Origin of the sequence: Streptomyces sp. NPDC026092, assembly GCF_040638605.1 — a bacterium.
Classification (GTDB): domain Bacteria; phylum Actinomycetota; class Actinomycetes; order Streptomycetales; family Streptomycetaceae; genus Streptomyces.
This window is the reverse complement of sequence record NZ_JBEZYN010000002.1, coordinates 1-230,103: the sequence shown is the minus strand read 5'-3', so window position 1 is coordinate 230,103 and position 230,103 is coordinate 1. Positions and strand designations below refer to the sequence as shown.

Here is a 230,103-nt window from a genome sequence, read left to right as displayed (position 1 = left end):
TCCCGATTGCTTACGAAAGATCGGGTAGGCACCCTTCGTCACCCTGCCTTCCTGGAGGTCCCCGTGCTGGGTCCCGTGATCCTCGCCGCGTCCCGCAGCGACAAGATGCGCCGTTTCGTGTCGGCAGCGCCCGGGACCAAGCAGGTCGTCGACCGGTTCATCGCCGGCGAGACGGTCGACCACGTCATCCCGATCGTCCAGGACATCACCGGCCGCGGCCTGGAGGTCACCCTCGACGTCGTCGGCGAGGACATCACCACCGTCGAGCAGTCCCACGCCGCGCGCGACGCGTACCTGGAGCTCGTCGGCCGCCTGAAGGAGCTGGGCCTCGGCGAGCGCGCCGAGATGTCCGTGAAGCTCTCCATGTTCGGCCAGGCCCTTGAGGGCGGCCACGAGCTCGCCCTCGCCAACGTCCGCCCGGTCGTCGCGGCCGCCGCCGAGATCGGCACCACGGTCACCCTCGACGCCGAGGACCACACCACCCTCGACTCGATGTTCGCCATCCACGAGGAGCTGCGGAAGGACTTCCCGCAGACCGGCTGCGTCATCCAGGCGTACCTCTTCCGCACCGAGGACGACGCCCGCCGCCTCGCCGCCAACGGCTCCCGCGTCCGGATCGTGAAGGGGGCCTACAAGGAGCCCGCCTCCGTCGCCCTCCAGGACAAGCCCGAGATCGACAAGGCCTACGTCCGGATCATGAAGATCCTGATGGAGGGCGAGGGCTACCCGATGATCGGCTCCCACGACCCGCGCCTGATCTCCATCGGCCAGGAGCTCGCCCGCCGCGCGGGGCGCAAGCTGGACGAGTACGAGTTCCAGATGCTCTACGGCATCCGCAGCGAGGAGCAGAACCGTCTCGCCGCCGAAGGCCACCGCATGCGCGTCTACACCGCGTACGGCACCGACTGGTACGGCTACTTCATGCGCCGCCTCGCGGAGAAGCCGGCCAACCTCCTCTTCTTCGCCCGCTCCATCCTCACCAAGGGCTGAGCCCACCCCTCAAAAGGAGTTACGAGACTCATGGACGCAGTGACCCAGGTCCCCGCTCCGGTCAACGAGCCGGTGCACAGCTACGCCCCCGGTTCCGCCGAGCGCGCCCGCCTCGAGGCCAAGCTCAAGGAGCTGGCCGACAACCCGCGCGAGCTGCCGATGACCATCGGTGGCGTCAAGCGCATGGGCGGCGGCGAGCGCGTCGACGTCGTGCAGCCGCACAACCACAAGTCCGTCATCGGCACCTTCGCCGGCGCCACCCAGCAGGACGCCCAGGACGCCATCGACGCCGCCCTGGCCGCCGCCCCGGCCTGGCGTGCGATGGCCTTCGACGACCGCGCCGCGATCATCCTGCGCGCCGCCGAGCTGCTCGCCGGCCCCTGGCGCGAGACGCTGGCCGCCTCCACGATGCTCGGCCAGTCCAAGACCGCGCAGCAGGCCGAGATCGACACCCCCTGCGAGCTCGTCGACTTCTGGCGCTTCAACGTCGCCTACGCCCGCCAGATCCTCGCCGAGCAGCCGCCGGCGAACTCCCCGGGCGTGTGGAACCGACTGGACCACCGCCCGCTGGAGGGCTTCGTCTACGCGATCACGCCGTTCAACTTCACGGCCATCGCGGGCAACCTGCCCACCGCCCCCGCCCTCATGGGCAACGTGGTGGTCTGGAAGCCGTCCCCGACCCAGACCCACTCCGCCGTGCTCCTGATGGAGCTCCTGGAGGAGGCCGGTCTGCCGAAGGGCGTCATCAACCTGGTCACGGGCGACGGCATCGCCGTCTCCGAGGTGGCCCTGAACCACCGCGACCTGGCCGGTATCCACTTCACCGGTTCGACCAAGACCTTCCAGCACCTGTGGAAGACGGTCGGCAACAACATCGAGTCGTACCGCTCGTACCCGCGGATCGTCGGCGAGACCGGTGGCAAGGACTTCGTCGTCGCCCACCCGAGCGCCGACCGCGCGATCCTGAAGACCGCGCTGACCCGTGGCTCCTTCGAGTTCCAGGGCCAGAAGTGCTCCGCGTCCTCGCGTGCGTACGTCCCGGCCTCCATCTGGAACTCGGGCTTCAAGGAGGAGTTCGCGGCCGAGGTCGACGGCATCAAGATGGGTGACGTCACCGACCTGTCGAACTTCATCGGCGCCGTCATCGACGAGCGTTCGTTCGCGAAGAACAAGGCCGCGATCGACCGCGCGAAGGCCGACGCCTCCTGCACGATCGTCGCCGGTGGCACCTACGACGACTCGGAGGGCTACTTCGTCCGTCCGACCGTCATCGCGTGCACCGACCCGGAGAACGAGGTCTTCACGACCGAGTACTTCGGCCCGATCCTCGCCGTCCACGTCTACGAGGACGAGAAGTACGAGGAGATGCTGGCGCAGATGGAGTCGGTGTCGGCGTACGCGCTGACCGGCTCGATCATCGCCGGTGACCGTGCGGCTGCGGCCGACGCGATGGAGAAGCTCCGCTTCGCGGCGGGCAACTTCTACATCAACGACAAGTCGACCGGCGCCGTCGTCGGCCAGCAGCCCTTCGGCGGCGGCCGCGCCTCGGGTACGAACGACAAGGCCGGCGCCCCGCAGAACCTGATGCGCTGGACGCTGACCCGCGCGATCAAGGAGACCCTGGTCCCGCCGACCGAGTACGGCTACCCCCACATGGGCTGATGCCCCCCCGGGCCGCCCTGAGGCCCACCCCTGACACCGCCCCCCTCCTGGACCCCCAACCCAGGACGGGGGCGGTTCTCATTGCGCGGGCTTACGCTGCTGGGAAGGGGAGGGCTCGACGAGGAGGTACGACATGCCTGGTTCGACGACGCTCAAGGCCGGCCACGGGGTCGACGCGATCGAGCACCTCGACGCGCAGCGGCTGACGTCCCTGATGAAGGAGCTGCACCGGCTGCTGACCGAGCCGGGGCCCGACCGGCTCACGGACGCGCAGGTCGCGACCCTGGAGGAGGCCGAGGGCCACCATCGTGAGGGCTTCGCCGACTGGGTGGAGCGCATGGCCCGCGACCTGGAGAAGGCTACGGCCTGACGCCCGCCCGCCGCGTGAGGAAGTCTCCGATCAGCTCGGAGATCACCGGCGCGTGCGTCTCCAGGGCGAAGTGTCCGGTGGGGAGGAGATGGACTTCCGCGTCCGGGAGGTCGCGGAGGAAGGCCTTCGCGCCCGCGGGGACGAACACCTCGTCCCCCTCGCCCCAGACGGCGAGCAGCGGGACCTCGGTGGTGCGGAAGTACTCCTGGAAAGCCGGGTAGAGCGCGAAGTTGGAGCCGTAGTCGGCGATCAGGCCCAGCTGGACGGCGTCCTGGCCGTCGCGGGCCATCAGGGCGGCGTCGTGGTGCCAGGCGTCCGGGCTGAGCAGCTCGCGGAACTCGGCCGGGACGCCCGTCTCGTACTGCCACTTGATGCCGTCGAGGGAGCGGATCGCGCGGACCGGCGCCTCGGTCTCGGGGGTGCGCTCGGCGATCAGGGCGAGGACCGGCGCCCAGGCGTCGGCGCCGAGGCCCTCCTCGTACGCGTTCCCGTTCTGCGTGACGATCGCGGTGACGCGCTCGGGGTGGGCGAGGGCGAGACGGAGGCCGATGGGGGCGCCGTAGTCCTGGATGTAGAGCGCGAACCGGTCGAGGCCGAGGGCCTCGGTGAACTCGGCGGTGAGGGCGGCCAGTTCGGCGAAGGTGTAGTCGAAGTCCGTGGCCGACGGCGCCGCGCTCCGACCGAAGCCCAGGTGGTCGGGGGCGACGAGGCGGAACCGGTCCGCGAGGCGGGGGATCAGGTCGCGGAACATGTGCGAGCTGGTCGGAAAGCCGTGCAACAGGAGCAGGACGGGCGCGTCGGCGGGGCCGGCCTCCCGGTAGAAGATCTCGTGGCCCCGGACGGTGACGGTGCGGTGGTGGACCTGCTGCTCCGTGCTCGACATCTCTAACCCCTTGGCGTGGCGTGAGTGGTTATGAGGTGAGTCAAGCAATCCTTGCCTAACCTGTCAAGTGAATTTGAGGGGTTAGAGATGGGGTGGGTCGGGCGCGGCACACTAGGGGCATGACCGACTCACTCCACACCGCCCCCACCCACGAAATCGGGCCCGAACGGCTCCGTGCCGTACGGGAGATGCTCGACGCCGCCTTCGGTGGCGGGTTCTCCGACGAGGACTGGGACCACGCCCTCGGCGGCGTCCACGCCTGGATCGAGGACGAGCGGGGCGTCGCCGCCCACGGCAGCGTGATCATGCGGCGCGTGCTCCACGACGGCCGGTCGTACCGCGTCGGCTACGTCGAGGGCGTCGGAGTGCGCGGCGACCGGCGCCGCGAGGGGCTCGGCGGGCTCGTCATGGCCGAGCTGGAGCGGGTGATCGACGGGGCGTACGCGTTCGGCGCGCTCTCCGCGTCGGACGACGGGGCCGCGCTCTACGCGGCGCGCGGGTGGCGCCTGTGGCAGGGCCGGATCGAGGCGCTCGGGCCCGAGGGGATCGTCCACCTGCCCGACGAGGAGGATTCGACCTATGTCCGGTCGGCGGGCGGCCGGAGGCTGCCCGGGCAGGCCGCCGCGCTCGTCTTCGACTGGCGCGACGGCGACGTGCTCTGAGGCGACGACCGTTACGACTTCGGGGGCGTGCCTTCCGTCGCGTGCTCCGCGGCGACGCGGCCCCGCTCCGTCTCCAGCTTCGACGTGACCAGGCCCGACACCAGGGCGCCGAGGCCCATGAGCAGCATGACGTACCCCGGCAGTCCGAGGGTCAGGCAGGCGGCGGCCGACATCATCATCCAGACGCCGAGCAGCGCCTTGCCGCGGCGGCTCAGGAAGAGCCACTGCGCGGGCGTCGCCGGCAGGGTGTCCAGCGCGCCCGCCGGGCCCGCGCTCGCCGCCTTGGGCCGCTTGAAGTAGCCGTACACCATCCACTCGCCGCACAACTCCCAGCCCTCGGGCGAGAGTTCGGCGAGCACCTGGTCCTTGCGCCGGCCCCTGACCACCTCACGCCGGTACTCCCAGCGCAGCGCCTGCCCCGGAGCGCGGCGGCAGACGAAGCGGCCGACGGAGTCGAGCGACTCGACCTCCCAGCCCTGGTCGCCGTGGACCGCCAGCATCCGCCGGTCGTTGAAGAGGTCCGCCGTCCACGTCCAGCTCTCGGCTGCCTCCTCGGGCTCGCCGGGCGGTGGTACGACGCCGCCGAGCTGCGCTGCGAACGCGGCGGCCGGGCCGAACTCCTCCTCGGCGGCCGTCCCCGTCTCCGTGAGGTGCGCGCGCAGATCGGCCACGGTCGAGGCGATCTGCTCCTCGGGCACCTCCGCCGTGCGCAGGGCCTCGGCCAGCTCCTCGAAGTAGGTGTCGGTCGTCATGATGTCGTTCCCCCTGGGTGCAGCATGGTCTGTACGGCGCGGTGGAAGCCCAGCCAGGCCCCGCTCTCGGTCGCGAGCTCCTCGCGGCCCCGCTCGGTGAGCCGGTAGTAGCGGCGCCCGGGCCCGCGCTCGGCGGCGCGGAACTCGGCCTCGACGAGGCCGGCCTCCTCCAGTCGGTTCAGGACCGGATAGAGCGTCCCGCCCTTGATCTCGCCGAGTCCCGCCCGGTCGAGCGCCTTGGCGATCTCGTACCCGTAACTCTCACCGTCGGTCAGGCAGGAGAGGACGAGCAGGTCGAGGACTCCCTTGAGCCAGCTGGATCTGCGGTCTGCGGCCATGGCTGCATTCCATCACCACCTAGGTAGGAATGCAATCTAGGTGGGTCGGCTAGCTGGATCGGGCCACCAGCATCTTCCCGGTGTTCTCGCCGCGCAGCATCCCCAGGAAGGCGTCCACGATGTGCGCGAAGCCGTCGACGACCGTCACGTCCAGCGGCAGCCGCCCGCTGCGCAGGTGCGGGACGGCGAACGCGTACAGCTCCTCCTGTGCGTCCGCGTGGTTGCTCACCAGGAAGCCTTCGAGCCGGATGCTCTTCTCGACCAGGTCGAAGAGGTTGCGCGGGGCCGGCGGGGGAGCGGAGAGCGAGTGGTACTGGGCGACGGCGCCGACCCAGGCGATCCGGCCGTGCTCGCGGAGCGCGGCGATCGCCGCCTCCAGATGGTCCCCGCCCACCCCGTCCAGCACGGCGTCGACCCCGGTCGGGGCCGCCTTCGCCAACAGCTCCGTCACCGGCCCCTCGTGGTAGTCGAAGGCGGCGTCGAAGCCCACCTCCTCCGTCAGGTACGCGACCTTCCGCGCCGAACCCGCGCTGCCCACCAGCCGTCCCGCGCCGAGCAGCCGCGCGAATCGGCCCGCCGCCGTGCCGACCCCGCCCGCCGCGGCCGAGACGAACAGGTCCTCGCCCGGCTGGAGGCGCGCGATCCGGGTCAGGCCGACGTACGCCGAGAGGCCCGTACCGCCCAGGACGCTCAGGTGCGCGGCGAGCGGCACGCCGTCGAAGTCCGGGACGGCGCGCACCTCGTCCGGTGCGACGACGGAGTGCGTACGCCAGCCCTTGCGGTGCAGGACGAGGTCGCCCGGAGAGAGCGCGGGGGTGCGGGAGTCGAGGACCCGGCCCAGGGTGCGGCCCTCCATGGGGGAGTTCAGGGTCCACAGGAAGTCCCCGTCCATCGCCTCGCGGTGGTACGGGTCCACGGACCAGAGGAGGTTCTCGACCAGCGCGGTGCCGGGCGCCGGGTCGGGCACCGGGGCCTCGACGAAGGCGAAGTGGTCCGGGGTGGGGAAGCCGTCGGGGCGGGCGGTCTGGTGGACGGTGATCATGGTGGCGTCGTGCGTCATGGGGCGACCGTAGGAAGGAATCCGGAAGCCGGGCAGTAGGTTGCTCCGATGGATCGCGCCGATCCATCGAAGCCGCTCATAGTCCGAGGTGAGAGCCGTCATGACCGACCTTGCGCCGCACGAACTGCGCATCCTCGTGGCCGTCGGGAGCGAGCGCGGCTTCTCCGCGGCGGCCGCGGCGCTCGGCATGACGCAGTCCGCCGTCTCCCACTCGGTGCGCACCAGCGAGCGGAAGCTGGGCGCGGTCCTCTTCGAGCGGGGGCGTACCGGAGCCACGCCGACGGCCGCGGGGGAGGTCGCCCTCGCGCACGCGCGGCGGGTGCTGCGGCTGCTCGACGTGATGCGGGCCGAGGTGCGGGGTGTCGACGTGCGGGGTGCCGAGGCGGGCGCGGTGGCCGGGCCGCTGCGGATCGCCGCCTTCCGCAGCGCCGCACTGCATCTGCTGCCGCGCGCCCTGGAGCGACTGGCAGCCCGCCATCCGGGCATCGCCCCGGAAGTGCGGATCGTACGGGAGCTGGGGCCCGGGACCGCGGGCGAAGTCCTGGAGGGGCGGGCCGACCTCGGCATCGCGACGATCGGGACGACGTCACCCGTGCCGCCGCAGCTGGTCGGGGGCGTGCTGGTCGAGGAGGGGTACGCGCTGGTGCACCCGGCCGGGCACGGGGCGCCGCGCTCGCTGCCGCTCGTCGACTGGGCGGAGAACTGCACCTCGTACACGCGCCGGTGGTGGGCCGAACAGGACTGGCTGCCGGCGGCGACCGTCGAGGCCGAGGACGACGGAGCAGTGCTCTCGATGGTGAGCAGTGGTTTCGGCATGGCCGTGATGCCGGAACTCTCCCTGATCGGAGCACCGCCCTCGGTGGAGATCACCGATCTCGGTCCGGAGCGCCCGACGCGGTCCGTCGGCTATGTCACCACCCCTGAGCTGGCGAAATCCCTCACCGTGCGGGCGCTGATCCGCGAGCTGAGGGCTGTGCGGCAGCCGGAGCGAGTCGATCACCGTCTCAGATAGTAGGAAGTCCGAGTAACTGTGGAGACAGATGCGCCCGGCTGTCCTAGCTTTGTAGGAGCCGAACGTCTCGCTCCATCAGCGAATGGCGGTCGTGAGCGCGCTGCCCCTGTGCAGGCAACCCCTGCGGGCCCGCTCCCCGCCCCTTCCGGCGCCTTCGATCACCACTGATCTCGGATCACCACTGATCTCAAGGAGTCGATCCCCCATGGCCGCTGAGACCGCCCGTCGAGTCCGCCACTCCGTCGCCCGCCCGAGCGCCGACGACGCCCGCAAGAACGCCGCCGCCGCCCTCCAGCGCGCCCTCGACCGCCGTGACAACGGCGGCTCGACCGGCCACTGACCGCCGCCGCACCCCGTCGTGGTGCCCACGCTCGCCGAGCGCGGGCGCCACGCGGGCGCGCCGCCGCAGCGCAATGCGCCGCGAAGCGACCCGCCCGCCGTCCGCATCGTGGACAATGAGTGTCAGTCGATGGGACGAGGAGTAGGGTGCCGACATGTCTCACAGCATCAATCTCGCAGTCATTCCCGGCGACGGCATCGGCCAGGAGGTCGTGGCCCAGGGGCTCAAGGTCCTCGCTGCCGCGCTCCCGCAGGATGTGAAGCTGGAGACGGAGGAGTACGACTTCGGCGCCAAGCGCTACCACGCGACCGGTGAGACCCTCACCGACGCCGACGTCGAGAACCTCAAGCGCCACGACGCGATCCTGCTCGGCGCGATCGGCGACCCGTCGGTCCCGTCCGGTGTGCTGGAGCGCGGCTTCCTGCTGAAGCTCCGCTTCCTCTTCGACCACCACGTCAACCTGCGGCCGTCGAAGCTGCTCCCGGGCGTCTCGACCCCGCTCAAGGGCGCGCCCGAGATCGACTTCATCGTGGTCCGCGAGGGCACCGAGGGCCCGTACACCGGCAACGGAGGCTCGATCCGCACCGGCACCCCGCACGAGGTCGCCACCGAGGTCTCCGTCAACACGGCCTTCGGTGTCGAGCGCGTCGTCCGCGACGCCTTCGCCCGCGCCCAGGCCCGCCCGCGCAAGAAGCTGACGCTGGTCCACAAGAACAACGTCCTGGCGTACGCGGGTCACCTCTGGACCAACATCTTCAACAAGGTGGCCGAGGAGTTCCCCGAGGTCACCACGGACTACCTGCACGTGGACGCGGCGACGATCTTCCTCGTCACGCAGCCCGAGCGGTTCGACGTGATCGTCACCGACAACCTCTTCGGCGACATCATCACCGACCTCGCCGCGGCCGTCTCCGGCGGCATCGGCGTCGCCGCCTCCGGCAACATCAACCCGAGCGGCGAGTTCCCGTCCATGTTCGAGCCCGTCCACGGCTCCGCGCCCGACATCGCGGGCCAGGGCAAGGCCGACCCGACGGCCACCGTGCTCTCCGTCGCCCTCCTCCTGCGCCACCTCGGCTACGAGACCGAGGCCGGCCGCATCGAGGCCGCCGTCGCCGCCGATCTGACCGAGCGCGGCGACTCCGTCCGTACGACGGACGAGATCGGCGACGCGCTCGCGGTACGCGTAGCGAGCTGACCCGCCGACTGAACGACACACAGCCGCCGGGTCGCACTGAGCGCCCGGCGGCTGTACCTATGCGGTCGCAGGGTGCCACCATCAACCCTGGACCGCATCACACCGTTTCCCGCACGGCCCTCCACGGGCGATAATCGAACGTGGGGCCGCGGCATGCGGGAAAGCTCGGACGTCCTAGCAGAGCACTGATAGCGGCGTGAGCGCGGTCCGTCACACACAACCGGTGAAGGACTACCACTGATGACGACGACGCCCACGATCGAGCTCAAGCCCTCCTCCAGCCCGCTGTCCGACGCGGAGCGCGAGGCGATCCTGGCCAACCCCGGGTTCGGCCGCCACTTCACCGATCACATGGTGACCATCCGGTGGACCGAGGGCCGCGGCTGGCACGACGGCCAGCTCGTGCCGTACGGCCCGCTCTCCCTCGACCCGGCGACGAACGTCCTGCACTACGCCCAGGAGATCTTCGAGGGCCTGAAGGCCTACCGCCGCCCCGACGGCTCCGTCGCGACCTTCCGCCCGGACGCCAACGCCCGGCGCTTCCAGGCCTCCGCGCACCGGCTCGCCATGCCGGAGCTGCCCGTCGAGACCTTCATCGAGGCGTGCGACGTCCTCGTCCAGCAGGACAAGGCGTGGGTCCCGGCGCACGGCGGCGAGGAGTCCCTCTACCTGCGCCCGTTCATGATCGCGACCGAGATCGGCCTCGGTGTGCGGCCGGCGAACGAGTACCTCTTCGTCGTCATCGCATCGCCGGCCGGACCGTACTTCCCCGGTGGCGTGAAGCCCGTCTCCATCTGGCTCTCCGAGGACCGCGTCCGCGCCGTCCCGGGCGGCATGGGCGACGCCAAGACCGGCGGCAACTACGCGGCCTCCCTGCTGGCCCAGGCCGAGGCCGCCGGGAAGGGCTGTGACCAGGTCGCCTACCTCGACGCCGTGGAGCACAAGTGGGTCGAGGAGCTCGGCGGGATGAACCTGTACTTCGTGTACGGGGACAGGATCGTCACGCCGACGCTCACGGGCTCCCTCCTCGCGGGCATCACCCGTGACTCGCTCCTCCAGCTGGCCAAGGACCTCGGCTACACCTCCGAGGAGGGCCGGGTCTCCATCGACCAGTGGCAGGCCGACAGCGAGAACGGCACCCTCACCGAGGTCTTCGCCTGCGGCACGGCCGCGGTCATCACGCCGGTCGGCACGGTGAAGTCGGCGCGCGGCGAGTGGCAGCAGTCGGGCGGGCAGCCCGGCGAGGTCACGATGAAGCTCCGCGACGCGCTGCTGGCCATCCAGACGGGCAAGTCCGAGGACGTGCACGGCTGGACGCACCAGCTGGGCCAGTAGTCGGCAGCTCTGTCGGCAGTTCCCTCGACTAGTCGACCAGGACCTCCGGGGCCGTCCGCGCGGCGCGCGCGGCCCCGGAGGCGGGCGTCAGTACGGCGTACAGCGCGCCGCCCACCAGTCCCGACAGCACGAAGCTGCAGTCGATCCCGCCCGTCAGGGCCAGCAACGGCCCCTCGTACAGCGGCGTCGACACCGCCGCGAGGCCCACTCCCGCACCCAGCGCCCAGGAGACCGTCGCGCGCGGGTGCCAGCCGGCCGTGTACCAGTACGCGCCGCCCCGCGCCCGGCGGTTGTAGACCTGGAGGGCCTCCGGGTCGTACGTGCCCTTGCAGCGCGCGTGGCCGATCAGCGTGATCACCGCCCACGGTGTGCCGATCGCCGTGAGGAGCAGGACGAACGAGGTCATCGCCGACTGCGCGTCCGAGGCGAAGTGGCCGAGGAAGACGAAGGCCGTCGCCACCGCCGCCACCACGAGCGTCGCCCGCGCCCGGGTCGCCCGGGGCAGGATCGCGTCCAGGTCCAGGCCCATCGAGTACAGCATCAGACCCGCGTTGCCGACTGTGCCCGCGGTCGCGGCGAGCAGCAGCGGCAGCACGTACCAGGCGGGGGAGGCCGCGACGAGCGGGCCCGCGTAGTCGAGGGCGCCGCGCGCGGCCAACGCCGTGTACGTACCGAAGAGCTGAGGGATCAGCAGGCCGGCGACCAGGCCGATACAGGTGGTCCGCCAGACGGTCCTGGAGCTGTACCGCGCGGGGGACATGTAGCGGGTGTAGTCGCCGAGCAGCGTGATGAAGGCGACCGGCCCGCTGAGCCCGGCCGCCACCGCCGCGAGCACCCACGTCGGCCAGAACGAGCCGAGCAGATACGGGGTGTCGGCCACCGGGGCCGTGGTGAGGTCGCCCCCGTACGCGACCAGGCCGAGGCCGAGGAGCAGGGTCATGCCGATGGCGAGCGCCTTGCTGAGCCGGAGCAGCAGGCCGTAGCCGTACACCGCGCCGACCACCGTGCAGGCGGCGAGCACCGCGTAGACCACCGCGTGCGTGGCGCCGCCGGTGGGCAGGCCGGTCAGCCGGGCGAGCGTGCCGACCACGACGTCCCCGCCGATCCACAGCGTCAGGGCCGTGTAGCCGAGGGAGAGCAGTAGGCCCACCACCGAGCCGACGAGCCGGCCGCGTACGCCGAAGAAGGCGCCGCTGGAGGTCGAGAGGTTGGTCGCGGTGCGCAGCGAGACGAGCGCGAGCGGGGCGGTCACGGCGACGCCGACGAGCGTGCCGGTGACCACGGCGCTCACGGAGGCCCAGAGGCCGAGGCCGAAGGAGACCGGCAGCCAGCCGAACACGATCACTCCGAGGCAGAGGTTCGAGCCGAGGAGGATGGCCAGGAGGTCACGCGGGCCGCTGGTGCGTTCCGCTTCGGGGATGGTGTCGACTCCGCGCTGTTCGATCGGCATGGGCGCTCCTGCGGGGCAAGCGGGCGGACAGATGTCAGGGCCAGATGTCGGAGACAGGTGCCGGGGGCAGGTCTCGGAGGACTGGTTCGCGAGTGCGTTTTAGAGTGGCGCTCAATGTGACGCACTACCGACGTGTACGTCAATCCTTGGATACCTCGCGTTCACGGTTTAGAGTGTCGCTCAAACAGGAGGTGTGTGGACGTGCGACTGACCCCCACGGAACGCGACCGGCTGCTGCTCTTCGGCGCCGCCGAACTCGCGCGGGCCCGCCGGGCCCGGGGCCTTCGGCTCAATGTGCCGGAGGCGACGGCCCTCATCGCGGACACGGTCTGCGAGGCGGCCCGCGACGGCCGACGGCTCGCCGAGGCGATCGCCGCGGCCCGGTCCGTGCTGGGCCCCGACGACGTGCTGCCGGGTGTGGCCGATGTCGTCACCGAAGTGCATGTCGAGGCCGTTTTCGACGACGGCTCGCGGCTCGCGGTCGTCTCCGACCCGATCGGCGGCCCCTCCCTGGGCGACGGCGCCCCGGGCGCGCTGCTGCCGGGCCCCACCGAGGCCGAGGAGCCCCCCGCGGTGGTCCTCACGGTCCGCAACACCGCGACCGTGCCGGTCAGCGTGACCTCGCACTTCCACTTCTTCGAGGCCAACCCGCGCCTGGACTTCGACCGCGCCGCCGCCTACGGCATGCGGCTCGCCGTCCCCGCCGGGTCCTCGTTCCGCTTCGACCCGGGCGGTGAGGCGGAGGTCGGCCTTCTCCCGATCGGCGGCGCGCGGATCGCCATCGGTTTCGCGGGCCTGGTCGACGGCCCGCTGGACGCGCCCGGCGCGAAGGACGAGGCCCTGCGGCGCGCGGCGGCCTGCGGCTACCTGGGCGTGCAGCTCACCGAGGAGGGCGAGTGATGGACCCGTACGAGTACGCATCGGTGCACGGACCCCGTGCGGGCGACCGGGTCGTCCTGGGCGACTCCGGGCTCGTCGTCCGGGTCGAGTCCGACTCCCAGAAGCCCGGCGACGAGTTCCTGGCCGGCTTCGGCAAGACCGCGCGCGACGGACTTCACCTCAAGGCAGCGGCTGTCCGCGAGACCTGTGACGTCGTGATCAGCAACGTCCTCGTCATCGACGCCGTCCAGGGCATCCGCAAGGTGTCGATCGGTATTCGCGAGGGCCGGATCCACGCCATCGGGCGCGCGGGCAACCCGGACACCCTCGACGGTGTCGACGTGGTCGTCGGCACCGGCACGTCGATCGTCTCCGGCGAGGGGCTCATCGCCACCGCCGGTGCCGTGGACACCCATGTCCACCTGCTGTCCCCGCGCATCATGGAGGCCTCCCTCGCCTCTGGTGTCACCACCATCATCGGACAGGAGTTCGGTCCTGTCTGGGGGGTTGGCGTCAACTCGCCATGGGCCCTCAAGCACGCCTTCAGCGCGTTCGACGCCTGGCCGGTCAACATCGGCTTCCTGGGCCGGGGTTCGTCCTCGGATCCGGCGCCGCTGGTCGAGGCGCTCGCCGAGGGCGGGGCGTCCGGGTTCAAGGTCCACGAGGACATGGGCGCCCACACCCGCGCCCTGGACACCGCGCTGCGGGTGGCGGAGGAGCACGACGTGCAGGTCGCGCTGCACAGCGACGGTCTGAACGAGTGTCTGTCCGTCGAGGACACGCTGAAGGTCCTGGACGGGCGGACGATCCACGCGTTCCACATCGAGGGCTGCGGCGGAGGCCACGTACCGAACGTGCTGAAGATGGCGGGCGTGCCGAACGTCATCGGCTCGTCCACCAACCCCACGCTCCCCTTCGGCCGTGATGCCGTGGCCGAGCATTACGGGATGATCGTCTCCGTCCACGACCTGAAGACCGACCTGCCCGGCGACGCCGCCATGGCGCGCGACCGGATCCGGGCCGGGACGATGGGGGCGGAGGACGTCCTGCACGACCTGGGCGCGATCGGGATCACCTCGTCCGACGCGCAGGGGATGGGAAGGGCCGGCGAGACCGTACGCCGGACCTTCGCCATGGCCGGGAAGATGAAGGCCGAGCTGGGCCCGATGGAGGGCGACGGCGCGCACGACGACAACGCGCGCGTGCTGCGTTACATGGCCAAGCTGACCATCAACCCGGCGATCGCCCACGGCCTCGCGCACGAGATCGGCTCGATCGAGGTCGGCAAGATGGCCGACATCGTGCTCTGGCGGCCCCAGTACTTCGGGGCCAAGCCCCAGATGGTGCTGAAGTCCGGCTTCCCCGCGTGGGGGGTCGTGGGCGATCCGAACGCGGCGACCGACACCTGCGAACCGCTCGTGCTCGGGCCGCTGTTCGGCGCCCACGGGGCGACCCCGGCCGACATCTCGGTCGCGTTCGTCGCCCAGGCCGCCGTCGACCTCGGCTCCGACCGGCTGCCGACCCGGCGCCGTCGTGTCGCCGTCCGCGGGACCCGGGGCATCGGCCCCCGTGACCTGCTCCTGAACTCCCGTATCGGCCAGGTGGGGGTGGACGGCCGGACCGGACTCGTGTCGCTGGACGGCGACCCGATCCGCTCCGAACCGGTCGAATCCATGTCCCTGAACCGTCTCTACTTCCTCTGAGGACTCCTCCCATGACCTTCCGAATGCCCGCCGAGTGGGCCCCGCACGAGCGCACGTGGATGGCCTGGCCCGGCCCCAACCCCACCTTCACCAACGACGAGGAGCTGACCGCGGCCCGCACCGCGTGGGCCTCCGTCGCCCGCGCCGTACGCCGCTTCGAGCCGGTCACGGTCGTGGTCGGCCCCGGCCAGTTGGACTCCGCGCGCGCCCTGCTCGGCGACGCGATCAACCTGGTCGAGCGGGAGCTGGACGACGCCTGGATGCGCGACATCGGCCCCACCTTCGTCAGCGACGGCACCGAACTGGCCGCCGTGAACTGGGTGTTCAACGGCTGGGGCGCGCAGGACTGGGCCCGCTGGGAGCACGACTCCAAGATCGCCTGCCACGTCGCCGACCTCGCGGGCGTACGGGTGGTCAACAGCCCCCTGGTCAACGAGGGCGGCGCGATCCACGTCGACGGTGAGGGAACGGTCCTGCTGACCGACACCGTCCAGCTCGGCCCGGGCCGCAACCCCGAGTGGAGCCGCGCCGAGGTCGAGGCGGAGATCCACGCCAAGCTCGGCACGACCAAGGCGATCTGGCTCCCGCACGGCCTGACCGGCGACTACGGGATGTACGGCACCCAGGGCCACGTCGACATCGTCGCGGCCTTCGCCCGGCCCGGCACCGTGGTCGTCCACAGCCAGCAGGACCCGGCCCACCCGGACTACGAGCGCTCGCGGATGTACGTCGACATCCTCAGCCGCCAGACGGACGCCAAGGGCCGGCAGCTGGAGGTCGTGGAGATCCCCGCCCCGACCGTCCTGAAGGACGAGGAGGGCGACTGGGTCGACTACTCGTACATCAACCACTACCTCTGCAACGGCGGCGTGGTCCTGTGCGGCTTCGACGACCCCAACGACGAGATCGCGGCGGGCATCTTCCGCCGCCTGTTCCCGGAGCGGATCGTCACGCTCGTCGACGCGCGCGCGATCTTCGCGGGCGGGGGCGGCATCCACTGCATCACCCAGCAGCAGCCGAAGGTCTGACCCGCGGCTCCGGTCGGCGACGGCCGCACGCGGGGCGACCGCGTGCGGCCTCGTCGCCTCCCGGGAGCAACGGGTCCGCGACACCGAGGCCGAGACGATCGGGTAGAACGTACGAGTGAGCAGCATCAGCCCGAATTCCTCCGCTTCCTCCTCCGGGTCCTCCCCGGCGTCCTCCGCCGCCGCGCGCCGCCGTCGCAACCAGGCGGCGCCGCCCCGGGAGGACGTCCTCGCCGCCGCCATGGCCACCGTCGCCGAGCGCGGGCTCGACGGGCTGACCATGGCCGGGCTCGGGCGCGAGGTCGGGATGAGCAGCGGGCACCTGCTCTACTACTTCCGCACCAAGGACGAACTGCTGCTCCAGACCCTGGAGTGGAGCGAGGGCCGGCTCGGCGCCGAGCGCAGCGCCCTGCTCTCCCGGCCCGGAAGCTCCGCCGAGCGGCTCGACGGCTACGTCGACGTCTACGTGCCGGACGGGCCCCGCGACCCGCACTGGACGCTCTGGCTGGAGGTCTGGAACCGCTCCCAGAACGCCGACGACGACGCGCGCGCCCGGCAGGCCGCCATCGAGGGCGCGTGGCACCGCGACCTCGTCGCGCTGATCGCCGAGGGCGTCTCGCGCGGTGAGTTCCGGCCCGTCGACCCCGACCGGTACGCCACCCGGATGCGCGCCCTGCTCGACGGGTTCAGCGTCCACGTCGCGGTCGGCATCCCCGGCACCAGCCGCGAACAAGTCCTGGCCCACGTGCGGGAGTTCGTGGCGGAAACCCTGCTGCTGCGACCGTAACGTACGCAAGTAGACCTGATCGTTGCCGCGTACACCCTTGTTGCGCCCGCCGCACGTCCGGCACGGTTCCGGATCATGGGACGAGAGCACTGGAAGAAGATCTGGGTCGGGTCGGCCGGCAACATGGTCGAGTGGTTCGACTGGTTCGTGTACGCGAGCTTCGCCACCTACTTCGCGGGGGCGTTCTTCCCCGAGGGCAACGACACCGCCAAGCTCATGAACACCGCCGGCATCTTCGCCGTCGGCTTCTTCATGCGCCCCGTCGGCGGCTGGCTGCTCGGCCGCGTCGGCGACCGCAAGGGCCGCAAGGCGGCGCTCACCCTGACCGTGACGCTGATGTCCGCCTCCGCCGTACTGATCGCCGTCGCCCCGACGTACTCCGTCGCCGGGTACGGCGGCGCGGCGGTCCTGCTGATCGCGCGCCTCCTCCAGGGCCTCTCGGTCGGCGGCGAGTACGCGGCCAGCGCGACCTATCTGACCGAGGCGTCGGCGCCGCAGCACCGCGGCTTCGCCTCCAGCTTCCAGTACGTCTCGATGACCGCGGGACAGATCCTCGGCCTCGGCCTCCAGATCGTCCTCCAGCGCACCATGTCCGCGGAGGCGCTGCACAGCTGGGGCTGGCGCATCCCGTTCATCATCGGCGCGCTCGGCGCGGCGGTCGTCTTCTACCTGCGGCGGAACATGCTGGAGACGGAGGTGTACGAGGAGACCGCCGACGACGGCGTGGCGCAGGGCGAGAAGGGCACGATGAAGGCGCTGTGGGCGCACAGGCGGGAGGCGTTCCTGGTCATCGCGCTCACCATGGGCGGAACGGTGGCCTACTACACGTACACCACCTATCTGACGAAGTACCTCTCCAACTCGGCGGGTCTGCCGAAGCAGACGGCGACCCTGGTCTCCTTCTGCGCGCTGATCGTCTTCGCCTGCCTGCAGCCGCTCGCCGGCCGTCTCTCGGACCGGATCGGCCGCCGGCCGCTGCTGATCACCTTCGCGCTCGGCTCGACCTTCCTGACCGTGCCGATCATGACGATGCTCCAGCACGCGGGCTCCTTCTGGCCGGCGTTCGGCCTCTCGCTGCTCGCGCTGGTCGTCATCACCGGCTACACGTCCATCAACGCGTGCGTGAAGGCGGAACTCTTCCCGACCGGCATCCGCGCGCTTGGCGTCGCCCTCCCGTACGCCATCGCCAACGCCCTCTTCGGCGGCACGGCGGAGTACGTGGCCCTGTGGTTCAAGGACGCGGGCATCGAGTCCGGCTACTACTGGTACGTCGCGGGCTGCGCGGCGGTCTCGCTCATCGTGTACCTGACGATGCGCGAGACGCGGGACATCGACCTGGGGAGGGTCGGGCGGCAGGAGCGGGAGCGCGAGCCGCTCGTCAAGGAGGGCGCTCGGCAGGGCTGAGGACCGGTGCACCCCGGGGTCGGTGCAGGTCCCGGGGTCACTGCTGCGAGGCCGCCTCCAGCCGCTGCTGGAGCTTCTGGAGGACTTCGGTCGAGCTGCTGGTGAGCGTGGCCGCGTTGGCCCGTGTCTCGTAGGCGATCACGCTGACCACGGTGGCTCCCTGCCGACCGGTGTGCAGGACGTAGGGCAGGTCGGTTTTCGCGCCCGTGCCGTCCGCCGTCTGGGTGCCCTCCTCGGTCGTCACCTGTTCCAGGCCGGCGACGTCCGGCGCCGTGGCCTGTCGGACGTCCGCCCAGCGCACCTTGTCGAACTGCTGCGTCGGGCAGCGGCGCGTCGTCTCCTGCGAGTCGTCCATGAACGACTCGGCGGTCGCCACGTCCGCGAACACGCGGACGTCGGTGGTCCCGACGAGTTGCGTCTGGTTGTTGACGACCGAGCGGGCGACCGCGGCGAGGGTGCCCGACCGGGCCGCCTGGGTGAACCCCTTGCAGTCCTTCGACACCTCGTACTCGCTCGCGGGGTCCTGTTCGTACGGGTCGCCCCGCTTGTACGCGGGCCCCCAGTCCTCGGGCCGAAGGGCCACGGCGACCGCGAGGGTGTGGGCCCTCGCGCGGGCCGCCTCGTCGTCCAGCGCGACGGAGGACGACGGGGACGTGCTCGCCGCCGACCCGCCGTCATCGTCACCGCCGCCCTGGAGCAGCGCGACCAGCGCCACCGCCAGGCCGAGGGCGACGACCACGCCCGCCCCGGCGATCAGGAGGGTGCGGCGGCGTCGGCCGTCAGGGGGAGGGGGCTCGGAGCCGTCGGGGGGAACAGGGGGTACGCTTCCGCCGCCCGAGCCCGGGGGGACGTTCCCTCCGCCCGAACCGGGCGGCGTGTGCCCACCGCCCGAGCCGGGCGGGATGCTGCCACCGCCCGAGTTCGGGCCGAGTGGCCCGGGGGGTGGGCCCGCCGGTGGGCCGGACGGGGGGCCGGAAGGAGGTCGCGTGGTCATACAAGGACCCGTACCACCCGACCCCTGCCCGCATCCTGAGACCGTCGTCCCGTCACCCGTACAGATGTGGCAGACTGCCCGCGTGCTCGCTACCCCCATGATTATCGGCAGCAGCGCGCCGGTCCGCAGTGGCCACTGAACCGCGACTCCACCCCCGCGGCAGTGGACACCGTGCCCCAGACCCGCGCGCAGACCTCTCGCACCCGCGAGAGGTTTTTTCGTTTTCCGGCCCCACCACCGCCGGAAACGGACAGCGCGTGAGAATGGGGGCAAGTGGATCCAGACCTTCCGGAGCCACATCCGACAGGAGCCATCAGAGCCATGACCACGGAGAACGACGAGAGCTCGCGTCTCGACGACAGCTTCCACGTCTTCGACACGACGCTGCGCGACGGAGCCCAGCGTGAAGGAATCAACCTCACCGTCGCGGACAAGCTGACCATCGCGCGGCACCTCGACGACTTCGGCGTCGGCTTCATCGAGGGCGGCTGGCCCGGCGCCAACCCGCGCGACACGGAGTTCTTCGCCCGCGCCCAGCAGGAGATCGAGTTCAAGAACGCGCAGCTCGTCGCGTTCGGCGCGACCCGCAGGGCCGGCGGCAGCGCCGCCGACGACCCGCAGGTCAAGGCGCTCCTCGACTCCGGCGCGCCCGTGATCACCCTGGTCGCCAAGTCGCACGACCGGCACGTCGAGCTCGCCCTGCGCACCACCCTGGACGAGAACGTGGAGATGGTCCGCGACACCGTCTCCCACCTCACGGCCCAGGGCCGCCGCGTCTTCGTCGACTGCGAGCACTTCTTCGACGGCTACAAGGCCAACCCGCAGTACGCCAAGGACGTCGTCCGCGCCGCCGCCGAGGCCGGCGCCGACGTCGTGATCCTCTGCGACACCAACGGCGGCATGCTCCCCGCCCAGATCCAGGCCGTCGTCGCCACCGTCCTCGCCGACACCGGCGCCCGCCTCGGCATCCACGCCCAGGACGACACCGGCTGCGCCGTCGCCAACACCCTCGCCGCCGTCGACGCGGGCGCCACGCACGTCCAGTGCACCGCCAACGGCTACGGCGAGCGGGTCGGCAACGCCAACCTCTTCCCGGTGGTCGCCGCCCTGGAGCTCAAGTACGGCAAGAGAGTGCTGCCCGAGGGCGCCCTCGCCGACATGACCCGGATCTCGCACGCCATCGCCGAGGTCGTCAACCTCACGCCCTCCACGCATCAGCCGTACGTGGGTGTCTCGGCCTTCGCCCACAAGGCCGGGCTGCACGCCTCCGCGATCAAGGTCGACCCGGACCTCTACCAGCACATCGACCCCGAGCTCGTCGGCAACACCATGCGGATGCTGGTCTCCGACATGGCGGGCCGCGCCTCCATCGAGCTGAAGGGCAAGGAGCTCGGCGTCGACCTCGGCGGCGACCGCGCGCTCATCGCCCGGGTCGTCGACCGGGTCAAGGAGCGCGAGCTCAAGGGCTACACGTACGAGGCCGCCGACGCCTCCTTCGAGCTGCTCCTGCGCGAGGAGGCCGAGGGCCGCGCCCGCCGCTACTTCCGTACGGAGTCCTGGCGCGCGATCGTCGAGGACCGGCCCGACGGCACCCACGCCAACGAGGCCACCGTGAAGCTCTGGGCCAAGGGCGAGCGGATCGTCGCCACCGCCGAGGGCAACGGCCCCGTCAACGCCCTCGACCGGGCGATGCGGGTCGGTCTGGAGCGGATCTACCCGCAGCTCGCCAAGTTCGAGCTGGTGGACTACAAGGTCCGCATCCTGGAGGGCCGCCACGGCACGGAGTCCACGACCCGCGTCCTGATCACCACCAGCGACGGCAACGCCGAGTGGTCGACGGTCGGCGTGGGGGAGAACGTGATCGCCGCGTCCTGGCAGGCGCTGGAGGACGCGTTCACGTACGGACTGCTGCGGGTCGGGATCGATCCGGCGGAGTAAGGGCCGAGGAGAACCGACGCGAAGCCGAGGGGAAACCGAGCGGAAGTCGAGGAGAAGCCGGAAGGTCCTCAATGTCTCGTAGTCACCCTTTAGGGGTAGTTTCGATGGTATGAGGACCAGGCCGTTCCACCTTCTGTCGGCCCTTGCCGGGCTGGCCATGCTGCTGCTCCTGGTCCTGGCCCCCGCCGCGGGGGCCGGGACCACCGGGATCATGGGGATCCCGGACGCCGGCGCGGCCCTGAAGCAGGGGCCGGTGTACGTCGATCCGGGCGCGCGCGACCAGCTCTCGACGGCCGAGGCGGATGCCCTCGCCCAGAAGATCAAGGACGCGGACAAGCCGCTCTTCGTCGCCGTGCTGCCCGCGACCAGCGAGTATCCGCCCCAGAACCTGCTGCGCAATCTGCGTACCGAGACCGGGGTGACCGGGCTCTACGCGGTCCGGCTCGGTGACGGCTTCGACGCGGCCGCCGACCGTACGGTGATGTCCGCGAACGCCGTGGACAACCTGGTCACCGCAGTGCGCCAGCCCGGGGTCGACGCGGCCACCGAGCTGAACAACTTCGTGGACCAGGCCCTGCCGACCCTGCGCGGCACCGCCCCCTCCTCCTGGGGCTCGGTCGGCGCCGACGACGGCGTCCCGGTGGGCGGCCTGATCACGCTCGGCGCGGTCGTCGCCGCGGGCGGCGCGTCCGCGTACGCGATCGCCCGCCGCAAGCGGCTTCGCAAGGAGGCCGAGGAGCGCGAGGCCCTCGACAAGCTGCGGGTCGTCGTCGACGAGGACATCACCGCCTTCGGCGAGGAGCTCGAACGCCTCGACTTCCACCCCGCGGAGCCCGGCGCCGACGACGCGAAACGCGGCGACTACGAGCGCGCCCTCGACTCGTACGACAAGGCCAAGTCCCTCATGGGCTCCGCCACGCGCCCGCACGACGTCAAGCCGGTGACCCAGGCCCTGGACGACGGCCGCTACTCGCTCGCCGTCCTCGCTGCGCGCCGCGAGTCCCGGCCGCTGCCCGAGCGCCGTCCGCCCTGCTTCTTCGACCCGCGCCACGGCCCGTCCCAGGAGGACAGGACCTGGACCCCGGCGGGTGGCTCCGCCCGCGAGGTCCCGGTCTGCGCCGCCGACGCCGCCCGCCTCGACGACGGGCAGGAGCCCATGGCCCGTACCGTCGAGACCTACGACGGCCGCCGCCCGTACTGGGAGGCGGGACCGGCGTACGGCCCCTGGGCCGGTGGCTACTTCGGCGGCGGCATGCTCCCCGGCCTCCTCGTCGGCACCATGCTCGGCTCGATGCTCGCCACCCCGGCCTACGCCGGTGAGTACGGCGGCGGGGAGTTCCAGGGCGGCGACTTCTCCGGAGCCGACTTCAGCTCCGGCGACTTCGGGTCCGGCGACGTCGGCGGCGGTGGCGGCTTCGGGGACTTCGGTGGTGGTGGGGACTTCGGGGGCGGAGGGTTCTAGACGGCCCGCGCCACGGAAGTCCCCTCACCCTCACGGTGCGATCTCGAACTCGGGTGGCTGGAGACCGGCGAGGCAGCTCGTGTCCGGCGCGCTCGGACGGTCGAAGAACGAGACGGTCATCTTCTGCGCGCACGTCGAGTCGGCGAAGACCACGTGGGCGACGTACGGGACCTCCACGGCGAGGGAACGGCTCAGCGTGCGGGCGGCGTACGGTCCGCTGCTCGGCGCGGTCTGGGAGTCGAACCCTCCGGACAGGACCAACGTCGGGATGTCGCTGCGGGTCACGTCCCGGATCGAGGGCGGTGCCGGGGGAATGTTCCAGGCCCGGCAGTCCGCGTGCATCCAGCTGAGCAGCGGCGCGTTGGCCAGCACCGAGCGGGGGAACGACGGGAACGCGCGCCGTCCGGCCCGGATCACGTCGGCCTCGCTCTCGAACGGTGTCCACTCGCTGCAGAAGACGCCGAAGACGAGTCCGTGGGAGACCCTCCCGATGGCCTGCGGGCTGAGCTTTCCGCCCGCGTACTGCTCGGCGATCCGCTGCGGGTTGCCGTGTGCCAGTTCGTCGATGGAGCGGGGCACTCCGGCCGCGAGATGGCTGGCGAAGGTCAGCCAGTTCACCAGGAGCCCGCCGTCCAGCGTGACCTTCACCGGCTCGGGGTGGCCCGGAACGGTGACGGTGGTGGTGACCGGTCGGGCCTCGAGCTCGACCACGAGACGCTCGAAGGTGGCCTTGAGGTTCGGATAGCGGGTGTTGCAGGCGGGCTGCGCCGCGCAGGTCGCGAAGATGCTGTCGAAGCCTTCGCGCGCGGCCTTCCAGGTCACGGCCCCGCCGGCCAGGGACGGGGGCAGGACCCCGTCGATGCCGACCGACCGGATGCCCTTCGGGTGCAGGCGCATGTACTGGAGCGCCAGGTCGGTGCCGTAGGAAATGCCGAAGACGTTCCACTGCTTGATGCCCAGTGCCTTGCGCAGGCCGTCGTAGTCGGCGGAACTCTCTGTGCCGTTGTAGGCGCTGAGGTCGGCCCCGCGGCTCACCAGCTGCTCGCGGCACTTCCGCGTTTCCTCCACGTGCAGGCGTCCGGTGGACGGCGCGCCGAAGACGAGATCGAGGGAGTTCGCGACGAACTCGTCGACGTTCCGGCAGGTGAGCTCCGGATCGGCCGAGTAGGTCCCGCGCTGGGACATGAAGATCACGTCGCGGTCGCGGTTCAGGCCGCCGGCGAGCGCCATCGGGATCTCGGAGACCGCGTCGTCGCCGGGTCCGCCGGCCAGCCACACGATCGGGTCCGGTGCCGGTCTGCTGGTGGCCGCGGGGATGATCGCGACGGCGAGGGTGATCTTCTTCTGCGGCCCTTTGTGCCGTGATCGCTTCTCGGGCACGGTGAGCGTTCCGCAGCGTGCGCGCTCCAGATCGGGGATCGGGTCCGCCGTCCTCGGGCAGGGGCCCGGCTTGAAGTGGGCGTCGCCCGCCTTCCGGGCGACGGTGCCGATCGGCGCTCCGTCTCCCGACTCGGCTCTGGCGGGCATCGCGGCCAGGCCGATGACGAGGGCACCGGCCGTGGCTCCGGCCAGCGCGGCAGGGAACCGGCGCGAGGCGCGCCGGTGTCGGGGTGGGCTGATGGACGTCATGCTCTCTCCGGTTCAGGGGTGATGGTGAACGGACCCGGTGCGAGTCCCGCCACGCATCTGGTGTCGGGCGAGGTCGGACGTGCGAGGAAGGAAGCCAGGACGCTCTGCGCGCACGGCGACTGGGGGACCACGAAGTGGCCGATCCCGGGAATCTGCACGGCGGTCGAGCGGGGGAGCGTGCGGCCGGCGTACGGCCCCCAGCTCGCGCCCGTCTTCGCGTCGAACGTTCCGGAGATGATCAGCGTCGGCACCTTGCTGAAGGTGGTCACCCGCTGGATCGCGGTGCGGTCGGGAACGTTCCAGACGCGGCACAGGTCGTACTGGAAGGGCAGCTGCGGCGCATGGGCAAGGACGGTGTCCGGCCACCCGGGGAAGGCCCGGCGCCCGGCCTCCAGGATGTCGGACTTCGTGAAGCCCGGTGCCCACTCGGCGCACACCACCGAATGCGTCAGACCGTAGGCCTGGGGGACGTCGGGCGTCCCCGCGCCGGCGGCCTGTGCCTGCGCCAGGCGTTCCGGATTGCCGCGGGCGAGTTCGTCGAGCGCCGCGGGGACCACGGCGGCCGGCAGGGCGCCGCCGTTGGTGACCAGCAGGTTCACCAGCGTGCCCCCGTCGAGGACGACCTTCACCGGGCTGCCGCCCCCGGGCGGCTGCACCGTCAGCGTCAGGGGGTTCGCCTCGAGGCGCCGGACCTGCTCGGTGAGCGTGCGGGAGAGATTCGGGTAGCGGCTCTTGCAGCTCGGCTGGGCCTCGCACGCCGCGAAGATCGTGTTGATCCCCTCCTGGGCGCTGTCCCAGGCCCACGACAGGCTCACGATCTGTGGCGGCACGACCGAGTCGATGGTCACCGTACGGACCCCGTCGGGGTGCCTGCGCAGGTACGTGAGGGCCAGGTCGGTGCCGTAGGAGTAGCCGTAGACGTTCCACTTCTCGATGCCTAGCGCCTTGCGCAGGTCGGCGAAGTCGGCGGCGTTCTCGGTGGTGTTGTAGCTGCTCAGCCGGACTCCGTCGGCCGTCAGACGGTCCCGGCACTCCTTCGCCGCTCGTACCAGGAGCCGTCCGGTCGAGGGCGCGTCGTAGGGCAGTCCGACGGCGCTCGCGTTGAACCGGTCGATCTCGGGGCAGGCGAGGTACGGCTCTGCATAGGGCCCGCCGCGCTGGGTCATGACGATCAGGTCGCGATCCCGGTTCACGCCGGAATCGATCAGGAAGGGGATGGCCCCGATCGCGTCGCCGCCGGGACCCCCCTCCATGAACACCACCGGATCCTCGGCCGGTTTCGTCGACGTGGCCGGAATGATGGCGACGGCCAGCTTGATGGTCCGTCCACCGCGGTGTTGCCTGTTCTCGGGCACCTCCAGGACCCCGCACCGTCCGGGGATCTGTTCGGGCGCCTCCGGGCAGGGGCCGGGTACGAACCGCGCCGGACCGCCAGGACGGGGTCCGGTGAGGGGTGGCGACTCGGCCGTGCTCGGCGTCGGAGCGACCGCGCCGAGAAATGCCAGACCGGCCGCGACGAGTGCCACTCCGGTGGGCGACCTCCGGGAGCGTCTCCATGCGTCGGGGCGCCGCGCCCGCCTCCGTACCGACCTGCCGCTCCCGCGAGCGAACGGCAGGCCGTCTGTTCTGATGCCCTGTTCGGCCATGTGATCCCGTCTCTCTGACGTCCCCCTCCCGTCCCGGCCGGGACGACGCCGTGTGGTTCTGCCCGCCGCCTCCGTGATCGCGGCGGGCAGTGCGTACGACAGCGTGGGACTGCGCGGAGACGTCCACCACTGGTGGGGCGCCACTTGGGCGTGGGCATCACCCGGGTGATCAGAGAGCGGGGCTCACACCAGGGGCTTCACCGACATCAGCAGGTGCTGGTGGATCCCGTCCGCCCGGTCCGTGATCAGGGCGCGCTGGCCGGGGCCGAGCAGGTGGAGGCGGACGGAGTCGGTGTCGAAGGAGCCGAGCGCGTCGAGCAGATACCCGGGGTTGAACGCGACCGTCATCGTCTCCGCCCCCTCCAGGGCCGCCGCGAGCCGCTGCGAGGCGATGTCGTCCTCGTACCCGGCCTGGAGGTGCACGGCGTCGCCGGTGAAGGCGAGCTGGACCGGGCTGTCGCCCTCCGCGACCACCGCGACCCGCTTCACGGCCTCGACCAGCGGCGCCCGCTCCGTCACGGCGACGGCGTGCTCGCCGAGCGAGAACAGCTTGTCGTGGCGGGGGAGTCGGCCGTCGAGCAGCCGGGTCGTCGTGCGCGTCCCCTCGCTCTCGAAGCCGATCGAGCCGCCGTCGAGGGCGAGCCGGACCGTCCCCGCGGCCGAGGCGAGCGAGCGGGCGATCTCGGTCAGCCGCCGCGCGGGCACGACGACATCGGCCCCGGTCTCGCCGTCGCCCTCCGGCTTCCACTCCAGCGTCCGCACCGCGTACCGGTACCGGTCGGTCGCGGCCAGCGTCATCGTCGTACCGTCCAGGGCAAGCCGGATCCCCGTGAGCACCGGCAGCGAGTCGTCCCGGCCGGCCGCCACGGCCACCTGCCCGACCGCCGCCGCGAAGGCCTCGGCCTCCACCACGCCCCGGAACGCGGGCAGTTCCGGCTGCGCCGGATAGTCGTCCAGCGGCAGCAGCGAGAGCCCGAAGCGGGCGTCCCCGCCCGTCACCGAGAGCCGCGCCCCCTCGATCGCGCCCTCCACCGGCCCCCTGGGCAGCACCTTGCAGATGTCGAGCAGCCGCCGCCCGAGCACCAGCGCCCGGCCCTCCCGCACGGTCTCCGCCTCGACGTCGATGCGCGCCGACGCCTCGTAGTCGAGCCCGGAGACCCGCAGCCGCCCGTCTCTCACCTCCAGGAGCAGCCCGCCCAGGACGGGCACGGGCGACCGCGCCGGAAGCACCCGCGCGGCCCAGGCCACGGCGTCGGTCAACTCACTGCTGTCGATACGGAATTCCATGCCCCGACGCTAGCGGCCACCACTGACAACGCCCGGGCGCCGCCGCAGCGCCGAGCGCCCCACCCCCGACCCAAAGCCGAGCGCCCGCCCCCGCCACAACGCCGAGCGCCCGCCCTCCGTCGGAACGGAGAGGCGGGCGCGCTCGTGTGTACGGGCTGTTCAGCCGCGAAGGATCAGGCGGCGGCCTTGATCGCGGAGATGTCGAAGTTCAGCTTCACCTTGTCGCTGACCATCACACCGCCGGTCTCCAGCGCCGCGTTCCAGGTCAGGCCCCAGTCGGAGCGGAGGATCTCGGCCGAGCCCTCGAAGCCGACGCGCTCGTTGCCGTAGGGGTCCGTGGCGGTGCCGTTGAACTCCAGGTCGATGGAGAGCGGCTTCGTGACGTCCTTGATCGTCAGGTCTCCGGTCAGGCGGTACTTGTCGCCGCCCAGCTGCGCCGCCTCCGTCGAGCGGAAGGTCATCAGCGGGAACTGCTCGGCGTCGAAGAAGTCGCCGCTGCGCAGGTGGCCGTCACGGTCGCCGATGCCGGTGTCGATCGAGGCGATCTTGACGTCGATCGAGGCGGAGGAGGCGCCCGGGTTCGAGCCGTCCAGGTTCAGCGTGCCCTCGTGCTCGGCGAAGGAGCCGCGCACGTTGGTGACCATCGCGTGACGGACGGTGAAGCCGATGCTGCTGTGCGCCGGGTCGATCGTGTACTGACCGGTCAGGCCGGCCAGCGCCGGGTCGACGGGGAGGGTGGCGACGGCGACGGCGGTGTCGTTGGTCTTGCGGCCGAAGATGCCCATGACGTGCTCCTTGGGGGACGGAGTTCCGGAGGGGTGCCGGAGGGGGTCCGGACCCGGTTTCCAGTTCGTTGAACCTTCAACGAGAACTACCGTAGCGCTATTCCGTTCAACTTTCAACATCTCTGGTGGGGATCCGCGAGATGTCCACTCGCTTGGACTAACCGCACGCCGTTCTTGGACTGCCAGGGCCCCCGGGCCGCGATCTCGTTGACGGTGCTCGCCGCACGGGCCCAACTAGTCCCCATGCCCCTCCCCAAGTCGCGAAGAATCCGTGCCGCCTGCGCGCTCGCCGCAGCGTCGTCCGCCGTGTTCGCCCTGTCCGGACCTGCCCTCGCGCAGGAGGAGAGCGTCGCGGACGCCACCGCCGAGAGCCTCATCCGCTCCGACCGGCTCTCCGTCGCCGTCGCCCAGGACTTCCCGCGCGTCCTCTCGTACACGGACCGCGCCACCGGCGCCCGCCTCCTCGGCAGTACGGCCCCGGTCACCCAGGTCGTCCTCAACGGCACCGCCCACGCCGTCCGCGTCATCGGCGCCCCCGTCCTGACCGGCACCTCCGCCGCGTACACCCTGGCCTTCCCGGACCTGCCGGGCGTCGAGATCGACGCGCGCCTGAGCGTCAGCGGCCGGGCCACCACCTTCAAGGTCACCGCCGTCCGCGACACCGAGGCCTTCCGCGTCGGCACGATCGACATACCCGGCCACGACCTGGTCTCCGTCGGCTCCTCCGACGCCGGCGCCGAGACCGCCTTCACCCGGCTCGACCCGGACTCCACCCGTACCGCCGACGTCTTCGCCGACATCACCGACGCCACTCCCGCCGAGGCCGCCGCCACCGGCGCGAGCTACGCGATCGTCAACACCGGCTCCCTCGCCGCAGCCGTCGAGTCCAACTCCTCGTACGACAAGCCCTCCGGCCAGAGCGCCCGCGACGGCGCCCGCTTCTGGCACCAGGCCCGCAAGAACGGCACCGAGACCCGCGTCGGCGTCTGGTCGGGCCAGTGGACCTACCGGGGCGAGGGCGCCCCCGCCCCCGAGAGCGGCGCGAACCTCCCCTGGGCCAAAGTCGTCGTCACCCCCGACGCCAACGCCGACGGGAGGACCGACTGGCAGGACGGCGCGCTCGCCTTCCCCGCCATCGGGATCAAGGCCCCGGGCAGCGACGCGACCCCGGACCGGGTGATCGCCCACATCCCGTTCAACTTCGCCTCCAACGCCACCCACCCCTTCCTGCGCACTCTCGACGACGTCAAGCGGATCTCGCTGGCCACCGACGGACTCGGCCAGTTCGCGCTGCTCAAGGGGTACGGCTCCGAGGGCCACGACTCCGCGCACCCCGACTACGGCGGCAACTACAACAAGCGCGCCGGCGGCCTCGCCGACCTCAACACCCTCCTGAAGGAGGGCAGGAAGTGGGGCGCGGGCTTCGGCGTCCACGTCAACGCCACCGAGTCGTACCCCGAGGCCAAGAACTTCAGCGAGACGCTCGTCGACAAGACCAAGCCGGGCTGGAACTGGCTCAACCAGAGCTACTACATCGACCAGCGCCGGGACATCAACAGCGGCGACCTCGCCCGCCGCTTCCAGCAGCTCCGCGACGAGACCGACTCGAACCTGTCGATGCTCTACATCGACGTCTACTACACGCACGGCTGGATCGCCGACAAGACGATGCAGGCCGTGCAGGGGCAGGGCTGGAACGTCGCCACCGAGTGGTCGGAGAAGTTCGAGCGGGCCTCGCTCTGGTCCCACTGGGCCAACGACCTGAACTACGGCGGCGCCACCAACAAGGGCCTCAACTCCCAGATCGTCCGCTTCATCCGCAACGGCGAGAAGGACGTCTGGAACAACCACCCGGTCCTCGGCCAGACCGCCCTGGAGGACTTCGAGGGCTGGACCGGCGAGACCGACTGGAACCACTTCTACGCCAACATCTGGCAGAAGAACCTGCCCGCCAAGTACCTCCAGCAGCAGCGGATCACCCGCTGGAACGGCAACGACCTCACCTTCACCGGCGGGGTCCGCGGCACCGTCGAGGACGGCCGCCGCGCGTTCTACGAGAACGGCCGCAAGGTCCTCGACGGCGAAAACTACCTCCTGCCCTGGGACGGCGGGAAGAAGCTGTACCACTACAACAGGAGCGGCGGGCGGACGACCTGGGCGGTCCCCGCCGGCGCCCGCTCGTACACCGTCCACAAGCTCACCGACAACGGCCGCGTGAAGACCGCGACCGTCCGGCCGGTCGACGGGACGATCACGCTCGACGCCGTCGCCGGTCAGCCCTACGTCCTCTATCCCGACCGCGCCCCCGAGCCCCGCGACCCGCGCTGGGGCCAGGGCACCCCGGTCGACGACCCCGGCTTCAACGACGAGCGGCTGCGGGCCTGGTCCAAGACCGGCACGGTCGCCCGTGACACCGACGACCAGGGCCGCAACAGCGCCGCGCTCACCGGCTCCGCCGCCGCCTCCGTCCAGCAGCGGATCACCGGCCTCACCCCCGGCACCCGCTACAGCGCCTCCGCGCTGATCGAGGTCGAGCCCGGGAAGACCCGCCCGACCACGCTCTCCATCGGCGGGAGTTCCGTCACCGTGGAGCGCTCGGCCGTCGAGGACCGGGTCGCCGCCTCCGACTGGAACGGCACCCGCCTCCAGCGCGCCAAGGTCACCTTCACCGCGCCCGCAGGCGGCTCCACCACCCTCAAGGTCCAGGCCGCGATCGGCTCCGACGCCACCGTCCGGATCGACGACGTCCGGATCGTCGCGAACAACCCGGCCACCAAGCCCGGCGCCCTCGTGTACGAGGACTTCGAGGCCGTCGACCAGGGCTGGGGCCCCTTCCTCAAAGGCGACTCCGGCGGTACGACCGACCCCCGCACCCACATCGCGCAGCTCCACGCCCCGTACACCCAGTCCGGCTGGAACGGAAAGCTCGTCGACGACGTCGTCGGCGGCGCCGAGTCGCTGAAGTCGCACGACGAGAACAGTGGTCTGGTCTACCGCACCGCGCCCTGGACGGTCCCGATGAAGGACGGGCACAGCTACCGGATCGCATACGACCACCAGTCCAGCCACGCGGGCGCCTACGAGTGGGTCACCGGCTACGACCGTGCGGACGGGACCTCGGTGGAGACCCGCCGTACGCCGCTCGGCCGGCAGCGCACCACCGGGCACTTCTCCGAGACCGTGACCGCCGGCTGCGGCGACACCTGGACCGGGCTGCGCAAGCGCGCCGACGCCCCCGACGGCGCCGACTTCGTGCTCGACGGCTTCACCGTCACCGACCTCGGCCCCGCGCCCGAGAAGGCCGCCTGCGGCACGCTCGCCCTGGCCGCCCCGGAGACCCTGGAGCCGGGCCGTCCGAACCAGGTCACCGCCACCTTCACCAACGACGAGAGCGCCGCCGTCTCCGGTGCCTCGGCCGCCCTGGAGCTGCCCGCGGGCTGGACCGCCGAACCGGCCGCCCCGGTGGCCCTCGGCACGGTCGCCGCAGGCGCCAAGGCGACCGCGACCTGGCAGGTCACACCGCCGGCGGACGCCGCCCACGAGCCGTACGCCCTCGGCTCCACGCTCACGTACACCGTCGGGGGAGAGGCGCGGAAGCTGACCGCCGCCACCACGGTCCGCACGCTGCCCCCGGCGCCCACCGCCGACAGCTGGGCGAGCGACCTGGAGTGGACCTCGGCAACGAACGGCTGGGGGCCGGTCGAACGCGACGGCTCCAACGGAGAGACCGGCACCGGCGACGGCTCCCCGCTCAAGATCGGCGGCGTGACGTACGCGAAGGGCCTGGGCACCCACGCCCCGGCCAAGGTCCGCTACTACCTGGGCGGGAAGTGCACCTCCTTCACCGCCGAGGTGGGCGTGGACGACGTCCAGACCACGCGCGGGACGGTCAGCTTCAGCGTCCTCGCCGACGGTACGGAGAAGGTCGCGTCCCCGGTCCTGAAGGCGACGGACCCGGCCTGGTCGCTCACCGCCGACGTCACCGGAGCCGCCTACGTCGAGCTGGTGGCGGGCGACGGCGGAGACGGCAACGGCAATGACCACGCGGACTGGGGGAACGCGCGCTTCCACTGCGCCGGCTGACCGGACAGTGGGCGAAGAGCGCCCCACCGCACCTGTACGGGTACGGTGGGGCGCCCGACGTCCACCGCCCACGCCTATGTGGAGAACCCACAAAGAGAAGGGCCCTCGGGCTGTCGACTCGGTCCGTATCGATCCCGGTTCTGTCCTACTCCACCAGGATTCGGCTCAGGAGACTGTACGGAGTCGACGGCGGGATTTCCTTGGTCGACTTCGTAGGGTCAGTACATGACCGTTGTGGACCAGATCCCGAGCGAGCCGACCGACGCCCGAGGCCGTGTGGCCGAGCTGCACGCCCTGCGCGAGGAGGCCCGGCGCGGGCCGAGCGAGCGGGCGACCGAGGCGCAGCACGCCAAGGGCAAGCTCACCGCTCGCGAGCGCATCGAGCTGCTGCTCGACGCCGGTTCCTTCAACGAGGTCGAGCAGCTGCGCCGGCACCGCGCGCAGGGCTTCGGCCTGGAGGCCAAGAAGCCGTACACCGACGGTGTCATCACCGGCTGGGGCACGGTCGAGGGCCGTACGGTCTTCGTCTACGCGCACGACTTCCGGATCTTCGGCGGCGCCCTCGGCGAGGCCCACGCCACCAAGATCCACAAGATCATGGACATGGCCATCGCGTCCGGTGCGCCGCTGGTCTCCCTCAACGACGGCGCCGGCGCCCGTATCCAGGAGGGCGTCTCCGCCCTCGCCGGTTACGGCGGCATCTTCCAGCGCAACACCCGCGCCTCGGGCGTCATCCCGCAGATCTCGGTGATGCTCGGCCCGTGCGCCGGCGGCGCCGCCTACAGCCCGGCCCTCACGGACTTCGTCTTCATGGTCCGTGAGACCTCGCAGATGTTCATCACCGGACCGGACGTCGTCAAGGCGGTCACCGGCGAGGAGATCACCCAGAACGGCCTCGGCGGCGCGGACGTGCACGCCGAGACCAGCGGCGTCGCGCACTTCGCGTACGACGACGAGGAGACCTGCATCGCCGAGGTGCGCTACCTCCTGTCGATGCTGCCGCAGAACAACCGCGAGAACCCGCCGACCGTGGCCTCCGAGGACCCGGCGGACCGCCGCTCGGAGGTCCTGCTCGACCTGGTCCCGGCCGACGGCAACCGCCCGTACGACATGCACAAGGTGATCGAGGAGCTCGTCGACGAAGGCGACTACCTCGAGATCCACGAGCGCTGGGCCCGCAACATCATCTGCGCCCTGGCCCGTCTCGACGGCCAGGTCGTCGGCATCGTCGCCAACCAGCCGCAGTCCCTCGCGGGCGTCCTGGACATCGAGGCCTCGGAGAAGGCCGCCCGTTTCGTCCAGATGTGCGATGCTTTCAATATCCCGATCGTCACCCTTTTGGACGTGCCCGGCTTCCTGCCCGGCGTCGACCAGGAGCACGGTGGAATCATCCGCCACGGCGCGAAGCTGCTGTACGCGTACTGCAACGCGACCGTGCCCCGGATCAGCCTGATCCTGCGCAAGGCGTACGGCGGCGCCTACATCGTCATGGACTCCCAGTCCATCGGCGCCGACCTGACGTACGCCTGGCCGACCAACGAGATTGCGGTGATGGGCGCCGAAGGTGCCGCCAACGTCATCTTCCGCAAGCAGATCGCCGAGGCCGAGGACTCCGACGCCATGCGGACGCGCATGGTCAAGGAGTACAAGGCCGAGCTGATGCACCCCTACTACGCGGCGGAGCGCGGACTGGTCGACGACGTGATCGACCCCGTAGAGACGCGGGAGGTCCTCATCAGGTCCCTCGCCATGCTCCGCACCAAGCACGCCGACCTGCCGTCCCGCAAGCACGGCAACCCGCCTCAGTAAGAGGAGCCCACCCAAGTGACCACGCCTGCCACAGCCAACCTTCTCCGTGTCGAGAAGGGCCACGCCGACCCCGAGGAGCTGGCCGCGATCACCGCCGTCCTCCTCGCCCGCGCCGCCGCCCAGCCCGCGGACGACTCCACGCCGTCCGGCCGCTCCACGGCCGGCTGGCGCCGCCTGGAGCGCGAGAACGGCTTCCGCGCCCCGCACAGCTGGCGCTGACCCGCAGCACGACGAAGGCCCCGTCTCCACCCGGAGACGGGGCCTTCGCCGTACGGCCGACCGGTTCGAACGGTCCCGTCGTACCGCCGCCCCGTTCTGGGTACGACGAAGGGCCCGCAGCACCTGAACGGTGCGGCGGGCCCTTTCGTACGGGCTGACCGGCGGAGGCCTACCGCAGGCGGGCCATCAGCGCGTGCTCCACGAGCGTGATCAGCGCGCTCTTGGCGTCCGCGCGGTGGCGGGCGTCGGTGGTGATGATCGGCGTGTCCGGGCCGATCTGGAGGGCCTCGCGGACCTCCTCCGGGTTGTACGGCTGGTGGCCGTCGAACCCGTTGAGCGCGATGACGAACGGCAGGCCGCTGTTCTCGAAGTAGTCGACCGCGGGGAAGCAGTCGGCGAGACGGCGCGTGTCGACCAGGACGACGGCGCCGATGGCGCCGCGCACGAGGTCGTCCCACATGAACCAGAAGCGGTCCTGACCCGGCGTACCGAAGAGGTACAGGATCAGGTCCTGGTCCAGGGTGATACGGCCGAAGTCCATCGCGACAGTCGTCGTCGTCTTGTCGCCGGTGTGCGTGAGGTCGTCGATGCCCGCGGACGCAGACGTCATGACGGCCTCGGTACGCAGCGGGTTGATCTCCGAGACGGCGCCGACGAACGTGGTCTTGCCCACGCCGAAGCCACCCGCCACCACGATCTTCGCGCTGGTGGTTGAACGGGCCGCGCCGCCGCTAGAGCTTGCGAAGTCCACTGAGCACCCTTTCGAGCAGTGTCACGTCTGGCTGACCGCCGGCGGCCTCGTCGCCGCCGGGCTGGTGGATGGCGACAAGTCCGGCCTCCGCCAGGTCGGCGACGAGAATCCGGGCTACGCCGAGGGGAATGGAGAGAAGTGCCGAGATCTCGGCGACCGACTTGATCTCGAAGCACAGTCGGCAGATCCGCTGGTGCTCGGGCAACTGCCCCTGCAGCCGGGCCGGATCGGCCGTCGTACTGACCAGCGCCTCGATGGCGAGCTGGTATCGCGGCCGGGTCCGGCCGCCGGTCATGGCGTAAGGGCGCACGAGCGGGTTGTGGTTCCCGCTCCCGCTCTGGCCACCGCGCGCGCCGCCCGGGTTCCGCTGGGCAGCGGGCCCACCCGTCGGCTGCTGCTGCGCCTGCGGGTGCTGGTAGGACTGCTGGACGCCCTGTCTGCTGGGGGCAGAGGGGAAGTTGAACCGGTTCTGCGCCGTGCCGTCTGCCTGCGCGTGCGCGTCAAAACCGTTGTACGGGTGTCCGCCCGGGGGTGTCCCCACGTCTCCTCCTCCGACTGCCTCGCGGTCCATGTCCCTGTGGAGCCGCGCCACCGCACCTTACGGTGCGGTGGCGTGAAACGCACTGTCTGTCTGTTAGTTGAGAAGACTTCCCTGAAGTTCCGCCCGGAGGTCAGGAGTCAGGACACTGCCCGCACGGTCGACCAGCAGAGCCATCTCGTAGCCCACGAGACCGATGTCGGCCTCCGGGTGCGCGAGCACGGCCAGCGAGGAGCCGTCCGAGATCGACATGATGAAGAGGAAGCCGCGCTCCATCTCCACGACGGTCTGGTTGACCGCGCCGCCCTCGAAGATGCGGGACGCGCCCGCGGTCAGCGAGGTCAGCCCGGAGGCGACGGCCGCCAGCTGGTCGGCACGGTCCCGGGGGAACCCCTCGGACATCGCCAGCAGGAGTCCGTCGGCGGAGACCACCACCGTGTGGGACACCCCGGGGGTGTTGTCCACGAAGTTGGTGATCAACCAGTTCAGATTCTGCGCCGCCTGGCTCATGCTCACACTAACGCTCCTGGTTGTAGGTACTGCCCGGGCCGAGGCCCGATCCGTTCGTGTCCGTTCCCGCGCTGCGTCCCTGCTGGACACCGCGGCGCAGGTTGCTCAACCTGCCCCGGACGTCCTCGGGGGATCGGGAGACCTGAGGGCCGCCCTGCGGGGTCTGCTCCGCCGTGCCCTCGACCAGATTGGCCTTGGGAACCCGCTTCGGAAGTCCGGAGGAGGTGACCCCGCCGGCCTTCGGGTCGCGGAGCTTCTCGGCCCGCTGCCAGCGCTCGTCGTTCGTCGAGCGCCATTCGTCGGAACCGTCGGCTTCGTTCTGCCGGGCCTGCGCCGTCTCCTGGACCGGAGGCTGCACCGGCTGCTGGGCCGTCTGCCGCGTGGGCTGCGGGCCCTGCCCGGCGGTGCTGCCGCGGCGCGGCAGACCGGCGTCGGTCAGCGCGTGGCCGGCGTCCGGGGTGGGGTTCGGAGTCGAACCCGGACGGTCGAAGCCTACGCGTTCGGCGGCCGGTTCGGGAGCGCTGGGAACAGATTCCGCTTCCGCTCCGTAGCTCTGCTCGTAGCCGCCCTGATACGCGCCCTGACCGGGCCACTCGGCTTGCTGGCCCTGGGGCTCGTAGCCGTGCTGGTACGCCCCCTGGTCGGCCTCACGATCCGGGTAACCGGATTCCGCATAGCCGTTCTCGGAGTAGCCGCCGACGGGCTGGCCGTAGCCGTCGTAGCCCTGCTGGGAGTAGTCGTAACCGTCGTGCTGCTGGGCCTGCTGGGGCTGGCCGTAGTCGCCCGCGTACTCCTGGGCGTACTCCTGACCCTGCTGCCCGTACTCCTGCTGCTGCCCGTAGTCCTGCTGGCCGTACTCCTGCTCCTGGGGCGCGTAGCCCTGGTGCGCGGGGTCGACCTCGTCACGGAACAGCGGACGCTCACCGCCGTGCGCCTGTGACTCCAGGGCCGCTCGGCGCTCCTCGCGCTGCAGCGAACGGTTCACCGGGTCGAGCTGGCGGTCGTCCGTGGGCTGCTCGTAGCGGGAGTCGTCGAAGCCGAGCTCCGCGGCGGTCCGCATCTGCGGCTGCACCGGCTCGAAGGCGTGCTGCTGCTGGTGCGGGATGATCTGCGAGACCGTGAAGTCGTTCTCGGGCAGCTGCTCGCCGCCACCACCGTGGGTGATCGCGTCCGGCAGCATGACGAGCGAGGTCGTACCGGCCTGCTCGCCCGAGGGGCGCAGCTGGACGCGGATGCCGTGCCGGTCGGCCAGACGGCCGACCACGAACAGGCCCATGCGCTGCGAGACGGCGGCGTCCACGGTCGGCGGGTTGGCCAGCTTGTGGTTGATGTCCGCGAAGTCCTCGGCGGTGAGGCCGATGCCCTTGTCGTGGATCTCGACCATCACGCGGCCGTCGGGCAGCCGGGTCGCGGTGACGCGGACCTTGGTCTGCGGGGAGGAGAACGTGGTGGCGTTCTCCAGGAGCTCGGCGAGCAGGTGCACGAGGTCGGTCACGGCCTGGCCGTGGATCTCGGCCTCCGGGACACCGGCCAGCTCGATGCGCTCGTACTGCTCCACCTCGGAGGAGGCGGCGCGCATGACGTCGACCAGGGGGACCGGCTGGTCCCAGCGGCGGCCCGGCTCCTCGCCGGCGAGGACCAGGAGGTTCTCGCCGTTGCGGCGCATACGGGTGGCCAGGTGGTCCAGCTTGAAGAGGTTCTCCAGCTGGTCCGGGTCGGCCTCGTTGTTCTCCAGGTCGGTGATGAGGGTCAGCTGGCCCTCGATCAGCGACTGGTTGCGGCGCGAGAGGTTGGTGAAGATCGCGTTGACGTTGCCCCGGAGCATGGCCTGCTCGGCGGCGAGCCGGACGGCCTCGCGGTGGACCTGGTCGAAGGCGCGGGCGACCTCGCCGATCTCGTCCTGGGTGTCGATCGGGATCGGCTGGACACGGGTGTCCACCCGGCCCGGCTCGGTCCGGGAGAGCTGGTCGACGAGCATCGGCAGGCGCTGCTCGGCGACGGCGAAGGCGGCGGTGCGCAGCTCGCGCATCGAGCGGCTCATCTGCCGGGCCATCATCCCGGCGAGGATGAAGGCGGCGAGGAGCGCGACGACGGTGATGCCACCGGTGACGTAGGCGTCGGTCTGGGCGTCCGAGGAGATGTCGGCGGCCTCGGCCACGGCCTTGTCGACGAGCTCCTTCTCGATCTCGGTGTAGCCGTCGAACTTGCCGGTCGCCACGGCCAGCCAGGTGTCGGACGTGATGCCCTTCTTCTGAAGGTCCGCGATCGCGTCGGCGTCCTTGGCGGAGCCGATCTCCTTGGCCATTCCGGTGAAGACGGAGCCGTCGGGGCCCTTGGGCAGGGTGATGCCGGCCGCCTGCATCTTCTTCTCACCCTCGGCGGCCTTGCCGGCCATGACCTGCTTCAGCCGGTCCACGTCCGCCTGGGTACCGCCGGAGTTGTACTCGCCGAGGGCGATCTGCTCCAGGTAGTTGTACGAGTTCAGCGCCACCGACTGCTGGGCGAAGACCGCGTCCGTCTTGCTGGGCCGGACCAGGAGCTGGGTGCCGATCGAGCGCTGGAGCGACGCGGCGCCCTTGGCGAGCTGGATGGCGTAGAGCGTACGGCCGTAGGCGGTCACGTTGGTCGTGCCGAGACCGAGCTCGTTGGAGAACTCCATCAGGTAGTGCTGGACGCCGGTGTAGCCGAGCTGGGTGTTCACCGGGTCGAGGGCCGTGGTGTACGCGACCTTCCGGAGCTGCTCGAGCTTGGGCTCCTCGTCCTGGAACAGCCGCAGGCGGCGCTCGAGGCCCTCGCCCTCCGGCATGTTCTTGATGGCCTCGTCGAACTTGACCTTGGCGGCGTCGGTGGCGGCGTACGCCTTCGTCACCTCGTCGCTCTTGCGGTCCTCGGCGGACTTGGCCGTCAGCAGGGGAGCGGCGGTCAGGTCACGCTCGTCGAGCAGCGCCTGGCTGTACTCCGAGGCGGCGCGCACGATCAGCGCCGTCTTCTCGGCGTTCTGCGCCTCCTGCCAGGTGTTGATCGCCCCGTTCACCTGGAAGCCGCCCATGACCAGGCCGACGAGCACGGGTATGAGGAGGATCGCGTTCAGCTTGGTCGGTACCCGCCAGTTGCGCGGGGACAGCTTGCTGGAGCTCCCCTTGCCGCTGGGGGCCGGGGGCGTCACGGGCACCTCGGCGGGCGCCGTCACCATGCGTGCCGGCGGCGTGAAGTTGCCCCGCGCCTGCTGCTCCGCGGAGCTTTCCTTGCTTCGCCTCACTCGACCAACAACCTCTCGGCGTCGGCACCTACGTTGTGCCGGTGTTTCGTTCAGGGCCGTACTACTCGGGAGTTCATGAATTGCAGCACGTGAAAGGGCTCCCTTCCAAACAGCCCTGAGCTTCGGTTTTCAACGGCCAACCGCCCAGATAAAACGGGCATAAAGAACGAGCCCCGCCAAAAGGCGGGGCTCAGGTGAGCGCTGTGGTACCGATCGGATGCGTCGGGTGGCCGAGGCGCCGCAATTCTCATTCGAAACGTTATGAAGGGGGAGGCGGACCGTGGCAAAGGACACAGGCCGCCTCCCGAAGGGCGTACGACAACTTCCGTACGCGTGTCCCTACTTGAGTCGTGCCATCAACGCGTGCTCCACGAGCGTGATCAGCGCGCTCTTGGCGTCCGCGCGGTGGCGGGCGTCGGTGGTGATGATCGGCGTGTCCGGGCCGATCTGGAGGGCCTCGCGGACCTCCTCCGGGTTGTACGGCTGGTGGCCCTCGAACCCGTTCAGCGCGACGACGAACGGCAGGCCGCTGTTCTCGAAGTAGTCGACCGCCGGGAAGCAGTCGGCGAGACGGCGGGTGTCGACCAGGACGATGGCGCCGATGGCGCCGCGCACGAGGTCGTCCCACATGAACCAGAAGCGGTCCTGACCCGGCGTACCGAAGAGGTACAGGATCAGGTCCTGGTCCAGGGTGATACGGCCGAAGTCCATCGCCACCGTCGTGGTGGTCTTGTCCCCGGTGTGCGTGAGGTCGTCGATCCCGGCCGAGGCCGAGGTCATCACGGCCTCGGTACGCAGCGGGTTGATCTCGGACACGGCGCCGACGAACGTGGTCTTGCCCACGCCGAAGCCACCCGCCACCACGATCTTCGCGCTGGTGGTCGACCGGGCGGCACCGCCGCTAGAGCTTGCGAAGTCCACTGAGCACCCTTTCGAGCAGTGTCACGTCCGGCGTGCCGCCGGCCTCTCCGTTGCCCGGCTGGTGGATGGCCACCATGCCCGCCTCCGCCAGGTCGGCGACGAGGATCCGGGCCACACCGAGCGGCATCGACAGGAGCGCCGACACCTCCGCCACCGACTTGACCTCTCGGCACAGGTGGCAGATCCGCTGGTGCTCGGGAAGCAGAGTGGCGAGATGCGCCGGGTCGGCCGTGGTGCTGACCAGGGCCTCTATGGCGAGTTGGTACCTCGGCCGGGTCCGGCCGCCGGTCATGGCGTAGGGCCGGACCAGCGGCTGGTCGCCCTCATGTCCGTACGACTCGTCGAGGGAGGCGCCGTACGGATCGTGAGAGGCGGGGGGCGGGGTCATGAATCCTCCGGGCGTGACGGCACGAGGTCATGCCGTGCGATGGGGCCGGTGGGGGGCCGGGTGGGGCGGCCGGACGGTTTCTGGTGCCCAGGGCGGTACGGAGGGGCGTACCGCCCTGTCACTACGTGCAACGGTACGGGGCTAGTGCAGCAGGCTGCCCTGGAGCTCCGCACGGAGATCCGGGGTGAGGACACTGCCGGCCCGGTCGACCAGCAGCGTCATCTCGTAGCCCACCAGGCCGATGTCGCACTCCGGGTGCGCGAGCACGGCCAGCGACGAACCGTCGGAGACCGACATCAGGAAGAGGAAGCCGCGCTCCATCTCCACGACCGTCTGGGCGACGGGTCCGCCCTCGAAGATCCGGGACGCTCCCGCGGTCAGCGAGGTCAGTCCGGACGCGACAGCCGCCAGCTGGTCGGCGCGGTCGCGGGGGAAGCCTTCGGACATGGCAAGGAGCAGACCGTCGGCGGAGACCACCACCGTGTGGGACACCCCGGGGGTGTTGTCCACGAAGTTGGTGATCAACCAGTTCAGATTCTGCGCCGCCTGGCTCATCGCGCTCAACTAGTGCTCCTGCTGGTGGGTGGGGCCGGTGTGGAAGGTACCCGTGGTGGAGTTGCCCGCCTGACGGCCCTGCTGGATGCCGCGGCGCAGGTTGGTGAGCCGGCCACGGACGTCATCGGGCGCACGCGAGACCTGGGGGCCGGCCGTGTGGGCCTGCTCCTGGGCGGTCCCGGGTACGAGGTTGGCGCGGGGTACGCGCTTGGGCAGTCCGGAGGTGGTGATCCCTCCGGCCGCCGGCTTACGGACCCGCTCGGCCTGGCGCACCAACTCGTCGTTGGGCGAGGTCCGCCAGGAGGCGGGCCCGGCCGGCTGCTGGCCGCCACCGGTACCGGTGCCGCCGCCCTGCTGCTGCGGGGCGGGGCGACGCGGGGCCGGGGGAGCGGGCTGCTGGGACTGCTGCGGCTGCTGCGGCGCGGCCTGCGGCGCCTGCTGGCCGTGGCCGCCCTGGCTCTGGTTGAACCAGTTGGTCTCCAGCGTGTCGTACAGCGGGGTCCGCGCGTCGGCCGAGTTACCGGCCGGCGGCAGCGCCTCGGGCTGACGGGGCTGCTGGAGCTGGGGCTGCTGCGGCTGCTGGGGCAGGTTCCCGGCCGGGCGCGGCGCGCCGTAGTCGTTGCCGCCGCGCTGACGCGGAGCCGGCTGCGGCTGCTGCTGGTACGGCTGCTGGGGCTGCTGCTGCTGACCGAAGTCCGGGCGCGCGAACTGGGCGGTGGACGCCGGGTCCTGCGGTCCGGGCTGGTACGCCTGCGGGGCCTGCTGCGGCTGCTGCTGACCGAAGTCGGGGCGCGGGAACTGGCCCGTGGAGCCCGGGCCCTGAGGCGCCGTCGGACGGGCGAACTGGCCCGTGGTCTCCGGCTCCTCGTGGCCGCGCGGGGCGTCCAGCGGCGTCATGTCCTGCTGCGGGCGGCGGACCGGCTGCGCCTGCTCGTTGCCCCAGCTCGTGGACTGCGGGCGCTGCTGCTGCGGGTTGCTCCCGGGCAGCTCGGCGCGCGGGAAACCACCCTGAGCGGGACGGTCGCCCTGCGGGGCCTGGTTGCCCGGGCCCTGCTGGCCCTGGTTCTGCCGACCCTGGCTGTTCTGGCCCTGGTTGCCCTGGCCGCCCCAGACGTCCGTACGGGACGGGATGGCGCTCTGCGCGCCGCCGAAGCCGCCGGCGCCGAGGCCCGGCCGCTGCTGCTGCGGATCCGGGGAGATCTGCGGCATCTGCGCGGTCTGGGAGTTCTGCGCGTTCTGAGGCTGGGGCTGCTGCTGCGGGGCTTGGCCCGGCGCCCGGTCCTGCGGACCGTTCTGGCGCGGTGCGCCGTCCCGGCCGGGCAGCGCCGCGCGCGGACCGCTGCCCGCGCCGACCTGACCGCGGGCGGCACCGGCTCCGGCGGCGAGCCGGCCTGCGGCCGACCCCGTCGGAGCGCCGCCGAGGCCCGGACGGGCACCGGTTCCGGGGCCGCCGGCCGAACCGGGACCACCGGTCAGGCGGCCACCGGGAGCGGACGGAGCCTGGCCCATGGCGCCCTGGCCACCGGCGCCCGGCTTGGGCGCGGGCTTCTTGCCGCCGTGGGCGACGTCGACCGGGAGCATGACGAGCGCGGTGGTGCCGCCGGAGTCCGAGGGGCGCAGCTGGATGCGGATGCCGTGTCGCAGGGACAGGCGGCCGACCACGAACAGACCCATGCGGCGGGAGACGGAGACGTCCACGGTGGGCGGCGAGGCGAGCCGCTCGTTGATCGCGGCGAGGTCCTCGGGGGAGAGGCCGATGCCGGTGTCGTGGATCTCGACGAGCACGCGGCCGTCGGGCAGCGCGTGACCGGTGACGCGGACCTTGGTCTGCGGCGAGGAGAACGAGGTGGCGTTCTCGAGCAGCTCGGCCAGGAGGTGCACGAGGTCGTTGACGACGCGTCCGGCGACCTCGGTCGCGGGCACGGCGGCCAGTTCGATGCGCTCGTACTGCTCCACCTCGGAGGCGGCGGCACGGAGCACGTCGACCAGCGGGACCGGCCGGGTCCACCGGCGGCCCGGCTCCTCACCCGCGAGGACGAGGAGGTTCTCGCCGTTACGGCGCATGCGGGTCGCGAGGTGGTCGAGCTTGAAGAGCGAGGAGAGCTGGTCCGGGTCGGCCTCGCGGGACTCCAGCTCGGAGATGAGCGAGAGCTGACGCTGGATGAGGCCCTGGGAGCGGCGCGAGAGGTTGGTGAACATCGCGTTGACGTTGCCCCGGAGAAGGGCCTGCTCGGCGGCGAGGCGGACGGCCTCGCGGTGCACGTCGTCGAAGGCCGCGGCCACCTGGCCGATCTCGTCCCGGGAGTGCACACCGACGGACTCGACGGAGGTGTCGACGTCCTGCGGGTCCGACTCGGAGAGCTGCTTGACGAGCTCGGGCAGTCGGTCCTGGGCGACCTTGGTCGCGGTGTCCTGGAGCCGGCGCAGCGAGCGGATCATGGACCGGGCCACGACGAAGGCGCCGACGAGCGAGACGCCGAGGACGAGCAGGATCAGCGCACCGTTGATGATCGCTTCGCGCTGCGACTCGGCGCGCAGCTCACGGGCCTTGGTCTCCATCTTGTCGAGGAGGTCGGCCTCGATGACGGTCATGGCCTGGATCTTGGTGCCGTACTCGTCGGTGAAGTTCAGGTGACCGCGGGGGATGCGGTCGGCCATGCCGGAGTCGATGGACAGCACGCGGTCCGCGTACTTGTCGGCGGCGTCGATCGACGGGTTGCCGGTGGTCAGCGTGGACGTCAGGGAGTCGGCGTCGCCGCCCGCCGACTCGAAGATCGTCTGGAACTGCTTGAGCTGGACCTTCTCGCCCTGCTGGGCCGCGTAGCCGTAGAGACGGTCGCCCGGCTCCAGCTTGCCGGCTCGGCTGTCGTTCGACGGGAGGGCCGCGGCGATGATCGCCTGCTGGACGGAGGCGTACTCCTTGGCGGACGAGAAGGCCGCGAGGGCCCGGGTCCGCTTGATCATCTCGGGGTTGCTGGTCGCCTGCGCCATGTCCTGGGAGAGGCTGAGCAGCGAGCGGATGAGCCGGCTGTACGCCTCGACCGTCACCGACTTGGCGACGCCGCTCTTGTACGCCTCCTGGCGGATGCCGCCGATCTGGACGACCTGGGAGGCGATCTGGCTGACGTTCTGGCGGATGCTCTGCAGCGCCTCGTCGCCCTCGGTGGCCGGGATCTCCGCGGTGGCGTCCATGAACGCCTTCTGGGCCCGGTCGGTGTTCTTGCGCTTGCTGGAGACCTGGTAGTCGTTGGCCGACTTGCCGTTGGACAGCGGTCCTGCGGAGAGGTCACGCTCGTTCTGGAGGGCCTTGGCGAGGTCGGTCGCCTCTTCGGTCAGCTTGGTGAGCAGCTGCATGTGGTCGAGCTGCTCCATGTCCTGGAGCGACTCGCTGATGCGGATGCCGCCGAGGCTGGTCGCCGCGACCACGGGGAGGGTCAGCAGCGCGACCAGGCGCGTGGAGATGCGCCAGTTGCGCAGGGCTATTCGAGGCCCGACCTCGTTCTCGGCCCGGGGCTTCTTCTTGGCGGCCGGGGCGGTGGACTCGGAGGAGGCGTTCGCGGTGCCGTTGCGCGTGGCTCCGTCACCGCCTTCGCCGGCCGGACCCTGGTTCGGGTTCTGGGCGCGGTCGGTCCCGGCGCGAGGCTCCTGCTCGGCAGCAGCGCTGTCCCTCTTGAATCGTCCCTGCACTAGCGTCGCAACCTCTGGACCAGGCGTCCTTCCGCGTGAACGGAGTGGACGGTGTCGGCGTCTCGGGGCGCGAATGCGCCCCCGTGGTGGTCGTCGATGACCGGCGCAGTTCCCCCTTCCCCGCCGCTCACCCGGCGCTGCGTTGCGCCCCCTGCGCGCCGGCTCCAAACCGCGGCGGTGCGTGGAATTCCAGCACAGTGCTCGATCTCCAACAAGGGCCACGTGTCCGCGCACGGGTCGCATGACAATTCGTGCACAGCATGTCACCCCATGTAGAAGATGATCATGGAGGAATCGGACTTATTACCTCCAAAGAGTCATGCAGTGCTGGTGTCCCAGTCGCCATGATCAGGAGCGGAATGCAGCATTCAGTGGTGCATTGTCCGATTCCGTGACCTCGAATGGCAGTCCGTAATGCCGGGATTGTCACCGCATTGGTGAGCAAACTCACACCCGGATCGTTGTCTCCCCCATGCATTCGAAGGGAAGGAGACGTTTAGCCTGACGCTTTACAAACCATCCGCTCTGTAAAGGCGCCCGATGAAGACGACGATGCTGCTCCGCTCCACGGCCAACCCCCGCCGCACCACCCTCGCCCACCTCGAGGACGCCGAGCAGCTCGGCCGCGGCGCGCAGCCGGAGCACGCGCTCGATCTCCCCACGCAGACGGCCAACCCCCGCCGCACGGTCCTGATGACCGCCCCCGAGGCGGCGCAGCCCGCGCTGTAGGGCAGCCCGCACAGTAATACGCCGGCGGCCGCCCCTTGCCGCGTTAGCCTGGAGCGTCAGACTCCAGCCAGTGACCCAAGTGAGGGGCGACAGCACTCGTGCGCATCGCCAGATTCTCCATCGACGGCAATGTCGCCTTCGGCGCCGTCGAGGGCGAGGGAACCGTCGAGTCCGGCGGCCTCGTCCTCGACATCATCAAGGGCATCCCGTACACCGACTTCGAGCTGAGCGGCACCAAGGTCCCGGTCAGCAAGGTACGGCTCCTGCCGCCCGTGCTCCCCAACAAGATCGTGGCCATCGGCCGCAACTACGCGGAGCACGCCGCCGAACTCGGCAACGAGGTCCCCGACGTCCCGGTCGCCTTCTTCAAGCCGACCACGTCCGTGATCGGCCCCGGCGACGCCATCGAGTACCCCTCCTTCTCGAACGAACTGCACCACGAGGCCGAGCTGGCCGTGGTCATCGGCCGCATGTGCCGCGAGGTCCCGCGCGAGCGGGTCAAGGACGTCGTCTTCGGCTACACCTGCGCCAACGACGTCACCGCCCGCGACGCGCAGCAGCGCGAGAAGCAGTGGGCCCGCGCGAAGGGCTTCGACACGAGCTGCCCGCTGGGCCCCTGGGTGGAGACGGAGCTCGACCCGAGCGACCTCACCATCCAGGCCACGGTCAACGGCGAACAGCGCCAGCTCGGCCGCACGAGCGACATGATCCGCTCCATCGAGGACCTGGTCGTCCACATCACCGAGGCCATGACGCTGCTCCCCGGCGACGTCATCCTCACCGGCACTCCGGCCGGGGTCGGCCCCCTCAACGTCGGCGACGAGGTCGCCGTCACCATCGAAGGCATCGGCACTCTCACCAACAAGGTGATCAAGCGTGGCTAACGCGATCCGCGTACGTTTCTGTCCCTCCCCGACCGGCAACCCCCACGTGGGTCTGGTCCGCACCGCCCTCTTCAACTGGGCCTTCGCCCGGCACAACCAGGGCACCATGGTCTTCCGCATCGAGGACACCGACGCGGCCCGCGACTCCGAGGAGTCGTACCAGCAGCTGCTCGACTCGATGCGCTGGCTCGGTCTCGACTGGGACGAGGGCCCGGAGATCGGCGGCCCCCACGAGCCGTACCGCCAGTCGCAGCGGATGGACATCTACAAGGACGTCGCCGAGCGGCTGCTCGCCGGCGGGTACGCGTACCACTGCTTCTGCACCGCCGTGGAGCTGGAGGTCCGCCGTGACGCGGCCCGCCTGGCCGGCAAGCCCTCCGGTTACGACGGCACCTGCCGCAACCTGAGCGCCGAGCGCATCGAGCGCTACCGCGCCGAGGGCCGCGAGTCGATCGTCCGCTTCCGGATGCCCGACGAGCCGATCACCTTCACCGACCTCGTCCGCGGCGAGCTCACCTTCACCCCGGACAACGTCCCGGACTACGGCATCGTGCGCGCCAACGGCGCCCCGCTGTACACCCTGGTCAACCCGGTCGACGACGCCCTGATGGAGATCACCCACGTCCTGCGCGGCGAGGACCTGCTCTCCTCCACCCCGCGCCAGATCGCGCTCTACAAGGCGCTGATCGAGCTGGGCGTCGCCAAGGAGATCCCCTCCTTCGGCCACCTGCCGTACGTGATGGGCGAGGGCAACAAGAAGCTCTCCAAGCGTGACCCGCAGGCCTCCCTCAACCTCTACCGGGAGCGCGGCTTCCTGCGCGAGGGCCTCCTGAACTACCTCTCCCTCCTGGGCTGGTCGTTCTCGGCGGACCAGGACATCTTCACCATCGAGCAGATGGTCGAGAAGTTCGACATCGCCGACGTCAACGCGAACCCGGCGCGCTTCGACCTGAAGAAGGCCGAGTCGATCAACGCCGACCACATCCGCATGCTGGACGTGAAGGCCTTCGCCACGGCCTGCGAGCCCTGGCTCCAGGCCCCGCACGCCAACTGGGCGCCGGAGGACTTCGACGCGGCGGCCTGGGAGCGGATCGCCCCGCACGCCCAGACCCGCCTCACGGTCCTCTCGGACATCACGGCCAACGTGGACTTCCTCTTCCTTCCCGAGCCGGTCTTCGACCAGCCCTCGTGGGACAAGGCCATGAAGGGCGAGCCCGCGGCCCTCCTGACCACCGCCCGCGCCAAGCTGGAGTCGGCCGACTGGAACGACCCCGAGTCGCTCAAGAACGCCGTCCTGGCCGCCGGTGAGGAGCACGGCCTGAAGCTCGGCAAGGCCCAGGCCCCGGTCCGCGTCGCCGTCACCGGCCGCACGATCGGCCTGCCCCTCTTCGAGTCCATGGAGATCCTGGGCAAGGAGAAGAGCCTGGCCCGCATCGACGCGACGCTGGCGAAGCTGGCCGCGTAGCGGTTCGTACGACCGGAGGGGCGGTGACCATCGCGGTCGCCGCCCCTCCGGCGTCCCCGCCGAAACCGCCGGGCCTACGCTCGTCCGCATGACGATCGACTGGACGGAGATCTGCAAGCGCCTGATCCGGGCCGAGCGAGCCAGGGCGAAGTGCTGCCCGAGGTGGCAGCGGTTCGGGTCCCCGGACGCCCCGCCGCCGTTGTCCGAGGCGGAGGTCGCCGAGGCGGAGCGGCAGCTGGGGATCACGTTCCCGGAGGAGTACCGGCACCACCTCCTCCTGCACAGCGCCGGCGGTCAGCCGAACCGTCTCCACCGCACGGCGTCCGGCTGGGGCTGGGAGGGGGACACCCGCACCGACCTCCACCTGCTCACCACCCCCTTTCCCCACCCCGACTCCTACGTGGAGCGCGAGAACGAGCTGGACGATCGCGAGCCGCGGGAGGAGGACTACCCCGACGTCGCGAGCCACCAGGCGGCCTGGAAGGCCTGGGACGACGAGTACGGAGTCCTGCAGGACCACAAGACGTCGGGCACCGTCTGCATCGCGGAGCACGGCTGCGGCTTCTCCACCCTGCTCGTCGTCACCGGCCCGTACCGGGGAACGATGTGGTTCGACAGCCGGGCCACCTGCGACCTGATCCTGCCGCTGACGCTGGAGGACCGGCCCCTGACCTTCGCCGAGTGGATCGGCCGGCATTCGATGGACCTGCTCCGGTGGTGAACGGACCCGAGTAGATTCGGTCCCATGACCATCCGCGCGGTCCTGTGGGACGTGGACGACACGCTCTTCGACTACTCCCGTGCCGACCTGGCCGGCATGCGCGACCATCTCGAGGCCGAGGGCCTGGTGGACGGGTTCGACTCCGTCGGCCAGGCCCTGAGTCGTTGGCAGGAACTCACCGTCGTGCACTGGCGGCGCTTCGAGGCCGGCGGGGTGGACTTCCTGGACCAGCGGCGCGAGCGGGTGCGGGACTTCCTCGCCGCGCCCGGGCTGACCGCAGCCGAGGCCGACGCCTGGTTCGGGCGGTATCTCGCGCACTACGAGGCGGCCTGGGAGCTCTTCCCCGACGCGCTCCCTGTGCTCGACCTGCTCGCGGGTGACTACCGTCACGCCGTCCTGTCGAACTCCTCGATCCACAACCAGGACCGCAAGCTCCGCGTGCTCGGCGTACGGGACCGCTTCGAGGCCGTCGTCTGCGCGGCGGAACTCGGGGTGGCCAAGCCCGCCGCCGAGGCCTTCCACGCCGCCTGCGACGCCCTCGGCCTGGCCCCCGCCGAGGTGGCGTACGTCGGCGACCAGCCGGACATCGACGCCCTGGGCGCGGAGGGTGCCGGCCTCCGGGGCATCTGGCTGGACCGGGCCGGCACCGGCGGTCGACCCGAGCTGACCCGCATCACCGGCCTCGCCCAGCTGCCCGGACTGCTGCGCGGGGATACCCGTTTTGGAGCGCCGGACACCTTCAGGTAATGTTCTTCCTGCGCCGAGGGGAGCAAGCCGAAAGGCCAAAACCCACCGGAGCACAACCCGAACAAGATCCCCTTCGCGGGGGGTCGCGTTTTGGTGGCCTATGGTGTAATTGGCAGCACGACGGTTTCTGGTTCCGTTAGTCTAGGTTCGAGTCCTGGTAGGCCAGCTCGCAGAGCTCATCTGCATCGTACGCGGATCTCATCCGCAAAGCCCCCGTTGTGTAGCGGCCTAGCACGCTGCCCTCTCAAGGCAGTAGCGCCGGTTCGAATCCGGTCGGGGGTACAGATCCTTCCCGCGGGATCACCTGGGTCGCACCCGGTGAACCCGATGCAGGATCGCTAGGGCCCCCGTTGTGTAGCGGCCTAGCACGCCGCCCTCTCAAGGCGGTAGCGCCGGTTCGAATCCGGTCGGGGGTACTGGTTTAAACCACCATGGCCTATGGTGTAATTGGCAACACTACGGTTTCTGGTACCGTCATTCTAGGTTCGAGTCCTGGTAGGCCAGCTCGCAGAGCTCATCTGCACCGTACGCGGATCGCATCCGCAAGGCCCCCGTTGTGTAGCGGCCTAGCACGCCGCCCTCTCAAGGCGGTAGCGCCGGTTCGAATCCGGTCGGGGGTACCAAACGAAGAAGCCCTTCCCTTCGGGGAAGGGCTTCTTCGCTGTTCCGGTCCGAACACACAACTCCGGCCCACCGCTGCGGCGTTGAAGCGGTGGGCCGGGATGTACGTACGGGCAGGAGAGAGATGAGACGCGTCAGCCGTTGCGGCGGAGCGCCTCGGAGAGGCGGGCGGCCGCGTCGATGACCGCCTGGGCGTGCATACGGCCCGGGTGGCGCGTCAGGCGCTCGATCGGGCCGGAGACCGACACGGCCGCCACCACACGGTTCGACGGGCCGCGCACGGGCGCCGAGACGGACGCCACGCCCGGCTCGCGCTCGCCGATCGACTGGGCCCAGCCGCGGCGCCGTACGCCCGAGAGGGCCGTCGCCGTGAAGCGGGCGCCCTGAAGACCGCGGTGCAGCCGCTCGGGCTCCTCCCAGGCCATCAGGATCTGCGCCGAGGAGCCGGCCTTCATCGTCAGCGTCGAGCCGACCGGGACGGTGTCCCGAAGGCCGGAAAGGCGCTCGGCGGCCGCGACACAGATGCGCATGTCGCCCTGGCGCCGGTAGAGCTGAGCGCTCTCGCCGGTGACATCGCGCAGATGCGTCAGTACCGGGCCCGCCGTGGCGAGCAGGCGGTCCTCACCGGCCGCGGCGGCGAGCTCCGCCAGGCGCGGTCCGAGGATGAACCGGCCCTGCATGTCGCGCGCCACCATCCGGTGGTGTTCCAGTGCCACGGCGAGGCGATGTGCCGTGGGTCGTGCGAGTCCCGTCGCCGCGACCAGACCTGCGAGGGTGGCCGGACCGGACTCCAGGGCGCTCAGGACAAGGGCTGCCTTGTCGAGAACACCCACGCCGCTAGAGTTGTCCATGCAACGATATTCACGTCTCACTCTGTGAAACGCAAGTTCAATTTTCCTGGGAACTTGTCACTCTGGTGGGGCGGCCGCACAACGGCTCGCGAAACGGGTCTCTAGTTGTGCCGGCGATCACGCCGGCCGGAGGGAAAGCGATGGGTAGGACACTCGCGGAGAAGGTCTGGGACGACCATGTCGTCCGGCGCGCCGAGGGCGAGCCCGACCTCCTCTTCATCGATCTGCACCTGCTGCACGAGGTGACCAGCCCCCAGGCGTTCGACGGTCTGCGTCAGAACGGCCGGCAGGTGCGGCGCCTCGACCTCACCATCGCCACCGAGGACCACAACACCCCGACCATCGACATCGACAAGCCGATCGCCGACCCGGTCTCCCGCGCGCAGTTGGAGACCCTGCGCAAGAACTGCGCCGAGTTCGGTGTCCGTCTGCACCCGCTGGGCGACGTCGAGCAGGGCGTCGTCCACGTCGTGGGACCGCAGCTGGGCCTGACCCAGCCCGGCACCACCGTGGTCTGCGGCGACTCGCACACCTCCACGCACGGCGCCTTCGGTGCGCTGGCGTTCGGCATCGGCACCAGCCAGGTCGAGCACGTCCTGGCCACCCAGACGCTGCCGCTGGCCCGCCCCAAGACCATGGCCATCACGGTCGACGGCGAGCTGCCCGAGGACGTCACCGCCAAGGACCTGATCCTGGCGATCATCGCCAAGATCGGCACCGGCGGCGGCCAGGGCTACATCCTGGAGTACCGCGGCTCCGCCATCGAGAAGCTCTCGATGGAGGCCCGGATGACCATCTGCAACATGTCGATCGAGGCCGGCGCCCGCGCGGGCATGATCGCCCCCGACGAGACCACCTTCGGCTACCTGCAGGGCCGCGCCCACGCCCCCGAGGGCGAGGACTGGGACGCCGCCGTCGCGTACTGGAAGACCCTGAAGTCCGACGAGGACGCGGTCTTCGACGCCGAGGTCGTCATCGACGCCGCCTCCCTGGCGCCGTTCGTCACCTGGGGCACCAACCCCGGCCAGGGCGCGCCGCTTTCGGCGAACGTCCCCGACCCGGCTTCGTACGAAGACGCTTCGGAGCGCCTGGCCGCCGAAAAGGCCCTGGAATACATGGGGTTGACTGCCGGACAGCCGCTGCGCGACATCAAGGTCGACACCGTCTTCGTAGGCTCCTGCACCAACGGCCGCATCGAGGACCTGCGCAACGCCGCCGCCCTCCTGGAGGGCCGCAAGGTCGCCGACGGAGTGCGGATGCTGGTCGTTCCCGGCTCGGTCCGGGTCGCCCTGCAGGCCGTCGAGGAGGGCCTGGACAAGGTCTTCAAGGAGTCCGGCGCCGAATGGCGGCACGCGGGCTGCTCGATGTGTCTGGGCATGAACCCCGACCAACTGGCGCCCGGTGAGCGCTCCGCGTCCACCTCCAACCGCAACTTCGAGGGCCGGCAGGGCAAGGGCGGCCGTACGCACCTGGTCTCGCCCCAGGTCGCCGCCGCCACCGCCGTACTGGGCCATCTGGCCTCCCCGGCCGATCTGTCCGACGTCGCTACGCCCGCGGGGGTCTGAGGAACCATGGAAGCTTTCACCACGCACACCGGCCGGGCCGTCCCGCTGCGCCGCAGCAACGTCGACACCGACCAGATCATCCCCGCGCACTGGCTGAAGAAGGTCACCCGCGACGGCTTCGAGGACGGGCTCTTCGAGGCCTGGCGCAAGGACTCCGAGTTCGTGCTCAACCGCCCCGAGCGGCAGGGCGCCACGGTCCTGGTCGCCGGTCCCGACTTCGGTACGGGCTCCTCGCGCGAGCACGCCGTCTGGGCGCTCCAGAACTACGGCTTCAAGACCGTGATCTCCTCCCGGTTCGCCGACATCTTCCGCGGCAACTCGCTGAAGAACGGTCTGCTGACCGTCGTCCTCGACCAGAAGGTCGTCGACGCGCTCTGGGAGCTGACGGAGTCCGACCCGACGGCCGAAATCACCGTTGACTTGGAGCAGCGGAAGGTGCTCGCCGCCGGGATCGACGCCGACTTCGAGCTGGACGAGAACGCTCGCTGGCGGCTCCTGAACGGTCTGGACGACATCAGCCTCACCCTTCAGAACGAAGCCGACATCGCCGCCTACGAGGCGTCCAGGCCGGCCTTCAAGCCCCGTACAATTACGGCCTGAGCAGCGCTTTTCCACGACTGCGCCCCCCACCCTCCGGTGGGGGGCGCAGTCGCTTGTTGAGACCCCGTCGGGCGACAACTCGCCCTAGATGGCACAATCGGTGCATGGAACGCGACAGCCAACTCGAGCTCTACGAGGCAGTCGCCGCCCGATTGAAGGAAGCGCACACAAGGGTGCGCGAACTGCAAGTCCCGGAGGGCGTAAGGATGGCGCTGTCCCGGAAGCTGCTGGTCGTCACGGCAGCGGCGAAGCACGATCTCGCGGACGCGGCAACGCGTCTGGACCGGTTGATGAAGGACCTCGACGAGGGCCGATTCCCTGAAGACGACTGACACCAGGAACTCCGCAACGGCACTTCCGCGTTGCGGCACTAGGGTGATTAGCCCGTTTCGTGTTTGATTTGCGGTATATACATGCCTAACGTGCGAAAAAGCTTGAACACTTTCGTTCTGGCAATGTCTCCGAAGGGGAAGACGTGAACAAGGCGCAGCTCGTAGAAGCGATTGCCGACAAGCTCGGCGGCCGTCAGCAGGCCGCGGACGCCGTCGACGCGGTTCTGGACGCGATCGTTCGTGCCGTGGTCGGCGGGGACCGGGTCTCGGTCACCGGCTTCGGCTCGTTCGAGAAGGTCGACCGCCCCGCCCGGTACGCCCGCAACCCGCAGACGGGTGAGCGCGTCCGGGTCAAGAAGACCTCGGTGCCGCGCTTCCGCGCGGGTCAGGGCTTCAAGGACCTGGTCAGCGGCTCGAAGAAGCTCCCCAAGGGCGGCGAGGTCGCCGTCAAGAAGGCGCCCAAGGGCAGCCTCACGGGCGGCGCTTCCGCGACCGTGAAGAAGGCCGCGGCCAAGAAGGCCACGACCGCCAAGAAGGCGGCGGCGAAGAAGGCCGCTCCCGCGAAGAAGGCCGCGGTCAAGAAGACCGTCGCCGCCAAGAAGGCCGCGGTCAAGAAGACCGCCACCGCCAAGAAGACCACGGCGGCGGCCAAGAAGGCTTCCCCGGCGAAGAAGACGACGGCCACGGCCAAGAAGACCGTCGCCAAGAAGACCGCGCCGGCGAAGAAGGCCACCGCGAAGAAGGCGCCCGCCAAGAAGACGACGGCGCGCAAGACCACCGCCAAGAAGGCCGCCGCCAAGAAGTAGAAGTAAGCGGCACAAGGGTCAAGGGCCACTCACACGCCGGGCCGGGCTCCCCTCGGGGAGGCCGGCCCGCGGCGCGTCCGGACCCGATTCCGCGCATGCGTGCGCGGCGCGTCCGCACCTGCGTGCGCACCCTGTTGGCCCAGCCGGGCCAGGAAAGTTGGCCGGTTCGCTCGGTTCGTTCGCTCGGTTCAGAGCGTCTGGAGCGTGACCAGTGTGATCCGGAGCCCCGCGCCGTCGGCGCCCGGCTCCGTCTCGATCCGCACCCGCTGCCCCGGGCGCAGCAGCCGCAGCCCGCCCGCGTCGAAGGCCTCGGCCCCGAACTCCACCGGGGTGCCGTCGTCGAGCAGCACACTGCCGCTGCGGGTCTCGGAGTCGTACGTGTACGCGGTCGCCTGCATGGCCCGCAGCCTATCCGGCCGCGCGATCACCGGCCGCGCCGTCCCAGTGGGCGGCCGTGCGCGGCCCGACTCCCAGTGCGAGCGCGGCCGCCAGATCCTCGCCGGTGTCCACGTCCCGGCGTACGGAATCCACCCCGGCCAGTCGTATTTCCACCGCGCCCGACGACAAATGGCGGCAGCGCGAAGCACCCCCGAATGCAGGTGCCAATTCCGTGCCCGGCCCCGCCGAGAGGAATGTCGTACCTATTTCGGCGGCATCCGCGAGAAATGCCCGGGGGAATTCCCCGGCGGCTTCGAGGACCCGTGCGAGCTCGGCGGGCCGCAGCGCGGGCAGATCCGCGTTGAGCGCCGCCACGCGCGCGTGCGGACGGGCGTCCCGTACCGTCCGGGCCCCGTGCGCGAGCGCCGCGTTGAGCCCGGCCGCGGGGGAGTCGGGCACGATCCGCGCCCCGAGCACCGCGAGCGCCGCCGCGGCCGCGGAATCGTCCGTGACGACCACCACATCCCGCACCCGCCCGCACGCGAGCGCCGCGGCCACCGTGTCCTGCGCGAACGCCAGCGCGAGCCGCGGACGCAACAGCGCCCCGGCGGCCGCGGCGAGCCTGCTCTTCGCCCGCGCAAGGGGCTTCAGGGGGACGACCAGGGACCAGCCGTCGTCCGGATCGATGTTCATCGCGGCCCATTGTGACCCGACACCACGCCCCCGCGTCCGGCGGAACGAAAGGCCCGGCGCCCGACGCCGCCGCCGGGCCGGGGCGTACCGTGTCCTCGACAGACCAGGAGCATGGGGCGACACTTGACCCCCTGCACGCCAGTCCCAGAGGAAGGTGCACGAGTGTCCCGCCGCAGAATCGGCTTCTGGTACCGCCTGGCGGCGGTCATCGCCAAACCCCCACTGGTGGTTCTGTTCAAGCGGGACTGGCGCGGAACGGAACACATTCCGGCCGACGGCGGATTCATCACCGCCGTCAATCACAACTCGTATCTGGACCCGCTGTCCTACGCGCATTACCAGTACAACACCGGACGCGTCCCGCGCTTTCTCGCCAAGGCCGGCCTCTTCAAGGGCTCGTTCGTCGGCACCATGCTCCGCGGCACCGGCCAGATCCCCGTCTACCGCGAGACGACCAACGCCCTGGACGCCTTCCGGGCCGCCGTCGAGGCCATCGAGCGCGGCGAGTGCGTCGCCTTCTACCCCGAGGGCACCCTCACCCGCGACCCCGACATGTGGCCCATGGCCGGCAAGACCGGCGCCGCCCGCGTCGCGCTGCTCACCAAGGCCCCGGTCATCCCGGTCGCCCAGTGGGGCGCCAACCTCGCGATGCCGCCGTACGCCAAGGAGAACAAGCTCAGCCTGTTCCCCCGCAAGACGCTGATCGTGCAGGCCGGTCCGCCCGTCGACCTCTCGCGCTTCCACGACCAGGAGCCCACGCCCGAGGTGCTGCGCGAGGCGACCGAGGTCATCATGGCCTCGATCACCGCGCTCCTGGAGGACGTCCGCGGCGAGAAGGCGCCGGCCGAGCCGTACGACCACCGCAAGGCCCGGCTGGAACAGCGGCGCAAGGCCGCCGGGGAGGGCAAGAAGTGACCAAGGCAGCCGTATTCGGAACCGGGTCCTGGGGCACGGCCTTCGGCATGGTGCTCGCCGACGCGGGCTGCGAGGTGACCCTCTGGGGCCGCCGCGCCGAGCTCGTCGAGGCGATCAACACCACCCGCACCAACCCGGACTACCTCCCGGGCGTCGAACTCCCCGCGAACGTGCGGGCCACCACCGACCCCGCCGAGGCCGCCCACGACGCCGACTTCACCGTCCTCGTCGTGCCCTCGCAGACGCTCCGCGCCAACCTCGCCGAGTGGGCCCCGAAACTGGCCCCCGACACCGTCCTCGTCTCCCTCATGAAGGGCGTCGAACTCGGCACCGCCGAGCGGATGAGCGAGGTCGTCATCGAGGTCGCCGACGTGCCCGCCGAGCGGGTCGCCGTCCTGACCGGCCCCAACCTGGCCAAGGAGATCGCCGCCCGGCAGCCCGCGGGCGCCGTCGTGGCCTGCGCCGACGAATCGGTCGCCAAGCGGCTCCAGGCCGCCTGCATGACCCCGTACTTCCGCCCGTACACCAGCACCGACGTCGTCGGCTGCGAACTCGGCGGCGCGGTCAAGAACGTCATCGGGCTCGCCGTCGGCATCGCCAACGGCATGGGCCTCGGCGACAACTCCAAGGCCACGCTCATCACCCGGGGCCTCGCCGAGACCACCCGGCTCGGCCTCGCCATGGGCGCCGACCCGCTCACCTTCTCCGGCCTCGCCGGCCTCGGCGACCTGGTCGCCACCTGCTCCTCGCCGCTCTCCCGGAACAACACCTTCGGGACCAACCTGGGCCGGGGCATGACCCTGGAGGAGACCATCGCGGCGACCAAGCAGACCGCCGAGGGCGTCAAGTCCTGCGAGTCCGTGCTCGATCTGGCCCGCCGCCACGGCGTCGACATGCCGATCACCGAGACGGTCGTCTCGATCGTCCACGAGGGCAAGCCGCCGATCGTCGCGCTCAAGGAACTGATGTCCCGCAGCGCCAAGGCCGAGCGCCGCTAGGGCCTGTCCCGGGCCTGTCCGTAGGACCCACCGCCGCGCGCACTACGCCGGACGCGCGCGCGGCGGCCGGGGCTCTTAAGCGGATCGAACACGCAAGGTACGCTCAACGCGTTATGAGCGAGAACACCCAGAGCCCCCGCAAGCCGCGCGTGGCCGTCGTCTTCGGCGGACGCAGCTCCGAGCACGCCATCTCCGTCGTCACGGCCGGCGCCGTCCTGCGCGCCATCGACCGGACCAAGTACGAGGTGCTGCCCATCGGCATCACCACGGACGGGCGCTGGGCGCTGACCGCCGACGCCCCGGAGCGGATGGCGATCGCCGACCGCGCGCTGCCGAACGTCTCCGACCTCGCCGAGTCCGAGCAGGGCGGCGTCGTCCTCTCCGTCGACCCGGCCAACCGCGAGGTCGTGTACGCCGAGCCCGGCTCCGTGCCCAAGGCGCTGGGCGAGGTCGACGTCGTCTTCCCGATGCTGCACGGCCCGTACGGCGAGGACGGCACCCTCCAGGGCCTCCTGGAGCTCTCCGGCGTCCCCTACGTCGGCGCGGGCGTGCTCGCCTCCGCCGTCGGCCAGGACAAGGAGTACATGAAGCGGGTGTTCACCTCCTTCGGGCTGCCCGTCGGCCCGTACGAGGTCATCCGGCCGCGCGAGTGGGAGCAGAACCCCGCGGCCGCCCGCAAGAAGATCGTCGAGTTCGCCGCCGAGCACGGCTGGCCGCTCTTCGTGAAGCCGGCCCGCGGTGGCTCCTCCATGGGCATCACCAAGGTCGACGACCTCTCGGGCCTGGACGAGGCCATTGAGGAGGCCCGCCGCCACGACCCCAAGATCCTCGTGGAGTCGCTGCTGCGCGGCCGCGAGATCGAGTGCGGTGTCCTGGAGTTCGAGGACGGCCCGCGCGCCAGCGTGCCGGCGGAGATCCCGCCCGTCACCGACCACGACTTCTACGACTTCGAGGCCAAGTACATCGACTCGGCCTCCGGGATCGTCCCCGCGCCGATCGGCGACGAGGCCACCGCCGAGGTCCAGCGCCTCGCGGTCGCCGCGTACGAGGCCGTCTCCTGCGAGGGTCTGGTCCGCGCGGACTTCTTCCTCACCGAGGAGGGCGAGTTCGTGATCAACGAGATCAACACGATGCCGGGCTTCACCCCGATCTCGATGTACCCGCGGATGTGGCAGGAGAGCGGCGTCAGCTACCCCGAGCTGGTCGACCGGCTGCTCCAGGCCGCGCTGACCCGCTCCACGGGCCTGCGCTAGGGCCGCGGAAGGCCCGAGCACCCCCTAGAGGCCTTCGGCCCCGCACTGGGGTTCCAGGGCGCACGGAACGGTCTTCTCGACGGGGGCGGCGAGATCCAGGAGCGGAGCGGCGTCATGCTCGTACCGCTCGTCGAGCGTCACCTCGATGTACGTCTCCCGGTACACCGAGGTGAAGCGGGGCCCGCCGCCCTCCGTCCGTTCCAGCATCCAGCGCACGTCGCCCACGGCGAGCCCCTGTGACTGGGGATCGCTCATCTTTTCGGGCCGGGGGACTCCGCAGCGCAGTACGATCGCCCCATCACCCCACCCGGCGGTCAGCTCGGAGTCCGGTTCCGGATCGCTCCGATCCAGCCCCGCCACGGTGTCGGGAAGCTCCTTCGCCAGTGCCTGGCAGAGGGCGGCTTCCCCGGCCGGCGGGCTGGGAACCGGGACCGAGGCCTCGGCGTCCGTGGAGGAACAGCCCGCGGCGGTCAGCAGCACCAGGAGGGAAGCGGCCGCGACGGGCAGGCCGAAGGGCCGGGGATATGACGTCACCGGCCAAGGGTAGACGGGGGCTACAGATGCACGACCGGGCAGGTGAGGGTGCGCGTGATGCCGTCCACTTGCTGGACCTTGGCGACCACCATGCGACCCAGTTCGTCGACCGTGTCGGCTTGGGCGCGGACGATGACGTCGTAGGGACCCGTGACGTCTTCCGCCTGGATGACTCCCGGAATCTTGGAGATGGTGTCGGCGACGGTCGACGCCTTGCCCACCTCGGTCTGGATGAGGATGTACGCCTGTACCACGGAACCTCCAGGGCGGCCACGAGGATCTTGTGGGAGAAAGAGACGCCACGGTACCGCGTCGCCGCGGGTGGCGGGGAGACCTGCGCGTCCCGAGGCGCCCGCAAGGTGGCGCGGGCACGACAGCAGTTGACGTTCCAGACGGTTCCTCATCGACGGTACCGCACGACAACACGAGGTGAGACGCGGTGAAGGGCACAGTAGGAGAGCTTGGGGAGTTCGGGCTCATCAGGGAGCTCACCTCCCGGCTCACCTCCACCCCGGCGGTACGGATCGGGCCCGGCGACGACGCCGCGGTCGTCTCCGCGCCGGACCGGCGGGTGGTGGCCAGTACGGACATCCTCCTCGAAGGACGTCACTTCCGCCGCGACTGGTCGACGGCCTACGACGTCGGCCGCAAGGCCGCCGCGCAGAACCTCGCCGACATCGCCGCCATGGGCGCCGTCCCCACCGCGCTCCTCCTCGGCCTGGTCGTCCCGGCCGAACTCCCGGTCACCTGGCCCGTCGAGCTCATGGACGGACTGCGGGACGAGTGCCAGGTCGCGGGCGCGGCCGTGGTCGGCGGCGATGTCGTGCGCGGCGACACCATCACCGTCTCCATCACGGCCCTCGGCGACCTGCGCAATCACGACCCGGTGACCCGGGGCGGCGCGCAGCCCGGCGACGTCGTCGCGTACACCGGCTGGCTCGGCTGGTCCGCCGCCGGCTACGCGGTGCTCTCGCGCGGCTTCCGCTCCCCGCGCGCCTTCGTGGAGGCGCACCGTCGGCCCGAGCCGCCGTACCACGCGGGCCCCGCGGCCGCCGGGCTCGGCGCCACCGCCATGTGCGACGTGAGCGACGGGCTCATCGCCGACCTCGGGCACATCGCGGAGGCCAGCAAGGTCCGGATCGACCTGCGCTCGGGGCTCATCGACATCCCGACCCAGATGAACGACATCGGCCAGGCGGTCGGCGTGGACCCGCTGCAGTGGGTGCTCACCGGGGGAGAGGACCACGCCATCGTCGCGACCTTCCCGCCGGACGTGAAGCTCCCGGCCCGCTGGAAGGTCATCGGCGAGGTCCTCAACCCGTCCGCGCTGCCGCAGGTGACCGTGGACGGGGCGCCCTGGCACACCAAGGGCGGCTGGGACCACTTCGGGGGTCACGAGTGAGCCGGCCGCCGCTGGTCCTGACCGTCGCCGGATCGGACTCCGGCGGCGGCGCGGGCATCCAGGCCGACCTGAAGACGATGCTCGCCCTCGGCGTCCACGGCATGAGCGTGATCACCGCCGTCACCGCGCAGAACTCGCTGGGGGTGCGCGGCGCCTGGGAACTGCCCGAGGAGGCGGTACGCGCCCAGTACCGCGCGGTCGTCGACGACATCGGCGTCCAGGCCGTGAAGACCGGCATGCTGGCGTCGGCCGCGCTGGTGGAGACGGTGGCGGAGCTGCTGGCGGGTACGGACGCGCCCGTCGTCGTGGACCCGGTCGGGGTCTCCAAGCACGGCGACCCGCTCCTCGCGGCCTCGGCGCTGGATTCCGTACGGACGAAGCTGCTGCCGGTCGCCACGGTGGCCACGCCCAACCTGGACGAGGTGGCGCAGCTCACGGGCGTACGGGTCGGCTCGGAGGCGGATCTGCGCGAGGCGGCGGCGGCGATCCTGTCGTACGGGCCGCGCTGGGCGCTCATCAAGGGTGGGCACCTGGAGGGTGAGGCGGTGGATCTGCTCACCGACGGCACCGAGGAGGTGTGGCTGCGCGCGCCGCGTCACGACAACCGGCACACGCACGGCACGGGCTGCACGCTTGCCTCGGCGGTGGCCTCGGGCCTGGCGAAGGGGCTGTCCGTGCCGGAGGCGGTGCGGCAGGCGAAGGAGTACGTGACCGGGGCGATCGCGGCCGGGTTCGCGCTCGGCGCGGGGATCGGCCCGGTGGACCACGCCTGGGCGTTCAGGTCCTAGCGTTTCAGGACATGGCGAAGGGCCGGTTCACCGAGGTGAACCGGCCCTTCAAGGCAACCGCAGGGGCTGCGCTACGACGAAACGTCGGCGTTAGCGCGAGACCTTGCCGGCCTTGATGCACGAGGTGCAGACGTTGAGCCGCTTCGGCGTCCGACCGACCACGGCACGCACACGCTGGATGTTCGGGTTCCAGCGACGAGACGTACGGCGGTGCGAGTGCGAAATGTTGTTGCCGAAGCCCGGCCCCTTGCCGCAGACGTCGCAGTTGGCAGCCACGGGTCACTCCAAAGACTTCAGATTTACAGTGAAATCCGGCGCACCGGAATCAGAGTTCTGAAGTGGCTTGCCGGGGGAATGGCCCGACTCTCGCCGGGCAACCGAAGCAGCATACAACGGCTGCTCCCGTAGAACGAAACTACCACGATCGTCCCGGCCCCCGCCCCGGTCCCAGGTCACGACCGGGTCTACCCTGCGGTGAGCCCACCGCAGACGCCCGCCTAGCAGGAGGACCACCCGTTGCCCCGAGCCCCGCAGACCCTCGACGCCGCAGCGGTTCGAACCTGGTGCGCACGGGCGCTGGAGGCGCTCGGCCGGGAGCGGGAGGAGATCGACGCGATCAACGTCTATCCGATCGCCGACGGGGACACCGGAACCAACCTCTACCTGACGGTCGAGTCCGCCGCCCAGGCCGTCGAGGCGGTCTTCGCCGCGGACGACCCCGACGCGGTGGACGCCGTGCGCGCCATGGCCCACGGGGCCCTGCTCGGGGCCAGGGGCAACTCCGGGACCATCCTCTCGCAGCTGCTGCGCGGCATGGCGTCGGTGCTCGCCGACGGCCGTGACGGGGATCACCTCGCCCGGTCGTTCGCGGCGGCGGCCCACGCGGCCCGGGACGCGGTGGCACACCCGGTCGAAGGAACGATCCTGAGCGTCGCGACGGCGGCGGCCGGCGCCTGCGAGGACGGCGGCAGCCTGGTGACGGTGGCCAGGGGGGCGTACGAGGGGGCCAGGACGGCCCTGGAGGCGACCCCCGGGCAACTGGCCGTCCTGGAGCGCGCCGGGGTCGTGGACGCGGGCGGACGGGGGCTGGTGGCGGTCCTCGGGGCGCTGGTGGAGGCCGTGTCGGGCGAGGCGCAGGTGCGGCCGTCGGTGGTTTCCGTACCGGTGCGTTCCACGGACGACTGCGTTGCGGAGGACGGCCCGTCCTTCGAGGTGATCTACCTCCTGGAGGCGGAGGACGCGGCGGTCGAGCGGCTGCGGGCCCGGCTCGACGCCCTCGGCGACTCCCTGGTCGTCGTCGGCGGCGACGGGCTGTGGAACGTCCACGTCCACGTCGACGACGCGGGCGCGGCGGTCGAGGCGGGCGTGGAGGCGGGTCGCCCGCACCGGATCCGGATCACGCACTTCGGGGGCGCGCCGGAGGTACGGGAGCGGTTGCAGCGGGCGGTCGTGGCGGTCGTACCGGGGGAGGGGCTCGCGGGCCTCTGCGCGGAGGCGGGCGCGACGACCGTGCTCGCCAGGCCGGGGGAGCCGCCGGCCAGCGGGGAGCTCGTCGACGCGATCCGGCGGGCGCACGCGTGCGAGGTCGTGCTGCTGCCCAACGACACCGACCTGCGGCACACGGCGGGCGCGGCGGCCGAGCAGGCCCGCGCGGAGGGCGTCCGGGTCGCCATCATCCCGACCCGGGCGGCGGTCCAGGGCATCGCGGCGCTCGCGGTCCACGAACCGGACCGGCGCTTCGACGAGGACGTGGTGGCGATGACGGCGGCGGCGGGTGCGACCCGGTACGCCGAACTGGCCGTCGCCGAGCACCAGTCCTTCACCTCGGCGGGCGTCTGCCAGGCCGGGGACATCCTCGGCCTGATCGAGGGCGACGTCGCGGTCATCGGCCAGGACCCGACGACGACGGCCCGCACGGTCCTGGACCGCATGCTTTCGGCGGGCGGCGAACTGGTCACCCTGATCGTCGCGGACGACACCCCCGCGTCCCTGTCGACCACCCTGGAACGCCACGTCCGCGAGACCTACCTGGCGGTCGACACGACGACCTACCACGCGGGCCGAGGCGCCCCGATGCTCCTGATCGGCGTGGAGTAGCCCTCCGGGGCCCTCGCTCGCGGGAGGTGCTCCGCAGGGCGGTGCCCACCCGCCCCCCGCTTGTGGGCAGGCGTTCCGCACGGCGGAACGGGTGGGCACAAGCGGGGACCGGTGCCTTGCCGGTGGTCTTGTGCCCGAGGGGCCGCTCGGGGGCGGAGCCCCCGGTCTCGTCAGAGTTTCGGGAACGGGCGGGGTGGGGGAGTTCCCGCCGCCCCGGCCACCGACTCACCCGTCAGGACCCCACCCGCTCCAGCACCGCCTCCGCCTCCGCCCGCCGCTCAGCCGCGGCCTCCCCCTCCACCGCCGCGCCGTACTCCGCCAGCACCCCACGGGCCAACGCGGCCGCCGCCGCCCCGTCCTCCAGCCGGACATGGAGCCACGCCGCCAGCAGCTCCGCCGCCGTCCGGCGGTCACGGAACTCCGGGCCGGCCGAGCCGAACTCCGCCGCCGCCCGCGTCGCGTACGACAGCGCGACCGCCAAGGCGTCGGCGTGCACGTCGCCGTCCCCCAGCAGCTCCGCCGCCTGGACGTACGTGTCCCCGCGCGCCACCACGTCGATGCCGCACGCCTCCGCCGCCTCGTCCATGAGGGCCCGCCCGCCACCGGCGGCGCCGGCGATCCAGGCCCGGACCCGCAGGGTCCTGACGTACGCGGAGGCGTCGCCGAGCTCGCGCCACAGCTCGCCCGCCTGCTCGTACGCCGCCGCGGCCTCCGGCCGCAGCTCCGCCTGGAGCAGGGCCTGCCCGGCCAGGTTCGCGAGCATCGCGTGGTCCCGCTGCTCCGGCCACTCCTTAGCGAGCTCCGCCGCCCGCAGCCACTGCTCGGCGGCGGACCGGGGCTCGTTCAGCGCCGCGAGGCACTCGCCGAGCCACCACAGCGTCTGGACGACCATGCCGTCGCCGTGCTCGTCCACGGAGAGGTCGGGGAGTACGGACTCCAGGATCGCCGCGGCCTCCTCGACCCGGGACTCCCGCAGCAGCCAACCGCCCAGCTGGTGCCGGGCGTACGCGCCGATGCCCCGGCTCTCGCCCGCCTCGTCGGCCCAGTGGGCGGCCTCCAGGGCGTGGGCGGCGGCCTCGCCGAACCGGTCCGCCGCGCCGAGGACTTCGGCGAGCTGGAGCCGGAGCCGGCTCTGCCCGGCGGCCCCGGCATGCTCGACGCCGTGGTCGAGGGCGGCCCGGGCCGCGCGCTCGGCGGTCTCCAGGTCACCGGTGTGCAGGGCGACCCGGGAGAGCCGGGCCTCGGCCTCGACGGCGTACCAGGGCAGCCCGGCCCGGTGGTACAGCTCGGCGGCGTACGCGTACTGCCGCGCCGCCCCCGCGGCGTCCCCCGCGTGCGCGGCCAGGTCACCCCGTACGGACTCGGCCTCCGCGGCCCGGTCCGCGACCAGCGGATCCCCGACGTGCTCGGCGGCGAACGCGACCAGCACGTCGAGTGCTTCAGCGAGGGCGTCGACGGCGGAGGCCCCCGCGGCCTCTTCGCGGGGCGCGGCCTCCTCCTCGCCCTCCCCATGCAGCCGCAGCAGACCCACCCGTACCCGCGACAGCAGCGCCCCCGCCACCTGGCGGGGTGTCGCCGCGCCCTCCGCGTGGAGGGCTTGGATCCCGTGGACCGCGGTCTCCGCCGCCGTCCATGCCTCCGGGAGGCGGTCGTCCAGGGCGAGGGCGAACGCGGCTCTGGCGCGGGCCGCCTGGGCCTCGCCGGTGTCGCCGGCCGTCTCGTAGCCGTCGGCGGCGCGGAGGAAGAGGCGGACCGACTCCGCGGGGCCCTGCTCCATGGCGATGGCGCGGTGGTCGTCCAGTTCGGCGCGGCCCAGCGCGTCCAGTTCGAGGTCCGCGGCGGCGACCGCGGTGGCCACCGCCTCCCACGCCGTGCGCGACGCCGGGTTCCGTTCCGCCGACACGCGTCGGGCCTCCGCGAGCAGGTCGCGTGGTTCCACCGAAACAGCCACCGAAACAGCCGCCGGAACGGCCACCGGTACCGCCACCGGGCCCACCGCCCGTACCCCCAGCGGCAGCCGGTCCAGGAGCGGCGCCGCGTCCATCCGGGCCCGCGCCCGCTCGCTCACCCGCGCCGTCCCGTTGCGCTCGTCGAAGCGCCGTGCGATCGCCAGCGCCTCCACGCGCGCGTGGGCGCCCAGTTCGGCGGCCGTCCACGACCCGCCCTCGGCCCGCGCGGGACCCGGCACCGACTGGCCGCCGAGGCCCCGCGCGACGAGGCGGTCCATGAGCAGCGCCGTCACGGACAGGAAGCACAGCAGGCTGTCCGGATCGCCGCCGTCGGTGAGGTACGCCGGCCGCTCGGCCAGGATCTCCAGGCCCCGCGCCTCGTTGCCGGTCAGCGCGCAGAACTCGATGTGGTCCGCCGCCGCACCGCGCATGCTCTCCAGCGGCCGCACCAGACGGTAGCCGCGCAGGTGGTTCACCCGGGCCTCGTCGGGCCTGCCGAGCCGTACCAGCGGCAGCAGCGAGGAGGCGAGGACCGCGTGCGGCTCGTGCGCGCAGACGTGCTCGCCCGACAGCACCGGCTCCCAGGTCCGCAGCGCCCGCTCGTCGTCGCCGCGCTCCGCCGACCACCCGCCCTGCCCGTGCAGCTCGCACGCGTGGCAGTCGGCCATCCGGTCCCGGTCCGCCGCCAGCCACGCCGCGTACGCCCGGTCCGCCCGCTCCACGTCGCCGATGTGCCGCGCCACCCGGAACTCGCCCTGCCGCACGGCCCGTTCGGAGTGGCCCGCGAGCCGGTAGCGGTGCTCCATCTCGCCGAGCCACTTCTCGATCGACGCCAGCGGGATATGCGGCTGGTCGAGCATGCCGCTGGAGACCCACTTGAAGACCCAGTGCAGGGTGTGCGTCTCGTACGCGTCGAAGTCCCCGGGGTTCTCGTCCCACATCCGCAGCAGCCGCGAGAAGGGCACGAACATCTTCGCCTTCTCGGAGCTGTAGTTGTACGCCTGGAGCTGGTGCCCGAGCGCCTCGATGACGGCCAGCGGCTCGCCGAGCTGCTCGGCCTCCACGAGGAGCCGCTCGGCGCGCGCGTTGCGCGCCGGGCCCTCCGGCTGCCGCGCGTTCTCCCGCAGGGCCTCGCGCAGGGCCTCGAAGGTCAGGGTCATGCGTCGTTCTCCCCGTGGTGGGTGGCCCAGGCGAGCAGCCCCGCGAAGGCCCGGTTGAGCAGCGCGGAGTCGGCCGGCCGCAGCGGCCGCTGCGCCATCAGGAGCGCCTGCCCGTAGAGCGCCTCGACGGCCGTTCCCGCCAGCTCCCGGTCGTCGAGCGCGCCGATGCGGCGGATCGTCGGATTCAGGTGGTTGAGGACGAGCCGGGCCCTCGGCGCGCTGCCGCGCAGCGAGCCGAGGATCCCGGCCCACAGGTCGTCCGCCCGCTCCTCGGCGTCCGCGCGGGCCTGTTCGTGCCGGGCCGCCCGGTCGTCCAGGTGCAGCGCGGGCACGGTCAGCGGGTGGAAGGAGCGCAGCGACACGTCGCAGCCCAGGGGGTCGAGCGTGGCGCGGGCCACCGACAGGAACGCCGAGAGGGCCAGCTCCTGCTCCGGGTCGACGGAGTCGAGATGCGCGGTGACGGTGTCGGCGTCCAACTCGGCGACGGCGGTGCCGGGACGGACCTCCGGGAGGCGCTCCACCAGCTCCGTGTCGTACGTGTAGCCGCCGTTGACCACGCCGATGCCCTGCGCGGTCGCGATCGCGGCGACCTGCCGGTACTCCTCGACGGTACGGGTGTAGTGCACGACCGGGTGGCGGCGGGCGAACTCCTCCAGCGAGAGCCGGCCGTCCGTCGTCTCGAACGGCAGCCACGGCAGCATCGTCCGCAGCATCTCGGCGTCGTGCCGGGCCAGCGACTTCACCCCGAGGTGGTGGACGGCCAGGAACTCCTCCAGGCGCTCGGGCGCGCCCGCGGCGAGCCCGCCGAGCCACTCCCGTACGGCCGCGCCCAGCGCGTCCCGTACGCCGGCCAGCGTCTCGTCCTCGTACAGCGACTCGCGCGAGGCCGTCGGCCGCAGGCTGTCCGTGTCGAGGACGCAGCGCACGAAGAACGCCCAGTCGGGCAGCAGCCCGTCGGCCCGCTCCGTGAGCAGCATGCCCTTCAGATGAACCCGGTGCCCCGCGCGCTGGGCCGGGCTGACCGCCGACGGCAGCACGTACGCCACGCCCCGGATGCCGGCCAGCGGCAGGTCGAGGTCGATCGAGTCGAGCGGGGTGAAGCCGAACGTCTCCTGGCAGTGGCCCGCCAGCGCGACCCGCCGCGCGGCCGGGCTCGGGTACGCCCGGTCCCACGGCGCCGGAAGGTCGGTGACGGGCTTGTCCCCGACCCGTACTTCGTACGGGAGGAGGGAGCCGTACACCCGGGTGAGGGCGAGCACCCGCTCCTCGGTCAGCCACTCCCCGGAACCGGGGCGCGCGGTGAGGTGCACGGTGGTGCCCGGCTCGGTCCGCGCGCTCTCCGGGAGCGTGCGGACCGTATACGAACCGTCGTCGCGGGCCGTCCATTCGACCGGCGGCTCGGCGGGGTTCCGGGCGCTGCGGCTGACCACCCGGATCTCGGCGGCGACGACGAAGCAGGCGAGCAGGCCGATGCCGAACTGGCCGAGGAACTCGGCCCGTGCGCTCGCGATGCCGGCCGCGTCGGCCCGCTTCGAACTGCGGCCGATCGTGGCCAGCAGGCTGTGCACGTCCCGCTCGGTCAGACCGATGCCGCTGTCCTCGACCCGCAGTCCGGCGCCGTCCGCGTACAACCGGACCTGGGCCGGGGCGTCCGGCTGCTCGGCGCGGCGCGCGGTGATCGCGTCCACGGCGTTCTGCAGCAGTTCGCGCAGATAGACCTTCGGGCTCGAATAGAGGTGGTGGGAGAGGAGATCCACGAGTCCGCGCAGATCGACCTGGAAGGTGTGCGGTGTCTGATCAGCAGTCATCGTCGCTGCGCCGGTGGGGGGACGAGCGACGGCGCGGGTCGGGCGATCCCGGCGGGCGGTGATCGCGGAGCGGGGAGGGTGCGCGTCATCCTAGGGGCCACGACGCCGACGTGACCAGGAGATTTCCACAGCCTGTGCGACGGGTGTCAGTGCGGTGGTGTGCAATGGAACGCGTGCCAGTGCTCGACGAACCCCTGAAGATCCTGCTCGGCGCCGCCACCGCGAAGGTGATGGCCGAGCACCTCGACCTGCGGACGGTCGGGGACCTCCTGCACCACTACCCCCGGCGGTACGCCGAGCGCGGCGAGCTCACCGCCCTCGCCGACCTGCCGCTGGACGAGCACGTCACGGTGGTCGCGCAGGTGGCCGACGCCCGCGTGCTGACGTTCAACAAGGGCGGCCGCGGCAAGGGCCAGCGCCTGGAAGTCACGATCACCGACGGCAGCGGCCGGATGCAGCTCGTCTTCTTCGGCCGGGCCGTCCACTTCCACCAGAAGGAGCTGCTGCCGGGCCGGCGCGGGATGTTCGCCGGCAAGGTCGGGGTCTTCAACCGCAAGCTCCAGCTCACCCACCCCGAGTACAAACTCCTGGACGCCGAGAGCAGCGACGAGACGGTCCGGGCGTTCGCCGGCGAACTGCTGCCGATCTACCCCGCCTGCAAGCAGCTGGAGTCCTGGACCATCGAGCAGTCCGTCTCCATCGCCCTGGACTCCCTGGCCGCCACCGGCTGGGCCGGGCTCGCCGATCCGCTGCCGCCCGCTCTGCGCGAGGGCCGCGGCCTCGCCGAACTGCCCGAGGCGCTCCAGAAGGTCCACCGGCCGCGGACGAAGGCCGACATCGAGGACGCCCGGCAGCGGCTCAAGTGGGACGAGGCCTTCGTCCTCCAGGTCGCCCTCGCCCGCCGCCGGTACGCCGACACCCAACTGCCCGCCGTCGCCCGCAGGCCCACCCCCGGCGGGCTCCTCGACGCCTTCGACGCCAAGCTGCCCTTCACCCTCACCGACGGCCAGAAGAAGGTCTCCAAGGAGATCTTCGACGACCTCGCCACCGAGCACCCCATGCACCGCCTCCTCCAGGGCGAGGTCGGCAGCGGGAAGGCGCAGCCACTGGACGCGCTCGTGCTGACACCCGCGGGCTTCCGGCGGATGGGTGACATGCGGGTGGGGGACGAGGTGGTCGTGCCCACGGGGGAGATCTCCGTCGTCGACGGGGTCTTTCCGCAGGGCGAGCGCGACGTGTGGCGCATCGTTCTCTCCGACGGAAGCTCCGTGGAGTGCGACGACGAGCACCTGTGGATCGTCGGCACCAGCTGTGGGTGGCATCGCGGCCAGGCGCCCAAGGTCATGACCACGAGGGAAATTCGCCACGACCTCGTCAAGGCGAACGGATCGTCGAAGTGGTACCTCCCCGTCGCGGCCCCGGTCGATCTGGGGGACGACTCCCCGCTGCCGCTCGATCCCTACCTGTTCGGAGTGCTCCTGGGAGACGGCTCGTTCCGGCACAACCTGCGGTTGTCCACGACCGACGCGGAGATCCATGACGCCGTGGCGGCAGCCGTGGGCCCGGCCTGCAAACTCGTTCCCGTGGTCGGTTCACGCTGCGACTACACGATCCAGCTGACCCAGCGCAGGGGCGGAGTGCGCAACCCGGTCATCGAGACATTGCGCGACCTGGACCTGTGGGGTGCCACGTCCCACGGCAAATTCATCCCCGAGCAGTTCAAGAACACGTCGATCAAGTCTCGTCTCGCTCTCCTCCAAGGGCTTCTGGACACCGACGGCACGGTGCACCAGGACGGCATGAGCGTGTCCCTGTGCTCGGCTTCGCCCGAGCTCGCGGCGGACGTCGCCTGGCTCGTGCGCTCGCTCGGCGGGCGGGCGCGTGTCCTGCCGAGGAAGGCCGCTTTCAACGTCTCGGTGGCTCTTCCCGACGACTTCCCTCCCTTCAGACTGGCGCGCAAAGCCGAGCGGATGCGCCCGAGGCCGAAGTACAACACCTTCAGGCGCGGCATCCGCGCGGTGGAGCCTGTCGGGCGCAAGCCCGTCCAGTGCATCAGCGTCGCGGACCCCAGCCATGCCTACGTGACCGATCACTTCACCGTGACCCACAACACGATGGTGGCCCTGCGGGCCATGCTCGCCGTCGTCGACGCCGGGGGACAGGCCGCGATGCTCGCCCCGACCGAGGTCCTCGCCCAGCAGCACCACCGCTCGGTGACCGAGATGATGGGCGAGCTCGCCGAGGGAGGGATGCTCGGCGGCGCCGAGCACGCCACCAAGGTCGTGCTGCTCACCGGCTCCATGGGCACGGCGGCGCGCCGGCAGGCCCTGCTCGACCTGGTCACCGGCGAGGCCGGGATCGTCATCGGCACGCACGCGCTGATCGAGGACAAGGTGCAGTTCCACGACCTCGGCCTGGTCGTCGTCGACGAGCAGCACCGCTTCGGCGTGGAGCAGCGCGACGCCCTCCGGAGCAAGGGCAAGCAACCGCCCCACCTGCTGGTCATGACCGCCACGCCGATCCCGCGCACGGTCGCCATGACCGTCTTCGGCGACCTGGAGACCTCCGTCCTGGACCAGCTCCCCGCCGGGCGCTCCCCGATCGCCAGCCATGTCGTCCCCGCCGCCGACAAGCCGCACTTCCTCACGCGCGCGTGGGAACGCGTGCGGGAAGAGGTGGAGAACGGCCACCAGGCGTACGTCGTCTGCCCGCGCATCGGCGACGACGAGGACGAGAAGAAGAAGCAGAAGCAGAAGGCGTCCCCCGAGGACGAGGCCGAGAAGCGGCCGCCGCTCGCCGTCCTGGAGATCGCCGAGAAGCTCCGCACGGGCCCCCTCACCGGACTTCGCGTCGAGGTCCTGCACGGCCGGATGCACCCGGACGACAAGGACGACGTGATGCGCCGCTTCGCCGCCGGCGAGGTCGACGTCCTGGTCGCCACCACCGTCATCGAGGTCGGCGTCAACGTCCCCAACGCCACGGCCATGGTGATCATGGACGCCGACCGTTTCGGCGTCTCCCAGCTCCACCAGCTCCGCGGCCGCGTCGGCCGAGGCTCCGCCCCCGGCCTCTGCCTCCTCGTCAGCGAGATGCCCGAGGCCAGCCCCGCGCGCCAGCGCCTGAACGCCGTCGCCTCCACCCTCGACGGCTTCGAACTCTCCCGGATCGACCTCGAACAGCGCCGCGAGGGCGACGTCCTCGGCCAGGCCCAGTCCGGCGTCCGCTCCTCGCTGCGGATGCTCACCGTCATCGACGACGAGGAGGTCATCGCCGCCGCCCGCGAGGAGGCCACCGCCGTCGTCCTCGCCGACCCCGACCTCTCCGACCACCCCGAGCTGCGCACCGCGCTCGACGCCCTCCTGGACAAGGAACGGGAGGAGTTCCTGGAGAAGGGGTGACCTCACCCCGCGCCGACCGGCCATATCGTGGAGGCACAGACCCGAGAACCGCAGAAGGAACAGGGACCTCCCATGACCCGCGTGATCGCCGGCACCGCCGGCGGACGCCGACTGGCCGTGCCGCCCGGCAACGGCACCCGTCCGACCTCCGACCGGGCGCGCGAGGGCCTCTTCTCCACCTGGGAGGCGCTCCTCGGCACCCTCGCCGGTGCCCGCGTCGCCGACCTGTACGCGGGCTCGGGAGCCGTCGGCCTGGAGGCCCTCTCCCGGGGCGCCGCCCACGCCCTGCTCGTCGAGGCCGACCAGCGCGCGGCGAGGACGGTACGGGAGAACATCCGCGCCCTCGCCCTGCCCGGCGCCGAACTGCGCACCGGCAAGGCCGAGCAGATCGTGACGGGACCGGCCCCCGCGGAGCCGTACGACCTCCTCTTCCTCGACCCTCCCTACGCCGTCTCGGACGACGATCTTCGGGAGATCCTCCTCACACTCCGCTCCGGGGGCTGGATCGCGGACGACGCCGTCGTCACCGTGGAGCGCAGCACCCGAGGCGGGGAATTCGGCTGGCCCGAAGGTTTCGAACCCCTGCGGTCCCGTCGCTACGGCGAGGGAACGTTTTGGTACGGTCGCGCCGCCTCTACGTGCGAAGACGCACGATGACCGGACCGGAGAGCGAGGGACCCAAGTTGCGCCGCGCCGTCTGTCCGGGGTCATTCGACCCCATCACCAACGGACATCTCGACATCATCGCCCGCGCCTCCAAGCTGTACGACGTCGTACATGTCGCGGTGATGATCAACCAGTCCAAGCAGGGACTGTTCACGGTCGACGAGCGGATCGAGCTGATCCGCGAGGTCACCGCCGACTTCGGAAACGTGGAGGTCGAGTCCTTCCACGGCCTCCTGGTCGACTTCTGCAAGCAGCGCGACATCCCCGCGATCGTCAAGGGCCTGCGCGCGGTCAGCGACTTCGACTACGAGCTGCAGATGGCGCAGATGAACAACGGCCTCTCGGGTGTCGAGACCCTGTTCGTCCCCACCAACCCCACCTACAGCTTCCTGTCGTCCTCCCTGGTCAAGGAGGTCGCGGCCTGGGGCGGCGACGTCTCCCACCTGGTCCCGTCGGCCGTTCTCGGCCGGCTCACCCAGCGGCTGGCCGAGCGGCGCGCGCAGCAGTGACCCCGAGCGACCGTCGCTGACGGTCCGTCACCTTGTGTCGGGCGGGGGACGACTGCCCTTACAGTCGTCCCGTCCGTCTCCATCCAGCTGTAGAGAGTGGCGAGCACCCGGTGGACGTGCAGAAGAAGCTCGACGAGATCGTTTCGACGATCACCAACGCCCGCTCCATGCCCATGTCGGCGTCCTGCGTGGTCAACCGCGCCGAGCTGCTCGACCTGCTCGAAGAGGTACGGGAGGCCCTGCCGGGCTCCCTGGCCGCGGCGCAGGAACTGATCGGCGGTCGCGAGCAGATGGTCGAGCAGGCACGGCAGGAGGCCGAGCGGATCATCACCGCCGCCCACGCCGAGCGCGGCTCGCTGATCTCCGACACCCAGGTCGCCCGCCAGTCCCAGGACGAGGCGGACCGGATCCTCTCCGAGGCCCGCCGGGAGGCCGAGGAGATCCGCGCCGAGGCGGACGACTACGTCGACTCCAAGCTCGCCAACTTCGAGGTCGTCCTCAACAAGACCATCGGCTCCGTCGACCGGGGCCGCGAGAAGCTCCTCGGCCGCGGACCGGGCCTGGACGAGAACGGCTACGCCGAAGAGGACGCCCCCGAGTACAGCGCCGACCCGCAGACCCTGATCGGCCGGGCCGACGACTACGTCGACGCCAAGCTCGGCGCCTTCGAGGCCGTCCTCTCCAAGACCCTGGAGGCCGTCGGCCGCGGCCGGCAGAAGCTGCACGGGCGGATCGCCACGGACGACCTCGGCGCGCACATGGCCGCCCAGGACGCGGCGGGCGGCTCCGTGCACACCAGCGACGCGGACTACCTGGCCGGACTCGCGGAGCTCGCCGACCCGGCGCCGGTGCAGCAGCCCGTCCACCAGCAGACCCCGCAGATCCCGGCCCAGCAGCCGGACCCCTACGCCTACCAGCAGCAGGTCCAGCACCAGGACCCGTACGCGTACCAGCAGCAGCCGGACCCGTACTCCGTTGCAGGCACCGGCTCCACCGGAGCGGCATACGCCGCGCCCTCCTATGGGCAGCAGGTCCAGCACCAGGACCCGTACGCGTACCAGCAGCAGTACGCGTACGACCAGCAGCAGCCGCAGCACCAGCAGCAGGCCGCCGCGCTCGACGAGACCAGCTTCTTCGACACGAGCATGATCGACCTGGAGCAGCTGCGGCAGTACGAGCAGGGCCACGGCCAGGGCCACTGAGCGAGCGGGCCGAACGGGCCGATGGGCCCGGATTGGGCCCTGAGCGAAGCGTCCAGTATCCTGGCTCTTCGGTCGCGCGTATGCCCGCGATCCCTGCTGCCCGCTTCGTCTCTCGATTCGAACACGGCAGCCCCCTCACGAACCGAAAGTAGGAAGAGCCCTGAGCACGCGCCTTGACCACCGCAACCCCCTCGTGTTCGACACACACGAGCTGGGGCGGCGTCCTGGTGCCCTTCAGCGGATCTCCCGCTCGGTCGAGGCCCCCACGAACCTCGGTGTCGAAGGGGTCGTCGGTGTGCCGGAAGGCGCGCCGGTGGAAATCGATCTCCGTCTTGAGTCGGTCATGGAAGGGGTGCTTGTCACAGGCACCGCCCGTGCATCGGCCGAGGGGGAGTGCGTAAGGTGTCTGGAGCCCGTCGAGCTCGATCTCGACGTGGACTTCCAGGAGATGTTCTCGTACCCCGACTCCGACGACCGGGGCCGCTCGAAGGCGGTCGCGGACGACGAAGCCGAGGACGACGAGGACATGATCCCCCTCGAGGACGGCATGTTCGACCTCGAACCCCTGCTGCGTGATGCGGTGGTGCTCGCACTGCCGATGCAGCCGGTGTGCCGGGAGGACTGCGCGGGTCTGTGTTCCGAATGCGGAATCAACCTGAACGAGAACCCGGACCACCACCACGATGCCGTCGACATGCGTTGGGCGGCATTGCAAGGACTCGCCGGTTCGCTGGGAACCGATGAGAAGGACAACATGAGCGGCGCCGAAGCTGGCGTCGACGAGAAGCAGGAGAAGTAGCCGTGGCTGTTCCGAAGCGGAAGATGTCGCGCAGCAACACGCGCCACCGCCGGTCGCAGTGGAAGGCTGCGGTCCCCACCCTGGTTTCGTGTGAGCGTTGCCAGGAGCCGAAGCTGCAGCACATCGCGTGCCCGAGCTGCGGCACCTACAACAAGCGCCAGGTCCTCTCGGTCTGAGTGGCTGGTGAGAGGCGCGATGTCTGAGTCCATCAAGACGGACAATGCCTCGTCCCACACGCTTCTGGAAGGGCGGCTCGGGTATCAGCTCGAGTCCGCCCTTCTGGTGCGTGCACTGACGCACCGCTCGTACGCGTACGAGAACGGCGGCCTGCCCACCAACGAGCGGCTGGAGTTCCTCGGGGACTCCGTGCTCGGCCTGGTGGTCACGGACACGCTGTACCGCACCCACCCCGACCTGCCCGAAGGCCAGCTGGCCAAGCTGCGGGCCGCGGTGGTCAACTCGCGTGCGCTGGCGGAGGTCGGTCGCGGCCTCGAACTCGGCTCCTTCATCCGGCTCGGCCGGGGCGAAGAGGGCACGGGCGGCCGGGACAAGGCTTCCATCCTCGCCGACACCCTTGAAGCGGTGATCGGCGCGGTCTATCTCGACCAGGGCCTCACGGCGGCCTCGGAGCTGGTGCACCGGCTCTTCGACCCGCTGATCGAGAAGTCCTCGAACCTCGGTGCCGGACTGGACTGGAAGACCAGTCTCCAGGAGCTCACCGCGGCCGAGGGACTGGGTGTACCGGAGTACCTCGTCACGGAGACGGGTCCGGACCACGAGAAGACCTTCACTGCTGCCGCCCGCGTCGGTGGTGTCTCGTACGGCACCGGCACCGGCCGCAGCAAGAAGGAAGCGGAGCAGCAGGCGGCGGAGTCCGCCTGGCGCGCGATTCGCGCGGCGGCGGACGAGCGTGCGGAGGCGGCTAAGGCCGCGGCCGAGGCCGGCGACGTGGGTGGGACCGGTACGACCGGTGACACCGACGAGACCGGTGACGCTGTTCCGGCGGCCGGCGAGCAGCCGGAGACCGGCGGGGTGCCGACGCCCGCCGACGAGGCTTCCGCCTGACCCTTCGTCTTCACGACGCCCCGGGCCGGGACCCCAAACGGGTCCCGGCCCGGGGCGCTTTCGTGTCGGTGCCCGGCGGTAGGCTTCGGGCATCGTTCCCGTACCCCTTGCGGAGGAGTCCCGTGCCCGAGTTGCCCGAGGTCGAGGTCGTACGGCGCGGTCTTGAGCGCTGGGTCGGCGGGCGGACCGTGGGCGAGGTCGAGGTCCTGCACCCGAGGGCCGTGCGCAGGCACCCGGCCGGCGGCGCCGACTTCGCGGCCCGCCTCAAGGGCCACCGCTTCGGGACCGCGCGGCGCCGCGGCAAGTACCTCTGGATCCCGCTGGCCGACTCCGACGCCTCCGTCCTCGGCCACCTCGGCATGAGCGGGCAGCTGCTCGTCCAGCCCGAGGACGCCCTGGACGAGAAGCACCTGCGCATCCGGGTCCGGTTCCAGGACGGGCTCGGCACCGAGCTGCGCTTCGTCGACCAGCGCACCTTCGGCGGGCTCTCGCTCCACGAGAACACCCCCGACGGACTGCCCGACGTCATCGCGCACATCGCCCGCGACCCGCTGGACCCGGAGTTCGACGACGCCGCCTTCCAGACCGCACTGCGCCTGCGCCGTACGACGATCAAGCGGGCGCTGCTCGACCAGACCCTGATCAGCGGGGTCGGCAACATCTACGCGGACGAGGCGCTCTGGCGCGCCAAGCTGCACTACGAACGCCCGACCGCCGCGCTCACCCGCCCCCGCTCGGCCGAGCTGCTCCAGCATGTACGGGACGTCATGAACGCGGCCCTCGCCGCCGGCGGGACCAGCTTCGACAGCCTGTACGTGAACGTGAACGGCGAGTCGGGCTACTTCGACCGCTCGCTCGACGCCTACGGGCGGGAGGACGAGCCGTGCCGCCGCTGCGGGACCCCGATGCGGCGACGGCCCTGGATGAACCGGTCGAGCTACTTCTGCCCGCGCTGCCAGCGCCCGCCCCGCGCTACGGCGTAGCTGCCTCGCGGGCGGTCTCCCTGGCCGCGTCGTACCGCTCGCGCGCCGACAGGACCTGCGGCATCCGGCCCTCGACCAGCTCGATGAGCCCGACCAGGCGCTCCGCGACCTCGCGGCCCAGCGGCGTGAGCGTGTAGTCCACCCGGGGCGGGTTCGTCGGCTGCGCCTCGCGGTGCACCAGCCCGTCGCGCTCCAGGGCGTGCAGGGTCTGCGACAGCATCTTCTCGCTGACGCCGTCGACCCGGCGCCGCAGCTCGTTGAAGCGGAACGTCCCCTCGTGGAGCGCGCCGAGGGTGAGGCTGCCCCACCGCCCGGTCACGTGCTCCAGCGTGACCCGCGACTGACAGGCGCGGGCGAACACGTCGAAGGCCAGGGCGTCGAAGGCGAGGGCGTCGTCACTCATGGCTTCACGGTACTCCGGCACCGTACTTCCGCACAGCGCTCACCAGGAGTTAGTGCTTCAGGGGGTCAGGGCCAGGACCTCAGAGGCCGAAGTCCTGCGTCCACCACGGGCCGCCGTCGGCGAAGTGCACGCCGACGCCGAGCGTCGTGTAGTCGCAGTTCAGGATGTTCGCGCGGTGGCCGTCGCTGTTCATCCAGGACTCCATCACGGCAGCCGCGTCCGCCTGGCCGCGGGCGATGTTCTCGCCGCCCATGCCGGTGACGCCCGCCTGGCGGGCCCGCTCCCACGGGGTGTCGCCGTCCGGGTCCGTGTGGTCGAAGAAGCCGCGCGCGGCCATGTCGGCGCTGAAGTCGCCGGCCAGCTTCGCGAGCGCCGCGTCCGAGCGCACCGCGCTGCAGCCGACCTTGGCCCGCTCCTCGTTGACCAGCCGGACGACCTCCGCCTCGGCGGCCGCGGCGCGGCTCTGGGTCGGGGCGGCGGGCTTCGCGGGCGCCTCGGTGCGGGGCGCGGGCTTCGCGGTCGTCGGGGCCGGCTTCGGCTTCGCCGTCTTCGACGGCGTGACAGCCGGCTTCGAAGGCTTGGGCTTCGGGGCGGCGGTCGTCTTGGACGGCGTCGGCGTCGGCTTCGGCTTGGGCTTCTGCGACGGGGTGGCGGAGGGAGACGTACTGCTCGGGGCCGCCGGCTTCTTGTACGCGGAGGCGGACGCGGACGTCGGGTTCGTCGGCGTCGCGGACGAACCGCCCTGCGTCGTCAGCTCCGGGGCCTGCCGGGAGTGGGTCTGCTGCTCCGTGCCCGAGCCCGCGCTGCCGACCGTGAGCACATCACCGCCGGGGATCAGACCCGCGGCGACGAGCCCCGCGCCGACGGCGACCGCGGCGGAGGCACCGAGCAGTCCGGTGCGCAAAGGCGCGCCGCGCCTCCTGCGATGGCGTCCCATCCCTCTGCCTCCCTGACGTTCTGCGGTGCTGTCTTTGCTGATCTTTGCTTCTGCGGGGTTGTCGAATGCGGCGCGCCCGAACGGGTGAGCCGCATTCGGTCGGGACTGTACGCCATGACACGAGGGGGTGGTGTGCTCCCTGAGTAATTGGGCCGTTAGCGTTCATCCATGAACGAAGACGTACGGCTGACCGCCTGGGTGCGCGGCCGAGTACAGGGAGTGGGCTTCCGTTGGTTCACCAGGGCAAACGCACTGGAGATCGGCGGCCTGGTCGGCTTCGCCCTCAACCTCGACGACGGCCGGGTGCAGGTCGTGGCCGAGGGGCCGAGTGAGAATTGCCACCGTCTGCTCGACTGGCTGCGCTCCGCCGACACTCCCGGGCGGGTGGACGGAGTCACCGAGATATGGGGCACCCCGCGCGGCGGCTACGACAGCTTCGCGATCCGCTGACGACCCCTCGATCCGGCTCCGTCCGATGGCCTGCGCGGTCCTCGGGCGGACGTTCGGCGAAGGGGTGCCGAAGGGGAAATGACCTGCTGGTTGCCGAGAAGGGCTTGCGGTGGGCTTCCCCGCGCGGAAGGATGATCGCGACGCCCCTGAGGCACCGAGTTGCGAGGCGCCGCCGCCTGTAGTGCGGCCGCGGACCCCCCGGTCGCCCCTTGATACAGGGCGTGATCGTGTTGACCGTCAAACTTTTTGGTGAGACTCTGGAAGCCCCGCGCACCTTAGCTGTTTGGCAGTAAGAACCGGCACGACATGAAGCACTGCCGAGCACCGCGGGTGCGAAATCCCTCACGACCCACACCGCTTCGGTCGGTCACTCATTGTGGAGGACCATCCATCATGGCAAAGGCGCTTCTCGGTTACGTCGGCGGCTCCGACCCGCGACTCCTCGCCGAGATGCGACGGCTTCAGCAGCGCGTCCAGGACCTCGAGTCCGAGCTGGTACGGATTCAGTCCGAGAACGACGCGCTCAACGCTGCCGCCGCACATCATGGCGAGTCGCTGCTCGACAGCATCGAACTCGACGTTCCCAAGGCGGAGCCTGCGCTCACCTGACGGTCGGCACCATCGGACAGTCAGCCCCGACGGTCAGCCCCGTGCCGGGGCAAGGTGAGAAACACTCTCGCTGGCACAGCTAGATATGCAAGGGACGCCCAGGCGTCCCTTCTTTCTTGAGTCCCCCATGTCACGCCCCCCGGTTCTTACCGGAGGGTGTGCCCTGCACCTTCATGGGTGAAACGCGCAACCCCAGGTAGAGTCCCGGGGCGTGCATCTCAAGGCCCTGACCCTCCGCGGTTTCAAGTCGTTCGCCTCCGCCACCACCCTGCGGTTCGAACCGGGAATCACGTGTGTCGTGGGGCCGAACGGGTCCGGCAAGTCCAATGTCGTGGACGCGCTGTCCTGGGTCATGGGCGAGCAGGGCGCCAAGTCGCTGCGCGGCGGCAAGATGGAGGACGTCATCTTCGCCGGCACGACCGGCCGGCCGCCGCTCGGCCGCGCCGAGGTCTCGCTGACGATCGACAACTCCGACGGCGCGCTGCCCATCGACTACGCCGAAGTCACCATCACCCGGATCATGTTCCGCGGCGGCAGCAGCGAGTACCAGATCAACGGCGACACCTGCCGGCTGCTCGACATCCAGGACCTGCTCTCCGACTCCGGCATCGGCCGCGAGATGCACGTCATCGTCGGCCAGGGCCAGCTCGACTCCGTCCTGCACGCCGACCCCATGGGCCGCCGCGCCTTCATCGAGGAAGCCGCCGGCGTCCTCAAGCACCGCAAGCGCAAGGAGAAGGCGCTGCGGAAACTGGACGCGATGCAGGCCAACCTCGCGCGCGTGCAGGACCTCACCGACGAACTGCGCCGCCAGCTCAAGCCGCTCGGCCGGCAGGCGGCCGTCGCCCGCCGGGCCGCCGTCATCCAGGCCGACCTGCGCGACGCGCGCCTCCGGCTGCTCTCCGACGACCTCGTACGGCTCCAGGAGGCGCTGAAGACCGAGGTCGCCGACGAGGCCGCGCTGAAGGAACGCAAGGAGAGCGCCGAGAACGAGCTGAAGGCCGCCCTCGCCAAGGAGGCCGACCTGGAGGACGAGGTCCGCAGGCTCGCCCCGCGCCTCCAGCGCGCCCAACAGACCTGGTACGAACTCTCCCAGCTCGCCGAGCGGGTACGGGGCACGATCTCGCTCGCCGACGCGCGCGTGAAGAGCGCCACCGCCCAGCCGCCCGAGGAGCGCCGGGGCCGCGACCCGGAGGACATGGAGCGCGAGGCCGCCCGCATCCGCGAGCAGGAGGCCGAGCTGGAGGCCGCCCTCGAAGCGGCCGAACGCGCCCTGGAGGACACCGTCGCCCACCGCGCCGACCTGGAGCGCGAGCTCGCGGTCGAGGAGCGGCGGCTCAAGGACGTGGCCCGCGCCATCGCCGACCGGCGCGAGGGCCTCGCCCGGTTGCACGGCCAGGTCAACGCCGCCCGCTCGCGCGCCGCGTCCGCCCAGGCCGAGATCGACCGGCTCGCCGCCGCCCGGGACGAGGCGCAGGACCGGGCCGTCGCCGCGCAGGAGGAGTACGAGCAGCTCAAGGCCGAGGTCGACGGGCTCGACGCGGACGACAGCGAACGGGGGGAGCGGTACGAGGCCGCCCGCCGCGACCTCGCCGATGCGGAGGCCGCGCTGACCGCAGCCCGCGAGGCCGCCACCGCCGCCGACCGCCGCCGCGCCGCGACCCGGGCCCGCCACGAGGCGCTCTCCCTGGGCCTGCGCCGCAAGGACGGCACCGGGGCGCTGCTCGGCGCCCGCGAGACCCTGACCGGCCTGCTCGGCCCGGCCGCCGAACTCCTCAACGTCACCCCCGGATACGAGATCCCGCTCGCCGCCGCCCTCGGCGCCGCGGCGGACGCCGTCGCCGTCACAGGACCCGGCGCGGCGGCCGAGGCCCTGCGCCTGCTCCGCAAGCAGGACGCGGGCCGCGCGGCCCTGCTCCTCGCGGGCGCGGAGGGACCGGCCGACGCGCCGGGTGCCTGGGGCGACGGCACCCCCGCCGTCCCCGCCACCCGGCTCGTCGACGGACCCGGCGAACTCATGGGCGCCGTCCGACGCTTGCTCCGGGACGTCGTCGTGGTCGAAGGGCTCGACGAGGCCGTCGAGCTGGTGCGGACGCACCCCGGGCTCACCGCCGTCACCGCCGAGGGCGACCTGCTCGGCGCGCACTACGCGCAAGGAGGCTCAGCCGGCGCGCCCAGCCTCCTCGAAGTGCAGGCCTCCGTGGACGAGGCGGCCGCCGAGCTGGAGGAGCTCGAGTCGCGCTGCGAGGCGCTCGCCGATGCCCAGCAGGGCGCGACCGAGGCGCGCCGCACCGCCGCCGCGCTCGTCGAGGAACTGGCCGAACGCCGCCGCGCCGCCGACCGCGAGAAGTCCCAGGTCGCCCAGCAGCTCGGCCGGCTCGCCGGACAGGCCAGGGGCGCCGCCGGGGAGGCCGAGCGGACCGCGGCCGCCGCCGCCCGCGCCGACGAGGCCCTGGAGAAGGCGCTCTACGAGGCCGAGGAGCTCGCCGAGCGGCTGCTCGTGGCCGAGGAGGCTCCGGCCGAGGAGGAGCCCGACACCTCCGTGCGCGACCGGCTCGCCGCCGACGGCGCCAACGCCCGCCAGACGGAGATGGAGGCGCGGCTCCAGCTCCGTACCCACGAGGAACGCGTCAAGGGGCTCGCCGGGCGGGCCGACTCCCTCGACCGGGGCGCCCGCGCCGAACGCGAGGCACGCGCGCGTGCCGAGCAGCGGCGCGCCCGGATGCGGCACGAGGCGGAGGTCGCCGCCGCCGTGGCCGCCGGCGCGCGCCAGCTCCTCGCCCACATCGAGGTCTCCCTCGTCCGGGCCGAGCAGGAGCGCGCGCTCGCCGACGCCGCCAAGGGCGCCCGCGAACAGGGCCTGTCCGCCGCCCGCACCCGGGGCCGCGACCTGAAGGCCGAGCTGGACAAGCTGACCGACTCCGTCCACCGGGGCGAGGTCCTCGGCGCCGAGAAGCGGATGCGGATCGAGCAGCTGGAGACCAAGGCCCTGGAGGAGCTGGGTGTCGAGCCGGCCGGACTCGTCTCCGAGTACGGCCCCCATCAGCTCGTACCGCCGTCGCCGCCCGCCGAGGGCGAGGAGCTTCCGGAGGACCCGGAGCATCCGCGGAACCAGCCGCGGTCGTTCGTCCGTTCGGAGCAGGAGAAGCGGCTCAAGGCCGCCGAGCGGGCGTACCAACAGCTCGGAAAGGTGAACCCGCTGGCTCTCGAGGAGTTCGCGGCGCTGGAGGAGCGGCACCAGTTCCTCTCCGAGCAGCTGGAGGACCTGAAGAAGACCCGGGCCGACCTCCTTCAGGTCGTGAAGGAGGTCGACATCCGGGTCGAGCAGGTCTTCACCGAGGCCTTCCGGGACACCGCCCGCGAGTTCGAGGGCGTGTTCTCGCGGCTCTTCCCGGGCGGCGAGGGCCGGCTGATCCTGACCGACCCCGACAACATGCTCACCACCGGCGTCGACGTGGAGGCCCGTCCGCCGGGCAAGAAGGTCAAGCGGCTCTCGCTGCTCTCCGGCGGCGAGCGTTCGCTGACCGCCGTGGCCATGCTGGTCTCCATCTTCAAGGCCCGCCCCAGCCCGTTCTACGTGATGGACGAGGTGGAGGCGGCGCTCGACGACACCAACCTCCAGCGGCTGATCCGGATCATGCAGGAGCTCCAGGAGTCCTCGCAGCTCATCGTGATCACGCACCAGAAGCGGACGATGGAGGTCGCGGACGCGCTCTACGGCGTCTCCATGCAGGGCGACGGCGTCTCGAAGGTCATCAGCCAGCGGCTTCGTTGATCAACTTCAAGTCTTGAACGAACAACGCCCCGCAGGTTGTTTTAAGTCATACGACATCAACTATTGACTTCGAAACTTGAAGGCATAGTCTCTGCAACGTTGCTTTTACCTTCACGTGGTGGGCGGCGTCATGTTGTGCGCCACTGGAAGGGCTCGCCCCCCACGCCCCGGCACCGCCGCCGGAGCCTAGGAGTCCATGTGACCAACACAGCGCAGGCGCCCACGCCGCCGCCGTCCGAAGGCCGGGCCGCCCACCCCGACCACCTCGGCCACGTCATCTTCATCACGGCCTCGGCCGCGATGGGCGGGTTCCTCTTCGGCTACGACAGCTCCGTCATCAACGGCGCCGTCGAGGCCATCAGGGACCGCTACGACATCGGCTCCGGCACCCTGGCCCAGGTCATCGCCATCGCCCTGATCGGCTGCGCCATCGGCGCCGCGACCGCCGGCCGGATCGCCGACCGCATCGGCCGCATCCGCTGCATGCAGATCGCCGCCGTGCTCTTCACCATCAGCGCCGTGGGCTCCGCCCTGCCCTTCGCCCTCTGGGACCTCGCCTTCTGGCGGATCGTCGGCGGCTTCGCCATCGGCATGGCCTCCGTCATCGGCCCGGCGTACATCGCCGAGGTCGCCCCCGCCGCCTACCGCGGCCGCCTCGGCTCCTTCCAGCAGGCCGCCATCGTCATCGGCATCGCCATCTCGCAGCTGGTCAACTACGGCATCCTGCAGCTCGCCGACGGCGACCAGCGCGGCGAGATCGGCGGCCTCGAAGCCTGGCAGTGGATGCTCGGCGTGATGGTGGTCCCCGCCCTGCTCTACGGTCTGCTCTCCTTCGCCATCCCGGAGTCCCCCCGCTTCCTCATCTCGGTCGGCAAGATCGACCGGGCGAAGGAGGTCCTCTCCGAGGTCGAGGGCAAGGACGTGAACCTCGACCACCGCGTCGCCGAGATCGAGCACGCGATGCGCAGCGAGCACAAGTCCACCTTCAAGGACCTGATGGTGGCCGGCCGCCGGTTCAAGCTGCTGCCCATCGTCTGGGTCGGCATCGGACTCTCGGTCTTCCAGCAGCTCGTCGGCATCAACGTGGCGTTCTACTACTCGTCGACGCTCTGGCAGTCGGTCGGCATTGACCCGACGAGCTCGTTCTTCTACTCGTTCACCACGTCCATCATCAACATCATCGGCACCGTCATCGCGATGGTCCTGGTCGACCGGGTGGGCCGTAAGCCGCTCGCGCTCGTCGGCTCCGTCGGCATGGCGATCGCGCTCGCCTTCGAGGCCTGGGCCTTCTCCGCCGACCTCGTCGACGGCAAGCTCCCCAACACCGAGGGCGTCGTGGCGCTCGTCGCCGCCCATGTCTTCGTGCTCTTCTTCGCCCTCTCCTGGGGCGTCGTGGTCTGGGTCTTCCTCGGCGAGATGTTCCCCAACCGGATCCGCGCCGCCGCCCTCGGCGTCGCCGCCTCCGCGCAGTGGATCGCCAACTGGGCCATCACCGCGAGCTTCCCGTCCCTCGCGGACTGGAACCTCTCGGGCACGTACATCATCTACACGGTCTTCGCCGTGCTCTCCATCCCCTTCGTGCTCAGGTACGTGAAGGAGACCAAGGGCAAGGCGTTGGAGGAGATGGGCTAAACCCCGCTGCCCCTCTCCTCGAACCGGAACTGCCCCGGCCCAGGCCCTATGCCTTGAGCCGGGGCAGCACCGTCTCTCCGAGCAGCCGCAGCGACCGCCACGCCTCCTCGACCGGCATCCCGCCGCAGAGCGGATGCAGCACCAGACTCTCCAGCTCCTGCCCGAGCGCCACGCACTCCTCCGGCGTGACGATCCGGTAGACGCCCTCCGCGCGCAGCTCCGCCACCGTCGTCGCCGACGAGCGCACCGCCGAGCGGATGTCCTTCGACTGCCAGGACGCGTACGTCCGCGCCTCGTGCAGGAAGTGCTCCCCGTACAGCTCCCACGTCCGGTCGGGGTCCTCCGAGACGTGCAGCAGCGGGGTCTCCTCGGCCGGCATCATCGTCCAGCCCTCCGTGCCGTGCTCCGCGCACTGCTGCTGGTAGTACGTCTCCAGCTCCGGCAGGTGCGCGCTCGGGAAGAGCGGAAGCCCGAGCCGGGCCGCGCGCCGCGCCGCCGCCTTCGAGGAGCCGCCCACCAGCAGCAGCGGATGCGGCTGGGTGAAGGGCCGCGGGGTGACCCGTACCGTACGGCCCTCGTACGTGAAGGGCTCACCGGACCACGCCTTGAGCAGGGTCTCCAGGAGCAGGTCCTGGAGCTTGCCCCGGCGGCCCCAGTCGACCCCGCGCTCCTCGTACTCCTCCGGCCGGTAGCCGATGCCCGCGACCGTCACCAGGCGGCCGCCGCTCAGCAGGTCCAGGACGGCGATCTCCTCCGCGAGCCGCAGCGGGTCGTGCAGCGGCCCGATGATCGCGGAGACCGTGACCGCGATCCTCTTCGTCGCGCCGAAGACCGCGCCGGCGAAGGCGAAGGGGGAGGGCAGCCAGTTGTTCGTCGCGCCGTGGTGCTCCTCGGTCTGGATCGTGTCCACGCCGTGCTCGTCGGCGTAGGCGGCCATGGCGAGGGCGGCCCGGTAGCGCTCCGAGAGGGACGCGGGGGTCCCGTGCGGATCGACCAGGTTGAACCGTACGACTGTGAAGGGCATGGGAAGTCCCCCTCCGCGCGTGGGAAGTCGGCGAAGGGGGACGGTATCTGACGTAGCGTCAGATGAGAACGGGGTGCGTCAGACGGAAACGGACTCGCCGGCCGCGACGGGCACGTCGACGGGCTCCGCGGCGACCCGGGCGCGGTCCCTCGGCAGCACGGCGTACAGCACGCCCGAGACCACGATCGTCGCCGCCCAGCCGAGCCCGTTCTCGCCGATCCAGGAGGAGGCGAGCGGACCGGAGAACCAGTCGACCTTCGTGAACAGCAGCCCCGCCACGAGCGCCACCGCCCACGCCGTCATGGCCTGCCAGGCGAAACCGCCCCGGTACCAGTACGCGCTGGTCCGGCCCGTGTCCATCAGGGCCACGCCGTCGTACGACCGGCGGCGCAGCATGTCGACGCCGAAGACGCCGATCCACGCCGAGAACGCCACCGCGAGCAGTGTCAGGAAGGAGATGAACGAGCCGATGAAGCTGGTCGCCACCACCATGAGCAGGAAGCCGAAGACCAGGCTGATCACGGCGTTCACACTGACCGCCGCCGCGCGCGAGACCTTGATGCCGAGCGTCTGCGCGGTGAACCCGGCCGAGTACATCGACATCGAGTTGATCAGCAGCATCCCGATCAGCGCGATCAGCAGGTACGGCACGGAGATCCAGGTCGGCAGCAGCTCGCCGATGAAGGAGACCGGGTCCTGCGCCGAGGCGAGGTCCGGGGTGGCGACCGCCATCACCGCGCCCATCAGGACCATCGGCAGGACCACGATCCCGGCGCCGCCGATCGTGGTGCCGACCATCGCCTTCGAGGAGGCGGTACGCGGCAGATAGCGGGTGAAGTCCGGGCCGGAGGGCACCCAGCTGATGCCGCCCGCCGCGATGGTGCCGATGCCCGCGATCATCATCGCCGTCGAACCGGCCGGCTTGTCGAAGACCGCCGACCAGTCGGTGTTGGCGACCAGATGGACGAGCACGAGCACCGAGAACGCGCCGAAGAGGTACGTCGACCACTTGCTGCACACCCGCAGGGCGTTGATGCCGAGCCCGGACACCAGGAAGGTGCAGGCGACGAAGAGCAGCAGCGTGATGACGATCAGCGCGGTGTTCGACTCGATCCCGAAGAGCAGGTCGAGCACGGTCAGGACGGCGTACGCGCCGGTGACCGCGTTGATCGTCTCCCAGCCCCAGCGGGCCACCCAGATCAGCGAGCCGGGGAAGAGGTTGCCGCGCTGCCCGAAGACCGCCCGCGACAGCGCCATGCCGGGGGAGCCGCCGCGCTTCCCGGCGATCGATATCAGGCCGACGATCCCGTACGAGAGGATCGGCGCCGCCGTCGCGACGACGAGCGCCTGCCAGAAGTTCAGGCCGTTGAAGACGATGAGCCCGGCGCCCATCGTGAGAAGAAGCACACTGATGTTGGCGGCGACCCAGGTCGGGAACAGCTCGCGGACGTGACCGGTGCGCTCGGCGTCGGGGACGGGTTCGAGACCACGGGTCTCGACCGCGCCTTCGGCTTCTGCGGGGATTTCCGCGGCGGTCTCGGCGGCAGGGGGCATGGCGGTACTCCGTGCGGGGTGTGGGGGACCCACCCAGCGTACGTGCTCTTCCTGAGGTCCCGTCGTGGCCGATACTGGCTACGTTATGGAACTCATTCTTGCTGTAGTCATCGCCCTGGTCGTCGCCGTCGCCGTGACCAGCGGGCTCGTGATCAGCGGCCGCAAGAAGAAGCAGCTGCCACCGCCCGAGGCACCGTCCACCACGCCGACCATCACCGCTCCGCCCGCCGAGCCGCACGTCGGCGAGGAGGCGGAGACACCGCGGGAAGAACCACGCCGCACCATCGAGGAGGTCGACCTCCCGACCGCGGAGGAGGCCACCGAGGCCCCGGCCGCCGTCGAGGACCCGGTCGTCGCCGAGGCGCCCGCGATCGAGATCGAGGTGCCCGAGCCGACCGCCGGCCGGCTCGTCCGCCTCCGGGCCCGTCTCGCCCGCTCCCAGAACTCCCTCGGCAAGGGGCTGCTCGCGTTGCTGTCGCGGGACAACCTCGACGAGGACACCTGGGAGGAGATCGAGGAGACCCTGCTCACCGCCGACGTCGGCGTCGCCCCGACCCAGGAGCTGGTCGACCGGCTGCGCGAGCGCGTCCGGGTCCTCGGCACACGTACCCCCGAGGAGCTGCGTGCCCTGCTGCGCGAGGAGCTCGTCACCCTCCTCGGCCCCGACTTCGACCGCTCCGTGAAGACCGAGAGCGACCCGGGCACCCCGGGCGTCGTCATGGTCGTCGGCGTCAACGGCACCGGCAAGACCACGACCACGGGCAAGCTCGCCCGCGTCCTGGTCGCCGACGGCCGCTCCGTCGTCCTCGGCGCGGCCGACACCTTCCGTGCCGCCGCCGCCGACCAGCTCCAGACCTGGGGCGAGCGCGTCGGCGCGCGGACCGTGCGCGGCCCCGAGGGCGGCGACCCGGCGTCGATCGCCTTCGACGCCGTCAAGGAGGGCATCGCGGAGGGCGCCGACGTCGTCCTCATCGACACCGCCGGCCGCCTGCACACCAAGACCGGTCTGATGGACGAGCTGGGCAAGGTCAAGCGGGTCGTCGAGAAGCACGGCCCGCTCGACGAGGTCCTGCTCGTCCTCGACGCCACCACCGGCCAGAACGGCCTGGTCCAGGCGCGCGTCTTCGCCGAGGTCGTGGACATCACCGGCATCGTGCTCACCAAGCTCGACGGCACGGCCAAGGGCGGCATCGTGATCGCCGTCCAGCGCGAGCTGGGCGTCCCGGTCAAGCTGATCGGCCTGGGCGAGGGCCCGGACGACCTGGCCCCCTTCGAGCCGGGCGCCTTCGTCGACGCCCTCATCGGGGACTGACACCGACACCACGCGAAGGGCCCCGCCGGTCACCGGCGGGGCCCTTCGCGTGTCGGGCGTCTGTGGGAAGCGCCGTCTCTCAGAAGTGCGTGCGGTGGCAGATGTACGCCAGCGTCCCGAGCAGCAGCCGCGCCTGCGGCGGCGCGCCCGCCGTGTCCAGGGTCGGCGGCCGCAGCCAGCGGACCGGGCCCAGGCCGCCGAGGTCCGAGGGCGGCGCCGTCACGTGGTCGCCGGGACCCAGGCCCCGCAGATCCAGGTCCGCGTCGTCCCAGCCCATCCGGTACAGCAGCTGCGGCAGCTCCGCCGCAGCGCCGGGCGCCACGAAGAACTGGGCCCGTCCCGTCGGCGTCACGCAGACCGGCCCCAGCGGCAGGCCCATGCGCTCCAGGCGGACGAGCGCCAGCCGCCCCGCCGCCTCCGCGACCTCGATCACGTCGAAGGCCCGGCCCACCGGAAGCAGCAGCGCCGCGCCCGGGTACCGGCCCCACGCCTTGGTCGCGTCGTCGAGGCCCGCGCCGGCCGGGACCGGCTCGGCGAACGAGAGCGGATGCGCCCCCGGAGCCGTACAGGACGCGTCGCCGCAGGAACACTGGCCGGAGACGGCCCGGGCGCCGGGGACCACGTCCCAGCCCCACAGCCCGGTGTACTCGGCCACCGCTGTGCACTCAGTGGTGCGGACGCGGCGACGTGAGCCGGTCCGCATCTCACGAATGCCGCCGATCGTGAAGCCCATGCCCCCTCCAACGGGTCGGACGCGCCGGTGGTTACGACCCGGAGCCCCACTGTCACGCTCCGTCGCCGGGGGTGGCGTGCGGACGCGGGCGAGGTGGTGCGGACCCCGGCGCGCGCCTGCTGGCGCTACGGTCCGCCGACTCTGGTTCGTCGCATGTCAAGTGAATCGTGTTCCGCGGCAGGCGAGTTCATTCGAAGGGGTGGCGAATGGTGGCGATTCTTGAATCCCGGTCGCGGGAGGGGTGATCGTAGGATTACTTTCGGTGCTCGAACCCTGGAGTCCTTGCGCATGTGGGTATGCCGGAGGCAACCCGCTTTCCTGTTCGAAGGAGTAGAAGCTCCAGACGGAAGCCGCAAGACACGGCATTCTGATAGGGGTTCGCGCAACAGAGTCTCGACCTGGATGGGGGCGTTCCTGTGGGCGGCAACGGCGCAGACGGTTCGACTGCCGGCAAGCGCCCGAACGAGCAGCTGAGCTCGTGGTTCGTGCGGAGCGGCTGGTCGAAGGGCGAACTGGCACGCCAAGTGAACCGCAGGGCACGCCAGATGGGCGCGCACCACATCTCCACGGACACCTCGCGCGTGCGCCGCTGGCTGGACGGCGAGCAGCCGCGCGAGCCCATCCCCCGGATCCTCTCCGAGCTGTTCTCCGAACGGTTCGGCTCGGTCGTCGCCGTCGAGGACCTCGGCCTTCGCACGGCCCACCAGGCGCCGTCCGTCTCCGGCGTCGACCTGCCCTGGGCCGGGCCCCAGACCGTCGCCCTGCTCAGTGAGTTCTCGCGCAGCGACCTCATGCTCGCCCGCCGGGGCTTCCTCGGCACCTCCCTCGCGCTCGCCGCCGGGCCCTCCCTCATCGAGCCCATGCAGCGCTGGCTCGTCCCCACCCCGGCCGGCGAACCCGCACCGCCCGAGCCGATCCCCACGGGCCACCGTCCGGGGAAGCTCTCCGCGATAGAGCTCGACCTGCTCGAATCCACCACGGCGATGTTCCGCCAGTGGGACGCCCAGTGCGGCGGCGGACTGCGCCGCAAGGCCGTCGTCGGCCAGCTCCACGAGGTCACCGACCTGCTCCAGGAGCCGCAGCCGTCCGCCACCGCCCAGCGCCTCTTCCGGTGCGCGGCCGAACTGGCCGAGCTGGCCGGGTGGATGAGCTACGACGTGGGCCTGCAGCCCACCGCCCAGAAGTACTTCGTCCTCGCCCTGCACGCCGCGAAGGAGGCCGGGGACAAGCCCCTCGGCTCGTACATCCTGTCCTCGATGAGCCGCCAGATGATCCACCTCGGCCGGCCCGACGACGCCCTCGAACTCATCCACCTCGCCCAGTACGGCAGTCGCGACTGCGCCACCCCGCGCACCCAGGCCATGCTGTATGCGATGGAGGCCCGCGCCTACGCCAACATGGGCCAGCCCTCCAAGTGCAAGCGGGCCGTGCGGATGGCCGAGGACACCTTCGCCGACGTCGGCCTCGACGGCGAGCCCGAGCCCGACTGGATCCGCTTCTTCTCCGAGGCCGAGCTCAACGGCGAGAACTCGCACTCCTACCGCGACCTCGCCTACGTCGCCGGCCGCTCCCCGACCTACGCCTCGCTCGCCGAGCCCGTCATGGAGCGCGCCGTCTCCCTCTTCGAGAAGGACTCCGAGCACCAGCGTTCGTACGCACTCAACCTCATCGGCATGGCGACCGTGCACCTCCTCAAGCGCGAGCCCGAGCAGTCGGCCGTCCTCGTCGAGAAGGCGCTCGGCGTCGCCAAGAGCGTCCGCTCCGAGCGGGTCAACACCCGGCTGCGCAAGACCGTCGACACCGCCGCCCGCGACTTCCGCGACGTCGCCGAGGTCGTCCAGCTCACCGACCGGCTCACCGCCCTGCTCCCCGAGACGGCCGAGGCCGTCTGACCCCACCGGCCCGGCCCAGGGCCCCGCACACTCCGGCCGCGACAGCGCTCCCGTACTGCCCGACTCGGCTCCCCCGCCGCCAGGACACCAGGGACCGCCTGTCGCGGCCGGTTTTTCGCGTTCCCCCGGGCCACCGCGCGCACCGTACGCGCGTTACACGTCCGTGACCCAGGCGTTCACAGTCGCGTAACACGTCCCACCCCTTCGTCACTGCGGCGAAACATCGTGCGGCATCGGCGGAAACCGCGCTGCGCGAATCTCTGGCGCATAACCGGCCACCCCTCATGGCCAAAGCCGCTCTCCGGCCCCGCCCCGCACAGGCCGTACCGACGACGAGGAGACGCCGATGGCACCAGCCATCACGACCCTGGCCGCAGACGCCCCCGAGCTGTCTGCCGCCAACACCGGGTTCATGCTCATCTGCTCCGCCCTGGTCATGCTGATGACCCCGGCACTCGCCTTCTTCTACGGAGGCATGGTCCGCGTCAAGTCCACCCTCAACATGCTGATGATGAGCTTCATCAGCCTCGGGATCGTCACGATCCTGTGGGTGCTCTACGGCTTCAGCCTCGCCTTCGGCACCGACTCCGGATCGATCATCGGCTGGTCCTCCGACTACGTCGGCCTCAGCGGCATCGGCGTCACCGAGCTGTGGGACGGCTACACCATCCCGGTGTACGTCTTCGCCGTCTTCCAGCTGATGTTCGCGATCCTCACGCCCGCCCTGATCAGCGGCGCGCTCGCCGACCGGGTCAAGTTCACCGCCTGGGCCCTGTTCATCGCCCTGTGGGTCACCGTCGTCTACTTCCCGGTCGCGCACTGGGTCTGGGGCGCCGGCGGCTGGCTCTTCGAGATGGGCGTCATCGACTTCGCCGGCGGTACGGCCGTCCACATCAACGCCGGTGCCGCGGCCCTCGGCGTCATCCTCGTCATCGGCAAGCGCGTCGGTTTCAAGAAGGACCCGATGCGCCCGCACAGCCTCCCGCTGGTGATGCTCGGCGCCGGTCTGCTCTGGTTCGGCTGGTTCGGCTTCAACGCCGGCTCGTGGCTCGGCAACGACGACGGCGTCGGCGCGGTCATGTTCGTCAACACGCAGGTCGCCACCGCCGCCGCCATGCTCGCCTGGCTCGGTTACGAGAAGCTCCGCCACGGCTCCTTCACCACCCTGGGCGCCGCCTCCGGCGCCGTCGCGGGCCTCGTCGCCATCACCCCGTCCGGCGGCTCCTGCTCGCCGCTCGGCGCGATCGCCATCGGTGCCATCGCCGGTCTGCTGTGCGCCATGGCCGTCGGCCTGAAGTACAAGTTCGGCTACGACGACTCCCTCGACGTCATCGGCGTCCACCTCGTCGGCGGTGTAGTCGGCTCCCTGCTCGTCGGTTTCTTCGCCACCGGCGGCGTCCAGTCCGACGCCAAGGGCCTCTTCTACGGCGGCGGCCTGGAGCAGCTCGGCAAGCAGGCCATCGGCGTCGCCGCCGTCCTCGCCTACTCTCTGATCGCCTCCGCGATCCTCGCGCTCCTCATCGACAAGACGATGGGCATGAGGGTCAGCGAGGACGACGAGGTCTCCGGCATCGACCAGGTCGAGCACGCCGAGACCGCGTACGACTTCAGCGGAGCCGGCGGCGGCGCGTCCTCGCGCTCCACCGCCGCCCCCGCCCCCGCCGTCACGGAGAACAAGAAGGTGGACGCATGAAGCTCATCACCGCCGTCGTGAAGCCGCACAGGCTGGACGAGATCAAGGAGGCCCTGCAGGCCTTCGGAGTCCAGGGCCTCACGGTCACCGAGGCCAGCGGATACGGCCGCCAGCGCGGCCACACCGAGGTCTACCGCGGTGCCGAGTACACCGTCGACCTCGTCCCGAAGATCCGGATCGAGGTCCTGGTCGAGGACGACGACGCCGAACAGCTCATCGATGTCGTGGTCAAGGCTGCCCGAACCGGCAAGATCGGGGACGGCAAGGTGTGGAGCGTGCCGGTCGAGACGGCCGTACGGGTCCGCACCGGCGAACGCGGTCCGGACGCACTGTAGACACGGGGCACGTAAGGAGCTGCTGGGTGACGACCGTCGACACGAGTACGCGAGCGGAAGACTCGGGACCCAGCGGATACGCGGCGGCCCGGCTGCGCCTTCTCACCGAGAAGGCGCAGTCCGGGCCGCCGCGCCGTGCCGCCCTGGCCCGGCTCACCGACGACTGGCTGACCGGACTCTTCACCGCCGCCAAGCCGCCACGAGGGGTGGCGCTCGTCGCCGTCGGCGGCTACGGGCGCGGTGAACTCTCCCCGCGCAGCGACCTCGACCTGCTCCTGCTGCACGACGGCAGCGCCGACGCGGGCGCGATCGCCACGCTCGCCGACCGGATCTGGTACCCGGTCTGGGACCTGGGCCTCGCCCTGGACCACTCCGTCCGCACCCCCGCAGAGGCCCTGAAGACGGCCGGGGACGACCTCAAGGTCCACCTCGGCCTCCTCGACGCCCGGCCGGTCGCCGGCGACCTCGGGCTCGTCGCCGCGCTGCGGACCGCCGTCCTCGCCGACTGGCGCAACCAGGCCCCCAAGCGGCTGCCCGAACTCGACGCCCTCTGCCGCGAGCGCGCCGAGCGCATGGGGGAGCTCCAGTTCCTCCTCGAACCCGACCTCAAGGAGGCCAGGGGAGGGCTCCGCGACGCCCAGGTCCTGCGCGCCGTGGCCGCCTCCTGGCTCGCCGACGCACCCCGCGAGGGCCTGGACGGCGCCCGCCGCCGCCTCCTCGACACCCGCGACGCCCTGCACCTCGCCACCGGACGGGCCACCGACCGGCTCGCCCTCCAGGAGCAGGACGCCGTCGCCGAGGAGCTGGGCCTCCTCGACGCCGACACCCTGCTGCGCGAGGTCTACGAAGCGGCGCGGATCATCGCGTACGCCGGTGACGTCACCTGGCGCGAGGTCAACCGGGTCCTGAAGGCCCGCTCCGCCCGCCCCCGGTTCCGCGGCCTCCTCGGCGGCCGCTCCGGCCGTACCGGTGGCCCGAAGCCGCCGATCGAGCGCACCCCGCTCGCCGAGGGCGTCGTGGAGATGGACGGCGAGGTCGTCCTCGCGCTGAGCGCCAAACCCGACCGCGACCCGGTGCTCCCGCTGCGCGCCGCCGCCGCGGCCGCCCAGTCCGGCCTCCCGCTCTCCCTGCACGCCGTACGCCGCCTGGCCGCCGACACCGCCCCGTTGCCCGTGCCCTGGCCGGCCGAGGCGCGCGAGGAGCTGGTCACCCTGCTCGGCGCGGGGGAGTCCACCGTGCCCGTCTGGGAGGCCCTGGAGGCCGAAGGCCTCGTCTCCCGGCTCCTGCCCGACTGGGAGCGGGTCCGCTGCCGGCCCCAGCGCAACCCCGTCCACACCTGGACCGTCGACCGGCACCTCGTGGAGACCGCCGTCCGGGCCTCCTCGCTCACCCGCCGGGTCGGCCGGCCCGACCTGCTGCTCGTCGCCGCCCTGCTGCACGACATCGGCAAGGGCTGGCCCGGCGACCACTCCGTGGCCGGGGAGACCATCGCCCGCGACGTCGCCGCCCGGATCGGCTTCGACCAGGCCGACGTGGGCGTCCTCGCCACCGTCGTACGCCACCACCTGCTGCTCGTCGAGACCGCCACCCGGCGCGACCTGGACGACCCCGCGACCGTACGGTCCGTGGCCTCCGCCGTCCGGACACCGGGCGCGCTCGAACTGCTCCACGCCCTCACCGAGGCCGACGCGCTCGCCACCGGACCCGCCGCCTGGTCCACCTGGCGGGCCTCGCTCGTCGCCGACCTCGTCAAACGCGTGGGCGCCGTCCTCGCGGGGGAGCCCGCCCCGGAGCCGGAACCGGCCGCGCCCAGCGCCGAACAGGAACGGCTCGCGATCGAGGCGCTGCGCACCGGGGAGCCGGTCCTCGCCCTGCACACCCAGTCGGAGGCCGCCCCCGAGGACGGCGCGCCGGAGCCCGTCGGTGTCGAGCTGCTCCTCGCCCTGCCCGACCAGCCGGGGGTCCTGCCCGCCGCGGCCGGGGTCCTGGCCCTGCACCGCCTGACCGTGCGCGCCGCCGACCTGCGCGCCGTCGAACTCCCCACCGAGCTCGGCCCCTGTGCCGTCCTGGTCCTGAACTGGCGCGTCGCCGCCGCGTACGGGTCCCTGCCGCAGGCCACCCGGCTCCGCGCGGACCTCGTCCGGGCCCTCGACGGCAGCCTCGACATCCCGGCCCGCCTCGCCGAACGTGACGCCGCCCACCCGAGGCGGCGCGGGGTCACAGCCCCGCCACCCCGGGTCACGGTCGCCCCGGCCGGCTCCCGGCTCGCGACCGTCATCGAGGTCCGCGCCCAGGACGCCCCGGGCCTGCTGCACCGGATCGGCCGGGCTCTGGAGGGCGCGGACGTCCGGGTCAGGAGCGCGCACGTCTCGACGCTTGGCGCGAACGCCGTGGACACGCTGTACGTGACCCGTCCCGACGGCTCCCTGCTCTCCGACGAGGAGGCGGCTGACCTGGCGAAGGCCCTGGAGGGCGCGCTGCGGTGAGAGCCCCTCCGGAGGGGCCTGGTTCCCGCCCGTTTCGACGGGCGGGGGCACGTACTTCGACGAGGCAGATACCCTTGAGGGCAATCCGTCCGCCTGCCCCCGACACCGAGGATCCGCGACCGCCGTGTTCGATACCCTCTCCGACCGCCTCGCAGCGACATTCAAGAACCTCCGGGGCAAGGGCCGCCTGTCCGAGGCGGACATCGACGCCACCGCGCGCGAGATCCGTATCGCCCTGCTCGAGGCGGATGTCGCCCTGCCTGTCGTCCGGGCGTTCATCAAGCAGGTCAAGGAGCGGGCCACCGGCGCCGAGGTCTCCCAGGCGCTGAACCCCGCCCAGCAGGTCATCAAGATCGTCAACGAGGAGCTCATCGGCATCCTCGGCGGCGAGACCCGCAGGCTGCGCTTCGCCAAGACCGCGCCGACCGTGATCATGCTCGCCGGTCTCCAGGGTGCCGGTAAGACCACCCTCGCCGGAAAGCTCGGTCTCTGGCTCAAGAGCCAGGGCCACTCCCCGCTGCTCGTCGCCTGTGACCTCCAGCGCCCCAACGCCGTCACCCAGCTCGGCGTCGTCGCCGAGCGCGCGGGCGTGGCGTTCTACGGCCCGCAGCCTGGCAACGGCGTCGGTGACCCGGTCCAGGTCGCGAAGGACTCGATCGAGTACGCGCGGACCAAGATGTACGACGTCGTGATCGTCGACACCGCCGGTCGCCTCGGCATCGACCAGGAGCTGATGCAGCAGGCCGCGGACATCCGCGACGCCGTCAGCCCCGACGAGGTTCTCTTCGTCGTCGACGCCATGATCGGTCAGGACGCGGTCAACACCGCCGAGGCCTTCCGCGACGGTGTCGGCTTCGACGGCGTCGTGCTCTCCAAGCTCGACGGCGACGCCCGCGGCGGTGCCGCGCTCTCCATCGCGCACGTCACCGGCCGCCAGATCATGTTCGCCTCCAACGGCGAGAAGCTGGACGAGTTCGACGCGTTCCACCCGGACCGCATGGCGTCCCGCATCCTCGGCATGGGCGACATGCTCTCGCTCATCGAGAAGGCCGAGCAGACCTTCAGCCAGGAAGAGGCCGCCAAGATGGCCTCCAAGCTGGCGTCCAAGAAGGGCCAGGAGTTCACGCTCGACGACTTCCTCGCCCAGATGGAACAGGTCCGCAAGATGGGCTCCATCTCCAAGCTGCTCGGGATGCTCCCCGGCATGGCGCAGATGAAGGAGCAGATCAACAACATCGACGAGCGGGACGTCGACCGCACGGCCGCGATCATCAAGTCGATGACCCCGGGCGAGCGCCACGACCCGACCATCATCAACGGCTCCCGCCGCGCCCGTATCGCCAAGGGCTCCGGCGTCGAGGTCAGCGCGGTGAAGGGGCTCGTCGAGCGGTTCTTCGAGGCCCGCAAGATGATGTCCCGCATGGCCCAGGGCGGCGGCATGCCGGGCATGCCCGGGATCCCGGGCATGGGCGGCGGCCCCGGCCGGCAGAAGAAGCAGGTCAAGCAGGCCAAGGGCAAGCGCAAGAGCGGCAACCCGATGAAGCGCAAGGCCGAGGAGGAGGCCGCCCAGGCCCGCCGCGAGCAGGGGCAGCAGGGCGGCGCGTTCGGCCTGCCGGCGGCCGGGCAGGGCCCGGGCGACTTCGAGCTGCCGGACGAGTTCAAGAAGTTCATGGGCTGACGCCCGTCGAGCAGTCGTACGTGAAGGGGCCCGGGGCGGTGCGAAACCGCCCCGGGCCCCTTTTCACTCCTCCGTACCGCCCGAAATGCCGGGATCGGACGCCCTCTCGATACTGGGGGCCGGGCCTGACGTCGGTATGAGGAGAGCAGCGTGCCCAACTCCGTACCCCCGCGCGACCGGACCGACCAGCCCTGGCGCTCTGAGGGGGCGCCGCCGCCCCCGCCGGCGAAGAAGAAGATGCCCGGCGGCTGGGGCGGCCTCATCCTCACCGCCCTCGTCGTCTATCTGCTCGCCAACCTCGTGCTGTCGTTCTTCAACCGGGGCGACGAGCCGACGATCTCGTACACCGAGTTCAGCAAGCAGGTGAACGCCGGCAACGTCACCAAGATCTACTCCAAGGGCGACGCCATCCAGGGCGAGCTGAAGAACAAACAGCCGCTGCCCAACGGGGACAAGGGCGACTACAGCAAGTTCGTCACCCAGCGGCCCGCCTTCGCCGACGACAACCTCTGGGGCGAGCTGACCTCGAAGGGCGTCACCGTCACCGCCGAGCCGGTCGTCCAGGAGCGCAGCTTCCTCGCCAACCTGCTGATCTCGCTCGCCCCGATGCTGCTCCTCGTCGTCCTGTGGATCTTCATCGCCCGCCGGATGAGCTCCGGGATGGGCGGCGCGGGCGGCATGCTCGGCCGCAAGGCCCCGCCCAAGCCGGTGGAGCTGGTGGCGGGGGAGCAGCGCACCACCTTCGAGGACGTGGCCGGCATCGACGAGGTCGAGGGTGAGCTCAACGATGTCGTCGACTTCCTGAAGAACCCTTCCGCCTACCGCGACATGGGCGCCAAGATGCCGCGCGGCGTGCTCCTCGCCGGTCCGCCCGGCACCGGCAAGACCCTGCTCGCGCGGGCGGTCGCGGGCGAGGCGGGGGTGCCGTTCTTCTCCGCCTCGGCCTCGGAGTTCATCGAGATGATCGTCGGCGTCGGCGCCTCGCGGGTACGGGAACTCTTCGCCGAGGCCCGCAAGGTGGCCCCGGCGATCATCTTCATCGACGAGATCGACACCATCGGCCGGGCGCGCGGCGGCGGCTCGGGCATGGGCGGCCACGACGAGCGCGAGCAGACGCTCAATCAGATCCTGACCGAGATGGACGGCTTCACCGGCTCCGAGGGCGTCATCGTCCTCGCCGCCACCAACCGCGCCGACGTCCTCGACCCGGCGCTGACCCGGCCCGGCCGTTTCGACCGGATCGTGCACGTCAACCCGCCCGATCGCGGGGGCCGTGAGGCGATCCTCAAGATCCACACCCGGGACATCCCGCTCGCCCAGGACGTCGACCTGGTCCAGGTCGCCCGCACGACCCCGGGGATGACCGGCGCCGAACTGGCCAACCTCGCCAACGAGGCCGCCCTCCTCGCCGTCAAGCGGCGCCAGAAGGAGGTGACCCGGTCCGACCTGTCCGACGCCCTGGAGAAGGTCCAGCTCGGCGCGGAACGGCCGCTGGTGATGCCGGAGGAGGAACGGCGCCGCACCGCGTACCACGAGAGCGGCCACGCCCTGCTCGGCATGCTCCAGCCCGGCGCCGACCCGGTCCGCAAGATCACCATCGTCCCGCGCGGCCGGGCCCTCGGCGTCACGCTCTCGACGCCGGACGCCGACAAGTACGCGTACACGGAGGAGTACCTGCGCGGCCGGATCATCGGCGCGCTCGGCGGGATGGCCGCCGAGCAGGTCGTCTACGGGGTCGTGACCACCGGCTCCGAGAGCGACCTGGAACAGGTCACCAACATCGCGCGCGGCATGGCCGGCCGCTGGGGCATGAGCGAACGCGTCGGCCGCCTCACCGCCATCCCCGGCGACGCCCAGCAGGCGTACGGCCTCTCCGCGGCCCCCGCGACCCTCGACATGGTCGCGGAGGAGATGCGCCGCATCGTCGACGAGTGCTACGAGAGCGCGATCCGCCAACTCCGCGAGAACCGCGACAAACTCGACGCCCTCGCGACCGCCCTGCTGGCCAACGAGACCCTGGAAGAGGAAGCCGCGTACCGAGCGGCGGGCATCACCCGCCTGACAAAGGAGGGTTAGGGCGCCTCTCGGTACCTACCCGGTGAGGGCGCCTCGCGGCGCCTACGGCACCCGGGCGATCTGGTACCGGAAGACGTTCGGCATCCAGACCGTGCCGTCGCTGCGGACGTACGGGTGCAGGGCCTCCGCGATCTCCTTCTCGACCTGGGACGGGTCCGTCGCGCGGACCGCCGCGTCGAAGTCGCCCGTCGACATCAGCCCCCGTACCGCGCTGTCCTGGTCCGCGTAGCCGAACGGGCACGACACCCGCCCCGAGCCGTCCGGCTTCAGGCCGGCTTGCGCCACCACGTCCTCCAGGTCCTCGCCGAAGCCCGGCCTGCTCCCCGCGAGCCGCGCGGCGACCCGCAGGACCGACGAGGTCGCGCACCGCTCCGGCGGCCCCCAGCCCGCCAGCACGACCGCCGCGCCGGGTTGAGCCAAAGGAGTGACGGCCGCGAGCGCCCGCCCCAGACCGGTCGAGGTGTGGAACGCCGTCACGAGGTCGTACGGAGTACGGGACGGATCGCCCGCGTCCGCGGGATCGCCCTCCACGAGCGCGTGCCCCGCCCCCTCCGGCATCCGCTCCCGGGCCAGCTCCACGCGCGCGCGGTCCCGGTCCACGCCGGTCACCCGCGCCCCGCGCGAGGCCGCCATCAGCAGCGCGAGCCCCGAGCCGCAGCCGAGCCCCAGGACCCGGCAGCCGGGGCCCACGTCGAGCCGGTCGTACACCGCCTCGTAGAGCGGTACGAGCATGCGTTCCTGGATCTCGGCCCAGTCGCGCGCGGGGTGGTGCGGGACGAGCGTAGGTGTCATGGAAAGCGCCCCAATCAGTTGCCTGGTCGACAGCCCCCGTGTACGTGCGCCCACATCCCCCCGTATGTCAGGGAACTGCCGATCCGTGCCCGCGTCCAGTGCTCGCGCCGGACCACTTCCGCCGTCCGGGTGGGGCCGGTGCGCCGCCTTGACCCACGACCCGGTACTGTCCCTGCGTCGACCCCGGGGGCGCGCAGGAGCTCTCTCCGCGCGCCGGGGCGTATGCGCCGCTACGCACCAGCTTGCAGCGGGCTGTCGCGACTTCTCCGCAGATCTGCGCACTGACCCTCGTCCGGACGCATCAATGCCAACTGACGGGTACGTGCAAAATATTTGGGATGCCCCGGAATGGAACCCGGGGGCGAGTCGGCTCGTTGTACGCGACGTGAGCACGACACCACCTGTTCTCGCCGCAGAGCTGGCACAGGCGTGGGCCGACATTCAGCGGCACCACCCCGAACTGCCGGATCTTGCCGCGCCCGAGTCCCTGATCGGAGAGTCCTCGTCCGCCTGCGGCGCCGAACTCTCCTTCGAACGACTGCTCCACGAGGCAGTCCACGGCATCGCCGCCGCCCGAGGAGTCCGCGACACCTCACGCGCCGGCCGCTACCACAACCGCAGATTCCTCGCGATCGCCGAGGAGATGGGCCTGGACCACCCCGAGGAGCCGCACGCCAGCAGCGGCTTCTCCCTGGTCACGCTCAACCCCGAGGCGAAGCGGCGGTACCGGCCCACGATCGAGCGGCTCCAGCGCGCGCTCAAGGCCCACACCGTCGCGACGGCCGCGGACACCAAGCGCTCCTTCCGCGGCCCCGCCGCCCGTCACGGCTCCTCCGGCGGCGGCGTGCGCGTGAAGGCCGTCTGCGACTGCGGGCGGAACGTGCGCGTGGTCCCCTCGGTGCTCGCCCAGGCGCCCATCGTCTGCGGCGGCTGCGGCAAGCCCTTCCGCATCCCGGAAACAGCGGGCGTGGCGGGCTGACCCCCGACCCGCCCGGGTCAGGGGCGCCACGGTCGTGTGGCACAATGGCTAGCTGTACTCGACAGTCGCATAGGACCCCTCTCTCCTCCGGCTGACGCGTCCATCGGGCACCCGAGTACCGCAACCCCACGTGGCATCTCATGTGCCCAACCACGTCAAGACCAGGAGACACCACTCCAGTGGCAGTCAAGATCAAGCTCAAGCGCCTCGGCAAGATTCGCCAGCCGCACTACCGCATCGTCGTCGCCGACTCCCGCACCCGCCGGGACGGTCGTGCGATCGAGGAGATCGGTCTGTACCACCCGACGTACAACCCGTCGAAGATCGAGGTCGACTCGGACCGCGCGCAGTACTGGCTGTCCGTCGGCGCCCAGCCGACCGAGCCCGTCCTCGCCATCCTGAAGCTCACCGGCGACTGGCAGAAGCACAAGGGCCTGCCGGCCCCGGCGCCGCTGCTGCAGCCGGCGACCAAGGAGGACAAGCGCGCCTCCTTCGACGCGTTCGCCAAGACCCTCGAGGGCGACGACGCCAAGGGTGAGGCCATCACCCCGAAGGCGAAGAAGGCCGACAAGAAGGCGGACGAGGCCGAGGCGGCCGCGTCCACCGAGTCGACCGAGGCCTGAGCATGCTCGAGGAGGCTCTCGAGCACCTCGTGAAGGGCATCGTCGACAACCCCGACGACGTGCAGGTCGCCTCGCGCAACCTGCGTCGTGGGCGCGTGCTTGAGGTCCGGGTCCACCCCGACGACCTCGGCAAGGTGATCGGCCGCAACGGCCGCACCGCGCGTGCGCTGCGTACCGTCGTGGGCGCCATCGGCGGCCGTGGCATCCGGGTCGACCTCGTCGACGTGGACCAGGTCCGCTGAGCAAGTTGGACACACCGGCACGGGCCGGGGAGGGCCTTCGGGTCCACCCCGGCCCGTCGTCGTCGGATCAGGAGAGAATGAAGACGTGCAGTTGGTAGTCGCGCGGGTCGGCCGCGCCCACGGCATCAAGGGCGAGGTCACCGTCGAGGTACGGACCGACGAGCCCGAGCTGAGGCTCAGCCCCGGAGCGGTCCTGGCCACCGATCCGGCCTCCGCGGGCCCCCTGACCATCGAGATCGGGCGCGTGCACAGCGGCCGCCTCCTGCTCCGCTTCGAGGGCGTACGCGACCGGACCGGGGCCGAGGCCCTCCGTAACACCCTGCTCATCGCCGACGTCGACCCCGACGAGCTTCCGGCGGAGGAGGACGAGTACTACGACCACCAGCTCATGGACCTGGACGTCGTGCTGGCCGACGGCACCGAGATCGGCCGGATCACCGAGATCTCGCACCTGCCGTCCCAGGACCTCTTCATCGTCGAGCGGCCCGACGGCACCGAGCTGATGATCCCGTTCGTCGAGGACATCGTCACCGAGATCGACCTGGAGCAGCAGCGCGCCGTCATCGACCCGCCGCCCGGGCTCATCGACGACCGCGCCGAGATCGTCTCCTCCCGCGACGACGAGGACGCGTCCTGATGCGGCTCGACGTCGTCACGATCTTCCCCGAGTACCTGGAGCCGCTGAACGTCTCCCTGGTCGGCAAGGCACGCGCGCGTGGACAGCTCGACGTCCACGTCCACGACCTGCGGGAGTGGACCTACGACCGGCACAACACGGTCGACGACACCCCCTACGGCGGCGGCCCCGGCATGGTCATGAAGACCGAGCCCTGGGGCGAGGCCCTCGACCAGACCCTCGCCGACGGCTTCGAGGCGGGCGCCCACGGCCCCGTCCTCGTCGTCCCCACCCCCAGCGGACGCCCCTTCACCCAGGAACTCGCCGTCGAGCTCTCCGAGCGCCCCTGGCTGATCTTCACGCCCGCCCGCTACGAGGGCATCGACCGCCGCGTCATGGACGAGTACGCCACCCGGATGCCGGTCTACGAGGTCTCCATCGGCGACTACGTGCTGGCCGGCGGGGAGGCCGCCGTCCTGGTGGTCACCGAGGCCGTGGCGCGGCTGCTGCCCGGGGTCCTCGGCAACGCCGAGTCCCACCGCGACGACTCCTTCGCGCCCGGCGCCATGGCCAACCTCCTCGAGGGCCCCGTCTACACCAAGCCCCCCGAGTGGCGCGGCCGCGCCATCCCCGACGTGCTCGTCAGCGGGCACCACGGGAAGATCGCGCGCTGGCGCCGCGACGAGGCCTTCCGGCGTACGGCGCTCAACCGGCCCGACCTGATCGAGCGCTGCGACCCGGCCGCCTTCGACAAGAAGGACCGCGAGATCCTCTCCATGATGGGCTGGGCCCCCGAGCCCGGCGGCCGATTTTGGCGCAGGCCCGAGGCCGTGGAAGAATAGGCCGCTGTTGTGTGCCCGACGAGCGCCCCTGCCACAGGGGGACGACGCCCGCCCGGTGCGCACGACGCTCCATCTCCTCTTCGAACGTTCCGCTGATGACCTGTGGCATCAGCGAGGAAAGAGACCACCATGGCCTCCCTGCTCGACTCGGTCAACGCGGCTTCGCTCCGCACCGACCTCCCCGCCTTCCGTCCCGGCGACACCGTGAACGTCCACGTGCGCGTCATCGAGGGCAACCGCTCCCGTATCCAGCAGTTCAAGGGCGTCGTCATCCGCCGCCAGGGCTCGGGCGTCAGCGAGTCCTTCACGGTCCGCAAGGTCTCGTTCTCCGTCGGCGTCGAGCGCACCTTCCCGGTGAACAGCCCGATCTTCGAGAAGATCGAGCTCGTCAGCCGCGGTGACGTCCGTCGCGCCAAGCTCTACTACCTGCGTGAGCTGCGCGGCAAGGCTGCCAAGATCAAGGAGAAGCGCGACAACTGAGCTCCGGCTCACCGATCGCGCGGGGCTTCGGAGCACTGACTCACAGGGCGGCCGGATAGGCTCTGCCCTCGATGGACACCGAAGCACAGCACACGGAGCGCGACCGCTCCTCCGGGATGGAGGAGCGGTCGCGCTCCGTGCGTATATCCGGGCAGGACGGGCAGCAGGGCGGGCCCGTCGATGGGCCCGCCGAAGCCGACGAGCGGCCGGTCGAGTCCGCCACCGAGCCCGACGAGCGGTCCGAGACCGTCGCCGACCGCTTCGGCGTGTCCTGGCGGCGCACCGGGGTCATCGGCGCCCTCTGCGTCGTCTTCGTGCTGCTCCTGAGCCACTTCGTGCTGCAGCCCTTCCTGATCCCCAGCCGCTCCATGGAGCCGACGCTCCAGGTCGGGGACCGGATCCTGGTGAACAAGCTGGCGTACCGTTTCGGCGACCAGCCGCAGCGGGGCGACGTTGTCGTCTTCGACGGCACCGGCTCCTTCGTCCAGCAGGCCCCCGAGGAAGACCCGGTCACCGGGCTCCTGCACGGCGCGGCGGCGGCCCTCGGGCTCGCCGAACCCGCCGAGACGGACTTCGTGAAGCGGGTCGTGGGCGTCGGCGGCGACCGCGTCGTCTGCTGCGACAAGAACGGCCGGCTGACCGTCAACGGCGTGCCCGTCGAGGAGTGGTACGTCCAGATGGGTGACGCGCCCTCCAAGGTTCCTTTCGACATCGTGGTGCCGCAGGGCACCCTGTGGGTGATGGGCGACCACCGCAGCCAGTCGAGCGACTCCCGCGACCACCTCGGTCAGCCGGGCGGCGGCATGGTGCCCGTCGAGCGGGTGATCGGGCGCGCGGACTGGATCGGCTGGCCCTTCGGCCGCTGGTCGGGAGTGCCCGAGACCGGTGCCTTCGACGCCGTACCGGCGCCCGCGGCGGGCGGCCATGGGTAACCGGGGGAGGGCCGGCGGGCATCGCGCAGACACCCGGCTGCCCACCGGCACACGGCCCACGGAAGGCGGCCGTCCGCTGCCCGGGCGCGCCGAGCGGCGCAGGCTCGCCCGCAAGGTCAAGCGGCGCCGGCAGCGGTCGGCGATCAAGGAGGTCCCGCTCCTGATCACCGTGGCGGTGCTGATCGCGCTCGTCCTGAAGACCTTCCTCGTCCAGGCGTTCGTCATCCCGTCCGGCTCGATGGAGCAGACGATCCGGATCGACGACCGGGTCGTGGTCGACAAACTCACGCCCTGGTTCGGCGCCACGCCCGCGCGCGGCGACGTCGTCGTCTTCAAGGACCCCGGCAACTGGCTCCAGGACACCCCGGCGCCCGCCGACGACCCCGTCGGCGTGAAGCAGATCAAGCAGGCTCTGACGTTCATCGGGCTGCTGCCCTCGGCCGACGACCAGGACCTGATCAAGCGGGTGGTGGCGGTCGGCGGCGACACCGTCGCCTGCTGCGGCGCGGACGGGAAGGTCACGGTCAACGGCGTGCCGCTGGAGGAACCGTATCTGCACCCGGGGAACGCGCCCTCGAAGATCAAGTTCCAGGTGAAGGTCCCCGAGGGCCGGATCTTCGTCCTGGGCGACCACCGCTCGGACTCCGCCGACTCGCGCTACCACCTGGACGAGAAGGACCGCGGAACGATCTCCGTGGACGACGTCGTCGGCCGGGCGGTCGGCATCGTCTGGCCGGTGGGCCACTGGCGCCGCCTGGAGGAGCCGGACACGTTCGCGGCCGTACCGGACGGTCGTTCGGGCGCTGTGTCCGCGAGCGGCGTGTCGCATAGTGTGTCCTCGCGGAATCTGAACGGATTGCCCTGGCTCCCGACTCCTGCGGAACTCCCGCTCGTTATGGGAGTGGTGGGCCTGTCCCTGTTCTGGGGCAGGCATGTGCACGGACTGAGGAGTGGATGTGGGGGATGTGGCCGTCGGCGCACGATCCGGACACGACGAGCCCGAGGAGAGGCCCGAGCAGCTCGCCGAGTCGTCGGTGGCCATGAGGGATGACTCCGGCGGCGGGCGTGACGCCGACCGCTCCGGCGACGACTCGGACGGTGCGGGTGACGGCGGGCAGGGCGGCGAGGCCGGCGAGGGCGACGGCGCCCCGCGGAAGCCGCGTTCCTTCTGGAAGGAACTGCCGCTCCTTATCGGCATCGCCCTGGTGCTCGCCCTGCTGATCAAGACATTCCTGGTGCAGGCGTTCTCGATCCCCTCCGACTCGATGATGAACACGCTGCAGCGTGGCGACCGGGTCCTGGTCGACAAGCTGACCCCGTGGTTCGGCTCGGAGCCGGAGCGCGGCGAGGTCGTCGTCTTCCACGACCCGGGCGGCTGGCTGGAGGGCGAGCCCACCCCGGAGCCGAACGTGCTCCAGGAGTTCCTCTCCTTCATCGGCCTGATGCCCTCGGCCGAGGAGAAGGACCTGATCAAGCGCGTCATCGCGGTGGGTGGCGACACGGTCTCCTGCAAGGAGGGCGGCAAGGTCATCCTCAACGGCAAGGCGCTGGACGAGACCTCGTACATCTACCCCGGCTCCTCGCCCTGCGGCGACAAGCCCTTCGGGCCGCTCACCGTCCCCAAGGGCAGCATCTGGGTGATGGGCGACAACCGGCAGAACTCGCTGGACTCCCGCTACCACCAGAACCTGGCGGGCGGCGGCACCGTCCCGAACGACCAGGTCGTCGGCCGCGCGGTCTTCGTGGCCTGGCCGGTCACCCGCTGGGCGACGCTGCCCGTGCCGGAGACCTTCGACCAGCCGGGGCTGAACAAGGCGCTGGCCGTGGCCCCGGGTGCGGCCGGTCTGGCCGGTGTCGGCCTGGTGGGCGCGCTCCCGCTGGTCCTGTGGCGCAGGAAGAGGCTCGCCGCTCGGCATACCGCCGAGTAGTGACGCGCGGGTAGGGTGCCGTCCCAGATCGTCGTACCGACCTTCGAGGTGGGGAGCGCTGGGATGAGCGGAACCATACGTACGGAAGGCGGCCGCGGCCGCCTCGGCAGTGTTCTGTCGGGGCTGGCCGTGGCCGTCGGCTGTGTGCTCTTCCTCGGCGGGTTCGTCTGGGGCGCGGTCACGTACCAGCCGTACAGCGTGCCCACCGACTCGATGACGCCGGCGCTGGCCGTCGGCTCCAAGGTCCTCGCCGAGCGGATCGACGGGGACGAGGTGCGGCGCGGCGACATCGTGATCTTCAAGGATCCGCTCTGGGGCGGATCGACCATGGTGAAGCGGGTCGTCGGGGTCGGCGGCGACACGGTCGCCTGCTGCGACAAGGGCGGCCGGCTCACCATCGACGGCAAGCCGGTCGTGGAGCCGTACACGCGGGCCGGCGCCCCCGCCTCGGGGCAGGAGTTCTCGGCGACCGTGCCCGAGGGGAAGCTCTTCCTCCTCGGCGACGAGCGGCACACCTCCCTGGACTCCCGGACGCACCTGGAGGAGGCCGGCCAGGGCTCCGTACCGCGCTCGGCGGTCACCGCCCGGGTCGACGCCGTCGCCTGGCCCGACGCGGCCCTCGTGGCGCGCCCCGCGGGCTTCGCGGCGCTGCCGGGCGGGATCTCCGTACCCGGTCCCGTGGAGCCGCTCTTCTACGCGATCGTCGGCGGGTGTGTACTGATCCTGGGCGGGGCCGCGTACGGGCCGGTCGCACGGCTCGCGGGGCGCCGCCAGGGCGGCCGGGCGAACGGCAGAGAGACGGTGGACGCGTGACGGGTGCGACGAGTGGTGAGGGCTCGGTGGGCTCTGCGGATTCGGCTGGTTCCGGCGACGCCGTCGGGCCGGAGCTGCGGCGGGTGGCCCGGGTCGTGCTGCTCGATCCCGACGACCGCATCCTCCTCCTGCACGGCTACGAGCCCGACGATCCGGAGCTGACCTGGTGGTTCACGCCCGGTGGCGGCCTGGAGGGCGACGAGACCCGCGAGCAGGCGGCCCTGCGCGAGCTGGCCGAGGAGACCGGGATCACCGACGTCGAACTCGGACCGGTCCTGTGGCAGCGGATCTGCTCCTTCCCGTTCGACGGGCGGCGCTGGGACCAGGACGAGTGGTACTACCTGGCACGAACCAGCCAGACCGTGACCGCCCCCGGCGGCCTCACCGAGCTGGAGGAACGCAGTGTCGCGGGGCTGAGGTGGTGGACCTCCGCCGAACTGTCGGCGGCGCGTGAGACGGTGTACCCGACCAGACTCGCCGAGCTGCTGCACAGGCTGCTCGACGAGGGACCGCCGAGTGCGCCGCTGGTGCTCGCCACGGAAATCGCTTAACGGTGCGAGCGGCTGGCGCACAATAGGTGGACGCACGGCTGAAGGGGAACATGCCATGAGCGCCGAGGACCTCGAGAAGTACGAGACCGAGATGGAGCTGAAGCTCTACCGGGAGTACCGCGATGTCGTCGGGCTGTTCAAATACGTGATCGAGACCGAGCGTCGGTTCTACCTCACCAACGACTACGAGATGCAGGTGCACTCGGTCCAGGGCGAGGTGTTCTTCGAGGTGTCCATGGCCGACGCCTGGGTCTGGGACATGTATCGGCCGGCGAGGTTCGTGAAGCAGGTCCGGGTACTCACGTTCAAGGACGTGAACATCGAGGAACTCAACAAGAGCGACCTGGAGCTTCCCGGAAGCTGAAACCACCCGCAGGGGTGACGGGGTTCTCCACAGGCCGGTGGTTGTCCACCGGCCCGCACACGGAACGTCGCGAAGCGTCACAGTCGGTGCCGGAGGTGGTGCCGAATGAACGCAACGAGCGCTCTCGGGCAGTACGGAGAACAGCTGGCGGTCCGCAGGCTCACGGCGGCCGGGATGGTCATCCTGGCGCGGAACTGGCGCTGCGGACGGACCGGGGAGATCGACATCGTCGCCCGGGACGGGGACTCCGTCGTCGTCTGCGAGGTGAAGACCCGGCGGGCCGGTGCCTTCGAGCACCCGATGGCCGCCGTCACGCCCGTCAAGGCCGACCGGCTCAAACGCCTCGCGGCCTGCTGGCTCGACCGCCACGGCGGTCCACCGCCCGAGGGCGGCATCCGCATCGACCTCGTCGGCGTCGTCCTGCCCCGCAGGGGCGCCGCGGTCGTCACCCACGTCCAGGGGGTGGCCTGAGATGGGATTCGCCCGCACCTGCTCCGTCGCCCTCGTCGGCGTCGAGGGCGTCGTCGTCGAGGTCCAGGCCGACCTGGAGGCCGGAGTCGCCGCCTTCACCCTGGTCGGACTCCCGGACAAGAGCCTCACCGAGAGCCGCGACCGGGTCCGCGCCGCCATCGTCAACTCGGGCGCCGAGTGGCCCCAGAAGAAGCTGACCGTCGGCCTCAGTCCCGCGTCCGTCCCGAAGGGCGGCTCGGGTTTCGACCTGGCCGTGGCGGCAGCGGTCCTCGGGGCCGCCGAGCGGATCGATCCCCGGGGCATCGCCGACCTCGTCCTGATCGGCGAACTCGGGCTCGACGGGCGCGTCCGGCCCGTGCGGGGCGTCCTGCCCGCCGTCCTCGCCGCCGCCGAAGCCGGCTACAGCCAGGTCGTCGTCCCCGAGCAGACGGCCGGCGAGGCCTCCCTCGTGCCCGGGGTCTCCGTCCTCGGCGTCCGCAGCCTGCGCCAGCTCATCGCCGTGCTCTCCGACGAACCGGTCCCCGAGGACGAGCCTGCCGAGGAGGGCCGCCCGGACGCCATGCTCGCCGGGCTCCTCGTCCCCGGCGCGGGCGTCGGCACCGGCCTCACCGCCGACCCCCTCGACGGACCGGACCTCGCCGACGTCGCCGGACAGCACGGGGCCCGCCGCGCCCTGGAGGTGGCCGCCGCGGGCAGCCACCACCTACTGCTCTCCGGGCCACCCGGAGCCGGAAAGACCATGCTCGCCGAAAGGCTCCCGGGCATCCTGCCCCCGCTCACCCGTCAGGAGTCCCTCGAAGTCACCGCCATCCACTCCGTGGCCGGCATCCTCCCGCCCGGCGAACCCCTCGTCCGCCGCGCCCCCTACTGCGCGCCCCACCACTCCGCGACCATGCAGTCCCTCGTCGGCGGCGGCAACGGACTCCCGCGTCCGGGGGCCGTCTCCCTGGCTCATCGAGGCATCCTCTTTCTGGACGAAGCGCCCGAGTTCTCCGGCAAGGCGCTCGATGCCCTGCGCCAGCCGCTGGAATCCGGGCACGTGGTCGTCGCCCGGGCCGCCGGGGTCGTCCGGCTCCCCGCGCGGTTCCTCCTGGCCCTCGCCGCCAACCCCTGCCCGTGCGGGCGGCACACCCTGCACGGCGCGGGGTGCGAGTGCCCCGCCTCCCTCATCCGCCGCTACCAGGCGCGGCTCTCCGGCCCGCTCCTCGACCGCGTCGACCTGCGCATCGAGGTCGAGCCAGTCACCCGCTCCGACCTCCTCGGGCAGGGCGGGCGCGGGGAGTCCACGGCCGCCGTCGCCGACCGCGTCCGCGAGGCCCGGGCCCGCGCGGCCGCCCGCCTGACCGGCACCCCCTGGACGGTCAACAGCGAGGTCCCCGGCCATGAACTGCGGACGCGCTTCGTCGTCGCCCCAGGAGCCCTCGCCGCGGCGGAACGGGACATCGAGCGCGGCATGCTGACCGCGCGCGGCCTCGATCGGGTTCTCCGCGTCGCCTGGACCGTCGCCGACCTCGCGGGCCACGACCGCCCGGACGCCCAGGACGTCGACCTCGCCCTCGAACTGCGGACCGGCATCGCCCGGGGCGTACCGGTGGGAGCGGGGGAGCGCGCATGATCACGTACGAGGAACGGCTGGCCCGCGCCGCGCTCACCCGGGTCGTCGAGCCCGGTGACGTCCACGCCGGCCGCCGGCTCCGGCAGTACGGAGCCGAGGGCTTCCTCCAGCGCCTGAGGGACCCGGTCGACGACCCGGACGCGTTCGCCGGCACCGGGGCGAAACGGGTCGCCGGGTGGCGCCGGCGGGCCGCGAGCGCCGAGCCGCGGCGGGACCTCGACACCATCGGCCGTCAGGGCGGGCGGCTCGTCGTCCCCGGCGACCTCGAATGGCCCCGGCAGCTCGACGACCTCGGCGACACCCGCCCCGTGGGCCTCTGGGCCCGGGGCCCCGCCGACCTGCGGACCTGGGCGCTGCGCTCGGTCGCCGTCGTCGGCGCCCGCGCCTGCACCCCCTACGGCGCGCACATGGCGACCACACTCGCCTCCGGGCTCGCCGAAGAGGGCTGGGTCGTCGTCTCCGGCGCCGCGTTCGGCATCGACGGCGCCGCCCACAGAGGCGCCCTCGCCGCCCGCGGTGCCACCGTCGCCGTCCTCGCCTGCGGCGTCGACATCCCCTACCCGCGCGGCCACGCCGAACTCATCGGGCGCGTCGCGGAACAGGGGCTCGTCATCGGGGAGTTGCCGCCCGCCAGTCACCCCACGCCCAGCAGATTCATCCTCCGCAACCGTGTCATCGCCGCCCTCACCCGAGGCACGGTCGTCGTGGAGGCCGAGTACCGCAGCGGTTCCCTGGTCACCGCCCGCGCCGCCGCCCGCCTCGGCCGGCACACCATGGGCGTGCCAGGACCCGTCACCAGCGGGCTCTCCGCCGGTGTCCACGAACTGCTGCGCGGCGAGGCGACCCTCGTCACCGAGGCCGCCGAAGTGATCGAACTCGTCGGGGACATGGGCCAGCTCGCCCCCGCCCGGCGCGGCCCGGTCCTGGCGAGAGACCTGCTCGCCCCGGACGCCGCCCGCGTCCTCGAAGCGATGCCCGCGGGCCGCGCCACCTGTGTGGGTGAGATCGCGGACCGGTCCGGCGCCACCCCCGACGACACCCTCGTCAGACTGTACGAACTGCACTCCCTGGGGTTCGTCGAACGGCAAGGCGACGACTGGCGGTTGACGAACACCCCCACGGAAGGGGCGAATGCGCGGCGAGGCGGTACTTGACCTGGAGCATTCGGGTGAAATGGTGAGGGTGATGAACAACCCAGCTGTCTCGGTCGCACCCGAGGGGCCGACGCGCGCCACGGCCCGGGTTCGAAGATGTGGCCGAGGACGTCCACCCGGAGCGGTGCGATCCGCAGAGGTTCGCAGACCGCGACCGTCCAGTCACGCTACGCTCGCAAGGGTTCCCCGACGGACATCCGTCCCGACAAACCCGCCAGCAGAACGGCTCAAGGCAACGCATGCCCCAGCACACCTCCGGGTCTGACCGCGCTGCGGTGCCCCCAGCAGCCCGGGGCACCGTGCGACCGCCCGCACCGACATCGCTCGACGAACTGTGGCGGTCCTACAAGGACACGGGCGACGAGCGACTGCGCGAGCAGCTGATCCTGCACTACTCCCCGCTCGTGAAGTACGTCGCCGGCCGCGTCAGCGTGGGCCTGCCGTCCAATGTGGAACAGGCCGACTTCGTCTCCTCCGGCGTCTTCGGACTGATCGACGCCATCGAGAAGTTCGACGTCGAGCGGTCGATCAAGTTCGAGACCTACGCGATCACCCGGATCCGGGGCGCGATGATCGACGAACTCCGCGCCCTCGACTGGATCCCCCGCTCCGTGCGGCAGAAGGCGCGCAACGTCGAGCGCGCGTACGCCACCCTGGAGGCCAAGCTGCGGCGCACCCCGAGCGAGGGCGAGGTCGCGGCGGAGATGGGCATCGGCCTGGAGGAACTGCACGCGGTTTTCAGCCAGTTGTCCCTGGCGAACGTGGTCGCCCTCGAAGAGCTGCTGCATGTCGGCGGCGAGGGCGGCGACCGGCTCTCGCTGATGGACACCCTGGAGGACACCGCCGCCGACAACCCGGTCGAGGTCGCCGAGGACCGCGAGCTGCGGAGGCTGCTCGCCCGCGCCATCAACACCCTCCCCGAGCGGGAGAAGACCGTGGTCACGCTCTACTACTACGAGGGCCTGACCCTCGCCGAGATCGGCCATGTCCTCGGGGTCACCGAGAGCCGCGTCAGCCAGATCCACACCAAGTCGGTCCTGCAGCTGCGCGCCAAGCTGGCCGATGTGGGGCGCTGACCGGGAGCGGCCAGTCGTATGGTGGAGCCGTGCCAAGGATTCGAGCGGCCTCGGTGGCCGAGCACCGGACGATGCAGCGCGGCGCCCTGCTGGACGCCGCGCGCTCCCTGCTGTCCGAGGGCGGTACGGAGGCGCTGACCTTCCCCGCCCTCGCCGAGCGCACGGGCCTGGCCCGTTCCTCGGTGTACGAGTACTTCCGGTCGCGCGCGGCCGTGGTCGAGGAGCTGTGCGCCGTCGACTTCCCCGTCTGGGCGGCCGAGGTCGAGACGGCGATGGCCCGCGCCGACACGCCTGAGGGCAAGGTCGAGGCGTATGTGCGCAAGCAGCTGGAGCTCGTCGGGGACCGGCGCCACCGGGCGGTCGTCGCGATCTCCGCGAGCGAGCTCGACCAGGGCGCCCGCGAGAAGATCCGCGCCGCCCACGGCGGCCTCGTCACCATGATCGTCGAGGCCCTCGTCGACCTGGGCCAGTCCCAGCCCCGCCTCGGCGCCATGCTCCTCCAGGGCGTCGTGGACGCCGCTGTCCGCCGTATCGAACTGGGCGCGGCCGAAGATCCGGACACCGTCGCCGAGGCCGCCGTCGCCATGGCCCTGCGCGGCGTCAGCGGCTGAAGCCCGTCACCGGCAGCAGCCTCGACGGGCCCTGGCGCAGCAGGAGCAAGGGGTTCAGGTACGCGTCGCCCCGCAGCAGGCCCCAGTGCAGGCAGGATTCCGGACAGTGGGCCGCCCCGGCCGCTCCCGGCGCCCCGGCCCCGCCGGTCGGTGGGGGCGCGAGGGTGGCCACCGGGTCACCCCGGGTGACCTTCGTGCCCGCCGCGACCAGGGGCTCCACCGGTTCGTAGGTGGTGCGCAGGGGCGGGTCTCCGGTGCCCGGCAGGGTGAGGGTGAGGACGCCCCGGCCGGCCACGTGGCCCGCGAACGTGACCACGCCCGACGCCGCCGCGCGGACCGGGGCGCCCACCGGGGCCGCCAGGTCGAGACCGCGGTGACCGGCCGCGTACGGACCGGCCGGAGGCTCCCAGCCGCGCACGATCTCCGGGCGCGGCGGGCCGAGCGGCCAGGTCAGGGCCACCGGCGGCGCGCTCGGGGACCGCATCGGCGCGCTCGGGGGCCACAGCAGGGCCAGGGCGAGAAGCAGTGTCGTCAGATGCATGGCGACACCGTCCCGCACCCGCCCGATTCCTGCCGATCATGGTCGGTTTCTGTGGACAACCGGCTGGTTGTGGACAGCGTCGTCACCCGGCACCCGCAGGGTCCCGTACACTTCCTATGGCGATCCGGGTCACCGGGTCGACTTCGCACGCCCCGCCACACAGCCCTCACAGGTCGTGGCAGCGCCTTTTCGGTCCCTCGTGGCACGGCGCGTCGGGGCGTCAGGACATAACCGAGAAACACAAGGAGATACGGCCATGGCCGTCGTCACGATGCGGGAGCTGCTGGAGAGCGGCGTCCACTTCGGTCACCAGACCCGTCGTTGGAACCCGAAGATGAAGCGCTTCATCTTCACGGAGCGCAACGGCATCTACATCATCGACCTGCTCCAGTCGCTGTCGTACATCGACCGCGCCTACGAGTTCGTCAAGGAGACCGTCGCCCACGGCGGCTCCATCATGTTCGTCGGTACGAAGAAGCAGGCCCAGGAGGCCATCGCCGAGCAGGCGACGCGTGTCGGCATGCCGTACGTCAACCAGCGTTGGCTCGGTGGCATGCTCACCAACTTCTCCACCGTCTACAAGCGTCTGCAGCGCCTCAAGGAGCTCGAGCAGATCGACTTCGAGGATGTGGCCGCCTCCGGCCTCACCAAGAAGGAGCTCCTGGTCCTCTCCCGCGAGAAGGCCAAGCTGGAGAAGACCCTCGGTGGTATCCGCGAGATGCAGAAGGTGCCGAGCGCCGTCTGGATCGTCGACACCAAGAAGGAGCACATCGCCGTCGGTGAGGCGCGCAAGCTCCACATCCCGGTCGTCGCGATCCTCGACACCAACTGCGACCCCGACGAGGTCGACTACAAGATCCCCGGCAACGACGACGCGATCCGCTCCGTCACCCTGCTCACCCGCGTGATCGCCGACGCCGTCGCCGAGGGCCTCATCGCCCGCTCCGGCGCCGCGACCGGCGACTCGAAGCCGGGCGAGAAGGCCGCCGGCGAGCCGCTCGCCGAGTGGGAGCGCGACCTGCTCGAGGGTGAGAAGAAGGCTGACGAGGCCGAGGTCCAGACCTCCGCCGAGACCGAGAAGGTCGCCGACGCGGAGGCCGCCGAGGTCGTCGCCGAGGTCGCCGAGGCTCCGGCCGCCGAGGCCGAGCAGGCCTGACCCACGGCCTGACCGCACAGGTCAGGTCCGGTTGGTTGTTTCGGATGTCGACGGCGGGGGCCCACAAAGCCCCCGCCGTCCACCCGTAGATCTTTCAGACTTCGAGAGAGAAACTCAGACTCATGGCGAACTACACCGCCGCTGACGTCAAGAAGCTCCGTGAGCTCACCGGCGCCGGCATGATGGACTGCAAGAAGGCCCTGGACGAGGCCGACGGCAACGTCGACAAGGCCGTCGAGGCCCTGCGCATCAAGGGCCAGAAGGGCGTCGCCAAGCGCGAGGGCCGCTCTGCCGAGAACGGCGCCGTCGTCTCCCTCATCGCCGACGACAACACCTCCGGTGTCCTCGTCGAGCTGAAGTGCGAGACGGACTTCGTCGCCAAGGGCGAGAAGTTCCAGGCCGTCGCCAACCAGCTGGCCGCGCACGTCGCCGCCACCAACCCGGCCGACCTGGAGGCGCTGCTCGCCTCCGAGATCGAGGCCGGCAAGACCGTGCAGGCCTTCGTGGACGAGGCCAACGCCAACCTCGGCGAGAAGATCGTCCTCGACCGCTTCGCGCAGTACGCGGACGGCTCCGTCTACGCCTACATGCACCGCACGATGCCCGACCTGCCCCCGCAGATCGGTGTCCTCGTCGAGTTCGACAAGCCGAACGCCGAGGTCGCCAAGGGCGTCGCGCAGCACATCGCCGCCTTCGCGCCGAAGTACCTCACTCGTGAGGACGTCCCGGCCGAGGTCGTCGAGTCCGAGCGCCGCGTCGCCGAGGAGACCACCCGCGCCGAGGGCAAGCCCGAGGCCGCGCTCCCGAAGATCGTCGAGGGTCGCGTCAACGGCTTCTTCAAGGACGCCACGCTGCTCGGTCAGCCGTACGCGCTCGACAACAAGAAGTCCGTCGAGCAGATCCTGAAGGAAGCCGGCGTCACCCTGAAGCGCTTCACGCGCATCAAGGTCGGCATCTGAGTCCGTACGCGACGGACACCGGACCCCGGTAGGGTCTGAAGCAGTCGTCCGCGCTCGCGCAGGACGACCGCAGATCTGACGAGGAGGCCATTGCCGTACGGGAAACCGCAAGGACCCACCGGCAATGGCCTTCGTCGTATGTGCACGAGGAGATCTCCATGAACCAGAGCGCCGTACAGGGCGACGACAACCACGGCAAAAAGGCCGGCCGCTTCATGCTGAAGCTGTCCGGCGAGGCATTCGCCGGAGGCGGCGGTCTCGGCGTCGACCCCGACGTCGTGCACAAGATCGCACGCGAGATCGCCGCAGTCGTCCGCGACGGCGCGGAGATCGCGATCGTCATCGGCGGCGGCAACTTCTTCCGCGGCGCCGAACTGCAGGTACGCGGCATGGACCGGGCCCGCTCCGACTACATGGGCATGCTCGGCACCGTCATGAACTGCCTCGCCCTCCAGGACTTCCTGGAGAAGGAGGGCATCGACTCCCGCGTCCAGACCGCCATCACCATGGGGCAGGTCGCGGAGCCGTACATCCCGCTGCGGGCCGTGCGCCACCTGGAGAAGGGCCGCGTGGTCATCTTCGGCGCCGGTATGGGCATGCCGTACTTCTCCACCGACACCACGGCCGCCCAGCGCGCCCTGGAGATCGACGCCGAGGCCCTGCTCATGGGCAAGAACGGCGTCGACGGGGTCTACGACTCCGATCCGAAGACCAACCCCGACGCGGTCAAGTTCGACGCGCTGGAGTACGGCGAGGTGCTCTCCCGCGACCTCAAGGTCGCCGACGCCACCGCCATCACCCTGTGCCGCGACAACAATCTCCCGATCCTCGTCTTCGAACTGCTCGCCGAGGGCAATATCGCGCGCGCGGTGAAGGGTGAGAAGATCGGCACTCTCGTGAGCGACCAGGGCACCCGGGCCTGAGCCTCGGCTCGAACCGGGTACCTCCCCGCGAGGGGACGGACAGAGCCCTGCCGGTCGCAAAACCGTGCAGGACAAGACGCGACGACACGCAGGAGCAAGTGGTGATCGAAGAGACCCTCCTCGAGGCCGAGGAGAAGATGGAGAAGGCCGTCGTGGTCGCCAAGGAGGACTTCGCCGCGATCCGCACCGGGCGTGCGCACCCGGCGATGTTCAACAAGATCGTGGCCGACTACTACGGTGCGATCACGCCGATCAATCAGCTGGCGTCGTTCTCGGTTCCCGAGCCGCGCATGGCTGTCGTGACCCCGTTCGACAAGAGCGCGCTGCGCAACATCGAGCAGGCGATCCGCGACTCCGACCTCGGCGTCAACCCGAGCAACGACGGCAACATCATCCGTGTGGTGTTCCCCGAGCTGACGGAGGAGCGCCGCCGCGAGTACATCAAGGTGGCCAAGGGCAAGGCCGAGGACTCCAAGATCTCCATCCGTTCCGTCCGCCGCAAGGCCAAGGAGACCATCGACAAGCTGGTCAAGGACGGCGAGGTCGGCGAGGACGAGGGCCGGCGCGCGGAGAAGGAGCTCGACGACACCACCGCGAAGTACGTCGCGCAGGTGGACGAGCTGCTCAAGCACAAGGAAGCCGAGCTGCTCGAGGTCTGATGAACGACTCTTCCTGGGGGGCCCCGGCCGGTTCCGGCTACTGGGGGCCCGACCAGGGGCCTGCCCCGGCGGGTCCCGCATACGATGGGCTGCAGGCGGCGCAGACTCGGCCCATGCCCATCGTGCCCGACGTCCCCGCCGGCGATCACCAGGACGACCACGACCGGGGGGCCGCTCAGCCGAGCGGTCCCCTGTTCCGTGACGAGACGCCGAACGAGCACCCGCAGGAGCCCATGTCCAGCCCGAACCGGCCCGCTTCCCCGCAGAAGAAGAGCGCGGGGCGCGACCTGGGCGCGGCCATAGGAGTCGGGGTCGGGCTCGGCGCCGTCATCATCGCGTCCCTCTTCATCTGGAAGGCCGCGTTCGTCGGCGTCATAGCGGTCGCCGTCGTCGTCGGCCTGTGGGAGCTCACCTCCCGCCTCCAGGAGCGCAAGGGCATCAAGGCCCCGCTCGTCCCGCTGGCGGTCGGTGGCGCGGCGATGGTCGTGGCCGGTTACGTCCGCGGAGCGGAGGGGGCCTGGGTCGCCATGGCCCTGACCGCCCTCGCGGTCCTCGTGTGGCGCATGACGGAGCCGCCCGAGGGCTATCTGAAGGACGTCACGGCGGGCGTCTTCGCCGCGTTCTACGTGCCGTTCCTGGCGACGTTCGTGGCGCTGATGCTCACCGCCGACGACGGTGCGGAGCGGGTCCTCACGTTCCTGCTGCTCACGGTCGTCAGCGACACCGGCGCGTACGCGATCGGCTGGCGCTTCGGCAAGCACAAGCTGGCACCGCGGATCAGCCCCGGCAAGACCCGCGAGGGCCTGCTCGGAGCGGTCACGTTCGCGATGGCGGCGGGCGCGCTGTGCATGGAGTTCCTGATCGACGACGGCTCGTGGTGGCAGGGCCTGCTGCTCGGCCTCGCGGTGGCGGCGAGCGCGACGCTCGGCGACCTCGGCGAGTCGATGATCAAGCGCGACCTCGGCATCAAGGACATGGGCACGCTCCTGCCCGGTCACGGCGGCATCATGGACCGCCTGGACTCCCTGCTGCCTACGGCTCCGGTGGTCTGGCTGCTGTTGGTCGTCTTCGTCGGCACCACCTGACCTGCGAATTTGTAGGTGAAGCGCCCGTTGTCCTCCCCCATAGCCCCTCCGGGGCTATGGGGGTGCCCCCATTCGTCGGGCCCTTCTCCGTTCCTCTGCGACACTGGTAGGACCATGCCCAAGCCCGGAGAACTCACTTTCGTCGCGCCCCGCGGAGCCAAGAAGCCGCCGCGGCACCTTGCCGACCTCACGCCCGCCGAGCGCAAGGAGGCCGTCGCCGCGATCGGCGAGAAGCCGTTCCGCGCCAAGCAGCTGTCCACCCACTACTTCGCGCGGTACGCCCACGACCCCGCCGAGTGGACCGACATCCCCGCCGGCTCCCGCGAGAAGTTGCAGGGGGAGCTGCTGCCCGACCTTATGTCCGTGGTCCGGCACATCTCGTGCGACGACGACACCACCCGTAAGACCCTGTGGAAGCTGCACGACGGCACGCTCGTCGAGTCCGTGCTCATGCGGTACCCGGACCGGGTCACCATGTGCATCTCCTCGCAGGCCGGCTGCGGGATGAACTGTCCGTTCTGCGCCACCGGGCAGGCCGGGCTCGACCGGAACCTGTCGACGGCCGAGATCGTGCACCAGATCGTCGACGGGATGCGCGCCCTGCGGGACGGCGAGGTGCCCGGTGGGCCCGCGCGGCTCAGCAACATCGTCTTCATGGGCATGGGCGAGCCGCTCGCCAACTACAAGCGGGTCGTCGGTGCCATCCGGCGGCTCACCGACCCCGAGCCGGACGGGCTCGGGCTGTCGCAGCGCGGGATCACCGTCTCCACCGTGGGCCTCGTGCCCGCGATGCTGCGCTTCGCCGACGAGGGCTTCAAGTGCCGGCTCGCCGTCTCGCTGCACGCCCCCGACGACGAGCTGCGCGACACCCTCGTGCCCGTCAACACCCGCTGGAAGGTCCGCGAGGTCCTCGACGCCGCGTGGGAGTACGCCGAGAAGTCCGGCCGCCGGATCTCCATCGAGTACGCCCTGATCCGCGACATCAACGACCAGGCCTGGCGGGGCGACCTGCTCGGGCGGCTGCTCAAGGGCAAGCGGGTCCATGTGAACCTGATTCCGCTGAACCCGACGCCCGGGTCCAAGTGGACCGCGTCCCGGCCCGAGGACGAGAAGGCCTTCGTCGAGGCCATCGCCGCCCACGGTGTTCCGGTCACCGTCCGTGACACCCGCGGGCAGGAGATCGACGGTGCCTGTGGACAGCTGGCGGCCTCGGAGCGCTGACCTTGTAGTCTGTGCTCGAACACATCTCCATATTCCGACAGGGGAGCGCCACAGCGCTGAGAGTGCGGTCATCGGACCGCAGACCCTCTGAACCTCGCCCAGGTCATTCTGGGTAGGAAGTTCGGTCGCAACTCGAGCTGTTGCGCCCTGCCCACCTCCCGGTGGGCAGGGCCGCGTCTCTTCCTGGTCACACCCAGGAGGAATTTCAGTGAGCACCAAGAAGATGGTCGCTGCGGCGATCGCCGCCGCGCTGGGCGTCACGACGCTCGCCGCGTGCGGTACCGAGGACATCCGCGACGCGGCGGGCAAGAGCGGTGAGCCCGCGCCGAAGACCGTGACCCTCGTGAGTCACGACTCCTTCAACGCCTCCAAGGAGGTCCTGGCGGAGTTCACCAAGCAGACCGGCTTCACCGTCAAGGTCCTCAAGAGCGGTGACGCGGGCGTCGCCGTCAACAAGGAGATCCTGACCAAGGGCTCCCCGCAGGGCGACGTCTTCTTCGGCGTCGACAACACCCTGCTCTCCCGCGCGCTCGACAACGGGATCTTCGTCCCGTACGAGGCGAAGGGGCTCGACCGGGTCCTGCCCGAGACGAAGCTCGACAAGGAGCACCGGGTCACCCCGATCGACACGGGCGACATCTGCGTCAACTACGACAAGAAGTACTTCGCCGACAAGAAGCTCGCGCCCCCGCAGACCTTCGACGACCTGGCCAAGCCGGAGTACAAGAACCTGCTCGTGGTCGAGAACCCCGAGAAGTCCTCCCCGGGCCTCGGCTTCCTGCTCGGCACCGCCGCGCGGTACGGCGACGACGGCTGGCAGGACTACTGGACGAAGCTCAAGGCCAACGGCGTGAAGACCGTCGACAGCTGGGAGCTCGCCTACAACCAGGAGTTCTCCGGCTCCGCCGGCGGCAAGCAGGCCAAGGGAGACCGCCCGCTGGTCGTCTCGTACGCCTCCAGCCCGCCGGTCGAGGTCCTCTACTCCGAGCCGCAGCCGAAGGACGCCCCCACCGGGGTCTCCACCGGCACCTGCTTCCGGCAGATCGAGTTCGCCGGACTCCTGAACGGGGCGAAGAACCCCGAAGGCGGCAAGGCGCTCATCGACTTCCTGATCTCCAAGAAGTTCCAGGAAGACATGCCGCTGCAGATGTTCGTCAACCCGGTGACCGAGGGCGCGCAGCTGCCCGAGCTGTTCACCCAGCACGGTGTGGTGATCGACAAGCCGCAGACCATGGCGCCCGAGAAGATCGCCGAGAAGCGTGACCAGTGGATCCAGTCGTGGTCCTCGACCGTTCTGAAGTAGTTCCCGACCGCCGGGGAAGCGCGGCGCGGCTCGGCCTGATGGTCGTGCCCGTCGCCTTCTTCGCGCTCTTCTTCGCCTGGCCCGTCGCCTCGATCGTCGAGCGCGGGCTGCGGGTCGACGGGGCGTGGGAGTTCGGCCGGTTCGGCGAGACGCTGACCCGGCCCGAGATCCTCGACGTCCTCTGGTTCACCCTCTGGCAGGCGCTCGCCTCCACCGCGCTGACCCTGCTGATCGCGCTGCCCGGCGCGTACGTCTTCGCGCGCTTCGACTTCCCCGGCAAGGGGCTGCTGCGCGCCGTCGTCACCGTGCCCTTCGTGATGCCGACCGTCATGGTCGGCACGGCGTTCCTGGCGCTCGTCGGCCGCGGCGGGCTCCTCGACGAGCTGTGGGGCGTCCGCCTGGACACCACCGTCTGGGCCATCCTCCTCGCGCACGTCTTCTTCAACTACGCCGTCGTCGTCCGGACCGTCGGCGGACTGTGGGCGCAGCTCGACCCCCGCCAGGAGGAGGCCGCCCGCGTCCTCGGCGCCTCCCGGTTCCGGGCGTGGCGGACGGTGACGCTGCCCGCGCTCGCCCCCGCCGTCGCCGCGGCCGCGCTGATGGTCTTCCTCTTCACCGCCGGCTCCTTCGCCGTCGTCCAGATCCTCGGCGGACCGGCGTACTCCACCCTGGAGACGGAGATCTACCGGCAGACGGTCGACCGCTTCGACCTGACGACGGCCGCCGTCCTCACGATCGTCCAGTTCGTCGCCGTCGGCATCGTCCTCGCCGTGCACGCCCGGACGGTACGGCGGCGGGAGACGGCCCTGAAGCTCGTCCCGCCCGAGCAGACCGCGCGCCGGCCCCGGGGGATCGGCGCGTGGGCGCTCTTCGCGGGCGTCCTCGTCTCGATCGTCCTGCTGCTCGTGCTGCCGCTCGCCGTGCTGATCGAGCGGTCCTTCGCCACCCCCGACGGGTACGGGCTCGACTACTACCGGGCCCTCCAGTCCGTCGACCCCTCCGGCACCTTCCTCGTGCCCATGGTCGACACGATCGGGAACTCCCTGCGGTACGCGGTCGTCGCCACCGCCCTCGCGCTGCTCATCGGCGGACTCGCGGCCGCCGCGCTCACCCGGCGTGCCGGGCGGCTCGTGCGTGGCTTCGACGCCCTGCTGATGCTGCCGCTCGGGGTCTCGGCGGTCACGGTCGGCTTCGGCTTCCTGATCACCCTGGACGAGCCGCCGTTCGACCTGCGGGCCAGCTGGATCCTCGTCCCGCTCGCGCAGGCGCTCGTCGGCGTCCCCTTCGTCGTACGGACGATGCTGCCCGTGCTGCGCGCGGTGGACGAGCGGCTGCGGGAGGCGGCGGCCGTGCTCGGGGCCTCGCCGCTGCGGGCCTGGCGCGAGGTCGATCTGCCGCTGGTGCGGCGGGCGGTGCTCATCGCGGCCGGGTTCGCCTTCGCCGTCTCGCTGGGCGAGTTCGGCGCGACGGTCTTCATCGCCCGGCCCGACAACCCGACGCTGCCCGTCGCCGTCGCCCGGCTGCTCGGTCGGCCCGGTGCGCTCAACTACGGCCAGGCCATGGCCCTTTCGACGATTCTGATGGTGGTGTGCGCGGTGTCCCTGCTGCTCCTCGAACGGCTCCGTGTCGACCGGACCACCTCCGGCTCCGGGGAGTTCTGATGCTGCACTTCGAGGACGTGACCGTACGGTTCGGGGAACGGGCCGTGCTCGACTCCGTGGACCTGAAGGTGGCCGACCACGAGATCGTGTGCGTGCTCGGCCCGAGCGGCAGCGGCAAGTCCACGCTGCTGCGGGCCGTCGCCGGACTCCAGGCGCTCGACGGCGGGCGGGTCCGGCTCGACGGCGCGGACCAGGCGGGCGTGCCCGTGCACCGGCGCGGGGTCGGCCTGATGTTCCAGGACCACCAGCTCTTCCCGCAGCGGGACGTCGGCTCCAACGTCGCCTTCGGGCTGCGCATGCGGGGCGTGTCCAAGGCCGAACAGGACGTACGCGTACGGGAGTTGCTGGAGCTCGTCGGGCTGCCCGGGGCCGCGCGCCGGGCCGTCGCCGCGCTCTCCGGCGGCGAGCAGCAGCGCGTGGCGCTCGCCCGGGCGCTCGCGCCCCGGCCCCGGCTGCTGATGCTGGACGAGCCGCTCGGCCAGCTCGACCGCGGCCTTCGGGAACGGCTCGTCGTCGAACTACGCGCCCTCTTCCGCCAGTTGGGTACGACCGTGCTCGCCGTCACGCACGACCAGGGCGAGGCCTTCGCGCTCGCCGACCGGGTCGTGGTGATGCGCGACGGCCGGATCGCCCAGTCCGGGACGCCCCTCGACGTCTGGCGGCACCCGGCCTCCGCGTTCGTGGCCCGGTTCCTCGGCTTCGACAACATCGTGCCCGGCACGGTGAGCGGCGCCGCCGCCGAGACCCCGTGGGGCAAGGTCCCGGTGCCCGACGGCTCGCCCCAGGGCGCGCGGGAGGTCCTCGTCCGCCCGGCGGGCGTCCGGCTCGTGGCCCCGGCGGACGGCCTTGCTTGCGTCGTCGAGTCCCGTACGTTCCGGGGCACGCACGTCGCCGTCCTCCTCCGCCCGGCCGAAGGCCCGCCCCTGGAGGCCGAGCGCGCCCTGCGGGACGCCCCGGAGGTGGGGGCTGAGGTGGGGGTGACGTTCGCGGCGGACGAGGTGGTGGTCCTCGCGGACTAGCGGGGGCTTATCGGGGAGCGCCCGAGCCGGCGGGCTCCCGTGGGGCGGGTGCCGGCTCGTCGTCCGGTGCCGCCGGTTCCGCGCCGTGGGCCTCCGGGGCGCCGTACCAGGCCACCGCGACCGCGCCCGCGACCGCCAGGAGGAAGCCGAGGACGGCCAGCCAGGCGAAGCCCGGGCGGGAGGTGTCGCCGAGCCACCACACCCCGATCATCCCGGGGAGTACGGTCTCGCCGACCACGAGCGCCGCCGTCGCTCCGTTGACCGAGCCGATCTGCAGCGCGACGGTGTGCAGGTACATGCCGCCGATTCCGGCGACGAGGATCGCGTACAGCGCCGGGTCGGTGAGGAGCGCTCCGAGGTCGAAGGGGTCGATGCCGTTGAGGATGCGTACGCCCACGCCGAGCGCGCCGAAGCCGAGCCCCGAGAGCAGACCGGCAAGGATCGCCGCCCGCGCGCCCAGGAGACGTACGACAACGGTGCCGCCGGCCATCAGGAGCAGCGAGATCGCGAGCAGCCACCAGTGCGTGGCGATCGGGGTGTGCCCGCTGCCCTCGGGGCCGGCCGCGGTGGCCAGCAGCACCAGGGCGGAGCAGACCACCCCGATCGAGGTCCACTCCGCGCGGCTCAGCCGGATGCCGAGCAGCCGGACGCTCAGGACCGCCGTGATGACCAGGTTCGCGCTGATCACGGTCTGGGACAGGAAGAGCGGCAGCATCCGGGCGGCGAGCGCGCCGAGGCCGAAGCCGATGAAGTCCAGGACCGTACCGACGACGAACTCCCAGGTCGTCGCCGCCTTCGCGGTCGACGCGAGGCTCGGCCCGCCGCGGCCGGTGAACTGTCCGGAGGCGGCTGCCTCGCGCCGCGCGGACTTGCGCGAGCCGACGGCCTGCAGCACGGAGCCCGTGCCGTAACAGATCGAGGCGGCGACGGCGGTCAGCAGTCCTATGAGCACGGAGTGGCTCCGTTCCGGGAGGCAGGAGGCGGTACGGACTGCCAGACGTGGGATCGGCCGTCGAAGTTGCTTCCTGCGACCCGGTGCTTCAGCTCAGACGGCGGAGCGCCTCCGGGGCCTCGTCGATGGAGTCGACCAGGGCGATCCGCGCCGCCATCGGGCGCTCGGCGGCCAGGGCCTGGAGCAGGGGCCAGGCGGGGAGGCGCTCCGTCCAGTGGGCGCGGTTCACCAGGACCATGGGGGTGGGCTCTCCCCCTCGCCTTCGGCTGGGGGGACCCCCACGCGACTCGTAGTAGTTCGGGGTCGAGTTGTCGAAGATCTCCTGCACCGTGCCGGCCGCGCCCGGCAGGAAGATCACACCGGCGTCGCAGCGGGCGAGCAGGCCGTCCTCGCGGGTGGCGTTGGAGAAGTACTTGGCGATGTGGCCTGCGAAGGGGTTCGGCGGCTCGTGGCCGTAGAACCACGTGGGGATGCCGACCGAGTCGCCGCCCTTCGGCCAGCGGGAGCGCACCTCGAAGGCGGCGCGCGCCCAGTCGGTGATCGACGGGGTGAAGGAGGGCGCCTTGGCGAGGAGTTCGAGCGCCTCGTCCAGGACGTCGTCGGCGTGCGGGGCGGTGTACGCGCCGAGGTTCGCGGCCTCCATCGCGCCGGGGCCGCCGCCGGTCGCCACGGTCAGCCCGTCGCGGGCCAGCGCGCGGCCGAGCCGGGCCGCCCCGGCGTACGCGTCGGTGCCGCGGCCCATCGCGTGGCCGCCCATGACGCCGACGACGCGGGTGCCGACGAGGAGTTCGTCGAGGGCGTCGGAGATGGCGTCGTCGTGGATGGAGCGGAGCATCGACGCGAAGATGTCGCCGTCGGCCTTGGTCTGCTGGAACCAGTCGTACGCGAGGAAGTCGGGCGTCGCCTCGTACCCCTCGTCCTCGACGTGGTCGAACAGTTCGGCGGGGGAGTAGAGGTGGGCGCGGTACGGGTCGAACGGCAGCTCCGGTACGGGTGGGAAGACGAGGGCCCCGTCGGCGCGGACCTTGGCGGCGGCCTCGGGCTGGAGCTCGCAGCCGAGGAAGACGGCGCCGGTGGTGGAGGTGGAGAGCAGGGCGAAGGTGCGGTCGGTGAGGTCCACGGACTGGACGCGGTGGCCTTGGAGGGAGCCGCGGGCGATGACCTCGTCGAACTCGGCGGGGGTGTGGATTTCGCGTTCCTCGCGGTGGGGCATGGGGCCAGGGTAGGGGCCCGGGGTGCGGCCGGTCGTGCGGGGCGCCGCGGCCGGGGTGCGGGGTCTTGTCCGGGGGGGCCGCGCCCAGGGGGCGGGGCCTGTCCGGGCGCCGCGCCCGTGGTGCGGGGCGGTCGGGGCGGACGCGCCCGCCAGGGCGCCCTCGTCCCGTGTGCCCACCCGTCCCGCCCTGCGGGACGATTGCCCACACGGGAGTGTGGGCGGGGGTGGGCGGGGAGCAGCGGGAGCGGGGAAGCCGGGGGTGGGCGGGGAGCAGCGGGAGCGGGGGCACCCGGGGGTGGGCGGGGAGCAGCGGGAGCGGGGGCACCCGGGGGTGGGTGGGGAGTGACGGGAGCGGGGGCACCCGGGCGTGGGTGGGGAGTGACGGGAGTCGCGGAAGCCGGGGGTGGGTGGGGGAGTGGGGAACCCCGGGGTGGGGTGGCCGGCGGGGTGTGGGGAAGCCGGGCGGCGAAGCGGGTCGCGTCAGCCGCCCAGTGGGACTGCTGCCAAGGTGCCTACCAGCCAGGTCAGGGGCAGGAAGATCGTCAGTAGGGCGGCAGCGCGCATCAGGGCTGCTGTGCGGAGGACTGTGGGTGGCGCGCCCAGGCGGACCAGGGCTTCCGTGGTGTGCGCGCGGCACTGCTTGGACTCCAGGGCCGCAGTCAGGAGCGTCGCCGTCGTGCAGGCCATCACCAGCGCCGCGCCCAGGCCGGTCAGCGGGCCGAAGTCGCCCGCCCCGGCGTCGTACAGCGTGGCCGCCGCCACCGCGCCCGAGGCCACCGCGCACACCACGCCGAGCGGGCGCCCGATGCGGCGGGACTCGTCCATCAGGACGCGGCCGGCCAGCAGGCGGGTCGCGCCGGGGCGGACGGCCTGGAGCAGCCGGCCGCACCAGTGGGTGATGCCGGGGCCCGCCATCGCGAGGCCGATCGCGGTGAGGATCCAGCCCGCGAGCACCCCCGCCGGGCTGCCCTCGAAGCGGCCGGGGAGCGGCAGTCCGCCGCTGTCCCCGCCCTGGCCCGCGTACGTCTCGACCGCGAGGCCGACCGCCAGGAGCGCCACGCCCCAGGGCAGGCCCGAGGGGGCCGTCCGCTCCGCGCCCTCGGGAGCCGCCGGGGTCTTGCGGGGGCGCAGGGCAAGGCCGGCGGCCGTGGAGGCGGTCACCGGGAGAATCGCGAGGAGCGTGAGCGCGCCCGCCAGCGGGATCGGCTGACCCGCCGCGAGCAGCTCCGCCGCCGCTCCGTCGAACGGCAGGCCCGTGATGTCGCCGCGCAGGTGCAGGTAGAACAGCAGCGCCACCATCGAGCCGAGCGTGCACGCGACGGCCGTCGAGGCCGCGGCGATCGCCGTGAGCCGCGCCGGGCCGAGCCCGATCGCCGAGAGCCCCGGGCGCGGCCGGGTGCTGGGATCCGTACGGGCCACGGCCACCGCGAAGTGCACGGTGGCGGCCATCGGGATCAGGCACCACAGCAGCCGCAGGGTCGCGGCGGAGGACCGCTCCGGGTGGCCCACGGCGTACCCCAGCGTGCACAGCAGCAGAAAGCCGACCCCCGCGGCCGCCGCGGCGACCAGGAGGCGCCGCAGCAGGACGAGGGGGTGGGTCCCGCGGACTAGACGGAGAGCGAGCACGCGGCGACGCCCTCCGCCCCGGTGGTCGGCGACGCGGTGCCCACCCGGCGCCCGTCGAGCAGGGCGACCGAGCGGTCGGCGAGGGCGGCCACCTCCGGGTCGTGGGTGGCGAGCAGCACGGTGATCCGGTGCGAGCGGGCCGCGGCCGTGAGCGTCCGCAGGACCTGGGCGCCGTCGGCGCGGTGCAGGGAGGCGGTCGGCTCGTCGGCGAAGAGCACGGACGGGGTGGTGACCAGGGCCCGGGCGATGGCGATCCGCTGCCGCTGCGACTGGGTCAGCGCGTGCGGGCGCTTGCGGGAGCAGGCCCCGATGTCGAGGCGCTCCAGCCACTCCAGGGCGGAGGCCTTCGCGGCCCGGTGCGAGACCCCGCGCAGCAGGAGCGGCAGGGCCGCGTTCTCCCAGGCGGTCAGCTCCGGTACGAGTCCTGGCTCGGGGTCGATCCAGCCGAACCGGTCCCGGCGCAGCCGTTCGCGCTGGATCGGGCCCAGGGTGTGGACGGGGCTGCTGTTGAACCAGACCTCGCCCTGCTGGGCGACCGTCTGGCCGGAGAGGCACCGCATCAGCGTGGTCTTGCCGCTGCCGCGCGGGCCGACCAGGGCGAGGATCTCGCCCTCGCGCACGCCGAGGGAGACGCCGGTCAGGACGTCCGAGCCCTCCAGGGTGCAGTGCAGGGAACGCGCCCAGAGCACGTCGTTGTCCGGTGGGGCCATCGCGTACACCTCGATGTCGGATCCGATACTTTCGTTCCCCCGTCCGAGGGAACGAAAGGACGGGCCTGTCGGTCACTGGGCACCGTAAGGATTCAGATCCGTTTGTACGGACAGCACACGGCCCGGGCGGCTGCCATCCACTCGGATGGCCGCACACCCGGGCCGGGGTCACGCCGTGAGGGCGGCGTGAGGTCCTGTGCCGGGGAGGCCGGAGCCTCCCGGGGCGGAACCGTCAGAGCTTGGTCCACGCCTCCGTCAGCACCGAGCGCAGGATGCCTTCGATCTCGTCGAAGGTGCCCTGGTCGGCGATGAGCGGCGGGGCCAGCTGGATGACCGGGTCGCCACGGTCGTCGGCGCGGCAGTACAGGCCGTTCTCGAAGAGCGCCTTCGAGAGGAAGCCGTAGAGCACGCGCTCGGTCTCCTCGTCCGTGAAGGACTCCTTGGTGACCTTGTCCTTGACGAGCTCGATGCCGTAGAAGAAGCCGTTGCCGCGGACGTCGCCGACGATCGGGAGGTCGTGCAGCTTCTTCAGGGTGTCGAAGAAGTTGCCCTCCTGGTCGAGGACGTGCTGGTTCAGGCCTTCCTTGTCGAAGATGTCGAGGTTGGCGATGGCGACCGCCGACGACACCGGGTGGCCACCGAAGGTGTAGCCGTGCAGGAAGGTGTTGTCGCCCTTGTAGAACGGCTCGGCGATGCGGTCCGAGACGATGCAGGCGCCGATCGGGGAGTAGCCCGAGGTCATGCCCTTCGCGCAGGTGATCATGTCCGGCACGTAGCCGAACTTGTCACAGGCGAACATCGTGCCGAGGCGGCCGAAGGCGCAGATCGTCTCGTCGGAGACGAGCAGCACGTCGTACTGGTCGCAGATCTCGCGGACCCGCTGGAAGTACCCGGGCGGCGGCGGGAAACAGCCACCGGCGTTCTGCACCGGCTCCAGGAAGACGGCCGCGACGGTCTCGGGGCCCTCGAAGAGGATCTGCTGCTCGATCTGGTCGGCGGCCCAGCGGCCGAAGGCCTCGGGGTCGTCGCCGTGGATCGGGGCGCGGTAGATGTTGGTGTTCGGCACCTTGTGCGCGCCGGGGACCAGCGGCTCGAAGGGGGCCTTCAGGGCCGGCAGGCCGGTGATGGAGAGGGCGCCCTGCGGGGTGCCGTGGTAGGCGACCGCACGCGAGATGACCTTGTACTTGGTGTGCTTGCCCTGCAGCTTGAAGTACTGCTTGGCGAGCTTCCAGGCGGTCTCGACGGCCTCGCCGCCACCAGTGGTGAAGAAGACCTTGTTCAGGTCGCCCGGGGCGTAGTCGGCGAGGCGCTCGGCCAGCTCGACGGCCTTGGGGTGCGCGTACGACCACACGGGGAAGAACGCGAGCTCCTGGGCCTGCTTGTACGCGACCTCGGCCAGCTCCTTGCGGCCGTGCCCGGCGTTGACCACGAAGAGACCCGCGAGACCGTCGAGGTAGCGCTTGCCCTTGTCGTCGAAGATGTAGGTGCCCTCACCACGCACGATGGTGGGGACGGGGTTGTTCTCGTACGACGACATGCGGGTGAAGTGCATCCACAGGTGGTCGTACGCGGTCTTGGACAGGTCCTGGGTCACGATTATCGAGTTCCCCACATGTAGGTCTGCTTCTTGAGCTTGAGGTAGACGAAGCTCTCCGTGGAGCGCACGCCGGGGAGGGTGCGGATGCGCTTGTTGATCACATCCAGCAGGTGGTCGTCATCCTCACAGACGACCTCCACCATCAGATCGAACGAGCCCGCGGTCATCACCACGTACTCGCATTCGCTCATGGCAGTCAGGGCCTCCGCCACCGGATCGAGGTCACCCTCGACGTTGATGCCGACCATCGCCTGGCGCCGGAGTCCCACGGTGAGCGGGTCGGTGACGGCGACGATCTGCATGACGCCCTGATCGAGCAGCTTCTGGACGCGCTGCCGTACGGCTGCCTCGGACAGGCCCACGGCCTTGCCGATGGCGGCGTACGGGCGGCGGCCGTCCTCCTGGAGCTGTTCGATGATCGCCAGGGAGACGGCATCGATCGTCGGGGACGAACCGGAACCGGTTCTGGAGTTCGTGCTTTGACTGGCCACGCCCACACTGTGCACCGAGACTCGTCGGTCTCGCAACCCCAAAGCGATGAAATTCGTTGTTTGAGCGATCGAATCTCACCGAATCCGAAGTTGGCGCGTGCTGGACCTGTCGAAAGCGTCAGGGAAGCGACTACGCTTGGGGTGTCTCGGCAAATGGGACACCGCACGAGGACGTGCGACCGAACGTGACAGGAGGGGTGGCAAAGTGACCACCGAGCTGCGCCGGCTGCGTAACTACATCAACGGGGAGTTCCGGGACGCCGCCGACGGACGGACCATCGATGTGGTCAACCCGGCCACGGGCGAGGTCTTCGCCACGTCTCCGCTCTCCGGCCAGGCGGACGTCGACGCCGCCATGGACGCGGCGGCGGCCGCGTTCCCGGCCTGGCGCGACACCACGCCGGCCGAGCGCCAGAAGGTCCTGCTGAAGATCGCGGACGCCTTCGAGGAGCGCGCCGAGGACCTGATCGCCGCCGAGGTCGAGAACACCGGCAAGCCGGTCGCTCTCACCGCGAGCGAAGAGATTCCCCCCATGGTGGACCAGATCCGCTTCTTCGCGGGTGCCGCCCGGATGCTCGAGGGTCGCTCGGCCGGCGAGTACATGGAGGGCATGACCTCCATCGTCCGCCGCGAGCCCGTGGGCGTCTGCGCCCAGGTCGCGCCGTGGAACTACCCGATGATGATGGCCGTGTGGAAGTTCGCCCCGGCGCTCGCCGCGGGCAACACCGTCGTCCTCAAGCCCTCGGACACGACCCCCGCGTCGACCGTCCTGATGGCGGAGATCATCGGCTCCATCGTGCCCAAGGGCGTCTTCAACGTCATCTGCGGCGACCGCGAGACCGGCCGCTCCATGGTCGAGCACCCGACGCCGGCGATGGCCTCCATCACCGGTTCGGTCCGCGCGGGCATGCAGGTCGCCGAGTCGGCGGCCAAGGACGTCAAGCGCGTCCACCTGGAGCTGGGCGGCAAGGCGCCGGTCGTCGTCTTCGAGGACACCGACATCGCCAAGGCCGTCGAGGACATCTCCGTGGCGGGCTTCTTCAACGCGGGCCAGGACTGTACGGCCGCGACCCGTGTCCTCGTGCACGAGTCCATCCACGACGAGTTCGTGACGCAGCTGGCCAAGGCCGCCGCCGACACGAAGACCGGTCAGCCGGACGACGAGGACGTGCTCTACGGCCCGTTGAACAACGCCAACCAGCTGAAGCAGGTCTCCGGCTTCATCGAGCGCCTCCCGGCCCACGCCAAGGTCGAGGCCGGCGGCCACCAGGTCGGCGACAAGGGCTACTTCTACGCCCCGACCGTCGTCTCCGGCCTCAAGCAGGACGACGAGATCATCCAGAACGAGGTCTTCGGCCCGGTCATCACGGTCCAGTCGTTCCGTGACGAGGACCAGGCCCTGGAGTACGCCAACGGCGTCGAGTTCGCGCTCGCCTCCTCCGTCTGGACGAAGGACCACGCCCGCGCGATGCGCATGTCGAAGTCGCTCGACTTCGGCTGCGTGTGGATCAACACCCACATCCCGCTGGTCGCGGAGATGCCGCACGGCGGCTTCAAGAAGTCCGGCTACGGCAAGGACCTCTCGGCGTACGGCTTCGACGACTACACGCGCATCAAGCACGTCATGACGTCGCTCGGCTAATACCCTCGCTCCACCGCGTCGACGATCGCGGTCCTGTGGCCCTCGGGCGGCGGGGCCGCGATCGTCGTCTGTGGGGCGGGTGCGTCCGGCGGGCGCGTCGGGCGGGTGTGTCGGGCGGGGCTCAGCCCCGCGTCTCCTCCTCCACCGGCAGCCACAGCTCGGCGTCCGCCTCGGTGCCGTCCGCCGAGAGCCGGATCCGGGCGATCTCGGGGCCGGGACGGCCGCGGTACGGGTTCGACGGGAACCACTGCGTGTAGATGTCCCGCCACAACTCCTGGATCGCCTGCGGGGCCGGCCCCGAGGTGGTGAAGACCGCCCAGGTGCCGGCGGCGACCCGCAGGACGTCCACGCCTTCCGGCGGGGCCGCGTCCGTGATCACCCCGTGGTAGTAGTCGAGTTCCGTGCCCTCGGCGCGGCTGGGGTCCAGGTCGTCGCAGACCGCGACGATGCCCTGCGGCTCCTGGTCCGACAGCGCCTCCAGGCGCTCCAGCGTCGGCTTGTCGATCCCCCGGACGAAGTCCATGATCGCCTGGTTCGGTCCCAAGTGCACCAGCGGGACCCGGGCCTTGGGGCCGACGACCGTGAACGCCGGCTTCTCCTTGATGCGGTGACGCATCGTGCTGCTCCCTTCGACGGTGAGACGGAAGGCCATCCGGGGCTGGGAGCTGAGCGCGGCGCCGGTCCGCCGGGCCTCGCCGGGACCGACGCCGTGCATGGCGCGGAACGCCCGGGCGAACGCCTCGCCCGAGCCGTACCCGTACCGCACGGCGATGTCCAGCAGCGTCTCCCGCACCGCGAGCACCTCCGCGCCCGCGAGGGTGAGCCGCCGGCGCCGTACGTACTCCGACAGCGGCATGCCCGCGAGCGCCGAGAACATCCGGCGCAGGTGGTACTCCGACGTGCCCGCGATCCGGGCCAGCTCCGTCACGTCGACGGGCCGGTCGTCGTCGGCCAGGTGGAGCTCGATGTGCTCCATCGCCCGGTTGAGCCTCTCCAGCACGCCCCGGTTCCTTCCTCTTGACGACCACCACGCTAGGCAGCACCCAGGGTGCCCGACCCGACATCCTGTGCCCGATCCTGTCGGGTGATCGACAGGGTGTCGGGGGCGCGGTCGTTCCGGCGCACGGAGCGTCCATTGTCCCGTCGTGGCCGGGCCGGGATGCTGCTCGGATGAGAGCGACAGCGAGGAAGAACATGTCCCGCCGGTCCCTGCTGCGCGGGATCGGGGGCGCCGGGGCGGTGGCGCTGCTCGCCGGCTGCGGAGTACCGGCCGCCTATGTGGAGCCGGGGCGGCGGGCGGGCCGGGACCTGTCCGCGCGGGACCTTACGCTCGACTTCGCCAACTGGCCGCTCTACATCGACACCGATGACGACGACACCTCGAAGCGGCCGACGCTGGACGCGTTCGCGGAGCGCTCCGGGATCTCCGTGCGGTACACCGAGGAGATCAACGACAACGACGAGTTCTTCGGCAAGATCAGCCCGGCGCTGATGAACCACCAGGAGACCGGCCGGGACCTCATCGTCATGAGCGACTGGATGGCCGCCCGGTTCGTCCGGCTCGGCTGGGTGCAGGAGATGGACCGGGCCGCGCAGCCGAACATCAGCCGGTACCTCGACCCGCAGCTGCGCTCGCCGGCCTTCGACGAGGGCCGGCTGCACACGGTGCCCTGGCAGTCCGGGATCACCGGCATCGCGTACAACCGCAAGAAGCTCGGCCGGGAGATCCGCTCGGTCAAGGACCTGTGGCGCGCCGAACTGCGCGGGAAGGTCACCCTGCTCTCCGGGCTCGACGAGTCGTTCGCACTGCTCATGCAGGGCAACGGGGTCGACGTCACCAAGTGGACCGCCGACGACTTCCACGCGGTGTGCGAGCAGATCGAGGAGCTGGTCGCCGAGCGGCACATCCGCCGCTTCACCGGCAACGACTACATCAAGGACCTGTCGACCGGCGACGTCCTCGCCTGTCAGGCGTACTCGGGCGACGTCATCCAGCTCCAGGCCGACAACCCCGACATCGAGTTCGTCGTCCCCGAGGAGGGCGCCGAGCTGTGGGCGGAGTCGCTGATGATCCCCAACCTGGCGCAGCACAAGACGAACGCCGAGAAGCTGGTCGACTACTACTACGAGCCGGAGGTCGCCGCCGAGTTGGCCTCCTGGGTCAACTACGTCTGCCCCGTCCCGGCCGCCCGCGACGTCCTCGCCGACTCCGACGACGAGGAGCTGGCCGCGCTCGCCGAGGACCCGCTGATCTTCCCCGACGACGAGATGCGGGGGCGGCTCGCCATCGCCCGCGACATCACGTCGGAGGAGCGGACGGAGTTCGCGAAGAGGTGGAACTCGATCGTCGGACTCTGACCCCGGTCCCCCGTTTTTGAACGCGTTCATGAGGGGCGTAGGGTGTTGTCATGAGCGAGGCGAGCGGGCCTGTGGCCCTTCTTCGGCGTATCCGTGTGTGGCTGATCCTCTTCGTCGTCTGTCTGGTGCTCAGCGGGGTCACCGCCTTCCCGCTCGTCACCGAACTGCGCTTCATCGAAGGCGCGCTGACGTCCTGGGCGGCCCCGGTCGGGGAGCTGTTCCCCGGCCTCGTCGAGTGGATCGCGCGCGTGCGCGTCGGCCTCGACATGGCCGACGCGCAGTACCCGTTCCTGCTGTACGGCAACGACTGGCTGGCCTTCGCCCACCTCGTCATCGCCGTCGCCTTCTACGGGCCCTACCGCGACCCGGTACGGAACATCTGGGTGATCGAGTTCGGGATGATCGCCTGCGTCGGGATCATCCCGCTCGCCCTGATCTGCGGGCCGATCCGCGACATCCCCTTCTGGTGGTCGGTCATCGACATGTCGTTCGGGGTCTTCGGGATCGTCCCGCTGCTCCTCGTACGCAGGCTGATCAAGCGACTTGAGGCAGTGCAGGAGGCGCGGGCCGTGGCCGGTGCGCCTCGGCCTCAGGCCGTCGGCGGTCCGTAGGCCGCCACCATCAGGGCCAGGGCGACGCTGTTCATGTCCTGGCCCTTCGCGTCCGTGGAGTTGACGCTGTACACCAGCGTGCGCTCGCCGTTCCTGGTCGAGGCGATCGCCGCGTTGTAGCCCCAGCGGCCGCCCGTCTTCCCCCACACCTCCCGCCCGCCGAGCCGCTTCATCGAGAGCCCCACGGAGTACGCGGCATCCGCGCCGCTCTTGAAGTCCTGCACCTTCGGCAGCGTGAACATCTCCTCCAGGAGCGGCCCGCGCACCACCCGGCCCTGGAACAGCGCCCGCGTGAACCGCTCCAGATCGGCCGTCGTGGAGATCAGGTCGCCCGCCGCCCAGCCGTCCGACGCGCCCCACACCGACACGTCCCGCAGCCCGGTCGTGCCGTCCGCGAGCCGCATCGACTGGTAGCCGTGGTTGTGCGGGCCCTTGATGCGCGGGGCGGCCCCGGGCAGGTACGTGCCGCGCAGCCCGAGCGGGCCGAGGACGCGCGCCTGGACCTGGCGCTCGTACGAGTCGCCGGTGACCCTCTCGATCAGCAGACCCGCGATCGTGTAGCCGATGTTGAGGTAGTGCTGCCGGGTCCCGGGGACGAACTCCGGCTGCTTCGCCGTCGCCGAGCGGACCATGGCGCGCGGGTCGTGAACCTCGAAGCGGTTCGAGTACCACTCCTCGACCGTGGAACCGGGGAAGTCGGGCGCCGGTATCCCGTGCGTGTGGTTCAGCAGCTGGCGGACCGTCACCGTCCCGTACCGGGCCGGGATCAGCTCCGGCAGGTACGAGCGGGCCGAGCGGTCCAGGTCGAGCCGCCCCTCGCCCGCCAGCTGGAGGGCGACCGCCGCCGTGAACACCTTGGTCACCGAGCCGGCGCGGAAGCGGGCGTCCGGATCGGCCGGGCGCATCGACTCCAGGTCGTGCACGCCGGAGGTGCCTCGCCAGGTGCCTTCCCGGCCCCCGATCCGGACGAGCGCGGCCGTCGCGTCCTTCGAGGGGAGGCCGGCGATCACCGCTTCGAGGGCGGCGTCCGAGGCCGGCGCGACGGACGATGCCTGAGCAGCCGTCGCGGGCAGGACTGCGGGCCCTGCCGCGACACCCAGGACGAGGGTCGCGGCGAGCAGGGCGCGGGTACGTGCGTTCATGGTCGACTCCGTTGGTGCGGTCCGCTGTTCTCCTACGCCTCACACCCTGCCGACCTGCGACGATCCACGGATCGCCGGAGGGGGGGATCTTCCGCCGCCCGGCTCATCCCCCGAGCGGGGGAGAGCCCGCCGTGACCAGGCCGCTCTCGTACGCGCAGATGACCGCCTGGATCCGGTCCCGCAGCCCCAGCTTCGCCAGCACGTTCCCCACGTGCGTCTTCACGGTGTGGTCGCTGACGACCAGCTCCGCCGCGATCTCCGCGTTCGAAAGCCCCCGAGCGAGGAGCAGCAGCGTCTCGCGCTCGCGGGCCGTCAGCGCGTCGAGCCGGGGGTCGGGCCGCGGCGCGCTCTCGCGGCGCGTCGGGCGGGTGTACTCCTCGACGAGGCGGCGCGCCACGGACGGGGCGAGCAGCGAGTCGCCCCGCGCCACCACCCGTACCGCGTGCACCAGATCGTCCCTGCGGACGTCCTTCAGGAGGAACCCGCTCGCGCCCGCGTGCAGCGCCTCGTAGACGTACGCGTCCGAGTCGAAGGTCGTCAGCATCACGCTCCGGCAGCCGCTCTCCGCGCTGATCGCCCGGCAGGCCTCGATGCCGTCCAGGCGCGGCATCCGGATGTCGAGCAGCGCCACGTCGGGGGAGTGGCGGCGCACCGCCTCCACCGCCTCCGCGCCGTCGCCCACCTCGGCGACCACCTCGATGTCCGGCTGGACGTCGAGGATCATCGAGAAACCGCTCCGGACCAGCTCCTGGTCGTCGGCCACCACCACCCGGATCGTCACGTCGCCACCCTCGTCGTGGTGCGCACGGGGAGTTCCACCCGTACCTCGAAGCCCCGGCCGTCCGGACCCGGGCCCGTCACCGCCGTACCGCCGTGCGCGGCGGCCCGCTCGCGGATCCCGACGAGCCCGTGCCCCTCGCCGCCCGCGGGCCGCGCGCCGCGCCGGGGTCCGCGCCCGTCGTCCGTCACCACGACCTCCACCACCCCGTCCTCGTACGCGAGTCGTACGGCGGCCGTCCGCGCGCCCGCGTGCTTCACCACGTTCGTCAGCGCCTCCTGCACGATCCGGTGGACCGTCGCCCCGACGGCCGCCGGAAGGGCCCGGACCCCGCCCGTCGTGTCGTACGTGACGTCGAGACCGCTCGTCCGCACCCGGTCCACGAGCGCGGGCAGCCCGCCGAGGTCCGGCTGCGGCTCACGGGGCGGCGGGGCGCCTTCCGCGCCCTCCGTCCCGTCCCGCAGCACCCCGAGCATCCGGCGCAGCTGGTCCATCGCGTCCCGGCCCGTCGCGGAGATCGCGTCGAACGCGGCCTCCGCCCGCTCCGGAGCCGCCCGCACCGCCACCGGTCCCGCCTCCGCCTGCACGACCATCAGGCTCACCGCGTGGGACAGGATGTCGTGCATCTCCCGTGCGATCCGCGCCCGTTCGCGCGCCGCGGCCCGCTCCGCCTCGACGCGGTGGGCCCGCTGCCGGGCGTCCGTCAGCCGGCCGAAGACGTACGCCGCCGCGAACACGAAGAGGGAGAAGGTCAGTTCGCGCGCCGAGCCGGTGTTGAGCCACACCGACACCGGCACCGCGACCACGAGCAGCAGCACGGTCGCCCGCCGCTGCCACGGCGGCGCGAGCGCGGCGATCGTGTGGACGATGACGAGCCCGGTGTACGGCAGTGGCTGGCCGGGGCCTTCCACCGCCAGCTCGTAGAGCGTGCTGGTCGCCAGGATGGCGAGGAGGACGGCCAGCGGGGCGCGCCGCCGCCAGACCAGCGGGAGCACGGTGAGCGTCGTCAGGCCGTACGCCGTCCAGGTCGCCGGCGGCAGCTCGGGGGCGCGCGGCACGACGAACGGCATCGTCATCGCGGCCTGCACGAGCAGCGCGATCCCGACGTCCACGGCGAGCGGATGCTCGCCCCCGAACAGCCGGGCGCGCTCGCCCAGCCCCCGTACCCACCCCCGTATGTCCCCCGGTGTGCCCACTACGGCTTCCGGCCCACCGCGCCGAACTGCGCCACCTCGCTCGCCGGGGCGAACCGCCAGCTCGCGCAGGAGACGATCCCCGGCTCCAGGACGTCGAGGCCGTCGAGGAAGGAGGCGAACTCGGCGCGGGTGCGGGCCGTGATCGGCGGGGTCGCGTTCTCGTTCCAGAACGCCATCGCCGCCACGTTCCCCTCGCCGCCGAGCTCCGGCTCAAGGGTCGGGTGGGTCAGCACGAGGTACGAACCGGAGGGGACGGCGGCCATCAGCGTCCGGACGATCTCGCGGGCCTCGTCGGTGTCGAGGACGAAGTTGAGGATGCCGAGCATTATCACCGCGACCGGCCGCGACAGATCGAGAGTGCGGCTCGCCGCCTCCACGATCCGCCGCGGGTCCCGCGCGTCCGCGTCGACGTAGTCGGTGACCCCCTCCGGGGCACTGGTCAGCAGCGCGCGGGCGTGGGTCAGGACGATCGGGTCGTTGTCGACGTAGACGATCCGCGACTCCGGGGCGATGCGCTGGGCGACCTCGTGGGTGTTGTCGGCGGTCGGCAGGCCCGTACCGATGTCCAGGAACTGCCGCACCCCGGCCTCGGCCGCGAGATGTGTGACCGCCCGGCCGAGGAACGCCCGGTCCGCGCGGGCGACTTCGCCGATGCTCGGGTAGAAGCCGGTGACCTGGTCGCCGACCTCCCGGTCCACCGGGTAGTTGTCCTTGCCGCCCAACCAGTAGTTCCACACACGGGCGTTGTGGGCGATGTCGGTCCGGATCCTGTCGATCCCTGTCACCTCGGCGTACCCCTTCGCAGCTCGGCGGCGAGCGCGTCCACCCGGTTGGTGGTGATCGCGTCCACTCCGTGGGAGAGGAGCTTACGCATGGTGCGCCGGGTGTCCGCGGTCCAGGCCGAGACGAGGTAGCCGTCCCCGTGCACCCGCTCCACCAGGTCCCGACTCAGCACCCCGAAGCGGTAGTTGAGCCAGCGGGGCCGGACCGCGTCGAGCAGGGCGGCCCGGGGCGGGGCGAGCGAGTTCCAGGTCAGCGCGATTTCGGCGGCCGGGTCGGCGGCCCGTACGTGGAGCATCGCGACGCCGCCCGCGCAGTAGTAGACGCGCTCGGCGGCGCCGCACTCGCGGACCGTACCGACGATTCGGCGGACCGACTCCTCGTTCCCGCCGGGCAGATCGAGCATCAGCCGGTACGGCCCCGCCGCGATCAGCGCCTCGCGCAGGGTGGGCACGCCGTCGTACGTCAGCTCCCGCACCTGCGCGAGAGTGAGCGCGGAGAGCGGCCGGTCGTGACCCCACAGCCGCCCCAGCGTGTCGTCGTGGAGGAGGACGGGAACGCCGTCGCGGGTGAGCCGTACATCGATCTCGACGGCGTCCGCGCCGCCCTCGATCGCCGAGACGATCGAGGGCACGGTGTTCTCGCGGACGCGGTACGGGTCGCCGCGGTGGCCTACGACAGTGACGTGGTCCATGCGGCCATTGTGGCGGCTGAGGGCCGTCCCTACCGGCCTGCCAGCCACTTCTCCGTGTAGGTGTCGATCTCGGCGGCGATGCGGGCCTTGCCGGCCGGGTCGAGGAAGGAGGCCTCGACCGCGTTCTTGGCGAGGGCCGCGATGCCGCGCTCGTCGAGCTCCAGGAGGCGGGCGGCGACGGCGTACTCGTTGTTGAGGTCCGTACCGAACATCGGCGGGTCGTCGCTGTTGATCGTCACCAGGACGCCGGCCGCCACCATCTCCTTGATGGGGTGCTGGTCAAGGTCGGCGACCGCGCGGGTGGCGATGTTGGACGTCGGGCAGACCTCCAGGGCGATCCGGTGCTCCGCCAGGTACGCGAGGAGCTCCGGGTCCTGTACGGAGCTGGTGCCGTGGCCGATGCGCTGGGCGCGCAGGTCCTTCACGGCGTCCCAGATCGTCTCCGGTCCTGTCGTCTCGCCCGCGTGCGGGACGGAGCGGAGGCCGGCCTCGATCGCCCGGTCGAAGTACGGCTTGAACTGCGGGCGCGGCACACCGATCTCCGGGCCGCCGAGCCCGAACGACACCAGGCCCTCCGGGCGCAGCTCGACGGCGAGCCGGGCGGTCTCCTCGGCGGCCTCCAGGCCGGCCTCGCCCGGGATGTCGAAGCACCAGCGCAGGATGACGCCGAGCTCGTCCTCGGCGGCCTTGCGGGCGTCCTCGATCGCGGCCATGAAGGCGCGCTCGTCGATGCCGCGGCGGGTCGAGCTGAACGGGGTGATGGTCAGCTCGGCGTACCGGATGTTCTGCCGGGCCATGTCCCGGGCGACCTCGAACGTCAGCAACCGGACGTCCTCCGGGGTGCGGACGAGGTCCACGACCGAGAGGTAGACCTCGATGAAGTGGGCGAAGTCGGTGAACGTGAAGTAGGCGGCGAGCGCCTCGGGGTCGGTCGGAACCTTGGAGTCCGGGTGCCGGGCGGCCAGTTCGGCGACGATCCGGGGGGAGGCGGAGCCGACGTGGTGGACGTGCAGCTCGGCCTTGGGCAGCCCCGCGATGAAGGTGTGCAGATCGGTCATCGGATCATCGTAGGCCGGGCGGGACCCGGGCAGGGGGGAGGTCGTAGCATGGCGTGACCACGATGGGGGAGGCCCATGTCTGAGAACAGCGACCAGCCGCGGGGCGGGTACGACCCGGCGGACCCGTGGGCTCCGCCGAACCGCGACGGGGTGGAACTGAGCAAGCCGGCGACGCCCGCGCCCACGCCGCAGGACCGTCCGCCGGTCCACGACCAGCCCACGATGACCGCGATGCCGACGGGCGAGGTTCCGCCGCCGCCGGTGGCCCCGGGCGGGCCCGCGCCGACGAGTTCGTACGGCTACGGCTACCCGACCGCGCCGCCGGTCACGCCGGTGGCGCCGGTCGCGTCCTCGGGGTACGGCTACCCCGGCTACCCGGGCTACGGGACGGGCGGGGCGGTCGGCGGCTACGGCCAGCAGGGCTGGCAGCAGCCCCCGTCCAACGGCATGGGCACGGCGGCGATGGTGCTCGGCATCATCGCGGTGGTCGGCTTCTGCATGTACGGACTCGGGATCGTCCTCGGCATCCTGGCGCTGGTCTTCGGCGTCATAGGCCGCAAGAAGGTCACCCGGGGCGAGGCGAACAACGGCGGCATGGCGACGGCGGGCATCGTGCTCGGCGCGATCGGCATCCTGGTCAGCTCGGTGTTCCTCGGCTTCATCATCTGGGCGATCGCGCAGGGCGAGGAGTACGGCAGCGACGCGGACGACCCGTTCGCGACGAGCCTGGTCGTCGAGAACCGCTAGCGGGTACCGGTTTCGGTACGCAGAAGGGCCCCGCGCTTCCAAGGCGCGGGGCCCTTCTCCGTACCCGGGTCGGCCCGCTCTCAGCCGCCCCGCAGCCTCTCCCGCGCCTCCATGAGGGCGAAGCCCAGGAGGTTCAGGCCGCGCCAGCGGGACGGGTCCGTGGCGCGCGGGTCGTCCGCGGCGAGGCCGATGCCCCAGATGCGGTCCACGGGGCTGGCCTCCACCAGGACGCGGCCGCCCGTGCCGAGCAGGAACGCCCGCAGCCCCTCGTCCGAGGCGAACTTGTGGACGCTGCCCTCCACCACGATCCCGAAGCGCTCCCGCTCCCACACCGCCTGGTCGAAGCCGCGCACCAGGCGTCCGGCCTTCTTCGCCTCCGCGGGCGTACGGGAGGACAGCGCGGCGCGCTCCGCCTCCGGGTCGCCGAAGAGCCGGGCCTTCGCCGCCATCATCCAGTGCTCGGCGGTCGCGTACCGCACGCCCTCGACCTCGAAGGGTGACTCCCACCATTGGCTGAGACAGCTCGCCGAAAGCTGCCCGTCCGGGCTCGGCCGGTGGCCCCAGAAGGGCAGGAACTTGACCTTCTCGCCCTGTCTGACCTGCTGCGTCAATGTCTCGATCTGCCCCATGCATGGCAGTCTGGCAGCCGCCACGGACATTCCGTATGGAGATTTTCCATGGCCCTCGACACATGGTCGACCGATTCCGTCGCGTAACCAAAAGGCAACAACGGAATCACTTGTTGGTCGGATATCCCTCTGTCAGGATCGGCACTCAATTCGAGCTGGAACAACGGAGAGCGTCATGGGCAACCGCTTCCAGGTGACCGACCGCTTCGCGGACGGCGCACAGTACATCGGCGGGCGTCTTCGGCCCGGGACCTCGGAGGACGAGCACAGCGTCGTCGATCCGGCCACGGGGGAGAGCGTCTACACCTACACCCTCGCGTCCACCGCCGACGTGGACGACGCCGTCGCCGCCGCCACCGAGGCGTTCCCCGGCTGGGCGGGCGCGACCCCCGGCGAGCGCTCCGACGCGCTGCACCGCTTCGCCGGCGTCCTCGCCGAGCGCGCCGACGACTTCGCCCACGTCGAGTCCCTCCAGTGCGGCAAGCCGATCAAGCTGTCCACCGAGTTCGACGTCCCCGGCACCGTCGACAACACCGCCTTCTTCGCGGGCGCCGCCCGGCACCTCCAGGGCCAGTCCGCCGGCGAGTACAGCGGCGACCACACCTCGTACGTACGGCGCGAGCCCATCGGTGTCGTCGGCTCCATCGCGCCCTGGAACTACCCGCTCCAGATGGCCGCGTGGAAGATCCTCCCGGCCATCGCCGCCGGCAACACGATCGTCCTGAAGCCGGCCGAGCTCACCCCGCTCACCTCCCTCCTGTTCGCCCAGGCCGCCACCGACGCCGGCATCCCCGACGGTGTCGTCAACATCATCAACGGCGCGGGCCGCGTCGCCGGCGAGCACCTCGTCGGCCACCCCGGCGTCGCCATGACCTCCTTCACCGGCTCCACCCCGGTCGGCAAGCGGGTCGCCGAGATCGCCACCTCCACCGTGAAGCGGCTCCACCTCGAACTCGGCGGCAAGGCCCCCTTCGTCGTCTTCGACGACGCCGACCTGGAGGCCGCCGCCCACGGCGCCGTCGCCGCCTCCCTCATCAACACCGGCCAGGACTGCACCGCCGCCACCCGCGCCTACGTCCAGCGCCCGCTCTTCGACGCCTTCGTCGCCCGCGTCGCCGAACTCATGGAGACCGTCCGCCTCGGCGACCCCTTCGACGCCTCCACCGACCTCGGCCCGCTCATCAGCCACACCCAGCGCGACCGCGTCGCCGGCTTCGTCGACCGCGCCCGCGGCTACGCCACCGTCGTCACCGGCGGCCGGATCCCCGGCGGGGAGCTGAAGAACGGCGCGTACTATCTCCCCACCCTGATCACCGGGGCGGCCCAGGACAGCGAGATCGTCCAGTCCGAGATCTTCGGGCCCGTCCTGGTCGCCCTGCCCTTCGACAGCGACGACGAAGGCCTCCGGCTCGCCAACGACACCCCGTACGGCCTGGCCGCCTCCGCCTGGACCCGTGACGTCTTCCGCGCCAACCGCGCCACCCGCGAGATCAAGGCGGGATGCGTCTGGGTCAACGATCACATTCCGATCATCAGCGAGATGCCGCACGGCGGCTACAAGGCCTCCGGGTTCGGAAAGGACATGTCGGCGTATTCCTTCGAGGAGTACACGCAGGTCAAGCATGTGATGTACGAAAACACCGCGGTCGTCCGGAAGGACTGGCACCGCACGATCTTCGGAGACCGGTAGTCCTCCCCAACCCCCGGAAGGCACAGCGCATGGACCAGTACGAGCCCGACAGCCTGTCCGCCGCGCAACTCGCGGCGATGCGACGCAGTCTGACGAGTGGCCGGGGTGCCCTCACCCGCCGTTCGATGCTGCGCGCCGGAGGCGTCGGCGCGCTCACGATCGGCGGCCTCGCGTCCCTCGGCGCGTGCGGCATCCCGCCGGCCAAGCGCGAGGGCGAGGGCCCCGCGTCCACCGACTTCTCGGCCAAGGAGAAGCAGCTCAGCTTCTCCAACTGGACCGAGTACATGGACGTCAGCGAGGACGAGAAGTCCCGCCCGACCCTGGAGGCGTTCACCCAGCGCACCGGGATCAAGGTCAAGTACACCGAGGACATCAACGACAACGTCGAGTTCTTCGGCAAGATCAAGCCGCAGCTCGCGGCCGGACAGGACACCGGCCGCGACCTGATCTGCGTCACCGACTGGCTCGCCGCCCGCCTCATCCGGCTCGGCTGGGCGCAGAAGCTCGACGCGGCCAACCTGCCCAACGCGTACGCGAACCTCTCCGCGCAGTTCCGCCGCCCCGACTGGGACCCGGGCCGTGCCTACTCGTACCCGTGGACCGGCATCTCCACCGTCATCGCCTACAACACCAAGGCGACCGGCGGGAAGAGGATCGACTCCGTCACCCAGCTCCTGGACGACCCCGCCCTCAAGGGCCGGGTCGGCTTCCTCACCGAGATGCGCGACACCGTCGGGATGACCCTGCTCGACATGGGCAAGGACCCGGGGAAGTTCACCGACGCCGAGTACGACCAGGCGATAGGCCGGCTCCAGAAGGGCGTCGACAAGAAGCAGATCCGCCGCTTCACCGGCAACGACTACACCTCGGACCTGGACAAGGGCGACCTCGCCGCCTGCCTCGCCTGGGCCGGTGACGTCATCCAGCTCCAGGCCGACAACCCGGACATCCAGTACGCGATCCCCTCGGCCGGCTACATCACCTCCAGCGACAACCTGATGGTCCCGGCCAAGGCCCGGCACAAGGCCAACGCCGAGAAGCTCATCGACTACTACTACGAGCTCCCGGTCGCCGCCCAGCTCGCCGCGTACATCAACTACGTCTGCCCGGTCGACGGGGTGAAGGACGAGCTCGCCAAGATCGACCCCGAGCTCGCCTCCAACACGCTGATCCTCCCCGACAAGGCCATGGCCGCGAAGTCGCACGCCTTCCGCTCGCTGAGCAGCCAGGAAGAGACGGCGTACGAGGAGAAGTTCGCCAAGCTCATCGGCGCCTGAGCCCCCTGCCGTCCACCTCTTACGAACCCTGGGATCGCAACCCATGACTGACAAGAACACCGGCGGCGACGTCCGTCTCACCGGCATCAGCAAGACGTACGGCTCCTTCACCGCCGTCCACCCGCTCGACCTGACCGTCCCGCAGGGCTCGTTCTTCGCGCTTCTCGGCGCCTCCGGCTGCGGCAAGACGACCACGCTGCGGATGATCGCCGGCCTCGAGGACACCAGCACCGGCTCGGTCTTCCTCGGCGACACCGACGTCACCGACCTCCCGCCGTACAAGCGGCCGGTCAACACCGTCTTCCAGTCCTACGCGCTCTTCCCGCACATGGACATCACCGAGAACATCGCCTTCGGTCTGCGCCGGCGCGGCATCAAGTCCGTCAAGAAGCAGGTCGACGACATGCTGGAGCTCGTCCAGCTCGGCGACAAGGCCCGGCACAAGCCGCACCAGCTCTCCGGCGGCCAGCAGCAGCGCGTCGCCGTGGCCCGCGCCCTGATCAACCACCCGCAGGTCCTGCTCCTCGACGAGCCGCTCGGCGCGCTCGACCTCAAGCTGCGCCGCCAGATGCAGCTGGAGCTCAAGCGGATACAGACCGAGGTCGGCATCACCTTCGTGCACGTCACCCACGACCAGGAGGAGGCCATGACCATGGCCGACCAGGTCGCGGTGATGAACGGCGGCCGGGTCGAGCAGCTCGGCGCCCCCGCCGACCTCTACGAGAACCCGCGGACCACGTTCGTCGCCAACTTCCTCGGCACCTCCAACCTCATCGAGGCCGAGGTCGCCGAGACCGGCGGATCCGACCTGGTCGTGACGGCCGGCGGCGGCAAGCTCCGGCTGCCCGCCGACCGCTGTTCGGCGACCGTGCGCACCGGCGGCCAGGTCCTCGTGGGCGTCCGCCCCGAGAAGATCTCCCTCACCCACGCCGACGACGCGGCCTCGATAGCCGACGGCCGCAACAAGGTGACCGGCCGGATCGCCGACTCCTCCTTCATCGGCGTCTCCACCCAGTACGTCGTGAACTCGCCGGCCGGGGCCGAACTCCAGGTCTACGAGCAGAACATCGAGCGCGACGCCCGCCTCCGCCCCGGCGCCGAGGTCGTCCTGCACTGGAACCCGGCCCACACCTTCGGGCTCGACGCGGCCCAGGACATCGACGCGGGCGTGGAGACGGTGGAGGACGCCGGATGAGCACCTCCACCCTCACCAAGGAGGAGGAGACCGCGCCGACCGGAGCACCGGTGACGCGGAAGCCCTCCACCCGCAAGCGGCTCGTCCCGTACTGGCTGCTGCTGCCCGGCATCATCTGGCTGCTCGTCTTCTTCGCGCTGCCGATGGTCTACCAGGCCTCGACCTCCGTGCAGACCGGCTCCCTGGAGAAGGGCTTCGAGGTCACCTGGCACTTCCAGACCTACTGGGACGCCTTCCAGGAGTACTGGCCGCAGTTCGTCCGCTCCCTGCTGTACGCCGGTACCGCCACGCTCCTGTGTCTGCTCCTCGGCTACCCGCTGGCGTACATGATCGCCTTCAAGGCCGGCCGCTGGCGCAACCTGGTCCTCGTCCTCGTCATCGCGCCCTTCTTCACCAGCTTCCTCATCAGGACCCTGGCCTGGAAGACGATCCTCGCCGACGACAGCCTGGTCGTCGACGCGCTGAACGCGCTGCACGTCCTGGACGTGACCAGCTGGCTCGGCTGGACCCAGGGCGACCGCGTGCTCGCCACCCCGATGGCGGTGGTCTGCGGTCTGACGTACAACTTCCTGCCCTTCATGATCCTGCCGCTCTACACCTCCCTGGAGCGGATCGACGGCCGGCTGCACGAGGCAGCGAAGGACCTGTACGCGTCCCCCGCCACCACCTTCCGCAAGGTGACGTTCCCGCTGTCGATGCCCGGCGTCGTCTCCGGCACCCTGCTCACCTTCATCCCGGCGAGCGGCGACTACGTCAACGCCGAACTCCTCGGCTCGACCGACACCAAGATGGTCGGCAACGTCATCCAGTCGCAGTTCCTGCGGGTCCTCGACTATCCGACGGCCGCCGCGCTGTCCTTCATCCTCATGGCGATCGTGCTGCTCATGGTCACCGTCTACATCCGCCGCGCGGGAACGGAGGACCTGGTCTGATGCGTTGGATCCGTCGGAACCTTGTCGTCATCGCGGGCCTGCTGACGCTCGCGTACATGATCCTGCCGAACATCGTCGTGATGGTGTTCTCGTTCAACAAGCCGAACGGGCGGTTCAACTACGCCTGGCAGCGCTTCTCCCTCGACGCCTGGAAGGACCCGTGCGGCGTCGCCGATCTGTGCGGCTCGCTCACCCTGTCCCTGCAGATCGCCGCCTGGGCCACCCTCGGCGCCACGATCCTCGGCACGATGATCGCCTTCGCTTTGGTCCGCTACCGCTTCCGGGCGCGCGGCGCGATCAACTCCCTGATCTTCCTGCCGATGGCCATGCCCGAGGTCGTCATGGCCGCCTCCCTGCTCACGCTCTTCCTCAACATGGGCGCCGAGCTCGGCTTCTGGACGGTCCTGATCGCCCACATCATGTTCTGCCTGTCGTTCGTGGTGACGGCCGTCAAGGCGCGCGTGATGTCGATGGACCCGCGCCTGGAGGAGGCCGCCCGCGACCTCTACGCGGGGCCGGTGCAGACCTTCGTACGGGTCACGCTGCCGATCGCCGCCCCCGGCATCGCCGCCGGCGCGCTGCTCGCCTTCGCGCTCTCCTTCGACGACTTCATCATCACCAACTTCAACGCGGGCTCGACCGTCACCTTCCCCATGTTCGTCTGGGGCTCGGCACAGCGCGGTACGCCCGTCCAGATCAACGTCATCGGCACGGCGATGTTCGTCATTGCTGTACTGGTGGTGGTAGCCGGACAGATCATCACGAACCGGCGCAGGAAAACAGCGACAAGCTGAGATGACCCCGAGCAACACCTGAAGGAGTTGGAAACCATGGCCCCACGCGCCATGCGTCTCGCTGCCCAATCTCTCTCCGACGCCCAGCCCGTCCCCTTCTGGCTGGAAGACCCCGGCAAGCCCGGAGCCCTGCCCGCCCTCACCGGCACCGAGAAGTGCGATCTCCTCGTCGTCGGCGGCGGCTACAGCGGACTGTGGACCGCGCTCCTCGCCAAGGAGCGCGACCCCTCCCGGGATGTCGTACTGATCGAAGGCCGCGAGGTGGGCTGGGCCGCCTCGGGCCGCAACGGAGGCTTCTGCGCCGCCTCCCTCACCCACGGCTTCGGCAACGGGCTCGCCCGCTGGCCGGGCGAGCTGCCGAAGCTGGAGGAGCTCGGCGAGCGCAACCTCGACTCCATCGAGGCGGCGGTCGCCCGCTACGGCCTGGACTGCGACTTCGAGCGCACCGGCGAGATCGACGTCGCCACCGAGCCGTACCAGGTGGACGAGCTGCACGAGGTGTACGAGGAGATCGAGCGGCTGGGTCTCGCCGACGGCCTCGACCTCCTCGACGGCGACGCGGTCCGCGCGGAGGTCGACTCCCCGACCTTCCTCGGCGGCCTGTACGACCGGCGCGGCGTCGCCATGCTCAACCCGGCGAAGCTGGCCTGGGGCCTCAAGCAGGCCTGCCAGGACCTCGGCGTACGGATCTACGAGAACACCCCGGGCCTCGACCTGGTCTCCGTCGGCGCGGGCATGGGGGTGCGCACCCCGTACGGCAGGATCCTCGCCCGCCGGGTCGCGCTCGGCACCAACGTCTTCCCGTCGCTGGTCAAGCGGGTCCGGCACTACACCGTCCCGGTCTACGACTACGCCCTGATGACCGAGCCGCTCTCGCCCGAGCAGCTCGCCGCCGTCGGCTGGAAGAACCGCCAGGGCCTCGGGGACAGCGCCAACCAGTTCCACTACTTCCGGATCACCGCCGACAACCGGATCCTGTGGGGCGGCTACGACGCGATCTACCGCTTCGGCGGCAAGGTCAGCGCCGAGATGGACCACCGCCCGGAGACGTACCTGAAGCTCGCCGAGCACTTCTTCCACTGCTTCCCGCAGCTGGAGGGGCTCCGCTTCAGCCACGCCTGGGGCGGCGCGATCGACACCTGCTCGCGTTTCTCGGCCTTCTTCGGTACGGCGTACCAGGGCAAGGTCGCGTACGCGGCGGGCTTCACCGGCCTCGGCGTGGGCGCGACCCGCTTCGGCGGCGACGTGATGCTCGACCTGCTCGCCGGTGAGCGCACCGAGCGGACCGAGCTGGAGATGGTCCGCTCCAAGCCGCTGCCGTTCCCGCCGGAGCCCATCGCCTGGGCGGGCATCGGCCTCACCAAGTGGGCGCTCGCCCGCGCCGACGAGAACGGCGGCCGGCGCAACCTGTGGCTGAAGGCCATGGACCGCGTGGGCCTCGGCTTCGACAGCTGAGGTTTCTCAGGCGCTCTTCGATGCCCCCGTCGGCCCTCCGGCCGACGGGGGCATCTCGCTCTCGCCCTCGGTGTCGACGTGCGGCAGGATCCGGTCCAGCCAGCGCGGCGTCCACCAGGCCGACTTGCCGAGCAGCGTCATCACGGCGGGCACGAGCAGCAGGCGCGCGACCGTCGCGTCGATGAGCACGCTCGCCGCGAGACCGAGGCCCATCATCTTGATGACGATGTTGTCGTTGAGGATGAAGGCCGCGAAGACGCTCACCATGATGAGCGCCGCGCAGGTGATGACCCGGGCCGTGATCTCCAGGGCGTGCGCCACGCTCGCCTTCGCGTCGCCGGTGCGCAGCCACGCCTCGTGGACCCGGGACAGCAGGAAGATCTCGTAGTCCATGGACAGGCCGAAGACGATGGCGAACATCATCATCGGCACGTAGCTCTCGATGGGCACGTCGCCGGAGACGCCGAGCGCCGGGCCGCCCCAGCCCCACTGGAAGACGGCGACGACCACGCCGTACGAGGCCGCGATCGACAGCAGGTTGAGCACCGCGGCCTTGAGGGCGACGAGCGGGCCGCGGAAGACGACCAGGATGACGAGGAACGCCAGGGCCACGACCACCGCGATGATGAGCGGCAGCCGGCTGGAGACGATGTCGAGGAAGTCGACCTGCGCGGCGGTGGTGCCGGTGACGTACGTGTTCGCGGTGGTGCCGCTGACCGCCTGCGGGAGGACGTCGTCGGTGAGGTGATTGGTCAGGGACGTGGTCTTCTCGTCCTGCGGGGCGGCGACCGAGTAGGCCGTCGCGAGCAGGACGTCGCCGTCCGAGGTCGGCGTCAGCGGGGTGATCAGGAGGGCGTCGGGAACGTCGGTGAGCGCCTTCTGCGCCTGGCTCGCCAGCGAGGAACGGTCGGCCTCGGCGACCGAGGTCTGGTCGATCACCAGCGTGAGCGGCCCGTTGGAGCCGGGCCCGAAGGCCGCGGTCATCAGGTCGTACGCGCGTCGGTCGGTGAAGGACGTCGGGTCCGCGCCGTCGCCGATGTGTCCGAGCTGGATGGAGAAGAGGGGGATGGCGAGCACGGCGAGGACGACGACACCCGAGGTGAGGAACCACCAGGGACGGCGTTCCACGCGCTGGGCGTAGCGGTGCCAGGTGCCGGTCCCCTCACCGGTGGTCTCGTCGACCTCGGCCACGGGCTCGCGCAGGTGGATCCGGTCGATGCGGCGCCCGATGAGCCCCAGCATGGCCGGGACGAGCGTGAGGGCGCCGATGACGGCCGTGACCACGGTGGAGGTCGCCGCCAGACCGAGCAGTCCGATGAAGCTGAGACCGGAGACCCAGAGGCCGCACAGGGCGATGATGACGGTGCAGCCCGAGACGAGGACGGCCCGCCCGCTGGTCGCCGTGGCGACCCCGGCCGCCGTCACCGGATCCTGACCGTTCATCAGCAGCTGCCGGTGCCGGGTGATCAGGAAGAGGGCGTAGTCGATGCCGACGCCGATGCCGATCATCGTGGCCAGAGTGGGGGAGACGGTCGCGAAGGTCCACACGGAGGCGAGGAGACCGAGCGCCGAGAGTCCGCACAGGGCCGCCACGAGCGCCGTGACCAGGGGGAGCACGGCGGCGATCAGACTGCCGAACCCGATGATCAGGACGACGATCGCGACGCCGAAGCCGATCGCCTCGCTCACCCGGTCGTCCGCCTCGGGCCGGGCCAGTTCACCGAGCGAACCGCCGTACTCGACCTGGACCCCGGCGGCGCGCAGGGGCTCCACGGCGTTGTCCACCCCGGTCAGGTAGGCGTCGCCGAGGGTGCTGGGCTGCACACTGAAGCGGACGGTGATGTACCCGGTCTTCCCGTCGGTGGACAGGGGCCCGACGTTCGGCGTGCCCGGGGGCGGGGTGGGCGGCTGGCTGCCGGGCGCCGGCAGCGGGCTCGTGGCGTTGAGGACGTCCGGGAGCTTCGTCAGCGAGTCGACGGTGGACGAGATCTGGCCGCTGACGTCGGTGAGCGGCTTGGCATCGTCGTACAGCACGATCTGGGCGCTGTAGCCGCCGGCGGCGGGCTCGTGCGCGCGGAGCACGTCGAGCCCCTCCTGGGACTGGGTGCCGGGCAGCGAGTAGTTGTCGGAGTACTCGCCGCCGTACGCGTTGTTCAGCGCGATCAGGGCGCCCAGCGCCACGACCCAGGCCACGAGCACGACGACGAAGTGCCGGGCCGACCACTCGCCCATCCGCCGCAGCAGACCTTTGCTCCGAGGGGTCGGGTTCGACATGGGGGCTCCCGGGGCGAGTGCGGCGCGCGTACGGAGAGTCATACGAACACGCGGCGGCGGGCGGGCCCGGGAGCCGCCGACCCGGACCAGCGCTCTCCACCCGAACGGGCGCGCGCCGAAGGGTGAGGGGCGCAGTGCGGGCGGTACGCGCCCCGGGCGCACCCCAATCGCATGCGATGTGACCCAGCTCACTACCAACTCGTGGCCCGAACCCGCGTAATGATCGTCACCGAGCCCGCTCTCTGCGTGTGGACACCGTGTCCGTACAGGGAAGGGAGGCCGTAGGCCATGACTGGTTCGGGGGCGGCCAAGACCGCGGTGGAGTGGCTGGCGTCGGTGGCACCGGATCCCGACGCCTGCCGCTGGGAGTGGGAGCGCAATCCGCTGGGGATCGCGCTGCTGCCGGCCGGCAGGCGGTGGGACGTACTGATCCTGCCGGGGGAGCTCGGGTACCCCACGCTCGACGTGCTGACCCGGCTCGTGGACCGCCCCGGCCCGGTCCTCGCCGACTTCGGGGAGGCGCGGATGGGCTTCTTCGTCCCCCCGGGCACCGCCTCGCGCTGGCTCGGCACGGGCGTGCGCAGCGCGGGCCGCGGCACCTGGATCGTCGTCCCGTACCCCGGCCGGACGACCGGCGGCGTCCGCTGGCTGGTGACCCCGGACGGCAGCGGCACCCTCAACGACGCGGCGCTCCTGGAGATGGCGATGCACGAGGCGGCGGGCGGCCTGGCGCGGGGGGAGGACGGGCAGAGGCCCTGACCGGACGGAGAGAGGCCCTGACCGGATGGGTCGACGTCTCGCCCGGGCGGACAGAGGTCTTGACCACTTGATTGGTCTGGACCATGCTGTGGCGCGCTCGTTCCACCTCGATTCCCCCACCCCCGGAGGCAGTTGTGGACCGCACCACAGAATCCCGAGGTACAGCACGTACCAGACGTACCGGACGCCGAGGCGGCAGGCCGCTCGTGCTCGCCCTGGCGGGAGTGCTCGCCGCCGGCGGGCTCGTCGCCCTCACCCCCGTCGCCCAGGCCGCCGACTCCGAGCTGGCCCGCAACGGAGGCTTCGAATCCGGCCTGGACGGCTGGAGTTGCACGGCGGGCAGCGGAGCCGTCGTCCCGTCCCCCGTGCACGGCGGGACCAAGGCCCTCCTTGCGACCCCGGCCGGCAGCGACCAGGCCAGGTGCTCCCAGACCGTCACCGTGAAGCCGAACTCCGCCTACACGCTCAGCGGTTGGGTGCGCGGCAGCTACGTCTACCTCGGCGCGTCCGGCACCGGGACCACCGACGTCTCCACCTGGACCCAGTCCGCCCCCGACTGGCAGAAGCTCAACACCACCTTCACGACCGGCGCCTCGACCACCTCCGTGACCCTCTACACCCACGGCTGGTACGGCACCGGCGCCTACCACGCCGACGACATCTCCCTCTTCGGCCCCGGCGGCGACCCCGTCCAGATACCGGCCGTCCCCACCGGCCTCGCGGCGGGCTCCCCGACCTCCTCCTCCGTACCGCTGTCCTGGCCCGCGGTGCCCGGAGCCACCTCCTACAAGGTCTACCGCGGCGGCGTCCTCGTGGCGACGGTCACCGGCACCTCGTACACCGCGACCGGCCTCGCGCCCTCGACCTCGTACAGCTTCCAGGTCTCCGCCGTGAACAGCGCGGGCGAGTCGGCCAGGTCCGGGGCGGTCTCGGCGACCACGACGTCCGGCGGCGGCGGGAACCCGGGCCTGCCCGCCCACGCGCTCGTCGGCTACCTCCACGCCAGCTTCGCCAACGGCTCCGGCTATACCCGGATGGCCGACGTCCCCGACTCCTGGGACGTCATCAACCTCGCCTTCGGCGAGCCGACCTCGGTGACCTCGGGCGACATCCGCTTCTCGCTCTGCCCGGCCACGGAATGCCCGACGGTCGAGTCCGTCGCCGACTTCAAGGCGGCGATCAAGGCCAAGCAGGCGGCCGGCAAGAAGGTCCTGATCTCCATCGGCGGCCAGAACGGCCAGGTCCAGCTCTCCACCACGGCCGCGCGCGACGCCTTCGTCACCTCCGTCTCGAAGATCATCGACGAGTACGGACTCGACGGTCTGGACATCGACTTCGAGGGCCACTCCCTGTCGCTCAACACGGGCGACACGGACTTCCGCAGCCCCACGAGCCCGGTGATCGTCAACCTGATCTCGGCGATCAAGTCCCTGAAGGCCAAGTACGGCGCGGACTTCGTCCTGACGATGGCCCCGGAGACCTTCTTCGTCCAGCTCGGCTACCAGTTCTACGGCTCCGGCCAGTGGGGCGGCCAGGACCCGCGCGCCGGCGCCTACCTCCCGGTCATCCACGCCCTGCGCGACGACCTCACCCTGCTCCACGTCCAGGACTACAACTCGGGCCCGATCATGGGCCTCGACAACCAGTACCACTCCATGGGCGGCGCGGACTTCCACATCGCGATGACCGACATGCTCCTCACCGGCTTCCCGGTCGCCGGCAACACCGACCGCGTCTTCCCGGCCCTCCGCCCCGACCAGGTCGCCATCGGCCTCCCGGCCTCCCCGAACGCGGGCAACGGCCACACCACCCCGGCCGAGGTCAACAAGGCCCTCGACTGCCTCACCAAGAAGACGAACTGCGGCACCTACCAGACCCACGGCACCTGGCCCGCCCTGCGCGGCCTGATGACCTGGTCGATCAACTGGGACCGCTTCAACGGCGGCGAGTTCAGCCGGAACTTCGACACGTATTTCGGATAGGCACTGCCAACTGAAGCCGACGGCACGCGGTACGCACGGAAGGGCCGGCCGCGCGGCCGGCCCTTCCCGCTGCCTCAGCCCGCCGTCGCCGTACGCGCCTGCAGGCCCGCGCGGTGCAGAGCCCGGGTCATGGCCGGGAGGTCCGGGGCGCCCCCCTCCTCGGAGGTGGCGAACGTCGCGAGCAGCTCGGGGGTCAGGCTGTGCCGCTCGGCGTGGGTCAGGAGGGTCTCGGCGGCCGCCCCGTCGTAGCGGACGTGGTCGTCCAGCAGGCGCAGGGCGTCGGTCCGGTCGGTGAAGCGGCTCATGCCGCAGTCGAGGCCGTCGTCCTTCAGGTCGTCCGGGTACGGTGCGCGGGCCCAGGCGCCGTCCTCGTACCAGTAGACGCAGCCCAGTTCGTTGCCCGCGAGGCGGTCGCGGAGCTCCTCGTACGGGAGCCAGTCGGGGCCGCCCGCCAGCATGTCGACCGGCGGCGTGTGCCACTTGCAGTCGCTCGACTCGTCCTCGCCGAAGAGCACCCACCGGCCCTCGCCGACGCGGGAGAACGTCCACCAGGTGCAGCCGGAGTCGTCGAGGTGGAGCCCCTCGTCGTCGATCCAGCAGCCGGTCCGGTACCTCGTGCTCTCCTCGGCCTCCGTGGTCGCCTGCACGACGGCCACCAGGGCCCACCGCGCCCACAGCACCTCGGGGGACGGCAAGTCTTGGGGGAGGCCGGGTCGTTGGATCGTCATCTCTGCTCCGGGTCGTCGCTCACGAACGTGAGGGGCGACCGTACCGCTCGGCGATCACCGGCCAGCGCAGCAGGGGCACGCAGAGGGCGAGCGAGGCCAGGACGTCCAGGGGCCAGTGGTAGCCGCGGAGGATCAGGCCCGCGCCCGTCAGGGCCGTCAGGAGGGCGGCGAGGGGGAGCAGGCGGCGGGAGACCAGCAGGGCCGCGCCCACGTACGCCACCATCGCCGTCGCCGTGTGGCCCGAGGGGTAGTAGCCGGCCGCCCAGGGTTCCAGGGGGCCCGGGCGGGCCGTCCACTCCTTCAGGGGGATCACCAGGAGCGGGACGGCGGCCATGGTCACGCCCGCGAACAGGGCTTGGGCGCGGCGGCCGCGCCACACCGCGTACGCCATCGCGCAGGCCAGGACCGGGAGGGCGACCGTCATGTTGCCGAGGTCGGCGCCGAGTTCGGAGACGGGGCGCGGGACGAGGTCCACGAGGGAGCGCGAGACGCGCTCGTCCAGGCGGGCCAGGGGGCCCTCCACCAGGACCTGCCAGGTGACGACCGCCAGCAGGACGACCGAGAAGAAGACAGCCGGACGCCCCGGAACAGGGGGGGTGGTTCCGGGGCGTCCGAGGTGATCGGGCTGCCGCGCGCCCCGGGGGGTGTGGGGCGGGCGGACGTCCGATCGGTGAGGAGTTCCGGAGCGCGAGGCTCCAGTGGTGTGCGCCAGGGCGCGACCAGGACGGGGCTGGGGAGGCTCCGGCCTGTTGTCGCCCGCAGTCTCCTGCGAGCGGGGTGTTTCTCTCATCTGCAGAAACCGTACGGCAGACACAAGGGGACCGACAGCCGGATCTCCATCCCGCCATCGGCCCCCCACACTCTCTTCACACCGCGTCTGATCGGATCAGATCTGGCCGAACGCGTTCTCGATGACGTCGAGACCCTCGTTCAGGAGGTCGTCGCCGATGACCAGCGGCGGCAGGAAGCGGAGCACGTTGCCGTAGGTTCCACAGGTCAGGACCAGCACGCCCTCGGCGTGGCAGGCCTTCGCGAGCGCGCCCGCGGCCTCCGGGTTCGGCTCCTTGGTCGCGCGGTCCTTGACCAGCTCGATGGCGATCATGGCGCCGCGGCCGCGGATGTCACCGATGGCGTCGAACTTCTCCGCCATCGCCGACAGGCGGGTCTTCATGACGGACTCGATGTGCTTCGCCTTGGCGTTGAGGTCGAGCTCCTTCATCGTCTCGATGGAGCCGAGCGCGCCGGCGCAGGCCACCGGGTTGCCGCCGTAGGTGCCGCCCAGGCCGCCGCCGTGCACGGAGTCCATGATCTCGGCGCGGCCGGTGACGGCGGCGAGCGGCAGACCGCCCGCGATGCCCTTGGCGGTCGTGATCAGGTCCGGGACGATGCCCTCGTCCTCGCACGCGAACCACTGGCCGGTGCGGCAGAAGCCGGACTGGATCTCGTCGGCGACGAAGACGATGCCGTTGTCGTTGGCGAACTTCACGATCGCCGGCAGGAAGCCCTTGGCCGGCTCGATGAAGCCGCCCTCGCCGAGGACCGGCTCGATGATGATCGCGGCGACGTTCTCGGCGCCGATCTGCTTGGAGATCTGGTCGATCGCCTGGGCGGCGGCCTCGGGGCCGCAGTTCTCGGCGCCGGTGGGCCAGCGGTAGCCGTAGGCGACCGGCACGCGGTAGACCTCGGGGGCGAACGGGCCGAAGCCCTGCTTGTACGGCATGTTCTTCGCCGTCAGCGCCATCGTGAGGTTGGTGCGGCCGTGGTAGCCGTGGTCGAAGACGACGACGGCCTGGCGCTTGGTGTACGAGCGGGCGATCTTGACCGCGTTCTCGACGGCCTCGGCACCCGAGTTGAAGAGCGCGGACTTCTTGGCGTGGTCGCCCGGGGTCAGCTCGGCGAGGGCCTCGCAGACCTCGACGTAACCCTCGTACGGCGTCACCATGAAACAGGTGTGGGTGAAGTCGGCGAGCTGCGCGGCGGCGCGGCGCACGACGGCCTCGGCGGAGGCGCCGACGGAGGTCACGGCGATGCCGGAACCGAAGTCGATCAGGCGGTTGCCGTCGACGTCCTCGATGATGCCGCCGCCGGCCTTCGCGGTGAAGACGGGCAGCACGGAGCCCACGCCGCCGGCCACGGTGTCGAGGCGGCGGGCCTGAAGCTCCTGCGACTTCGGGCCGGGAATGGCGGTGACGACGCGCCGCTCCTGCGGGACAGCGTTCATGCGAGGCTCCTGGGGTGTTCTGGACGCTCTTGTGGGTTTCTTCCGCAGGCTAGGCGCGGGGGCGGGACACGGGCATGCGCCGATCGGGAGTGTTGCGGGGTATGTCGTTGTCCGGTCTGGACATGGCGGCGGGGAAACCGCTCCGGGCCGGGCCGTGCCCACTAGATTGACGGTGGCACAGATGCGGCGACCTGGCTGGTCAGGGGGCAGGGGTTTCATGGAGACCGAAGGCACGTACGAGTCACGCGACACCCGGGGGAGCGGCGAGCCGCGTGAGCCCCGGGGAGGCGCGGTTCCGCGCCCGGCGGGGCCGCCTGTGCCGGCAGGCCCGCCCGCGCCGTCCGGGCAGTCGGGCCCGCCCGCGCCCTCCGGCCCTCCGCCCCAGGCGGCTTCCGCGGCTTCCGCGAGGGCTGCCGCGGCGCCGTCCCGCGTACCGGCGCCGCCGTCCCACGCGCCCAGCCGGCTCGGGGTCGCCGAGTGGCTCCGGATCCCGCGACCCTCCGCCGCCCCCGGCGTCTGGCGGCTCGGGCACCGCGAGCGGCCCGCGCAGGAGCCAGACCTCGTGCCCGGCCGCCAGCTGGTGACCGGCGCGTTCGTCGCGTACCTCTGCGGCTGGCTCCTCTGGTCGCTCCTCTGGAACGGCTATCTGGAGGGGTGGTGGATCTTCGTGAACGACTGGTGGCTGCTCCCCATGCTCTGGCTCGTCCCCGACGAGTGGCGCAACCCCGTGAGCCCCGACTTCGAGGTCTACGTCGGCGCCACCTACCTCTGGTACGCGATCCTCCTCGCCCTCTTCGCCGTCGGCTTCGGCCGCGTCGGCAACTGGCGCGAGGTCTGGCAGCGCTACGGCGTTCCCGTCTGGCCGCTCTTCGTGCTCCTGCCGGGCGTCTGGCGCGACATGCCCCGTACCGTCACCTGGCTCACCTGGGTCTCGAACCTCTACTACGTCCTCCTGATCGCCGCCCTCGTCGCCGCTGTCGGCCGGGTCGGCGCCTGGCCGGCCGTGCGGCGACGCCTCGGAACCGGTGACTCCGCGTCCGCCGCCCCGCCGGCCCCGCCCCGGCCCGAGGCCGACCCCGCCGCCTGGCCCGAGCTGCGGGACGCCGGGCTGCCCGAGGCCGCCGACCGGCTCGCCGAGGCGACCCGGCAGGGTGCGCTCGGGGACGTCGACTACGCCCGGATCCGCCGGGCCTGGCAGGGCGTACGGACCCGGCCCGAGCGCCTCGCCGCCTTCACCGAGGCCGTCCGCACCCGGGGCGCCGCCGCCTGCGGTCACCCCTCGGGCCTGCGCGACCTGCCCGTCCGTACCGCCACCCACGACCTCGCCACCGGCCAGGTCCTCATCGGCACCGCCGCCGACCACCCGCGCAACCCCTACGCCCGGCGCACCACCGGCGTCGCCCTGGAGCCGGCCGTGCTCGGGACCTCGCTGCTCGCCGTCGGGCCCGCGGGCGCCGGGAAGACCGTCCGGCTCGTCCGGCCCGTCGTCGAGGCGCTCTGCCTGCAGGCCCTCGCCAACCGGGCCGCCGTCGTCGCCGTCACCGCCCAGGGCGCGGGGATCGGCCCGGACGACTCCTTCGACGTGGTCGTCTCCGTCGGGCGGCCCGGGTCCACCCACGACCTGGACCTGTACGGCGGCTCCGACGACCCCGACGAGGCCGCCCGGATCCTGGCCGAGGCCCTCGTCGGGGACCTCACCACCGACAGCCGCCGGGCCGGCACCGCGCTCGCCCAGCTGATCGGCCCGTTCCGGACCGCGCACGGCCGCTTCCCCGGCGTGCCCGAGCTGCGCGAGCTGCTCGCCGGGACGCCCGAGACGCTCGGCGCGCTCCGGGCCGCCGTCGCCGACGACCCCGCCCAGCTGCGCGAGCTCGACGCGCGGCAGCGCCAGGCGGACCGCGGCGACGAGGCGGGTGTCCTGCTCGCCGAGCGCATCGCCTTCCTGGACCGCCCGGCCTTCGCGGGCTTCTTCCGCACGGAGGGCGAGGGAGCGAAGGGGGACGACCGTCCGCAGTTCTCCCTCCGGGCCGTGGAGCACCCGCTCCGCGTCCGCGTCGACCTGCCCGAACGCGGGCACGCCGAGGCTTCCCGGATCGTCTCCCGGCTGTTGCTCGCCCAGTTCGCGGAGGCCGCCCTCGCCCGCCGCGACCGCTCGCTCTTCGCCTGCCTGGTCCTCGACGACGCGACGTACACCGTCACCGGCGACTCCGTACGGGCGCTGCAGCGGCTGCGTTCGGCCAACGCGGGCGTCGTGCTCGCGCTCCGCAGCCTGGAGGACGTACCGGAGGCGCTGCGCGGGCCGCTGCTCGGCGCGGTCGGCTGCCGGATGGCGTTCGCCGGGATCGCGCCGTGGGACGGCGGGCGGTTCGCCGAGACCTGGGGCACCGAATGGGTGCAGACCCGGGACGTCACCAACCGGCAGATCATCTCCGACGAGCCGCTGACCAAGGCCCTGCACTTCATGCGCCGCCTGGTGACCGGCCGGGCGGCGACGGCGGAGGCCGTGACCGTACGGGAGGTGGAGCGCGAGCGCTGGTCTTCCTCGGACCTCGCGCACGCCGTCCCCGCCGGGCACGCGGTGCTCTCCCTGACCCACGTCCGTGGCGAGCACACGCCACCGCTCCTGGTGGACCTGCGGGGCTGACGGGCCGAGGTCGGCAAGGGCGCATTGTGGCCGAGGCGGTGCGCGGGGTGGCCGAGTCGAGCCGAAGCGGGCACGCGCGGGCCCTGGCACAATCGAGGGCGCCGCTCGGCTGAGCGGCGACCCCTCCCCAAAGGTCCGACGGTCCCCAATGCCGCCCACCCTCGCCTCCCTCGCCCAGCACTCGGCGCTCAAGCTCACCGTGCGCGCGGGTGAGGACCGCCTCGACACCCCCGTGCGCTGGGCCCACGTCAGCGAGCTCGCCGACCCCGTCCCCTACATGGAGGGCGGCGAGCTGCTGCTCACCACCGGACTCACCCTGGACGCCGAGGACGCCGAGGCGATGCGCCGCTACGTCCGGCGGCTGCTCGCCGCGGGCGTGGTCGGGCTCGGCTTCGCCGTCGGCGTCAACTACGACGACATCCCGCCGGCGCTCGTGGAGGCGGCGGGGGCGGAGGGTCTGCCGCTGCTCGAAGTACCGCGCCGGACCCCGTTCCTGGCCATCAGCAAGGCGGTGTCGGCGGCCATCGCGGCCGACCAGTACCGGGCGGTCACGGCGGGCTTCGAGGCCCAGCGGGAGATGACCCGGGCGGCGCTCGCGGAGGGCCCGGACGCCGTCGTCGCCCGGCTCGCGGCGCACGTGGACGGCTGGGCCGCGCTGTACGACACGTCCGGGACGGTCCTCGCCGCGTCGCCCGAGTGGGCGGCGCGCCGGGCCGCCCGCCTGACGCCCGACGTCGAACGGCTCCGGGAGCGGCCCGCGCCCGCGAGCGCGGTCGTCGGCGGCACGGAGGACCGGGTCGAGCTCCAGTCCCTGGGCACGGGGCGGCGGGTCAGGGGCGCGCTCGCGGTCGGCACGGGCGCGCCGCTCGGGACGGCGGAACGGTACGCCGTGCACTCCGCGATCGCCCTGCTCACGCTGACCACCGAGCGGTCGCGCTCGCTGCAGGCGGCGGAGGCGCGGCTCGGGGCGGCGGTGCTGCGGATGATGCTGTCCGGGCAACCGGACCACGCGCGGGCGGTCGCAGGGGACCTCTACGGCGGGCTCCTGGACGCCCCCTTCCGCCTGCTCATCGCCGAGCAGGCGGCGGGGGAGCGGGAGGGCGAACCGCCGCTGCCGGAGCTGGCGGAGGCCCTGGAGTCGGCGGCGGCGCGGGCGGGCGAAACGGTTCTGACGGTCCCGGAGGGCGAGGAGCGCCTGCTGGTCCTGGCCGGGGACGGCGGGGCGGTCGTCTCGGCCTGCGAGGCGTACGCGGAACGGGACGCGGAGGAGACCGGCGTCGTCGTCGGGCTCTCCGCCCCGGCGGGCCCGATCGCGGCGGCGGCCGCCTACAAGCAGGCCGAACAGGCCCTCTCGGTCGCGCGCCGACGCGGCAAGGCGCTGGTCGAGCACGAGGACCTGGCGGCCGGCTCGGTTCTTCCCCTGCTGGCCGACGACGCGGTCCGCGCCTTCGCGGACGGCATGCTCCGCGCCCTGTACGAACACGACGCGACCGGCCGCGGCGACCTGGTCGCCTCCCTCCGCGCCTGGCTCTCCCGCCACGGCCAATGGGACGCGGCCGCCGCCGACCTCGGCGTCCACCGCCACACCCTCCGCTACCGCATGCGCCGAGTCGAGGAGATCCTCGGCCGCTCCTTGGACGACCCGGACGTCCGCATGGAGTTGTGGCTGGCCCTCAAGGCCACAGGCACGGACGCGGACACCCGCTGAGGGCGATGCGCGACGGGCGGGCCGAGCGCCTGGCTTGAGGCGCACCCGCACGGCGAGGGCTTGGCTTGGGGCGCGCCCGGGCGGCGAGGGCCGGGCTTTGAGGCGGCACCCGCGCGGCAAGGGCCCGGCTTGGGGCGCACCCGCGCGGCCCAGGGGCCCGGTCTGAGGCGGGTCGGGGCAACCCGCGCTGGCCCTGGGACGAAGGTGCCCCCGCCCGCCGCTCGCACCCACGCGGGACGCGAGCGGCCGGATCGGCGGCGATGGCGGGCACGGCACCGAGCGCCGAGGACGCGGCCTGAAGCGCGTCGGAGCGGTCCTGGGGCCGAGCCCCGGTTCGGGAAGGGGCGGGGTGGGGGAGAGCCCGCCGCAGGCGCCCCCCAGAACCCGCACCCGCACCCGCCCGCCGAACCCCATCAGCCACCCCTCATCGCCCCCCACACGCCCTGAAATCCCCTTCCCCTGCCCGAACTCGGGCAGTTTTCCTGGTCATTCGCCCCCGAACTCCCTAATCTCCTGCGCATGACAAGCCCCGCCGAACCGGCTCACGAGGTCCGATCCGACCCCCAAAAGCCCGGAACCGACCCCGCCTCCACCCCCACCCGGCGGATATCCGGCGCCGTCTGGGCCGCCCTCGGGATCGTGTACGTCGTCTGGGGGTCGACGTACCTCGGGATCCGGGTCGCCGTCGAGACAATGCCGCCGTTCCTCTCCGCCGCACTCCGGTTCGTCGTCGCGGGCCTCCTCCTCGTCGCCCTGATCGCCTGGCGCCAAGGCCCCTCCGCCCTCAAGGTCACCCGTGCGCAGCTCGGCTCCGCCGCCCTCGTCGGGCTGCTCCTGCTCCTCGGCGGCAACGGCCTCGTCGTCCTCGCCGAGACCTCGATCCCCTCCGGTCTCGCCGCCCTCCTCGTCGCCGTCGTCCCCGCCTGGGTCGTCGTCCTCAAGGCCGGATTCGGTGAGCGCCCCACCGCCGGAGGCGTGGCCGGAGTCCTTCTGGGCCTGGCCGGCCTCGCGATCCTCACCCTCCCCGGAGTCAGCGGAGACGTCCGCATCGGCGGCGTCGTCCTCGTCGTCATCGGCACCCTGGCCTGGTCTGTCGGCTCCTTCTCCTCCTCGCGCATCCAGATGCCCGCCAACCCCTTCACCGCCAGCGCGTACGAGATGGTCGCCGGCGGCCTCGGCTGCGCCGCGGTCGGCCTGATCAGGGGCGAGCAGTACGGTCTCGACCTCGCGGCGATCTCCGCCCGGTCCTGGACCGCCCTCGCCTACCTCGTCGTCTTCGGGTCCCTGATCGCCTTCACCGCGTACGCCTGGCTGCTCCAGACCGCACCGCTCTCGCTGGTCGCCACCTACGCGTACGTCAACCCGGTCGTCGCCGTCCTCCTCGGCGCCCTCGTCCTGGACGAGGCCCTCACCTGGCCCATCGCCGTCGGCGGCGCGGTGGTCGTGGCGGGGGTGTGCCTGATCGTGACGACGGAACGCCGCCGCTGACAGGGGCCGGGGCAGCGACGGGGGCCGGGGCCCAGGCCCAGGACCCGGCCCAGGCCCAGGCCCAAGGCCCAGGCCCACGTCCCAGCCCCCAGCCCAACCCCCATCCCAGACTCGCACGCATGCCAATCCGTCAGAGTCGCCCGCCCCCACCACTCCACACCGCACAAACCACCCCCCACCCCCTTCGCCCTAACGTGTCACGAGAGCAATCGCTCGCACCCCCGATACGAAAGGGCCGGGACGCAATGACTGCCACCCACGCCTTCTGGCTCGCCGGCCGCGAGGCCACCGGCGAGGCCACCTTCGACGTCACGAACTCCTATGACGGACGACTGGTCGGCAAGGTCAGCGTGCCCACCGAGGCCCAGGTCGAGGAGGCCGTCGCCGCCGCGCACGCCGTCGTCGACGAGTTCGCCGCGAGCCCGGCGCACGTCCGCGCCGCCGCCCTCGACCACGTATCGAAGCGGCTCGCCGAGCGCACCGAGGAGATCGCCCAGCTGATCTCCGCCGAGAACGGCAAGCCCATCAAGTGGGCGCGTGGCGAGGTCGGCCGCGCCGTCTCCGTCTTCCGTTTCGCCGCCGAGGAAGCCCGCCGCTTCAACGGCGGAGAGGCCCAGCGCCTCGACACCGAGGCCGGCGGCGTCGGCCGTCTGGCGATCACCCGCCGTATCCCCAAGGGCGTCGTCCTCGGCATCGCGCCGTTCAACTTCCCGCTGAACCTCAGCGCCCACAAGGTCGCCCCGGCCATCGCCGTCGGCGCCCCGATCATCCTCAAGCCGGCCCCGGCCACCCCCATCTCGTCCCTGATCCTGGGCGAGCTGCTCGCCGAGACCGACCTCCCGGCCGGCTCCTGGTCCATCCTGACCGTGCCGAACGACCGCATGCCCGCCCTCGTGCAGGACGAGCGCCTCCCGGTCATCTCCTTCACCGGCTCGGACACCGTCGGTTACGCCATCCAGCAGTCCGTGCCGCACAAGCACTGCACCCTGGAGCTCGGCGGCAACGCCGCCGCCGTCGTCCTCGGCGACTGGGCGTCCGAGCAGGACCTGGACTGGGCGGCGACCCGGATCGCCACCTTCTCCAACTACCAGGGCGGCCAGTCCTGCATCTCCGTGCAGCGCGTCATCGCCGACGCGGCCGTCTACGACCGGCTCGTCCCGAAGATCGTCGCGGCCGTCGAGGCCCAGGTCACCGGCGACCCGGCGGACGACGCCACCGACGTCGGCCCGCTGGTCAACGAGGACGCCGCCAAGCGCGTCGAGTCCTGGGTGGACGAGGCCGTCAAGGGCGGCGCGAAGCTGCTCACCGGCGGTGGCCGCGAGGGCGCGACCTACGCCCCGACCGTCCTCGCCGACCTCCCGGCCGACGTCACCCTTGCCCGCGCCGAGGTCTTCGGCCCGGTCCTCACGGTCGCCAGGGTCGACGGCGAGGCCGAGGCCTTCGCCGCCGTCAACGACTCGGACTTCGGCCTCCAGGCCGGCGTCTTCACCCACGACCTGCAGACCGCGTTCCGTGCCCACCGCGCGCTCGAGGTCGGCGGCGTGATCATCGGCGACGTCCCGTCCTACCGCGCCGACCAGATGCCGTACGGCGGCGCCAAGAAGTCCGGCGTCGGCCGCGAGGGCGTCAAGTACGCGATGGACGACTACACGTACGAGCGCGTCCTGGTCCTCACGGGCCTGGCGCTGTAACCCGTACGCCGTAAAGAGCCGACGGCCGGAGCCCACTGTGCGGGGGCTCCGGCCGTCTCCTTTGTTCCCGGTCGTGACCGGTTGTTTCCGGCCGCCTCCGACGGCGACCGGTCGCCGTTCGTCTTTCCGAACCGCCCGGAATCGGGTACCACGGACAGTAGCCACAAAGGCACCCGACGAGCGGCGAGGTGAGCTCCTCATGTCCGCACCCACCCAGCGGCCCAAGGTCACGGAACGCGAGGCCCGGCAGGTCGCCGAGGCAGCGCGCGAGCAGGACTGGCGGAAACCCAGCTTCGCCAAGGAGCTGTTCCTCGGCCGCTTCCGCCTTGACCTCATCCACCCCCACCCGCTCCCGTCCGAGGAGGACGTACGGCGCGGTGAGGCCTTCCTCGCCAAGATGCGCGTCTTCTGCGAGACGCGGATCGACGGCCGGGCGATCGAACGCGAGGCCCGCATCCCCGACGAGGTCGTCACCGGTCTCAAGGAGATCGGCGCGTTCGGGATGAAGATCGACACGAAGTACGGGGGCCTCGGCCTCACCCAGGTGTACTACAACCGGGCCCTCGCCCTCGTGGGCTCCGCGAGCCCCGCGATCGGCGCGCTGCTCTCGGCGCATCAGTCGATCGGCGTACCGCAGCCCCTGAAGATCTTCGGTACGCAGGAACAGCGCGACGCGTACCTCCCGCGGCTGGCCACCACGGACATCTCTGCCTTCCTCCTGACCGAGCCGGACGTGGGCTCCGACCCGGCGCGGCTCGCCACCACGGCCGTACCGGATGGTGACGACAGCTACGTCATCGACGGCGTCAAACTCTGGACGACCAACGGCGTCGTCGCGGACCTGCTCGTGGTCATGGCGCGGGTGCCGAAGTCCGAGGGGCATCGGGGCGGCATCACGGCCTTCGTCGTGGAGGCGGACTCGCCCGGCATCACGGTCGAGCACCGCAACGCGTTCATGGGCCTGCGCGGCCTGGAGAACGGCGTCACCAGGTTCCACGGCGTCCGGGTGCCCGCAGCGAACCGTATCGGCCCCGAGGGCGCGGGTCTCAAGATCGCCCTGACCACCCTGAACACCGGCCGGCTCTCGCTTCCCGCGATGTGCGTCGGCGCGGGGAAGTGGGCGCTGAAGATCGCCCGCGAGTGGTCGGCGGTACGGGAGCAGTGGGGCAAGCCGGTCGCGCGGCACGAGGCGGTCGGCACGAAGATCTCCTTCATCGCGGCGACCACGTTCGCCCTGGAGGCGGTCGTCGACCTCTCCTCGCAGATGGCCGACGAGGACCGCAACGACATCCGCATCGAGGCGGCGCTCGCGAAGCTCTACGGCTCCGAGATGGGCTGGCTCATCGCCGACGAGCTGGTCCAGATCCGGGGCGGGCGCGGCTACGAGACGGCGGACTCGCTGGCGGCCCGGGGCGAGCGGGCGGTGCCCGCGGAGCAGCTCCTGCGGGACCTCCGGATCAACCGCATCTTCGAGGGCTCGACCGAGATCATGCACCTGCTGATCGCCCGCGAGGCGGTCGACGCGCACCTCGCGGTCGCGGGCGACATCATCGACCCGGACAAGTCGCTGGGCGACAAGGCGAAGGCGGGCGCGCGGGCGGGCGGCTTCTACGCCCGCTGGCTGCCGAAGCTGGTCGCGGGACCGGGTCAACTCCCGAATGCGTACGCGGAGTTCGGCGCGCTGGCGACGCACCTGCGCTACGTGGAGCGGACGTCCCGGAAGCTGGCCCGCTCGACGTTCTACGCGATGTCGCGCTGGCAGGGCCGGATGGAGCTCAAGCAGGCGTTCCTCGGGCGGATCGTGGACATCGGCGCGGAGCTCTTCGCGATGAGCGCGGCGTGCGTACGGGCGGAGTGGCTGCGGTCTTCGGGCGACCCGCACGGGCGCGAGGCGCAGGCGCTGGCGGACGCGTTCTGCCGGCAGGCGCGGCTGCGGGTGGAGGAGCTCTTCGGCCGCCTCTGGTCCAACACGGACGACATCGACCGCCGCGTCGTCGACGCCGTCCTGGCGGGCCGCTACGAGTGGCTGGAGTCGGGCGTGGTCGACCCCTCGGACGACGGCCCCTGGATCGCCGACGCCACCCCGGGCCCCTCCGACCAGGAGAACGCCCACCGCAAGATCCCCTGACGGGGACCTCCTGGGTGGTGGTGGGCATCGGCCTCTGCCGGCCGATGCCCACCCGCCCGTGGAAACGTCCACGTCCCGGACGCCCCCCGCCACCTCGCCCGTCCCACGGCACCATGGCCCCGTGACCGTCATCGACATTCCCGGCTCCAAGTCCGTCACCGCACGCGCGCTCTTTCTCGCCGCGGCCGCCGACGGGACCAGCACGCTTCTGCGGCCGCTCGTCTCCGACGACACCGAGGGGTTCGCCGAAGGGCTCAAGGCCCTCGGGTACGAGGTCCGGCAGGACGCCGACGCCTGGCACATCCAGGGGCGGCCCCAGGGCCCCGCCGCCGGCGACGCCGATGTCTACTGCCGCGACGGCGCCACCACCGCCCGCTTCCTCCCCGCCCTCGTCGCCGCCGGCGCCCACGGCACGTACCGCTTCGACGCCTCCCCCCAGATGCGCCGCCGCCCCCTCGGCCCCCTCACCACCGCCCTGCGCACCCTCGGCGTCGACCTCCGCCACTTGGAGCGCGAGGGCCACCACCCGCTCACCGTCCACGCCGCCGGGATCAAGGGCGGTGCGCTCACGCTCGACGCCGGCCAGTCCTCCCAGTACCTGACGGCGCTCCTCATGCTCGGCCCGCTCACCGCCGAGGGCCTCTCCATCACCGTGACCGACCTGGTCTCGGAGCCGTACGTCGAGATCACCCTCGCGATGATGCGGGCCTTCGGCGCCCAGGTCACCCGGGAGGACCTCACCTACACCGTCGCGCCCACCGGTTACCGCGCGACCACCTACGCCGTCGAGCCCGACGCCTCCACCTCCTCGTACTTCTTCGCGGCCGCCGCCCTCGACCCCACCCCCGGCCGCGAAGTCACCGTCCCCGGTCTCGGCACCGGCGCCCTCCAGGGCGACCTCGGCTTCGTCGACGTCCTGCGCCGGATGGGCGCCGAGGTGGAGATGACCGCCACCGCCACCACCGTCCGCTCCACCGGGCGCCTCCACGGCCTGACCGTCAACATGCGCGACATCTCCGACACCATGCCGACCCTCGCCGCCCTCGCGCCCTTCGCCGACGGGCCCGTCCGGATCGAGGACGTCGCCAACACCCGCGTCAAGGAGTGCGACCGCCTCGACGCCTGCGCCGAGAACCTCCGCCGCCTCGGCGTCACCGTCACCACCGGGCCCGACTGGATCGAGATCCAGCCCGGCACCCCCACCGGACCCGCCGAGATCGCCACCCACGGCGACCACCGGATCGTCATGTCCTTCGCCGTCACCGCCCTGCGCACCCTCGGCATCACCTACGACGACCCCGGCTGCGTACGGAAGACCTTCCCGGGCTTCCACGACGTCTTCCACGACGTCTTCCAGGGATTCCCGCACCTCTCCGGCACCGGCTTCGGAGCGTTCACCCGCACCCAGTGAAGGCCGCGCGCTCTTTGTGGCAAGAATGGGGGGCATGAGCGACCGCCCCTCTCCTCTCGCCGACCCGCACCTGGTCTTCGATCCCACCGAAGGCCGCCGGGACATCGTCGTCCTCGGCTCCACCGGGTCCATCGGCACCCAGGCCATCGACCTGGTCCTGCGCAACCCCGACCGCTTCCGGGTCACCGCCCTCGCCGCCTCCGGCGGCCGGGTCGCGCTGCTCGCCGAGCAGGCGTACCGGCTCAAGGTCGCGGCCGTCGCCGTCGCCCGCGAGGACAAGGCCCCTGAGCTGCGCGACGCGCTGACCGCGTTCTACGGCCCCGGTGCCGCGCTCCCCGAGATCCTCGCCGGTCCCGACGCCGCCACCCAGCTCGCCGCCTCGCCCTGCCACACGGTCCTCAACGGCATCACCGGCTCCATCGGCCTGGCGCCCACGCTCGCCGCCCTCGAAGCGGGCCGCACCCTCGCCCTCGCCAACAAGGAGTCGCTGATCGTCGGCGGCCCGCTGGTCAAGGCGCTGGCCAAGCCCGGCCAGATCATCCCGGTCGACTCCGAGCACGCCGCCCTCTTCCAGGCGCTCGCCGCCGGCACCCGCGCCGACGTCCGCAAGCTGGTCGTCACCGCCTCCGGCGGCCCCTTCCGCGGCCGTACGCGGGCGGAGCTGGCGGACGTCACCCGCGAGGACGCGCTCGCCCACCCGACCTGGGCCATGGGCCCGGTCATCACGGTCAACAGCGCGACCCTGGTCAACAAGGGCCTGGAGGTCATCGAGGCGCACCTCCTCTACGACATCCCCTTCGACCGCATCGAGGTCGTCGTCCACCCCCAGTCGTACGTCCACTCGATGGTCGAGTTCACCGACGGCTCCACCCTCGCCCAGGCCACCCCGCCGGACATGCGCGGCCCCATCGCCCTCGGCATCGGCTGGCCCGAGCGCGTCCCGGACGCCGCCCCCGCCTTCGACTGGACCAAGGCCTCCAGCTGGGAGTTCTTCCCGCTCGACACGGAGGCCTTCCCCTCCGTCGGTCTCGCCCGTCACGTCGGCGAGCTGGGCGGCACCGCGCCCGCCGTGTTCAACGCGGCGAACGAGGAGTGCGTCGAGGCGTTTCTCGCCGGAAGGCTGCCCTTCAACGGAATCATGGATACGGTCACGGCAGTCGTCACCGAGCACGGCACCCCCGACCGGGGAACCCGGCTCACGGTGGCGGACGTCCTTGAAGCGGAGACCTGGGCCAGGGCCCGGGCCCGGGAACTGGCAGCACAGGCTGCGAAGGCGACCGCGGAGGCGCGCGCATGACCGTACTTCTGACGCTCCTCGGCATCGCGCTGTTCGCGTTCGGGCTGCTCGTCTCCATCGCCTGGCACGAGCTCGGCCACCTCTCCACGGCCAAGCTCTTCGGCATCCGCGTGCCCCAGTACATGGTCGGCTTCGGCCCGACGATCTGGTCGCGGAAGAAGGGTGAGACGGAGTACGGCATCAAGGCCATCCCGGCCGGCGGCTACATCCGGATGATCGGCATGTTCCCGCCCGGTAAGGACGGCCGGATCGAGGCCCGCTCCACCTCGCCCTGGCGCGCCATGATCGAGGACGCCCGCGAGGCCTCCTTCGAGGAGCTCCAGCCCGGCGACGACAAGCGGCTCTTCTACACGCGCAAGCCGTGGAAGCGCGTCATCGTGATGTTCGCCGGCCCGTTCATGAACCTGATTCTCGCCGTGCTGCTCTTCTTCGGCAGCGCGATGGCCGTCGGCTTCGAGACGCAGACGACCAAGGTCGCGGGTGTCACCAACTGCGTCATCGACCAGAGCGAGAAGCGCGACACCTGCAAGTCGACCGACCGGCCCTCGCCCGCCAAGGCCGCCGGCCTGCTCGCGGGCGACCGGATCGTCGCCTTCAACGGTGAGCGCGTCACCGACTGGAACACCCTCTCCGACCGCATCCGCGCCACCACCGGCACGGCCACCGTCACCGTCCAGCGGGACGGCAAGGAGCTGGACCTCAAGGCCACCCTCCTGGAGAACAAGGTCCTCAAGAAGGACGCGGACGGCCAGGTCGTGCAGCCCGTGCAGTACGTCTCCGCCGGCTACCTCGGCTTCGAGTCCGGCCGCGAGGTCGTCCCGCTCACCTTCGGCGAGTCCGCCTCCCGGATGACCGACCAGCTCCAGGCCGGCTTCGAGTCCGTCCTCGCCCTGCCGGGCAAGATCCCCGACCTCTGGGACGCCACCTTCGGCGACGGCGAGCGCAAGCAGGACTCGCCCGTGGGCGTCGTCGGCGCGGCCCGGATCAGCGGCGAGCTGATGAGCATCGAGGCACCGGCGGAGACCCGCCTGGTCTTCTTCCTCCAGCTGCTCGTCATGTTCAACGTCTCGCTGTTCCTGTTCAACATGCTGCCGCTGCTCCCGCTCGACGGCGGTCACATCGCCGGCGCCCTGTGGGAGTCCGTACGCCGCCACACCGCGCGGATCTTCCGGCGCCCCGACCCGGGCCCGTTCGACGTGGCCAAGCTGATGCCGGCCGCCTACGTGGTGGCGGGCGTGTTCGTCTGCTTCACGCTGCTCGTCCTCGCCGCGGACATCGTCAACCCGGTGAAGCTGACGTGACGCCCGGGTGGCCGGACCCCCGGGGTGTCCGGCCGCCCACCGCCGGGGCGGTAACCTCGAAGACCTGAGCCCGATGAACCACACCTCCTTGGGGTTGTACAGCTGATGACCGCGATCTCTCTCGGTATCCCGTCCGTTCCGACCCGGCTCGCCGAGCGGCGCAAGAGCCGCCAGATCCAGGTCGGTACCGTGGCCGTCGGCGGCGACGCACCCGTCTCGGTCCAGTCCATGACGACGACCCGGACGTCCGACATCGGCGCCACCCTTCAGCAGATCGCCGAGCTGACCGCCTCCGGCTGCCAGATCGTGCGCGTCGCCTGCCCGACGCAGGACGACGCCGACGCGCTCGCGACGATCGCGAAGAAGTCGCAGATCCCGGTGATCGCCGACATCCACTTCCAGCCGAAGTACGTCTTCGCCGCCATCGACGCCGGCTGCGCGGCCGTCCGCGTCAACCCCGGCAACATCAAGCAGTTCGACGACAAGGTCAAGGAGATCGCGCACGCCGCCAAGGACGCGGGCACGCCGATCCGGATCGGCGTCAACGCGGGCTCCCTCGACGCCCGGCTGCTGAAGAAGTACGGCAAGGCCACCCCCGAGGCGCTCGTCGAGTCCGCGCTGTGGGAGGCGTCCCTCTTCGAGGAGCACGGCTTCGGCGACATCAAGATCTCGGTCAAGCACAACGACCCGGTCGTGATGGTCAACGCCTACCGCCAGCTCGCCGCCCAGTGCGACTACCCGCTCCACCTCGGCGTCACCGAGGCCGGTCCCGCCTTCCAGGGCACCATCAAGTCGGCCGTCGCCTTCGGCGCGCTGCTGTCCGAGGGCATCGGCGACACGATCCGCGTCTCGCTCTCCGCGCCGCCGGTCGAGGAGGTCAAGGTCGGCAACCAGATCCTGGAGTCGCTGAACCTCAAGCCGCGCCGCCTGGAGATCGTCTCCTGCCCGTCGTGCGGCCGCGCCCAGGTCGACGTCTACAAGCTCGCCGAAGAGGTCACCGCCGGCCTCGACGGCATGGAGGTCCCGCTGCGCGTCGCCGTCATGGGCTGCGTCGTCAACGGCCCCGGAGAGGCCCGCGAGGCCGACCTCGGCGTCGCCTCCGGCAACGGCAAGGGCCAGATCTTCGTCAAGGGCGAGGTCATCAAGACCGTCCCCGAGTCGAAGATCGTCGAGACCCTCATCGAAGAGGCGCTGAAGATCGCCGAGCAGATGGAGAAGGACGGCGTCGCCTCGGGCGAGCCCACGGTCGCCATCGGCGTCTGACCCCGTCCCGTACGCACACCACAAGGCCCCGGCGCCCCCGCGCCGGGGCCTCGCGCGTCCCCGGCGGGGCGCGGCCAGGACCCCCGAGGATCGGCCGGGCGAGCACCCACGGGCGCCGGACCGTGCCCGAAAGGGCACCCCGCGTGGGCCCCGCGCACTCACCCGTCACCTCCTCGGCGCGTTAGGTACAGTGCGGAGAATCAGCAGACCGCATGGTGAGGCCCCCTCGTGTTGACGCAGACCACCACCCGGGTCCTCGAACCCGCCGACCTCGGCGCCGCGCTCGCCGTCCTGGAGAGCGCCCCCGTCGAGAACGCCTTCGTGACCGCCCGCGTCCAGGCCGCCGGGCTCGACCCCTGGCGCCTCGGCGGCGAGATGTGGGGCTGGTACACCGACGGGCGGCTGCGCTCCCTGTGCTACTCCGGCGCCAACCTCGTCCCCCTCTGCGCCACCCCCGACGCCGTCCGCGCCTTCGCCGACCGCGCCCGCAGGACCGGCCGCCGCTGTTCCTCCATCGTCGGCCCCTCCGAGCCCACCTCCCAGCTCTGGAGCCTCCTGGAGCCCAGCTGGGGCCCCGCCCGCGACGTCCGCGCCCACCAGCCGCTGATGGTCACCGAAGCGCCCTCCGCCACCGTCGAGGCCGACCCGCTCGTCCGCCGCATCCGCAAGGACGAGATGGAGCTGATCATGCCCGCGTGCGTGGCCATGTTCACCGAGGAGGTCGGCATCTCCCCGATGGCCGCCGACGGCGGCCTGCTCTACCAGGCCCGCGTCGCCGAACTCGTCGGCACCGGCCGCTCCTTCGCCCGCGTCGAGGACGGCAAGGTCGTCTTCAAGGCGGAGATCGGCGCCGCCACCCGCCAGGCCTGCCAGATCCAGGGCGTCTGGGTCGCCCCCGAGCACCGCGGCCGCGGCCTCTCCGAGACCGGCATGGCCGCCGTGCTCCGCTACGCCCTCGCCGACGTCGCCCCCGTCGTCAGCCTGTACGTCAACGACTACAACACCCCCGCCAGGGCCGCGTACCGCCGCGTCGGGTTCCGCGAGGTCGGGGCCTTCATGAGCGTCCTGTTCTGAGCCCGCGTCCGGTTCCGAAGCACGCGCTCCGAGGCGCTTGTAAGGTGCGGCGCATGGATGACGCCGAGAGCCACGTCAGGATCGGACCCGTCGACCTCGCCGCACGGGTCGACGACGCCCTCGCCGTTCAGGCGATCGCCTTCGGCTTGAGCGCGGACGAGGTCGTCGTCCGCCGCCACATCGTGCTGCGCCATCTCCAGAACCCCGGCGCCCGCGCGTACGGCGCGACCACCGCCTCCGGCCGGCTCGTCGGCTTCGTGTACGGGATGCCCAACGACCGCGCCCACTGGTGGTCCTCCATCGTCGAGCCGTACCTCCGCTCCAACGGCACCGCCGACTGGCTCGACGACTCCTTCGTCATCACCGAGCTCCACGTCCACCCCGGCCACCAGGGGCGGGGCGTCGGCCGCGAGCTGATCACCACCATCACCGACCAGTCGAAGCTGCCCCGCTCGATCCTCTCCGCCATCGACACCGAGAGCCCCGCCCGCGGCCTGTACCGCTCCCTCGGCTACGTCGACCTCGCCCGGCAGGTCCACTTCCCGAGCGCCCCCCGCCCGTACGCCGTGATGGGCGCCCCGCTCCCGCTGCCCCGACGGGCCGCGACCGGGAACTGATTTCCGCCCGCAGGCGCCGCCCGGCTAACCTCCTAGGGGGTGTCCGGCGGACCATGGCCGGGGCCACGACGTCTGGCACGGCACTCCCCCAAGCTCTTCGAGCAGGGGGGACCCCCACGCCGCGTTGCCGAAACGCCTGAATAGCTCCGCTATCAAGGCGCTCCGGCGCCTTGCGAGGCACCGCACCAGACGCCGCGTCCTGTCCGACCCTGGTCCGCCGGACACCCCCTAGCCATCACCCAGATTTCCGGCAGGAGTACGAGAACCATGGCCAACGCACCGGTCCAGCGCATGTCCCAGTTGATGGCGAAGACGCTGCGCGACGACCCGGCGGACGCCGAGGTCCTCAGCCACAAGCTCCTCGTCCGGGCCGGCTATGTCCGCCGTACCGCCGCCGGCATCTGGAGCTGGCTGCCCCTGGGCAAGAAGGTCCTCGCCAACGTCGAGCGGATCGTCCGCGAGGAGATGGACGGCATCGGCGCCCAGGAGGTCTCGCTGCCCTCCCTGCTGCCCCGTGAGCCCTACGAGGCCACCGGCCGCTGGGACGAGTACGGCGCCGAGCTCTTCCGCCTCCAGGACCGCAAGGGCGGCGACTACCTCCTCGGCCCGACGCACGAGGAGATCTTCACGCTCCTGGTCAAGGACCAGTGCTCGTCCTACAAGGACCTGCCCGTCATCCTGTACCAGATCGCGGCGAAGTACCGCGACGAGGCCCGCCCCCGCGCCGGCATCCTGCGCGGCCGCGAGTTCCTGATGAAGGACTCGTACTCCTTCGACACGGAGGACGAGGGCCTCGCCCAGTCCTACGCCCTGCACCGCGCCGCCTACCAGCGGATCTTCGAGCGCCTCGGCCTCGACTACCGTATCTGCGCCGCGACCGCGGGCGCGATGGGCGGCTCGAAGTCCGAGGAGTTCCTCGCCCCCGCCGAGGCCGGCGAGGACACCTTCGCGGACTGCCCGAACTGCGACTTCGCGGCGAACACCGAGGCGATCACCTACGAGCTGAAGCCGGTCGACGGCTCGGCCGTCCCCGCCGCCGAGGAGATCCCCACCCCCGACACCCCCACCATCGAGACCCTCGCCGCCTCCCTCGGCGTGGCGGCCTCGGCCACGCTGAAGAACCTGCTGGTCAAGGTCGACGGCGAGATCGTCGCCGTCGGCGTGCCCGGCGACCGCGAGGTCGACCTGAGCAAGGTCGAGGCGCACTTCGCGCCGGCCACGGTCGAGATGGTCACCGAGACGGATTTCGCCGGCCGCGAGGACCTCGTCCGTGGCTACGTCGGCCCGCAGGGCCTGGAGAAGGTGAAGTACCTCGCCGACCCGCGCGTCGCGCCCGGCACGGCCTGGATCACGGGCGCCAACAAGGAGGGCACGCACGCGAAGGACGTCGTCGCGGGCCGTGACTTCGAGGTCGACGAGTACGTCGACGTCGTGGTCGTCCTGGACGGCGACCCGTGCCCCAAGTGCGGCACCGGCCTGAAGCTCGACCGCGCCATCGAGATCGGCCACATCTTCCAGCTGGGCCGCAAGTACGCCGACGCCCTCAAGCTCGACGTCCTCGGCCAGAACGGCAAGCCCGTCCGCGTCACCATGGGCTCGTACGGCATCGGCGTCTCGCGTGCCGTCGCCGCCCTCGCCGAGCAGTCCGCCGACGACAAGGGCCTGTGCTGGCCCGCCGAGGTCGCCCCGGCCGCCGTCCACGTGGTCGCCGCCGGCAAGGCGCTCCAGACCGAACTGGCCCTGGAGGTCTCCGAGAAGCTGCGCGCCGCGGGCCTCCGCGTCCTGGTCGACGACCGCGCGGGCGTCTCCCCGGGCGTCAAGTTCACCGACGCGGAGCTGATCGGCGTCCCGAAGATCCTCGTCGCCGGCCGCCGCTCGGCCGAGGGCGTCCTGGAGCTGAAGGACCGCCGCACGGGCGAGCGCGAGGAGCTGACGGTCGACGAGGCGATCGCCCGCCTCAGCGCCTGACGGCCGTAGACGCAGGGGTGGGGGTGCCTTCGGGCGCCCCCACCCGCGTCACGCCGCCTTGTCCTGCGGGAACGGTTCCACCGGCGCGCCCGTCAGCGTCTCGTCCGAGGCCAGCGGCGGCTCCGGCAGAGCCAGGTCCTCGACGGCCGGGACGCCCGGGAGAGGTTCCTGCCGGGGCGTCGCGGGCTGGTCCGGCGCCGGAGCCGCCCGCTCCAGGAACCTGAGCAGCTCCACCGGGATCGGCAGCACCAGCGTCGAGTTCTTCTCCGCCGACACGGCCATCACCGTCTGCAACAGCCTCAGCTGCAGCGCCGCCGGCTGCGCCGACATCACGCCCGCCGCCTCCGCCAGCTTCTTCGACGCCTGGAGCTCCGCGTCCGCGTTGATCACCCGCGCGCGCCGCTCCCGGTCCGCCTCCGCCTGCCGCGCCATCGACCGCTTCATGGTCTCCGGCAGCGACACGTCCTTGATCTCCACCCGGTCGATCTGCACACCCCACCCGATGGCCGGCGAGTCCAGCATCAGCTCGAGGCCCTGGTTGAGCTTCTCCCGGTTGGAGAGCAGATCGTCCAGATCGCTCTTGCCGATGATCGACCGCAGCGAGGTCTGCGCCATCTGCGAGACGGCGAACTTGTAGTCCTCCACCCGCACCAGCGCCTCGGCCGCGTCCACCACCTTGAAGTAGACGACCGCGTCCACCCGCACCGTCACGTTGTCCCGCGTGATGCCCTCCTGCGCGGGCACGGGCATCGTCACGATCTGCATGTTCACTTTGTGGAGCCGGTCCACGACCGGACGGATCATCGTGAACCCCGGCTGGCGGACATCGCCCAGGAGCCGGCCGAAGCGGAAGACCACGCCCCGTTCGTACTGCTTCACCACGCGTGCCGCCGCGCCCACGTACACCAAGGCGGCCACTCCGGTCGCCGCCGCCGCTGCGAGAATCTCCTCGACCATCACGGCCCCCAAAGGTCCGAGCCGAGTCCTACAGCAAAGGTATTCCCCTACAGCCAGCCCGCGAACTCCAGGAGCAGCTCCGCGTCCTGCCGACGGCCCGCCGTCAGCGCCCGGGTCCCCGATTCGACCGCGCGGAACAGGGTCCAGCCGCGCAGCCGTTCCCGGTCCACCTCCAGCGAATCCGCGAGCCGGTTGACCCGCCGCCGGGCCGACGACGCCCCGGCCGAGGCCGCCACCAGATCCTCGACCCGGTCCCGTACGAGCCGCGCCAGGTCGTAGGCGCGCTCGCCGACCAGCGGCTCGGGGCCGACGGCCAGCCACGGCGTACGGTCACCGCCGAGCACCTTGCCCTGCCGGAAGTTCCCGTGCAGCAGCAGCGTCTCCGGGGGAGACGCGACCAGCTCCTCGCGCACCTCGAGGGCGGCGGCGGTCAGCGCCCCGGTCTCGACCTCGCCCCGGTAGGAGTCCATCGCCGCCGCCTGCCGTGCGGTGCGCTCGGCGACCGTCTCGAAGCCGTGCCCCGCGGGCGGCTCGACCCACAGCCTCCGTACCGTGCCCGCCGCCTCAAGGAGGGCCTTCGCCTCCGGCAGGGACCGCAGCGACACCTCCGGATGCAGCCGCTCCAGAAGCAGCGAACCGTCCTCGGGCGCGTCGAGCAGCCGCGCCGCGCCCCAGCCGTCCCAGTGCGCAAGGGCGTCCCGCTCCAGATCGGGGCGTGCGGCCTCGGGGGCGATCTTCAGCGCGGCGGGGGATCCGTCGGGGCGCCGTACGAGCACCACCAGGCTGCTGCGCCCGCCGGGCGCCATCACCCGCTCGACGTCCAGGGAGGCGTGCTCCACCGTGGTCCGCGCGAGTTCGGGCAGCTTTTCGAGCCACTCGGCCGCGACAGCGTCGCCGTACGTCTCGGCGAGCGTCCGCACCAGTCGCTGCGGCGGTTCGAAAGCCATGCGTGCGTTGTTCCTTCTGCAGTACGAAGCCTGGTCAGGGCCGTTTCGGGTCCGCGCTACGCCCGCTCGGCGAGCCCAGGAAAGGTTACGTCGGTGCCGCGCCAGCGGACGGCCCGTACGGCCGCCTCGCGCAACGCGGCGGCCGCCTCCCGCCGCAGCGGCCCCTCGGCCGCCCGGACGAGGTCGGAGTACACCCCGGCCACCCGGTCCTCCAGGACGGCGGCGAGCCGTACGGCGGCGGCCCGGTCCGGCACCGCGAACGGCAGCTCGTAGCCGGCCGCCGCCGCGACCGGTTCGCCGCCCAGGTCCCGCACGGTCCTGCGCAGGCTGTCGCGCCGGGCCCGGTGCGCCTCGTACGCGGCCGTGGCCTCGGCCCGCCGCTCGGCGCCGATCCGGCCGCCGACGACCCCGTACCCGTACACCGCCGCGTGCTCGGCGGCGAGCGCGGCTCGCGCCGCTTCGAGGGCGCTCATGCCCGGCCTCCTTCGGTCAGCAGGTACGCGTGCGCGGCGCCGGAGGCCGCCACCGAGGCGAGCAGCCGGGCGTACTCGGGCTCCGCGTCGAGCAGCGCCGCCGCGTGCGCGTCGGCGGTCCTGCGCGCGAGCGCCGCCAGTTCCTTCAGCGCGAGGGCCGGATCGGCCGGTACGGGAAGGGAGGCGGGGGTCCCCGGGGCCGACGGCGTCGCGGCCGGTCCGTCGCCGGGATCCGCCGACCGGGTGTCCGCCGAAGGAGCGGCCTTTCCGGTCTTTCCGGCGTCCCCGGCCGCACCGGCGGCACCGGGAGTGCCGCCCGCCTCCGCGCCCTCCGCGAGCGCGGCCGCGTGCGCCGCCACCGCCGTCCGCAGCGGGGTCAGCCGCGCGGTCAGCGCCGGATGGGCGGCGAGCACCTCGTCGTAACGTTCCAGCAGGGTCCGGCTCGTCGCCGCCGAACGGCGCCGCAGCGCCGCCTCGGCCCGCGCCGCGAGCTCGGCCGCGCTCGGCTTCCTCGGCCGCTCGGGGCCGCTCTCGGCGGTGCAGCCGACCAGCGTCACCGCCCCCGCGGCCAGGAGCGCGCGCCTGCCCAAGGTCCCCGTGCGCCCCACATTCACTCCCTCGGCCAGGTCGAAGATCACCGCAGGCGAGCGTACCCGCGGCCCCCGGGGCCGTGGACGGCAACACCCCCCGCGACCGGATACCCTTTGGTCTGACACGCGACGAAACCCACAACAGCACACGCGGCCGAGGAGTCACCCGGATGAGCACCACCCAGAGCGACAGGCTGCGAGCACTCCTTGAGCCGCTCATCGCCGCGCAGGGACTCGACCTCGAAGAGATCGAGGTGGCCTCCGTGGGACGCAAGCGGGTGCTGCGTGTGGTCGTCGACTCCGACGAAGGTGCCGATCTGGACCAGGTCGCCGATGTGAGCCGCGCGCTCTCGGAGACGCTGGACGAGACCGACGCGATGGGCGAGGGGGAGTACACCCTCGAGGTCGGCACCCCGGGCGCGGAGCGCCCGCTCACCGAGCCCCGCCACTACGTGCGCGCCACCGGCCGCCTCGCCAAGCTGCAGCTGAACGACGGCGCGGAGCTCGTCGCGCGCATCCTCGCCGTGGACGAGACCGGCGTCGACCTCGAAGTGCCGGGCGTGAAGGGGCGCAAGCCCACCGCCCGCCGGGCCGAGTTCGCGGACATCGCCAAGGCGCGTGTCGAGATCGAGTTCAACCGCAAGGACAAGAAGGAAGAGGAGGCGTAGCCGTGGACATCGACGTGAAGCTCCTGAAGGGCTTGGCACAAGAGAAGGAGATCTCCTTCGATCTGTTGGTCGAGGCGATCGAGTCGGCCCTCCTCATCGCGTACCACCGCACCCCCTCGGCCCGCCGCCACGCGCGCGTGGAGCTGAACCGGCAGACCGGTCACGTGACGGTGTGGGCGAAGGAGGACCCCTCCGAGCTGGAGGAGGGCCAGGAGCCCAAGGACTTCGACGACACCCCGTCGGACTTCGGCCGGATCGCGGCCAGCACCGCCCGCCAGGTCATCCAGCAGCGGCTGCGGGACGCCGAGAACGACGTCACCTTCGGCGAGTACGCCCGCCGCGAGGGCGACATCGTCGCCGGACAGGTGCAGCAGGGCAAGGACCCGAAGAACGTCCTCGTCCGCCTCGACGACAAGCTGGAAGCCATCCTTCCGGTGCAGGAGCAGGTGCCGGGCGAGGACTACACGCACGGTCTGCGGCTGCGCACGTACGTCGTCCGGGTCGCCAAGGGTGTCCGCGGTCCGTCCGTCACCCTTTCGCGTACGCATCCCAATCTGGTGAAGAAGCTGTTCGCTCTGGAGGTCCCCGAGATCGCCGACGGTTCCGTCGAGATCGCGGCGATCGCCCGTGAGGCCGGCCACCGCACCAAGATCGCCGTACGGTCCACCCGTTCGGGCCTGAACGCCAAGGGCGCCTGCATCGGCCCCATGGGCAGCCGGGTGCGCAATGTCATGGCGGAGCTGCTCGGCGAGAAGATCGACATCGTCGACTGGTCGGACGACCCGGCCGAGATGGTGGCGAGCGCGCTCTCCCCGGCCCGGGTCTCCAAGGTCGAGATCGTCGACCTGGCCGCCCGTTCCGCCCGGGTGACCGTGCCGGACTACCAGCTGTCGCTCGCGATCGGCAAGGAGGGCCAGAACGCCCGCCTCGCCGCCCGCCTCACCGGCTGGCGCATCGACATCCGCCCGGACACCGAGCAGCCGTCGGAAGACGCGCGCGCCCGGGACTGAGCGCGGAGGGGATCCGCGAGGGTCCCGAGGAATGAATCTCGCCGTCGTCACGTTGTGCGACGGCGAGATCACGACAGACGACCGTTCGATTTTTGCCCCAAACGGGTGAGGTCGCTACGGGGAGGTAGACTTAGCGTGTCTGGCCGGACGCAAGACCGAGCGTGCCCTGAGCGAACCTGTGTGGGATGCCGGGAGCGAGCGGCCAAGAGCGATCTGCTGCGCATCGTGGAGGTCGAGGGCGCGTGCGTCCCCGATCATCGCGGTACGCTGCCCGGCCGGGGTGCGTATCTGCACCCCGCCTCGGTCTGTCTCGACCTGGCGGTCCGCCGCCGGGCGTTCCCGAGGGCCTTCAAGGTCCAGGGTCCGCTCGAAACGGCGGAAATCCGCTTTCACGTCGAGCAGGCAGCACCGTAAGAAGAAGTACGGCACGGATAACCGTGCGGTCAGGTACCTCGCGAGTTGGAAGTAGGTCGAGATTGCGATGAGCACTCGATGAGTACGCGATGAGTACGCCCATGAAGTAGCGACGGTCCGGCGGTAACCGGACCTAAAAGGAGCGAAGTGGCTAAGGTCCGGGTATACGAACTCGCCAAGGAGTTCGGCGTGGAGAGCAAGGTCGTCATGGCCAAGCTCCAAGAACTCGGTGAATTCGTCCGTTCGGCGTCCTCGACGATCGAGGCGCCGGTCGTGCGCAAGTTGACTGATGCGCTGCAGGGTCCCGGCGGTTCCGCCGGCAAGACCGCTGCCAAGCCTGGCGCGCCTCGTAAGGCCGCCCCCTCGAAGCCCGCGGCGCCGTCTCCGGCCGCCGCGGCACGTCCCGCTGCCCCCAAGCCCGGCGCCCCGGCCCCCAAGCCGGCCCCCGCCGCGCCCGCGGCACCGGCCCCGGTCACCCCGGCGGCCCCCGCGAGCAGCACCCCCTCTCCGGCTCCGGCCGCCTCGGGCCCCCGCCCGGGCCCGAAGCCCGCGCCCAAGCCGGTCACGCCGGCTCCGGCCGCGCCCGAGTTCACCGCGCCTCCGGCGGCTCCCGCCGCCGGTCAGCGTCCCGGTGGCGGCGCCCAGGGACCCCGTCCCGCCGGCGAGCGTCCCGCCCGTCCGGGTCAGGGCGCGCCGCGTCCGCAGGGCCAGGGTGCCCCGCGTCCGCAGGGCCAGGGCGCTCCGCGTCCGGGCGGTGCCCGTCCGGCCGGTCCGCGTCCGGGCAACAACCCCTTCACCTCGGGTGGCTCCACCGGAATGGCGCGCCCGCAGGCGCCCCGTCCGGGTGGCGGTGCCCCCCGTCCTGGTGGCGATCGTGCCGTTCCGGGTGCCCCGCGTCCGCAGGGCGGCCCCGGTGGCGCCCCGCGTCCCCAGGGTCAGGGCGGCGCCCGTCCGACCCCCGGTGGCATGCCTCGTCCGCAGGCTCCCCGTCCGGGCGGCGCGCCCGGCGGTAACCGTCCGAACCCGGGCATGATGCCGCAGCGTCCCGCTGCCGGCCCGCGTCCCGGTGGTGGCCCCGGTGGCGGCGGCCGTGGTCCCGGTGGCCCCGGTGGTCGTCCGGGTGGCGGCGGCGGTCGTCCCGGTGGCGGCGGCTTCGCCGGCCGTCCGGCCGGTCCCGGTGGTGGCGGCGGCGGCTTCGCCGGTCGCCCCGGCGGTCCCGGTGGTGGCGGCGGTCGTCCGGGTGGTCCCGGCGGCGGTGGCGGCGGCTTCGGCGGTCGTCCCGGCGGCTTCGGCGGACGTCCCGGTGGCCCCGGTGGCCGTGGTGGCACGCAGGGCGCCTTCGGTCGCCCCGGCGGTCCCGCGCGTCGTGGTCGCAAGTCGAAGCGTCAGAGGCGCCAGGAGTACGAGGCCATGCAGGCCCCGTCGGTCGGCGGCGTGATGCTGCCTCGCGGCAACGGCGAAGCCATTCGCCTGTCGCGCGGTGCCTCCCTCACCGACTTCGCCGAGAAGATCGGCGCCAACCCGGCGTCGCTCGTCGCGGTGATGATGAACCTCGGTGAGATGGTCACGGCCACGCAGTCCGTCTCCGACGACACGCTGACGATGCTCGGCGAAGAGATGAACTACACCGTTCAGATCGTCTCGCCGGAGGAGGAGGACCGCGAGCTCCTCGAGTCCTTCGACATCGAGTTCGGCGAGGACGAGGGCGGCGAAGAGGCTCTGGTCTCCCGTCCGCCGGTCGTCACCGTCATGGGTCACGTCGACCACGGCAAGACCCGACTGCTCGACGCGATCCGCAAGACGAACGTCGTCGCGGGCGAGGCCGGTGGCATCACCCAGCACATCGGTGCCTACCAGGTCGGCACCGAGGTCAACGGCGAAGAGCGTCGCATCACCTTCATCGACACCCCGGGTCACGAGGCGTTCACCGCCATGCGTGCCCGTGGTGCGAAGTCGACCGACATCGCGATCCTCGTGGTCGCGGCCAACGACGGCGTCATGCCGCAGACGATCGAGGCGCTCAACCACGCCAAGGCCGCCGGCGTCCCGATCGTCGTCGCGGTCAACAAGATCGACGTCGAGGGTGCGGACCCGACCAAGGTCCGCGGTCAGCTGACCGAGTTCGGTCTGGTGGCCGAGGAGTACGGCGGCGACACGATGTTCGTCGACATCTCCGCCAAGCAGGGTCTGCACATCGACTCCCTGCTCGAGGCCGTCGTCCTCACCGCCGACGCCTCGCTCGACCTGCGGGCCAACCCGAACCAGGACGCGCAGGGCATCGCGATCGAGTCCCACCTCGACCGTGGTCGTGGTGCCGTCTCGACCGTCCTGGTCCAGCGCGGAACGCTGCGCATCGGCGACACCGTGGTAGTCGGCGACGCGTACGGCCGCGTCCGGGCGATGCTCGACGACAAGGGCAACAACGTCGAGGAGGCGACCCCGTCGACTCCCGTCCTGGTGCTCGGTCTCACCAACGTGCCGGGTGCCGGCGACAACCTCCTGGTCGTCGACGAGGACCGTACGGCCCGTCAGATCGCCGAGAAGCGTGCTGCGCGTGAGCGCAACGCCGCCTTCGCCAAGCGCGTCCGCCGGGTGTCCCTCGAGGACCTCGACAAGGTGCTCAAGGCCGGTCTGGTCCAGGAACTCAACCTCATCATCAAGGGCGACGCGTCCGGTGCGGTCGAGGCTCTCGAGGCCTCGCTGCTCCAGCTCGACGTCGGCGAAGAGGTCGACATCCGTGTCCTGCACCGCGGTGTGGGTGCGGTCACCGAGTCCGACATCGACCTGGCCATGGGCTCCGACGCCATCGTCATCGGCTACAACGTCCGGGCTGCCGGCCGTGCGGCGCAGATGGCGGAGCGCGAAGGCGTCGACGTCCGGTACTACTCGGTGATCTACCAGGCCATCGAGGAGATCGAGGCGGCTCTGAAGGGCCTCCTCAAGCCGGAGTACGAAGAGGTCGAGCTCGGTACGGCGGAGATCCGCGAGGTCTTCCGCTCGTCCAAGCTGGGCAACATCGCCGGTGTCCTCATCCGCTCCGGCGAGGTCAAGCGCAACACCAAGGCGCGCCTCGTCCGCGACGGCAAGGTCATCGCCGAGGACCTCACGATCCACGGTCTGCGCCGCTTCAAGGACGACGTCACCGAGATCCGCGAAGGCTTCGAGGGCGGTATCAACCTCGGAAACTTCAACGACATCAAGATCGACGACGTCATCGCCACGTACGAGATGCGCGAGAAGCCGCGCGCCTGACGGCAATAGGTACAAGCCCGCGCGTAGCGCGGTCCACCAGGGGTGGTGGCCGGGCGGCGGGTGGGGACCGGGGCCGGTCGGCGGAAAGTATTCCGTCGATCGGCCCCGGCCGTTGCGTGTACGGTTCTGGTGTTCCTGCCAAGCGAAGGCGTGGCAGGCCACCGAACCCGAACCGGCGGGACATCCGGCACTACATGTACGTGGGGACTCTGTCCTTCGATCTGCTCCTCGGCGACGTTCATTCGCTGAAGGAGAAACGCTCCGTCGTCCGGCCCATCGTCGCCGAGCTCCAGCGCAAGTTCTCCGTGAGCGCGGCCGAGGTGGGCGAACAGGACCTCCATCGCAGGGCCCGACTGGGGGTCGCTCTGGTGTCCGGGGACGCGGGGTTCGTGTCGGACGTGCTCGACCGGTGCGAGCGGCTGGTCGCGGCCAGGCCCGAGGTGGAGCTGCTGTCGGTGCGACGCAGGCTCCACACTGATGAAGACTGAATGAGCAAGGCAAAGAAGGAGAAGGACCAGTGGCCGACAACGCGCGGGCGAAGAAGCTGGCGGACCTCATCCGGGAGGTGGTCGCCGAGAAGCTGCAGCGCGGCATCAAGGACCCGCGCCTGGGTACGCACGTGACCATCACGGACACCCGCGTCACCGGTGACCTGCGGGAGGCCACGGTCTTCTACACGGTCTACGGCGACGACGAGGAGCGGGCCAGCGCGGCCGCGGGCCTGGAGAGTGCCAAGGGCATCCTCCGCTCGGCCGTGGGCGCCGCCGCCGGGACGAAGTTCACGCCGACGCTGACGTTCGTCGCGGACGCCCTCCCGGAGACCGCGAAGACGATCGAGGACCTCCTCGACAAGGCGCGGGCCTCCGACGCGGCCGTGCGCGAGGCGTCCTCCGGCGCCAAGTACGCCGGCGAGGCCGACCCGTACCGCAAGCCCGAGGACGAGGACGAAGAGGGCACCACCGCCTGATGAGCAACGCAGGGAAGACGCCCGACGGACTTGTCATCGTCGACAAGCCGTCGGGCTTCACTTCGCACGACGTCGTGGCCAAGATGCGCGGGATCGCCAAGACCCGCCGGGTCGGCCACGCCGGCACGCTCGACCCCATGGCCACCGGCGTCCTCGTCCTCGGCGTGGAGCGGGCGACCAAGCTGCTCGGTCACCTCGCGCTGACCGAGAAGGAGTACCTCGGCACCATCCGCCTCGGCCAGACGACGATCACCGACGACGCCGAGGGCGAGATCACGGCCTCCGTGGATGCCTCCAAGGTGACCCGTGAGGGGATCGACGCGGGCGTGGCTGAGCTGACCGGCGCCATCATGCAGGTGCCGTCGAAGGTCTCCGCCATCAAGATCGACGGCAAGCGGTCGTACGCGCGGGTGCGCGGCGGCGAGGAGTTCGAGATCCCGGCGCGGCCGGTCACCGTCTCGTCCTTCCAGGTGTACGACGTCCGGGAGGCCGTCGCCGAGGACGGCACACAGGTCGTGGACCTGGTCGTCTCGGTGGTCTGCTCCTCCGGTACGTACATCCGGGCGCTCGCCCGTGACCTGGGCGCCGGGCTCGGCGTGGGCGGTCATCTGACCGCGCTGCGACGCACCCGGGTCGGCCCGTACAAGCTGGACTCGGCCAAGACCCTGGACCAGCTCCAGGAGGAGCTGACGGTCATGCCGGTCGCGGACGCGGCCTCGGCGGCGTTCCCCCGCTGGGACGTCGACGAGAAGCGGGCCCGGCTGCTGCTCAACGGCGTGCGGCTCGAGATGCCGTCGTATCCGCCGGGTCCGGTGGCCGTCTTCGCGCCCGACGGGCGTCTGCTGGCCCTCGTGGAGGACCAGAAGGGCAAGGCGAAGAGCCTGGCCGTCTTCGGCTGACGCGTTGTTTTGTGACGGGTATTTCGTGGGGCGGCACGCATGCGTGCCGCCCCACGTTCCCCTCCCCCAGACGAGTGTTATCCATTTCGATCGTCATTTTCACCCCTTCGGGCAGGCGCTCGGAGTGAAACGGGGGAGCGCTGGGGGGCGCGTTCGGCCGGTGTGGTTCTCGCGGTGATCACCGCCGACCTAACGTCGACACCATGGGACGTGGGGACCTCGGCACGCTGGTTCGGATCTGCGATCCGGCGGGCCGCCCCCGCGGAACGGGCTTCGTCGCCGACGACCGGGGGACGGTCGTCACCAGCCACGAAGCCGTCGCCGGACTCGTACGGATCCTGCTGCGCGCCCCCGGCGAGCGCGACCGCGTCATCGAGCCCGACGCCCTCACCCTGCTGCCCGAGTCCGGCCTCGCCCTCCTGCGGGCCGAGGGGATCGGCGTCCGTCCGCTGCCGGTGTCGGCGCGGACCGAGATCGAGCCCGGGACGTACGTACGGATCGCGGCGCACGGCTGGCGCGAGGCGCGGGTGCTCGGCACGGCGCCCGTCACGTACGCCACCGGTGGCAGGCGGCACGCGCTGGGCCGGGCGGCCTGGGAGCTGGCCATCGGCACCGAGGGCGCCGATGCCCTGCGGCTCGGCGGGCAGGCCACGGGCGGGCCCGTCGTGGACCCGGAGACCGGAGCCGTCCTCGGGGTCCTCGGCACCGCGCTGCACGGCGACCACCGGGCCGCCGGATACGCGCTGCCCCTGCCGCCCGTGGGCCCGCTCGCCGAGCTGCTGCGGCGCAACGCCGCGACCGCGCCCTGCTACGGGCGCGAGCTCAACCTGGCGGGCGTCCTGGAGCTGACCGCGACCGCCACCGCCGCGTCCACCGGGGCCGCCACCGGTACGGGAAGCCGGTCCGAGTCCCCGCCGGTCGAACGGGCCGCGTGCGCCCGGGAGTTCGAGGCCTTCACCGGCAGCTCCGACGCCCTCGTCCTCGCCCTCGTCGGCGACCCCGGCACCGGACGCACCACCGCCCTCGCCGCGCACTGCGCCGAGCGGGCCCGGAGCCCCGAACCCGCCCCCACGATCTGGCTGCGCGGGGCGGACCTGCGCGCCGACGACACCTCGGTCGCCGACGCCGTGGGCCGCGCCCTGCGCCAGGCGGGCCGGATCGTCACCGCCTCGGGTGTCCATGCCGACATGTCGACCACCACCCCCGAACGGGCCGCCCGGCTCGCCCATGCGGCGGGCCGGCCCCTCCTCGTCGTCCTCGACGGCCCCGAGGAGATGCCCCCCGCCCTCGCCCACCGCCTCCCGGCCTGGACGGAGGGCACCGAGTCCTGGCTCGGCGCCCACGCCACCCGCCTCATGCTCGGCTGCCGCCCGGAGTTCTGGGAGCGGGCCGCCCGCCTCCATGCTCCGGAGTCCCTGCACCGCACGGTGCCGCTCGGCGACCTCACGGACGACGAGGCGGCGCTCGCCCGGGCGCGGTACGGGCTCGGCGCGGGCGATCTCGCAGCCGACGACGCCCGGCACCCGCTCGTGCTGCGGCTGCTCGCCGAGGTGCGCGAGGCCGTGCCCGGGGGCGCGCCCGGCAGGCCCGGGCGGGAGGAGGTCTTCGGCGCCTACCTGGACCTGATGTGTCTGCGGGTCGCCGTACGGATCGCGGCCGGGACGCGCCCGGTCCCGCGCGGTACCGCCGTGCGCCGGCTCGCCGCGCGGGTCGCGGGGCAGGTCCACGAGGCGGCCCGGCGGTGCCTGGGGCCCGGGCAGGGGGAGCTGGACCGGGGCTCCTTCGAGGAGGTCTTCCCGTGGCGGACCGGCTGGGCCTCCGCCGTTCTGACCGAGGGGCTCGTCGTTCCGGCCGGCTCCGGCTACCGCTTCGGCCACGAGGAGCTCGCCGACTGGATCCAGGGTGCCCATCTGGACGTCGACGAGGCCCTCCTCGCGCTGGTCCACCGCCGGGGCGAGGGCGCCGCCCCGGTCCGCCTCCCGGCCCGCCCCGGCGCCCCGCACACGGCCGTCGCGCCGGACCCCCTCCCCGTACCGCGCCACCGGATCGGCCCGGTCGTCCAGGCGCTCCTGCTGATGGACCGCGAGTACGGCGCCGACGCGCTCGGGCGGCGGCTGACCGGCCTGGTCGAGGCGCTTGCCCGGCTCCGCGCGGACGGCCGGGCGACCACCGAGGCCGCCTGGTGGGCCACCCGGCTCCTCCACCGGACCCTCCTGCGCCTCCCGGACCCCAAACCGTACCTCCCGAGCCTCCGCCACCTGGCCGACCACCTGGGCACCATGCCGACCGCGCCACGGACGCCCGGACCGGAGCCCGAGGTCCCCGCGCAGCGCCACGCCCCGGACGCTCCGTCCGCCGCCCCCGCCCCTCCCGCGCTCTTCGGGCCCCCGTTCTGGGCCGCTCTGCGGGTCGGGGAGGGCGAGCGGATCGATCTGCTGCGGCGGATCGTGCCCGCCGATCCGCCGCCCGGCACCCACGCCGGGCCCCGGTTCCTCGACGTCGTCGCCGAACGGCTCGTCGCCGAGCCCCGGGGCGTACAGCCGCTGCTCTGCCGCTGGTTCGGCGACGGCCGGGCCCTCGGGGCCGCGCCGCACGCCACCGTCGCCACCGCCGCGCAGGCCCTGCTGCACACGCACCGCCACCTCGCCGTCGACGACCTGTGCGAGGCGCTCGTCGCCACCGCCCATCCGCTGGCCGACGGGCTGCTCGCCGCGCTCGCCGAGGACGAGCCGACCGCCCTCTGCCGGGCCGTCGACCGCTGGGCCCATGACGACGGCAGGCCCGCGCGCCGCGCCGCCGCCGCCACGTACGGCGCCCTCGTCGCCGCGCACGCCACCACAGGCCCCGACCGCGAGCTCCTCCGGTACGCCGCCTTCGCCCTGCTCGCCCGCCCCGCCGACGCCGCCCTGCACGGCGCCGCCCTCGGACTCCTCGTCCGCGACCCGCACACCCGCTCCCGCCATCTGCCCCGCGCCCTGACCGACCCCCGCGTCCCCGCCGAGGCGCTCACCACCGCGCTCGCCGCCCACCCCGAACCCGTCCTCGCCGCCCTCCGGACCCGGCTGAACGGCCCCGGCGAGGCCGCCGGAGCCACCCTGCGGGCGCTCGCCGAGGTCACCACCCCCGCCCTCGCCCGGCGCGTCGCCGCCCTCGTCCACGAGTACGTCGACCGCCACCCCGAAGGCGCCCGCCACGCCGCCGCCTTCGTCGACCGTCGCCTCGAGGACGGGCCCGCCGCCCGGGCGGTCCTCTTCCCCCTGGTCTCCAGCCTGATCCGGGGCCGTCCCGCCCAGGTCCGCAGCGCCCTCGCCCCGGTGCTCGCCGCCCCCGGCACCGGCGCCTCGCGCCTTCTGCGTACCGAACTCCTCGACGTACTCCTCGACCACGAGCGGTACGACGCACGGGACCTCGCCGTCCTCGACGCCCTGCTGAGGGCCGCCGCCCACGGCTGCGAACGGCGCCCCGAGGTCCGCACCCGCGAGCTCGTCCACCGCACCGGACTGCTCCTCGTCCGCACGCCCGAGGGCGCGACGTGCCTCGACCGACGGCTCGTCGAGCTCGCCCGCGAGGTCCCCGCGTTCGCCGCCCAACTGACCGGCTGGCTGGCCGGCGCCCCCGGCGACTGGGCCGTCGTCGTCGGCCCCAGCACCCGCCGTACGGTCGAGCGGCTCGGCAGTTCCATGCCGATGCGGGGCGATGGCCGTGGGCATGGCAGTCTTAGACCTGCGTAATCGGCGAACAGGCGGACGAGGAGCGGTCACAGTGCAGCGCTGGCGTGGCTTGGAGGACATCCCCCAGGACTGGGGGCGCAGCGTCGTCACCATCGGCTCCTACGACGGGGTGCACCGCGGACACCAGCTGATCATCGGCCGGGCCGTCGAACGCGCCCGTGAACTGGGCGTTCCGTCGGTCGTCGTCACCTTCGAACCGCACCCCTCCGAGGTCGTGCGGCCCGGCAGCCACCCGCCGCTGCTCGCCCCGCACCCGCGCCGCGCCGAGCTGATCGCGGAGCTGGGCGTGGACGCGGTCCTCGTCCTGCCGTTCACGGCCGAGTTCTCGCAGCTGTCCCCGGCGGACTTCATCGTGAAGGTCCTCGTCGACAAGCTGCACGCGAAGGCCGTCATCGAGGGCCCGAACTTCCGCTTCGGCCACCGCGCCGCCGGCAACGTCGGCTTCCTCACCGAGCTGGGCGCCACCTACGACTACGAGGTCGAGGTCATCGACCTCTTCGTGAGCGGTACGGCGGGCGGCGGCGACCCGTTCTCCTCCACGCTCACCCGCCGCCTCGTCGCCGAGGGCGACGTGGAGGGCGCCGCCGAGATCCTCGGCCGCCCGCACCGCGTCGAGGGCATCGTCGTCCGGGGCGCGCAGCGCGGCCGCGAGCTCGGCTTCCCGACGGCCAACGTCGAGACCCTCCCGCACACCGCGATCCCGGCCGACGGCGTGTACGCGGGCTGGCTGACCGCCGCCGGGGAGCGGATGCCCGCCGCGATCTCGGTCGGCACGAACCCCCAGTTCGACGGCACCGAGCGGACCGTCGAGGCGTACGCCATCGACCGCGAGGGCCTCGACCTGTACGGCCTGCACGTGGCCGTGGACTTCCTGGCGTACGTCCGCGGCATGCTGAAGTTCGACACCCTGGACGATCTGCTCGCGGCGATGGCCGGGGACGTGAAGCGCGCCCGCGAACTCACCGAGGCGTACGACACGAAGCGCTGAGGCGCCCCGCTCGAAGAGCCGAGGCGCCCCCGCCTACTGCTTCTGCCCCTCCCGCACCCAGTGGCAGGCCACGTCCCGGGCTCCGCCGCCCGGGAGGACCGGCAGGTCCTCGGTGCGGCAGCGGTCCGCGACCGCGGCCGCCTCGCCCGAGGCGAGGACCTGGCAGCGGGCGTGGAAGCGGCAGCCGGACGGGATGCGGGCCGGGTCAGGTGGCTCGCCCGTCAGGACCACCGGAGCGACCTCGGACTCCGGCAGGACCGACAACAGGGCCCGGGTGTACGGGTGCTGAGGAGCCGTCAGTACGGACTCCACCGTGCCGGTCTCCACGATCCGGCCCAGGTACATCACCGCCACCCGGTCCGCGATGTTCCACGCGAGACCCAGATCGTGCGTCACGACGAGCGCCGAGAGCCCCAGTTCGTCCCGGAGCCGTAGCAACAGCGCCAGGATCTCGCCCCGTACCGATGCGTCCAGCGAGGCCACCGGCTCGTCCGCGACGATCAGCTCCGGCTGGAGGACCAGCGCGCCCGCGATGACGACGCGCTGCCGCTGACCGCCCGACAGCTCGTGCGGGTACCGCAGGAAGAAGCGCTCCGGCGGCCGCAGACCGGCCCGCGACAACGCCTCCGCGACCGCCGCCCGCTCGTCCCCGTCGTACCCGTGGATCCGCAGCCCCTCCGCCACCGCGTCGTACACGGTGTGCCGCGGGTTCAGCGAGCCGCTGGGGTCCTGCAGGACCAGCTGGGCCCGCCTGCGGTAGGCCTTGAGGGCGCGCGAGGTGTACGAGAGCGGCTCGCCCGCGAAAGTGACCGCGCCGCCGGTCGGCGGCACGAGCCCGAGCAGCGAGCGCGCCAGCGTCGTCTTGCCGCACCCCGACTCGCCGACCAGGGCCACGATCTCCCCGGGCGCGATGTCCAGGTCCACCCCGTCCACCGCGCGCGCGGGCGGCGCGCCCCGCCGCCCGGGGAAGGTGACCCGCAGTCCGCGCGCCGAGAGCAGCGGACCGGTCGCCGGCGGAGCCTCGGTCGCGACGGAGGCACCCGCCGCCGAGGCGCCCGCCCCCGACGGCGCGCCGTCCGGTGTCAACGGGTTCATGAGCCGCTCCCCACATGTACGCAGGCCGCCCGGCGCCCCGCGCCCGCGTCCCGCAGTTCCTGGTCCCGCGTCCCGCAGACGTCCTCCACCGCGACCGGGCAGCGCGGATGGAACGCGCACCCGCCCGGCAGATCGGCCGGGTCCGGCGGATCGCCGGGCAGGCCGCGCGGCGCCCGCCGGGACGCCGGGTCGCCGATCCTCGGGAACGCCGAGGACAGCGCCCGCCCGTACGGATGCTCCGCCGCGTCGTACACCGCCCGCGCCGGGCCCTCCTCCACCACCCGCCCCGCGTACATCACCGCGAGCCGGTCGCAGGTGTCCGCGAGGACCGCCAGGTCGTGGCTGATCATCAGCAGGCTGATGTCGTCGTCCGCGACCAGACGCTCGATCAGCCGCAGGATCTGCGCCTGGATCATCACGTCGAGCGCCGTCGTCGGCTCGTCCGCCACGATCAGCCGCGGATCGCAGGCGAGCGCCATCGCGATCATCACGCGCTGCCGCTGACCGCCGGACAGCTCGTGCGGATAGGCCGCCGCGCGTGCCACCGGAAGCCCGACGTGCTCCAGGAGCTCCCCGACCCGCTTGCGCGCCTCCGCCGGGGTCGGCCGCCCGTGCACGAGCAGCGGCTCCGCGATCTGGTCGCCGATCCGCCGCACCGCGTTCAGCGAGTGCATCGCGCCCTGGAAGACGATCGACGCCCCGGCCCAGCGCACCGCCCGCAGCCGCCCCCACTTCATGGCGAGGACGTCCTCGCCGTCGAGCAGGATCTGCCCGGTCAGCCGGGCGGAGGCAGGCAGCAGCCGCAGCAGCGCCAGCGCCATCGTCGACTTCCCGCACCCCGACTCGCCCGCGACCCCGAGCTTCTGCCCGGCGGCCAGGGTCAGGTCGACGCCCCGTACGGCGGGGACGGCGGCCGCCCCCGACCCGTACGTCACGCTCAGGTTCCGTACCTCCAGGAGGCTCATCGCCCCACCCCCAGCTTCGGGTTGAGCACGGACTCGACCGCGCGCCCGCACAGCGTGAAGGCGAGCGCGACCAGCGCGATCGCGATCCCGGGCGGCGCGAGGTACCACCAGTGGCCGGACGACACGGCGCCCGCCTCCCGGGCGTCCTGGAGCATGCCGCCCCAGGAGACCACCGTCGGGTCGCCGAGGCCGAGGAAGGCGAGGGTCGCCTCGGTGAGGATCGCCGTCGAGATGCCGAGCGTGGTCTGCGCGAGCACCAGCGGCATCACGTTCGGCAGCACGTGCCGGCTCATGATGTGCCCGTGGCCGCCGCCGAGCGCGGTGGCCCGCTCGATGTACGGGCGGGACTCCACCGCGATCGTCTGCGCGCGCACCAGGCGGGCCGTGGTCGGCCAGCTGGTCACGCCGATCGCCAGGATCACCGTCCACATCGAACGGGACATCACCGTCGCGAGCACGATCGCGAGGACGAGCGTCGGCATGACGAGGAACCAGTCGGTGACCCGCATGACGACCGTCGAGAACCAGCCGCCGTAGTGCCCGGCGATGATCCCGACGAGGGTGCCGATCGCGACCGAGAGCACCGCCGCGAGCAGCCCGACGAGCAGCGAGATCCGCGCGCCCCAGATCAGCAGGCCGAGCAGCGAGCGCCCGAACTGGTCCGTCCCGAGCGGGAATTCGGCGCTCGGCGGCTCCAGGGCCGTACCCGGTGCGTTCGTCACCGACTGCACGTCCGCGCCGACGATCAGCGGGGCGGCGAGGGCGAGCAGCGCGATCAGGGCGAGCCCGGCCAGACCGTAGAGACCGGCGCGGTGGGTGCGGTACTGCTTCCAGAAGCGGGAGACCGAACCGCGTCGGCGCTCCCAGACAAGAGACGTCATCGGCCCACCCGGGGGTCGAGCAGCGGATAGAGCAGGTCGGCGATCAGGTTCATCACGATCATCGCGCCGGCGAAGACCACGAACAGGCCCTGGACCAGCGGCAGATCGGGCACGCTGAGCGCCTGGTAGAAGAGCCCGCCGAGCCCCGGCCAGGAGAACACCGTCTCCACCAGGATCGAACCGGCCGCCACATGGCCCAGGTTGATGAAGATCATGGTCACGGTCGGCAGCAGCGCGTTCGGTACGGCGTGCCGGCGCCGTACGACGTCGTCGCGCAGCCCCTTCGCCCGCGCGGTCGTCAGATAGTCGCTGCCCATCTCGTCGAGCAGCGAGGAGCGCATGACCAGGAGGGTCTGCGCGTACCCGACCGCCACCAGGGTCACCACCGGCAGCACCATGTGGTGGGCCACGTCCAGGACGTACGCGAAGCCGGTCTCGCCCGTCCCCGACTCCATGCCGCCGGTCGGGAAGAGCCCCGGGATCGGACCGATGCCGACCGAGAAGACGATGATCAGGAGCAGTCCGAGCCAGAACGAGGGCACGGACCACAGCGTCAGCGCGACGCCGGTGTTGATCCTGTCGCCGAGGCGGCCGTGGTTCCAGGCGGAGCGGGTGCCGAGCCAGAGCCCGAGCGCCGAGTAGAGCACCACGGCGACCCCGGTCAGCAGCAGCGTCGCCGGCAGCTTCGTCGCGATGAGATCGCCGACCGGGGCGTGGAACTGGTACGAGGTGCCGAGATCACCGCTCAGCGCCTTCGCGCAGTAGTCGGTGAACTGCTGCCACAGCGGCAGGTCGAGGCCGAACTGCCGCCGCAGGGTCGCCAGCTGCTCGGCCGAGGTGGGGATCCCGTGGGTCATCGCCTTGACCGGGTCGCCGGGGATGATCCGGAACAGGAAGAAGCTGGTGACCAGCACGGCGAAGAGCGAGACGGCCGCGCCGCCCAGCTTGCCGGCCACGTAACGGAGGTACTGGAGGGTCGTACCGGTACGGGAGGCGCCGTCCGTGGCGCGGACCGGTTCGGTCCGCACCACGTCGGCGGGGGTGCTCGCTGTCGTCACGGCTCGGCTCGTCTACTCGCGGTCGTCGGCGGTCGAGCGGCGCCGCAGGCCGAGGAAGATCCCGATCCCGACCACGGCGACCACGGCCGCGCCGATGCCGACGATCACCCCGGTGGACGAACCGCCACCGCCGGAGCCGGACTCGGACCCGGCGGCCGCGGTGGTCGGCGCGGCCGACCACCAGCTCCAGTAGCCGTCCTGGCCCCAGAGGTTGCCGGCGGCCGCCGGCATGGTCGTGATGGACTTGATCTGGTCCGTGCGGTACGCCTCCAGGGCGTTCGGGTAGGCCATGATGTTCATGTACCCCGTGTCGTACAGCCTGGACTGCATCTGCTTGACCAGATCCGCCCGCTTGGCGGCGTCGTACTCCACCGCCTGCTGCGCGTAGAGCGTGTCGAAGCGCTGGTCGCAGATGAAGTTGTCGGTGGCGCCGGTGTCCTTCGGGGTCGCCGGGAGCGTGCCGCAGGTGTGGATCGACAGGACGTAGTCGGGGTCGGGGTTGACCGACCAGCCGTCGAACGCGAGGTCGTAGTCGCCCTTGGTCCACGGGTCGCTGACGTTGTCGAGGCACTCGACCTTCAGCCCGATGCCGAGCTCGCCCCACCACTCCTGGAGGTACTTCCCGATCGCCTTGTCGTTCGGGTCGGTGGCGTGGCAGAGGATCCGGAAGTCCAGCGCCCTGCCGTCCTTGCCGACCCGCTTCCCGTCGCCGTTCTTCTTGTATCCGGCCTGGTCGAGGAGCTGGGCCGCCTTGGCGGGGTCGTAACCGAGCTTCTGCTGCGCGCTCGGCTTCCAGAAGTACGAGCCGAAGCGGGGCGGGATGTAGCCCTCGCCCTCGACCGCATGACCCTGGAAGACCTTGTCGACGATCGTGGTCCGGTCGACGGCGAGGAAGAGCGCCTTGCGGACGGCCGGGTCGAGCAGCGCCGGATGGCCGTTGCCGAAGGTCTTGCCGTCCTTCGAACGCGCGCCCGGGTTGGTGGCCAGGGCGAAGAAGCGCCGGCCGGGGGCGTCGTTGACCTTGATGTTCTTCATGGACTTCAGGGCGGCGGCCTGAGCGGGCGTCAGGTTCGGTACGAAGGACACCTCGCCCTTCTGCAGCGCGGCGACGGCCGCGTCACCGTCCTTGTAGTACTTGAACACCAGCTCGTCGAACTTGGGTGCGCCGCGCCAGAAGTTCTTGTTCGGCTTCATCTTGATGTACTGGTCGACCTTGAAGTCCGTGATGACGAACGGGCCGTTGCCGACGATCGGGAACTGCTGGTCGTTGTTGAACTTCGAGAAGTCGCCGACCTTCTCCCAGACGTGCTTGGGCACGATCGGCACGTCGAGCGCCGTCATCGTCGCCTGCGGCTTCTTCAGCTCGATGACCAGCGTCTGCGGGTCGGGCGCGGTGACCTTCTTGAAGTTGGACGTGAAGCTGCCGTTCGCCGTGGCGGCGTTCTCGTCCGTCATCATCTTGTTGAAGGTCCAGGCGGCGTCCTCGGCGGTGGCCTGCTTCCCGTCGGACCACTTCGAGTCCTTGCGGATCGTGTACGTCCACGTCAGCTTGTCGGCCGAGGACGACCACTCGGTCGCGAGCCCCGGGATCGGCTTGGCGTCCTGCGCGTCGTAGTTCGTCAGGTACTCGTACGCCAACCGGTGGATGCTCGTCGACACGAGCTTCTGGGCGAGGAACGGGCTCAGGGAGTCGACGCTCTGCGAGACGGCGACCGTGAGGGTGGAGCCGCCGCTCTTCCCGTCACCGTCGGCGGCGCGCGCGGACTGGGCGCCGACCTGGGGTACGGCCACGAGGGCGGTGGCGGCGACACCTGCGGCGAGAAGCAGCCGGGGGAGTCGTCGGGGAGCGCGTCTGCGGGGGGCTGCGGGGCGGGGCGGGACCTTCGTGACCATGACCATAGGACGTACCTCGCGTCGTGGATCTTGGGCGCCAACTGGTGAAGCGAAGGTTTATCAGCGGTGGACAAGCATCGTCAACGATGACTCAAACCCCTTGTGGGCTGCGGGAATGCGATGAGGCCCCGCACCGGGGAGCCGGTGCGGGGCCTCATTGGTCTACTCCTGTGACGCCTTACTGCTGAGGGGCTGGCGGAGGCTGCGGAGGCGTCTGCTGAGCCTGCTGCGGCCAACCCGGGGGCGGTACCGGAGCGTTCGGATCCACGGGCGGCTGCGGTTGCGGCTGCGCGGGGGGCTGCTGCCAGCCCTGGGGCGCGCCGGGCTGCTCGTGCTGCTGCGGCGGGTAGGGCTGGGGGTGACCCGGCGCCTGCGGATACGGCTGCGGCTGCTGGGGCTGCGGGTACGGCTGGGGGGCGTACGGCTGCCCCTGCTGCTGCGGGTACGGCTGCTGACCGGGCATCGGCTGACCGGGCGCGGCCTGACCCGGCATCGGCTGGCCCGGCATGGGCTGACCGGGTGCGGGCTGACCGGGCATGGGCTGCGGGGCGTACGGCTGCTGCTGACCGGGCATCGGCTGACCGGGCACGGGCTGGCCCGGCATCGGCTGACCGGGCATCTGCTGGCCCGGGACCGGCGGGGCCATCTGCGGCGGTACGCCGCCGCCCTGGCCGCCGTCACCGGTCCACAGCCCCTGGACGTGCTGCGCACGCGCGAAGTCCTCGGCCACCATCGCGGAGAGGTGGAAGTACGCCTCGCGGGTCTTCGGCCGCATCATGTCGAGGTCGACCTCGGCACCGGCCGACAGGTGCTCGTCGAACGGTACGACGACGACGCCGCGGCAGCGCGTCTGGAAGTGCTGCACGATGTCGTCGACCTTGATCATCTTGCCGGTCTCGCGGACCCCCGAGATGACCGTGATCGACCGCTGCACCAGCTCCGCGTACCCGTGCGCCGAGAGCCAGTCCAGCGTGGTCGAGGCGCTGGAGGCACCGTCGACGGAGGGCGTCGAGATGATGATCAGCTGGTCGGCGAGGTCGAGCACACCGCGCATGGCGCTGTAGAGCAGACCCGTACCGGAGTCGGTCAGGATGATCGGGTACTGCTTGCCCAGGACGTCGATCGCCCGCCGGTAGTCCTCGTCGTTGAACGTCGTCGAGACGGCCGGGTCCACGTCGTTGGCGAGGATCTCCAGACCGGACGGCGCCTGCGAGGTGAAGCGGCGGATGTCCATGTACGAGTGCAGGTACGGGATCGCCTGCACGAGGTCACGGATGGTCGCCCCGGTCTCGCGCCGCACCCGGCGGCCGAGCGTTCCGGCGTCGGGGTTGGCGTCGATGGCGAGGATCTTGTCCTGCCGCTCGGTGGCCAGGGTCGCGCCGAGCGCGGTGGTCGTCGTGGTCTTGCCGACACCGCCCTTGAGGGAGATGACCGCGATCCGGTAGCAGGACAGGACGGGCGTACGGATCAGGTCGAGCTTCCGCTGCCGCTCGGCCTCCTCGCGCTTGCCGCCGAGCTTGAAACGGGCGGAGGGGCTGGGGTTCCGGCTCGACTTGGCCTTCTGCTTGTTGTTGCGCAGCAGCCGGTCGGAGGACAGCTCGACGGCGGCGGTGTAGCCGAGCGGAGCACCCGGCACGGACCGCTCACGCTGGTCGTGCGCGACGGGCGTGGGCCACCCCGCACCACTCCGCGGATCGGCGGGCGCCCCGGCCTGCGGGTCGTACGGAGCCTGCTGCGCGGGCGCCTCGCCCTGCTGCGGGAAGCCGTAGCCGCCCTGGGGCTGGGGCTGTGCTGCCTGCGGGGGTGTGGGCTGCGGCTGGGGCTGGCCGGGCTGGGGGAAGCCGTAGCCGCCCTGCGGGGCAGGGGCTTCGGCGGCCTGCGGCGGGATGGGCTGCGGCAGGGGCTGCTGTCCGGGCTGCGGGAATCCGTACCCGCCCTGTGCCGGCGCCTGTGCCTGCGGGGGCACGGGGGTGGGCAGGGGCTGACCGGGCTGACTGGGCTGGGGGAAGCCGTAACCGCCCTGCGGCGCAGGCGCGTCGGCCGCCTGCGGCGGGATCGGCTGCGGCAGGGGCTGCTGGCCCGGCTGCGGGAAGCCGTAACCACCCTGTGCCTGCGGCGGTACGGGGGTGGGAAGCGGCTGGGGCAGGCCGGGCTGGGGCTGGGACTGAGGCTGGCCGGGCTGCGGGAAGCCGTAACCGCCCTGCGGAGCAGAGGCGTCGGCCGCCTGCGGCGGGATGGGCTGCGGCAGGGGCTGCTGACCGGGCTGCGGGAATCCGTACCCGCCCTGTGCCTGCGGCGGTACGGGAGTCGGCTCCGCCGGCCAGCCGGGGGGCTGCGGCATGGCCGGGGGCGGCGGCTGCTCGCCCGACGGCGCCTGGGCGGGCCAGTTCGGTACGGCCGGGGGAGCCGCCGGCTGGAACGACGGCGGCAGCGGGGGCAGTCCGTCGGCGCCCTGCGGGGCGACGGGGTCCGCCGGCACCGCGGGCGGCACCGCGGCCGGCGGCACGGCCGCCGGGGGAGCGTCCTGCGGCTCGGCGTCGGCGGGCGCCGCGACGACGGCCGCGTCGGCCGGTTCGGGCTCCTGGGCCTCGGACGCGGGCGCGCTCGGCCGGACGTCCTCGTCCGACGGCTCGCCCGACTGCGGAGCCTCGTCCGCGGGGGCCGGGGCCGGAACGGGGGTGGGCAGCGCGAGCGCGTAGCCGCTGTCCGCCTGCGGGGTCTCGTCGGCGGGCGACGGCGCGGCAGGCGCGGCGTCCTCGGGAGCGGGCGTCCCGGACGGCTCCGTGCCGGGCGTCGACGCGTCGGCGGCCGCGGCGCGCTCGGCGATCTCCGCCATCTCGCGCTTGAGCGCGGCGGACGAGAAACGCATCGTCGCGCCGCTCTCCACGTCACCGCCGCCGAACGACTCGGCCTCGACAGGTTCGTGGGAAGCGACCGGAGCGGCGGGAGCCGGGGTGGCGCCGGCGCTCGGCTGCACAGGACCGGGCGGAGCCGGCTGCACAGGACCGGGCTGAACGGCACCCGGCTGCACGGCACCGGGCTGAACCGGCCCGGGCTGCACCGCGCCCGGCTGCACCGGCCCAGGCTGACCAGGAGCCACGGGCTGGCCAGGGGCCACGGGCTGACCCGGAGCCGCCGGCTGGCCGGGCGGCGTCGGCTGAACCGCCCCCGGCGCGGGCGGAACCGGCGCAGGCAGCGGCACCGGCAGCGGGGGAACCGGCGCCGGCAGCGGCACCGGAAGCGGCGGAACCGGGGCGGGCGGGGGCACGTTGGGCTCGAAACCGCTGCCCGCCGGGAGCCCCGGGACGGCAACGGGCTCACCACTCGGCGGTGGCGGCGGCGTCGCGCCACCCGCACCACCGCTTCCCCCCGCGTTCTGCGTGTACCAGGCAGGCGGGGTGTAGTCGATGGTGAACTCACCCGTCATCTCGGCGGGATCCGCGTCGGACTGATCATCGGCGGGTGGATTCCAACCCCCGTGGATCTCGTCCCGATCGCCGTTCACTATTGCCTCCTGGTGTGGTCGCGCACCCTTGTGCTGTCGTGGGCGGGCCCTCCCACCCTAATCGCCAACCGTGTGCGGCGGGCAGGCCCGATCGCCCGTACCCGCCTGTCCCGTAGGTCACGTATCGCCCCCAAGTGACCTGCGTGCACCGCAGAGTGAACTCCACAGCGCCACGGGGCGCTCCAAAAACGTACAAAAACGGACGGAATTGATGACTCCGACCGGTCAGTCCATCCGGCGCGCGCTGCCCAACAATCCGGTCTCGGCCTCTGTGGCCTGAGTCATGACGAACTGGCGGTCACCCGGCGTACACCACAACGTCACCCCGTCGGCGAGCGTCGACAACGCCTCCGCCGCCGCGCCCGGCAGGCCCATGATCCGGCCGATCTGCGTGGCCTCGTCCGGCGAGACCCGCTGGATCCCCACGAGGGCGGACTTCTCCAGCAGCCGGGGCGCCACCGGGCTCAGGTACGGCAGCAGGGTCACCACCGACTGCCAGGGTCCCGACACGACCCGGCCGCGCGGCGGACGCATACCGCAGTCCCGCACCACGACCACCGGGCTGCCGGCCGACGCGCCCTGCGGCGGGACCCGGCCGACGTCGTGCAGCGTGATGCAGGGCTGACCCCCGCCCGCGGCCTGCGCGAGCGTCGTCCAGACCTGGGCCCGCCCGGTCTCCACGGCGACCCGCGCACCCGTCGCGGCCGCCCGCAGCGCGATCACCTGGGCCGTCCACAGACCGCCGATGAGCGTCACGTCGTACGGGGTGGGCCGGTTGATGCCCAGGACGGCGGGCCGGCCCTCGGCGTCCACGCCGATGACCATGCCGTCGTCGCCGACGGGCACGCTCAACGCGCCGAGCTGCTCCAGCGGTACGGAGTGCCGGTCGCGGCGCGGCCCGATGAGCCCGAAACCGAACCGGGGCCGTCCACCCCGCCCCGTACCCCTACGGGACCTCCCGGCGGACCGCTCACGCGCCCCGCCAGCGTCACCGCCATTACCGACACCACCGACACCACCGACACCACCGACAGGCACCTGGGAAGAGGACATCAGCGCGCACCCCCGAGCGGCAGCGAGGCCAGCATGCCCGGCACCTGTTCGCGGTCGAGCCGCACCAGACCCGTCTTCACCCCGCGCGCCGCACGCTCCAGTTCGTGCCGCGCCGCCACCAGCTCCTCGTCGCTGCGCCCGGTGATCCGTACGTGCCCGGTCACCGTCGCCTCCTGGCGGTCGCCGCCGCTCAGCGTCAGGCTGAACGTCGTCGCGAGCGCGGGCAGCGAGGTCAGCAGCGCGATCAGCTGCGGCATCGACGCGCCGGGACCGCCCGCGCCGCCGAGGTGCGGCCAGCGCCCCACCCAGTACGTCGTGTGCCGGCGGTCGTCGACCCGCCAGGTCCGCGCGGTCTCCTGGCTCCGTCGCGCCTGCGCCTGGCCGCGCCCCGCCTGCGTTATGGCCGCGGGGCTCGCGCAGGTCGAGGTGGCCAGCGCGGCGGTCAGCTCCTGCTCGGTCAGCACGGTCGCCCGGAACCCGGCGCCCGCGAGGCGGCTCGCCAGCTGGTCCGCCGACCGGACCACGCACTTCTGCGCGCCCTCCAGGCCGCCACCGCGCGCGGCGACGGCCTCCGGGCACAGCTCCGGGTCCAGCTTGAGGGCGACCCAAGTCACGCGTACCGCCGGAGAACCCGTCTGCGCCTGCAGCGGGCCGTAGTTGCGCGCGGCCATCGACTGCGGGGGCAGATGCGGGGCGGGCGCCGGCTGGGTGTGCTGGACGATCTGCGCGGACTCGAGGCGGATCCCGTCCACGTCGAGGACGTCACGGACGAGCGCGACCGGCAGTGGCCGCGCCGAACGGTCCGGGCGCAGCGCCGTGGCCTCCGCATCGACCCGTACGACGACCGTGAGGAACGTACCGTCGCCGATCATCCCGACCGGACGGCGGTCGCGGTCGCTGTACGCGTACGTGCGCAGCGCCGGATCGCACTCCACGACCGGGGCGAGCCCCGGCTCCGTACCCTCCGGGACGACGAAGGAGGCCGCCCGGCGCGTCCGCGCGCGCAGCGTCAGGAACGTACCGAGCCACTCCGGCATCGAGCGCCGGTGCCGGCGCACCACCGCGAGCAGGACCAGCACCGCGGCGAGAAGTCCGGCCGGGACCAGGAGCATCGGTTCGACGACCCACGCCACGAGCAGCAGAGCGGCCGCGCCCTCGATCAATACGAGTTGTTGCAATCGGAATGATCCGAAGTGTCCCGGGCGCGCCTGAAGGCGGGGCGACACGGCGGACGGCGCACCGGCGGCGGGAGGTGTGGCGGAACGGGAGGAGGGCGCGGGCGCCGCGGACCGCGGTCGCGTCCGCGTCGCGGATGCCATCATGGAGAATCCCCCCAAATTCGTCCCGATCACCCTGGCGCGCCAGTGCTTTGGCGGCCGGATCACCCTACCCGCCCCCCGGACGCCGGGGGACAGCAGGCATAGTAGGGGGCCGGTCCGACAGCCGGAGCCCGGGTGTGAAGCCCCCCGAAGGCGCCGGCGAGGACTGCGCCTGACGAAATCGGGGGACGAAAATATGGGGACTCATGGCATCACGGCGGGATGAGCTCAACGCGTACACCTTCGCGAAGAAGCGCACGGTGGCCGCATTCCTCCAACCTTCTCCCTCCGGTACGGAGGAAGGGGCGCCGAGGCCGTTGCGCGCGGTCGTGCCCGGGCTCATCGTCGGCGCGCTCGTCCTGGCCGGTTTCGGCGCCTGGGGCATGTTCAGCCCCAAGGCCCCCAAGGGCTGGGACAAGCCGGGCACCAAGGTGATCGTCGGCAAGCAGTCGACAACCAGGTACGTCGTACTTACCACGGGCAAGGGAAAGGACAGCAAGACTCTCCTCCACCCGGTCCTGAACCTCGCCTCCGCGCGCCTTCTCCTCACCCCCCAGTCCTTCTCGGTCATCCAGGTCGCCGACGAGGTCCTGGACGGCGGCAACCCGCCCCGCGGCCCGATCCTCGGCATCCCGTACGCGCCGGACCGGCTCCCCTCGCCGGGCGACGCCGGCACCGCGAAGCGGTGGGCGGTGTGCGAACAGCCGGGCGGAGGCAAGGGAAGCAGCGTCCAGAAGGCCACGTTCGTCTTCGCGCAGCGGGACTTCCACCGCACGGAGGGCACGGGGCAGCTCAAGGACGGACAGGTCATGTACGTCAAGGGGCAGAAGGGCAGCGCCCGCTACCTCGTCGACCACCGGGGTACGAAGTACCTGATCCCTGGCGCGCCCGACGAGTCCGCAGGACTCACCACCGCCCTCGTCGGCCTCAGCAAGGAGCCGCAGCAGGTCACCGACGACTGGCTGGCCACCCTGCACACCGGCAGCCCCATCGCGTTCCCGCAGATCCCGGGCCAGGTCGGCACGGCCGCCGGCGTCGGCGGCGGCCTCAGCCAGACCGAGGACCGGGTCGGCATGGTCCTGCTCGCCCAGACCGGTTCGGGGCCGCAGCACTACGTCGTCCTGCCGGGCAAGGTCCAGCCGGTCTCCGAGTTCACGGCCTGGCTGCTCATCAACTCCCCGCAGACCGACCCCCTCGACATGGACGGCCGGGTCACCACCGTCGACGCGGCCTCCTTCACCCCGGACGCCACCACCTTCGGCACCCAGTACCGCTGGCCGACCCGCAAGTCGCAGCAGGTCAACGCCGCGACGGGCGACGGTGCCAGGGACACCATCTGCAGCGTCCTCAACAGCGTCGACGACAAGGGCGCCACCACCCTCACCACCTGGGCGGGTACGAAGTACCCGGCGGAAATCACGGCCGGCGGCACGAGCACGTACGTCACGCCCGGCAGCGGCCTGCTCTACACCCAGGTCCAGGGCAACCAGACCAAGCCCGACGGCTCGCTCTTCCTCGTCACGGACACCGGACTGCGGTACGCGGTTCAGGCGAACGGGGACAGCGACGCGGCCCGCTCCGACATCGGCAGCGGCGACGGGACCAAGCAGCCGACGGACGGCCGCCCGGAACCGAGCGAGGCGCAGACTCGTCTCGGCTACGAGAAGGTGACCCCGGTCCTCGTACCGATCGCGTGGTCGGAGTTCCTGTCGAAGGGCCCGAGGCTGGACACCAACAGCGCGCGCCAGCCGCAGGGTTCGTAGGGCGGATGACGATGTCGACGCAGACGGAGCGGTACGGGAAGACGGCGGCAGTCCTGGCGGCGGCAACGCTGACGACGGCGCTTCTGGCGACACCTCAGGCGGTTGCCCAGCCCGCCCTGGTCCTGGACGGCAGCGGTGAGTGCACGTTCCCGATGAAGAAGCAGATCGAGGGCATCCCCTGGTCGCTCCAGCGGGTGCTCCTCGACGAGCTCTGGCAGGACACGAAGGGCAAGGGGGTCCGGGTCGCGGTCATCGACACGGGCGTCGACGACGTCAACCCGCAGCTGAAGTCGGCGGTGGACGCCAAGGCGGGCAAGGACTACCTCAAGCCGGACAAGGACAACCCCGGCGGGGGCGACGACAAGCGCGGCAAGACGGACGGCACGGTCGACGAGGTCGGCCACGGCACGAAGGTGGCGGGCATCATCGCCGCCCGCCCCCGGGCCGGCACGGGCTTCGTCGGGCTGGCCCCCGAGGCCACGATCATCCCGATCCGCCAGAACGACGAGAAGAACAGCGGCAAGTCCGACACGATGGCCCTGGCGATCGACCACGCCGTCGACAAGGGCGCCGACGTCATCAACATCTCGCAGGACACCACACAGGCCCTGAGCCCCGACTCGGCCATGGGCAAGGCCGTGGCCCGCGCCCTGGCGCAGGACGTCGTGGTGGTCGCCTCGGCGGGCAACGACGGCATGGACGGCAAGCTCAAGAACACGTACCCGGCGGCCTTCCCGGGGGTCCTCGCGGTGGCGTCCTCGGACCGCAACAACGAGCGGGCGGAGTTCTCGCAGTCGGGCACGTTCGTGGGCGTCGCGGCGCCGGGCGTCGACATGGTCTCCACGGTCCCGGGCGGCGGCCAGTGCGTCGACAACGGCACGAGCTTCTCGGCCCCGTACGTCTCGGGAGTGGCGGCGCTCCTGCGCGCGAAACACCCCAAGTGGAGCCCGGCCCAGATCGTGGCCCGTATCGAACAGACGGCGGTACGGTCCGTCAACGGCCGCGACAACCACGTGGGCTGGGGCGTGGTCGACCCGGTACGGGCCCTCGCCGACGCCCCCGAACCGGCCCCGACGGCCCCGGTCCCCGACCCGGCCCCACCGAAGCCCCCGGCACCGGAACCGGCGCACCTGGCGCTGACGGAGACGTCCCAGGAACGCGCGGAGCGCATCGGCACGTACGCCCTGGGTGTGGGCGTCGTCCTGGTGGCGGTGGTCGCGGGCACGGCGACGGTGATCCGGGACAGCCGACGACGGCGTAGGAGGGCGGCCGGATGAGCCGCGTCAACGATACGACTTTGCAATTGGAACTGTCGTACCAAATGGCTAGAGTGGTGGACGAGTTCAAGAGCCTGACGAGGGGGCACTGAGGTGGGAGAGCCGGCCGGGGGCGGCAAGCAGGGTCTGGAAGTCGGAGAAGTCACTCTCCAGAGCTTCTACTCACGGATGCAGAAGCTCCTCGAGGAACTGAAGGGCTCGCCCGCCGAGCACACGAAGATCGGCGAACAGAAGGTCACGGCCGCTTCGTACGGCACGGGCTTCGCGGCGGCTACGGAACTGCACAGTGCGTACGAAAAGGTGCGAACCCGCCTAGAAGAACTGACCCGAACCTTCGGCGAGACGATCGAGGGCATGGGCCTCGCGGCGACGATCGCCGACAAGGGCTACGCGGGCGTGGACGAGGAGGAGCGCGAGCGGTACGCGCAGATCCGGAAGCGCACCAAGGAAGAGTACGAAGAGCGCCACGGCGAAGGCGGGCAGACCGGCGGCGACGGCAAGACCGAACCGCAGCAGCCCGCCAAGGGCACGGGCGACACCGGCGATTCCGGCGGATTCAGCTAACGGGGGTTGGAAGAGATGGCAGGAGAGTTCGAGGGGAAGTCCCTGGACGCCCTCTACGCGATGATCGCGTCCGCCAAGCCGGAGGAGATCACCACCACCGGCTCGGCGCTGGCGGCGGCGGTCCCGAAGATCCTGGACATCGCCGCAGACCTGCGGCTGTACGTCAGCCGTGTCCAGTGGGAGGGCGAAGGCGGCAACGCGTTCCGCACCTGGGCCGGGGGCGTGGCCACCGAAACGCTCGTCCTGGGCGACTTCACCAAGGTCGTGGCGGACGAGATGCAGCGCGCGGGCCAGGCCCTCTCCGAGGCGAAGGCCGCCGTCCCGAAGCCGGCGGGCATGTGCTTCGCGGACCCGGAGAAGGAGAAGGCCCGCATCGAGTCGGAAACGGGCCCGAAGCTCCAGGAGGCGATCCACCAGCTGGAGCGGCTGTCGTCGTACTACGACTCGACGCGGGAGCGGATGGGGGCGGAGCGGGAGCCGGACTTCAAGCCTCTGAACGGTACGGACGTTGGAGCAGGCGAACGCGCTTACGGGACAGGGAACTCTGGTAACGGGACGACCTACACGTCGTCCTCCGGAGTCGGTCCCGGCCACTCAGATCGGTCGTCGACCCGTACGCCCGATGTGGCGACCACGGACCGCCCGATCCCTGACGTGACGCTGCCTCCGGCAGCGACGAAGCGCCCGGAGGACGAGGTCAACACGAACCTCGACTCCGTGACCATCACGCCGGAGGCTCCGCCCCGTACCCCTGCGCAGCCGCCCACTACGCCGCCGGTCACGACGGTCGGTCCGCCGACTCCGCCGTTGCCGCCGCTCGCTCCGCCGGTCGGCCCTCAACCGACGGCTGGCCCGCCTCGCGCGAACCCGGGACTCCCGGGCCCCGCGAACGGAGGCCTGAAGGGACCCGGCCCCCTTGGCCTCCCGCCCCGCGCGGAGGGCATCACTGGCGGCCGTCAGGTACCCGGTCGGACGGGTCTGCCCGGTCAAGGGCCTCGGCTTCCTGTGGGCCCCGTGGTGGGCGAGGAACGCGCCGGCCAGCACGGTCGCGGCGCAGGTGGCATGTACGGTCCTGGCGCCGGGATGCACGGTACGCCGGGTGGTAATACGGGCGGCGCGGCGGGCCGGCGGCTGGCCATGCAGCCGGGTGGAACCGTCGGGAACCCCACGGGGTCCGGTGGACGGGCGTTCACTCCCGGCGGTACTGGACTGGTCCGACCGACCTCGACCGAGCGTGGCGAGGACGAGCGTCGTACCAACCGTTCTCGCCCTGACTATCTGACCGAGGACGAGGAGACGTGGGCTTCCGGTCAGCGTCAGATCGTCCCGCCCGTCATCGACTAGGAGACTCTCGCGCATGTCCCCGCTTGCCCCGGTCCTTCGCCGCCGCGCTCTCGGCCTGCTTGGCGCCATGGCCGCCGTCGTCGCGACGTGGACCGTCGCTGCGCCGGCGGCACAGGCGGAAGACATGCGCGGGCGGCAGTGGTACCTGGACGCCATGAAGGCGGACGAACTGTGGAAGGTGGCCACCGGCAAGGGAATGACTGTCGCGGTGCTCGACACCGGAGTGGATTCGACCGTGTCGGAACTTCGTGGAAAGGTCCTGCCCGGTACGAACTTCTACGACGCCGGTAAGGGCGATGGGCGTACGGACACCGAACGCCACGGCACGAACATGGCCATCGCCATTGCGGGCAGCGGGTCCAACGGCGGCGTGAAGGGAATCGCGCCCGATGCCAAGGTCCTGCCGGTGAAGGTTGGCGAGAAGGCCACGTTCGGCCTGGTGACGCACGCTACGAAGGCCATTCGCTATGCCGTTGACAACGGTGCACGCGTGATCAACATCTCGATGGCGAGCGTAGCTGACGAGACCGATGTCGCGCAGTGGCAGGCGGCTGTGGACTACGCTCACAAGAAGGACGCCCTGATCTTTGCGGGAGCCGGCAACGACGGGCGCGAGAGTCTGGAGTACCCGGCAGCGATTCCCGGAGTCGTCGCCGTCGGCGCTCTCGACACCAAGGGCAAGGTCGCCGACTTCTCGAACTACGGCTCCCACATCGCCCTCGCAGCCCCCGGCGTCGAGATTCCGGGCCGTTGCGTCGCCGACAAGTCGCGGTACTGCGCGGGCTGGGGCACCAGCCAAGCCACCGCCATCGCCTCCGGCACCGCCGCCCTCATCTGGTCCGCGCACCCCGACTGGACCGCCAACCAGGTCCTCCGGGTCATGATGGAGACCGCCGGCCATGTCGGCGAGGTACCCAGCAAGTACATCGGCTACGGCTCCGTCCGTCCCGCCCAGGTCCTCCTGGAGGGCAAGGGCAACCCCGGCGACCCGAACGTCAACCCGCTGCTCGCCGCACAGCAGCAGGCGAGCAAGTCGCCCACACCCGAGACTTCCCCCTCTCCTGACAGCACGGGGGCAAGCGGCACCAACGGGCCGACCCAGGAAGAGAAGAAGCCTGAGTCGGCGGCCCGGCCCGAAGAGAGCGGGTTCCCGCTCTGGGGCATCGCCGTGAGTGCCGTCGCGGTCGTCGCCGTCATCGTCGGCGTCGTCGTGGCGGCAGGCAGGCGCAACAGGAGAGCGTAGCCAAGGGCTACGCACGAGCACGAGACACCTTCCCGACAACGAGGAGCGTCAGATGACCAGCCCCGCAGGTGGGTTCGGGCTTGCCGAGGATCCGGTAACCCAGGCCAAGAACAAGATCATGCAGACCGGTGAAGAGGTCTCCAAGCAGGCCCGAGAGATGGCGAACATCCTCGAAACGGTCCACGCGGGCTGGACGGGTGCCGGTGCGGCCGGCTTCAAGACGGCGCAGTCGCTCCTCAACGAGGACCACGACACCATCCGTCGCCTGCTCAACGTGCTGCTCACGGCGGTCAACGAGACCAAGAACCTGAGCGCGGCGAACGACTTCGAGGTGTTCCAGACCCTCAAGGCCAACAACTCCGCGCTGAACAACATCTGAGCCCGAGGAGAGCACGATGTCCGGCATCGACCAGAACACCAAGGTCCGGTACGAGAGCGTCCAGGAGATGGCGAACCGTCTCCGGGTCGTCTCCTCGAACATCATCAAGGACCTCGAAGAGATGAACGCAGCCCTCCGGGTCGTCACCGACACCTGGGACGGTGAGGCCCACGCGGAGTACGTGATCCTCCAGGGCAAGTACAAGAAGCGCGCCACGGACATGAAGGAACGGCTCGAGCTCGTCGCCAAGCAGATCGAGCAGGGCAAGGACAGCTACCGCGGCACGGACATCAAGGCGTCGCGCCTGTTCACCGAGGGGTACTGACACCAGTCAGCCCCCCTCCGCGCACAGCAGAAGGGCCCGTTCCTCCCGGAACGGGCCCTTCGCATGCACGCGTACGCGACCTACGTCAGGTCGAACTCGCCGTCCTTCGCGCCCAGGACGAACGCCGTCCACTCCGCCTCCGTGTAGCGCAGGACGGTGTCGGGGTCGAGGGAGGACCGCATCGCCACGGCTCCGCCCGGCAGGTGGGCGATCTCCACGCGCTCCTCGTCGGGGCTCGTGCCGGGGGCGCCCTGCCACTCGACGTCGCTGATGTCGAGCGCGTACAGCGCGTCCTTCTCCTGCTGAGTGCCCATCAGTCTCTGCTCCTTAGTGCGGGTGGAACGTCGTCGCAGCTCCATGATCGGGGGCCGGACAGCTCTCTGTCAGACGGAACCGTGAGATTCACTTCGCCTGTGAGGCGAAGGTCCGGGCCAGCTCCAGGACCTGCTCGGGCTTCAGCGCGCTCTTGTCGTTCTCGCCGACGGTCACCAGCAGGGCCACGTCACCCTTGCCACCGGAGTCGAACCGGACGGTCACCACGTTCCCGCCCTTGCTGGCCACGGGCTCGCCGGGCTTCGCGTCGGCGGCCTTCGTGCCGAACGCCTTCACGTCCTCGACGGACATGTCGCCGGCCAGCTGGGCGGTGGGCAGGAGGTAGTTGGTCGCGCTCCCCGCCTCCGTACCGACGGTGTGGAGCGTCAGGCCCTCACCGCCCACGTGGTACGAGCAGGAGATGAGCCCACCCGGCTTCCCGGCCCACCCCGCCTGCGGATCCGTCGTCCTTCTCTCGCTCTCGGCGGTCGCCATCGGCTCGCCCGCCTTGGCGCCCGCCGCGCCGGCCCCGATCCCCTGGCCGACCTCCGCCGCCTCGGCCGCCTTCCCCGCGTCGTACGCGATCGGGCAGGCGTCGGCCCCGTCCTTCCCGACCCCCTCGGCGAGCTCGATCACCCGGTCCACGCTCAGGGAGGCCCCGGCATCCGCCCCACCGCCGCTCCCGCAGCCGGCCAACGCGGCGACGAGTGCGGCGGCGCTCACGGCGCCCATGGTTACGTGCTTCGCTCGCATCATCAGGAGGTGCTTTCGGTACGGGGCTTCACGACCGGCTCCTTCGCCAACGGCTTGTTCTCGCAGCCGAGGACATCCGTGGCCTTGCGTGTCATGTAGTAGAGGAATTCCATCTGCTGATCCTGGGTGCCGTGGTCCTTCACCGTGCCCAGGTTCACGGTGAACGAGGCTTCGGCACGGAGGAGGAACTTCTTCGACCGTGCGTTCAGGTCGCCGGGCATGTCGCACTGGACATAGATGTCCGTACTGACGTCATGGGACTTCCCAGTGGCGCCGGCCCAGCGGTAGCGGCGGGTGTCTGGGTCCTTGTCCGATTCCGCGTCAGCGAGGGGCACCCAGCTGTACTCGATGCTCGCCTGGCCGTTTCCGTGCTGGCCGTTCGGGAAGTACTCGCACTGCCTGAGGGGCTGGGTGATCCGGTTCTCCGGGTACCCGCGCAGATTGATCTGCATCTTCTCGACGAAGTCAGGGGCCCGGTTGCCGATCCGGTCCGTGAAGGTTTCCCCCCGGATCACCTGGAGCAGCAGCTCTGCTTCGGTGGATTCGGCAGAGATGTGGCACACGTAGTTGTCAGGGTGTCCTGCCTGCGACGGTGCCTCGCCGGCGCAGGACGTCACGGTGAAGAGGGCAGCAACGGCCAGCAAAGGCCACGAACGGTGCTTTCTCATGATCATCCCAAGTACTTCTTTGCTGCGCCGACTCCCTGGGAGTGGCCCGTGTTCGCCTCGTCCTTCGCGGAATTGAACGGACCCTCGTCCACCTTCTCGCGTTTGCCCCATTCGTCGAACATGAGATTCAGGCCGTCTGTCCCGGACGAGTAGGCGTCGCTCGACTCCTTCCTCGCCTGTTCCTCTGCCACATCCTGCACGTCCTTGACCCAGTCGAACTTCACGGCGTCGATGATCGCGCCACCCGCGGTGCCCACGATGGGAATCTCGCCGATCAGAGCGTTGCCGGCGATGGCCGAGTATTCTCCGGTCTCCTCCGCCCAGTCCGCCTTGTCCTTGCCCTTGTCGATGTACACGTCGGCGCCGATTTCGTTGAGGGCGCCCATCGCAAACCCGATGTTCTGTGAGCGGTGATTCCATTCGGCGCTCTGTCCATGAACGGGGTCCGTCTTGTGGGGCGGAGCCTCCCCAAGCAGGTGTGCGGAGTAGGCGCGCTCCGCTTCGTACAGCAGGGCGTAGGACGGGCCGTCGTCCGCGATTCCTCGCATGACCCTCACCAGGCTCTCCTGCCCCACCGCGATGTGCGCGTTGTCCTTCGAGCCGAAGATCTCGTCCTTGCCGCCCGCGCCGCCGTACTCCGATTCCTTGCCGTTGAGGATGATGTGCGTGTCCCCCACGTAGTCCGCGAGGGCTCGGGCCATCGGCTGCTGCAGGTTCTTGAGGTCATCCTTGGCCCACTCGGCGCCGCCCTTGTCCTCGTCGAGGATCCTGATGGCGTCGTGCATGACCCGGGCCTGTCCCTCGGTGTGCGCGCCGACAGGACCGAGCTTCTCGCCCGGCTCGTGGCCCGTCGCCGCCGCCTGAATGGCGTTGCCGAGGCCCATGGCCTTGGAGGGGTCGTCCATGAACTGGGGAGGCCCATAGATGTTGTTCAAGCCCTCCTTCGGCCACTCGCGATCCGTAAGGAGGAACTTCAGGTGCTCGTTCTCGTTCCCCGGAGCCTTGGGGTCGAGGAAGTACTCGGCGTCCGCAGGGTCCTTGCTCATGATGTTGAGCAGGCCGTCCAGCGGGTCGGCAGCGATGTTGGGACGCAGGACGTCCCTGAAGTGCTGCCATTCGTTGGGGTTCTTCTTCTCGAGCTCGATCATGTCGTGACCGAGCTCGTTGAGGAACTCCTTGCCGAACCCGTCCGCGTTCCCCTGGTTCATGAGGGTGACGAGAACCTGGTACCCCTGTGTCGGGACATTGTCGCCCATAGGACCGGTGTCGTCGGTGACGACAGTGCCGCCAAGGCGCTTCAGACCGTCCACGAACGGTCGGTACGCGTAGCTGTTCGGATCCTTCGTCCCCGACGCGATCGTGTCGGCGAGGCCGGTGCTGATGGAGTTGTAGAACTTCTTGTCCGCGTCCGAGACACCCCGCTCGTTCGCCGCCAGATTCATTCTGTCGGCGATCGTCAGAGCGGCGTCAGCGCCGAGCGCATGCAGGTACGCCTCGCTGAAGTGCTTGTCCTTGGAGTTCTTCTCCAGAATCTCGCGGTACTGCTCCAGCTCCTTCTTCGAGGCGTCGCCGCTGCGCACCTTCTCCGAGAGAGCCAGCGCCTCCACGGCCTCCACGTCGCCCACGGGCTTGGAGTTGAAGCCGAGCGGCGCCGTGCCGTCCGCGCCCGAGGCGTTGAGCAGCGCGGTCTTGACGTCCTTGTCGAACTCCGTGACCGCGTTGACCGCGTCGTTGATCTTCTTCGTGTACGACTGCTCGACCGACCGCAGATCCGGGTCGTGCCGGATCGTGTAGGCCTCCTTCTCGGTGACCTTGCTGAAGTCGTAACTCGCCACGCCGGACTCGGAGACCTTCATGCCCGCGTCGACCGCCTCCTTCACGGCGGTCGTCACCCGGCTCTTGAGCTCCGTGAGCGTGCTGTGGGCGTCCCGCAGCAGCGACTCCATCGCCTTGGCTTCCTTCTGCGCGGCGTCGAGCTCACCCCGGGTGATGCCGAAGTTGGTCGCGCCTATCTGCTGGGCCTGACCGGTCCACAGCGGACCGCCCGACGCGACCTTCTGGACGTCCTTCTCGTAGAGGTCCTCGACCTTCTTGAAATTCTCCGCCATGGTCTTCCAGCCGTCGGCGGCGGTGCTCAGCTTGCCGAGGTCGGTCTGCATGATCTCTTCGTACGTCGGCATCCCGATCCCCCTACAGTCCCGAGATCTTCGACTGCGTCACGAGGCCGTTCCCCGTGACGATGTCGTTGCTCTGGAACAGCGTCGACGCGCCCCGGAGCGCGCCCTTCTCCGATTCCAGGCGCGCGTTCAGCCGCTTCACCTGGCTGTCCCAGTGCTCGTGCGCCTTCTTCAGGCCTGCGGCCGTCTCCCAGCCCTTGAACCCCGCGATGGCGCTGCTGGTGGACTCGTCGGCCGCGTCGGCGGCCGTCTTCAGGTCCGGCTGGATGTGGGTCTCGATGCTGTTGGCGGCCTGCTTCTTCTTCGCGGGCGTCGTCGCCAGATCGGGACCGGTGCCTCCGCCGCCCCCGTCCGCGGGGAGCTGGTTGAGGCGCATCGCCGACTGGTTCTCCGCCGCGGTGTTCTTGGCCTGGGCCCACTCGTCGTTGAACGACATTGATTCCCCCTCGCTGGATCAGGGTGTTGTTTGCAGTGCTGAAGTGTTCATGACTGAACTGATCGCGTCCATCGGCGACGACGCCTCGGGCCCCCTCGCGGTTCTCCGCGCGAAGCCGGGCGCCGCTCTCATCGCTCCGGCATCCGCCCCGTCTGCACCAGCGACGAGCCGCCCCGCCGCCCCACGAAGTAGCCGCGCCCCGGCGGCATCGGCCGCGGTCGGGCGGTGCCGAGCAGGTCGCCCTCCTGCGGGTCGCCCGACAGGACCACGCCCTGCGCGCCCAGCTCCTTGATGCGCTGCATGAACGGCTCGTACATCGAGCGCGAGGCACCGGCGCTGTTGCGGGCGATGATGAAGCGGACGCCCGTGTCGCGGGCGAACGGCAGGTACTCCGCGAGCGCGGCCAGCGGGTTGCCGGCGCTCGTCGCCACCAGGTCGTAGTCGTCGACGATGATGAAGACCTGGGGCCCCGACCACCAGCTGCGGTCCCGCAGCTGCTGCGGGGTCACGTCCTGCGGCGGCTGGCGCCGCGCGAAGACGCCGGCCAGCGCCTCCATGTGCATCTGCATCGAGCTCGCCATCGGCGCGTACTCGAGCAGGTGCTCCTCCGGCAGGCTGCCGAGCAGCGCCCGCCGGTAGTCGCCCACGACGAGCTTCGCCTCGTCGGGGGAGTACCGCTCCGCGATCTGCTTGGCCAACAGCCGCAGCAGGTTCGTCTTGCCGGACTCGCTCTCGCCGAAGATCAGGAAGAACGGGTCGGTGTCGAAGTTGACGAAGACCGGCTCCAGGCGCGTCTCGTCGATGCCGAACGCGATGCCGTGCTGCGGGAACTCGAAGCCCTTCGGCAGCTGGTCGGCCGGCATCTTGTGCGGCAGCAGCCGGACCGCCGGGGCCACCGGGCCCGTCCAGGAGCCCCGCACGGCCGCGACGAAGTTCTCCGTGCCCAGCGAGAGGTCGCTCGACGAGCCGGAGCCGTCGATCCGCGGCAGCGCGGCCATGAAGTGGAGCTTCTCCGGCACCTGACCGCGACCGGGCACGCCGGTGGGGACGTTCGCCGCCACCTTTCGGTCGAACTCGGAGTCCATCACGTCACCCAGACGCAGCTCCAGACGGCTCAGCATCTGGTCCTTCACCGCCGCGCGGACCTCCATGTACCGGGCGGCCGTGATGACGACGTGGATGCCGTACCCGAGACCGCGCGCGGCGAGGTCGGAGACGATCCCCTCCAGCATGTCGTACTCGTTGCGGAAACCGCCCCAGCCGTCGATGACCAGGAACACGTCGCCCCAGGGCTCGCCGGGCAGTTCACCCGCGGCCCGCCTGCGCCGGTAGGTGGCGATGGAGTCGATCGAGTGCGCGCGGAAGAACTCCTCGCGCCGGTTCAGGATGCCGAGCACCTCCGCGACCGTACGGCGGACCCGTTCGGGGTCGAGCCGGGACGCGACCCCGCCGACGTGCGGCAGTTCGGCCAGCGACGCCAGACCGCCACCACCGAAGTCGAGGGCGTAGAACTGCACCTCGGCCGGGGTGTGCGTGAGGGCGAACGACGAGATCAGCGTGCGCATCAGCGTCGACTTGCCGGACTGCGGGCCGCCGACCACCATCATGTGGCCCGCCGCGCCGGAGAAGTCCCGGTACAGCACCTCGCGCCGCTGCTCGAACGGCTTGTCGATCAGGCCGAGCGGCACCGTCAGACCGCCGGGACGGGTGTACTCCGTCGCCGTCAGACCGCGGTGCGCGGTCGGCGCGAGCCCCGGAAGCAGCTGGTCCAGCGAGGGCGCCTGGTCCAGCGGCGGCAGCCACACCTGGTGCGCGGGCACGCCCTGCCCCTCGAGCCGGCGCACGATCACGTCGAGGACGGTGTCCGCGAGCGCGTCGTCCTCCTCCTCGCGCCGCGCCGCCAGATACGCCGGGTCGGGCGCCGCGTAGACCACGGGCACCGGCGTCGCGGTGAAGACCGCGGGCCGCCGCTCGATCGGCAGCTGCCCGGCCTCCAGACGGGGCCCGCCCGTCCGGTACGTCCCCGAGACGTAGGCGGCCTTGAACCGGGTCATCTCGTCCGTACCGAACTTCAGATAGCCCGAGCCCGGCACCGACGGCAGGTGGTACGCGTCCGGCACACCGATCGCCGTACGCGACTCGGCCGCCGAGAACGTCCGCAGACCGATCCGGTACGAGAGGTACGTGTCGAGGCCCCGGAGCTTGCCTTCCTCCAGGCGCTGAGAGGCCAGCAGCAGATGCACACCCAGCGAACGGCCGATCCGGCCGATCTGGATGAACATGTCGATGAAGTCCGGCTTCGCCGTCAGCAGCTCGGAGAACTCGTCGATGACCAGGACCAGCGAGGCCAGCGGCTCCAGCGGGGCGCCGGCCGCCCGCGCCTTCTCGTAGTCGTGGATGTTGGCGTAGTTGCCCGCCGAACGCAGCAGCTCCTGGCGGCGCTGCAGCTCGCCGCGGATCGCGTCGCCCATGCGGTCGACGAGCGTCAGGTCGTCGGACAGGTTGGTGATGACGGCCGCCACGTGCGGCATCTGGGACATGCCCGCGAACGTCGCGCCGCCCTTGAAGTCCGCGAGGACGAAGTTCAGGGTCTCCGAGGAGTGCGTCACCGCCAGACCGAGCACGAGGGTGCGCAGCAGCTCCGACTTTCCGGAGCCGGTCGCGCCCACGCACAGGCCGTGCGGGCCCATGCCCTCCTGCGCCGCCTCCTTCAGGTCGAGCATGATCGGCCCGCCGTCCTCGCCCACACCGATCGGCACCCGCAGCCGCTCGGCCACCGACCGGGGCCGCCAGGTCCGCGCCACGTCCACCGACGCCGCGTCGCCCAGGTTCAGCAGGTCCGTGAAGTCCAGGTTCGCGAGGAGCGGTTCGTCGTTGTCGCCGCCGCCCATCCGCAGCGGGGCCAGCTGTCGCGCCAGCGCCTCGGCGGCCGGCAGCGAGATCCCGTCCGGCACCCCCTCGTACGCGAAGCCGCCACCCGACTCCAGGCGCAGCCGCCCGGGCCGCACGATCACCGACAGGCCGCCGCGCGGCTCGTCCAGCTCACCGTGGACGACCTCGACGATGGTCACGCCCTGCAGGCCCTCCGGCGCCGCGAAGAGCGAGTCCGGCGGCACCATCCCGCCGTCGAGGACCACGACCACGTGCGGCTGGTCCAGGACCGGCTGGCTGTCCCGGCCGAACCGGGGCCGCCCGTCGAGCCGCGAGCGGACCAGCGACTCCAGCTCACCGAGGTCGTCGCCGAACAGCCGCCGCGTGCCCGCCCCGTCGACCTGGCCCGGGACCTGCGTGTGCGGCAGCCACTTCGTCCAGTCCCAGCGCTCCTGCGCGGGCCGGGCCGCCACCACCGCGAGCATCAGGTCGTCGGGGGAGTGCAGCGTCACCAGCTGGGAGACCAGGGCGCGCGCCGCGGCCTGGGCCGCCTCCGGCTCACCGGAGACCGTCACGTGGTAGAAGGCCCGCATCGAGACCGCCATCGGCAGCCCGTCCAACGAGCCGTGCACGGCCAGGAACTGCTGCATCGCGCCCGCGCACAGCGGCTCCAGCTCGTCCACCGGCGCCGTGTCGGGCGCCGCGAGCGGCGTCGCCAGCTGCTGGGCGCCGAGCCCGATCCGTACCTGCGCGAAGTCGCTGTCGCCCACCCGGCGTTCCCACACCCGCGAACCCTCGGCCACCACGGACCACAGCTGCTCGGGGGAGGGGTGCAGATAGAGCTGCGCGTCCCGCTGCTTGCGCGCCGTGCGCCGGACCGTACGCCGGGTCTGCGCGAGGTATTTGAGGTAGTCGCGCCGGACATCCGCCATTTGCCCCTGCGTACCCTTGCGGAACCGCACGAGCTGCGCGATGACCATGCCGACCGTCGAGACGAGCATCAGAATGCCCATGATGCGCATGAACGGATGGGCGCCAGGCATGAAGAAGAAGACCACCGACGAACCCATGCCGAGCATCGGCAGGAGCTGCATCAGCATGCCCTCCTGCTGCCCCCGGGGAAGCTCCGGAGGAGCCTCCAGGACCAGTTCCTCACTGGGTACTTCAGGAGGAAGGGACCTCGGCGGGCGTTTGACGACGATCTGGCTCACCGGCGCATCAATCCCTCGTTACGGGCGGACTTCCCGCGGGAGTTCGCACCGGCGCCCCCGTAGCGACGGCCTCCCCCACGAGACCGCGATCCTACTTGCAGGCACTCCCGCCCGTCCCCGGTAGGGTGGCGCGCGCACCGTGCGCAACCGCGAATCAGGGGGTTCAGAGACGTGAGTACGACCGCAGCGACCGGCTTCTGCCGCGTCACCGTCGTGGCGCCGGACAGCCGTATCGACGTCGCACTCCCCGAGGACATCGCCGTCGCCGACGTCTATCCGGAGATCCTGCGGCTCACCGGCCAGACCCAGGCGCCCGGCACCCCCACCGGCTACCACCTGGTCCGCCGCGACGGCACCGTCCTCGACGGCGCCCGCACCCTCGTCGCCCAGCGCGTCCTCGACGGCGAGGTCCTCTCGCTCCGCCCGTTCGCCCAGTCGCTGCCGCCCGCCGTCTTCGACGACGTCTCCGACGCCGTCGCCTCGGCCGTCACCCGCGACCGCCACCTGTGGAGCGACGACCTGCTGCGCGGCGCCGGACTCGTCGGCGGCGTGCTCCTGCTCGTCCTGATGGGCTTCGTGCTCTGGTTCGCCGACCCGGTCCGCCACGACATGCACAGCCTCCCCGGCGTCGTCGCCGGCGCCGTGGGCGTCCTGCTCACCGCCTTCGCGGGCGTACGGGCCCGGGTCTACTCCGACCGGGCCACCGCCATCGCCCTCGGCCTCGGCGCCCTGCCCCTGCTGCTCATCGCCGGCTCCGGCATCGTCGCCCCCGACGCGGGCCAGGGCCCCGGGCGGCTCCAGTTCCTGCTCGGCTGCGTGACCGTCCTGGTCGCCTCCGTCGCCCTCGTCGCCCTCACCCCCAGCGGCGACGCCCCCTTCGTGGCGGCCACCTTCCTGGCCACCGTCGGCACGATCGCCACCTTCCTGGCGATCGTCACCGAGGCCTCCGCCACCGGGACCGCCGCCGTCTGCGCCCCCGTCGCCATCGGCCTGGTCGCCTTCCTGCCCGGCCTCTCGGCCCGCTTCGCCCGGCTGCCCATCGGCTACGCCTCCCCGCGCAGCGCCGCCGACGACGACTTCCACGCCGAGACCGGCCGCGGCGCCGACGAGGCCCAGGCCGTCGACGGCGAGCGGATCGCGCTCCAGGCCCGCCGCGGCCACGAGATGCTCCTCGGCCTCGTCGGCGGCTGCGCGGCCGTCGTCGTCGGCTCCGCCGCGGTCCTCGGCTTCGCCGGCAACGTCTGGGGCCAGCTCCTCGCCCTCGCCGCAGGCCTCGCGATGCTGCTGCGGGCCCGGCTCTTCCGCTACACCTCGCAGGTCGCCTGCGTCCTGGTGGCAGGCCTCGCCGCGATCGCGCTGCTGATCCTGGGCCTCTCCCTGAACCCTCCGGCCGACCTGGTCAAGGACCTGCTGATCCACGGCGACCGCGGCGGCCTGGACATCCGTACGATCTGGCTCACCGCGGCCGTCGCCGCCGGCGCCGCCCTCGTCACCGCCATCGGCCTGATCATCCCGAGGAAGGGCCTCTCGCCCTTCTGGGGCCGCCTCCTCGACCTGACCGAGGGCTTCGTCCTGCTCTCCCTCGTCCCGCTCTGCCTCGCGGTCCTGGACGTCTTCATGGCGGCCCGCTCCCTGACCAGCAAGTAGCCGGGCCCCGAGCGGGCGGGCCCCCGGAGGGCCCCCTCCGCTCACCTGGTACGCTGTGTGACGGCCGTTTGTGTACGCGCTCCCGGATTCTCTGGGAGCTGCGCTCATCGGACCTTCGCCTCCGAGTCACGGAAGCTCCCCTGAGACCAAGACCAGGGGCACTCGTGGGCGCGCGAACACCAAGAGGAGTACCGAGTGTCTCTCGACGCCGCTACGAAGAAGCAGATTTTCGCCGAGTTCGGCCAGAAGGAGGGCGACACCGGCTCCCCCGAGGTGCAGGTCGCGATGCTCTCCCGCCGCATCTCGGACCTGACCGAGCACCTCAAGCAGCACAAGCACGACCACCACTCCCGTCGTGGTCTGCTGATCCTGGTCGGCCAGCGTCGCCGCCTGCTGCAGTACCTGGCCAAGAAGGACATCCAGCGCTTCCGCGCCCTGGTCGACCGCCTCGGCATCCGCCGCGGTGCGGCCGGCGGTGCGAAGTAAGTACGTCGTGAAGGGAGCGGTTCCCACTTTTAGGGGGCCGCTCCCTTTGCTGTACGTGCGCGATGTACCGACCGGCACTTAGTCTGGTCGCACAACGACACATAACGAGCGAGGAGCCGCCGGCACGCCGCCGGTCCTCGGTAGTGGCCCCCGGACCCCATGAATCCCCGGGTGCTTCGATCGAAGACCGGCCCGCATCCGAAGGCGCGCTTCTCCTCCTCCACCGTCCCCGGCCACACGGGCCGACGGACGAAAAGACGAACACGTAGGAGAAACCGCTAGTGGAGAACGAGACCCACTACGCCGAGGCCGTCATCGACAACGGCTCCTTCGGCACCCGCACCATCCGCTTCGAGACGGGCCGCCTGGCCAAGCAGGCCGCCGGCTCCGCCGTCGCGTACCTGGACGACGACACGATGGTCCTTTCCGCGACCACCGCGTCGAAGAAGCCCAAGGACCAGCTCGACTTCTTCCCCCTCACGGTGGACGTCGAGGAGCGGATGTACGCGGCCGGCAAGATCCCCGGCTCCTTCTTCCGCCGGGAAGGCCGCCCCTCCGAGGACGCCGTCCTCACCTGTCGCCTGATCGACCGCCCGCTGCGCCCCTCCTTCAAGAAGGGCCTGCGCAACGAGATCCAGATCGTCGAGACGATCATGGCGCTCAACCCCGACCACCTCTACGACGTGGTCGCCATCAACGCCGCCTCCTGCTCCACGCAGCTGGCCGGCCTGCCCTTCTCCGGCCCGATCGGCGGCACCCGTGTCGCCCTGATCAACGGCCAGTGGGTCGCGTTCCCGACGCACACCGAGCTCGAGGACGCCGTCTTCGACATGGTCGTCGCCGGTCGCGTCCTGGAGGACGGCGACGTCGCGATCATGATGGTCGAGGCCGAGGCCACCGAGCGCACGATCGAGCTCGTCAAGGGCGGCGCCGAGGCGCCGACCGAGGAGGTCGTCGCCGCCGGTCTCGAGGCCGCGAAGCCCTTCATCAAGGTCCTCTGCAAGGCCCAGTCGGACCTCGCCGCCAAGGCCGCCAAGCCCACCGGCGAGTTCCCGGTCTACCTCGACTACCAGGACGACGTCCTGGAGGCGCTCACCGCCGCCGTCAAGAACGACCTCGCGCAGGCGCTCACCATCGCCGGCAAGCAGGAGCGCGAGACCGAGCTCGACCGCGTCAAGGAGCTCGCCGCCGAGAAGCTCCTCCCGGCCTTCGAGGGCCGCGAGAAGGAGATCTCGGGCGCGTACCGTGCGCTGACCAAGAAGCTGGTCCGCGAGCGGATCATCAAGGACAAGGTCCGCATCGACGGCCGCGGCATCACGGACATCCGTACGCTCGCCGCCGAGGTCGAGGCCATCCCGCGCGTGCACGGCTCGGCGCTCTTCGAGCGTGGCGAGACCCAGATCCTGGGCGTCACCACCCTCAACATGCTCCGCATGGAGCAGCAGCTGGACACCCTCTCCCCGGTGACCCGCAAGCGCTACATGCACAACTACAACTTCCCGCCGTACTCCGTCGGTGAGACCGGCCGCGTGGGCTCGCCCAAGCGCCGCGAGATCGGCCACGGCGCGCTCGCCGAGCGCGCCATCGTGCCGGTGCTGCCGACGCGCGAGGAGTTCCCGTACGCGATCCGCCAGGTGTCCGAGGCTCTCGGCTCCAACGGCTCGACGTCCATGGGCTCGGTCTGCGCCTCCACCATGTCGCTGCTGAACGCCGGTGTGCCGCTGAAGGCCCCCGTCGCCGGTATCGCCATGGGTCTGATCTCCGAGGAGATCGACGGCAAGACCCACTACGTCGCCCTCACCGACATCCTCGGTGCGGAGGACGCCTTCGGCGACATGGACTTCAAGGTCGCCGGTACGAAGACCTTCGTCACCGCGCTCCAGCTCGACACCAAGCTCGACGGCATCCCCGCCTCGGTCCTGGCCGCCGCGCTGAAGCAGGCCCGTGACGCGCGTCTGCACATCCTCGACGTCATGAACGAGGCGATCGACGTTCCGGACGAGATGTCCCCGAACGCGCCGCGCATCATCACCGTCAAGATCCCGGTGGACAAGATCGGTGAGGTCATCGGCCCCAAGGGCAAGATGATCAACCAGATCCAGGAGGACACCGGCGCCGACATCACGATCGAGGACGACGGCACCATCTACATCGGTGCCGCCGACGGCCCGGCCGCCGAGGCCGCCCGCGCCACGATCAACGGCATCGCCAACCCGACCATGCCGGAGGTCGGCGAGCGCTACCTGGGTACGGTCGTCAAGACCACCACCTTCGGTGCGTTCGTGTCCCTGCTCCCGGGCAAGGACGGCCTGCTGCACATCTCGCAGATCCGCAAGCTCGCCGGTGGCAAGCGCGTGGAGAACGTCGAGGACGTGCTCGCGGTCGGCTCCAAGGTCCAGGTCGAGATCGCCGAGATCGACCAGCGCGGCAAGCTCTCCCTGATCCCCGTGATCGCGGACGAGGACGCCGCTGCCGAGGACGCGAAGGACGACACCGACCAGTGACGTCCCGTAGTTCCGTGACGACGGCCCGCCCCTCTTCGGAGGGGCGGGCCGTCGCCCGTACCCAAACGCTTCTCCCGGGCCGGGACGGCATCGGCACGGTCCGCCGCACCACCCTCCCCGGCGGCCTGCGGATCGTCACCGAGACCCTGCCGTCCGTGCGCTCCGCCACCTTCGGGATCTGGGCGCACGTCGGCTCCCGCGACGAGACGCCCACGCTCAACGGCGCCACGCACTACCTGGAGCACCTCCTCTTCAAGGGCACCAAGAAGCGCAGCGCCCTCGACATCTCCTCCGCGCTCGACGCGGTCGGCGGCGAGATGAACGCCTTCACGGCGAAGGAGTTCACCTGCTACTACGCGCGGGTCCTCGACACCGACCTGCCGCTGGCCATCGACGTGGTCTGCGACATGCTGACCGGCTCGCTGATCCTCGACGAGGACGTCGACGCCGAGCGCGGTGTCATCCTCGAAGAGATCGCGATGACCGAGGACGACCCGGGCGACGTCGTGCACGACCTGTTCGCGCACACCATGTTCGGCGACACCCCGCTGGGCCGCCCGGTCCTCGGCACCGTCGACACCATCAACGCCCTCGACCGCGGCCGGATCGCCCGCTTCTACAAGAAGCACTACGACCCGACCCATCTGGTCGTCGCCGCCGCGGGCAACATCGACCACGCGACCGTCGTACGCCAGGTCCGCCGCGCCTTCGAGAAGGCCGGCGCCCTCTCCCGTACGGACGCCGTCCCCGTCGCCCCCCGCGACGGCCGGCGCACGATCCGGACGGCGGGCGCCGTCGAGGTCCTCGGCCGCAAGACGGAGCAGGCCCACGTCGTTCTCGGCATGTCGGGCCTCGCTCGCACCGACGACCGCCGCTGGGCGCTCGGCGTGCTCAACACGGCCCTCGGCGGCGGCATGTCCTCCCGCCTCTTCCAGGAGGTCCGCGAGAAGCGCGGCCTGGCCTACAGCGTGTACTCGTACACCTCGGGCTTCGCCGACTGCGGCCTCTTCGGGGTGTACGCGGGCTGCCGTCCCAACCAGGTCCACGACGTGCTGAAGCTCTGCCGCGACGAGCTCGACAAGGTGGCCTCCGACGGGCTCACCGACGACGAGATCGCCCGCGCCGTCGGGCAGCTCTCGGGCTCGACCGTGCTCGGCCTCGAGGACACCGGCGCGCTGATGAACCGCATCGGCAAGAGCGAGCTGTGCTGGGGTACGCAGATGTCGGTGGACGACATGCTCGCCCGGATCGCGTCCGTCACCCCGGACGAGGTCCGCGAGGTCGCTCGTGATGTGCTCGGACAGCGTCCCTCGCTGTCCGTCATAGGGCCGCTGAAGGACAAGCAGGCGGCACGCCTGCACGAATCCGTCTCCTAGAGAGAGTTCACAAGAGCATGAGCAAGCTGCGCGTGGCGGTCCTCGGAGCCAAGGGCCGCATCGGCTCGGAGGCCGTGCGGGCCGTCGAGGCCGCCGAGGACATGGAACTGGTGGCGGCGCTCGGCCGCGGCGACAAGCTGGAGACGCTCGCCGACGCGGGCGCCCAGGTCGTCGTCGAGCTGACCACCCCGGCCTCGGTGATGGAGAACCTCGACTACTGCGTGCGCCACGGCATGCACGCGGTCGTCGGCACCACAGGCTGGAACGAGGAGCGCCTCGCGCAGCTGAACACCTGGCTCGCCGCCTCCCCGGAGACCGGCGTCCTGATCGCCCCGAACTTCTCCATCGGCGCCGTGCTGACCATGAAGTTCGCCCAGATCGCGGCCCCGTACTTCGAGTCCGTCGAGGTCGTGGAGCTGCACCACCCGCACAAGGTCGACGCCCCCAGCGGCACCGCCACCCGGACCGCCCAGCTGATCGCCGCCGCCCGCCGCGACGCCGGCCTCGGCGCCCAGCCGGACGCGACGGAGACGGCCCTGGACGGCGCCCGCGGCGCGGACGTCGACGGCGTCCGGGTCCACGCGGTGCGGCTCGCGGGTCTGCTGGCCCACCAGGAGGTGCTGCTCGGCGGCGAGGGCGAGACCCTGACCGTCCGTCACGACTCGCTGCACCACTCCAGCTTCATGCCGGGCATCCTCCTCGGCGCCCGCCGCGTCGTCACCACCCCGGGCCTCACCTTCGGCCTGGAACACTTCCTGGACCTGGGCTGACGGTCATGGGCGGAAAGATCACGTACGTCTTCCTCGCCACCGTCCTCGTCCTGGTCTTCGGCGTGGTGGCGATGGAGGGCGTCCTGCTTCTCCTGACGGGCGAACCGGCCGCGATGGGCATGGGCGCGGTGGCGTTCCTGCTGCCCTGTGTCGGCGGCTGGTTCCTCTGGAAGAACACCGCCTTCGCGCGGAACGCGCAGCGGCTCGCCCGTGAGCTGGAGGCCGAAGGCGGCCTGCCGGTGGACGAGTTGAAGCGCACGGCCGGCGGCCGGATCGACCGCGACTCGGCCGACGAGGTGTTCGCGAAGCGGCGCGCCGAGACCGAGGACTCACCCGAGGACTGGCGCTGCTGGTTCCGGCTCGCGGTCGCGTATCACGACGCCCGCGACACCCCGCGCGCCCGCAAGGCGATGCAGCGCGCGATCGCGCTGCACGCCGGCCGCCCGGTCAGCGCGTAGCGGCCACCGGGGCGACGCCGTACTCGGCGTTCCACGCCTCGATCGTGTCGGCCGCGCGGTCGAACGCCTCGATGCGGGAGAGGAAGTCGGCGTTGTGGTCGGTGAGCAGAGCGATCTGCTCACCGTCCCGCCGTACGAGAACCAGCGCCTGGCCCTGCACCGTGCGGGGCAACCCCAGCCAGCGCACCGGCTGCTGCGCCGTGCGCGCGTGCGCCACCTGCGCCCAGGCCACCGTCGAGGTGGCGAAGAAGCCGACCCGGCGCACGCCGTGCCGGCTCACCCACGTGCCCACCCGCAGCATGCGCAGCGCGGAGGCGATGACGAGGGCGGCCAGGCCGAACGTGACGCCGGCGCCGCTCACCGCCCCGGCCGCGGCGATGACGACGGCGGCCAGCAGGACGAACGAGGCGACCAGCAGCGCGAGCGCCGCGGCGCCCACGCGCCAGGGGCCGGGACGGTAGGGCCGACGCCACTGGTCGTGGTCGTCGAACGGCAGCGCGACGTCGTCGGTCGCGTCAAAAGCGCGGTCGGCCGTCAGAAAGGGCAGGGGCACGACTGATCCTCACTCACAAGCACGCTCGAAGGGGCTGTGCCCGGTGAGGCTACCCAGGTGGCCTCGACCGGGCCACTTCAGGGGGGCCGAACCGCTCAGCGGCCGTCGGAGGCCTCGGACTGCTGCCGGTGCCCGTCGGCCCCACCGGACTGCATGGACGGCATCCCGAAGAGCAACGAGCCGACGAGACCGGCCACGACGGTCAGCCCGACCAGCGTACGGCCCACGACCTCGGAGACACTGAGGCGCTCCCTCGGCGGCGGAGTGACGTTACTGCGGAAGCGGTCGGCCTCTGCGACGAACGCGAACGGGACAGCCTCTCGCCGGCCAAACATGGGGGCCACGCTCCTTGGGTTGTGGTGTGCGGTGTCACAGTGAGAGACGAGCAAAGTCACCATTCGGTGCCCGATTTCCCCGAATTGGCCAAAGAAAGTGGTCCGGGTGGGTGTGGGAGCAGGTGAGGGGCTCCGCTGTCAGTGGCTCCCCGTAGAGTGGGCGCCGCCCGAGCGACGCACTTTGGAAGGACCCCGCCGGTGAGCGACACCCCCGCAGCAGACCTCAAGCCCAGCTTCCGCAGCGACGTGACCGTCGAGCTGGTGAAGCACAGCGCCGCCGACCAGGACGTGCTGTGGGCGGCCCGCGTCTCCACCGCGGGGGAGCAGTCGCTCGAAGAGCTGCAGAAGGACCCCGAGCGGTCCAAGGGGCTCATCAACTACCTGATGCGGGACCGCCACGGCAGCCCCTTCGAGCACAACTCGATGACCTTCTTCATCAGCGCCCCGATCTTCGTGTTCCGCGAGTTCATGCGCCACCGCGTCGGCTGGTCGTACAACGAGGAATCGGGTCGCTACAGGGAGCTGGAGCCGGTCTTCTACGTCCCCGACGCCTCCCGCAAGCTCGTCCAGGAGGGCCGCCCCGGCAAGTACGTCTTCGTCGAGGGCACCGAGGCCCAGCAGGAGCTGACCGGCCGCGTCATGGAGGACTCGTACGCTCAGGCGTACGCGGCGTACCAGGAGATGCTCGCCGCCGGCGTGGCCCGCGAGGTCGCCCGCTCGGTCCTGCCGGTCGGTCTCTTCTCCTCGATGTACGCCACGTGCAACGCGCGCTCGCTGATGCACTTCCTGGGCCTGCGCACCCAGCACGAGCTGGCCAAGGTGCCCTCGTTCCCGCAGCGGGAGATCGAGATGGTCGGCGAGAAGATGGAGCAGCACTGGGCCGAGCTCATGCCGCTGACTCATGCCGCGTTCAACAAGAACGGCCGTGTGGCCCCATAAAGCACAGATGTACGACCAGTCACGCGAAGTGTCCGTATTGCGACGTTTCACGAAGTTCATCTAGGCTGATCAAACGGACCCGGCACTGCTTGAACCCCCGAGCAGGCAGTGCCGGGCTCCTTTCACACGTCCCCCGAGGGGACACCGGGCGATGAGCAGCGAGTAGCGTGTTACCCATGGCTCCGATCTCCACTCCGCAGACCCCCTTCGGGAGGGTCCTCACCGCCATGGTCACGCCCCTGACGGCTGACGGCGCACTCGACCTCGACGGTGCCCAGCGACTCGCCTCCCATCTGGTGGACGCCGGCAACGACGGCCTCGTCATCAACGGCACCACCGGCGAGTCCCCGACCACCAGCGACGCGGAGAAATCGGAGCTGGTACGGGCGGTACTGGATGCGGTCGGCGACCGCGCCCACGTCGTCGCCGGCATCGGCACCAACGACACCCACCACTCCGTCGAACTCGCCCGCACGGCCGAACGCGACGGCGCGCACGGCCTCCTCGCCGTCACGCCGTACTACAACAAGCCCTCGCAGGAGGGCCTGTACCGGCACTTCTCGGCCATCGCCGACGCCACCGAGCTCCCGGTGATGCTCTACGACATCCCCGGCCGCAGCGGCGTCCCGATCGACACCGAGACGCTCGTCCGGCTCGCCGAGCACCCCCGGATCGTCGCCAACAAGGACGCCAAGGGCGACCTCGGCCGCGCCAGCTGGGCCATCGCCCGCTCGGGCCTCGCCTGGTACTCCGGCGACGACATGCTCAACCTGCCGCTGCTCTCCGTGGGCGCCTGCGGCTTCGTCTCCGTCGTCGGCCACGTCGTCACCCCGGAGCTCCGCGCTCTCCTGGACGCCCACCTGAACGGCGAGGTCCAGAAGGCCACCGAGATCCACCAGCGGCTCCTGCCGATCTACACCGGCATGTTCCGCACCCAGGGCGTCATGACCACCAAGGCCGCCCTCGCCCTCCAGGGCCTCCCGGCCGGCCCCCTGCGCCTGCCCCTCGTGGAGCTCTCCCCGGAGGAGACCGCCCAGCTCAAGATCGATCTCGCCGCCGGCGGGGTAGAGCTGTAACTACAGACTTCACAACTGAATATCCGATCGACAAACGATCGACTGACAACAGCAAGTGCACGAATGTCATGCGCGCCACGTGCCCAAGCGGTACGTGGCGTGTGTGGTGAGGAGAGTCTTTTGAGTCATCCGCATCCTGAACTCGGCGCCCCGCCGAAGCTGCCCAAGGGCGGCCTGCGCGTCATCCCGCTCGGCGGGCTCGGTGAGATCGGCCGCAACATGACGGTCTTCGAGTTCGACGGCCGTCTGCTGATCGTCGACTGCGGCGTCCTCTTCCCCGAGGAGGAGCAGCCCGGCGTCGACCTGATCCTGCCCGACTTCACCATCATCAAGGACCGGCTCGACCAGGTCGAAGGCATCGTGCTCACGCACGGCCACGAGGACCACATCGGCGCCGTCCCGTACCTGCTCCGGCTGAAGCCGGACATCCCGCTCATCGGCTCCAAGCTGACCCTCGCCCTCATCGAGGCGAAGCTCCAGGAGCACCGGATCCGCCCCTACACCCTCGAGGTGAAGGAAGGCGACCGGGAGGCGCTGGGCCCCTTCGACTGCGAGTTCGTCGCGGTCAACCACTCCATCCCGGACGCCCTCGCGGTGGCCATCCGCACCCCTGCGGGCATGGCCGTCGCGACCGGCGACTTCAAGATGGACCAGCTGCCGCTCGACGGTCGGCTCACCGACCTGCACGCCTTCGCGCGGCTCAGCGAGGAGGGCATCGACCTTCTGCTGTCCGACTCGACGAACGCCGAGGTCCCGGGGTTCGTCCCGCCGGAGAAGGACATCTCCAACGTCCTGCGGAACGTGTTCGCGAACGCCCAGAAGCGCATCATCGTGGCCAGCTTCGCCAGCCACGTGCACCGCATCCAGCAGATCCTCGACGCGGCGCACGAGTACGGACGCCGCGTGGCCTTCGTCGGCCGCTCGATGGTCCGCAACATGGGCATCGCCCGTGATCTGGGCTACCTCCGCGTCCCGGCCGGCCTGGTCGTCGACGTGAAGACCCTCGACGACCTCCCGGACGACGAGGTCGTGCTGGTCTGTACGGGCTCCCAGGGCGAGCCGATGGCCGCCCTGTCCCGGATGGCCAACCGCGACCACCAGATCCGGATCGTCCAGGGCGACACCGTGATCCTGGCGTCGTCCCTCATCCCGGGCAACGAGAACGCGGTCTACCGCGTGATCAACGGCCTGACCCGCTGGGGCGCCGACGTCGTCCACAAGGGCAACGCCAAGGTCCACGTCTCGGGCCACGCCTCGGCCGGCGAGCTGCTGTACTTCTACAACATCTGCCGCCCGAAGAACCTGATGCCGGTCCACGGCGAATGGCGCCACCTGCGCGCCAACGCCGAGCTCGGCGCGATGACGGGTATCCCCAAGGACCACATCGTCATCGCCGAGGACGGCGTCGTCGTCGACCTGATCGACGGCAAGGCCCGCATCACCGGCAAGGTCCAGGCGGGGTACGTGTACGTGGACGGCCTCTCGGTCGGCGACGTCACCGAGTCCCACCTGAAGGACCGCCGGATCCTCGGCGAGGAGGGCATCATCTCGGTCTTCGTGGTCGTGGACTCCTCGACCGGCAAGATCGTGGGCGGCCCGAACGTCCACGCCCGCGGCTCCGGCATCGAGGACTCGGCGTTCGACGCCGTGATCCCGAAGGTCGAGCAGGCCCTGAACAAGTCGTTCCAGGACGGCGTGGTCGAACCGCACCAGCTCCAGCAGCTGATCCGGCGCTCGATCGGCAAGTGGGTCTCCGACACCTACCGCCGGCGCCCGATGATCCTCCCGGTCGTCGTGGAGGTCTGAGCACCGGCAGGCCCAAGGGCCTGACCAGCGCCAACTGAGAGCGGGGCGCCTCGATTTGCATCGAGGCGCCCCGCTCCAGTACGTTTACGTCTCCGCCAACAAGGGAAGCCCGGCACCTTCGTGTGCCCGAGCGGCTGACCGGATGGGGCGGGGAATTCGACTCAGAACTTCTGATAAAGTCGGATCAACGCCGGAAAGCGGATCGAGAAAACCGAGAAGCTGGAAAGCACCGAGGAAATCGGATCGGAAAGATCTGATAGAGTCGGAAACGCAAGACCGAAGGGAAAAGCCCGGAGGAAAGCCCGAGAGGGTGAGTACAAAGGAAGCGTCCGTTCCTTGAGAACTCAACAGCGTGCCAAAAATCAACGCCAGATTAGTTGATACCCCGTCCATCTTCGGATGGTCGAGGTTCCTTTGAAAAAGTCCACCCCTTGGGGTGGCACACAGCGAGGACGCTGTGAACGACCGGTCCTATTCCGACCGATCGTTCCGCTCTCGTGTGTGTAGACCGGATTACCGGTAAACATTCACGGAGAGTTTGATCCTGGCTCAGGACGAACGCTGGCGGCGTGCTTAACACATGCAAGTCGAACGATGAAGCCCTTCGGGGTGG

General features: G+C 71.4%; 198 protein-coding genes, 5 tRNA genes, 1 rRNA gene and 1 riboswitch. Of the genes, 133 read left to right on the top strand and 71 right to left on the bottom strand.

Annotated features, from left to right (window positions below):
* Nucleotides 1-63: 63 nt before the first annotated feature.
* The 3 genes from AB0F56_RS03695 to AB0F56_RS03685 all read left to right on the top strand — a co-directional run bounded on the left by AB0F56_RS03695 (nt 64) and on the right by AB0F56_RS03685 (nt 3,022).
* Nucleotides 64-990, top strand: a complete 927-nt coding sequence (locus tag AB0F56_RS03695; RefSeq protein ID WP_362003539.1) for a proline dehydrogenase family protein — start codon at nt 64-66, stop codon at nt 988-990.
* Nucleotides 991-1,020: 30 nt separating this feature from the next.
* A complete protein-coding gene (gene pruA / locus AB0F56_RS03690) occupies nt 1,021-2,652 on the top strand; it encodes an L-glutamate gamma-semialdehyde dehydrogenase (RefSeq protein ID WP_362003537.1) in 1,632 nt (543 codons plus the stop codon).
* Between the two features lie 133 nt (nt 2,653-2,785).
* Nucleotides 2,786-3,022: a hypothetical protein gene (locus AB0F56_RS03685; protein WP_362003535.1), complete on the top strand. Its 237-nt coding sequence runs from the start codon at nt 2,786-2,788 to the stop codon at nt 3,020-3,022.
* On the opposite strand, the gene AB0F56_RS03680 is transcribed toward AB0F56_RS03685, so the two are convergent.
* A complete protein-coding gene (locus AB0F56_RS03680) occupies nt 3,012-3,905 on the bottom strand; it encodes an alpha/beta fold hydrolase (RefSeq protein WP_362003533.1) in 894 nt (297 codons plus the stop codon). The genes AB0F56_RS03685 and AB0F56_RS03680 overlap by 11 nt on opposite strands.
* A 119-nt stretch (nt 3,906-4,024) precedes the next feature.
* On the opposite strand from AB0F56_RS03680, the gene AB0F56_RS03675 reads away from it, so the two are divergent.
* Complete coding sequence (locus AB0F56_RS03675) at nt 4,025-4,567, top strand: GNAT family N-acetyltransferase (protein ID WP_362003531.1); 543 nt, start codon at nt 4,025-4,027, stop codon at nt 4,565-4,567.
* Nucleotides 4,568-4,578: 11 nt separating this feature from the next.
* Here the strand turns inward: AB0F56_RS03675 and AB0F56_RS03670 are convergent, their stop codons facing one another.
* The 3 genes from AB0F56_RS03670 to AB0F56_RS03660 are packed head-to-tail and all read right to left on the bottom strand — an operon-like array spanning nt 4,579 to nt 6,717.
* Nucleotides 4,579-5,319: a hypothetical protein gene (locus AB0F56_RS03670; protein ID WP_362003529.1), complete on the bottom strand. Its 741-nt coding sequence runs from the start codon at nt 5,317-5,319 to the stop codon at nt 4,579-4,581.
* Complete coding sequence (locus tag AB0F56_RS03665; RefSeq protein WP_362003527.1) at nt 5,316-5,657, bottom strand: PadR family transcriptional regulator; 342 nt, start codon at nt 5,655-5,657, stop codon at nt 5,316-5,318. The genes AB0F56_RS03670 and AB0F56_RS03665 overlap by 4 nt, the downstream gene beginning before the upstream one ends.
* A gap of 49 nt (nt 5,658-5,706) precedes the next feature.
* Entirely contained in the window at nt 5,707-6,717 is a 1,011-nt protein-coding gene (locus AB0F56_RS03660; protein WP_362003525.1) for an NADP-dependent oxidoreductase, read from the bottom strand.
* Nucleotides 6,718-6,817: 100 nt separating this feature from the next.
* Between AB0F56_RS03660 and AB0F56_RS03655 the strand changes: the two genes are divergently transcribed.
* The 4 genes from AB0F56_RS03655 to AB0F56_RS03640 all read left to right on the top strand — a co-directional run bounded on the left by AB0F56_RS03655 (nt 6,818) and on the right by AB0F56_RS03640 (nt 10,599).
* Entirely contained in the window at nt 6,818-7,729 is a 912-nt protein-coding gene (locus AB0F56_RS03655; protein ID WP_362003523.1) for a LysR family transcriptional regulator, read from the top strand.
* A gap of 205 nt (nt 7,730-7,934) precedes the next feature.
* Nucleotides 7,935-8,069 carry a hypothetical protein gene (locus AB0F56_RS03650; RefSeq protein ID WP_362003521.1) on the top strand — a complete coding sequence of 45 codons (135 nt, stop codon included), beginning with the start codon at nt 7,935-7,937 and terminating at the stop codon, nt 8,067-8,069.
* Between the two features lie 154 nt (nt 8,070-8,223).
* On the top strand, nt 8,224-9,264 hold the full coding sequence (locus AB0F56_RS03645; protein ID WP_362003519.1) for a 3-isopropylmalate dehydrogenase: 1,041 nt from the start codon (nt 8,224-8,226) through the stop codon (nt 9,262-9,264).
* 240 nt (nt 9,265-9,504) lie between these two features.
* Nucleotides 9,505-10,599, top strand: a complete 1,095-nt coding sequence (locus AB0F56_RS03640) for a branched-chain amino acid aminotransferase (RefSeq protein WP_362003517.1) — start codon at nt 9,505-9,507, stop codon at nt 10,597-10,599.
* A 28-nt stretch (nt 10,600-10,627) separates the two neighbouring features.
* Here AB0F56_RS03640 and AB0F56_RS03635 read toward each other — a convergent pair whose 3' ends face one another.
* Nucleotides 10,628-12,049, bottom strand: a complete 1,422-nt coding sequence (locus AB0F56_RS03635; protein WP_362003515.1) for a cytosine permease — start codon at nt 12,047-12,049, stop codon at nt 10,628-10,630.
* Between the two features lie 201 nt (nt 12,050-12,250).
* Between AB0F56_RS03635 and ureA the strand changes: the two genes are divergently transcribed.
* The 5 genes from ureA to AB0F56_RS03610 all read left to right on the top strand — a co-directional run bounded on the left by ureA (nt 12,251) and on the right by AB0F56_RS03610 (nt 17,847).
* Nucleotides 12,251-12,949, top strand: a complete 699-nt coding sequence (ureA, locus tag AB0F56_RS03630) for an urease subunit gamma (RefSeq protein WP_362003513.1) — start codon at nt 12,251-12,253, stop codon at nt 12,947-12,949.
* On the top strand, nt 12,949-14,631 hold the full coding sequence (locus tag AB0F56_RS03625; protein ID WP_362003511.1) for an urease subunit alpha: 1,683 nt from the start codon (nt 12,949-12,951) through the stop codon (nt 14,629-14,631). The genes ureA and AB0F56_RS03625 overlap by 1 nt, the downstream gene beginning before the upstream one ends.
* 11 nt (nt 14,632-14,642) lie before the next feature.
* A complete protein-coding gene (locus AB0F56_RS03620) occupies nt 14,643-15,659 on the top strand; it encodes an agmatine deiminase family protein (protein WP_362003509.1) in 1,017 nt (338 codons plus the stop codon).
* A 238-nt stretch (nt 15,660-15,897) separates the two neighbouring features.
* Nucleotides 15,898-16,443, top strand: coding sequence for a TetR/AcrR family transcriptional regulator (locus AB0F56_RS03615; RefSeq protein ID WP_362004024.1), 546 nt, complete (start codon nt 15,898-15,900; stop codon nt 16,441-16,443).
* Between the two features lie 75 nt (nt 16,444-16,518).
* Nucleotides 16,519-17,847: an MFS transporter gene (locus tag AB0F56_RS03610; protein WP_362003508.1), complete on the top strand. Its 1,329-nt coding sequence runs from the start codon at nt 16,519-16,521 to the stop codon at nt 17,845-17,847.
* A 37-nt stretch (nt 17,848-17,884) separates the two neighbouring features.
* Here AB0F56_RS03610 and AB0F56_RS03605 read toward each other — a convergent pair whose 3' ends face one another.
* Nucleotides 17,885-18,586 carry a hypothetical protein gene (locus tag AB0F56_RS03605; protein ID WP_362003506.1) on the bottom strand — a complete coding sequence of 234 codons (702 nt, stop codon included), beginning with the start codon at nt 18,584-18,586 and terminating at the stop codon, nt 17,885-17,887.
* 576 nt (nt 18,587-19,162) lie between these two features.
* On the opposite strand from AB0F56_RS03605, the gene cimA reads away from it, so the two are divergent.
* Together cimA and AB0F56_RS03595 are read left to right on the top strand one after the other, a co-directional pair.
* Nucleotides 19,163-20,779: a citramalate synthase gene (gene cimA, locus AB0F56_RS03600; protein ID WP_362003504.1), complete on the top strand. Its 1,617-nt coding sequence runs from the start codon at nt 19,163-19,165 to the stop codon at nt 20,777-20,779.
* Nucleotides 20,780-20,888: 109 nt separating this feature from the next.
* Nucleotides 20,889-22,241, top strand: a complete 1,353-nt coding sequence (locus AB0F56_RS03595; RefSeq protein WP_362003502.1) for a hypothetical protein — start codon at nt 20,889-20,891, stop codon at nt 22,239-22,241.
* A 30-nt stretch (nt 22,242-22,271) separates the two neighbouring features.
* Here the strand turns inward: AB0F56_RS03595 and AB0F56_RS03590 are convergent, their stop codons facing one another.
* The 4 genes from AB0F56_RS03590 to AB0F56_RS03575 all read right to left on the bottom strand — a co-directional run bounded on the left by AB0F56_RS03590 (nt 22,272) and on the right by AB0F56_RS03575 (nt 27,588).
* Nucleotides 22,272-23,870, bottom strand: a complete 1,599-nt coding sequence (locus tag AB0F56_RS03590; protein WP_362003500.1) for an alpha/beta hydrolase — start codon at nt 23,868-23,870, stop codon at nt 22,272-22,274.
* On the bottom strand, nt 23,867-25,396 hold the full coding sequence (locus AB0F56_RS03585; protein WP_362003498.1) for an alpha/beta fold hydrolase: 1,530 nt from the start codon (nt 25,394-25,396) through the stop codon (nt 23,867-23,869). The genes AB0F56_RS03590 and AB0F56_RS03585 overlap by 4 nt, the downstream gene beginning before the upstream one ends.
* A 303-nt stretch (nt 25,397-25,699) precedes the next feature.
* Nucleotides 25,700-26,803 carry a DNA polymerase III subunit beta gene (gene dnaN / locus AB0F56_RS03580; protein WP_362003496.1) on the bottom strand — a complete coding sequence of 368 codons (1,104 nt, stop codon included), beginning with the start codon at nt 26,801-26,803 and terminating at the stop codon, nt 25,700-25,702.
* 173 nt (nt 26,804-26,976) lie between these two features.
* The gene (locus AB0F56_RS03575) at nt 26,977-27,588 is read right to left on the bottom strand and encodes a YceI family protein (protein ID WP_362003495.1); all 612 of its coding nucleotides are present in this window, start codon (nt 27,586-27,588) and stop codon (nt 26,977-26,979) included.
* A gap of 243 nt (nt 27,589-27,831) precedes the next feature.
* Between AB0F56_RS03575 and AB0F56_RS03570 the strand changes: the two genes are divergently transcribed.
* The 3 genes from AB0F56_RS03570 to AB0F56_RS03560 all read left to right on the top strand — a co-directional run bounded on the left by AB0F56_RS03570 (nt 27,832) and on the right by AB0F56_RS03560 (nt 33,699).
* Nucleotides 27,832-31,671: an endo-alpha-N-acetylgalactosaminidase family protein gene (locus AB0F56_RS03570; protein WP_362003493.1), complete on the top strand. Its 3,840-nt coding sequence runs from the start codon at nt 27,832-27,834 to the stop codon at nt 31,669-31,671.
* Nucleotides 31,672-31,896: 225 nt separating this feature from the next.
* A complete protein-coding gene (locus tag AB0F56_RS03565) occupies nt 31,897-33,480 on the top strand; it encodes an acyl-CoA carboxylase subunit beta (RefSeq protein WP_362003491.1) in 1,584 nt (527 codons plus the stop codon).
* A 15-nt stretch (nt 33,481-33,495) separates the two neighbouring features.
* The gene (locus AB0F56_RS03560; RefSeq protein WP_362003489.1) at nt 33,496-33,699 is read left to right on the top strand and encodes an acyl-CoA carboxylase subunit epsilon; all 204 of its coding nucleotides are present in this window, start codon (nt 33,496-33,498) and stop codon (nt 33,697-33,699) included.
* A gap of 169 nt (nt 33,700-33,868) precedes the next feature.
* Here the strand turns inward: AB0F56_RS03560 and AB0F56_RS03555 are convergent, their stop codons facing one another.
* From AB0F56_RS03555 to AB0F56_RS03520, 8 genes are all read right to left on the bottom strand, one after another.
* Entirely contained in the window at nt 33,869-34,450 is a 582-nt protein-coding gene (locus tag AB0F56_RS03555; RefSeq protein ID WP_050791473.1) for an ATP/GTP-binding protein, read from the bottom strand.
* Entirely contained in the window at nt 34,431-34,991 is a 561-nt protein-coding gene (locus AB0F56_RS03550) for a DUF742 domain-containing protein (protein ID WP_362003487.1), read from the bottom strand. The genes AB0F56_RS03555 and AB0F56_RS03550 overlap by 20 nt, the downstream gene beginning before the upstream one ends.
* Before the next feature lie 93 nt (nt 34,992-35,084).
* Nucleotides 35,085-35,498, bottom strand: coding sequence for a roadblock/LC7 domain-containing protein (locus AB0F56_RS03545; protein WP_005311461.1), 414 nt, complete (start codon nt 35,496-35,498; stop codon nt 35,085-35,087).
* 7 nt (nt 35,499-35,505) lie between these two features.
* Nucleotides 35,506-38,757: a nitrate- and nitrite sensing domain-containing protein gene (locus AB0F56_RS03540; RefSeq protein WP_362003485.1), complete on the bottom strand. Its 3,252-nt coding sequence runs from the start codon at nt 38,755-38,757 to the stop codon at nt 35,506-35,508.
* Between the two features lie 339 nt (nt 38,758-39,096).
* The gene (locus AB0F56_RS03535; RefSeq protein ID WP_362003483.1) at nt 39,097-39,678 is read right to left on the bottom strand and encodes an ATP/GTP-binding protein; all 582 of its coding nucleotides are present in this window, start codon (nt 39,676-39,678) and stop codon (nt 39,097-39,099) included.
* Nucleotides 39,659-40,066, bottom strand: a complete 408-nt coding sequence (locus AB0F56_RS03530; protein ID WP_147979834.1) for a DUF742 domain-containing protein — start codon at nt 40,064-40,066, stop codon at nt 39,659-39,661. The genes AB0F56_RS03535 and AB0F56_RS03530 overlap by 20 nt, the downstream gene beginning before the upstream one ends.
* A 141-nt stretch (nt 40,067-40,207) precedes the next feature.
* Nucleotides 40,208-40,621 (bottom strand): roadblock/LC7 domain-containing protein, encoded by a 414-nt coding sequence (locus AB0F56_RS03525; protein ID WP_030325548.1) that lies wholly within the window; start codon nt 40,619-40,621, stop codon nt 40,208-40,210.
* A 9-nt stretch (nt 40,622-40,630) separates the two neighbouring features.
* Complete coding sequence (locus AB0F56_RS03520) at nt 40,631-44,308, bottom strand: nitrate- and nitrite sensing domain-containing protein (RefSeq protein WP_362003481.1); 3,678 nt, start codon at nt 44,306-44,308, stop codon at nt 40,631-40,633.
* A 540-nt stretch (nt 44,309-44,848) separates the two neighbouring features.
* Here AB0F56_RS03520 and AB0F56_RS03515 point away from each other — a divergent pair.
* The 10 genes from AB0F56_RS03515 to AB0F56_RS03470 all read left to right on the top strand — a co-directional run bounded on the left by AB0F56_RS03515 (nt 44,849) and on the right by AB0F56_RS03470 (nt 49,477).
* Nucleotides 44,849-45,037, top strand: a complete 189-nt coding sequence (locus AB0F56_RS03515) for a hypothetical protein (protein ID WP_362003479.1) — start codon at nt 44,849-44,851, stop codon at nt 45,035-45,037.
* 98 nt (nt 45,038-45,135) lie between these two features.
* Nucleotides 45,136-45,921 (top strand): fumarylacetoacetate hydrolase family protein, encoded by a 786-nt coding sequence (locus tag AB0F56_RS03510; protein ID WP_362003477.1) that lies wholly within the window; start codon nt 45,136-45,138, stop codon nt 45,919-45,921.
* A complete protein-coding gene (gltX, locus tag AB0F56_RS03505; RefSeq protein ID WP_362003475.1) occupies nt 45,914-47,386 on the top strand; it encodes a glutamate--tRNA ligase in 1,473 nt (490 codons plus the stop codon). Before AB0F56_RS03510 ends, gltX begins: the two co-directional genes overlap by 8 nt.
* A gap of 88 nt (nt 47,387-47,474) precedes the next feature.
* Nucleotides 47,475-48,107 (top strand): SMI1/KNR4 family protein, encoded by a 633-nt coding sequence (locus tag AB0F56_RS03500; protein WP_362003473.1) that lies wholly within the window; start codon nt 47,475-47,477, stop codon nt 48,105-48,107.
* 24 nt (nt 48,108-48,131) lie between these two features.
* The gene (locus AB0F56_RS03495; protein ID WP_362003471.1) at nt 48,132-48,854 is read left to right on the top strand and encodes an HAD family hydrolase; all 723 of its coding nucleotides are present in this window, start codon (nt 48,132-48,134) and stop codon (nt 48,852-48,854) included.
* A gap of 94 nt (nt 48,855-48,948) precedes the next feature.
* Nucleotides 48,949-49,020, top strand: a tRNA-Gln gene (locus AB0F56_RS03490).
* A 43-nt stretch (nt 49,021-49,063) separates the two neighbouring features.
* Nucleotides 49,064-49,136, top strand: a tRNA-Glu gene (locus AB0F56_RS03485).
* A gap of 61 nt (nt 49,137-49,197) precedes the next feature.
* Nucleotides 49,198-49,270: transfer RNA gene (locus tag AB0F56_RS03480), tRNA-Glu, on the top strand.
* 16 nt (nt 49,271-49,286) lie between these two features.
* Nucleotides 49,287-49,358 (top strand) — tRNA-Gln (locus AB0F56_RS03475).
* Between the two features lie 43 nt (nt 49,359-49,401).
* Nucleotides 49,402-49,477: transfer RNA gene (locus tag AB0F56_RS03470), tRNA-Glu, on the top strand.
* A 132-nt stretch (nt 49,478-49,609) separates the two neighbouring features.
* Here AB0F56_RS03470 and ndgR read toward each other — a convergent pair.
* A complete protein-coding gene (gene ndgR / locus AB0F56_RS03465) occupies nt 49,610-50,326 on the bottom strand; it encodes an IclR family transcriptional regulator NdgR (RefSeq protein WP_005311436.1) in 717 nt (238 codons plus the stop codon).
* A 140-nt stretch (nt 50,327-50,466) separates the two neighbouring features.
* Between ndgR and leuC the strand changes: the two genes are divergently transcribed.
* The 4 genes from leuC (at nt 50,467) to AB0F56_RS03445 (ending at nt 53,629) form a co-directional block, all read left to right on the top strand.
* The gene (gene leuC, locus AB0F56_RS03460) at nt 50,467-51,891 is read left to right on the top strand and encodes a 3-isopropylmalate dehydratase large subunit (protein WP_362003469.1); all 1,425 of its coding nucleotides are present in this window, start codon (nt 50,467-50,469) and stop codon (nt 51,889-51,891) included.
* Nucleotides 51,892-51,897: 6 nt separating this feature from the next.
* A complete protein-coding gene (gene leuD, locus AB0F56_RS03455) occupies nt 51,898-52,491 on the top strand; it encodes a 3-isopropylmalate dehydratase small subunit (RefSeq protein ID WP_362003467.1) in 594 nt (197 codons plus the stop codon).
* A gap of 104 nt (nt 52,492-52,595) precedes the next feature.
* Nucleotides 52,596-52,823, top strand: coding sequence for a hypothetical protein (locus AB0F56_RS03450; protein ID WP_260227783.1), 228 nt, complete (start codon nt 52,596-52,598; stop codon nt 52,821-52,823).
* A 143-nt stretch (nt 52,824-52,966) separates the two neighbouring features.
* Complete coding sequence (locus AB0F56_RS03445; RefSeq protein ID WP_362003465.1) at nt 52,967-53,629, top strand: HU family DNA-binding protein; 663 nt, start codon at nt 52,967-52,969, stop codon at nt 53,627-53,629.
* 188 nt (nt 53,630-53,817) lie between these two features.
* Here the strand turns inward: AB0F56_RS03445 and AB0F56_RS03440 are convergent, their stop codons facing one another.
* Together AB0F56_RS03440 and cofC are read right to left on the bottom strand one after the other, a co-directional pair.
* Nucleotides 53,818-54,027, bottom strand: coding sequence for a hypothetical protein (locus AB0F56_RS03440; RefSeq protein WP_362003463.1), 210 nt, complete (start codon nt 54,025-54,027; stop codon nt 53,818-53,820).
* A 10-nt stretch (nt 54,028-54,037) separates the two neighbouring features.
* A complete protein-coding gene (cofC, locus tag AB0F56_RS03435) occupies nt 54,038-54,700 on the bottom strand; it encodes a 2-phospho-L-lactate guanylyltransferase (protein ID WP_362003461.1) in 663 nt (220 codons plus the stop codon).
* A 162-nt stretch (nt 54,701-54,862) separates the two neighbouring features.
* Between cofC and AB0F56_RS03430 the strand changes: the two genes are divergently transcribed.
* The 3 genes from AB0F56_RS03430 (at nt 54,863) to AB0F56_RS03420 (ending at nt 57,866) form a co-directional block, all read left to right on the top strand.
* A complete protein-coding gene (locus AB0F56_RS03430; RefSeq protein WP_362003459.1) occupies nt 54,863-55,615 on the top strand; it encodes a lysophospholipid acyltransferase family protein in 753 nt (250 codons plus the stop codon).
* Entirely contained in the window at nt 55,612-56,613 is a 1,002-nt protein-coding gene (locus AB0F56_RS03425) for an NAD(P)H-dependent glycerol-3-phosphate dehydrogenase (RefSeq protein WP_362003457.1), read from the top strand. Before AB0F56_RS03430 ends, AB0F56_RS03425 begins: the two co-directional genes overlap by 4 nt.
* Before the next feature lie 113 nt (nt 56,614-56,726).
* A complete protein-coding gene (locus tag AB0F56_RS03420) occupies nt 56,727-57,866 on the top strand; it encodes a D-alanine--D-alanine ligase family protein (RefSeq protein ID WP_362003455.1) in 1,140 nt (379 codons plus the stop codon).
* Nucleotides 57,867-57,890: 24 nt separating this feature from the next.
* Here the strand turns inward: AB0F56_RS03420 and AB0F56_RS03415 are convergent, their stop codons facing one another.
* Nucleotides 57,891-58,400 (bottom strand): DUF3515 domain-containing protein, encoded by a 510-nt coding sequence (locus AB0F56_RS03415; RefSeq protein WP_362003453.1) that lies wholly within the window; start codon nt 58,398-58,400, stop codon nt 57,891-57,893.
* 20 nt (nt 58,401-58,420) lie between these two features.
* Entirely contained in the window at nt 58,421-58,654 is a 234-nt protein-coding gene (locus tag AB0F56_RS03410; protein ID WP_017947604.1) for an Lrp/AsnC ligand binding domain-containing protein, read from the bottom strand.
* A 185-nt stretch (nt 58,655-58,839) separates the two neighbouring features.
* Here AB0F56_RS03410 and AB0F56_RS03405 point away from each other — a divergent pair, with 185 nt between their 5' ends.
* Entirely contained in the window at nt 58,840-59,802 is a 963-nt protein-coding gene (locus tag AB0F56_RS03405) for a thiamine-phosphate kinase (protein ID WP_362003451.1), read from the top strand.
* On the top strand, nt 59,799-60,590 hold the full coding sequence (gene thiD, locus AB0F56_RS03400; protein ID WP_362003449.1) for a bifunctional hydroxymethylpyrimidine kinase/phosphomethylpyrimidine kinase: 792 nt from the start codon (nt 59,799-59,801) through the stop codon (nt 60,588-60,590). Before AB0F56_RS03405 ends, thiD begins: the two co-directional genes overlap by 4 nt.
* A gap of 90 nt (nt 60,591-60,680) precedes the next feature.
* Here thiD and rpmB read toward each other — a convergent pair whose 3' ends face one another.
* Nucleotides 60,681-60,866 carry a 50S ribosomal protein L28 gene (gene rpmB, locus AB0F56_RS03395; RefSeq protein ID WP_003957616.1) on the bottom strand — a complete coding sequence of 62 codons (186 nt, stop codon included), beginning with the start codon at nt 60,864-60,866 and terminating at the stop codon, nt 60,681-60,683.
* A 240-nt stretch (nt 60,867-61,106) separates the two neighbouring features.
* Here rpmB and AB0F56_RS03390 point away from each other — a divergent pair, with 240 nt between their 5' ends.
* Complete coding sequence (locus AB0F56_RS03390) at nt 61,107-62,687, top strand: DAK2 domain-containing protein (RefSeq protein ID WP_362003447.1); 1,581 nt, start codon at nt 61,107-61,109, stop codon at nt 62,685-62,687.
* Nucleotides 62,688-62,919: 232 nt separating this feature from the next.
* Here AB0F56_RS03390 and AB0F56_RS03385 read toward each other — a convergent pair whose 3' ends face one another.
* The gene (locus AB0F56_RS03385) at nt 62,920-65,796 is read right to left on the bottom strand and encodes a tetratricopeptide repeat protein (protein WP_362003445.1); all 2,877 of its coding nucleotides are present in this window, start codon (nt 65,794-65,796) and stop codon (nt 62,920-62,922) included.
* Nucleotides 65,793-67,604 carry an HSP90 family protein gene (locus AB0F56_RS03380; RefSeq protein ID WP_362003443.1) on the bottom strand — a complete coding sequence of 604 codons (1,812 nt, stop codon included), beginning with the start codon at nt 67,602-67,604 and terminating at the stop codon, nt 65,793-65,795. Before AB0F56_RS03380 ends, AB0F56_RS03385 begins: the two co-directional genes overlap by 4 nt.
* A 164-nt stretch (nt 67,605-67,768) precedes the next feature.
* On the opposite strand from AB0F56_RS03380, the gene AB0F56_RS03375 reads away from it, so the two are divergent.
* From AB0F56_RS03375 to mutM, 8 genes are all read left to right on the top strand, one after another.
* Entirely contained in the window at nt 67,769-71,002 is a 3,234-nt protein-coding gene (locus tag AB0F56_RS03375) for a helicase-related protein (protein WP_362003441.1), read from the top strand.
* A 72-nt stretch (nt 71,003-71,074) separates the two neighbouring features.
* A complete protein-coding gene (gene rsmD / locus AB0F56_RS03370) occupies nt 71,075-71,659 on the top strand; it encodes a 16S rRNA (guanine(966)-N(2))-methyltransferase RsmD (RefSeq protein ID WP_362003440.1) in 585 nt (194 codons plus the stop codon).
* 26 nt (nt 71,660-71,685) lie between these two features.
* Complete coding sequence (gene coaD / locus AB0F56_RS03365) at nt 71,686-72,177, top strand: pantetheine-phosphate adenylyltransferase (protein ID WP_362004022.1); 492 nt, start codon at nt 71,686-71,688, stop codon at nt 72,175-72,177.
* A gap of 110 nt (nt 72,178-72,287) precedes the next feature.
* Complete coding sequence (locus AB0F56_RS03360) at nt 72,288-73,379, top strand: ATP synthase F0 subunit B (protein WP_362003438.1); 1,092 nt, start codon at nt 72,288-72,290, stop codon at nt 73,377-73,379.
* Between the two features lie 193 nt (nt 73,380-73,572).
* Nucleotides 73,573-74,178, top strand: a complete 606-nt coding sequence (locus AB0F56_RS03355; protein WP_362003436.1) for a DUF177 domain-containing protein — start codon at nt 73,573-73,575, stop codon at nt 74,176-74,178.
* Nucleotides 74,179-74,180: 2 nt separating this feature from the next.
* Nucleotides 74,181-74,354, top strand: a complete 174-nt coding sequence (rpmF, locus tag AB0F56_RS03350; RefSeq protein ID WP_015036448.1) for a 50S ribosomal protein L32 — start codon at nt 74,181-74,183, stop codon at nt 74,352-74,354.
* A 19-nt stretch (nt 74,355-74,373) separates the two neighbouring features.
* Nucleotides 74,374-75,243 carry a ribonuclease III gene (rnc, locus tag AB0F56_RS03345; protein ID WP_362003434.1) on the top strand — a complete coding sequence of 290 codons (870 nt, stop codon included), beginning with the start codon at nt 74,374-74,376 and terminating at the stop codon, nt 75,241-75,243.
* A gap of 122 nt (nt 75,244-75,365) precedes the next feature.
* A complete protein-coding gene (gene mutM / locus AB0F56_RS03340) occupies nt 75,366-76,226 on the top strand; it encodes a bifunctional DNA-formamidopyrimidine glycosylase/DNA-(apurinic or apyrimidinic site) lyase (protein ID WP_362003432.1) in 861 nt (286 codons plus the stop codon).
* Here mutM and AB0F56_RS03335 read toward each other — a convergent pair.
* Complete coding sequence (locus tag AB0F56_RS03335; protein WP_362003430.1) at nt 76,216-76,629, bottom strand: helix-turn-helix domain-containing protein; 414 nt, start codon at nt 76,627-76,629, stop codon at nt 76,216-76,218. The two genes, mutM and AB0F56_RS03335, sit on opposite strands and share 11 nt — an antisense overlap.
* A gap of 79 nt (nt 76,630-76,708) precedes the next feature.
* Nucleotides 76,709-77,533 carry a CAP domain-containing protein gene (locus tag AB0F56_RS03330; RefSeq protein WP_362003428.1) on the bottom strand — a complete coding sequence of 275 codons (825 nt, stop codon included), beginning with the start codon at nt 77,531-77,533 and terminating at the stop codon, nt 76,709-76,711.
* 201 nt (nt 77,534-77,734) lie between these two features.
* Between AB0F56_RS03330 and AB0F56_RS03325 the strand changes: the two genes are divergently transcribed.
* The 4 genes from AB0F56_RS03325 (at nt 77,735) to AB0F56_RS03310 (ending at nt 84,032) form a co-directional block, all read left to right on the top strand.
* Nucleotides 77,735-78,016 carry an acylphosphatase gene (locus AB0F56_RS03325; RefSeq protein ID WP_362003426.1) on the top strand — a complete coding sequence of 94 codons (282 nt, stop codon included), beginning with the start codon at nt 77,735-77,737 and terminating at the stop codon, nt 78,014-78,016.
* Between the two features lie 393 nt (nt 78,017-78,409).
* Entirely contained in the window at nt 78,410-78,625 is a 216-nt protein-coding gene (locus AB0F56_RS03320) for a hypothetical protein (RefSeq protein WP_315893843.1), read from the top strand.
* 211 nt (nt 78,626-78,836) lie between these two features.
* Entirely contained in the window at nt 78,837-82,400 is a 3,564-nt protein-coding gene (gene smc / locus AB0F56_RS03315; protein WP_362003424.1) for a chromosome segregation protein SMC, read from the top strand.
* Between the two features lie 198 nt (nt 82,401-82,598).
* A complete protein-coding gene (locus tag AB0F56_RS03310) occupies nt 82,599-84,032 on the top strand; it encodes a sugar porter family MFS transporter (protein WP_362003422.1) in 1,434 nt (477 codons plus the stop codon).
* Between the two features lie 46 nt (nt 84,033-84,078).
* Here the strand turns inward: AB0F56_RS03310 and AB0F56_RS03305 are convergent, their stop codons facing one another.
* Nucleotides 84,079-85,056, bottom strand: a complete 978-nt coding sequence (locus tag AB0F56_RS03305) for an LLM class flavin-dependent oxidoreductase (RefSeq protein ID WP_362003420.1) — start codon at nt 85,054-85,056, stop codon at nt 84,079-84,081.
* Nucleotides 85,057-85,134: 78 nt separating this feature from the next.
* On the bottom strand, nt 85,135-86,610 hold the full coding sequence (locus tag AB0F56_RS03300) for a cytosine permease (RefSeq protein ID WP_362003418.1): 1,476 nt from the start codon (nt 86,608-86,610) through the stop codon (nt 85,135-85,137).
* Nucleotides 86,611-86,695: 85 nt separating this feature from the next.
* On the opposite strand from AB0F56_RS03300, the gene ftsY reads away from it, so the two are divergent.
* Nucleotides 86,696-87,922, top strand: coding sequence for a signal recognition particle-docking protein FtsY (ftsY, locus tag AB0F56_RS03295; RefSeq protein ID WP_362003416.1), 1,227 nt, complete (start codon nt 86,696-86,698; stop codon nt 87,920-87,922).
* Between the two features lie 79 nt (nt 87,923-88,001).
* Here ftsY and AB0F56_RS03290 read toward each other — a convergent pair whose 3' ends face one another.
* Nucleotides 88,002-88,655, bottom strand: coding sequence for a bifunctional DNA primase/polymerase (locus AB0F56_RS03290; RefSeq protein ID WP_362003414.1), 654 nt, complete (start codon nt 88,653-88,655; stop codon nt 88,002-88,004).
* Nucleotides 88,656-89,071: 416 nt separating this feature from the next.
* Between AB0F56_RS03290 and AB0F56_RS03285 the strand changes: the two genes are divergently transcribed.
* From AB0F56_RS03285 to ftsH, 6 genes are all read left to right on the top strand, one after another.
* Nucleotides 89,072-90,547 carry a hypothetical protein gene (locus AB0F56_RS03285; protein ID WP_362003412.1) on the top strand — a complete coding sequence of 492 codons (1,476 nt, stop codon included), beginning with the start codon at nt 89,072-89,074 and terminating at the stop codon, nt 90,545-90,547.
* Between the two features lie 346 nt (nt 90,548-90,893).
* Nucleotides 90,894-92,240, top strand: a complete 1,347-nt coding sequence (locus AB0F56_RS03280; RefSeq protein WP_362003410.1) for an ammonium transporter — start codon at nt 90,894-90,896, stop codon at nt 92,238-92,240.
* On the top strand, nt 92,237-92,575 hold the full coding sequence (locus tag AB0F56_RS03275; protein ID WP_101390346.1) for a P-II family nitrogen regulator: 339 nt from the start codon (nt 92,237-92,239) through the stop codon (nt 92,573-92,575). The genes AB0F56_RS03280 and AB0F56_RS03275 overlap by 4 nt, the downstream gene beginning before the upstream one ends.
* Before the next feature lie 26 nt (nt 92,576-92,601).
* A complete protein-coding gene (locus AB0F56_RS03270; protein ID WP_362003408.1) occupies nt 92,602-95,061 on the top strand; it encodes a [protein-PII] uridylyltransferase in 2,460 nt (819 codons plus the stop codon).
* A 124-nt stretch (nt 95,062-95,185) separates the two neighbouring features.
* Nucleotides 95,186-96,739 (top strand): signal recognition particle protein, encoded by a 1,554-nt coding sequence (gene ffh, locus AB0F56_RS03265; protein ID WP_362003406.1) that lies wholly within the window; start codon nt 95,186-95,188, stop codon nt 96,737-96,739.
* A 150-nt stretch (nt 96,740-96,889) separates the two neighbouring features.
* Nucleotides 96,890-98,815, top strand: coding sequence for an ATP-dependent zinc metalloprotease FtsH (ftsH, locus tag AB0F56_RS03260; protein ID WP_362003404.1), 1,926 nt, complete (start codon nt 96,890-96,892; stop codon nt 98,813-98,815).
* Between the two features lie 42 nt (nt 98,816-98,857).
* On the opposite strand, the gene AB0F56_RS03255 is transcribed toward ftsH, so the two are convergent.
* A complete protein-coding gene (locus AB0F56_RS03255) occupies nt 98,858-99,607 on the bottom strand; it encodes a class I SAM-dependent methyltransferase (protein WP_362003403.1) in 750 nt (249 codons plus the stop codon).
* Between the two features lie 385 nt (nt 99,608-99,992).
* Between AB0F56_RS03255 and AB0F56_RS03250 the strand changes: the two genes are divergently transcribed.
* The 17 genes from AB0F56_RS03250 to AB0F56_RS03170 all read left to right on the top strand — a co-directional run bounded on the left by AB0F56_RS03250 (nt 99,993) and on the right by AB0F56_RS03170 (nt 112,904).
* Nucleotides 99,993-100,586, top strand: coding sequence for a hypothetical protein (locus AB0F56_RS03250; protein WP_362003401.1), 594 nt, complete (start codon nt 99,993-99,995; stop codon nt 100,584-100,586).
* 179 nt (nt 100,587-100,765) lie between these two features.
* Complete coding sequence (gene rpsP, locus AB0F56_RS03245) at nt 100,766-101,209, top strand: 30S ribosomal protein S16 (protein ID WP_362003399.1); 444 nt, start codon at nt 100,766-100,768, stop codon at nt 101,207-101,209.
* 2 nt (nt 101,210-101,211) lie between these two features.
* Nucleotides 101,212-101,451: an RNA-binding protein gene (locus AB0F56_RS03240; protein ID WP_005311361.1), complete on the top strand. Its 240-nt coding sequence runs from the start codon at nt 101,212-101,214 to the stop codon at nt 101,449-101,451.
* 85 nt (nt 101,452-101,536) lie between these two features.
* Entirely contained in the window at nt 101,537-102,088 is a 552-nt protein-coding gene (rimM, locus tag AB0F56_RS03235; RefSeq protein ID WP_362003397.1) for a ribosome maturation factor RimM, read from the top strand.
* Nucleotides 102,088-102,909 carry a tRNA (guanosine(37)-N1)-methyltransferase TrmD gene (gene trmD, locus AB0F56_RS03230; protein WP_362003395.1) on the top strand — a complete coding sequence of 274 codons (822 nt, stop codon included), beginning with the start codon at nt 102,088-102,090 and terminating at the stop codon, nt 102,907-102,909. Before rimM ends, trmD begins: the two co-directional genes overlap by 1 nt.
* Nucleotides 102,910-103,038: 129 nt before the next feature.
* Complete coding sequence (gene rplS / locus AB0F56_RS03225) at nt 103,039-103,389, top strand: 50S ribosomal protein L19 (protein ID WP_362003393.1); 351 nt, start codon at nt 103,039-103,041, stop codon at nt 103,387-103,389.
* Between the two features lie 71 nt (nt 103,390-103,460).
* The gene (lepB, locus tag AB0F56_RS03220; protein ID WP_362003391.1) at nt 103,461-104,321 is read left to right on the top strand and encodes a signal peptidase I; all 861 of its coding nucleotides are present in this window, start codon (nt 103,461-103,463) and stop codon (nt 104,319-104,321) included.
* Nucleotides 104,314-105,372 carry a signal peptidase I gene (gene lepB / locus AB0F56_RS03215; protein ID WP_362003389.1) on the top strand — a complete coding sequence of 353 codons (1,059 nt, stop codon included), beginning with the start codon at nt 104,314-104,316 and terminating at the stop codon, nt 105,370-105,372. The genes lepB (AB0F56_RS03220) and lepB (AB0F56_RS03215) overlap by 8 nt, the downstream gene beginning before the upstream one ends.
* Nucleotides 105,287-106,249 carry a signal peptidase I gene (gene lepB / locus AB0F56_RS03210; protein ID WP_362004019.1) on the top strand — a complete coding sequence of 321 codons (963 nt, stop codon included), beginning with the start codon at nt 105,287-105,289 and terminating at the stop codon, nt 106,247-106,249. Before lepB (AB0F56_RS03215) ends, lepB (AB0F56_RS03210) begins: the two co-directional genes overlap by 86 nt.
* A gap of 63 nt (nt 106,250-106,312) precedes the next feature.
* The gene (gene lepB, locus AB0F56_RS03205) at nt 106,313-107,062 is read left to right on the top strand and encodes a signal peptidase I (protein ID WP_362003387.1); all 750 of its coding nucleotides are present in this window, start codon (nt 106,313-106,315) and stop codon (nt 107,060-107,062) included.
* Between the two features lie 26 nt (nt 107,063-107,088).
* On the top strand, nt 107,089-107,613 hold the full coding sequence (locus tag AB0F56_RS03200) for an NUDIX hydrolase (RefSeq protein WP_362004017.1): 525 nt from the start codon (nt 107,089-107,091) through the stop codon (nt 107,611-107,613).
* Between the two features lie 55 nt (nt 107,614-107,668).
* Nucleotides 107,669-107,977, top strand: a complete 309-nt coding sequence (locus tag AB0F56_RS03195) for a DUF2469 domain-containing protein (RefSeq protein ID WP_005311352.1) — start codon at nt 107,669-107,671, stop codon at nt 107,975-107,977.
* A 105-nt stretch (nt 107,978-108,082) separates the two neighbouring features.
* A complete protein-coding gene (locus AB0F56_RS03190; protein ID WP_362003385.1) occupies nt 108,083-108,448 on the top strand; it encodes a YraN family protein in 366 nt (121 codons plus the stop codon).
* A 1-nt stretch (nt 108,449) separates the two neighbouring features.
* On the top strand, nt 108,450-110,063 hold the full coding sequence (locus tag AB0F56_RS03185; RefSeq protein WP_362003383.1) for a YifB family Mg chelatase-like AAA ATPase: 1,614 nt from the start codon (nt 108,450-108,452) through the stop codon (nt 110,061-110,063).
* On the top strand, nt 110,060-111,217 hold the full coding sequence (gene dprA / locus AB0F56_RS03180; protein WP_362003381.1) for a DNA-processing protein DprA: 1,158 nt from the start codon (nt 110,060-110,062) through the stop codon (nt 111,215-111,217). The genes AB0F56_RS03185 and dprA overlap by 4 nt, the downstream gene beginning before the upstream one ends.
* Before the next feature lie 239 nt (nt 111,218-111,456).
* Nucleotides 111,457-112,293, top strand: a complete 837-nt coding sequence (whiG, locus tag AB0F56_RS03175; protein WP_362003379.1) for an RNA polymerase sigma factor WhiG — start codon at nt 111,457-111,459, stop codon at nt 112,291-112,293.
* 53 nt (nt 112,294-112,346) lie between these two features.
* A complete protein-coding gene (locus AB0F56_RS03170) occupies nt 112,347-112,904 on the top strand; it encodes a helix-turn-helix domain-containing protein (RefSeq protein WP_362004015.1) in 558 nt (185 codons plus the stop codon).
* On the opposite strand, the gene AB0F56_RS03165 is transcribed toward AB0F56_RS03170, so the two are convergent.
* A complete protein-coding gene (locus AB0F56_RS03165) occupies nt 112,894-113,445 on the bottom strand; it encodes a peptidoglycan DD-metalloendopeptidase family protein (RefSeq protein ID WP_362003377.1) in 552 nt (183 codons plus the stop codon). The genes AB0F56_RS03170 and AB0F56_RS03165 overlap by 11 nt on opposite strands.
* A 256-nt stretch (nt 113,446-113,701) precedes the next feature.
* Here AB0F56_RS03165 and rpsB point away from each other — a divergent pair, with 256 nt between their 5' ends.
* The 9 genes from rpsB to AB0F56_RS03120 all read left to right on the top strand — a co-directional run bounded on the left by rpsB (nt 113,702) and on the right by AB0F56_RS03120 (nt 123,431).
* Nucleotides 113,702-114,601 (top strand): 30S ribosomal protein S2, encoded by a 900-nt coding sequence (rpsB, locus tag AB0F56_RS03160; protein WP_362003375.1) that lies wholly within the window; start codon nt 113,702-113,704, stop codon nt 114,599-114,601.
* Between the two features lie 122 nt (nt 114,602-114,723).
* Nucleotides 114,724-115,560, top strand: coding sequence for a translation elongation factor Ts (tsf, locus tag AB0F56_RS03155; protein ID WP_362003373.1), 837 nt, complete (start codon nt 114,724-114,726; stop codon nt 115,558-115,560).
* 158 nt (nt 115,561-115,718) lie between these two features.
* Nucleotides 115,719-116,483, top strand: a complete 765-nt coding sequence (gene pyrH / locus AB0F56_RS03150) for a UMP kinase (RefSeq protein ID WP_362003371.1) — start codon at nt 115,719-115,721, stop codon at nt 116,481-116,483.
* A 101-nt stretch (nt 116,484-116,584) separates the two neighbouring features.
* Nucleotides 116,585-117,142, top strand: a complete 558-nt coding sequence (gene frr, locus AB0F56_RS03145) for a ribosome recycling factor (protein WP_026057589.1) — start codon at nt 116,585-116,587, stop codon at nt 117,140-117,142.
* Nucleotides 117,142-118,227: a phosphatidate cytidylyltransferase gene (locus tag AB0F56_RS03140; RefSeq protein WP_362003369.1), complete on the top strand. Its 1,086-nt coding sequence runs from the start codon at nt 117,142-117,144 to the stop codon at nt 118,225-118,227. The genes frr and AB0F56_RS03140 overlap by 1 nt, the downstream gene beginning before the upstream one ends.
* 114 nt (nt 118,228-118,341) lie before the next feature.
* Nucleotides 118,342-119,448: a 23S rRNA (adenine(2503)-C(2))-methyltransferase RlmN gene (rlmN, locus tag AB0F56_RS03135; RefSeq protein ID WP_362003367.1), complete on the top strand. Its 1,107-nt coding sequence runs from the start codon at nt 118,342-118,344 to the stop codon at nt 119,446-119,448.
* Nucleotides 119,449-119,477: 29 nt separating this feature from the next.
* A riboswitch (TPP riboswitch) is annotated at nt 119,478-119,585 on the top strand.
* Between the two features lie 86 nt (nt 119,586-119,671).
* Complete coding sequence (locus AB0F56_RS03130; protein ID WP_362004012.1) at nt 119,672-120,751, top strand: thiamine ABC transporter substrate-binding protein; 1,080 nt, start codon at nt 119,672-119,674, stop codon at nt 120,749-120,751.
* A gap of 38 nt (nt 120,752-120,789) precedes the next feature.
* Complete coding sequence (locus AB0F56_RS03125) at nt 120,790-122,412, top strand: iron ABC transporter permease (RefSeq protein ID WP_362004010.1); 1,623 nt, start codon at nt 120,790-120,792, stop codon at nt 122,410-122,412.
* Entirely contained in the window at nt 122,412-123,431 is a 1,020-nt protein-coding gene (locus AB0F56_RS03120; RefSeq protein ID WP_362003365.1) for an ABC transporter ATP-binding protein, read from the top strand. The genes AB0F56_RS03125 and AB0F56_RS03120 overlap by 1 nt, the downstream gene beginning before the upstream one ends.
* 7 nt (nt 123,432-123,438) lie before the next feature.
* Here the strand turns inward: AB0F56_RS03120 and AB0F56_RS03115 are convergent, their stop codons facing one another.
* The 6 genes from AB0F56_RS03115 to AB0F56_RS03090 all read right to left on the bottom strand — a co-directional run bounded on the left by AB0F56_RS03115 (nt 123,439) and on the right by AB0F56_RS03090 (nt 130,020).
* Nucleotides 123,439-124,383, bottom strand: a complete 945-nt coding sequence (locus AB0F56_RS03115) for a hypothetical protein (protein WP_362003363.1) — start codon at nt 124,381-124,383, stop codon at nt 123,439-123,441.
* Between the two features lie 88 nt (nt 124,384-124,471).
* Nucleotides 124,472-125,596 (bottom strand): Rossmann fold nucleotide-binding protein, encoded by a 1,125-nt coding sequence (locus AB0F56_RS03110; RefSeq protein ID WP_362003361.1) that lies wholly within the window; start codon nt 125,594-125,596, stop codon nt 124,472-124,474.
* A 480-nt stretch (nt 125,597-126,076) separates the two neighbouring features.
* Entirely contained in the window at nt 126,077-127,222 is a 1,146-nt protein-coding gene (locus AB0F56_RS03105) for a hypothetical protein (RefSeq protein WP_362003359.1), read from the bottom strand.
* Complete coding sequence (locus tag AB0F56_RS03100) at nt 127,204-127,932, bottom strand: ATP-binding cassette domain-containing protein (protein ID WP_362003357.1); 729 nt, start codon at nt 127,930-127,932, stop codon at nt 127,204-127,206. Before AB0F56_RS03100 ends, AB0F56_RS03105 begins: the two co-directional genes overlap by 19 nt.
* A 232-nt stretch (nt 127,933-128,164) precedes the next feature.
* Nucleotides 128,165-129,544, bottom strand: a complete 1,380-nt coding sequence (locus AB0F56_RS03095) for an aspartate aminotransferase family protein (RefSeq protein ID WP_362003355.1) — start codon at nt 129,542-129,544, stop codon at nt 128,165-128,167.
* Nucleotides 129,529-130,020 (bottom strand): Lrp/AsnC family transcriptional regulator, encoded by a 492-nt coding sequence (locus tag AB0F56_RS03090; RefSeq protein ID WP_352191863.1) that lies wholly within the window; start codon nt 130,018-130,020, stop codon nt 129,529-129,531. Before AB0F56_RS03090 ends, AB0F56_RS03095 begins: the two co-directional genes overlap by 16 nt.
* A gap of 205 nt (nt 130,021-130,225) precedes the next feature.
* On the opposite strand from AB0F56_RS03090, the gene AB0F56_RS03085 reads away from it, so the two are divergent.
* Entirely contained in the window at nt 130,226-131,662 is a 1,437-nt protein-coding gene (locus tag AB0F56_RS03085; RefSeq protein ID WP_362003353.1) for a gamma-aminobutyraldehyde dehydrogenase, read from the top strand.
* Nucleotides 131,663-131,783: 121 nt separating this feature from the next.
* On the opposite strand, the gene AB0F56_RS03080 is transcribed toward AB0F56_RS03085, so the two are convergent.
* A complete protein-coding gene (locus tag AB0F56_RS03080) occupies nt 131,784-132,662 on the bottom strand; it encodes an AraC family transcriptional regulator (RefSeq protein ID WP_362003351.1) in 879 nt (292 codons plus the stop codon).
* Between the two features lie 194 nt (nt 132,663-132,856).
* Between AB0F56_RS03080 and AB0F56_RS03075 the strand changes: the two genes are divergently transcribed.
* Together AB0F56_RS03075 and AB0F56_RS03070 are read left to right on the top strand one after the other, a co-directional pair.
* A complete protein-coding gene (locus AB0F56_RS03075) occupies nt 132,857-134,020 on the top strand; it encodes an extracellular solute-binding protein (RefSeq protein WP_362004007.1) in 1,164 nt (387 codons plus the stop codon).
* A 50-nt stretch (nt 134,021-134,070) separates the two neighbouring features.
* Nucleotides 134,071-134,631 carry a hypothetical protein gene (locus AB0F56_RS03070; RefSeq protein WP_362003349.1) on the top strand — a complete coding sequence of 187 codons (561 nt, stop codon included), beginning with the start codon at nt 134,071-134,073 and terminating at the stop codon, nt 134,629-134,631.
* On the opposite strand, the gene AB0F56_RS03065 is transcribed toward AB0F56_RS03070, so the two are convergent.
* The 6 genes from AB0F56_RS03065 to AB0F56_RS03040 all read right to left on the bottom strand — a co-directional run bounded on the left by AB0F56_RS03065 (nt 134,610) and on the right by AB0F56_RS03040 (nt 140,279).
* Nucleotides 134,610-135,773, bottom strand: coding sequence for a serine hydrolase domain-containing protein (locus AB0F56_RS03065; protein WP_362003347.1), 1,164 nt, complete (start codon nt 135,771-135,773; stop codon nt 134,610-134,612). The genes AB0F56_RS03070 and AB0F56_RS03065 overlap by 22 nt on opposite strands.
* Before the next feature lie 103 nt (nt 135,774-135,876).
* Nucleotides 135,877-136,554, bottom strand: a complete 678-nt coding sequence (locus AB0F56_RS03060) for a response regulator transcription factor (protein ID WP_362003345.1) — start codon at nt 136,552-136,554, stop codon at nt 135,877-135,879.
* Nucleotides 136,551-137,627, bottom strand: coding sequence for a histidine kinase (locus AB0F56_RS03055; protein WP_362004005.1), 1,077 nt, complete (start codon nt 137,625-137,627; stop codon nt 136,551-136,553). The genes AB0F56_RS03060 and AB0F56_RS03055 overlap by 4 nt, the downstream gene beginning before the upstream one ends.
* 119 nt (nt 137,628-137,746) lie before the next feature.
* On the bottom strand, nt 137,747-138,532 hold the full coding sequence (locus AB0F56_RS03050) for an SAM-dependent methyltransferase (protein WP_362003343.1): 786 nt from the start codon (nt 138,530-138,532) through the stop codon (nt 137,747-137,749).
* A complete protein-coding gene (locus AB0F56_RS03045; protein WP_362003341.1) occupies nt 138,529-139,221 on the bottom strand; it encodes a glycerophosphodiester phosphodiesterase in 693 nt (230 codons plus the stop codon). The genes AB0F56_RS03050 and AB0F56_RS03045 overlap by 4 nt, the downstream gene beginning before the upstream one ends.
* A 29-nt stretch (nt 139,222-139,250) precedes the next feature.
* Entirely contained in the window at nt 139,251-140,279 is a 1,029-nt protein-coding gene (locus tag AB0F56_RS03040) for an adenosine deaminase (protein ID WP_362003339.1), read from the bottom strand.
* 75 nt (nt 140,280-140,354) lie between these two features.
* On the opposite strand from AB0F56_RS03040, the gene AB0F56_RS03035 reads away from it, so the two are divergent.
* Nucleotides 140,355-141,026 carry a DUF4190 domain-containing protein gene (locus AB0F56_RS03035; RefSeq protein WP_362003337.1) on the top strand — a complete coding sequence of 224 codons (672 nt, stop codon included), beginning with the start codon at nt 140,355-140,357 and terminating at the stop codon, nt 141,024-141,026.
* Between the two features lie 80 nt (nt 141,027-141,106).
* Here the strand turns inward: AB0F56_RS03035 and AB0F56_RS03030 are convergent, their stop codons facing one another.
* A complete protein-coding gene (locus tag AB0F56_RS03030; RefSeq protein WP_362003335.1) occupies nt 141,107-141,655 on the bottom strand; it encodes an NADAR family protein in 549 nt (182 codons plus the stop codon).
* 175 nt (nt 141,656-141,830) lie between these two features.
* On the opposite strand from AB0F56_RS03030, the gene AB0F56_RS03025 reads away from it, so the two are divergent.
* The 6 genes from AB0F56_RS03025 to AB0F56_RS03000 are packed head-to-tail and all read left to right on the top strand — an operon-like array spanning nt 141,831 to nt 148,998.
* On the top strand, nt 141,831-143,345 hold the full coding sequence (locus tag AB0F56_RS03025) for a gamma-aminobutyraldehyde dehydrogenase (RefSeq protein WP_362003333.1): 1,515 nt from the start codon (nt 141,831-141,833) through the stop codon (nt 143,343-143,345).
* A 29-nt stretch (nt 143,346-143,374) separates the two neighbouring features.
* A complete protein-coding gene (locus AB0F56_RS03020) occupies nt 143,375-144,622 on the top strand; it encodes a spermidine/putrescine ABC transporter substrate-binding protein (RefSeq protein ID WP_362003331.1) in 1,248 nt (415 codons plus the stop codon).
* 43 nt (nt 144,623-144,665) lie between these two features.
* Nucleotides 144,666-145,817, top strand: coding sequence for an ABC transporter ATP-binding protein (locus AB0F56_RS03015; protein WP_362003329.1), 1,152 nt, complete (start codon nt 144,666-144,668; stop codon nt 145,815-145,817).
* Nucleotides 145,814-146,749, top strand: coding sequence for an ABC transporter permease (locus tag AB0F56_RS03010; RefSeq protein ID WP_362003327.1), 936 nt, complete (start codon nt 145,814-145,816; stop codon nt 146,747-146,749). The genes AB0F56_RS03015 and AB0F56_RS03010 overlap by 4 nt, the downstream gene beginning before the upstream one ends.
* Nucleotides 146,749-147,543, top strand: coding sequence for an ABC transporter permease (locus tag AB0F56_RS03005; RefSeq protein ID WP_362003325.1), 795 nt, complete (start codon nt 146,749-146,751; stop codon nt 147,541-147,543). The genes AB0F56_RS03010 and AB0F56_RS03005 overlap by 1 nt, the downstream gene beginning before the upstream one ends.
* 36 nt (nt 147,544-147,579) lie before the next feature.
* On the top strand, nt 147,580-148,998 hold the full coding sequence (locus AB0F56_RS03000) for an FAD-binding oxidoreductase (RefSeq protein ID WP_362003323.1): 1,419 nt from the start codon (nt 147,580-147,582) through the stop codon (nt 148,996-148,998).
* 6 nt (nt 148,999-149,004) lie between these two features.
* Here the strand turns inward: AB0F56_RS03000 and AB0F56_RS02995 are convergent, their stop codons facing one another.
* Complete coding sequence (locus tag AB0F56_RS02995; protein ID WP_362003321.1) at nt 149,005-151,272, bottom strand: MMPL family transporter; 2,268 nt, start codon at nt 151,270-151,272, stop codon at nt 149,005-149,007.
* 288 nt (nt 151,273-151,560) lie between these two features.
* Here AB0F56_RS02995 and AB0F56_RS02990 point away from each other — a divergent pair, with 288 nt between their 5' ends.
* Complete coding sequence (locus AB0F56_RS02990) at nt 151,561-152,031, top strand: hypothetical protein (RefSeq protein ID WP_362003319.1); 471 nt, start codon at nt 151,561-151,563, stop codon at nt 152,029-152,031.
* Nucleotides 152,032-152,237: 206 nt separating this feature from the next.
* On the top strand, nt 152,238-154,013 hold the full coding sequence (locus tag AB0F56_RS02985; RefSeq protein WP_362003317.1) for a glycoside hydrolase family 18 protein: 1,776 nt from the start codon (nt 152,238-152,240) through the stop codon (nt 154,011-154,013).
* A 74-nt stretch (nt 154,014-154,087) separates the two neighbouring features.
* On the opposite strand, the gene AB0F56_RS02980 is transcribed toward AB0F56_RS02985, so the two are convergent.
* From AB0F56_RS02980 to gabT, 3 genes are all read right to left on the bottom strand, one after another.
* Nucleotides 154,088-154,741, bottom strand: a complete 654-nt coding sequence (locus AB0F56_RS02980) for a hypothetical protein (RefSeq protein WP_362003315.1) — start codon at nt 154,739-154,741, stop codon at nt 154,088-154,090.
* A gap of 19 nt (nt 154,742-154,760) precedes the next feature.
* On the bottom strand, nt 154,761-155,264 hold the full coding sequence (locus tag AB0F56_RS02975) for a phosphatase PAP2 family protein (protein WP_362003313.1): 504 nt from the start codon (nt 155,262-155,264) through the stop codon (nt 154,761-154,763).
* Nucleotides 155,265-155,627: 363 nt separating this feature from the next.
* Nucleotides 155,628-156,962: a 4-aminobutyrate--2-oxoglutarate transaminase gene (gene gabT, locus AB0F56_RS02970; protein ID WP_362003311.1), complete on the bottom strand. Its 1,335-nt coding sequence runs from the start codon at nt 156,960-156,962 to the stop codon at nt 155,628-155,630.
* A 562-nt stretch (nt 156,963-157,524) separates the two neighbouring features.
* Here gabT and AB0F56_RS02965 point away from each other — a divergent pair.
* The 12 genes from AB0F56_RS02965 to AB0F56_RS02910 all read left to right on the top strand — a co-directional run bounded on the left by AB0F56_RS02965 (nt 157,525) and on the right by AB0F56_RS02910 (nt 175,552).
* Complete coding sequence (locus tag AB0F56_RS02965) at nt 157,525-159,606, top strand: ATP/GTP-binding protein (protein ID WP_362003309.1); 2,082 nt, start codon at nt 157,525-157,527, stop codon at nt 159,604-159,606.
* Between the two features lie 148 nt (nt 159,607-159,754).
* A complete protein-coding gene (locus AB0F56_RS02960; RefSeq protein WP_362003307.1) occupies nt 159,755-161,314 on the top strand; it encodes a PucR family transcriptional regulator in 1,560 nt (519 codons plus the stop codon).
* A gap of 519 nt (nt 161,315-161,833) precedes the next feature.
* Nucleotides 161,834-162,802 (top strand): EamA family transporter, encoded by a 969-nt coding sequence (locus AB0F56_RS02955; protein WP_362003306.1) that lies wholly within the window; start codon nt 161,834-161,836, stop codon nt 162,800-162,802.
* A gap of 245 nt (nt 162,803-163,047) precedes the next feature.
* Nucleotides 163,048-164,493: an aldehyde dehydrogenase family protein gene (locus AB0F56_RS02950; protein ID WP_362003304.1), complete on the top strand. Its 1,446-nt coding sequence runs from the start codon at nt 163,048-163,050 to the stop codon at nt 164,491-164,493.
* Between the two features lie 199 nt (nt 164,494-164,692).
* Entirely contained in the window at nt 164,693-166,621 is a 1,929-nt protein-coding gene (locus AB0F56_RS02945; RefSeq protein ID WP_362003302.1) for an acyl-CoA dehydrogenase family protein, read from the top strand.
* A 121-nt stretch (nt 166,622-166,742) separates the two neighbouring features.
* Nucleotides 166,743-168,032 carry a 3-phosphoshikimate 1-carboxyvinyltransferase gene (gene aroA / locus AB0F56_RS02940; RefSeq protein WP_362003300.1) on the top strand — a complete coding sequence of 430 codons (1,290 nt, stop codon included), beginning with the start codon at nt 166,743-166,745 and terminating at the stop codon, nt 168,030-168,032.
* Nucleotides 168,033-168,066: 34 nt separating this feature from the next.
* Complete coding sequence (gene dxr / locus AB0F56_RS02935; RefSeq protein ID WP_362003299.1) at nt 168,067-169,329, top strand: 1-deoxy-D-xylulose-5-phosphate reductoisomerase; 1,263 nt, start codon at nt 168,067-168,069, stop codon at nt 169,327-169,329.
* Nucleotides 169,326-170,630, top strand: a complete 1,305-nt coding sequence (locus AB0F56_RS02930) for a site-2 protease family protein (RefSeq protein ID WP_362003297.1) — start codon at nt 169,326-169,328, stop codon at nt 170,628-170,630. The genes dxr and AB0F56_RS02930 overlap by 4 nt, the downstream gene beginning before the upstream one ends.
* Before the next feature lie 105 nt (nt 170,631-170,735).
* A complete protein-coding gene (ispG, locus tag AB0F56_RS02925; protein WP_362003295.1) occupies nt 170,736-171,893 on the top strand; it encodes a flavodoxin-dependent (E)-4-hydroxy-3-methylbut-2-enyl-diphosphate synthase in 1,158 nt (385 codons plus the stop codon).
* A gap of 228 nt (nt 171,894-172,121) precedes the next feature.
* Nucleotides 172,122-172,967, top strand: a complete 846-nt coding sequence (locus tag AB0F56_RS02920) for a GNAT family N-acetyltransferase (RefSeq protein ID WP_362003294.1) — start codon at nt 172,122-172,124, stop codon at nt 172,965-172,967.
* Nucleotides 172,968-173,020: 53 nt separating this feature from the next.
* Nucleotides 173,021-173,584: a GNAT family N-acetyltransferase gene (locus AB0F56_RS02915; protein WP_362003293.1), complete on the top strand. Its 564-nt coding sequence runs from the start codon at nt 173,021-173,023 to the stop codon at nt 173,582-173,584.
* A 267-nt stretch (nt 173,585-173,851) separates the two neighbouring features.
* Nucleotides 173,852-175,552, top strand: coding sequence for a proline--tRNA ligase (locus tag AB0F56_RS02910; protein WP_362003292.1), 1,701 nt, complete (start codon nt 173,852-173,854; stop codon nt 175,550-175,552).
* Between the two features lie 48 nt (nt 175,553-175,600).
* Here AB0F56_RS02910 and AB0F56_RS02905 read toward each other — a convergent pair whose 3' ends face one another.
* Genes AB0F56_RS02905 through AB0F56_RS02890 form a run of 4 tightly spaced genes read right to left on the bottom strand, consistent with a single transcriptional unit; the run spans nt 175,601 to nt 178,564 of the window.
* Nucleotides 175,601-176,509, bottom strand: a complete 909-nt coding sequence (locus AB0F56_RS02905) for a slipin family protein (protein ID WP_362003290.1) — start codon at nt 176,507-176,509, stop codon at nt 175,601-175,603.
* A 47-nt stretch (nt 176,510-176,556) separates the two neighbouring features.
* Nucleotides 176,557-177,456, bottom strand: a complete 900-nt coding sequence (locus AB0F56_RS02900) for an aminoglycoside phosphotransferase family protein (RefSeq protein WP_362003289.1) — start codon at nt 177,454-177,456, stop codon at nt 176,557-176,559.
* Between the two features lie 56 nt (nt 177,457-177,512).
* Nucleotides 177,513-177,929: a ferritin-like domain-containing protein gene (locus tag AB0F56_RS02895; protein ID WP_362003287.1), complete on the bottom strand. Its 417-nt coding sequence runs from the start codon at nt 177,927-177,929 to the stop codon at nt 177,513-177,515.
* Nucleotides 177,926-178,564, bottom strand: a complete 639-nt coding sequence (locus AB0F56_RS02890; protein WP_362004003.1) for a hypothetical protein — start codon at nt 178,562-178,564, stop codon at nt 177,926-177,928. The genes AB0F56_RS02895 and AB0F56_RS02890 overlap by 4 nt, the downstream gene beginning before the upstream one ends.
* 125 nt (nt 178,565-178,689) lie before the next feature.
* Here AB0F56_RS02890 and rimP point away from each other — a divergent pair, with 125 nt between their 5' ends.
* The 9 genes from rimP to AB0F56_RS02845 all read left to right on the top strand — a co-directional run bounded on the left by rimP (nt 178,690) and on the right by AB0F56_RS02845 (nt 190,448).
* A complete protein-coding gene (rimP, locus tag AB0F56_RS02885) occupies nt 178,690-179,187 on the top strand; it encodes a ribosome maturation factor RimP (RefSeq protein ID WP_361967968.1) in 498 nt (165 codons plus the stop codon).
* A 2-nt stretch (nt 179,188-179,189) separates the two neighbouring features.
* Entirely contained in the window at nt 179,190-180,197 is a 1,008-nt protein-coding gene (nusA, locus tag AB0F56_RS02880) for a transcription termination factor NusA (RefSeq protein WP_362003285.1), read from the top strand.
* A gap of 135 nt (nt 180,198-180,332) precedes the next feature.
* Entirely contained in the window at nt 180,333-180,611 is a 279-nt protein-coding gene (locus AB0F56_RS02875; RefSeq protein WP_362003283.1) for a YlxR family protein, read from the top strand.
* Between the two features lie 147 nt (nt 180,612-180,758).
* Nucleotides 180,759-183,863: a translation initiation factor IF-2 gene (gene infB / locus AB0F56_RS02870; RefSeq protein ID WP_362003282.1), complete on the top strand. Its 3,105-nt coding sequence runs from the start codon at nt 180,759-180,761 to the stop codon at nt 183,861-183,863.
* Nucleotides 183,864-184,057: 194 nt separating this feature from the next.
* Nucleotides 184,058-184,351 (top strand): DUF503 domain-containing protein, encoded by a 294-nt coding sequence (locus AB0F56_RS02865; RefSeq protein ID WP_362003280.1) that lies wholly within the window; start codon nt 184,058-184,060, stop codon nt 184,349-184,351.
* A gap of 29 nt (nt 184,352-184,380) precedes the next feature.
* Complete coding sequence (gene rbfA, locus AB0F56_RS02860) at nt 184,381-184,830, top strand: 30S ribosome-binding factor RbfA (RefSeq protein WP_361603499.1); 450 nt, start codon at nt 184,381-184,383, stop codon at nt 184,828-184,830.
* Nucleotides 184,830-185,729 carry a tRNA pseudouridine(55) synthase TruB gene (truB, locus tag AB0F56_RS02855; protein WP_362003278.1) on the top strand — a complete coding sequence of 300 codons (900 nt, stop codon included), beginning with the start codon at nt 184,830-184,832 and terminating at the stop codon, nt 185,727-185,729. Before rbfA ends, truB begins: the two co-directional genes overlap by 1 nt.
* A 203-nt stretch (nt 185,730-185,932) precedes the next feature.
* A complete protein-coding gene (locus tag AB0F56_RS02850; RefSeq protein WP_362003277.1) occupies nt 185,933-189,460 on the top strand; it encodes a trypsin-like peptidase domain-containing protein in 3,528 nt (1,175 codons plus the stop codon).
* A 31-nt stretch (nt 189,461-189,491) separates the two neighbouring features.
* A complete protein-coding gene (locus tag AB0F56_RS02845; RefSeq protein ID WP_362003275.1) occupies nt 189,492-190,448 on the top strand; it encodes a bifunctional riboflavin kinase/FAD synthetase in 957 nt (318 codons plus the stop codon).
* 33 nt (nt 190,449-190,481) lie between these two features.
* Here the strand turns inward: AB0F56_RS02845 and AB0F56_RS02840 are convergent, their stop codons facing one another.
* The 8 genes from AB0F56_RS02840 to eccE form a co-directional block, all read right to left on the bottom strand.
* A complete protein-coding gene (locus tag AB0F56_RS02840; RefSeq protein WP_362003273.1) occupies nt 190,482-191,543 on the bottom strand; it encodes an ABC transporter ATP-binding protein in 1,062 nt (353 codons plus the stop codon).
* Entirely contained in the window at nt 191,540-192,508 is a 969-nt protein-coding gene (locus tag AB0F56_RS02835) for an ABC transporter ATP-binding protein (protein ID WP_362003272.1), read from the bottom strand. Before AB0F56_RS02835 ends, AB0F56_RS02840 begins: the two co-directional genes overlap by 4 nt.
* On the bottom strand, nt 192,505-193,389 hold the full coding sequence (locus tag AB0F56_RS02830; RefSeq protein ID WP_362003270.1) for an ABC transporter permease: 885 nt from the start codon (nt 193,387-193,389) through the stop codon (nt 192,505-192,507). Before AB0F56_RS02830 ends, AB0F56_RS02835 begins: the two co-directional genes overlap by 4 nt.
* Nucleotides 193,386-194,417 (bottom strand): ABC transporter permease, encoded by a 1,032-nt coding sequence (locus AB0F56_RS02825; RefSeq protein WP_362004000.1) that lies wholly within the window; start codon nt 194,415-194,417, stop codon nt 193,386-193,388. The genes AB0F56_RS02830 and AB0F56_RS02825 overlap by 4 nt, the downstream gene beginning before the upstream one ends.
* A 42-nt stretch (nt 194,418-194,459) precedes the next feature.
* Complete coding sequence (locus AB0F56_RS02820) at nt 194,460-196,340, bottom strand: ABC transporter substrate-binding protein (RefSeq protein WP_362003997.1); 1,881 nt, start codon at nt 196,338-196,340, stop codon at nt 194,460-194,462.
* A gap of 178 nt (nt 196,341-196,518) precedes the next feature.
* On the bottom strand, nt 196,519-199,845 hold the full coding sequence (locus AB0F56_RS02815) for an SCO5717 family growth-regulating ATPase (RefSeq protein ID WP_362003268.1): 3,327 nt from the start codon (nt 199,843-199,845) through the stop codon (nt 196,519-196,521).
* A gap of 225 nt (nt 199,846-200,070) precedes the next feature.
* Complete coding sequence (locus AB0F56_RS02810; RefSeq protein ID WP_362003994.1) at nt 200,071-200,748, bottom strand: hypothetical protein; 678 nt, start codon at nt 200,746-200,748, stop codon at nt 200,071-200,073.
* Nucleotides 200,749-200,897: 149 nt separating this feature from the next.
* The gene (gene eccE, locus AB0F56_RS02805; RefSeq protein WP_362003991.1) at nt 200,898-202,217 is read right to left on the bottom strand and encodes a type VII secretion protein EccE; all 1,320 of its coding nucleotides are present in this window, start codon (nt 202,215-202,217) and stop codon (nt 200,898-200,900) included.
* A gap of 206 nt (nt 202,218-202,423) precedes the next feature.
* Here eccE and eccB point away from each other — a divergent pair, with 206 nt between their 5' ends.
* From eccB to AB0F56_RS02770, 7 genes are all read left to right on the top strand, one after another.
* Nucleotides 202,424-203,980, top strand: a complete 1,557-nt coding sequence (gene eccB, locus AB0F56_RS02800) for a type VII secretion protein EccB (protein ID WP_362003266.1) — start codon at nt 202,424-202,426, stop codon at nt 203,978-203,980.
* Between the two features lie 11 nt (nt 203,981-203,991).
* Nucleotides 203,992-205,257 carry a type VII secretion-associated serine protease mycosin gene (gene mycP, locus AB0F56_RS02795; RefSeq protein ID WP_362003264.1) on the top strand — a complete coding sequence of 422 codons (1,266 nt, stop codon included), beginning with the start codon at nt 203,992-203,994 and terminating at the stop codon, nt 205,255-205,257.
* 93 nt (nt 205,258-205,350) lie between these two features.
* Nucleotides 205,351-205,821 (top strand): hypothetical protein, encoded by a 471-nt coding sequence (locus tag AB0F56_RS02790; protein WP_362003262.1) that lies wholly within the window; start codon nt 205,351-205,353, stop codon nt 205,819-205,821.
* Nucleotides 205,822-205,836: 15 nt separating this feature from the next.
* A complete protein-coding gene (locus AB0F56_RS02785) occupies nt 205,837-207,165 on the top strand; it encodes a hypothetical protein (RefSeq protein WP_362003260.1) in 1,329 nt (442 codons plus the stop codon).
* Between the two features lie 13 nt (nt 207,166-207,178).
* Nucleotides 207,179-208,408 carry a S8 family serine peptidase gene (locus AB0F56_RS02780; protein WP_362003258.1) on the top strand — a complete coding sequence of 410 codons (1,230 nt, stop codon included), beginning with the start codon at nt 207,179-207,181 and terminating at the stop codon, nt 208,406-208,408.
* A 52-nt stretch (nt 208,409-208,460) separates the two neighbouring features.
* Nucleotides 208,461-208,787: a hypothetical protein gene (locus AB0F56_RS02775; protein ID WP_362003256.1), complete on the top strand. Its 327-nt coding sequence runs from the start codon at nt 208,461-208,463 to the stop codon at nt 208,785-208,787.
* Nucleotides 208,788-208,803: 16 nt separating this feature from the next.
* Nucleotides 208,804-209,112, top strand: a complete 309-nt coding sequence (locus tag AB0F56_RS02770) for a WXG100 family type VII secretion target (RefSeq protein WP_362003254.1) — start codon at nt 208,804-208,806, stop codon at nt 209,110-209,112.
* Nucleotides 209,113-209,192: 80 nt separating this feature from the next.
* Here AB0F56_RS02770 and AB0F56_RS02765 read toward each other — a convergent pair whose 3' ends face one another.
* The 6 genes from AB0F56_RS02765 to eccCa form a co-directional block, all read right to left on the bottom strand.
* Nucleotides 209,193-209,426: a DUF397 domain-containing protein gene (locus tag AB0F56_RS02765; RefSeq protein WP_362003252.1), complete on the bottom strand. Its 234-nt coding sequence runs from the start codon at nt 209,424-209,426 to the stop codon at nt 209,193-209,195.
* Between the two features lie 88 nt (nt 209,427-209,514).
* On the bottom strand, nt 209,515-210,147 hold the full coding sequence (locus AB0F56_RS02760; protein WP_362003251.1) for a hypothetical protein: 633 nt from the start codon (nt 210,145-210,147) through the stop codon (nt 209,515-209,517).
* A 32-nt stretch (nt 210,148-210,179) separates the two neighbouring features.
* Nucleotides 210,180-210,851 carry a hypothetical protein gene (locus AB0F56_RS02755; RefSeq protein ID WP_362003249.1) on the bottom strand — a complete coding sequence of 224 codons (672 nt, stop codon included), beginning with the start codon at nt 210,849-210,851 and terminating at the stop codon, nt 210,180-210,182.
* Nucleotides 210,848-213,025, bottom strand: a complete 2,178-nt coding sequence (locus AB0F56_RS02750) for a hypothetical protein (RefSeq protein ID WP_362003247.1) — start codon at nt 213,023-213,025, stop codon at nt 210,848-210,850. Before AB0F56_RS02750 ends, AB0F56_RS02755 begins: the two co-directional genes overlap by 4 nt.
* 10 nt (nt 213,026-213,035) lie before the next feature.
* Entirely contained in the window at nt 213,036-213,458 is a 423-nt protein-coding gene (locus AB0F56_RS02745; RefSeq protein ID WP_362003245.1) for a hypothetical protein, read from the bottom strand.
* Between the two features lie 128 nt (nt 213,459-213,586).
* The gene (gene eccCa, locus AB0F56_RS02740; protein ID WP_362003243.1) at nt 213,587-217,540 is read right to left on the bottom strand and encodes a type VII secretion protein EccCa; all 3,954 of its coding nucleotides are present in this window, start codon (nt 217,538-217,540) and stop codon (nt 213,587-213,589) included.
* Between the two features lie 171 nt (nt 217,541-217,711).
* On the opposite strand from eccCa, the gene eccD reads away from it, so the two are divergent.
* From eccD to AB0F56_RS02710, 6 genes are all read left to right on the top strand, one after another.
* Nucleotides 217,712-219,187: a type VII secretion integral membrane protein EccD gene (gene eccD, locus AB0F56_RS02735; protein ID WP_362003241.1), complete on the top strand. Its 1,476-nt coding sequence runs from the start codon at nt 217,712-217,714 to the stop codon at nt 219,185-219,187.
* A gap of 195 nt (nt 219,188-219,382) precedes the next feature.
* On the top strand, nt 219,383-219,673 hold the full coding sequence (gene rpsO / locus AB0F56_RS02730) for a 30S ribosomal protein S15 (RefSeq protein ID WP_147979976.1): 291 nt from the start codon (nt 219,383-219,385) through the stop codon (nt 219,671-219,673).
* 281 nt (nt 219,674-219,954) lie between these two features.
* Complete coding sequence (locus AB0F56_RS02725) at nt 219,955-222,177, top strand: polyribonucleotide nucleotidyltransferase (protein ID WP_362003239.1); 2,223 nt, start codon at nt 219,955-219,957, stop codon at nt 222,175-222,177.
* Complete coding sequence (locus AB0F56_RS02720; protein WP_362003237.1) at nt 222,174-223,553, top strand: pitrilysin family protein; 1,380 nt, start codon at nt 222,174-222,176, stop codon at nt 223,551-223,553. The genes AB0F56_RS02725 and AB0F56_RS02720 overlap by 4 nt, the downstream gene beginning before the upstream one ends.
* A 17-nt stretch (nt 223,554-223,570) precedes the next feature.
* On the top strand, nt 223,571-224,323 hold the full coding sequence (dapB, locus tag AB0F56_RS02715; protein WP_362003235.1) for a 4-hydroxy-tetrahydrodipicolinate reductase: 753 nt from the start codon (nt 223,571-223,573) through the stop codon (nt 224,321-224,323).
* 5 nt (nt 224,324-224,328) lie between these two features.
* A complete protein-coding gene (locus AB0F56_RS02710) occupies nt 224,329-224,781 on the top strand; it encodes a hypothetical protein (RefSeq protein WP_362003234.1) in 453 nt (150 codons plus the stop codon).
* Here AB0F56_RS02710 and AB0F56_RS02705 read toward each other — a convergent pair.
* Both AB0F56_RS02705 and AB0F56_RS02700 read right to left on the bottom strand, forming a co-directional pair.
* The gene (locus AB0F56_RS02705) at nt 224,771-225,334 is read right to left on the bottom strand and encodes a hypothetical protein (RefSeq protein WP_362003232.1); all 564 of its coding nucleotides are present in this window, start codon (nt 225,332-225,334) and stop codon (nt 224,771-224,773) included. The genes AB0F56_RS02710 and AB0F56_RS02705 overlap by 11 nt on opposite strands.
* Nucleotides 225,335-225,429: 95 nt before the next feature.
* Nucleotides 225,430-225,669: a hypothetical protein gene (locus AB0F56_RS02700; protein ID WP_362003231.1), complete on the bottom strand. Its 240-nt coding sequence runs from the start codon at nt 225,667-225,669 to the stop codon at nt 225,430-225,432.
* 198 nt (nt 225,670-225,867) lie between these two features.
* Here AB0F56_RS02700 and thyX point away from each other — a divergent pair, with 198 nt between their 5' ends.
* From thyX to AB0F56_RS02680, 4 genes are all read left to right on the top strand, one after another.
* Nucleotides 225,868-226,608, top strand: coding sequence for an FAD-dependent thymidylate synthase (gene thyX, locus AB0F56_RS02695; RefSeq protein WP_362003229.1), 741 nt, complete (start codon nt 225,868-225,870; stop codon nt 226,606-226,608).
* 176 nt (nt 226,609-226,784) lie between these two features.
* The gene (dapA, locus tag AB0F56_RS02690) at nt 226,785-227,684 is read left to right on the top strand and encodes a 4-hydroxy-tetrahydrodipicolinate synthase (protein WP_362003228.1); all 900 of its coding nucleotides are present in this window, start codon (nt 226,785-226,787) and stop codon (nt 227,682-227,684) included.
* Nucleotides 227,685-227,804: 120 nt separating this feature from the next.
* Complete coding sequence (locus AB0F56_RS02685; protein ID WP_362003226.1) at nt 227,805-229,490, top strand: ribonuclease J; 1,686 nt, start codon at nt 227,805-227,807, stop codon at nt 229,488-229,490.
* Nucleotides 229,491-230,016: 526 nt separating this feature from the next.
* A 16S ribosomal RNA gene (locus tag AB0F56_RS02680) occupies nt 230,017-230,103 on the top strand; the annotation flags it as partial.

Excerpts from the sequence above, each read along its gene's own strand:
- AB0F56_RS03290 (WP_362003414.1), bottom strand. The coding sequence starts at position 88,655 with ATGGGCTTCACGATCGGCGGCATTCGTGAGATGCGGACCGGCTCACGT.
- AB0F56_RS02710 (WP_362003234.1), top strand. The coding sequence starts at position 224,329 with ATGGGCGGAAAGATCACGTACGTCTTCCTCGCCACCGTCCTCGTCCTG.
- AB0F56_RS03040 (WP_362003339.1), bottom strand. The coding sequence starts at position 140,279 with ATGACCGATCTGCACACCTTCATCGCGGGGCTGCCCAAGGCCGAGCTG.
- AB0F56_RS03420 (WP_362003455.1), top strand. The coding sequence starts at position 56,727 with ATGAGCGAGAACACCCAGAGCCCCCGCAAGCCGCGCGTGGCCGTCGTC.
- AB0F56_RS03185 (WP_362003383.1), top strand. The coding sequence starts at position 108,450 with ATGGGATTCGCCCGCACCTGCTCCGTCGCCCTCGTCGGCGTCGAGGGC.
- AB0F56_RS03685 (WP_362003535.1), top strand. The coding sequence starts at position 2,786 with ATGCCTGGTTCGACGACGCTCAAGGCCGGCCACGGGGTCGACGCGATC.
- AB0F56_RS03100 (WP_362003357.1), bottom strand. The coding sequence starts at position 127,932 with ATGGCCCCACCGGACAACGACGTGCTCTGGGCGCGTTCCCTGCACTGC.
- ispG (WP_362003295.1), top strand. The coding sequence starts at position 170,736 with ATGACCGCGATCTCTCTCGGTATCCCGTCCGTTCCGACCCGGCTCGCC.
- AB0F56_RS03190 (WP_362003385.1), top strand. The coding sequence starts at position 108,083 with ATGAACGCAACGAGCGCTCTCGGGCAGTACGGAGAACAGCTGGCGGTC.
- AB0F56_RS02840 (WP_362003273.1), bottom strand. The coding sequence starts at position 191,543 with ATGAACCCGTTGACACCGGACGGCGCGCCGTCGGGGGCGGGCGCCTCG.
- AB0F56_RS03680 (WP_362003533.1), bottom strand. The coding sequence starts at position 3,905 with ATGTCGAGCACGGAGCAGCAGGTCCACCACCGCACCGTCACCGTCCGG.
- AB0F56_RS03025 (WP_362003333.1), top strand. The coding sequence starts at position 141,831 with ATGGGCAACCGCTTCCAGGTGACCGACCGCTTCGCGGACGGCGCACAG.
- AB0F56_RS03565 (WP_362003491.1), top strand. The coding sequence starts at position 31,897 with ATGACCGTTGTGGACCAGATCCCGAGCGAGCCGACCGACGCCCGAGGC.
- eccE (WP_362003991.1), bottom strand. The coding sequence starts at position 202,217 with ATGGCATCCGCGACGCGGACGCGACCGCGGTCCGCGGCGCCCGCGCCC.
- AB0F56_RS02895 (WP_362003287.1), bottom strand. The coding sequence starts at position 177,929 with ATGAGCGCCCTCGAAGCGGCGCGAGCCGCGCTCGCCGCCGAGCACGCG.
- AB0F56_RS03255 (WP_362003403.1), bottom strand. The coding sequence starts at position 99,607 with ATGACACCTACGCTCGTCCCGCACCACCCCGCGCGCGACTGGGCCGAG.
- ftsY (WP_362003416.1), top strand. The coding sequence starts at position 86,696 with ATGGAACTCATTCTTGCTGTAGTCATCGCCCTGGTCGTCGCCGTCGCC.
- AB0F56_RS03675 (WP_362003531.1), top strand. The coding sequence starts at position 4,025 with ATGACCGACTCACTCCACACCGCCCCCACCCACGAAATCGGGCCCGAA.
- AB0F56_RS03320 (WP_315893843.1), top strand. The coding sequence starts at position 78,410 with ATGGCAAAGGCGCTTCTCGGTTACGTCGGCGGCTCCGACCCGCGACTC.
- AB0F56_RS03380 (WP_362003443.1), bottom strand. The coding sequence starts at position 67,604 with ATGACTGCTGATCAGACACCGCACACCTTCCAGGTCGATCTGCGCGGA.
- AB0F56_RS03530 (WP_147979834.1), bottom strand. The coding sequence starts at position 40,066 with ATGACCCCGCCCCCCGCCTCTCACGATCCGTACGGCGCCTCCCTCGAC.
- rnc (WP_362003434.1), top strand. The coding sequence starts at position 74,374 with ATGTCTGAGTCCATCAAGACGGACAATGCCTCGTCCCACACGCTTCTG.
- AB0F56_RS03165 (WP_362003377.1), bottom strand. The coding sequence starts at position 113,445 with ATGCATCTGACGACACTGCTTCTCGCCCTGGCCCTGCTGTGGCCCCCG.
- rimP (WP_361967968.1), top strand. The coding sequence starts at position 178,690 with ATGAGCACCACCCAGAGCGACAGGCTGCGAGCACTCCTTGAGCCGCTC.
- AB0F56_RS03375 (WP_362003441.1), top strand. The coding sequence starts at position 67,769 with ATGGAACGCGTGCCAGTGCTCGACGAACCCCTGAAGATCCTGCTCGGC.
- AB0F56_RS03070 (WP_362003349.1), top strand. The coding sequence starts at position 134,071 with ATGAGCGAGGCGAGCGGGCCTGTGGCCCTTCTTCGGCGTATCCGTGTG.
- mycP (WP_362003264.1), top strand. The coding sequence starts at position 203,992 with ATGTCGACGCAGACGGAGCGGTACGGGAAGACGGCGGCAGTCCTGGCG.
- AB0F56_RS03660 (WP_362003525.1), bottom strand. The coding sequence starts at position 6,717 with ATGACGCACGACGCCACCATGATCACCGTCCACCAGACCGCCCGCCCC.
- pruA (WP_362003537.1), top strand. The coding sequence starts at position 1,021 with ATGGACGCAGTGACCCAGGTCCCCGCTCCGGTCAACGAGCCGGTGCAC.
- dnaN (WP_362003496.1), bottom strand. The coding sequence starts at position 26,803 with ATGGAATTCCGTATCGACAGCAGTGAGTTGACCGACGCCGTGGCCTGG.
- AB0F56_RS03195 (WP_005311352.1), top strand. The coding sequence starts at position 107,669 with ATGAGCGCCGAGGACCTCGAGAAGTACGAGACCGAGATGGAGCTGAAG.
- lepB (WP_362003387.1), top strand. The coding sequence starts at position 106,313 with ATGAGCGGAACCATACGTACGGAAGGCGGCCGCGGCCGCCTCGGCAGT.
- AB0F56_RS03665 (WP_362003527.1), bottom strand. The coding sequence starts at position 5,657 with ATGGCCGCAGACCGCAGATCCAGCTGGCTCAAGGGAGTCCTCGACCTG.
- AB0F56_RS02910 (WP_362003292.1), top strand. The coding sequence starts at position 173,852 with ATGGCCAACGCACCGGTCCAGCGCATGTCCCAGTTGATGGCGAAGACG.
- AB0F56_RS03595 (WP_362003502.1), top strand. The coding sequence starts at position 20,889 with ATGAGGACCAGGCCGTTCCACCTTCTGTCGGCCCTTGCCGGGCTGGCC.
- tsf (WP_362003373.1), top strand. The coding sequence starts at position 114,724 with ATGGCGAACTACACCGCCGCTGACGTCAAGAAGCTCCGTGAGCTCACC.
- AB0F56_RS02945 (WP_362003302.1), top strand. The coding sequence starts at position 164,693 with ATGTCCGCACCCACCCAGCGGCCCAAGGTCACGGAACGCGAGGCCCGG.
- AB0F56_RS03575 (WP_362003495.1), bottom strand. The coding sequence starts at position 27,588 with ATGGGCATCTTCGGCCGCAAGACCAACGACACCGCCGTCGCCGTCGCC.
- truB (WP_362003278.1), top strand. The coding sequence starts at position 184,830 with ATGAGCAACGCAGGGAAGACGCCCGACGGACTTGTCATCGTCGACAAG.
- AB0F56_RS03325 (WP_362003426.1), top strand. The coding sequence starts at position 77,735 with ATGAACGAAGACGTACGGCTGACCGCCTGGGTGCGCGGCCGAGTACAG.
- AB0F56_RS02775 (WP_362003256.1), top strand. The coding sequence starts at position 208,461 with ATGACCAGCCCCGCAGGTGGGTTCGGGCTTGCCGAGGATCCGGTAACC.
- AB0F56_RS02955 (WP_362003306.1), top strand. The coding sequence starts at position 161,834 with ATGACAAGCCCCGCCGAACCGGCTCACGAGGTCCGATCCGACCCCCAA.
- AB0F56_RS02960 (WP_362003307.1), top strand. The coding sequence starts at position 159,755 with ATGCCGCCCACCCTCGCCTCCCTCGCCCAGCACTCGGCGCTCAAGCTC.
- AB0F56_RS03645 (WP_362003519.1), top strand. The coding sequence starts at position 8,224 with ATGTCTCACAGCATCAATCTCGCAGTCATTCCCGGCGACGGCATCGGC.
- AB0F56_RS03545 (WP_005311461.1), bottom strand. The coding sequence starts at position 35,498 with ATGAGCCAGGCGGCGCAGAATCTGAACTGGTTGATCACCAACTTCGTG.
- AB0F56_RS03030 (WP_362003335.1), bottom strand. The coding sequence starts at position 141,655 with ATGGGGCAGATCGAGACATTGACGCAGCAGGTCAGACAGGGCGAGAAG.
- AB0F56_RS03020 (WP_362003331.1), top strand. The coding sequence starts at position 143,375 with ATGGACCAGTACGAGCCCGACAGCCTGTCCGCCGCGCAACTCGCGGCG.
- AB0F56_RS02990 (WP_362003319.1), top strand. The coding sequence starts at position 151,561 with ATGACTGGTTCGGGGGCGGCCAAGACCGCGGTGGAGTGGCTGGCGTCG.
- AB0F56_RS03495 (WP_362003471.1), top strand. The coding sequence starts at position 48,132 with ATGACCATCCGCGCGGTCCTGTGGGACGTGGACGACACGCTCTTCGAC.
- AB0F56_RS03610 (WP_362003508.1), top strand. The coding sequence starts at position 16,519 with ATGGGACGAGAGCACTGGAAGAAGATCTGGGTCGGGTCGGCCGGCAAC.
- rsmD (WP_362003440.1), top strand. The coding sequence starts at position 71,075 with ATGACCCGCGTGATCGCCGGCACCGCCGGCGGACGCCGACTGGCCGTG.
- AB0F56_RS03500 (WP_362003473.1), top strand. The coding sequence starts at position 47,475 with ATGACGATCGACTGGACGGAGATCTGCAAGCGCCTGATCCGGGCCGAG.
- AB0F56_RS03450 (WP_260227783.1), top strand. The coding sequence starts at position 52,596 with ATGGAACGCGACAGCCAACTCGAGCTCTACGAGGCAGTCGCCGCCCGA.
- dapA (WP_362003228.1), top strand. The coding sequence starts at position 226,785 with ATGGCTCCGATCTCCACTCCGCAGACCCCCTTCGGGAGGGTCCTCACC.
- AB0F56_RS03640 (WP_362003517.1), top strand. The coding sequence starts at position 9,505 with ATGACGACGACGCCCACGATCGAGCTCAAGCCCTCCTCCAGCCCGCTG.
- ndgR (WP_005311436.1), bottom strand. The coding sequence starts at position 50,326 with ATGGACAACTCTAGCGGCGTGGGTGTTCTCGACAAGGCAGCCCTTGTC.
- AB0F56_RS03010 (WP_362003327.1), top strand. The coding sequence starts at position 145,814 with ATGAGCACCTCCACCCTCACCAAGGAGGAGGAGACCGCGCCGACCGGA.
- AB0F56_RS03525 (WP_030325548.1), bottom strand. The coding sequence starts at position 40,621 with ATGAGCCAGGCGGCGCAGAATCTGAACTGGTTGATCACCAACTTCGTG.
- rlmN (WP_362003367.1), top strand. The coding sequence starts at position 118,342 with ATGCCCAAGCCCGGAGAACTCACTTTCGTCGCGCCCCGCGGAGCCAAG.
- AB0F56_RS02995 (WP_362003321.1), bottom strand. The coding sequence starts at position 151,272 with ATGTCGAACCCGACCCCTCGGAGCAAAGGTCTGCTGCGGCGGATGGGC.
- leuC (WP_362003469.1), top strand. The coding sequence starts at position 50,467 with ATGGGTAGGACACTCGCGGAGAAGGTCTGGGACGACCATGTCGTCCGG.
- AB0F56_RS03110 (WP_362003361.1), bottom strand. The coding sequence starts at position 125,596 with ATGCCCCACCGCGAGGAACGCGAAATCCACACCCCCGCCGAGTTCGAC.
- pyrH (WP_362003371.1), top strand. The coding sequence starts at position 115,719 with ATGAACCAGAGCGCCGTACAGGGCGACGACAACCACGGCAAAAAGGCC.
- AB0F56_RS03625 (WP_362003511.1), top strand. The coding sequence starts at position 12,949 with ATGGACCCGTACGAGTACGCATCGGTGCACGGACCCCGTGCGGGCGAC.
- AB0F56_RS03055 (WP_362004005.1), bottom strand. The coding sequence starts at position 137,627 with ATGACGATGCCGTTCGTCGTGCCGCGCGCCCCCGAGCTGCCGCCGGCG.
- dapB (WP_362003235.1), top strand. The coding sequence starts at position 223,571 with ATGAGCAAGCTGCGCGTGGCGGTCCTCGGAGCCAAGGGCCGCATCGGC.
- AB0F56_RS02915 (WP_362003293.1), top strand. The coding sequence starts at position 173,021 with ATGGATGACGCCGAGAGCCACGTCAGGATCGGACCCGTCGACCTCGCC.
- AB0F56_RS03305 (WP_362003420.1), bottom strand. The coding sequence starts at position 85,056 with ATGCCCTTCACAGTCGTACGGTTCAACCTGGTCGATCCGCACGGGACC.
- AB0F56_RS03275 (WP_101390346.1), top strand. The coding sequence starts at position 92,237 with ATGAAGCTCATCACCGCCGTCGTGAAGCCGCACAGGCTGGACGAGATC.
- AB0F56_RS02780 (WP_362003258.1), top strand. The coding sequence starts at position 207,179 with ATGTCCCCGCTTGCCCCGGTCCTTCGCCGCCGCGCTCTCGGCCTGCTT.
- AB0F56_RS02755 (WP_362003249.1), bottom strand. The coding sequence starts at position 210,851 with ATGATCATGAGAAAGCACCGTTCGTGGCCTTTGCTGGCCGTTGCTGCC.
- AB0F56_RS03130 (WP_362004012.1), top strand. The coding sequence starts at position 119,672 with ATGGTCGCTGCGGCGATCGCCGCCGCGCTGGGCGTCACGACGCTCGCC.
- AB0F56_RS02900 (WP_362003289.1), bottom strand. The coding sequence starts at position 177,456 with ATGGCTTTCGAACCGCCGCAGCGACTGGTGCGGACGCTCGCCGAGACG.
- AB0F56_RS03635 (WP_362003515.1), bottom strand. The coding sequence starts at position 12,049 with ATGCCGATCGAACAGCGCGGAGTCGACACCATCCCCGAAGCGGAACGC.
- AB0F56_RS03075 (WP_362004007.1), top strand. The coding sequence starts at position 132,857 with ATGTCCCGCCGGTCCCTGCTGCGCGGGATCGGGGGCGCCGGGGCGGTG.
- whiG (WP_362003379.1), top strand. The coding sequence starts at position 111,457 with ATGCCCCAGCACACCTCCGGGTCTGACCGCGCTGCGGTGCCCCCAGCA.
- lepB (WP_362003389.1), top strand. The coding sequence starts at position 104,314 with ATGGGTAACCGGGGGAGGGCCGGCGGGCATCGCGCAGACACCCGGCTG.
- dxr (WP_362003299.1), top strand. The coding sequence starts at position 168,067 with ATGAGCGACCGCCCCTCTCCTCTCGCCGACCCGCACCTGGTCTTCGAT.
- AB0F56_RS03570 (WP_362003493.1), top strand. The coding sequence starts at position 27,832 with ATGCCCCTCCCCAAGTCGCGAAGAATCCGTGCCGCCTGCGCGCTCGCC.
- AB0F56_RS02750 (WP_362003247.1), bottom strand. The coding sequence starts at position 213,025 with ATGCCGACGTACGAAGAGATCATGCAGACCGACCTCGGCAAGCTGAGC.
- AB0F56_RS03015 (WP_362003329.1), top strand. The coding sequence starts at position 144,666 with ATGACTGACAAGAACACCGGCGGCGACGTCCGTCTCACCGGCATCAGC.
- AB0F56_RS02785 (WP_362003260.1), top strand. The coding sequence starts at position 205,837 with ATGGCAGGAGAGTTCGAGGGGAAGTCCCTGGACGCCCTCTACGCGATG.
- AB0F56_RS03620 (WP_362003509.1), top strand. The coding sequence starts at position 14,643 with ATGACCTTCCGAATGCCCGCCGAGTGGGCCCCGCACGAGCGCACGTGG.
- AB0F56_RS03065 (WP_362003347.1), bottom strand. The coding sequence starts at position 135,773 with ATGAACGCACGTACCCGCGCCCTGCTCGCCGCGACCCTCGTCCTGGGT.
- AB0F56_RS02820 (WP_362003997.1), bottom strand. The coding sequence starts at position 196,340 with ATGGTCACGAAGGTCCCGCCCCGCCCCGCAGCCCCCCGCAGACGCGCT.
- gabT (WP_362003311.1), bottom strand. The coding sequence starts at position 156,962 with ATGAACGCTGTCCCGCAGGAGCGGCGCGTCGTCACCGCCATTCCCGGC.
- AB0F56_RS03300 (WP_362003418.1), bottom strand. The coding sequence starts at position 86,610 with ATGCCCCCTGCCGCCGAGACCGCCGCGGAAATCCCCGCAGAAGCCGAA.
- AB0F56_RS03140 (WP_362003369.1), top strand. The coding sequence starts at position 117,142 with ATGAACGACTCTTCCTGGGGGGCCCCGGCCGGTTCCGGCTACTGGGGG.
- AB0F56_RS02980 (WP_362003315.1), bottom strand. The coding sequence starts at position 154,741 with ATGACGATCCAACGACCCGGCCTCCCCCAAGACTTGCCGTCCCCCGAG.
- trmD (WP_362003395.1), top strand. The coding sequence starts at position 102,088 with ATGCGGCTCGACGTCGTCACGATCTTCCCCGAGTACCTGGAGCCGCTG.
- eccB (WP_362003266.1), top strand. The coding sequence starts at position 202,424 with ATGGCATCACGGCGGGATGAGCTCAACGCGTACACCTTCGCGAAGAAG.
- AB0F56_RS02905 (WP_362003290.1), bottom strand. The coding sequence starts at position 176,509 with ATGGTCGAGGAGATTCTCGCAGCGGCGGCGGCGACCGGAGTGGCCGCC.
- AB0F56_RS03120 (WP_362003365.1), top strand. The coding sequence starts at position 122,412 with ATGCTGCACTTCGAGGACGTGACCGTACGGTTCGGGGAACGGGCCGTG.
- cofC (WP_362003461.1), bottom strand. The coding sequence starts at position 54,700 with ATGAACATCGATCCGGACGACGGCTGGTCCCTGGTCGTCCCCCTGAAG.
- lepB (WP_362003391.1), top strand. The coding sequence starts at position 103,461 with ATGGACACCGAAGCACAGCACACGGAGCGCGACCGCTCCTCCGGGATG.
- leuD (WP_362003467.1), top strand. The coding sequence starts at position 51,898 with ATGGAAGCTTTCACCACGCACACCGGCCGGGCCGTCCCGCTGCGCCGC.
- AB0F56_RS03000 (WP_362003323.1), top strand. The coding sequence starts at position 147,580 with ATGGCCCCACGCGCCATGCGTCTCGCTGCCCAATCTCTCTCCGACGCC.
- AB0F56_RS03650 (WP_362003521.1), top strand. The coding sequence starts at position 7,935 with ATGGCCGCTGAGACCGCCCGTCGAGTCCGCCACTCCGTCGCCCGCCCG.
- AB0F56_RS02700 (WP_362003231.1), bottom strand. The coding sequence starts at position 225,669 with ATGTTTGGCCGGCGAGAGGCTGTCCCGTTCGCGTTCGTCGCAGAGGCC.
- AB0F56_RS03240 (WP_005311361.1), top strand. The coding sequence starts at position 101,212 with ATGCTCGAGGAGGCTCTCGAGCACCTCGTGAAGGGCATCGTCGACAAC.
- AB0F56_RS02770 (WP_362003254.1), top strand. The coding sequence starts at position 208,804 with ATGTCCGGCATCGACCAGAACACCAAGGTCCGGTACGAGAGCGTCCAG.
- AB0F56_RS03615 (WP_362004024.1), top strand. The coding sequence starts at position 15,898 with ATGGCCACCGTCGCCGAGCGCGGGCTCGACGGGCTGACCATGGCCGGG.
- AB0F56_RS03440 (WP_362003463.1), bottom strand. The coding sequence starts at position 54,027 with ATGCAGGCGACCGCGTACACGTACGACTCCGAGACCCGCAGCGGCAGT.
- AB0F56_RS02850 (WP_362003277.1), top strand. The coding sequence starts at position 185,933 with ATGGGACGTGGGGACCTCGGCACGCTGGTTCGGATCTGCGATCCGGCG.
- AB0F56_RS03590 (WP_362003500.1), bottom strand. The coding sequence starts at position 23,870 with ATGACGTCCATCAGCCCACCCCGACACCGGCGCGCCTCGCGCCGGTTC.
- rpsB (WP_362003375.1), top strand. The coding sequence starts at position 113,702 with ATGGCCGTCGTCACGATGCGGGAGCTGCTGGAGAGCGGCGTCCACTTC.
- AB0F56_RS03515 (WP_362003479.1), top strand. The coding sequence starts at position 44,849 with ATGAAGACGACGATGCTGCTCCGCTCCACGGCCAACCCCCGCCGCACC.
- AB0F56_RS02865 (WP_362003280.1), top strand. The coding sequence starts at position 184,058 with ATGTACGTGGGGACTCTGTCCTTCGATCTGCTCCTCGGCGACGTTCAT.
- AB0F56_RS03005 (WP_362003325.1), top strand. The coding sequence starts at position 146,749 with ATGCGTTGGATCCGTCGGAACCTTGTCGTCATCGCGGGCCTGCTGACG.
- AB0F56_RS03335 (WP_362003430.1), bottom strand. The coding sequence starts at position 76,629 with ATGAGTGACGACGCCCTCGCCTTCGACGCCCTGGCCTTCGACGTGTTC.
- AB0F56_RS03655 (WP_362003523.1), top strand. The coding sequence starts at position 6,818 with ATGACCGACCTTGCGCCGCACGAACTGCGCATCCTCGTGGCCGTCGGG.
- AB0F56_RS03045 (WP_362003341.1), bottom strand. The coding sequence starts at position 139,221 with ATGGACCACGTCACTGTCGTAGGCCACCGCGGCGACCCGTACCGCGTC.
- AB0F56_RS02930 (WP_362003297.1), top strand. The coding sequence starts at position 169,326 with ATGACCGTACTTCTGACGCTCCTCGGCATCGCGCTGTTCGCGTTCGGG.
- AB0F56_RS03385 (WP_362003445.1), bottom strand. The coding sequence starts at position 65,796 with ATGACCCTGACCTTCGAGGCCCTGCGCGAGGCCCTGCGGGAGAACGCG.
- rplS (WP_362003393.1), top strand. The coding sequence starts at position 103,039 with ATGGCCTCCCTGCTCGACTCGGTCAACGCGGCTTCGCTCCGCACCGAC.
- AB0F56_RS02765 (WP_362003252.1), bottom strand. The coding sequence starts at position 209,426 with ATGGGCACTCAGCAGGAGAAGGACGCGCTGTACGCGCTCGACATCAGC.
- AB0F56_RS02950 (WP_362003304.1), top strand. The coding sequence starts at position 163,048 with ATGACTGCCACCCACGCCTTCTGGCTCGCCGGCCGCGAGGCCACCGGC.
- AB0F56_RS02835 (WP_362003272.1), bottom strand. The coding sequence starts at position 192,508 with ATGAGCCTCCTGGAGGTACGGAACCTGAGCGTGACGTACGGGTCGGGG.
- AB0F56_RS03125 (WP_362004010.1), top strand. The coding sequence starts at position 120,790 with ATGGTCGTGCCCGTCGCCTTCTTCGCGCTCTTCTTCGCCTGGCCCGTC.
- AB0F56_RS02745 (WP_362003245.1), bottom strand. The coding sequence starts at position 213,458 with ATGTCGTTCAACGACGAGTGGGCCCAGGCCAAGAACACCGCGGCGGAG.
- AB0F56_RS03280 (WP_362003410.1), top strand. The coding sequence starts at position 90,894 with ATGGCACCAGCCATCACGACCCTGGCCGCAGACGCCCCCGAGCTGTCT.
- dprA (WP_362003381.1), top strand. The coding sequence starts at position 110,060 with ATGATCACGTACGAGGAACGGCTGGCCCGCGCCGCGCTCACCCGGGTC.
- AB0F56_RS03035 (WP_362003337.1), top strand. The coding sequence starts at position 140,355 with ATGTCTGAGAACAGCGACCAGCCGCGGGGCGGGTACGACCCGGCGGAC.
- cimA (WP_362003504.1), top strand. The coding sequence starts at position 19,163 with ATGACCACGGAGAACGACGAGAGCTCGCGTCTCGACGACAGCTTCCAC.
- AB0F56_RS03670 (WP_362003529.1), bottom strand. The coding sequence starts at position 5,319 with ATGACGACCGACACCTACTTCGAGGAGCTGGCCGAGGCCCTGCGCACG.
- AB0F56_RS02830 (WP_362003270.1), bottom strand. The coding sequence starts at position 193,389 with ATGACGTCTCTTGTCTGGGAGCGCCGACGCGGTTCGGTCTCCCGCTTC.